The following is a 170,306-nucleotide window of genomic DNA, read 5'->3' on the forward strand; positions in this document are numbered from 1 at the left end:
AAGTCCGGTTAGTTAGTTGGTTTATGCTCAAGTCGCTTTTTGTTATTCGTAATTTTTCCTTCTTCTTATAACTATAATGATCTTGAACTTGCTAAACAAGGCGTAGTCTTCCACTGTTAGTTAATTTTGCTCCCTGATGAAGCTATCCAAATTTCTCTTGCCTGTAGGCTTACTGGCAATTGTCTTACTGGGATGGAGAGTGTTCAGTGCTGCCTCTGCTCCCCTACCAGAAGGGTTTCCACCTCCTACCCCAGCTGGCAAAATCGAAATCAAACACTACCCTGCCTATCGCGCTGCCACAGTACCCTACTCTGGGGAGCTGTCTGAGGCAGCTAATCGTGCTTTTGGCTCCCTGTACCGTCATATTAGCTCTAACGATATTTCCATGACTGCTCCGGTCGAAACTCGTTATCCGATCAGTACCCTGGAAAGTAGTCAGGGAGATTCCCTTGCTCAGCTTGGTGTTGCCTATGTATCATTTCTATACCACCGCCGTAATATCACTCCTGAGCAGATTGAAAAGAATATTCAGGTAGAAGACATACCACCGATGACAGTAGTCAGCCTTGGGATGAAAGGTAGCTATAGTTATATCAGCTACCAACAAAGTATTGAGCAGTTGAAGGAATGGTTAGCCCAACACTCGGAGTATACCGTCGTTGGTAAACCCCGTCGCTTTTTCTATGATTCTCCCTTTGTTCCGGAACCCCTAAAGCGCAGTGAAGTTCAAGTTCCCATTAGAGCGGTAAATGACTAATACCAATTTAATTTATTCCTGCTACCAATAATGATAATTAGAATGATCAGGATTTTTTAAAAATGGAAAGACAAGAATTCTTTGAATCCAAGGGTGCAAAGATTTATGGAACACTTACCCTACCAGAAGGTGTGGAAAAGCCCTCCGCTTGCCTATTCATTGGAGGGTCTTTTCCTCAGACAAGAGAAGGAAATATAGATAATTCAAAAACCGATTGGTTTCCTAAACCATTACCAGAGCGAAACCTGTTCCGGGATGAAGCTAGAATTCTGGAGGAAATCGGGATAGCCACATTTAGATACGATAAGCGAGGATGTGGTCAAAGCGAAGGAAATTTTAATACTACTCGACTATTTGACTTGGTAGATGATGCTCGGATGGCATTGGAATGGATGCGGAGTATTCCTGAGATTGACAGCAGTAGAATCGGAGTTCTTGGTCAAAGTGAAGGGGCTGTAATTGCTTTAATTTTAGCAGCGTCTGACCCAGACATTAATTTTTTTGTTTGGCAAGGTGGCATTTATAACAACCTAGAAGGGATAATCAAATGGCAAGCCGAAGCCTTTGAAAAATTAGATAGTACAACTATCAAAAATTTCAAGAAAAACATGCCATTAATTTATTGGACATACAAACAGTTTGATGAAATTATTGCTAGCGCAAAAAGGGGTGAAGAGTTCTTTCGCATCGGAGATGAAGATTGGTCTTTTAATTCTTACCTACCGGCGGCTCAAGAGCATTTTGACAATCCTCCCTATTTATTTGTGGACAAGGTCAAATGCCCAGTACTAATTTTACACGGTGCCTTGGATCACAATACACCTCCAGAAGAAGCTCAAGAAATGCAGCAAGCACTTATCGATGCTGGAAATAGGAATGTGACAACTCATATTTTTCCTGGATTGGATCACAGCTTCAGAAGATTAGGTGACCCAGATGAAGATTTTGTTACTGCTATGAAACGACCCCTAGATCCAGAAATGCCCCAAGCACTAACTAATTGGCTAAAAGTCTGGCAACAAAAGTGATCAGGTGATCAGATCAGGTCATGGGGAGATCGGGATATCAGCTACAGAACAGGAAAGAATAACAGACTATGATATCCCCTTAATCTAGCTAACAAATCCAGTTTATTTTAGGCTAATTATTGGGAATCGATATATACACCATTCGTCAAGTCTGAAATGTCGGCTCTTAGGCGAAAGCCTTTGGCTAGACAAACCAAGTCCACCTACCTAAGTGGACTCAAGTTTCTTTCTAGCCTAGGGCTACTAAAAATGGTGCAAGATATCAGTTAAAGCGACTTCATAAATTTTGGTAGTTTCCAGTTAGGACACCTCATTGGCTGAAATTTATAGGGTTATTTGATCATAAAAAGTACGGAATAGCAAAAAAAATTACAATTACCAGGTTTTGTCTAAAAATCACTAACTAGTTAAGTGTTACAAGCTCTAGCTATTGAAGTAACCGAAGATTGTAGAATATAAGGAAAACGTACTATTTCAGATTCAGAGGTGAGGTAAAGTTATGCCCCGTGGTGGTTATCGAGAAAATAGTGGTCGCAAGCCGAAGTGGAATCTGGGTCAAACGAAAGCAGTAAGGATTCCGGTAGTGATCGCAGATACAATTCTAGAAGTGGCTAAACGACTGGATGAGGGGGAGAGTATAGAGTCGGTGATTATTCCTAAATCAGAAACGACTAAACTCTCTCAATTGACTGAAGAAATAGGGGCATCACCAAGAGACTCCAAAGACTCATTAATGGGGTCTTAATTCAGAATTCAGAGTTCAGAGTTCAGGAATATTCCAGCTCAATTCGTAATTCTGAATTCTGAACTCTACAGATATTAGACTACAGGAGCATTTTCGCTTAGTTTCACTTGATTGTAAATAGGGTTTTCTTAAATTTATAAGCTCTTGATTTCTCTGATTTTTTCCTAAATCATGAAGGTGCTAAATCGAATTATAAAACATAGATTTACTGTACATAAAATCTTCTGGTTTACCAAGAATAAAAACTCTCTAAATTTGATAAATTCTATACTTTGAAAAAAATATTGCTGTCTAGGTTCTTGATAAACATCAAATTAGATTCTATTTGGCCAAGTTGCTATAACCTTAATCTTCTGATTTTTGCACCAATTTATAAATTTGATGATGCTACTCATTCCCTGACTTGAAGTTATAGATTCAGATATCTTCTTGTTTGAAGTAATTTTGGCAATAGTTTTGATTTCTTTTTGGGTCATATCAGCTTTTCGATTAGCTGTTTCATCTCCATACTCATTAATAGTTGGAGACTGATAAGCTGAATTCCTGGACTGAAGGGTTTTAAATTTAGCTACTATTCCCTGTTGCACACGCTTCAAGGATATTGCACTGATAAAACGAACTTGATCAATTAAATTCAGTGATAGTAAATATTCCGGATCCCGACTCAACACATAATCAGTAAAGAGATTACTAGGTTTTCCATCATGTATATAATGCTCATATTCCAGAGGAAGAAGAACTAAATCTCCAGGTTTGAGCCAGGAACGAGAACGAGTCAAGATGTAATCAATACCAAGTGGAAAAGTTGTAGCTCCATTAAGACAACTTATGGACGTCTCTTTATGTATCTGACTACAGCTAATGCCAAATCTATAGCAGCATGGTAATTATTAAATTGAGATTGCGTCGCAATTCGCCTTTACGATTACCACCGAGAGGAATATAGAGATAATCCCGCAGAAAGTTAGAAAGGGTAATATGCCACCTACGCCAAAAGTCGCTGATGTTTACTGCTTTGTAAGGAGAGTTAAAGTTCAGTGGTAGCTTAATACCAAACATCCGTGCTGCACCGATAGCCATCTCAGAGTAGCCGGAAAAATCGAAGTAAAGTTGGAACGTGTAAAATAAGGCACCACTCCAAGCATCATAAAAGGTGAGCAATTCTCCTGAAGCAGCAGCATTAAAGACTGGAGTAGCATAAACAGCAGCTGTGTCAGCAATCAAGACTTTTTTGATTAACCCTATGGAGAAAATAGTTACCCCCACCGCCAGATCTTCAGGGTTAAACTGACCAATCTTTAGGTCTACATTTATACAGTTCCCTGATCTCCTGTCCAATGAACAGTAATTGCTGACTTTTCCTAAGCATTTAGCCGTCAGCTTGGTCATTGATCATTGGGGATTGAGTTAGTGCTGCTATTGTTGTTATTTCAGCTCAAGCCTTTGCGATCGCTTGCTGATCAGCATCGCCATTACCCATTACCCATTACCTAGAATTTCTCTCGTAGCTGAGTTGGAAGGCACGCGATCGCTTACTCTACCGAACCGGAGCAATCCCTCAGTTTTTAGTCTGGCAACTTGTACTGTTCTACAATCCGCTTGGCATACTCTGGCACATGTGCCTCTAACTTTTCTGGATGATTGCGCTTTAGATATAAATAGTTGCGGGTGAAGTGGGAGTCAATAGAAAAACGAGCATACTCCAATCCTTTCGGACCTATTTTTTCAATCACCACTCCCATCATTTTTGCTGCCCACATCGGTAACGTAACTCCCTTGTCATAGGCAGGAATACTCTGTTGCACTGCCTGTTTGCGATCGCCTTTTGACATGACTGGTTGAGTTTCCAACTGGTCTTGCACCAAATCCAACAATTCTTGCCCAATGTCATTACGAACGAGAATCCACTGCCAACCAAAGGGAGCTCCCATGTAACCTACCACTAAATCCGCTAGGGAGTTTACATAGTCAAAACAACTCATGCAAGAGGAGGCAAACACATCTTTGAGTTGATTAGTCTTTAAGCCAAAGAACGGTACTTTCTCAATCGAGCCATCCTCATGTTTAAAGTGAATCCGGAAATCCTGCATAAACTCGTAATGTACCACTGTTTCTGGTGAACGGCTGGTGGTTTCTAGAAATTTTTGCAACCCCTCACGGTTGACATTATCGACACAGGGCGTACCTAAAACATAGAGTTTTTCTAAACCGAGTTCGTTTTGCACTGATCGCAATGCTTGGATTTGACAGCCAACACCAATTACTAATAATCGCTTCATCCCTGATTGTTCCACTTGCTCTAAAACAGAGAGGTTAGGAGACAAGGTAGGCTTATTCACCCGTGCTGCTAACACCTCCTCTGGGGTACGAGCAATGATCGGCATTGGCTGAAAGCGGTCTTCTTTAGTGTTTTGGACACAGACTACACCTTCAACTTTACCCTGCTTGAGCATTTCCATGGCAATGGTACTGACAATTCCTGTCCACTGCGCCCCTTCTATGGGGTTAATCTTCTTAGCCGTGATCATCTTCTGGTTAACACCAAAGTACCAATCGTCTGGATGATCTAGATTGCGGCTACGTCCATGGGCTTTTGTTTCCAAGTCAGCTATTTGCTGGTTTAAGAATGCACAAGCTTCCTTGACATAATGGATATAGTATGTATCACAAAGTCCACACTCGCTACACAGTTCCTTGGCAGGGCGTCGGCTACTTGGTTTTAAGGCTCTCGCTTTTTTATGTTTGGCAGGTTGAGGTGTCACTGAAGTCATTTGCTTAACTAATGGTCTATTGTCTCACGATGGTGAGCATTCAGCCGTCAGCTAATGCGCTACCTCAAGCGCGTCGTTCGCACAGCGTGGCCAAACGCGCCCCGCGTGGCCCAAAGGCCAAGGCCAAAGCCTGTGCCACGCACGCTACTTGAGGTGATATCAGCTATCAGCCGTCAGCGTTAATTTGGATCTTGGTTATCGATTCCAACACAATAGACAGGAGTGTAAATGCGTTCCCGTCGCGGCTCAATGCTTAGCATCGCATATCTCGATTGCCAACACTGATCGGATTTTCTCTTAATTTTCTCTTAATTTTCTCTTATTTGGTACATTTGTACTCAATTAAGTCATGCGATCGCGTAGCGTGGCCTACGGCCAATCGCACAAAGAGGAGATAATTGGACCCTCAGGTCAATCAAAGTACCACCTTAGGGGCGCAGGGCGTGCGCCCACCCACCAAGGGAAAAGAAAACCAGAAAAACCCTCCTTTTAGTTACCAAATTCTGCCACCTGAGATTCAGACAGACCTGTTAAATTCGCCACCTGCTCCACCGTCATCCCTTGCTCTAACAAGTTCTGCGCCACCTGCTGCAACTGAGACTCCGCTTGATCAGCTCTTTGTTGTTCTTGATCAGCTCTTTGTCGTTCTTGCTCGGCTTTTTGTTGTTCTTGATCGGCTCTTTGTTGTTCTTGATCGGCTCTTTGCCGTTCTTGTTCAGCTCTTTGTTGTTCTTGATCGGCTCTTTGTTGTTCTTGATCGGCTCTTTGTTGTTCTTGCTCAGCTTTTTCCTCAGAAGTGGGCAGTAACTCCCCATCCAAATTTGCCCAGCGTAACCAAGTTGCTTCGATGCCGTTATACTCACCATGCCAACGCACCAAGCTCAAACCTAATGCCTGAGATACCAGTTGGTTTTGCTCATTAGGTTCTATCGGTTGGTAAACTCTATTTTGGAGATGAAATCCAGCCCAATCATCTGGATTAAACGGATCAAACCAGAAATACTCTGGCACACGCATCTGATTTTGATAAATCTGTTTTTTCTCGTTTTTGTCACGCTCAGCAGTGCTTGCCGACAAAAGTTCGATAATCACGTCAGGAGCCTTTTCCTCCTCCCAAATCACCCAGCTTCGACGCTCTCCCTTGGGTACATCTAGAGCAACAAAGAAATCTGGTCCTTTATAGTCCTTATTTTTGAGTTGGGCAACGCTGTAGTAAACAAACATATTACCACCGACATAGCCATCCGACCTATTATCTAGCCAAGGCGATAGGGTATAAATGAGCAGATCCATTTGGGCTTTGTGCCGTGCGGTTTCCATTGGTATATCATCATCACAAGGGAGCTCAGCCTGAGTAGGTGGTGCTGCCACTGGCATTGACACTATAGTTTTAGAGAGTGTAAGCTCTGACATGGCTGTCCAAAGGTTTCAGTTTACCAAGTTTTGACACTTCTATGTTAATGGGTGCTGCTTCCAAGCAAATGGGATCATATTTTGGAGGCTCTGGTTTTGGCGGACGGAAACTCTCCTAGATACCTATAGAAATCACCCCCATGCCCTGGTCAGTCAGTGCTTCTTTACAAAGAAGCCGAAGTTTAGCTTTGATTGGGTCAGTATCCGGCAACGAGAAAGCATTCATCCCCTTCTTTGCTGCTGTCTTCAATGCTGCAAATACCTGCTCAAAAGGCAGATATTTGCCTAACACCTTTTGATAACTTTGCATCCAGGGGAAAGTACTGATGTATTCACAATTAAAGGTGAGGTAGCCAGAGTCCTCACCAATTTAGATAAACGAGAGATAGTCATTATTGTAACCAAAGCGGAAATCCCCTACTGGATCTTCCCAAGTGGCCATAACGTCCGAGGGTAACTGTTGATGGCTGATAGCTGAGTGGTCAAAGTATACATGGCTGCGTTCGCTAGCCAACGCCCTTCGGGCTAATCGCAACTTCCTCAAACCTAGACGCATCAGGCTGTTTGACTTTTTAAATGCCACCTTCGGTCTCTTATAAGTAAGCAGAAAGTCTATCACTGTTTGCTGGACTTGACCAATAGTCCAGCTAGACAGTACTTAATTATACAAAGTTGGACTATGTGTTGTGGTATTTACCAATGACTACTTAGTGATTAGTGATTAGTGATTAGTGCTTTGTGGCCAGTAACAAGTTTTCTGGTATTCACCAATCACCAGCTTAGTGATTAGTAATTAGTGATTAGTAATTAGTGATTAGTGCTTTGTGGCCAGTCACAAGTTTTCTGGTATTCACCAATCACCAGCTTAGTAATTAGTGATTAGTGATTAGCGCTTTGTGGTCAGTAACAAGTTTTCTGGTATTCACCAATCACCAGCTTAGTAATTAGTGATTAGTAATTACTAAGCTGGTGATAAGTGCTTTGTGGCCAGTCACAAGTTTTCTGGTATTCACCAATGACTGATTACTAATCAATAAAAAACCGCCGCTAGCAATAGGGCGGGATGGTTAAGCAATCGGAGGGTAACTCTAGGTTACTTGGTTAATCTAGGATAGTGTTGTAGCAAATTTTACCAAATACCTATGACTGTCTAGCTTTTACCATAAGCATTAATGGGCTCTTTGATAAGCCGAATATATAAATGCTTAAAGGTAGACCTAATTACTCGAGGCATACCAAAATCAATCGGTGTCATAGTATCAGGTAGTTTCCAATCCCTCACTTGGATTTCTACAGGTCGATGGTAAGGAAAGTCAATCTCTGCTAAGTCTGGCAACAACCCTAGCCGTTTTTGAGCTGCTAGGGTAGGAACCAGAGCTGGCTCAACATTGAGAATTTCCACTATTGATCGGTCGAGAGCAAAGACATCCTCTGATGCTCCCAAGATCCCCAAATGTCTCGGTTCACCACCAATCGGACCATTCCCTTCCTGACCAATAATGCCATCAATGATAGTCAACTGCGGATTAATCGCCCGTGCTGTTTCCACCAGCATTTCCCCAAAGCGCGTCTCATCCTTACCCGCTTCCATATGCCACCAGGCTTTCATTTTTCCGGGAACACAGCCGAATAAATTTTTAACCCCCATGGTCAGGGTCAACTGCATGTGGGATTTTACCTTCGGTAGGTTAATCACCACATCCGCATTCATGGCCTCTTTAGACAAACGCAGATGATTAAAGGTTTCGCTAGCAGTTTCATAACCCTTGCCGTGGAATTCAACAATAGGGATATCAAGTTCTGCCATCATTGGCAGATAGCCGTTCGCCTTAGCCACACCCCTAGCACTCCCAAAGGCTGGGCTATCTCCGAAAAAGGGTTTACCCCCAGCTTCTTTGACTAGTTGAGCCACGCAGTAAACAATTTCAGGGCGAGTGATACATTCTTTACCAGGACGACCAGCAGTAAGTAAATTAGGTTTCAGCAGAACCGAATTACCTTTCTTAACAAAAGCACTCATCCCTCCCAAAGGTTCTAGCAGCCTTTCCAAGGAAGCTCGTAAGAGTTGTCTATTATAGGAATCAGCACGAATTAAACTAACAGTTTGCATAATTTAATAGTTTTGATGTCAGGGGAAAATGATCAATTGTGTATTGTTATACCAATTTCCTGTCAAAGATGTAAACTTATAGTACACTTGGAGATTGGAAATTTTTCAGATTGTTTCCCGCCTCCAACAGATAAGTGACAATTTTCAAGAAAATCTGGTATTATTCCTGGAGGAAGTTGCCTATCGTAGCAATTGTCTGTTGTATTATGAAAATCTTTTACCCTAGGGTGGCAGATTCTTCGCTACACATGTAGAATAAGAATACATAATAAATCTACTGATTCTCCAATGTATCTACAGCTTGTCAGTTGCGTCTGCGGTCTTGTATCTAGGTTAAGCCTTAAATAATCACTCTAGGTCATGTTTAGGTTGAAAGCGTTATTCAATCGTTTCAGGGTGTATCAGTGAACGCATTTGTCCTACTCCAGGGTTTTAAGGACAGTACCTGGATACAGTAGTGCACTTACCAAACTTTTAAAGGATGTGGATTTTAACAAATTTATAATTCTCTAACTTCTCTAATCCTGAAGTGTTTACTCTCCTGAGGAAGAATGGTTCCTTGTGTCATTCCTTGGATGCTGGGAAGTGTATCTAATCTGTAACCAATAAACGTTTCCGTTGCCGAATTTAAGGCTAATTTTCAGGAAGATCGGAATTCTCTGTTGACGCTAAAAATACCTAGAACACTGGATAATACCGATGCTCTCTTGACTGAAAACCGATCTATGGCACGGGTTAATCGCCACTTAAGGCAAAAAAATTTCACATTCAGCCTACGTTGCCAGATTTTCCCTGGTTAAAACGTTTTGTACCAAGCAGGCTGAACAGAATAACATAATCAGTCAAACGAGGTGAACACACAAATGATTAAAGTACAGGCTCCTGATTCCATCCTATTTCCACAACCAGGCCTTGGCAAGGTAGAAAGTACCATTACCCCTACCAAGCCTGGGCGAGTCAAATTTAAAGCCACATACTGGCCCGCCCGGTTATGTGATCATGATTCCCAAGTTACCCTTGTGCCTGATGACCAAGTGACTGTGCTGGGCCGACACGGGATTACGTTGCTGGTGGTTCCTGCCGGCTATATTTCCCCTGGCAATTCACCAGAGGATGAACCGGGGGTTGAAGAAGCTAGTGAATCCCAGAGCTTGGGATTCACTCAAAAACTGAGCTCAGTCTTTTCCAAACTGTGGCGCTAGAGTTTAACTAACCGTAAGCTTATGCGCTACGCGCACGCTACTTGAGGTGCTATCAGCAGTCAGCTTACGCACTACTTGAAAAGCTTCGCTTTCGGTGAAACAGTTAATGTTCTCGTAGCCAGGATAAATAAACAAAGTTCAGACGTTATATGTAAGATATATAACGTCTGAATGTGGGATTTTTTTTCGTGGCCAAGCTTGCATCTAAAGCTTGCATCTTATGTTATTTCCGGATAATCACCATTAATCAAAATCTCCTCATCTCCCCATCTCCCCATCTCCCCATCTCCCCATCTCACCATCTGCATGCTTAGTCCTACTTTTAAGAATTGGTATAAGTGGGTCGGTTCTCTTGCACTGATCTAACCAAGGACAAATAACAATTCAAGCTTAGTCAATCCATCGCATCTGGACAAAATGGGCTGGACGTCCCCAGATATCAGATGTTTCCCTAATGTCTACAATCGCCAGGTTAAAAGGAATGGCAGTAGTTAAGTACCGTTGTGCTAAGTTGCCCAAATCAGGTGTTAGTTGAGTAGCAGCCACCGCTGCAAAGCCAAGACCCAACAGTTGTTCAATCGGTCCTCGCGGCAGTAACAGATGAACAGCCAACCCTAGTCCAGCACCTAAAAACACTGCTACTGAGAGATTCGTGCCGCACCGGGGGTGGATAGCCATATCCCATTCTCCCCGAGTCAGTCGCTCTAGGGCAGTGGGTACTGCTCGTCTCAAGTCAGCCAAATTTACCTGACCATAGAGATAAAATCCTTGGTCAGTTGATAGTCCTCCTATAGCATTATTATCTGATGGAGGAGTGGTTGGGGTTGCACCAGCACCACTAGCACCATAGCGTTCACTTAGAACCCAGACAGTAGCGTGTTCTAGAGCATGAACCTGACGCAGCATGAGAATGTCTTTTAACCCTGGAACGAAATTCAGCTGCCTAAGCAAATCCGTATCCTGTGTCGGTTGAGGGGCTGTAAAATCAAAGTCCCAAAAGTTACTGGTGTTTACGGAAGCAGAATTACTCATGGCAGCAAAAAAGCAAAAGCAGGTTAATTAATATCAGACACTTTCACTGTAGCATTGTGTCCGATTGAATACTTAAAATTCCTAAGTATTCAGCTGACTGCTTAATAATGATAGCTGAATGCTTAGAAAACTTAATCATTCTTAGTTGTTCGTAAATTAACCATTAAAAATTAACAATTAACCATTAACAATAAATATAGCTCCTCGCTGTTCTAGCTCAGGTTTAATTTTATCGGGCAAAACCGTATTGTACCAAAATTGAGCACCTTGGACATTGACTTTCTGAAGATTGCTATCAAATAGGTTAGTACCCATCAAATTTGTCTAACTCAAGTCAGCATTAGTCAGATCGACGTGACGCAGTTGAGCATAACTGAGTTCACTACCACTGAGGTCTCCATAACTCAACTGAGCATGACTTAATTGAGCATAGCTAAGGTTAGTCTTCCTCACTTAGTTTGGCATTTTGCAGACTAGCACCACTGAGATTAGCATCGCTCAAATCAGCATTTTGTAAGTCAGCATGAAGCAGATTACTCTCGTTCAAACTGGCATTGCTGAGATTGCTTGCTGTAAATTAGTACGACGTAAATCAGCACCGCTTAGGTTGGTAAGTAGTCGGACAAAAGTAAAATTAACTGTTGAAATAGGGAGCAGGGACTGAGGCCGTGGGCCACGCGGGGCGCGTTCGGAGCTGGGAGCTGGGAGCAGAGGGGCTTTTGGCAACTTTACAGAAGTTAATACAGCGATGCAGCAAGGGAACAGGGGGTTTCCCCCACTCGCTATTGCATCAAGAAGTGAGGTTTATTTTTGTCCAGGTACTTAGTTATGCAAACCGCCGTAAATGTATTGGCAAAGACTTGATAATCGTTGTGTAAAATAATTTCCAATAACGCTTTATTTTCCTCTAGGTTTGCCGTCATTTTACAAAATCAAATTTGCTTAAATTCCAACAAAACGGTTTATGGATAATTTACCTTTACCCCCTTTTAAAAAAACTGATATATGACTTCTTTATAACGCTGAATTCTTTACGGTTTCGGGAGTTCATCTTCAGTAAAACATCATGATTAATATCCTCATGTTCGGTGGTATTATTGGGGTGATTATTGTTGTTATTTGAGATGCTCTCTACCATAGATACAAATTACTTTATTAATAGTATATAGAGATTTGAATTTGAACAGCAAGTTGAGACCAACAAGCGACTCCTAAAAAACGTAAAATTGAGAGCAATGACTTTAGCCAATGAGGAATGTAATTTGCCCGGGTGGTCATTACTAGCTATAACCATAAGGAGAGTACTGTGGAAGTTAATGTAAATTGTGCCCAAGACTGCATCAACGGTTGTATCTTAGGTGACAAATGCCCCAATCAACAATACGTTGCTGAGGCATCCCAGTTCATTAACGGTACTTCATTGGACAAAATGTTGGAGTTGGCAGAGGAAGCACGGCTCAAGAAACTATCTCAACCCCCTAAATGGGTGATTCCCGACTTTCCTGAGTAGGAAACTCTCACCCCTAAGCCAAAAGCGCCTGATTCTATGGGAACCTAAGAGAATAAATACAAAAACCTACTATTTTCGCTACGCCAAGCAACTAACAGGTTATGCAAACTCTAAGTACACCTCAAAGGGCTAGTACACTACCAGCTTTCGATACTACTATCCACCGCCGTCAAACCCGCCCTGTCAGAGTGGCTAATGTCACTATTGGCGGGGGATACCCGGTGGTGGTGCAATCGATGATTAATGAAGATACCTTAGATATCAATGGTTCCGTTGCTGCTATTCGCCGCTTGCACGAGATTGGTTGCGAGATTGTCCGTGTCACTGTACCGAGTATGGCACATGCTAAGGCTCTAGCCCAAATCAAAGAGAAACTAGCAGCGACCTATCAAGCGGTGCCTCTAGTAGCTGATGTCCATCACAATGGCATGAAAATTGCTCTGGAAGTTGCCAAGCATGTGGATAAGGTACGGATTAATCCAGGATTGTATGTCTTTGAAAAGCCCAAAGCCAATCGCAGTGAATACACTGAAGCTGAATTTGAGGAAATTGGGGAAAAAATTCGGGAAACCCTAGAACCCCTGGTCATTTCCCTCCGTGACCAAGGTAAAGCTATGCGCATCGGAGTCAATCACGGTTCCCTAGCGGAACGGATGCTGTTTACCTACGGTGATACCCCGGAAGGGATGGTGGAATCTGCTCTGGAATTTATTCGTATCTGTGAATCCTTAGATTTCCGCAATTTGGTGATCTCCCTCAAAGCTTCACGGGTACCTGTGATGCTAGCCGCCTATCGCTTAATGGTAAGGCGGATGAATCAGTTGGGGATGGATTACCCGTTGCATTTGGGTGTTACTGAAGCTGGGGATGGGGAATATGGACGGATTAAGTCTACGGCTGGTATTGCTACTCTGCTAGCTGAGGGGATTGGTGATACGATTCGTGTCTCCCTTACGGAAGCCCCAGAAAAAGAGATTCCTGTTTGCTACAGTATTCTGCAAGCTCTGGGATTGCGGAAAACTATGGTGGAGTATGTGGCTTGTCCGTCCTGTGGTCGTACTTTATTTAATTTAGAGGAGGTGCTGCATAAGGTACGGGAAGCTACTAAACATCTCGCTGGCTTAGATATTGCTGTGATGGGGTGTATTGTTAATGGTCCTGGGGAAATGGCTGATGCTGACTATGGTTATGTCGGTAAGCAAGCTGGCTATATTTCTCTGTATCGCGGTAAGGAGGAAATTAAAAAGGTACCTGAAGATCAAGGAGTAGAGGAGTTGATTAATTTAATTAAAGCTGATGGTCGCTGGGTAGATCCTTAATAATTTTTGAATAAAAACTATAAAAAACTATCACTTTGTGGGCGCAAGCCTTGCGCCCTTACAATTTATTTGTGTTCCACTCATGATCACAAGTCCTATAAATTGACAATTAGCAATTAACCTCCTCATCACTCGATCAGTTGATTGATCATGGATTTACGTAGTTTTAGAATTACTTGACCGATGCTGTCACAAGCCCTAGAGCAATGGCGAGAATCATGCATCTGACTCATCACCTAACTCTTTGAGTCTAGCTAGCAATTCCTCTACCCGCTTTTCGGCAAGTTCTCTTTGTTGCCGTTCAGCTTGAACTTGTTGTTGAGCAGCTTGAGCTCTCTCGTCTGGTGTTGGTACCAATTGCTGATCTCCACTGAAAAACCGTAGCTGGGAATTATGCACACCTAAAAATAATTCCAACTGCTGACTCCACAGCCACCCCTGAGTATTAGGGTCGAGGGGTTGATACTGGCCTCCCATCAGGCGAAATCCCTGGAAATCGAGGGTATCGGGGTGAAACCAGAAATATTCTGGTGTCCTGAAAGTATCTTGGTAGAGGATTTTCTTTAATCCCTTGTCAACTTTAGCTGTACTGTTAGAGAGCAGTTCAATAATCACATTGGGATATTTTCCTTGTTCTGCCCATACTACCCAACTTTTGCGGGGTCGATTTTCCGTACCGAGTACTACAAAAAAGTCGGGTCCTCTAAAGTCTCTGGTGGTAATATGCTCAGGAGTGAAATAGATAGTGAGATTCCCAGTAGCATAGAAGTCGCTTCGTTCTCGCCACCACCACTTCAGGCAAGCGAGTAACAGCTCAATTTGATCTCGATGGCGATCGCTTTCCAAGGGTGGTTCATCACTCCATAAATCACATGGTGGAATGATAATACTTTCTGACTCAGCCATTACATTGACTTCCGCAGTGGCTTGTGAATTATTGGCAAGGGTCATAGCACTCACAGGCAAAATCGCTACCTCTAGTTTGACAGCTTTACTGGAAATGGTTAACTTACAGCGGTTTACAATTCAATTAGGTACTTTCGTTCTGGGTTTTTAGGGAGCAGGGAGCAGGGAGCAGGGAGCAGGGAAGTCGGAAGTGGGAAAACAATCCTGTGTACCTGATAGTTATGCAAACCGCCGTAACCGTTGACTGTCAACCGTCAACTGTCAACAAATCAGGGCTCTTGGGTAAAAGCTGGATAAAAAGCTGGGTGCTTTGTAAAAGCTGGATAAATAACTAGGGAATAATTTGGCAAGCAAGCATATAATAGTCAGGATCTAATAACGTTTATGTCACCACAGAGCAACCACTATGCCCCGCCGCGATGATATTCACAAAATCTTGCTCCTTGGTTCTGGTCCGATTGTGATTGGACAAGCCTGTGAATTTGACTATTCCGGGACTCAGGCTTGTAAGGCACTCCGGGAAGAAGGCTATGAAGTGGTACTGGTAAACTCTAATCCAGCTAGTATCATGACTGACCCGGAAACGGCTGACCGTACCTACATCGAGCCCCTAACTCCAGAAATCGTCGAGAAGGTGATCGAAAAAGAACAACCATGTGCTTTACTGCCAACCATGGGGGGTCAGACGGCTCTGAATATTGCGGTTGACCTAGCTAAGAATGGGGTTTTGGAAAAGCATGGAGTGGAGCTAATTGGGGCAAAGCTAGAGGCGATAGAAAAGGCTGAAGACCGCCAGTTGTTCAAGGAAGCAATGGAAAGGATTGGGGTAGGGGTCTGTCCTTCGGGCATTGCGAATAATCTCAAGGAGGCTAAAGCGATCGCACAAGAAATCGGCTCTTACCCGCTGATTATTCGCCCGGCTTTTACCCTGGGGGGTAGTGGTGGTGGCATTGCCTATAACAAAGAAGAATACGAAACAATGGCTCAGGGGGGTTTGGATGCTTCGCCAGTGTCTCAAATCTTGGTGGAAAAGTCTTTGTTGGGCTGGAAGGAGTATGAGTTAGAGGTGATGCGAGATTTGGCAGATAATGTAGTGATTATCTGTTCCATTGAAAATGTTGACCCGATGGGGATTCATACTGGGGACTCGATTACTGTTGCTCCTGCTCAAACCCTGACAGATAAGGAATACCAACGGTTGCGGGATTACTCGATTAAAATTATTCGGGAGATTGGGGTTGAAACCGGAGGGTCAAATATTCAGTTTGCTGTCAATCCCATCAATGGCCAGGTCATTATCATTGAGATGAATCCTCGGGTTTCTCGTAGTTCTGCCCTAGCCTCGAAAGCAACAGGGTTCCCGATTGCTAAGTTTGCGGCTAAATTAGCCGTGGGGTATACCCTCGATGAAATTCCCAACGATATTACTAAACAAACTCCTGCTTCCTTTGAACCAACTATTGACTATGTGGTAACTAAGGTACCCCGGTTTGCCTTTGAGAAGTTTCCCGGTAGTAAACCAATCCTGACTACTCAGATGAAGTCAGTGGGAGAAGCGATGGCGATTGGACGGACCTTTCTCGAATCGTTTCAGAAAGCGTTGCGCTCCCTGGAAACTGGACGCTTTGGGTGGGGATGCGATCGCAAAGAGAAGCTGCCATCTCTCGAACAAGTGCGCTATGGTTTACGAACCCCGAATCCAGAACGTATCTTCACGGTGGGTCATGGTTTGATGCTAGGGATGACCCTAGAAGAAGTACAGGAACTCACAGGAATTGACCCCTGGTTTTTGGATAAATTGGCGGAGTTGCTGGAAACGTCAAAATTCCTCAAACGTAACCCATTGCAGACCTTGAACAAAGAGCAGTTATGGGCAGTCAAACGTCAGGGATTTAGCGATCGCCAAATTGCTTTTGCTACCAAGACCTCGGAAGATGAGGTGCGTGAATACCGTAAGCATCTAGGAGTAGTACCAGCATATAAGCTAGTAGATACCTGTGCAGCAGAGTTTGAGGCATTTACACCTTATTATTACTCCACTTATGAAGAAGAGTCGGAAGTGATACCTTCGGATCGGCGGAAGGTGATGATTTTAGGTGGGGGACCAAACCGGATTGGTCAAGGGATTGAGTTTGACTATTGCTGTTGTCATGCATCTTATGCTCTGAGTAAGCAGGGGTTTGAGACAATCATGGTCAACTCCAACCCAGAGACAGTTTCTACAGATTATGATACAAGCGATCGCTTATATTTTGAGCCCCTGACCAAAGAGGATGTACTCAATATTATTGAGGCGGAAAATCCGGAAGGGATTATTGTTCAATTTGGGGGACAGACACCGCTTAAGTTAGCAGTGCCGTTGCAAGAAGCCTTGAAGGTTAGCAGGTTGAAGGTTGGCAACCAACAACTGGTAACCCAAATTTGGGGAACCTCTCCCGACTCAATCGACGTAGCTGAGGATCGGGAGCGGTTTGAGAAGATTTTGCGGAAGTTAGATATTAAGCAGCCACCCAATGGAATTGCTCGCAGTTATGGGGAAGCACTAGAGGTGGCGAAACGGATTAGTTATCCAGTGGTGGTGCGTCCGTCTTATGTGTTGGGGGGACGGGCTATGGAAATTGTCTATTCCGATGAGGATTTGAAACGCTACATGAAGTTTGCGGTGCAGGTGGAACCAGAGCATCCGATTCTGATTGATAAGTTTTTAGAGAATGCTGTAGAGGTAGATGTGGATGCGATCGCAGATGACACTGGTCGGGTAGTGATTGGTGGCATCATGGAACACATCGAACAGGCGGGGATTCACTCCGGAGACTCTGCTTGTTCTTTACCCCACACCTCTCTAACACCCGTTGCTTTGGAAACTATTCGCACTTGGACTTATCAGCTGGCAAAAGCCCTGAAGGTGGTGGGGTTGATGAATATTCAATTTGCGGTGCAAGGGGAAACCGTTTACATACTCGAAGCCAATCCCAGAGCATCCCGAACAGTTCCCTATGTCTCCAAGGCAACAGGGGTACCCCTGGCGGGGTTAGCATCTCGGGTTATGTCCGGTGAAACCTTGGAATCCCTTGGGTTAACTGAAGAAGCTAGCCCTAAGCACATTGCAGTCAAAGAAGCGGTATTGCCCTTTGAGAAATTTCCTGGTACAGACACCCTCCTCGGACCAGAAATGCGTTCTACTGGGGAAGTAATGGGGATTGACACAGATTTTGGGAAGGCATTTGCCAAAGCAGAATTAGCAGCTGGTCAGCGTTTACCCCTGTCTGGCACAGTGTTCGTTTCTACAAATCACCGAGACAAGCAAAATGTAGTACCAGTGGCGAAAGACTTAATCGAGTTGGGATTCGAGCTAGTGGCAACGGATGGCACTCGCAAGGTGCTGCAAGAGCATGGACTGGATGTGGAGTTGGTGTTAAAACTCCATGAAGGACGTCCCCATGTCTTGGATTGGATTAAGAATCAAAAGATTCAGCTAATTATTAATACCCCTTCTGGAGAAGATGCCTATGCCGATGGGCGGTTAATTCGCCGAACAGCATTAGGCTATAAAATTCCGATTGTGACTACAATTGCTAGTGCTAAAGCAACAGCAGCAGCAATTCGTTCACTACAGTCCCAACCACTGGGAGTAAAAGCTCTACAGGACTATATCACGAATTAGCTTTTGCTCTCACAGCCGTAGGGTGTGTTAGGGACGGGCTCGCCCTAATTTTCTCGGTAGCCAGTGTTAGGATAGCCCGTCCCGTAACGCACCGCCAGGGTTTGGACTACATCTTTACCACTACCATTCTCCTGAAACCTTCTGTTCCCTGTTCCCTGTTCCCTGTTCCCTATAGCTGAAACCCTTGATTTTTGGTTTAACTTGGTAAGTCCCACTAATTTTCCCAATCTTGGCTAGTATCACACCAAAAACTATCCTCAATCACCTCATCAAAGGAATAAAGACAAGCTTCTGGGAAGGTTCGTATTGGTAAATTAGTTTCCCGCAAAGCTAAATCAATACCTGCTTCATAGCCATCCATCATTGCTTCCGACCGGCGAGACTTTAAGCTCGGGTTTTGCCGTAAATGTCGTTTAATTGCCCGACGTTGTTCTCTAATACTCAAAAACCAACTGCGGCTACGATGCTCTGGCTGATACTGCCACTTGAGCAGATGACCAAGCAGAACGCAAAGGCGACTTACTAATTCCCGATATTCCTGTCTTCCCAAAGCTTGAATTTCTTCCTCCAGATGCTGCCAATCAAGCTCAGAAAATTGCTTGTGCTTCAGTGCTTGCGCCTGCTGCTGAGTCCAAGCATAAAAGTCTTGCTCGTATAGGGATGGTTTATCCATAAACTTGAAAAAGTTATTACAGTTTTTTACATTGCCAAAAATACCTATATAGTTTATTATCTCTTGCCTTTTGCCTTTTGTCTCTTGCCTAAAGTAATATGTTCACAACTAAAATTAAAATGCTATTAGCTGGGACAATCTTATCCATTATAACCCTTTATAAACCTTACACTATACCTCGGTCCAGCCCTCAATCGTTGCTATCAAAATATTCACAAGTGGGTGCTCTATAGCTTCTTTGAACGCATCAACTCCTCCAGCTTCCAAGGCATTAATAACCTTTGCTTTCAGGGTAGGATTACTGTTGATTTCTTCAGCAGCCTCAGCGACAACTGTTAATTTTTCAATTTCGGTTGTGGTTGGCTTAATTTGTGAAAGTTGGTTTAGGAGTTTCTGAATCTCTGCTGCTGCCTCTGCCAGATTTTTGGTTGGGGCGTAGTAGTGCTGAGCGCCAACTATTTTGCTGTCATTGACTGTTCCCGCGTAACCAAAACCGATTGAAGAATTGCTCTGGTCTATGTTGTTGGCTGCGAAATCAATAGTATTATAAATAGGTCTGTTAGCCTGGAGCTTAATGATTTCCACTAGCTCCGCACTTTGATGACGATAAATCTCTATTTCGCTATGCTTAGCCTTTAATTGAGCTAGATATTTTTCCTCGACTGCTTTAAGTGCTAACTCATAATTATGCTTGAAATCCTTTTCAATTTCAGCTTTGTTGAACTCCCTAGGTATGTTTATGCGAATCACGATAGTACCATCCCCCTTATTCTCAATAGATTGAATCGCTAACTCCTGTGCCCCGCTTTCAACTTTTATCTTCTGGAATGAGGGAAGAAATGCCTGCCAGTTAAGTCCATGAACGAAAATCAAATCAAGAGTTTCTAAAACTTTTTGAAATAACTTACTAAATTCTTCTGGAGCAAAGTTACCGCTATGGGGACGACGCTCTTGTTGAGAATCTCTCAGATAAACATAAGCACAAATTATCCCATCAAGATTTGTAGCACTATTGATATTCCAGTCTTGTATACAAGTCCCAGTCAATAATGCTTTTTCAAAGTTAGTATTCAATGCTTGAACTGCCGTTAGATTAGCTCCAGTCAAATTGGCTTGACTGAGATTAGCTTCACTGAGATTAGCGTGACTGAGATTAGCTCCAGTCAGATTAACTTGACTGAGATTAGCTTCACTGAGATTAGCGTGACTGAGATTAGCTCCACCAAGATTAACGTTACTAAGATTAGCTCCCCTAAGATTGGCTCCAGTTAAGTTTCTTTCCATGAGCTCTGGAACTAACTCAGTGTTTCTTGCCCTCCACTGATTCCAAGCTTCTAGTCTTTTTTGATATAAAATCAGGTCTTCGTTGTTGGCTTGCTGCTGAGTGATAAAGCTAATTGGAGCAAGATCATTCCAAGTGGGAGGCAATTCTGCGGGATTCTGGAACAAAACTGGCAACCAACTAGCACAGGGAAAATCATTCTCTAATCCTTGCAATTGTTCCCTTGCTTCCCTTACTGAAATATATAACGATTTTCCCCTTGAAAATGACTTAAGAAATCCCTTTAAAAACTCCTGAGCTACTAGATCTGGTACTGGCTCTCGCATCACAATAACTTGCGGGATGTGCAAGTCAGTTAAACTTTGTGCTAAACCTAGCCCATCACAAGAGTTAAAAATAGCTATCTTTAATCGCCTTTCAATTGAAGCTTTTAAAGCATTTTTTAACTCACTAATTATTAAGCTATCTGTTTGGTTAATACAAATATAGCCGCTCTTGCCATCTACTTGGCTGTAACTATGCCCAGAAAAAAAGAGGATATCCCAGCCTTTTTCGTCCCATAATGCCCTATCTAATTCCAGGCGTGACGGCTCAACCAGAAACGTAGGTTCTATATTAGGTAAATGTTCTAGTAATTCTCGGTCTGTTTCAAGATTAATTCCGTCACTGTTTCCCAAAACAGCTAAAATTCTCACCTTATCGTTGATAATAGAAGAGACGGTGCGCTTAACTCTATCATAGGTTAATTCCGCCAAAGCCACCTCAGCTTTGCGGTAATGATCAAAAATGTCCCACAGATGCCAGGAGATTCGTCGTAACTGAATATCTTCCACTTGGATAATTACGCGAATTTCGTCAGAAGGACTTAAATTTTTCAGAAATGCCTCTTTGATGACACGAAAATCTTCATAATTAAGCCAAGTATTTAGACTTTTTACCAAGTTTTTGGATAATTTACGAAACTGATCTCTACTGATGATAGAAGTGTTTATCTCTGGTTTTTTATTCAAAGCGCGTACAGAAAAACCTAGGTTTTGATATATTAAATGCCAGCGCTTATGGAGTTTAGCCAATTCTGGTGCTGGGGGCAATTTTCCTAGTATTTTTATTGATGGAATAGCGCGATCATCTCCAATCTTTATAGTAGCTAAACAACCAGTTTCAAGGTTTCCCTCTCCTAGATTTATTACAACTAATTTACCCATTTTTTAATTATAAAAAAAACTAAACCATAAACAAATCTGTAAAACTGAAATTACCCCCATAGTCTATTTTAACACTGAATTTATCTCCATAATCAGCACTAAACCTTAGCTGGATGCCAAGATCACCAAGTTGTGATTGTGCTTCTATAAAAGTTTCATCTGAGTCATCAAGTACAATCATCTTGGTATTTTCTGGTAAATATTTTGGGTCGCTGATAGCATATAGCTGTAGAAAAATATCGACTTCATTATTAGTTTCTCTAGCCACATGGAGCACTAAAGCCATCTGGTATCTATTATCCCAGGTAATTTTTTTAACTCGATGGACTCCTTTGATGTGCCTAAGAGCATATCTATAAGAAGGTTGTACTGTTCCTAAAATCTCGTGCCATGGATGCCAATTTTGTTGCTCCGCCTCACGAAAGTCATTGCCCAACCAATTATTCAAGTTTATTGCATTCTGAACAAGTTCAGTCTGCCAGGGATTTAGCACTGATGTTTCAGGTTCTAGCAGCTCATAAATTAGCTCATAAATATCAAAGTCTTTATCAAAGCAGTATTCTAATGACTGACGCTCTAACACTTGTTTAACTGACAAAACTGGCAAAACTGGAAAAGTAAAGCCCATAGAATTTAATTGTTGAGCATTTAAGGTTACCAAGGCTTCCAGATTATTAACCCTTGCACAAACCAGCTCTTCAGCAACTTCAAAACCTGTCACCTCTATAAGGTTGTATAATCGATCTTTCTCTGAAATGGTGTAATCGAAAGGGCATTCCTTTAGAATTCCCATTACCATAGATAAAATTTGTGTCGCATCTTTTTCGCTCCTCAGGATTTTGGCGTAATAAAATAATTTAGCCACAGTCGCTTTGGCAACATAGCCCTCAATTCGTTGGGATTCAATAATTTCCAACAACTTTAGCGTCTGTTCCAAAAACGGCTCTTGCTCGATCAGGAGACACATCAAGACACTTAAACTTACCAAAACCCTCATAATTGAACATCAATAGCAGTTCTCAAATGAATAAACTACAGTGAACACACCCAGTGAACACACCCAGTCAATGTTGATTGCAGCAACAGCTCATTCTCAGCTGACCCCCTAATCAGGAATGGGGGCTATTCACGTGAAAACCGCTGTATGCATCTTGTAACTAAATTGAGTAACTAATTAGTTACTCAATTTAGTAGTCCTTGAATTTAGAGTCTCTTGGAATCTCGGGGTTGACTGAAGACTTTTCACCTTTTACTAGCTTACGCAATCGCGCTGATTTAGACCCTTTTGATACAGAAGACCGAGGTTTACGGCTGCTTGGCTCCTGATCCAGTACCTGGTTTAGATTCTCCTTCATCTCCATGAATAACTCTTGCAATTCATCCAGACGCCTCTCTAGATTAGAGTCAGTCTTAGGTACAGGGGATACTCCCAGGGATTGAGCAACTCCTTGAATGGCAAGTGCGAGATCAGTAACATTGGTTTGTTTTCTGAGGTTCTCAACGGAGGCTTCTACTACTGTTAAACGCTCCTCTACTGAGTCATCGGTTTCCAAACCCTGTCTCAGCAGTCTGTTGATTAACTCTGTCACTGAAATGCCCTTCTCCTCAGCGCGCTCTTTGAGGGCTTGTGCTAGGTCTTCAGATAGTCTGAAACTAACTAGTTTTCTGGACATAACAATTTATTCACATTAACTAGTGATATACGTATTATAGCTTTTTTGGTGGCTAGTGATATACGTATTATAGCTGCTTGCTGATCAGTAATTACTATGATATGGTTCCTCTAACCCAGTTAATATAGGGATTTCAGCTATTTTCAAAAATATATCCCCGACGTCAGCCTGTCTGCTAGTGGTCAAATTTGATATACGTATGATATACAAAAGTTATACATGATTGGAGGTGCCCAGATGAAGCGTCTAAGAGACTTTTTCAGAAAAGCGAGAACTCCGATAGCGGTAGTGAGTGCAATACTTGTCGGAGCTAACGCTGGGATTGGAATTTGGCAAAATTTAGATTTAAACAGTCAAATTCAGGAGATTATCAACAAAACCTGGGATCATAGTGAGTCTTCTGCTGAAACAAGCAGGAAAGATACGGACCTTCCTGAAGATCTACCTCCTAAACTCTGAAGAAGCTACAGAAATCGGTGACTTGCCCACCCAGTGGCAAAGGGAATGAGTCGATGGGGGTGCATCTCTAGCTATGGTGATCAATGCTCTCTGTTTTAGGGAAGCAACTGAGTTGGGACTGAGAAATTTTTCCAGTCCCGTTAGCTATAGTAATGTGAATAATTTAGACAAAGAGCTTGAGGTCGCATTTCCGATCAACGTCTTGCTGTTACCGTAAGAAGTTGGTTTAAGCTGGTTGACTCAAGGCTTCCGTTAGATAATCTGCCGCTGCTTCCACTAATGCGATCGCATTTTCATAAATCATGCGAGTTGGTCCAATAATTCCCACACTTCCCACCGGCACTTGGTCTTGCTGATAGTTAGCAGATACCAAGGTACAGCCACGCATCGGTTCCAAGGAATTCTCCGCACCAATCCTAATATTCACACGAGAGTTAACTTCACACTCTTCCGGTACTTTAAAGATTACTGACCACAGTTGCTCCTGTTCCTCTTCCAACAGATGTAGCAAACCTAGAGTCTGGTCGATTTCCGAAAATTCTGGTTGACGCAACACCTCTGAGATGCCACGAATCATAATCGGGCTGGACTTAGGTGCTACAGTGCGGCGGGTCAACTCAGCTAATAAATTGCTGAAAAAATCCGCATAGCGGACAAATTCTCGGTCTAATTCACCCCAATCTAATTTCTCCAATTCCCTGAGAGTTCTTCCGCGCAGCTTACTATTCAAAAAGTTAGATAATATTTTTAACTCCCGCTCCACAATCGACTCATCAACCGTCCTATCATCCTCTGACTGGGGCAGATTCATCAATACCGACTGAGTTTCATAACTATCGGTAACTATAATCAACATCACCTGCCCTAGCTCTAGGTGCATCAACTGTAGATGGCGCAGGCGAGTAGTGCGATTGTCAGGGAAAGTAATTAAAGCAATATATCCACTAACCGTTGCCAGAATTTGAGCAGCATTCCGTAGCAATACCTCAAACTTAGCTTCCTCCCAGTTCAACTTCTCTGCCAATAAATTCTCAACATACTGACTCAAGGTTTCTGACGGTTGAATCAGCTGGTCAACATAGGTTCGATAACCTGAATCAGAAGGAACCCTACCTGCAGAGGTATGGGGTTGATATAGTAGTCCAACTTTTTCCAACATACTCATGCAAGAACGAATCGTCGCTGGACTAACACTCAGGTCATATTCTTGAACCAAGGCTTTAGAACCAACCGGTTCCGCCGTGGCAATATAGTGACGAATAGTCGCCCAGAGAATATGTTGTTGCCGACTTGTTAAACTTAGTTGTTGGCGAGACATTTTGAACCAAAGCTGAACTTCATTTTAAAGGGAAAAAAGTCTAAATTAGAGGGAGGAGTTACCATTAAGGTGATAAAACATAATAACTAGGAAGCGATGCAGCGCGGTTTTGGGGGTTTCCCCCATGAGCGACTGAATTAAGACATAGAATTTTGCCTAAAAGCTGGCTTGAGTTAAGCAGTCTTTAGTCCAAAACAGTAGGGCTGATAATTAGATATCCCAATCAATCACCAAAAATCAGGGTTGGTTTTGGTGAAAGTTGGAAGTATCTGGCATTTATCCATAGCTATGGCAGCTTCTGCTCACCCAAGGATTAAGTTGGTTATTAATACATTTTCTCTAATAATATTTGCTGTAAGAACATTTGTTCTAAGATAGCAGAATCTACTCATAGCAGTAGTTAGCAGTGAGCTGCAATTAGTAACGAGGAATGCTATCATCAACTATGATTGAGTATGCGTCAATACCCCCAGCTACATTCTTGACATTCGTGAACCCCTGACTGATTAACCACTGACACATCTGAGCCGAGCGCATACCATGATGGCACATGACCATGGTTTCGACTGCGGGGTCAAAGCGAGTAGAGATTTCCCCAGACCACTGAGCAAATTCACTCAAAGGCAGAATTTCAAACCCTTCTATAGAAGCGATCGCAACTTCTTGCCGTTCTCGGACATCAATAAGCTGTAACTGCTCCGGGGAATCTGCCATCTGCCTTGCCAGTTGTTCAACACTGATTTCAAGAAGAGGTTGATCAAACGATTGAGCGACCATAGGACGGAAATAGCTGTAACGCGCTTGTTTTCTTAGTTTTGACCTTTATTTTACCTCTAGTCATCCCAATTTCATTGATTCGCCCTAAAGATAATGATCAGGTGATGGGCTGAGCAGCTATGGTCGCTGATTAATATGTACCAATATTTAAAGGAGTTACGATCAGCATTAACATCAGCTTTAAGTCGTCAGCTATCATGCTTAAAATAAACATCGAACACAATAATTTAATAGTTCGAGATTTTACAGAATTGAAAGTTTGGTCATTTGCCCATCTAAGTATTCAGGCGTTGGCTGATAGCACCTCAAGTAGCACCTCAAGTAGCGCTTAAGCTGATAGCTGATAGCTAATTGGTAAAGAATAAATTAATACCAAAGCTATAAATAAATAATTAATGTGGCAGATAGCAGAGTGTCACAGGTATTCCTATCAAACAACAGAGGTTTATAGGAAAATCTAAGTAAGTACTGTAATTTTTTATAGTTTACTCGTACTCAAATAGGGAGGAAATAGTAACAACTAGTCTTAGGAGGGTTTTGACAATGGTACGACAAGGTGTTAGAGGAGTCATAGCTTTAATAGTAGCCCTCTGTTCTATGCCAGTTTTATCTCAGACAGCGAATTTTGCTTCTTTAAACTTATCACCTGGTTTTTCCCCAAGTCAAGGACAGGTCAGTGGTCACACCGGTGGTGCTTACTCGTTGTCATCGATTGCGAATAGCGATCGCAACAATGATCCCTGTATCGGTTTTGGAGACCCTACTCCAGATCACCTGATGGTTTTGGAGACAGATTTCCATAATTTAACTATAGGGGTCAACACAGGGGGAAAGGATACCACTTTACTAATTCAGTTTCCCAACAATCAGATCCTTTGTGGGGATGATACAGGTTCAAAAAAAGATGCCAGCATAACCGCACAAAATTGGCCAGCTGGGACATACCAAATCTGGGTAGGTTCCTTTGAGGGAGGACAAAGGTGGGATTACACCCTGACAGCTGTTGAGTAACTAAAAACGGTAAACTAGTTAGTAATCTGTTCAAGTATTAATTCTGGTGACCCCTAGTGCTATCTGCCCTGATTGCTGACTTCCGTATTATCTTTGAGCGTGACCCAGCTGCTCAGAACTGGCTGGAAGTTTTGTTCTGCTACCCTGGTCTACAGGCTCTGCTGTTCCATCGCTGCTGTCACTGGTTACATGTGATTGGGATTCCATTCATTCCTCGACTGCTGAGTCAGTTATCCCGATTTGTTACAGGTATTGAAATTCATCCGGGTGCCAAAATTGGTCATGGTGTATTTATCGACCATGGTATGGGTGTGGTGATTGGAGAAACCGCCATTGTGGGAGACTACTGTCTAATCTATCAAGGTGTTACCCTCGGCGGTACAGGAAAGGAAAGTGGCAAGCGCCACCCTACTCTAGGAGAAAATGTAGTGCTGGGAGCTGGTGCTAAGGTGCTAGGGAATATCCAAATTGGTAATAATGTGCGCATTGGTGCTGGCTCAGTGGTCTTGCGAGATGTTCCTTCCGATTGTACTGTCGTCGGTATTCCAGGTCGGATTGTCTATCGTTCCGGTGTGCGAGTCAATCCCCTTGAACATGGTAGCTTGCCTGACTCAGAAGCCAAGGTAATTCGAGCGTTAGTAGACCGGATTGAGTCTCTCGAACAACAGCTGCAAGAGTTAGCTCAGCAAAAATCTTCAATGGCATCAATGATGTCTGATCACTCTTCAACACCAGATGCTCCAGAGAAGGGGGCTAATGCCCCATGTTGTGATCTCCAGGATAAAGAAATTCGGCAGTTTTTAGATAGTTTTGATACTCCCACCGCTAAATCGAAGATTATAGCGGGGGATTCTTAAGAGCATAAAACTCTTACTGGCACAGCCAAACAGCCGAAGCTAAGGATTAACAGCTTTTTGAAACCACTCCCCAGAACTGTCTTGGTAGTAAAGCCATCGGTTTTGGGGGAAACCCTGCAACGCTAGGTGATCCACCTTGACTGGTTCGATCAATAATAGGCAAAAATTTGGCAAAGGCTGATCTAGGGCAGGTGGCGGTGGGGAAAAGGCTTGTTTATCTGCTACTCTGGCAACACCAGGGTCAGGCCAAGCAAATTGTAAACGAGCTGCATCAGAAAGATTTTGCCAAGTCTCTTGGCGGACTTGTTGAAGTCCTTCGTCGGGATAATCAGCAGTGATCAGGGTCAACTGGCCTGCTAAACGAAATTGTTCACGAGTGTTAGGAAAGTACCAACAAACTTCTCCCCAGGGATGATGATTAATGTCGTGAATTTTATGGCTACGGGTATCGGTAATAACTTTGAGTTGGTTGGAATTGTCCAAAAAACCTCGAAAAACTACGGTGCGGTTAGCCGGATAGCCCTTGGGGTCAACGGTTGCAAGTTGAAAGTAACGGGCATAAGCTAGGCTCCGATTGTGATGGAGTGCGCGAGCTAGGGGCGATCGCCAAAGAGCAATAGGCATTTTTTTTGAGACATAGCCCAGAAAATAGCGCAAATGTAGGGTAGTTTCAAGCTCAGGATGGAACCAAGTCGCAAGTTGGCTGACAAAACGTTAGAATCCCAATTAGAATCCCAATCTAATCACTCATACAACTATTGGCAGCACAACCAGCACCAGGAGAGCAACTCATGTTCCTCAATGAACTGACACCAATTTTTGAAGAATTTACTCAGCAGCCTGTAGCTTTTTTGGGCGGATTTTTTTCAGGAGTGTTCCGCCTGAATCTCTCAGATGATCCTCTCAAAAGTTGGCTAGAGGCTCAAACTGGCTCTGAAGCAGACAAAGATGGTCATAACAGAAGCGAAAATGATAAAAATAAGGGTCCGCAGTCGATTTCCATTGATTAAGAGCTAATTCAACTCTATTTAGCGTGGGTGTTTGGGGTATAATTGGTGCTTAAGCACCACCCTAAAACATTTTTTTGATGAATTATTAAATAGTGTCAACTAGACAACCACTGATAATCCCGTAAGTGAGCTATCATGAAACGGTATTCACAAGTTCAGTGGATTCCTTTGGTAAAACTTTGATTTTGCTTCCCCCCCCTGAGGTGGTTGCCCACTGTCGAAATTTACCACTGGTTCCTCAGATATGACCGTGAGCAACCAAAATACGTTGTACTCCGTTCCTCTGTGCCTCTGAACTTTAGTTCTATGTTCTGCCTCATCGATCGACATGACCATTTACGTCGGAAACCTGTCCTATCAAGCCACCGAAGACGACTTAAAAACAGTTTTTGGAGACTACGGCACCGTTAAACGAGTTGTTATGCCCACAGACCGTGAAACCGGCAAAATGCGCGGGTTTGCCTTTGTGGAAATGACAGAATCAGATCAAGAAGACTCAGCTATATCTCAGTTGGATGGTGCTGAGTGGATGGGACGTAGAATCAGGGTCAATAAAGCCAGACCTCGGGAAAATCGTAGTAACGCTCCACGGCGCAATTCCTGGTAGTTGGTAATCAGCTGTTGAACAAGATTGAGCGACGTATTCCCCCACCTGGCTATCGCCACGCTGCGCGAACGTTCAGGTGGGGGTTAGGGGCGCACATGTCTTACGCCTTCTGTCCGGTCAATCCGGTCAAGAAACGACAAATTCTGTGCTATAACTAGGTTTATGTTGAGCGGTACGGCAAAGGGCAGAACAAGATTCTGAACAACCTGGAGGCACGACCTCTCAACGAAAGGGAAATCAAACCTGTAAATCCTGTGTAGTCGGTTTATATACGTCAGACTCTAGGTGAGAGATTCTAAACATGGCCCCATAGCGGAAACGACTTGGGGGAACAGTCCAGCAAAAGTCCTGGAAGCAGGCGCGAGAATGCCGCCTGTCGCGAGGGATAAGCCCTTGTAATCAAGACGGACACTCCCACCTGGTACGCGAGGTGGGGGAAGCATTCATCATCTAATTGGTATAACTGATTAAGTGTTCTTTAAGAGTTCTGAATTTGACCATTGACCGTTGACCGTTGACCACTAACAGTCAACAGTCAACAAGATTCATGTACTTAAAACGTTCATGATCTAAAAACTGTCTAATCTCCTAGACAAATACCTAATCCTCTAGCGGTTCTTACCAGAGTTCCGTTCGGATTCACAGCTTGATAATGCTTAATCGTTTCCTCAATCGGTACACTTACAACCTGGCGATATTGCCATGTAACCATCTGGTCATATCGTTCATTGGCGATTAAGTCAACTGCTGCCACACCGAAGGCTGAGGCAATTAAGCGATCAAGGGGTGAAGGAGTGGCACCCCGCTGGGTGTGTCCAAGAACTGTAACTCGCGTTTCCGCTCCAATCGAATTACAAATCTCTTGGGCTAGATATTGACCAATACCACCTAAGCGACATTCACCAAATCCGACATTACTCTGAAGCACCTCACCGGTAGCAGTGCGAACCGCCTCGGAAACAACGATTAAACAGAAGTTTCGCCCTTGCTCCTGAAGTTGCTTAATTTTATGGCAGACATTGTCAAGGGTATAAGGAATTTCTGGAATCAGAATAACGTCAGCCCCTCCTGCAATGCCAGCACTGATAGCAATGTGACCAGCATCACGCCCCATCACTTCCAAAATCATCACCCGGTCATGGCTAGCCGCAGTGAAGTGTAAGCGATCTAGAGCTTCGGTGGCAATGTTAACGGCAGTGTCAAACCCAATAGAGCGTTCGGTAATGGCAACGTCATTATCGATAGTCTTGGGTATACCTACCAATTTCATCCCCCCTTGTTGGGCAAGTTTGCGCAAAATAGCCAAACTGCCATCACCTCCAATACCAATTAGAGCGTCTAGACCCAGTTGGTGATAGCCATCAGCAATATCACTGCTGCGATCGCATAGTGTGCCATCCGGCATTGGGAAAGCAAAGGGGTCGCCTTTGTTAGTAGTGCCAAGCATTGTACCACCCATAGTCAAGATCCGATCAACCTTGTCCAAAGTTAGGTTAATCGCTTGAGGCGGATTTTGCATCAACCCCTGAGTAGCCCGACAGATGCCAAGCACCTCCCAGTTGTAAGTAGCCACAGCTCGGTGAGTCACAGCTCGAATCACCGCATTGAGACCAGCACAATCTCCACCACTGGTCAGAATGCCAATGCGTTTAGTTTCTCCCATAATCTCCGTTTAAGGTTGCAATGCTTATGTTCAGATCAATTTGACCTCAGGTATAGCCTCCAAGACAAGAAAAATGGTGTGAAGATTTGATTTCTGTATTTCTTCTAAAGTTATTAAGCATCATCAAAAATGCCTCCCTAAGATAGAAAGTGAAGAGGACTAGGCACTGGGCCAATCGGTACTCTTGCGAACACCAACATCTCTGACAAACCAAGTGCCCTAAGACCTAGGGAGGACAAAAATTATGGCAGAGGGAGCTGAACCTAGAACTCAAGAAAGAGCCCTGGATCGGGATTGTAAAACGTTATCCCGTCACGTTTTCGAGCAACTCCAAAGTTTTTCGATGGAGGCACAAGACCTAAGTGCCCTCATGAATCGCATCGCCCTAGCTGCCAAGCTAATTGCTCAACGCATGAGCCGAGCTGGTTTGATGGAAGGGGTGTTAGGATTCACCGGTGAAGTCAATGTGCAGGGTGAATCTGTCAAAAGGATGGATCTCTATGCCAATGATGTTTTCATCTCGGTATTTAAGCAAAGTGGTCTCGTCTGTCGCTTGGCCTCCGAGGAAATGGAAAAACCCTACTATATCCCGGAGAATTGCCCAATTGGACGTTACACTCTGCTGTATGACCCCATTGATGGTTCCTCCAATATCGACACGAACTTGAATGTTGGTTCGATTTTTTCGATTCGTAAGCAAGAAGGAGAGGATCTAGACGGGGAAGCCCGTGATCTTCTCCAAAACGGGCATAAGCAAATTGCTGCTGGCTACGTTCTCTATGGTCCTAGCACAATGCTGGTGTATTCCATCGGCACGGGTGTTCATGCCTTCACTCTCGATCCAACCTTGGGAGAGTTTATCCTGTCGAAGGAAAACATTCAGGTGCCAGAACATGGCCCAGTGTATAGCACCAATGAAGGAAACTTCTGGCAGTGGGAAGAATCCATACGGGACTATGTTCGCTATGTCCATCGCCATGAAGGCTATACCGCTCGCTATGGTGGGGCATTAGTGGGAGATTTTCACCGCATCTTGTATCAGGGCGGTGTATTCCTTTATCCCGGTACTGTGAAAAAACCAGAAGGGAAGTTGCGTCTACTATACGAATCTTCTCCCCTAGCCTTTTTGATAGAACAAGCCGGAGGCGCTGCCAGTACAGGTACCGAAGACATTTTGGACACTGTGCCAACAACCCTCCATGCTCGTACTCCATTAATTATTGGCAGCAAAGAGGATGTAGCTTTGGTCAAGTCCTTCATCGAGGAAAAGGCAAGGCAGGCGCAAGAAAAGTTGGAAGTGGCAGGGCACGTAGATCAGGGTGAACCGGTTGAAGGTTAACTGGTTGAAGGTTGAAGGTTGAAGGTTGAAGGTTAACTGGTTGTTCGCGTAGCGTGGCCTTTTGGCCAAGGTTAAGCGGTTGTTCGCGTAGCGTGGCCTTTTGGCCAAGGTTAACAGGTTGAACGCGATGGACGAAGTCCCGCAATCGAGCGATCGCGTGGCCTTTTGGCCAAGGTTAACCGGTTGAACGCGATGGACGAAGTCCCGCAATCGAGCGATCGCGTGGCCAAAGGCCAAGGTTAACCGGTTGAAGGTGGCAATGAATACCTCCCTACCCTTCGGTTTTTCCTTTGGGGTAAGGCCACGGCTAATCTTTGAGAAAAGCTTCGCCGAACTCCAACCAACCGTCAAGCCAATAGTCAAGCCAATAACTTTCAACCAACCAACTAACCCTACACCGAACCCCAAGGCGAACAACCAATCAACCAACCTTCAACCAATCAACCTTCAACCACCCAACCTTCAACCACCCAACCTTCAACCAACCAACCTTCAACCAACCAACCTTCAACCAACCAACCTTCAACCAACCAACCTTCAACCTTCAACCAACCAACCCTACACCGAACCCGAAAGGTGAACAACCTTAAACCCTTGACAAATAACACATAAGGAGCTAAGCAATGACAACGACAGCCGAGAATCCGATTTTTCAGATTGAAAAAAATTATGGTCAGAGTATCTGGATGGATAATCTCAGCCGCACGCTGATTGAGTCTGGAGAACTAAAAGAACTGATTAAAACCCGGGGAATTTGTGGGATAACCTCCAACCCAGCAATTTTTGAAAAAGCGATCGCAGGCAATGCCATCTACGATACCGATATCGAAGCCGGTATTCGTGCCGAGAAGTCGGTGATGGAAATTTACGAAACCCTGGTATTTGAAGACATTTCTAATGCTTGTGATATCTTCAAACCTGTCTACGACCAAACCAATGGGTTAGATGGTTACGTCAGCATTGAAGTCCCACCCACTATCGCCAAAGATACTCAAAGCACGATTTCCGAAGCCCAACGCTATTACGAAGCTATTGGTAGGGAAAACGTGATGATTAAGATTCCCGGTACCCCAGAAGGGTTACCCGCAGTAGAGCAAGCTATCAGTGAAGGTATCAACGTTAATGTCACCTTGCTCTTCTCTGTAGAAAGCTACGTTGAAACATTCTGGGCTTATATCCGGGGTTTGGAAAAACGAGCCGCAGAAGGGAAAGATATTAGCAAGATTGCTTCTGTAGCTAGTTTCTTCCTCAGCCGCATTGATACCAAAGTGGATGCCAAATTGGAGGAAAAAAGTGCGGCGAGCGATGACCCCAATGTGACAGAGAAGCTAAAGGGAATCGAAGGCAAAGTTGCGATCGCTAACGCTAAAGTTGCCTACCAGAAGTACAAAGAAATTATCCAAAGCGATCGCTGGAAAGCTCTATCAGCAAAAGGTGCACAGGTACAGCGGTTATTGTGGGCAAGCACCAGCACCAAAAACCCTGCCTACAGTGATGTGATGTATGTCGATGAACTCATTGGACCGAATACTGTCAACACCCTGCCTCCCAATACCATCGAAGCTTGTGCCGATCACTGTTCCCCAGAAAGTCGGATTGAGACAGGTGTTGAAGAAGCTTACCAAACCATAAACTCTCTTAACGATCCTGATGTCAATATCAATCTCAGCGAAGTTATGGATGAATTACTTGAGGAAGGGATCGTTAAATTTGTTAAGCCCTTTGATTCCTTAATATCATCTTTAGAAAGCAAAGTCAAACTATTGGCTACGGTGTAATAGAAGACGTTGAAGGTTGCCAGTTAATTTAGGTTGAAGGTTGTCGGTTGACAAAATGGCTTCGATAGAAAGCTAATTTAAAGTGTTAACCGTCACCCTTCAGCCTACCCTAAAACGAACACCTGGGTAACAACAACCTTTAACCTTTAACCTGATAACCTTGGCCAAAAGGCCACGCTACGCGAACACCCTGATCACCTTCAATAGGCAAAGATGGTTACTCTGCTAGAAAATCCCTTAAGAGTGGGCTTGCAACAGGAGCGCACGCCAGAACCATTGATTATGGTGATTTATGGCGCGTCCGGAGATTTGACTAAACGCAAGCTCGTACCAGCACTTTACCAGCTTAAACGAGAACGACGTCTACCACCAGAAATTACCATCGTTGGTGTTGCCCGTCGAGATTGGACTCATGACTACTTCCGGGAACAAATGCGGGAGGGAATTGAGGAATTTTCCGACGGGATTCAATCGGAGGAGTTGTGGCAAGACTTTGCCGATGGCCTGTTTTACTGTTCCGGTGACATGGATAAAGCCGAAAGTTACCAGAAGCTGAAAGCCTTCTTGGCAGAACTCGATGGTAAACGGGGAACACGGGGAAACCGGGTATTTTATTTAGCCGTAGCTCCCAGATTCTTTACAGAAGCCATCCAGCAATTGGGGGCAGCGGGAATGTTGAGTGACCCAGTCAAGCAGCGCTTGGTAATTGAAAAACCCTTCGGAAAGGATTTAAGTTCAGCTCAATCTCTGAACCGGGTGGTACAAAAAGTTTGCAAGGAAGAGCAAATTTACCGCATTGACCACTATCTCGGCAAAGAAACCGTTCAGAATCTGTTAGTGTTCCGTTTTGGTAATGCTATATTTGAGCCCCTTTGGAATCGCCAGTTTGTTGACCATATCCAAATTACCGTAGGCGAATCGGTAGGGGTAGAGGAACGGGCAGGTTACTACGACAAATCCGGCGCACTGCGGGATATGGTGCAGAACCATTTGATGCAGCTATTTTGCCTAACGGCCATGGAAGCTCCCAATGCTCTGGACGCTGACAGTATCCGTACTGAAAAGGTCAAGGTGATTCAAGCTACTCACCTGGCAGATATTCATAATCTAGAAAATTCAGCAGTGCGGGGTCAGTATGCAGCAGGTTGGATGAAAGGCAAACAAGTGCCTGGGTATCGGGAAGAGAAAGGGGTTGACCCCAATTCCACTACCCCCACCTATGTCGCCCTAAAGCTACTGATTGATAACTGGCGCTGGCAAGGAGTTCCCTTTTACCTGCGCACGGGTAAACGACTGCCGAAGAAGGTCAGTGAGATCTCCATTCAGTTTCGTAAAGTTCCCCTAATGATTTTTAAATCTGCGGCTCAGCAGACTAGCCCCAATGTCTTAACTCTGCGCTTGCAGCCCAATGAGGGAATTTCTCTGCGTTTTGAGGCGAAACGGCCAGGACCAGATTTGCGCACCCGCACCGTAGATATGGACTTTAGCTACGGTTCTTCCTTTGGTGTGGCAACCGCTGATGCGTATAATCGACTGTTACTTGACTGTATGTTAGGGGATCAAACCTTGTTTACCCGTGCTGATGAAGTGGAAGAAGCCTGGCGGGTAGTGACACCAGCCTTAGCAGCTTGGGATGGTCCGGCTGACCCAGCATCGATACCTCAGTATGAAGCAGGAACTTGGGAACCGAAGGAAGCTGAAAACCTCATTAATCGAGATGGGCGTCGTTGGCGCAGACTTTAAGTTAGTTAGTGACTACTGACTACTGACTACTGACCATTGACCATTGACAAAAAACAAGTGAATTGCTATGGCTACACAATCTCCTCCGTTGCTTTCGATACAACCACCCAAAGATGTTTCTTTGGGTGAAATTGAAGCGGAACTGCGTCAAATTTGGCAAAGCTATGGTGAAAACGGTGATTCGCCCAGTGCGATCAGGGCAACCACATTTAGTTTAGTGGTTTATGAACCCGAAGAAACCCAGCAGCTCTTAGCAGCACTGGGATATTATTCCGGTCCAATTGATGGTATCCTAGGCCCGCGCATGGTGGCTGCTCTCAAGGCAGCACAGAAAGCCTACGGATTGGAAAGAACGGGTAAAGCAGATGAGGCGACTAAGGCAAAACTACGGGAGGAATACAATGAATCTGTCCAGAAGGGACAGACCCAGAAGAAGCTAGAGTATTCCGGTGATTTAGAAGGATTTGGAATTGCCGATGCGATCGCAGCCTCTAACCCCTGTCGCATTATTGCCCTTTGTCCTATTGCCGGAGAAGATGAAGGGGTTAAGGCTCAGGTATCTGCCTCTTGCCCCATTCAAAAGCAAAGCCAGAGTACATTAATATGTTGTGAATACATCACCCTAACTGGCACGGCTGCTGCGTTGGAACGGATTAGCGGTGTCATTTCGGAATTGATGTTACCAGAACTGCCGAAATTCCTATGGTGGAAGGGAACTCCCGATCCTAATTATGGGTTGTTCCAACGCTTAGCAGGGCTAAGTAATACCGTCATTGTTGACTCAAGTAGCTTTAACAATCCAGAGGAACAGTTATCACAAATGTGTGAGCTGATCAATCAGGGCACACCAGTGGCTGACCTGAATTGGGCACGGTTGGCAGCATGGCAAGAGTTAACCGCAGAAGCATTTGATCCACCAGAACGTCGTGGGGCAATCTACGAAGTTGATCAAGTTACCATTGATTACGAAAAAGGGAATGAGGCTCAAGCACTGATGTTTCTGAGTTGGTTAGCATCTCGCTTAGAATGGCTTCCCACGTCTGATCTCAAAGAAGGTGGGGATTACGACCTGCGGCGTGTTAAATTTATCAGACCCAACCAGCAACCTGTAGAAGCAGAATTGGCAGCTATCCCCGTAGCTGATGTCGGAGATGTGGCAGGTGATTTGATTAGCCTGCGCTTGGGTTCGACCAACCTGCAAGCTGATTGCTGCACTGTATTGTGTTCACAAACCACTGGTTGTATGCGGATGGAAGCTGGTGGTGGTGCTCAGTCTTGCCGCATTCAGCAGGTATCGCCTTTATTTGACCAGAAGACAGAGTTTTTGCTCTCTCAGCAATTACAACGCTGGGGTCGGGAGATGCTATACGAAGAAAGTATGGCAGTGACCAAGGAAATTTTGAAGTTGACGGTGACAAGTTGAAGGTTTGACAGAAGCGTTGAAGGTTAACAAGTTGCACGTTCAATGTTGAGATCATAAACTTTAACCTTAAAACCTTAAACCTTCAACTCTTCAATGGCTTTAATCATTGCTGGTGAACGTAGTGGGGTGGGCAAAACAACAGTTACGCTCGCCCTATTGTCGTATTTATCCAAGTGTAACTATAAAATTCAATCCTTTAAAGTCGGTCCGGATTACATTGACCCGATGTTTCATCAGCGGGTTACGGGACGTCCTTGTCGGAATTTAGACCCAGTATTAACCTCTGAAGATTATGTTAAAGATTGCTTTTATCGCCATTGCCAGGGAGTAGATTCTGCCCTGATTGAAGGGGTGATGGGGTTATTTGATGGAGCATCAGGAAAGGATGATTTTGCCAGCACAGCTCATGTAGCGCGGCTGTTAGACATACCAGTGTTATTAGTGTTGGATTGCTCTCGGTTATCTCGTTCCGTGGCTGCGATCGCATATGGCTATCAATCCTTCGATCCCAGGATTACCATAGCTGGGGTAGTTTTGAATCGAGTCGGAAGCTCACGCCATTTGGAATTGCTCAAGGATGCTCTCGAACCGTTACACATTCCTGTATTAGGAGAGCTACAGCGTCAGGATAATATAACTATTCCCGATCGGCACTTGGGCTTGATACCTACTGCTGAAATTACTCAACTGGATGCTTTGATTAACCGACTTGCTGATCTAGGACAGAATTGCTTTAATTGGGAGCATCTTCACTTAGAGTTGAAGGTTAAGAGGTTACAGGTTGAAGGTTCTTCGGAGTTGAAGGTTAAGAGGTTACAGGTTGAAGGTTCTTCGGAGTTGAAGGTTAAGAGGTTACAGGTTGAAAGTTCTCTAGACAACCTGCAACCTACCAACCTTCAACTTGTAACCTCTAATAACCGACCACCTGCTCTAATCCGAATTGCTGTAGCATGCGATCGCGCTTTTAGTTTCTATTACCAAGACAATCTCGATAGTTTGGAACAGCTAGGAGCAGAGTTAGTGTATTGGAGTCCCCTCACCGATACCACTTTACCTCCTGATATACAAGGGATGTACTTTGGTGGTGGTTTTCCAGAAGTTTTTGCTGAGCAACTCGCCGAAAATACTAGTGCGCGAGAGTCAGTGCGAACAGCTATAGAGTCAGGGATGCCCACTTATGCTGAGTGTGGCGGATTGATGTATTTGGGGGAGCAGATTACAGATTTTGACGGGAAATCTTGGTCAATGGTAGGGGTATTACCCACGGTTACGGTGATGGGAAAATCCCTTACTTTAGGATATCGACAGGCAACTGCTTTGGTCGATGGACCCTTGTTACCTGTCGGAGCAACGGTTTGGGGACATGAATTTCATCGCTCCCACTTGACAGTCATGCCCTCCAATCCCTTGTTTGAGTTACGGGGATATAACCAGAGAAAGGTTGGAGTTGAAGGTTGGCAAGTCTATCAGCTCCATGCTTCCTATGTTCATCTCCATTGGGGTAGTTGTCTAGAAGTTCCGGTTCGATTTTTGCAACGCTGTCAGCAGTTCACTTTTGAGGCAGTGACAAGCTAGTTCAGGACTACATAGTAATCTACCTGTAGGGTTCGGAGCAAGACCCTACTACATAAGCGCTTACTTATCCAGTTTATTGCCCAGTTTTGCTTAATATCATGTTCGGATAATTAGTTATATTAAAGTGGGAATTGTTGCCTTAAGTATTCGGACATCAATTTTCGTCACTGTATTAATAAATATTAACAGGGTAAACCCATCTTATTTTGAAACGCCTACTGGATATGAGATTCATACGATAAGTACTTGTGCTTATCAATTTTAAAATCTCTGTCTTGATGCAGTGCGGTCATGGGGGAAACCCCCAAGACCACACTGCATCGCTTCTGAGTAAGGCTTATAGAATTTAGATGCGTTTGCCATTGCCGTGTAAATATTAACTGGTATTGCTAATGAGTTTGAGGATATTTAGTATAGCTATGATATTCGGGGAGAATCAGCACCTGGCTGCCTGGTAGCACAAACAGAACAATCAATTGCCTCTGTCAGATAAAAAAAGTATAAGTAGATGTGGTTGTCTGGGTTTGTATATCCAGAATCCGGTCAAACCTATTATTATATTCTGCAGAGTGTGAACACAGAAATATTTAGGGCTTGCTGAATAAGTCTACAAAGCGACTTTAGAGGCTACACAGCTTGAAAAATCTGAGTTTCACCCCTTGGTTCCACAAGAAAACCCAGGGATTTCCCACAAAAGTACAAGGTTTTTGAGCGACAAGATGCCAAAACCTTGCACTTGTTTGGTGAAAAAAGGATTGAAAGCCTTGTCGGGTATGCCTTCTGCATTCATGCAGCAAGCCCTATTTAATCGGTTCTTAGTTGAGACTGTTACAGATACTAAGTAAAATAATGATGAAAAAAAATTGATTTGAAACATGGATGTTATCTCTTTAATACCTGTCATAGTAAAAGCTACCAAATTTGTATTTAATGAGGTCGGAAAATGGCTCCAGCAAGTACAAACCAGAAGTAGTAATATTACTCCTGAGTCATCTGAACTTGCTTTACCTGAAAACGCACCACTACTAACCCAACAACAGTTTGCTGTTCTGGAAGCAAACCCAAGTCACCTGATGGCAGTAATCAATGTTGAATTAGCTAAGACGAATGCCTATGAAATAGAAAGTCTTGTCAAGCAGATTCAGATACACCGTAGAAACCTAGTTGACTTTGAGACAGCAGAGACAGAGTTGGCTGTGTTAACTCCACCACACATCAAACGAGGTATTGAGCGCGAAGCAACCGAAATTTCTAAGAAATCTGTGCGTCTCAAAGCTTTATTGGAACAAGTGTATGGAAGGAGAATCGAAAATGCCTGAAGCACCATTCCGTCCTCTTGAATGTGTAATTGGCGGTTCGATCTTGCGCGTTGAGTATTGTGATATTACCACGCTGCATGTTGACGTAATGGTGAGTTCAGATGACATTGACCTGTCAATGGGTGGTGGCGTGTCTGATGCTCTTTTAAGAGCAGGGGGTGAGGCAGTGTGGCACGAGGCTAAGGTACATGCTCCTATTAAATTAGGCGATATTGCCATCACTACAGCAGGACGATTGCATTCCAAGAAGATTTTCCACGCAGCAGTATTGGACTATGCAAAAAGGCATTTGACAACCATCGACTTGATTCGGAACGTTACTAACAAGTGTTTGCGAGTTTGCGATGCGTCGGGGTTTCGCTCAATAGCTTTTCCTGCCCTTGCTACGGGAGCTGCTGGTTTGTCTCCAGAACGTTGTGCCGTTGCCATGATGATTCAGACAGCTACGTATCTTAGTAGTTCCACCAACATAGAACTAGTTGTTGTTGCACTATACTCTCGTATTGGTCTTCCAAAGGATGTTATTCATCGTTTTTATTCGCAGGTATCAGATTTTATTGAACTGACACAGAGACTGGAAAGTCTGACAACCGCTCTTGATAACTTGGAAAAGTTATATCGCCAACTGAAACATGATGAAACTGCAAATATAACAGCACTTTCTCGTGAAAGTCTTAGGCGTTACAGATCTAGTTGGGAAAAATCAATTTCACAAAGAGAGCCTAAGGATTTCATGCAAGAACAGGCTTGGCGTAGTTATCGGGAAGAAATCGAGCCTGATTTATACAGAATTAGTGATCTGTATAAGCGGCAAGAATGGTTAGAAAATTTCCGTTATCAAAGAGAACGATTTCAAATTTGGGATGAATACAAAGAATACCGTAGCGCTGCTCTGTTGGAAATTATTCTTATACGAAAAAAGAATATAACAGACTTAGAACTCGAGCTTGCCAAGAAGGGCTTTGATATCCATATAAATCGACAACTTGAACACCAAAAAGAGGAACTAAGTAAACTGGAAGATGAATTAAACAAGTTACAAGGTGATAAATAACGCATAGAAAACCTATTTAGGTAAAGTTTGGGAGACCAAAGCAGTTATAATCAAGGTAAAGAGGCAATATTCACAGATTTATAACCAGGGTAAACGCATCTTGTCAATAAACTGGGGAGAGTTCTTAATAAACCCGACCTTATTGTGCTTGTTGACAAGGGATTTTCCACATATAGTGTTTAGTAAATTCAAAAAACACTATATAGCGGTTTGTATTCTAATGAGGTACACAGGATTTTTACCATCTTACCTCTTACCTCTTCTGACTTCACTGCTCCCTACTCCCTAAAAACATGTAGCTCACCTAATTGAAAACCGCTATATCCCTCTTTTGTCACTCTCCGGGAAGCCAATCTCCATAAGCCTTATCAATCAATCAATACAAGCTATCCTATTAGAAAAACTTGGATACTGTATTTGTTGCTAGAAAAAAATCTGGCAATCGTTTGAACTAAAAAAGCTCTAGAACGCGCGAAAATACCAAAGTTTTCGGAGAGTGAAAGAACAGGGATATAAGTGATATACTTGACAAGATTATCAATAAACCTGTCAATAATCTGTATCAATCAAGATTCACTTTCTTCAGGCAACGCAATAATATTCAGTCTTCCTTGTAAATCTTCCCTAGAATTTATCGGAATTAACTGCCCTAGGTAAGGCTGATATTGATATAGTTGATAGTTCTTGGATATGAGAAAATCAGCAACAGCTAGGTTACTCCCCCGACTCCCTGCAATATTTTCGTACAGTATCGTTGGGGTAAATTCCGTCAAAATCCTGTTGCTCCCTGCTAAAACTTGCAGTTCGTGACCTTCTGCATCAATTTTCAACAAATCAACCTTGCTAATAGCTTCTTGCTCCATCAAACTATCCAGAGTAAAGCAGGAAACTTCCTCAAAATTACCAGATTTTACAGTTGCTTGTTCATCACTAGAAACAATTTCATTAAGTTCGCTCGCACCATGAAGAGCCAGTTGAGCTGTACCATTGCGATCGCTAGCTGCTCCTGCACACACTTTCACCCAGTCTAACTGATTAATAGTACAGGTTTCTTCTAAACAACGAACACAACCAGAAAACGGTTCAACCGCTAGCACACACCCTTCTGGTCCTACTCGTAAAGCAGCACTAAAAGTGTAGACTCCCACATTAGCACCAACATCAATAACAGTCATTCCAGGTTGGAGCCAGTTGCGCCAAAACTCCATTTCTTTTTCAAACCAGTCTCCTTGAGCAATTAACACACTTGTCACCAAACTCCGGAGACTTGGCTCAACCGCTAATAGTAACTGTTCTTCAAAGGTCACATAAGTAAATGGACTTTCAACCTCCAATTCAGTCCATTCAAACCCGATTAAATCCGAATTTTCGTCCTTAATATCGCCAGCCCTAGCTAGCCCCATATTTCGCCAATACTTAGCTAAGTCTATCTGTCCTAAATCTCGATAAGCGAGGTATAGGGATTGTATAATCCTAGCAGAATATGGAGCCAAATTTTTAGCCTGGTGTAAATTAAATAATCCTTCCCATTGACTATTGATCAGGCTAGCAATTCCCAACTTTAAATGAATAGAGGGGGAATCGGAGAATAGTTGAACAGCAAGATGGAGAAATCTTAATCCCGTAGCATTATAAAATACCAATTGTGAGCGACATAAAACCTCACTTAACAAAAAAATTGATTGAGCGTAGCCATCCTCAGCGTCTATAATGTGAGCCAATTGCTCATACCGATTATCTGTAAAGTCATTTCCAGGAGGTAGATAAACTAGTCCTAGAGGAATGGATTGCTCATTAATATCAGCAGGATGTAGGGTATTAATTAACGTTGGAAATGCTGTTTGTATCCCCTGCTCCATTTCTCCAGTCATGGCGAAAACTAGAGCTAAATGAGCAGCACACAGGGGATGACCAGACAACTCAATTCCCTGATTCAAAGCATCAAAAGCCATCTCCAGATACATGGCACGTAGGGATGAGTTTTCACATTGTTCAGCTTCAATTAATGCTACTACAGCACAGTTGTTCAATTCTATAGCAGAAGTCGGATTATCCCAAGACGTACTTTCAATACTGGTCTCTACAGTAGATAAAGCCTCTGAATCCAGATTCAGACCAGCACTTTCGAGATATTGCCAATAGGAATCAGCATAATTGACAGACATTTCCGCTTTCTCTCAATAAAGGTTCGCTGTACTGTTTGTAGCTCTAACACACAGTTATAAGCTGATAGGAAAGACGATCAGGATCTGTTTTTGTTCACCAATCCCTTACGATTACTATATGGATTATCCCACAATCTGATCAACAAACCCCCTCAACTTCTATGAATGCGATCGCTTCAACCCTCGAACCAATTGTCGAAAATTCCAATATCTACACCTGGGAAAACCTAGACCCAAGCTGGCAAGAGCGAATCAAACCAGCCATTGCTCCCGACACCCTTCCCAAGAGTATCATTTACCCTAGCACACCCGAGCAACTAGCCCAAGTCATAGGTCTAGCTCATTCCCAACATTATCATCTCCTCCCCTGTGGTAACGGCAGTAAATTAGGCTGGGGAGGTATCGGTAAAGACATTGATGTGGTAGTTAGTACCAAGCACCTAAACCAAATCATTGACCACGCCGTAGGAGACTTGACAGTTACCGTAGAAGCCGGAGTGAAATTAGCTGACTTACAAGCAATTTTATCAAAAACCGGTCAATTTCTAGCATTAGATCCAGCTAATCCCCAAGAAGCAACCATTGGAGGTATTATTGCTACCGCAGACAGTGGCTCCCTAAGTCAACGCTATGGAGGGGTTCGGGATATGTTGCTCGGCATTTCCTTTGTCCGCAGTGATGGACAAATCGCTAAAGCCGGGGGTCGAGTGGTAAAGAATGTCGCTGGATATGATTTGATGAAGCTGTTTACTGGCTCCTATGGCACCCTCGGAATTATCACTCAGGCAACCTTTCGGCTATATCCAATACCACAAGCAGCAGAAACTATTGTGTTGACAGGTGAAATGGATGGAATTGCCTCAGCTGTAAAAACAGTATTAGCCTCAGCCTTGACTCCCACAGCACTAGACTTATTATCCCCTAAGTTAGTCACAGAATTAGGGATTGGTCAGGAGATGGGATTGATGGTAAGGTTCCAAAGTGTAGCAGACAGTGTCAAGGAGCAATGTGCTCGAATACAGTCAGTTGCAGAACAGTTAGGGTTACGGAATAGTTTTTATAGTAACGGGGATGACACCAGTCTATGGGAATCATTGGCAAACTCAATTGGTAAATTGGGACAATCCTCAACAATTGTCTGCAAAATAGGAGTATTACCAACTGCTGCGGCTAAGACATTGAACACCTTGGAAAGCTTAGGAGGATTGGGATTGATTCATGTTAGAAGTGGCTTAGGGAAAGTGTGGTTTGAATCCCAAGCAGTTAGTTCAGAAATGATTAAAACTATGCGCAATTTTTGTAAAACTGAACAAGGATTTATGACAGTATTAGAAGCTCCCATAACCTTGAAGCAGGAGTTAGATGTTTGGGGATATCAAGGTAATGGATTAGAGGTAATGCGTGGAATTAAACAAAAGTTTGACCCAGAAAATGTTTTAAGTCCTGGTCGATTTATTGGAGGAATTTGATTTATGGGTTTTAGGGAGTCGGAACCCACCCCTAACCCCTCCCAGGAGGGGTTAGGGAGTCGGGAGTCGGGAGTCAGGAGTCGGGAGTCGGGAGTCGGGGTAAAAAACTTGAAAGTATCTTATAACTATCATAAACGCTATATCAATCATAAATGATAAATTCCCAATCACCATTCACCAGTAAACCTTAAACCTTAAACCTTCAACCTTCAACATTACAACCTTAAACCTTCCAACCTTAAACCTTCAACATTACAACCTTAAACCTTAAACCTTCAACATTACAACCTTAAACCTTTAAAAATGACCAATATCCAACAACTAACCACGAATAAGCAAAATGGTTTTGATGCTGAAAAACCGCCCAAGCAGGAATTGATTGATTCCTGCGTTCATTGTGGCTTTTGTCTTTCCACCTGTCCAAGTTACCGGGTGCTTGGCAAAGAGATGGATTCCCCTCGGGGTCGGATCTATTTAATGAATGCAATTAGTCAAGGGGAAGCTCCCCTGGCCGAGGGGAGCACACAACATTTTGATTCTTGTTTGGGATGTTTGGCTTGTGTGACAACTTGTCCGTCTGGGGTTGAGTACGATAAGCTAATCTCCGCCACTCGTCATCAAGTTCAGCGAAATCAGCCTCGTAGTTTTCCAGATTCCCTGTTTAGACAGCTAATTTTTAGCTTGTTTCCCTATCCGGGGCGATTGCGTTCATTATTGTTTCCTTTATATCTCTACCAGACCTTGGGCGTGCAGAAATTAGTGCGTTCTACGAATTGGCTCAAACTGCTATCTCCTCGGTTAGCAGCCATGGAGTCAATGCTGCCAAAAGTTACTCTAGAGTCGTTTCGGGATAATTTGCCCGATGTTATTCCCGCTGTGGGTAAGAAGCGTTACCGGGTAGGGGTAATACTTGGCTGTGTGCAACGGTTGTTTTTCTCCCCAGTGAATGAAGCAACAGTCAGGGTGTTGACCGCCAATGGCTGTGAAGTGGTGATTCCCAAAACTCAGGGCTGTTGTGCCGCTTTGCCAGAACACCAAGGAGAAACCAAGCAAGCTCAAGCCTTAGCACGACAGATGATTGATAGTTTTGAGGGGACAGAAGTTGATGCCATCATTATTAATGCTGCTGGCTGCGGTCATACCTTGAAGGAGTATGGTCACATCCTGGAAGATGACCCCGAGTATGCCCAAAAAGCTCAGGAATTTGCGGGTAAGGTGAGGGATGCCCAGGAATTTCTAGCTAGTGTGGGACTAACTGCAACCCTTTCACCGCTTAGGGATGAGCCATTGACTATTGTCTATCAGGATGCTTGTCACCTATTACATGGACAGAAGATTAGTGTACAACCGCGACAGTTATTGCGGCAAATTCCAGGAGTGACTTTACGGGAACCGATGGATGCCGCCTTGTGTTGCGGTAGTGCTGGAGTTTACAACATGCTGCAACCGGAAGTAGCGGATGAGCTGGGACAACAAAAGGTGAATAATTTATTGAATACTGGGGCAGAGTTGATTGCTTCCCCGAATCCAGGCTGTTCATTGCAGATCAAGAAGCATTTGAAGCTGCAACGAAAAGACATTACCTTAATGCATCCGATGGAGTTACTGGATTATTCGATACGAGGATTAGGAATTTAGCTTTAGGCACACAAGAACAACTGTCAACAAGTAACTAACTCACACAAGACCTAAGTATCCAACCAATCACCAAACCCAATCCCCCAAAGCGCACCCCATGCCAAAACGGTTCCCGTAGACTATGGCAAGAAAACAACTGACTCTCTAAATTCAGCTCCAGGACTTCCAGTTGTTCCTGGATTTGCCTTAACTCAGCCTTTAGGGCTTGTCGATTAGTTTTAGTATTAGTAGTTTTAGTCTTATTACTATTAGTCTGATTACTTTTAGTCTTGCGCAAGTCTTTCCTAACTTGCTCTCGACGCTCCTGGAGTTGAGCTTGCTGTCGCTGATCCCGCTCAACCTGAGTATAACGTTTCTTGAGAGTATTAAGCGATCGCTCTATCTGACCCAATTCCTCTTCAAACTCAGCAACATCTTGTTGATCCTCTCTATTTTTTGCTGAATTACGGTAAGATGAATCAAACGATTCTGGAGGCATATAGCAATCTTAAATCCTAGGTTAAAATAGTTGGGAGTTAGTCAGCACTGACACACTCCCCCACTCAGCACTCAAAAAACAATGCCTGAATCCATCCAATTCCCCAAAACTGATGCTAAGATCGAACCTAGCACTCTGGAATTGGCTCAAGCCTTAGCAGAGCGTTTGGCGATCAGACCCAATGATTGGCATCGCCTCAAGTCTAATCGCTCCGCCCGAGCCAGTGAGCAGGCTGCTGCTGCTTTGGTATTTCTGCTCAATGAACATCCAGAAGAAGCCCTTGAACGATTGCGCCAAGCCTCTGGATGGCTAGACCGCTCTATTTCAGCTCCCCCGTGTCCAACTCATGGGAAACGCCACCCTTAGGGAAATAGGGGATTAGGAAAATAGAGGGCGCTTAGAGGGATGCTTCACTTGTTTACAAAGCCTAATTTCTGTGCCCTGGTTATTCCAGAGGACTTGATCGAAGATTTGGTGAAGGAGGCTCATGCCCCTACCGCTTTCTGATTCATCGCAGGGTAGGCTAACGTCGGTAGTCTCTTGGTCGTCACCATGGGTAAAACCAGACCCTTCATCTGAAATTACCCACCAATATTCACCATTGACTACTGAAAATTGAACCTCTACGGTCTTACTTGGGTCTAAATTATTACCGTGCTTTGCTGCATTCACTAATGCTTCTTGTAATCCCAGCCGGAGTTCCGGTTGCCATTTATTGGGAATTTGTTCAAGAAGCAAATCGAGGATCGGGCAAAGGTAAAGGGTAGAAGCAAAGCTAACCGTTTCCCAACCGCACTCAGCCGGACTCAAAGATGTGGCAATCACTCAAGAAACCCCTAGCTTTTTTTTGGTGGACTTGATATAATAGGAGGCTAGATACCTGATTTTGATCGGTTTACCCCTAAGCACGGCTGAATCGTGCTCAGGGAGAACTGGACTAGGAACTCTCGATTTCTTGAGGTTGGCTTCTATATTCAAACATGAAGATTCCTGCTAGCATAGCTAAACTACAACCTCTATATGGTTAATTATTCTGTTAATTAGTTCAATAGGTTTTTCACTAATGTCGCTGCTTTACCTATCAGCTCAATGGCAAAAATGCCTAAACAGCGCTATAATAGCCATTTAGCGTTACTCATATTCTGTAACCTTGTTTATTTCTGATTCCCTACGTCTATAGTATCAGAAAATTTTCGCCCAGACCAGACCCTTCTGGGTAATTTCCTCATGAAATACCTGTCAAATAGGTAAATAATTGATGTAGATAATTGAGACTATACATAAAGACTATACATAAAGAAACTATTTATATGGCCGTGCAACCGTTGGGTAAGCTGCCAATTCCCCATCACCAATAATTCCCCATCACCAATCAGGGATGATGCTTGGGTGTTCCACAATTGGGCAACGCCAATATCAGTGCTCGAGAAAAGCAGCACATTCTACATGGGAGGTTTGAGGAAAGAAGTCAGCAGGTTGGATGTGGGTTAACTGGTAGTAACCGTTGAGGCAAAGGAGTTTGAGGTCTCGTGCTAGGGTAGCTGGCTTACAGCTGATATAAACGATCCGTTTTGGTGCCACTTGCCTGAGGATGTCAATCACTGCTGGAGAACATCCCTTACGGGGTGGGTCAAGTATTACAATATCTGGGGCTATAGTCAAATGGGGGAGTAACTGGTCAACTGATCCCGCCTGAAATTTCACATTAGTGATCCCATTGTTCAAGGCATTTTGCTCAGCTTGCTCTACTGATGCGGCTTGCACTTCAATACCGATAGCTTGGCTTACCTGTTGAGCAAGGGGTAGAGTAAACGTCCCAATGCCACAGTAAGCATCAACTACACATTCATCCCCCTTCAGGGCTAGCTGTTTAATGATTAGGTTTAACAAAACCTCAGCCGCTTCAGTATTAACTTGGAAAAACGTATCTGGTCGCAGCCGCAACTCAAGACCAGCAAAGTTCTCCCTCAAGTATGGCTGACCGGCAACACAATAGGTTTGGGAACCAAAAATGACATTACTGCGGTGGGGGTTATGATTCACACAAACACCAACCAGTTGGGGATAACGATTTAGCCAAGTTTGCCCTTGGACATCCAAGTCTTTTAAATTCAGATCCGTTGTGACCAAGGTCAGCAACATCTCGCCAGTCCGTTGTCCAATCTGTAACGAAAGGTGACGCAATCGTCCTTGGTGGCGGCTTTCGTTGTATATCGACCAACCCAATTGCTGAATATCCTGCTTAATTTCTGCTAGCAGAGGATTCAATCGCTGGTCTTGCACGGGGCATTGATTAAGATTAATCAGCTGGTGGCTACCTTTTTGGTAGTAACCCGCTTGAACTGAACCGGTTGCTGAGCGTTTGAGGGGATAGGTAGCTTTGTTTCGATAGCCCAAGGGAGAATCTGTGGTTAAGATTGGTGCTACGGCGGGTTCGCTAAATCCACCAATGCGTTTGAGGGCTTGAATCACCTGATTTTGCTTAGCCAACTGCTGATAATCCCAGCTAACATGCTGCCATTGACAACCACCACACTTATCCGCGACGATACATCTGGGACGAACACGATTAGGGGATTCCACTAACAGTTGCTTTAACTTACCAGTGGCATAGTTAGGTTTGACCCGCATCAGGCGCACCAAAGCTATATCCCCTGTGACAGTATCCGGAACAAAAACGACCCGATTTCCTAGGCGTCCAACGCCATCACCACTATCACTGAGGTCTGTAATCATTACCTCAATCAGTTGACCTTGTTGCCAACACTCAGGGCTGGGCTGATTAGTTATCATCATTGGCATTATATAGCAAAGGGAACAGGGAGTAGGGAGTAGGGAGTAGTGATATCGGATTCAGTCGCTCATGGTGGAAACCCCCTCAGGTCGGCGCACCCGTCGCTACCTGTAGGGTGTATTATTAAGGTATCCTAGTAGTTATAGCGTTTTTGCGTAAATCCTGATAGTTTTGTTGTAATGCCAGCTTGAGATGGCAAGAGGGGGCAACGGATGCTTCTAGGGAATGTAAAGGATGGGGTAAGAGGGGAAAGAGACTATCGATGCAAGCATGCATGGGTTTTGCTCTATTTGTTGATCTTATGCCCAATGCCCTTCCGTTGTGTCACCCAAAGTCGGTAAACTACTAATTAAAAGTTCTGGCAAGAAGTCCCGAGCTAAAATCTGTAATTTAGCTTGGGATGAATCGCCTGAGTAACTCAATAAAAAACTCCATAAACTAATAACATGAGTGTAGTTAGTCAAGTCATTCTCAAAGCCGACGACGAGCTGAGATACCTCAGCTCTGGTGAACTCAGAAGTATCAATGATTTTTTGCAAAGCGGTGAGCAGCGATTGCGCATTGCTGCCACCCTGTCGGAAAATGAAAAAAAGATTGTACAAAAAGCCAGCAGTCAGCTGTGGCAGAAACGCCCTGACTTCATAGCACCAGGAGGCAATGCCTATGGTCAGCGTGAACGGAATCAGTGTTTACGGGACTATGGTTGGTACTTGCGGTTGGTCACCTATGGTGTACTTGCTGGTGATCAGAAACCTATTGAAGACATTGGTATCATCGGGGCAAGAGAAATGTATAATGCCCTAGGTGTGCCAATGGCAGGGATGTCAGAAGCGATAAATTGCTTAAAAGAGGCATCTTTGGGAATCCTAACCGATGAGGATGCTGACCTGACAGGTCCCTACTTCGATTACATTATTCAAGCAATGTCTCCTAAGTCCTAAGTCATTAGTCCTAAGTCATTGGTGATTAGTCATTAGTCATTGGTCATCTAAAAATAGCCAATGGTTAATTGTCAATGGTAAATTAACAATTAACCATTAACAATTAGCAATTAGCAATTAACAAAAGACTAATGATTAATGACCTCAAATCCCACGCATTGTAGTCGTGGGATTCTTTAAATTACATGTGGTTAATCAAAAAACTACCCTGGCTTCCATTATCAATTCTTCTGTTAAGCCATAGTATTTTTGGCTGGATGATATCTGTTGAATGTCAGGAATTGAGTTGGGTAGAACAGACTACATCAGGATCACATCATTCCTTATTTAACGTATCGGTATGGCTCTGGCTGATCGGAGCAGTTTATATCTTGTTGATGGCTTTGGCTATAACTGCTCCAGTGTATCAGATTAGAAAATTGTACGGGACTTGGATGAAATCTGATACCAAAGCTTTTGTTTCCGTAATTTTCAGCTCTTTCCTAGGCGTTATCATCCTGCGCTGGATTCATTATTCTAGCCGTATTCTGGTGCTGATTGCGGCTGCTGCCTTAGCTAGATTAGATCTTCAAACACAAGGATATGGTGAATGGCAGGCTTTCTGGATTATCTGTGGGGTTTCTCTAACAGGTTTTAGTGTAGGGTTATTACTAAATCAGTTACTAATAGCAATTATATAGCCATGTTGATAGACATTAGTGTCGGCTTTTTAGTAATGGGTAATGGGTAATGGGTAATGGCGATATCCGAGTCGTCAACCTTAAACCTTCTAACCTTAAACCTTCTAACCTTAAACCTTCTAACCTTCTAACCTTCTAACCTTCTAACCTTCAACCTTCAACCTTCTAACCTTAAACCTTCTAACCTTCTAACCTTCTAACCTTAAACCTTCTAACCTTAAACAATAAACACTATTAATCTGTCTGGGGCAGTTTAATTTGAACTGCTCCTTCTGGTGTGATGATAACTTTACCACCTAGGGCTTCAATTCTACTAATGGCGATTTTGCTAGTGCGAGGGTCAGGGGAGTTATTTAACACCATTGACCAAGCACTTACTTGAGCTATCTTACTAGTAGGATTGCGCCTTATAAATTCAGCAGTGTTGCGGGAAATTTCAGCAATGTTTTGACTTTGTTCATCAGGGGATTGACTTGCCCAATCGGCTGATTTTTCAAAGGATTGTTGGGCGGCTTTAGCGTCACCCAAAAATAATAATTCATCAATTCCTTTGTAACGCCACACATAATAAGACTGAGGAGGAACTTTAGGGGATAGTGACTGGAGTCCTTTTTCCATTAAGGCGACAGATTTTTCTGGCATTCCTGCATATAAGGAGCTACTACTAGATATAAAAAAATACGCTGTTAAAAATTTGGGGTCTCGGTTTATAATAACGTCAAAGTACTCTGGGCTAAGCTGATAGCTAGTAATTCGGCGAGCGTCTTGATCACCAAAGTACTGAAGGAAATTCAGAAATACCCAGTCAGCTAATACATTATCGAAGCCAAATGTAGGTAGTCTCTGAAGCAGATTGAGATACACTTGTGTTGCTTCTACGTCTCGCTGGAGGTCTGCGGGTGAGGTGTTTTTGGAGCTTTGTTTGAGGGCATTGAGTTGGGGTTGCTGTAGCTTTCCAACTACTAATATACAACCTAGGAGAATTATGATTGCTCCTAGGGATTGGGTTAGTCTTTGAGGAAATTGCCAAGGCATCTGTTGTCGAAGATAAGATGAAGTATTAAGTCCTGAGGATACTATCAAAACATTCCAACTTTACTGTCAATTAAGTCTGAGGGTAACTCCTTGAGAAACTGAGAAGGGTTAGCTGGTTCCCGATTCCCATAAAAGCGGCGCTCATGAGCATGGGACAAAAACAGTTGTTCCTGAGCGCGAGTAATCCCTACATAACACAAACGCCTTTCTTCCTCCAACGCTACAGGATCTCTAAGACTACGACTGTGAGGAAACAGTCCTTGCTCTAGACCGACTAGAAAGACAATGGGAAATTCTAGCCCTTTAGCAGAGTGAAGGGTCATTAAAGAAACTGCTTTTTTCCCCTCTTCGAGGTTATCCATGTCAGAGGCAAGAGTTGCATTAGCAAGAAACCCTTCTAAGCTCGTTTCTTCGTTTTCTTCTTGAAATTGCTGGACTGCATTAAACAATTCTACAATATTTTCCAATCGATTCTCAGCTTCTTCAGTTCCTTTGTTTCTTAAATCGCCAATATAACCAGACTCTTCCATAATCCCTTTGAGAATCTCTAATGCTGTTCGGTTTTCCATTTGCTCCTGCCATTGAGACATAAGCTGAGAAAATTTCTTGACCGCTTTAGCTGACCTTCCCGCAAATGTATGAACTGAGGTTTCATCACTGAGAATTTCCCACAATGGAACTCCTAATTCTTGGGCAGCTGTGACCAGATTGTTAATGGTAGTTTGTCCAATACCTCGTCGAGGAGTATTGATAATGCGCAATAGACTAACAGTGTCGGATGGGTTTGCGATCGCTCTGAGGTAAGCCAGAGCATCTTTAATTTCTTTACGGTCATAGAACTTTAACCCACCAACTACAGTATAGAGAATATCCGCTCTGATCAAAACGTCTTCAAAGGCACGGGATTGAGCATTAGTACGATAAAGAATAGCAAAACTGCCGCCATCCAGTTCTGGATTTTGTCGTTTTAGTTGGATAATTTGACTGACTACAAACTGAGCTTCTTCCAATTCGTCATCAGCGGCAAAACAATAGATTTTTTCCCCGATACCCCGTGTTGCTCGCAGAACTTTATCAATCCGCTGGGTATTATTTTCGATCAGGTGGTTAGCAGCTTGAAGAATATTTTCCCTAGAGCGATAGTTTTCTTCTAGCTTGACCATAGTGCGAGTATCTTGGTCTGGTAAACCATCACCAAAGTCTTGCTGAAAACCCAGAAGGATGGTGAAGTCTGCCATTCGGAAACTGTAGATAGAGTTATGAGTAAGCAATCCATCGCTAAAGTAGACATGGTGCTTCTCTACCTCTAGGCTATACACCAAGCCACTGTATTCCTGACGCTGAATCCTAATCGGTTTCCAAGCCACTGTTTTGCCACCCTGATAGACAGCTATATCCATCAGTTCTGGTAATAAATTAATCGCTGCTAGCTCGATAGTACTTTTACCCCTTCCGCCTTGATAGGCAATGTCAGGGCTGTAAATGGGGTAGTTTGGGTCGAGTCCAAAGTCTTGAAGACAGGAAATCCCCCGTTCTGGTAACACATCACCCAGTACATTAAATAACTGCTCCAGCATCTGACGAGTGTACTCAGTGGCACCATTAATTGGTTCAAACGGGGCAGTGGGAATACCATAGCGTGCGGCAATATAAGACACTTTGAAGGAAGCTTCTGTCCGATTGTCGGTTGCCACCAGAATCCAAGCGGCATCTGCTTTCTCAACCCTGGCTCGATAGCCTAACTGAAATCCACCATCGCTTTTAAATAGCTTGCACCATCCGACTCGGTACCACTGACCTCGGCGGATTAGGTAGACAACATGAGTCTTTTCCTTAGCTTGCTGATTCCACCGGATTGGCCATCGATGGTTTGGTGTGGAGCGAGTAGTTTGGCTATCAACCGTTACCTCAATCAGATTGCCACTAAAAGGACGACTGGCTTTGTTGAAACGATAACCATTCACTCTGCCAACTACTGCGGAAGAATGAGGGTTATAGCTGACTAACCGATGTTGATTTGGGTCTAGTGCTTCGATTGGGACATATCCCTCAGTCGTGAGTACCTGAGTACCTGGTGGCTGACACTGGTCTGCATCCCCTACTACAAAAACTGAGCGATTCTGCCAATCCCACTGACTCTTTCGAGTTTCGCCATTGGTAGTCAATAAGCGAATCAGTTCATACTGAATCCGATTGGTATCTTGATACTCATCCACTAAAATGTGATAAAATTGCTGATGCCAGTAGCTTAAGACCGACTCATTCTGTTGGAATAGCCTCATTGGCACTAAGATGAGGTCATCAAAGTCCAAAGCATTGTTAGCAGCTAATTGCTCTTGGTAGTGACTATAGACATCAGCAATCACTCGTCCCCGGAAATTCGACTGTTCTAGCTCAAACTGCTGGGGAGAAAAACCACGATTTTTGGCATTGCTGATGGCATAGCGCACAGAACGGGGGTTAAATTTGTGGTCATCAAGATTTAAGGTTTGAGTGACAATGGTTTTAACCAGGGTCTGGGCATCGGATTCGTCAAAGATGGAAAAGTTCCGATTCCACTTCCGTCCCTGATCATCTTGATATTTATTGATATCGAAGCGGAGAATCCGAGCAAACAGACTGTGGAAGGTGCCAATCCACAACGGTTTGGTGATAGTTTTGTAAACACGCGATCGCAACTGGGTTTGTTGGTCTTCTGGCAGAAGCTCCAACCGTTGACCATACTTCTGTTCCGCCAGCTGCTGAGCAAATATTTGCTCAATCCGCCCTTTCATTTCCCGTGCGGCTTTGTTAGTGAACGTCACCGCTAAGATATTTTCTGGTGAGACCTTGTGTTTGAGAATCAGATTAGCAATACGATAGGTCAAGGCTCGGGTTTTGCCAGACCCGGCACCAGCAACAACTAACAAGGGACCACAGAAATGTTCAACGGCTTGAAGTTGGGAAGGGTTAAGGTGGCTCAGGAAATCAGGGGTTGTACTCATAGGGGCGGATAAAATGCGATCGCAGATCTAGCTAGATCTATTTATCTTATAGCTGAGGCTATTCTAATGTTTAGTTTTTCCAGTGTGATTCTAAATATCCGATGATCTAGCAGCGCTCAATGGTCCATAAACACTTTCCCTACTCCCTACTCCCTACTCCCTACTCCCTACTCCCTACTCCCTACTCCCTACTCCCTACTCCCTACTCCCTACTCCCGATTCCCGATTCTTGACTGATGGTTTACACACGCCCCCTCGCTCGCTTAATTGAAGAGCTACAACGCCTGCCTGGAGTTGGTCCAAAGACTGCCCAACGACTAGCCCTTCATATCCTCAAGCGTCCAACACCGGAAGTCAAAGCCCTAGCGCAAGCGTTGGTGGAAGCCAAACAACAAGTTGGTTTTTGTAGAGTATGCTTTCACTTGTCTGCTGAACCGGTCTGCCAAATTTGCCGCAATTCCAACCGGGACCAGAAGACTATCTGTGTAGTTGCCGACTCAAGGGATGTGATTGCCATCGAAAAAACCCGCGAGTACCGAGGCCAATACCACGTTCTGGGAGGAGTGATCTCCCCTATGGATGGCATTGGTCCAGAACAACTCCATATCCAGCAACTTGTACAACGAGTCAGCCAGAAAACGATTCAAGAAGTCATTTTAGCCATCAATCCCAGTGTAGAAGGGGAGACAACCACACTATATATAGGTCAACTGATCAGGCCGTTTACCAAAGTGACTCGAATTGCCTTTGGTTTACCCATGGGGGGAGACCTAGAATATGCAGATGAAGTCACCCTAGCTAGAGCCTTAGAAGGACGCCGTGAGTTGGATTAAGCATTCGTGAGTTGGATTAAGCATTCGTGAAGGATGAATTATCAAGTGAGAAGATACTTCATCCTCCATCCTTCCATAAACTACTTCAACTTTTGCTTAATAAACGTCACCAGCTGACCTAACTGTTTCTTCAAGGCATCTATTTCCTGTTGCATTTTGGCAACCTTTGCCTTCAACTGCGCAATTTCCTGAGCTGATTCGAGCGATGACTCAGCGGTAGCTGCACTAACTGGTGCTGGTGCAGGAGTTGCTGGTCGCTTCTTAGCCTTTTGCATGGATTCTTTGATAGCGTCCGTCAGCTGCTTTTTATTAAAAGGCTTTTCAATAAAGGCAAAATACTTAAAAGGTTCTTTAATTTTAGCAGTTACTTCTTCCTTTCGGCCTGACATTAATACCAGAGGTATTGTTTGTAATTTAGTATCACTTTTAAGTTCATTAAAAATATCAAATCCACTCATTTTGGGCAGGATAAAATCTAACATGATAAAGTTAGGTTTTGCCTGGCGAATTAAATTAATTCCCTCCACCCCATCTTTAGCTTCGATGACTTCAAACCCCTTAGGTAACATCTCTTTGACATGCTTGCGGATTACCGTACTATCATCGATTACCAGGATTTTATGACTTGCCACGACTGACTCCTTTCCAAGGTAGTTTGAGTTAATTTTAAAAAAACAAATGTTGAATGAAGCGACTGTCGCCGACTCCAGAGGCTAATGTGGACACCCTAACTTAGGATCAGGGGAGTGCCAGTTTGCCTAGCGATGATCGACAAGTCACGACCTACCCAACTAAGATAACTCAGCCCTATCAATCTATAGCCATACCCCTATAAAAAGGTGTGGGAGATGTGACAATCTATCCCTATAGCAAAGGGAACAGGGAACAGGGAACAGGGAACAGGGAGTAGGGAGTAGGGAGTAGGGAGTAGGGAACAAACATTCTCTCAATTGATTTAGGATTGCTATAGTTAGTGCCATTCTAGGGTAAGACCCCACACCCGTTCAGGGTGAACCTGTGTTGAGGCTCGCCCGTCGGAATGCGATCGCGCCCCGCGTGACCTAGAGCCAATCGCATTCCGATGCAAAGTACTTGGTCTGGTTCAGTTACGATTAACCAGTTCCTATTACGGCCTAATTTCCCCCTACACCTGATCCGCCCACACCCCAACCAGACACTGATTTCTCGGTGTAATCAAAACAACTTAACTGCCAATCTTTTCTTTCCACAACCAACGAGGCAAAGTAACCAGGCACAGGGGTTAGACCAGCGATAGACCAACGGTAAACTGCCTGAGGGTCTTTGTTGATGCTCAGCAAGGCAGTCGGTTCAGCTGGATTTACAGAAACTTCGACCTGTTCCAAGCCAGCTAATCCTTCACCAATGGCTTTTAGATAGGCTTCCTTACTGGTCCATCCCTGGAAAAATGCCTTGTGCTTTTGCTCCTCAGACACAGAACAAATCACAGCATACTCTTGGGGGGAAAAGAAACGTTGAGCGAGTTGCTCAGCATCTGGCATTGGTCGCAGATATTCTAGGTCAACGCCAATCCGCTGATCCTGGGTAATAGCATACAGAATTAGTCCATGAGAGTGAGATACATTAAAACGGAGTCTTTTGCCCCCACAAGTTTCCTTGAGTGCTGGCTTGCCCCGCTTTCCATAACAAAACTCCACTTGGCGTGGGTTCATGCCCAAATAGCGACCCAAGATTTGGCGCAGAAGACCCCGACCTGCTATAAAATGCTTCCGATCCCGCTCAAAGTAAAATCGCTCAGCTCTTTGGTGCTCGTCCTCAGAAAGAGTAGTTGCCAATTTTTGAATCAATAATTCACTCAGCTCCAACTGGGCACGCCAGAGATGGACATCATGGTTAAATAGTTGCAAATCTGTTGGGGGAAGTAGCCACACTGGGGTCATGGTTCAATAAAAACTTATAAACATTAGTAGTTTCACAGTTACACCCAATAGTCAGACCAATAGTCAGATTTCATAAATTTAATGATTTTTACAGATACCCAATAACTTGCCTTACTATTAAAGTTAATGTGATGTTAAGCTGCCATGAGCTTTCCAAAGAAATTTAAATTCTTGTTCCTTAGTTACTCCAAAGAACCTCAAACCCGTAAAATAGATCAGCTTTGTATAGGGAATAGATAGAGCCTATGAGTTTTATCCCATCTCCATCTAATCAAGAATCAACCTTCCCAGCTACTTCTGACCTGTTTCTGCGCCATCGACTTAAAATTGTAGAGGATTTGTGGGAATCTGTTCTCCTATCTGAATGTGGTCAGGAACTTGTTGATTTACTCAAGCAACTGCGGGAATTGTGTTCTCCAGAAGGACAAGCCACTGAAGATCCTAAATCTTCAGTAGCTGATTTAATCCAACAGCTTGACCTTAATGAGGCGATCCGGGCATCACGAGCCTTTGCTCTATACTTTCAGCTGATCAATATTGTTGAACAACATTATGAACAGCGAAATCAACAACTCTCAAGACGCCGTTCCTACCGAAGAAGCACTGAACCCGAGTTAACCCCCTTCAGCCAAGGCATTTTAACAAAAAATGGTAATTCCTCTTGCTCAACTGTTGTAACAGTTGAGCAAGAGGTGGACCTAGGCAATGATGTTACTCAACCAGGGGGTGCCGTTACCAATGTTATCGAAAAGAGCCAGCAAGAAAACCAAGGATCTGAAAGAAAATTAGGGCTACTAGATTGGTTATTTCCCCACTTGCATAAGCAAAATGTGCCACCAGGTCAAATTCAGCGGCTGATTGATAATCTTGATATTCGTTTAGTTTTCACAGCTCACCCTACTGAAATTGTCCGTCGTACCATTCGGGGTAAACAGCGACGGATGGCTAAGATTCTCGAACAATTAGACCAAGCAGAGCAAACCTATGGTACCTTGGGAATCACTTCGTCCTGGGAGGTGACTGAATGTAGCCAAAAGCTCATGGAAGAAATTCGCCTCTGGTGGCGCACCGATGAGCTACATCAGTTTAAGCCGGGAGTACTTGATGAAGTAGATTACACTCTTCACTACTTCCAAGAAGTACTGTTTGATACTATACCCCAATTGTATAGTCGCTTCAAGCAAGCCTTAAAGGGTTCATTCCCCTGGCTGAACCCACCCGCTAAGAACTTCTGTCATTTTGGCTCTTGGGTAGGGTCAGACCGGGATGGTAATCCTTTTGTGACTCCCCAAATTACCTGGCAAACTGCCTGCTATCAACGAGATTTGGTGCTGGGTAAATATATAGGTGAGGTTAAGAATCTGACCGAATTATTGAGCCTGTCGTTGCACTGGTGTGATGTGCTACCGGAACTGTTGGACTCTCTAGAACAAGACCGTTCTCAATTGCCAGAGGTTTACGAACAGCTCGCCATTCGCTATCGGCAAGAACCCTATCGACTCAAACTGACCTACATTAAGCAAAAACTCGAAAACACCCGTGAGCGAAACCAACAGCTTGCCAATGGTATGCCTGTACCAGATGAGATGGCTAATGGTAAAAGCTGGAGTTTTTACCGCTCTGGAGAAGAATTCTTGGCAGAACTAAAGCTGATTGAGAGTAATCTGGTGGAAACCGGGTTGAACTGTCGTGAGTTAGACAATTTAATCGGTCAGGTGGAAATTTATGGCTTTTACCTGGCTCACCTAGATATTCGCCAGGAAAGTTCTCGCCACTCAGAAGCCCTCAGTGAAATTGCTGAGTACCTGCAAGTTTTGCCTAAGCCCTACAACTTGCTATCGGAATCCGAAGCATGCTTGTGGTTAACCGCTGAGTTGCGAACCCGACGTCCATTAATCCCAACAGAACTGCCATTTTCGGAAAAAACCTGCGAGACTATCGAAACCTTCCGGATGGTGCGGCAACTGCAACAAGAGTTTGGTCCCCAAATCTGCCAAACCTACATCATCAGCATGAGTCATACGGCCAGCGATTTGTTAGAAGTCCTCTTGTTGGCGAAGGAAGCTGGTTTGTATGACCCGGCCACTGGTCAGGGAACCATTCGCGTGGTGCCACTGTTTGAAACAGTGGAAGACCTTAAGCGTGCTCCAGCAGTGATGAAATCCCTGTTTGAGCTACCCTTGTATCGTGCTAGTTTGGCTGGTGGATATCAACAGTTGCAGGTTAGCCCATTAAACCTACCCTACTCGAACGCTAAAGGCGAACAACCAAATAACCCTGGCCAAAAGGCCACGCTACGGGAACAAGCGTTAACCTCTCCTAACTTACAAGAGGTAATGCTCGGCTACTCCGACAGTAACAAAGATTCTGGCTTCCTCAGTAGCAACTGGGAAATCCACAAAGCTCAGAAAGCCTTAGAGCACGTGGCCCAAGAGTATGGTATTGTTTTACGGATCTTCCATGGTCGTGGTGGTTCAGTGGGTCGTGGTGGCGGTCCATCTTATGAAGCTATCCTGGCGCAACCAGGTCGTAGTATCAATGGCCGAATCAAAATTACCGAACAGGGGGAAGTCCTGGCTTCTAGGTACTCTCTGCCAGGACTAGCGCTCTATCATCTCGAAACAATAGCCACAGCAGTGATGCAAGCTAGCTTACTCAATAATGGCTTTGATGATATCCAGCCCTGGAATGAAATTATGGAGGAGTTAGCTCAGACCTCCCGTACCCATTACCGAGCCCTGATTCACGACCAACCGGATCTGGTAGATTTCTTCCATCAAGTCACACCGATTCAAGAAATTAGCCAGTTGCAAATTAGTTCTCGCCCTGCACGGCGTAAATCAGGGAAGAAGGATTTAAGCAGTCTGCGGGCAATTCCTTGGGTCTTTAGCTGGACTCAAAGCCGCTTCCTGCTACCGAGCTGGTACGGTGTTGGCACTGCCCTACAAAGCTTTGTCGATCAGCAGCCAGAGGAAAATATCAACCTATTGCGCTGTTTCTATTCAAAATGGCCTTTCTTCAAAATGGTTATTTCCAAAGTAGAGATGACCTTAGCGAAGGTGGATTTACAAATTGCTCACCACTATCTCAAGGAACTTTCAAACCCTGAAGACCTGGAACGCTTCGAGCATTTGTTTGAGCAAATTGCTAAGGAATTTAACCTTACCTGCAATTTAGTCCTAACGATTACAGGACACCAAACACTGCTAGATGGCGACCCAAATTTACAACGGTCTGTACAGTTGCGTAATGGTACCATCGTTCCCTTAGGATTTTTACAGGTATCTTTGCTCAAACGCCTACGTCAACATAGCAACCAGGTAACATTGGGTGTGGTTCAATCCCGGTATAGTAAGGGAGAGTTACTACGAGGAGCCTTATTGACTATCAACGGTATTGCTGCTGGTATGCGTAATACTGGGTGACGTGTAAAGAATGGAAAATTAAGGATGAAGGATGAAGGATGAAAAACTAACCAATGGCGAAGTTATTCACTGTTAGTCTTTTTTTGTCCGGAATCCTTGTAATGGCAAATTTAGCACTAATGATTAAATAGGTGTTCAACTCTTTGTATATCCTTATGGCGGTGTCTGGCTTGCATCCTTTGTTTCCATTCTCGAATCGCGATCGCAGTTTTTTCTGTAGGAGGTGTATACTTCTGACTTTTCCCGGTGTTTTGCTTTGCCTGTCGTTGGTTTTGATTAGCTTGAGGTTGAATAACTAGAAACTCGGCAAGATTCTCTTGAAGTAATTTATGATCCAAGGCCCTTAGGATCGCTCTTGCGTTTGAATAACGCTCTTTGAGGGAAATAGCCAGCATTCTGTTGAGAATATTAGCAAAGGAATCACTCAATTCCAATGCTTTGCCCCACTTCAGTTCACCAGTTTGGCGCTCGCTCTGAAATGGTAGGGGGGCTTTTCCAGTAAGTAGGTAAATACAGGTAACCCCTAGGGAATAAATATCACTGCTATACACGGGTCGTAGGCTAAACTGTTCCGGTGGTGCAAATCCTACAGTACCGATGAAATGGGTAGTTGGGTTTCTGACACTGCTATCTGATACTTGGGCAATTAACTCCTTAACTGCCCCAAAATCAATTAGTACCAACTGACCATCATGAGAAAGAATAATATTCTGAGGTTTGATATCACGATGTATTACCCCATGGTCATGGATGTACTGCAATAACGGTAGTATGTCTCGCAGAAAATCTTTAACGGCTCCTGGGGATAAGCAACCAGAACGCCTCACCAACCGAGCTAGGGTAATGCCTCGAATGTACTCTTGAACCAAGTAGAATTCTCCATCGTCTACGAAATAATCGAGCAGCATGGGGATCTGGGGGTGAGTCCCCAGTTTGTTCAAAATTTTTGCCTCTCTTTCAAACCGCTGACGAGCATTATGTAATGCTTTTGGCTCACTGAATTTGGGGCGAAGTTGCTTGATGACACAAAACGGCTGACCCGGTAAGGATGTATCTTTGGCTAGAAAGGTTACACCGAAACCACCTCGACCAATCATCCGTAACACTTCATAGCGTGCGCGAAATAGCTGCTTTTTGCCACAAAGTTGACCTAACTCGGTATTCTTTAAGACATCACTGTGAAAAGAAGATAGCTTGACTTGCGGGAAATTCATTTATTTTTATATAGAAGGAGTAGCCATCAGCACCGATATGCTTTTAGTTTAGGCGTAAATATACGGGTTTGGCAGAATTATTCAGAGATAAAAAAAATTTCCTACAGTTAATTAAAAATTAGCTAAAGTTGGTTGATAATACAGGGGTAAACAGAAAACATGACTATGCATCACAAACTAAACGAAGCCTTGGACCAAGGTCGTTGCCTGAAAGTAATTAGTGGCTTAAATACTTTTGATCCCGAGAAAGTTGCTGCTGTAGTCAAAGCAGCTTCACGGGGTGGAGCGACTTTTGTCGATATTGCCGCCTCGCCCGATCTAGTCAGGTTGGCACGAGGGTTAACGGATTTACCAATTTGTGTTTCTGCTGTAGAACCAAAGCAGTTTGTTATTGCTATCCAAGCTGGTGCTGATCTGATTGAAATTGGTAACTTTGATAGCTTTTATGCTCAGGGACAGTGGTTTGATGCTTCCGACGTATTGGCACTGACCATTGAAACCCGTAAATTACTACCCAATATAACCCTATCAGTAACTGTCCCCCACATTCTAAAGTTAGATCAGCAAGTAGAACTAGCGGCAGAATTAGTCAAAGCGGGTGCCGATATTATTCAAACTGAAGGGGGTACCAGCAGTAAACCTCGCTCCGCTGGCACCTTGGGTTTAATTGAAAAAGCGGCACCAACCTTGGCAGCTGCCTATGAAATTTCTCGTGCTGTGTCAGTACCAGTGTTGTGTGCTTCCGGGTTATCCAGTGTGACCGTTCCCATGGCCATTGCCGCTGGTGCTGCTGGTGTTGGCGTTGGTTCCGCTATCAATCAGTTAGATAGCGAAGTCGCAATGGTAGCAGCGGTTCGCAGCTTGGTAGAAGCCCTGGAAGGGGTCAAGGGTAAAAGGGTTAAGGTTTGAAGGTTTGAAGGTTGTTCGCGTAGCGTGGCCGAAAGGCCAAGGTTTGAAGGGTTGAAGGTTTAATGTTAGATGGTTGAACGCGATCGCGTGGCCAATAGGCCAAGGTTGAATGTTAGATGGTTGAACGCGATCGCGTGGCCAATAGGCCAAGGTTGAATGCTTGAAAACTACTCCTTTAACCTTCAACCTGTTAACCTCCAACCTGTTAACCTCCAACCTGTTAACCTTCAACCTGTTAACCTTCAACTTGTTAACTTTCAACCTGTTAACCTCCAACCTGTTAACCTTCAACCTGTTAACCTTCAACCTATTAACCTTCAACCTGTTAACCTTCAACCTTCAAACTAAACAGTCCTTCAATCCATAAACTACCTGTTGCTGTTCCTCAACGGTAAGTTCTGGGAACATTGGCAGGGACAATACTTGATGGCAGACTTGCTCAGCAACTGGAAACTGACCGATTTGATAGCCTAAGTCTTTGTAGACTGGCTGCAAGTGTAATGGCAGGGGGTAATAGACCATAGAACTAATACCTGCCTGCTTTAATTTTTGGCGTACCTCGTCCCGATAGTTGCTATTGCTGCTATCTTGAGTGAGGCGAATGGTGTACTGGTTCCAGACGGAATGTCCCCCAGGGGTTTCCCGAGGCCGGATGATCTCAGGTAATGGCTCCAATAACTGGTGATACCGGGTTGCTACCTGACGACGGGCATTGTTCCAGCCATCGAGATAGGGTAGCTTTACGTTAAGAATAGCGGCTTGTAGGGCATCTAAACGACTGTTGATACCATTGACTTGATGGTAATAGCCCGAGCATCTGCCGTGGTCTCTTAGCATCCGTATTGAGGCCGCAACAGTTTTGTCATTGGTAGTTACCGCACCACCATCGCCACAGGTTCCCAGATTCTTGGTGGGATAGAAGCTAAAACAACCAATATGTCCAATACTGCCAACCTTTTTTCCTACCCATTCAGCACCAGTCCCTTGGGCACAGTCTTCAATGACTGCAAGACAATGAGTCTTGGCGATATCCATCACAGCAGTCATATCTACTGGCTGCCCGAACAGGTGAACTGGTATAATTGCTTTAGTATTATGGGTAATTGCTTTCTCAATTTGATTGAGATCGATATTAAAGGTTTCGGGATTGATATCTACAAAGACTGGGGTAGCACCAACTTCAGCAATTACTTCAGCAGTAGCGATGAAGGTGAAGGGTGTGGTAATTACCTCATCACCTGGTCCGATATCTAAAGCTCGCAGGGCCAGATAGAGAGCGTCTGTGCCAGAGTTACATGCAATGCATTCCAGGGTACCGGTGTAAGCCGCAAACTGTTGCTCAAAGTGCTCTACCACTGGACCACCAATATAACGTCCAGAGGAAAGAACGTCACCGACAGCAGCACTGACTTGTTCTCCAATAACTTGGTACTGCCGTTTTAAGTCAAGAGGGGGTATAGTATTCACTTGTTCCTCACACCTTAAGTTGTTTTCAATTAAAACAGAATTTTTTGCAAAAAGGGTTCAAATTTTACCTGCAGCTTACTTTTCACTCCTGGCCTTGAAGGTTTGTTCGCGTAGCGTGGCCTTTGGCCAAGGTTGAAGGTTGAAGGGTTGAAGGTTGAAGGGTTGAAGGGTTGAAGGGTTGAATGGTTGAAGGGTTGAATGGTTGAAGGGTTGAATGGTTTGAAGCTGGGATGCTGGGATGGTTGATGGTTCAAAACTAGTCTTCAACCGGTTAACATTCAACCGGTTAACATTCAACCTGTTAACCTTCAACCTATTAACCTTCAACCGGTTAACCTTCAACCTGTTAACATTCAACCGGTTAACCTTCAACCGGTTAACCTCCAACTGCCATCACAATTAACAGAGGATCTGACACAATAGATTAAAACAAGTTAGCTGTGGTGGCTGGTGGATTCTTTGATTGAACTCGATATTAGCGATTTAGCGTGGGGATTGGGCATGATGGCGATCGCAATTGGTTTATCCAGCTGGCAAAGGCTGGGTTTGGAAGTTCAACTAGCGATCGCAACTGGCCGAACTATCGTACAACTCATTGTTGTGGGATATGTGCTGGCTGTAATTTTTGCCTTAGATCACCCGATTCCTGTTTTAGGTATCTTAATGGTAATGCTGACTATTGGTACCATTACTGCCCGCAATCGGATTAGTAACCATAAGATCCCGAGACTTTTACCAATAGTATTCAGTTCCCTGTTCTTTAGTACAGCATTGACCTTAGTCTATACAAATCTATTGATGATTCAACCAGAACCTTGGTATGCACCCCAGTACCTGATTCCCTTAGGAGGTATTGTGCTGGGCAATGCCATGAATGGGGCTGCGATCGCAGGGGAACGCCTAGTTAGCACCATTAGCAACAGCACTCTGGAAATCGAAACCCATTTAAGTTTAGGTGCAACGGGACAACAAGCAGTAGCCGGTTACCGTAAGGATGCGATTCGGGCTGGGTTGATTCCTACTCTTAACTCCATGATGGTAGTGGGACTGGTCACCTTACCGGGAATCATCACAGGTCAATTGTTAAGTGGTATTGATCCCTTGAATGCTGCTTCCTATCAGATATTAATTATGTTTATGCTCGCATTTACTAACTTGATCGCCATCTTATTGATAACCTATGGGTTGACACGGCAATTTTTTAATCAGTCTGAGCAGTTAACGATATAGCATTTATCCATTGGGTGAGGTACACAGTCCCATGTTTTAGGGAGTAGGGAGTAGGGAGTAGGGAGTAGGGGCAAGAGAATTGAGTGTACCTCATACTCATCACTCTTGAGGCAATTGAGCAAATTCTTGGGAATAGACTTCAATCACCATATCTGGATCATCACGCTCGGAAAGCGATCGCATAACCTGACCCAACAATACCGGCTTGGATACACCAGCTTCGGGATGGATAATCGTCCGGGCTCGAATCGTTAACTGGTTATTTGCGCCACCAAGGCGTCCATAGGAATAAAAATTACTAGCAGCTTGGCGCAGTGTTGCTTCTACTTCCGACTCTGTCGCAGTAGGGGACAAAGCAATCACTGTTTGGTTGCCACCATTATCGTAGACTACAGTATATCGGATTGCCCCTGGAATGGTAGTACGGGTAAAGGGTACTAATGATAAGGAGAAAAAGCTAGCGGTTAGCACTAGCATAAACCCAGTGACTCCCACCAGACGAAACCGCAGACCCCATTTGAATATAAAACCGAGTATAGCAATCAAGCCACAGGCTAATGTCAGAATACCTGCCCATTGAGTGTAGATCAGAAAATCAGCTGTTGTTGGCATAGTAGTTTATAGAGTTAGTAATGGGTAATTTAGCAAATAGAACAGGGAACAGGGAACAGGGAACAGGGAACAGAAAGTAGGGCATCAAAAATTATCAAAATTCCTCCACGGATTACTATTGATCATCGTAATGGATAATTGGTGACTGACCACTCATCAAATTAGAGTAGCATCTAGATTTATGAGCATCCTATTTTTGCAGATAATACTTTCAATAATAGTTGTAATTCCTAGTCAAAAAAATTATAATTATTAAGGGAGGGTAGGCAAATTGCTATTAGCTATAATACTCATTTGAACCAAACTGTCTGTTTTTACCCACCTTACAAGCTGAGTAACGTGTTTACCAAAAGGAGTAATCCAGAAAGAAATAATCTAAATTTTACTGGTTACGCACAGTAATATTACCGGCGACAATAAAGGCAAATCCTAACTGACCCAATACTCGAAAAGCTGCTATTATATGTTGTTTACGACTATCACTTTACTCTTCAAAAGACGTAAATTGTCTAGTTTACCAATAGCGCTAAGGAGTATAGTAGTAACCGGTTTATTGGAAACCATAATCAACCATTTATCAACTATCATTATAAACTAAAAATCAATAAGATAAGCGATAATTGATACAACAGTAGAACAACTGGCCGATCAGTTCAATTTTCTATTGCCCATTGTCCATTTTAAAGTACTATAATATACTGCTATGCTAAGAGCCGGAATTGTTGGACTGCCTAATGTAGGCAAATCAACCTTATTTAATGCCCTAGTTGCCAATGCCAAGGCAGATGCTGCTAATTTTCCCTTTTGTACCATTGAGCCGAATGTTGGTGTAGTTGCTGTCCCAGATCAGCGGTTGCAGGTTCTGGCAAAGATTTCTGAATCTCAGAAAATCGTGCCAACTCGGATTGAGTTTGTGGATATTGCTGGTTTAGTCAAGGGAGCCAGTAAAGGGGAAGGCTTGGGTAACCAGTTTTTAGCCAATATCCGAGAAGTCGATGCTATTGTCCATGTGGTGCGCTGCTTTGATGATGATGACATCATCCATGTTTCCGGCTCCGTTGACCCAGGGCGGGATATTGAAGTAATTAATCTAGAATTAGCCTTAGCGGATTTAGGGCAAGTGGAACGCCGGATTGAGCGTACCCGGAAGCAAGCTCGTAGTAACAAAGATGCCAAGATGGAACTTGATGTCTTGGAAACCTTGAGCGCTGGGTTGAATGAAGGCAAATTAGTGCGCCAGATTAGTTTAACAGAAGAAGAAGCCGAGTCAGTCAAGCAATTGGGATTACTGACCAGTAAGCCAGTGATCTATGCCGCTAATGTATCTGAAGATGACTTAGCTACTGGTAATGACTGGGTCGAGCAAGTGCGGCAAATTGCTGCTACCGAAGATGCTCAAGTGGTAGTGGTTTCTGCTCAAGTAGAGTCAGAACTAATTGAGTTACCTGAAGAAGAGCGAGAGGATTTTCTTCAGTCCCTTGGTGTGGAAGAAGGGGGATTAAAATCTTTGATTGGCGCTACCTATGAATTGTTGGGCTTACGTACTTTTCTCACCACTGGTCCCCAGGAAACCCGAGCCTGGACTATTACTGCTGGTATGAAAGCGCCCCAAGCGGCTGGGGTAATTCACACGGATTTTGAGCGAGGCTTTATTCGAGCAGAAACCGTTGCTTATGGGGATTTGGTAGCTTCTGGGGCGATGACGGCTGCTAAGGAAAAAGGGTTAGTTCGCTCAGAAGGTAAAGATTATGTTGTGCAAGAGGGAGATGTGATGCTTTTCCGCTTTAATGTTTAAGTAGTGGTGCTCTAAGGGGTTATACCCATGGATATTGTTAGTCTTTTAATTGCATGTTTGGTTACTGCAATCAGTTTGTTGATCATTTCCAAACTGCCAACTGGTGTCGAGATTGATAGTTTTGAGAAAGCATTGGTTTCAGCAGTGGTGTTCGGCATTCTCAATGCCCTATTGAAACCAATCCTGGATGTTTTAGCTCTTCCTCTTACTATCTTGACTCTTGGGGTTTTTGCAGTTGTGGTCAACGCCATTATTTTTGGCTTAGCCGCTGCTTTGGTAACGGGATTCCGACTGCGCTGGGGATTTTGGAGCGCTTTGATCGGCGCAATTGCCCTTGGTTTCGTTAATTCCTTGATCTATAAGGTGCTCGGAACCTTGACTTGATTGTTGGTACCTAACAGCTAAAAGACAGGTAGACAGACAGCTTATGCGCTACGCGCACGCTACTTGAGGTGCCGTCAGCCGTCAGCCGTCAGCTATCAGCCGTCAGCTAATCAACGGGAGATAGTAAACAAGCATGTGGGTTACTGGTACAACTGCTTGGAAATCCCTGCTCGTTTTACTCATCCCACCCCGTGCAGCGATCGCCTCCGGTAGCTGATAGCTGATAGCTGATAGCTGAATGCTTAAACAGACAGGTAAACACAACAGCTAAACACAACAGGGGCAAAGGAGAACAAACTCTAGCTCCTTGGCTTGTCGGCACTACACGGATATACAAACACCGAAGATACACCGATAACAAATGACCATCTGATCTGTGCATCTAGGTTAAATCCGTGTAGTTTTCGTTTGTCTTGAAATATCCACGCCCGAGCCCTGCACTCCCTACTCCCTACTCCCTACTCCCTACTCCCTACCACTTTATACCTTACCCAATTGAGAACTACTATATGAATTCAATCGCACCAGCAGTCTACATCATCGGTGCTGGACCAGGCGCTCCAGACTTATTAACTGTCAAAGCCTTGAAAATCCTCCAAAAGGCAGATGTTATTATAGTGGCAGATTCTCTAGTGCCCAAACAGATATTAGAGAGTGTTCGTGCTGATGCCGAAATTATTCGCTCTGGCAACAAAACCCTAGAAGAGATTGTGCCACTGATGATTGAACGGGTGCGATCGCATAAATCTGTGGTCAGGCTACACTCAGGAGATTTGACTCTGTATAGTGCTATCCACGAGCAAATGCAAGCTCTAAAGGAAGCATCTATTCCCTTTGAAGTTATCCCAGGCATCAGCGCCTTTCAAGCAGCAGCGGCACAACTTGGTGTTGAGCTAACTATACCAGGATTAGTACAAACGATTATCCTTACTCGGATCAGTGGTCGTGCTTCTGCTGTGCCCGACTCAGAAGAATTAGCATCCCTAGCTGCCCATCAAGCTAGTCTGTGTCTCTATCTCAGTGCTCGTCACGTAGAAGCGGCTCAAGCCAAACTCCTAAAACACTATTCCGCCGATACACCGGTAGCGGTTTGCTTCCGCATTGGCTGGCCAGATGAAAAAATCTGGCTAGTTGACCTGGACAAAATGGCAGCAACTACTCATGAGCACAATTTAATTCGGACAACCCTTTACTTAATCAGTCCGGCACTAAAGACGGCTTTAAACCGTGATGGCCTTAAAACCCGTTCCCGTCTCTATCATCCTGAACACTCTCACCTCTTTCGTCCTCACCCCTCTATTGTATAAAATATATAATATAACATTAATTTTTGTATGGAAGTGTGAAGCAACTTAATTGCCCAAAGTGTACAGGAACATTAGAGCCAGTTACCTGCCATGACATTGAAGTAGACCGCTGTGTCAACTGCAAAGGCATTTGGTTTGATTCCCTGGAGGCCGAAATACTCAAAAAGATTAAAGGTTCTGAGAGTCTGGATATTGGAGACCCGGAAATTGGCTCTGAGCTGAATAAGATCAATGATGATATTTACTGTCCCCGCTGCGGAGCTAAAATGGTCCGCATGCTTGATATTGATGAGTACAGCATCTGGTACGAAAAATGTTTCGAATGCCACGGGGTTTGGCTAGATGCTGGAGAATTCAGGCAGTATAAGCATAATTTTCAGCCCAGAGGTGTCCTACATCGAGTTAAGCGCATGTTTAGACCCCAAAAGGACATCCCAAATCCTGTCTTTTAAACGCCAAAATTTTGTAAACTAATTGCCATTGACCGTTCGCGCAGCGTCGGGCTTTGCCCGAAAAGTCACGCTACGCCAACGCTAAGAACTTAGGGAGAAACACTCGTGCTAGACGAACAAGCGAAAAAGACGATGCTGCGCAAAATTCCCCATGGTCTATATATCTGTGGGGTCAGGGATGGTGAAGAAATAATCAATGGCTTCACGGTCAGCTGGGTAATGCAGTCTTCTTTCAAACCGCCACTAATAGTTAACTGTGTTAAACAAGATACTGGCTCCCACGGCATCATTAAGAAAACAGAGGTATTTGCCCTAAGCTTCCTCGATAGTGGGCAAAAAGATATGGCAGCCAAATTTTTTAAACCCCAAAGTCGCGTTGGTAATAAGTTTGCTGATGTAGAATTTTACTTTGGAGAAGTAACTGGTTGTCCGATCATTTCTGACTCCCTCGGTTATGTAGAATGCCAGGTCAGAGGAACTGTGGAAGAAGGCGATCACACGGTCTTTGTTGCTGAAGTCGTTGGTTCCGGCATTCATCGGGAAGGAGATCAGTTGTTACTAGAAAGCACTGGTTGGCAGTATGGCGGTTAGAGCGATCAGCAATCAGCAATCAGCAATCAGCAATCAGCTTAAGCGCTACGCGCACGCTACGCGAACAGCTATCAGTTATCAGTTATCAGCTATCAGCTATCAGCTAATGGGCTACATCACAGGCTAGAAGCCTGTGCCACGCCCTGTAACGCAGCACCTTTGGACCCGCTATCAGTTATCAGCTTTGGGTCAGTTGCCAACAGCTGACCCAAAGCTGATAACTGACCACTGACCACTGACTGCTGACAGCTTAAAACTTATCTTCAAAACCTCAACAACCAGAGTGTGAGATCAAAACTATGCCGCTAATTAAAGTCCAAACGTCCATTGATGCTCCAGAATCAGCAGCGGTTGAAGGGTTGCTGAAAAGCCTTTCCGGAAAACTAGCCGAGCATGTGGGAAAACCAGAAGCTTATGTGATGACAGCGTTTGAGTCTGGTGTGGCTATGACGTTTGCTGGTAGCTTTGACCCAGTTTGCTATGTGGAAATTAAAAATATTGGCACCATGAAGCCCACTCAAACTAAGGCCATGAGTCAGGATTTTTGCAAGACGATTAATGAGACCTTGGGTGTAGCACTTAACCGAATTTATATTGAGTTTGCTGATGCCCAGAGACATATGTGGGGTTGGAATGGGTCAACTTTTGGTTAGGGAGTAGGGAGCAGGGAGCAGGGAGCAGGGAGCAGGTGGTGTGGTTTCCACCATGAGCGATTGCATCAAGACAATACAATAGTTCTCAAAGATACCAAGATTTCCGCCAACTACTTTATCCCTTTCGCCTCTGTGTCGGCCACTCAGCTCACCTTAAAGTCGGAAATCGTCTCAATCCATACCCGTGCTCCACAGTGTAGGGGATTATCCGGGCGATACATGACCCGACACGGGCCATTGACTTCTACGGTATGACCGTAAATATTTTTAGAGCCTCGTTTGACGGTAATCACCGGATTCCGTTCGCCGGTGTTGTGATTTTGGCGAATCACTTTCTGGTTCACGTGGATCACAGCTTTAGTGTAATTTGTACGCTTTGACCAATTCCGCTTCGGTCCGCGAGTGCCAGGGGTAACCACGGGCATGCCATCAAATAAGGGAATCACCCAAGTTCTACCGACCTTATAAGCTCCTTTGACTCTGCCCTTGCTCAACAGGAAACGGACGCGAGTGGCAGAGATACCTAGTAATTCAGCGGCTTGTGCGGTAGAAATCATCATGGCTGTAAAACCGTTGTGTTGACGATATTGTTATCGTAACACGATTTTTAAAAAGATGCAAGGGGTGATCTGGGTTATGTGAGTGTTTTAAAAAACTATTGCATTAGCGCTAGGTGTGATTTGGGTTATATAGGTGTTAGAAAAACTATTGCATTAACGCTAGGTGTGATTTGGGTTATATAGGTGTTAGAAAAACTATTGCATTATCACAAGTCCTTGGGTGGTGCGTTACGGGGCGGCTTCAGGGGCGAAGAAGTTGAACATCAAACCAAGCCCGCTCCTAACACACCCTACGCAAGGATCACAAGTTTTTGGGTGGTGCGTTACGGGGCGGCTTCAGGGGCGAAGAAGTTGAACATCAAACCAAGCCCGCCCCTAACACACCCTACGCAATATCTCCCCCCCCGATTCCCGATTCCCGATTCCCGATTCCCTACTCCCTATTCCCTATTCCCTGTTCCCTGTTCCCTCAATAAAAAAAATTCGGTCAAGTCCTGGTTAATTCCAATGCTTGACCGAATTATTTCTTGTAATAGTCAAGAGCCCTAGGGTTCTTGACTATGTGTTCACCAAATCAACAACATACAAACTTAGGTTTGATACTTTAGACTTCGTACTTTCTGCTGAGTTTTGACCTGTCGCCAGGGATTGGAATCCCTGGCAAGTTCCTATCTTAATCTACCAACAGATATCGACTCAATATACTGATAACCTCTCCAGAATTTCCAGTAGGTTGAGGAGTGCTCCACTCATGAACTTGGGCGTAGCCACGGCTATAAAGATTATAGATTGTGACCCGGACGGTTTTGGGAGAACCGATCAATATATGTTTGATTTGCTCCCGTCCTGGCTGGGCTTGGCCAGATAATTCAGGGAAATTAGGATTGTTGGGATTATACTCAAAGTTTGGGAGAAAGTTTTCGATGTCCATAATGTTTTTTGTGTTGATTATTGGAACATTTTTATGTTAATAAATAATTATTTAATTTGTCAAGTATTTTTCAGATTTTTTTTGGAATGTTTTTTTGATTTGGGGGGTATGAGTGAAATATTTTAGATGATTTTTTTTGTTTTTTTAGCTTAAGTTAGGAGTAGCGATCGCGTTTTTTTTAGGGTAGATTTCCTAGCGATCGCGTAGCGTAACATGCAGGTCAATCCCATAGCGTAAGCATTCAGCTATCAGCTTAAGCGCTATGCGCACGCTACGCGAACAGCTTTTGAATTAAAGAGACAAGCATTGCTTTAATCTCAGTTCCTTGGCGTTTCGGCTAAGAGGATATCTGAAAAGTTTTTTTATACTGAATTTTGCCCCCCTAGCCCCCCAAGCGAGCAATCCCTCGCTTGGGGGGGACAAGAGTCAATTTGCTTCTAAAAGTCCCCCAAAATTGGGGGATTTAGGGGGCTTGGATGTAGCAAATGAGACTTCTCAGACAACCTCTAAGGAATTCATTGTATTTGGCTTTGAGTCCGTTGAACTCCTAAGCCTAATATCTTGTTTTAAGCCAAGGGCTGACAGCTGACAGCTGACGGCTGAATGCTTACCCCATAGCAGCTCAGAGCCTCGCCTTTTTATCAGGATTAAAAATTAAAGGAAGTATTTTACCCCAGTAGCTCCTACCTACTATGGCTTGCTCTAGCATTTATCAAAAAAATGTAACAAACTATTAAAGCTTTTGGACAATTATCGATTCCCTGGAGCCAAGAGTATAATTAAACTAATTGAATAAAATAATTAGATATCGATGTTTGAAGTATTCTCACTTTCGGCTATTTTGGAAATACCGAAAATAGCGTCATCTTTGTTAGCTGTGACCAGAGTAGGAAAGGGTATAGCGCAATTTCTGACTAAAACTGATATCGAAAAAGCTATCAAAGCTGGAGCCAAAGCCGTTGATCAATCGGACAAAAAACTCGATAGTCAACAGCGTTTATTTGTTCACGCTCCTCTGGATGCATTGAATAAAGTTAAAAATTTTAATTTTTTGCGCGACTATTTTACTAATTCGGCGGTTGTGGCGGAATTAACCAAACCCTTACTTAATCAAGGGAAGCCAAACCGGGATATTTTAATCAAAGCATTTCAAAAGCAAGCTAAAGACAATAACATTAAACTAAATCAAGAAGCCAGTCTACAGGATTGGGTTGAAACCTTTGTTAATGCTTATTTTCAGCATACTGCTACTTATCTAAAGTTTCAGGTAGCTAAACAGGATTATTGTCAACAGTTAGCCAATTGGTTTGATGATGTTACATTTGCTGGCATTGCTGTGGCTGGGCAAGAGGTAGATAAATCAGAGAAATTAGCCCATATTTTTGTAATGCCAGATGTAGTAGAGGAGGTGGCAACTGCTAGGGATTTGGAATTGGAGCGGTTAGCAGAGGAAAGTGGTGAAAAACCAGAAATGGCGCTTTTGGAAAAGACAACTCCTAGGAAATTTTTGGCTGATCAGTTATTGACTCAAAATCAGTCGAAACAAGATCAGTCAAAACCAGTGGTAATATTGGGTGCGCCAGGCTCCGGCAAAACAACCTTGATGAGTTATTTTGCCGTAATTTTAGATCAGAGTAATCCTAAGGTTTTGGGATTAGATGGTGATAGGGGCTGGCTACCGATTTTAATTAGGATAAGAGACTGGCAGAGATATCTAGATAAACACCTAGATAAAAGCCTGATCGACTATGCCCGGATGTTTGCTCAAAAAACCATGGAATGCAAACCCTTACCAGAAGGATTTTTTGAGCATTGGTTGTCTGATGGTAGAGCCTTGATATTGCTAGATGGTTTGGATGAAGTAGCAGAAGACGCTAAACGCGATGATGTGGTCAGGCGCATCAATAATTTTTTAGGACAGTTTAACAGAAATCGCGCTATTATTACATCTAGACCGGCTGGTTATCGACGGGACTTTTTCCGCACTGAGGACTTTCCTCACTATCAAATCCAACCCTTTGATGACCAGAAGATTTCGGCATTTATTGATAACTGGTATGGTAGTAGGTTTACAGACAAAGAAGAAGCGGAAAGGCGCAAGGAGACGTTACGAAAGGCTCTGGATGATAATGACCGGATTAAGTTGTTGGCACGGAATCCGTTATTGTTGACAATTATTGCCTTGATTCATCGGTATCAAGCGGTATTGCCCAAAAAACGCCATAAGCTTTATGACAAGGCGGTGGAGACCTTGTTAATCAATTGGGATGAGCCTAAAGACTTAAGTAGTGATAAGCGGTTGAAGTATTTGGATGTCGAGGATGATTTACGCCGGTTGATGGAATCCCTGGCTTATTGGATTCATACCCAGGGAAATGCTGAAGATAACGACAGTGGCACGTTGATAGACCGGGATGATTTGATTGATCAGTTGAAGCAGCAAATTAAGACCATGAAGGAGGTGAAGCTTCATCAGGCTGAGCAAGAGGCGAAAAGATTTGTAGAATTGATTCGCGATCGCACCGGTTTGTTGAATGAGCAGGGGCAAGATTGTTATGCTTTTGTCCATAAGACTTTTCAGGAATATTTGTGTGCGGAAGATATTGACTATCAGGCAGATAATGAGGGGGATTTCGATATTGTATTGGATCCGATTCGGGAGCATTTGCATGACTCCCACTGGCGCGAGGTGTTACTATTGCTGATAGCACAACAACAACCGAAAAAAGCGGCGAGGGCAATTCGGGCGGTTTTGAATAATAAGAGTGGCTATGAGCAGTGGTTGCATCGGGATTTGTTGTTTGCTGGTAATTGTTTGGCGGAAAACCCCAAGAATTTGCGGGGTGCTGATCGTGGGTTAGTCAAAGAGATTTTAGAGCGCTTGGTTAATTTGGAGGTAAGTAAAGATAAGCGCGTTGTGAATAAGATTAGCGAGCAGGTTTATCAAATAATTTGCAGTTTGTCTGAAACGGATTTTCAAGCACAGGTATTAGAATTGTTGAAGAAGCAATCTGATTTAATTAGTGACTGGCGATTGCTGGACTATCGAGCTGAATTAGGGGAAAAAGATCAGGTAATTGAAATATGGCTAAAACGACTGAAAGATAATGACTCTAATGTGCATTGGAGCGCAGCCTATGCCTTGGGTGAATTGGGCAACAGCTCAGAAACCTTAGTCAACGGCCTACTAGCACTGCTTGAGCATAATGACTCTGATGTACGTTGGAGGGCAGCCAATGCCTTGGGTAAATTGGGCAACAGCTCAGACACCGTAGTCGACGGCCTACTAGAACTACTAAAGGATAATGACTCTGGTGTGCGTAGTACGGCAGCCAATGCCTTGGGTAAATTGGGCAACAGCTCAGACACCGTAGTCGACGGCCTACTAGAACTACTAAAGGATAATGACTGTTATGTGCGTATAACGGCAGCCAAAGCCTTGCTTGAATTGGGCAACAGCTCAGAAAGCGTAGTCAACGGCCTACTAGCACTGCTTCACGATAATAACTTTGATGTGCGTATAAAGGTAAGCGAGGTCTTGGGTGAATTGGGCAAGGGCTCAGAAACCTTAGTAAACGGCCTACTAGCATTGCTTCAGGATAATGACGATTTTGTGCGTATGACCTCAGCTAAAGCCTTGGGTGAATTGGGCAACAGCTCACAAACCGTAGTCAACAGCCTACAAGGACTGCTTGAGGATAATGGCTATTATGTGGATATAACGGCATCCGAAGCCTTGGTTAAATTGGGCAACAGCTCACAAACCCTAGTAAACGGCCTACTAGCATTTCTTGAGGATAATGACTCTTTTGTGCGTATGACGGCAGCCGATGCCTTGGGTGAATTGGGCAACAGCTCACAAACCGTAGTCAACGGCCTACTAGCACGGCTTGAGGATAATGACTCTGATGTGCGTTGGAGGTCAGCCAATGCCTTGGCTGAATTGGCTAACAGCTCGGAAACCGTAGTCAACGTCCTACCAGCACTGCTTGAAGATAATCAATATGATGTGCGTATAACAGCAGCCAATGCCTTGGTTACATTGGGCAACAGCTCAGAAACCCTAGTCAACGCTCTACTAGAACTACTAAATGATAATGGCTATTCTGTGGGCAGTAGTGCAGCCGATGCCTTGGTTGAATTGGGCAAAACATCCAATCATGTTCTCCCCACTGTGATTGAATGGATTGAACAACACCAGGATTCTGACTATGTGGGCAATGGTATTGATGTGCTGTGGGATTTGGTTGTAGGTAGGGAATAGGGAGTAGGGAGGGTTTTGCGTACGCTTCCATTGTAGACTACACACAAGATTGGCTTTTGCGTACGCTCCCATTGCAGACTAGAGACAGAATTAGGTTTTGCGATCGCATTCCAAATCCCATCTCATCGAGAAATAGAGCGAGTATTACAATAGTTCCGGTAGCCTCTAATATAATCGTTAACCATATCAATCGCTTCAGGGCGCATGTTGCGTTGACGGGGAAAGTCCTTTAATACCGAAAAAACATTCTGGTAAACCGCACACCAATTCCCAATCCCTGCCCGTAATGACTGTTGTGCCCGAACCAGGCTACGGATGAAAGCAATAGAGAAATCCTCAGGATCTTTCACAACTGCTGCATCCAATAATAATAAAGCATTAGCTCGCTGAACTTGCCCCAAACTACTGCTTGATCTAGAGCGATTGGCTGCTGCAACAGCACTCTCCAAAGTCGGGTCATCCATAGCTAGTAAATAGCCTAGCGCTAGGGCTTCGGCTGCAGTTAACATCTCAAGGGTAATCGCTGATGGCTGCTGACTACGGCTGCGAGCAATATACTCAAGATACTGATTAGCCCTCTGGCTTGGCTCAACAGAAAACCCAAGTTGGTTGATAATCGCTGCTCGCACATCATGGGTAATATTAGGATTGCTTAGGTTTTGGAAAACCTTATCATTAAGTCCATAAACCGAGGCATATGTAATCATATCAACATCTTTATATGCCTTAGCAAAAGGAGTACTAGTTAAGGGGCTATCCGCCAACGCTACTGGAGCAGCAGTAACTATACAACCTACTACAATAGGTGTTAGTAATTGTTTAATTTTCATTATAGCACTTTTGAATTGGATCAGGTATTTTTGTTTTGGGTTTTAGGGAGTAGGGAGTAGGGAGTAGTGCGATCGCATTCCGCAGGCAAAGGATTGATGCCACAGATTTGAGTTAATAAACCTTATAGTCAATTATATATATTTAATTTAGAATCGAACTCAGGGTGTGGAGGCTAAAGATATGCTGTAACCACTATCAGGTATATATTTCAGCAGTTTTGGTTCTATCAAACTCAGATTAAGGATAAATATGTTTGAATCTATCCTATAATTTTTACTAAGCACCTAAACAAAATTAATTTTCTACTACCAATCTCTGTAACCCTTACATTGTAAGGCTTTTAGTTTTGAAAAATGTGTAATTAATTTTGTGCACCTGCTTATCAAAACCTAAAATCGGAAAAAGTAATGAAAAAGCTTGCTACACTCACCTGTGTAATACTTCTGGTATGCTTCACTTTTATTGCTTCTGCCTCCCCAGCTCATGCTGCTCAGACTTACGCAGTTGTTTACGAGCAATCGGGGAACTTTTACATTGGCACGAAGAATCAAAAAGGCTACTTTTTTCACAACAACTCATCAAGCGGAGGGAACGTAATACCAAAGGGCCAACAATTAAACGGTTCTGGCAAAAAAGCGCTTCCTGGTGGAAAGCTGGAACCAGCGGGAAGCGATCCGGCGATTGGTGCCGCTAACGAATTCTACGAGGAAACCGGTGTTGAGCTTAGAAATTTCAGTGGCAAATTAGAGCCCAGGGAGTTTCACCAGGGTCAAGGCAACGCCGAATACTACGGTGTGTACTATCTATTATCAAGTCAGGATTTCTCAAGGATCAAAGATGATGCGGAGAAAAACCTCAAGACGGGTGTTAAGGTCGCTGAAGAAATCCGTAAGGGGAACATTAAGAATTACAACGAAATTCACAAAAAATACCCGGGATGTCCACAGGACAATGAGCTGGCGTCCGGGGAGAGCTGGAATCTTAACAATGACTGGTCTAAAATCCAAGCACTCAAAGGCGACCGAGACACCGACTGGTTCTATTACATTTTGGACAACCTGAGGAAAAATTTGTAGCAGACCACGGTGCCATCCACGTAGTGAACCTTCCAATCAAGATTTCCTCCTTGATCAGGGATTGCTTGCAGTAGCTCGTAGGGTGGGCAAAAACCGTTTAATTATTTTGATTATTATAAATAATATTACTTTGCCCACCCTACTTTAATTCTTCCAAATTATCAATAGTCAAAGTTCTTTCATCATCCGCTATCTGTTCCCTGAAGTCCATATCGATTTTAGTTGGATAACCTAAGGTAGCGTCGTAGGTAACATCAAGCTTATAATAATCCTGATCAATAGCCTTTTGGACAACATCGAATAGCTTCGAGACGGAATCATAGGTATTAAAAAATTTACGATTCACTGGTTTGCCGCTATCAGCAGCAACAATGGAAGTGGTTTCACCATTACGGATTTCTACAACAACTGGCTGAGTGACTTCACCAATACAATAGCAAGATACCTGTAATGTATACCGGTAGTTATCTAGCTGTTGAGTTTCCCAACGTTCCTGGTTTTGTTCCAATTGCTGCTCAGGGGAAGGATCACTAGCACAAGCGGAAAGTGGCAGCATCATCACCAGTAATCCTAACCAACAATAGCGATAGAGTCTGGAGTGTAGCGTCATAGTATTCCAGTCACCAAGTAGAGCGACCAATCATAAGTCGGGATGGTTGACGAATCTGCTAGTGATTTTGTTGCCATTATTCGGTAGGGAGGCGGAGGCAAAAACTTACTTACTCTCGTTACCTGACCCTTGATGCTATAGTCAGATCAATTTTTAGTAGTCTTGTAGGTATCTAACTATCCAGCCCAATGACAAAGGGAACCGCTCCATATCGACCTTTTAGGTAGCCTTTTTGTAGAGATTCATCCTCACGAACTTGAAAATCTAGTAACGAATAGAGCTTAGTGCTATTGTTGCTACCTTTTTCTGTGAACCATATCTGGTCTTGATTTACTATGTCTCGATCTAGGAAAGTTGTATCGTGGGTAGTAACGATCAATTGAGCATTATTTTGATTAGCTGCTTGATTATTGAATTCCTTGATTAAATAGGTTGATATTTCTGAATGTAAGCTGCGGTCTAGTTGATCAATAATTAAAATTTCTCCATTATCCAAAGCATTTATCCAATATCCTCCAATTTCACATAGTTGTTGGATACCATTTGATAATCCGAAATCATTTCCCTTGATTAATTTAAAAAAATTGTCACTATAATTAGTAGATATATCAAATTTTAAATCCGTAAATTTATAATAGTATTGAAACCTTGATGGAATTAAATTCAACTTAGAGCTAAACCATAGAAATAGTTTTCCTAACTGAGGAGGGTTATTTTGGGCAGCATGAGATAAAAATAAAGAATTTGGGCGAACAAAACCCTTAATACGTTCCTTCTCGCCTTTCAGCCCTCGCCCAAAATACCAATCATACTCCTGTTCTTCTGAACAATAGTTACGCTCAAACCAAGTTTGAGCACGTCCTTTGGGATACGCGATTAGCCACTCTTCGTAAACTCGCTCTTGGTCTAAGGAAAATCCGTATTGGTAGCGAATATTATCCTCAATGAAAATAATTTCAAAACAGCTCGGCTTGTTCTGGTAGTCAGCATTTAACCGAAATGGTTCGATATTCCATCTACTGCCAAGCTGCATGCCAGTGGCTGACTGAAGCACAATCTGACGCATAGTCTGCATTGCACGCACCAGATTGCTCTTCCCCGAAGCATTAGGACCGTAGACCACAGCGCTGGTGAGTAGGCGCAGAGACTTGACATTAGGCATCGGGAAACTATTGCTATTACGCCCATTTTTTTTATTAGATGCCACCATGCTCAAGGTCTGGCGCTCTTTAAATGAGCGATAATTTTCTACGCTGAATTCAACTAGCATCACTAGGGTCTCCCATGCTTACTTGGGGATTATCCATTAATCTTTGTGAATAGTAAACAATGGTAAAGCCATGATTTAGTTGATTATAGGAAGCTAGTTACTAGAGATGCGATCGCCTTTGGCGCGGCTTCGCCGATCGCATCTGTTACTAGTAATACCAATTAAACCAAATATTGCTATACCTTAATCCCCTATATCACTGCCTTACATTACCAGTTTATCACCTTATGACCTGATTCCCGTATCCTCTGTAGCAAAAATAAATAAAACTATCATTATTGCTAGGCAAATATATCCATTAGCTTGTAGGGTGGGCAAAACCGTTTATTTATTTTTAGTATTAATGATTATATGAATTTGCCCACCCTACTTTAATTGGTATTTATTTTAAACAAAATTGAAAAAAAATGTAGCTTGTAGGGTGGGCAAAAACTGTTGGATTATTCGGAATACTCTAAATTCTATTACTTTGCCCACCCTACTTTAATTCCTAAAAAGGTAGCTCATCATCCATTCCTAGTCTAAGTTTATTCCCGGATTTGTTAGGTAATTCAATAACACCCGCTATCAACTTCCAACAAGGATCACCATCCTTTTGCCAATGATCAGGTCGCCAAGGCATGCTGAGACTAACCGTAACCAAACACTGATTTTGCGGTCGATACCCTAACTCTAAATACCTCACAAATACCGGATCAGTAATGGTAGCAGTCAATTCTTGTCCAAAATCTGTTACCAGTGAACCTTCCCATTTTTCTACACCCTCACGTCTGATACCAATAGGTTGAACCAAGAATTCCACAGCTTTCACAAGTTGGAGTGTACAGCGTTGCTCTACCGGTAATGACTGCAAGAAATTCACGGTTACATAGCGCTCATTATTATGAAGAATGTATTTTTCCCTGCTACAAAACTTATTCAGATATCCAGGGGGAACTTGTCCTACTCGTCGCCATTGTCCTGGTAATACCAAAAGATTTTCACACTCAAAGCCAAAGTCGGGTCCAGTTTTAGCCAAAGGAATATCTAAAATATCCAGTAACGTTGGTTCCCTTCCCGCAATTTGACGCATTGGTTTCGGAATGCGACCATCGGGTAAATCAGATACAGGACGAATCCATTGACGTTTAAGGGAATTAATTCCAGCGATACATCTCTCGCCACGCTTCCAGGAGTTAGCCAAGCAAATAATCTGAGTCATGCTGCTATCTAATCCCAAGTAAGGTTAGTCTAGACGTAAGCATTCAGTGGTCAGTGGTCAGTGGTCAGTGGTCAGTGGTCAGCTTATTTTATTCAAAAGCTGTTCGCTGTAGCTTCGCCACAGGCGAATGGCTGAGAGCTGAGAGCTGAGAGCTGATAGCTGATAGCTGATAGCTGATAGCTGAGAGCTGAGAGCTGAGAGCTGAGAGCTGATAGCTTACTGATGTTTTTCTATGGTCTTAACAAAGGGGATTTGGTCTAAATCATAGGTGAACTATTTTTATAGTTCCCAATTTTTGACTCAGATATTCTGCTACTAAACGGCGATGACAGTTATGGGGAGTAGGTTCACTACACAGCAGACAGCTACCATCTAATAAGTCTGGTGATACCTTCTTTTCGATTTCACGCTCTGTAATTAATTGTAAGAACTGTTTTTCGTAGGTTTCCCAATCACCATTATTTTTTTTATAGGTATCTAGGATATCCTTGGTCGGAGCCAACTCTAGACGATGTATATAGTCAATATTACCAATTTGCTGCAAAAAGTATTCAAAATCCGTCTTTTTGGTGAAACCAGCTAATTGAGATTTATTATTGAGTCTGGTATCGATAACTCGCCTTACTCCAGCATTAATCAGAAGCTCAAAGAACTGTTGAGCACTCTTTTTAGTAAACCCAATTGTAAATAAATTAATAGTTGGATTCATATATAGCCTTTCTATTACTTATGAGGTACACTCATTTTTTTTCCCCCTACTCCCCACTCCCTACTCCCTACTCCCTACTCCCTACTCCCTACTCCCTACTCCCTACTCCCTACTCCCTACTCCCTACTCCCTATTCCCTGTTCCCTTTGCTAGATAAGCAATAGTATCCCCTTGCCTATGATAAACTTCCTTAAGTCTATCCTCCCGAGAGCAATTCTCCCAGTTATCCATAGATGTCGGGTCATCAAATAGGGAAAGTTGCTTCGGTTGTTTGATTTGGGAATCACTTAACCCATGAGAGCTGAGCAACCTCTCTTCTAAATCCTGATGGGACTCTAAGCTGCCATCATTGAGAATATGATTAATCTCTAACCCCGATTTCACTAAATGTTGGCAGACTAAAATTGTCCGATGGCAAGTGATCGGGTCTTTTTCAGCACACATTAAGGCAATTTGGTACGTTTCAGCCCCTTGAATTACCCGTTTAAGACCCGCTGAAAACAGGTCAGTGGCGGCAATTTTTTCATATAACGCTTTACCACCAACATAACAACTGAGATCAGCCGGTCTTGCCCCCAACTCCTTACCCAGAAACACATAGCGAATTCCTGCCGACAATAGTTCAGCCTTGAGGGGGGCTTGACAAAAATGAGGTAAGTAACGGCTGTAAGGATGCGATCGCACATCAGCCACCGCCGTAATTCCGTGCTGCTTGAGTAAAGCAATAAAATCCTCAATACTGAGATTAGAATGACCAATAGTGAATAATTTCCCAGTATTACTAATTGTATTAATCATTTCCAACAATCTCCCTTCTTCCCATTCTTTACGTCTTCTTATATCATGTCGGGATAATTACCCTTAATAAAAATCTCCCCATCTCCCCATCTCCCCATCTCCCCACCCTCCCTCTAATTATGGGTATTCAACCTGACTTGATATTAAGCGAGCCTTGTGGTGGTGCGTTACGGGGCGGACTATCCCAATGATGGCTACGAGGCGGAAAATGAGGCCCCCCTAACGCACCCTACGCAGCTGTTTCATTAATCGGAAGAAATTGTCAGGTTAATAGGCGTGAAAGGGAGGTGGGGTGGGCACTATCTCCCCATCTCCCCATCTCCCTATCTCCCTATCTCCCTAGCGAAGGTCGAATTGCTATAGTTGGTTAGGTCAAATTAAAGTTAATTAGGTTGAGGATTAGGCGATTCCACTGGTATAAATGGAGTAACCTCAACTATCACTTTAAAGGGTTTACCTAGCTTAATGTTAACCGCATCTTCAAACCTCTTAACCTGTTCCGGTGTAATCGGTTTTATTGAACGGATATCCATTTCGATAGAAGGAGGATTAGTTTTCCGATTGATCTTCCAAGTAGAAACTTCTGTTATACCTGGTTTGTTAAACACTTGACTCTTATTAATCAATTCCTGAACTGGCTCCTCAACTCTTCCTTGCTCAAGCACGTCCCAAAAGGTAAGTCCTAGGGGCACCACTAACACAGCAATCAGCACTAACGAGAATCCCCAGTTTAAAGACCGGCTCAGTTCAGTACTCTGAGCATATCCGCTAAAGACATAGACGATCATACAAGCTAGGTTAATCCCAATCAGGTTAGTAATATAAAGGAGAAATGCCCCCTGACTCAAAGTCCATTCTCCCTGGGATAGGGTTAACCCAACGACACAAAGGGGAGGCATTAGGGCTACTGCAATTGCTGTCCCTGGTACCGCATCCTCTAAAGACGGACGAATTTTAGAGAAACCACTAATTCCCCCGGCCACGATCGCAACCAGTAAATCAATCAGATTGGGTTGAGTTCTTGCTAAAACTTGGGCTCCAAATTCAGGGAATCCGATAACTGTACCAACCAACCAAGAACAACTTATACCGAGTACGGTGCCTACAGCAATGGAAACAAAACTACTCCGTAACAGTTGCCAATCTCCTTCCAAGGTAGCAAAGGACAATCCTCTTAAGGGCAACATCAGAGGAGCAATAATCATCGCTCCAATAATCACCGCAGCACTGTTGAGCACTAGTCCAAAGGTGGCAATTAAACAAGAGCTAATGATTAAAACTAAGAAATTGAGGGTAAGTTCTGATTCCTCAACCAGAGAATTCCTTACCATCATAATTGGAATTGCCTTTAAGCCAAAGTTCCTGAAAAGATTCAAGGTTTTGGAGACTCTAGTTTTAGTCTTTTGAGTCTTTTGATTATTTTGGTTTTCCTTTTCCATAGATAATAGACGATGCTCCTGACTATTGAGCTTAATTATCTTTCACCAACACATATTGACAATTGACCATAATTAAGGTATAATCTACGACTTCACAATCTGACTGGTAGATCGGATAATCATTAGGTAACGTTACTGCTCCTACCAGTCAGTACTATTACCTGAGCCGATTGTCAATGAATTCTATTTTTTCACCAATTCAACAGTTACTGATCACTTGGCTACTAATCTTAATAACTGGATCGGTCAAATCCTGTTAGGCTTGTTTATCACAGCTACCCTATGAATGGGTAGTGCTATATTCGTGGTATCCGTAGGACTACAGCAGATCAAAGACAACTTCATTGCTCCGAGAGTTCTCCGTAACTTGACCGGTTTATCCCCAGTGATTATCTTTGTCTATTTGCTATTGGGAGTTAAACTGGGAGGATTGTTGGGGGTAATTCTCGCAATTACCCTCACAGGTGTCGTGAAAAGTCTAGTGGAAATTATTAGGGAATCGGGAATCGGGAATCGGGAATCGGGAATCGGGAACAGTTGAGAGTCAATTTAAAATGGAAAATTAATAACCATTAAGCTTAATACTAAGTGATTAACCAGACTCATACAATCTCTCTTCTGCCTAGAGTGACAAAAGAGAGATAATGACATTAAGAAGTTGACAAATCAGCTTATATCATGTCCGGATAATTAGTAATCAAAAACCATCTCCGATGAAACCTTACTCCTTTACTTCTGCCTTCTGCCTTCTGCCTTCTGCCTTCGATTCGGCCAAGGGTGTAAGTATTCAACCGGAGATGATATTACAATCCCAGAGCCGAGCGAGTTGTAGGTCCAACGATTCCATCTACTGTTAAATCTTTTAGCTTCTGGAATTCCTTAACAGCTTTCTCAGTAGCGGGACCAAAAACGCCATCTACCTCGACAGTAATAGTTGCTTTAATTAAAGCTTCCTGAACTTCGCGAACATCCTCACCTTCGAGATAGGGTTGAGTCAGGCTGAGTCTTCTGTCTGGAATAGATTCGTTAGTTTCTCCAAAGCCAACTATGGGGGCTTGATTCAGTCGCGCTTCAGTATTTCGTCCGTAAATCCCATCTTCAGCAATGGGTTTGTCCGGATTATATTGGTTCCAGAGTCGCTGAAACGCTTTAACTGCAACAGGACGAATGTTTCGTGTACCTCTGCCAATATAGTCAAAGTGAGGCCTATCCGCAGGTCCAAACCACCTCCAACCCTCTCGCTCTAGATAGGGTCTCCAGCCTTGCTCGTCATTAATATCTAGGGCTAAACCACTCTGGTGATTACTTCTACCAGGAGGGGCAACCACACCAATACCACAGCGTCTAACTTTACCATGATTGAATAGCATTAGTTGCTGAGCAATAGTTCGGTAAGCAGAATTGACCGAAAGGGTGCGACCACGAGCCTTAATTGCCCGTGCCAAGGACTGCTTAGCTACTGCCTGAAGGAAAGGGTGAACTGCTGGACCATTAGCCACATCTAGGTCGGCAAAACTGACCAAGCTATTGGGTCCGATGCTATTCATTTCATCAATCAGCTGCTGGTCTAGTCCCCGCAGGATAGAAGTAGAGCAGCCAGGAGCCTGTCGAACAGTAGTTAATCGATTTTTTGCGATCGCTTGTGTCTGGATCAGGGTTTGAAGCTGATTATCTATCAGGTTAATTTGGTGACAATCTTCACAAAAATCTGCATGTTTTGTTTGTTCTGATTCAAGATTGCTTTCGAGATTGCTATAGTCTGCCATCACTATAAATTTAGGATATATACCTAACTCAATGGTTTACTCTAGTTGCTTTCCCTGAAATCTTGCACCACTGTCACTAGCCGTAGGTTCGGCAATATAGCGCTACGCGCAAGGCAATAGGCATGCTAGCAATAGGCAATAGTTTCCCACGGGTCGCACCTTTTGCTGCTTGTATCAATTTCAAACACCTTAATGCGTAGTGCTATATTATCAACGTTATCCCTAGCTTAATCTTAGAGTGGAATAATTGCCCACTATAACGACTCAGGTGCAATAAAATTTCAGTACTATTTTGATTATCAGCAATACAATAATCCTTTGACAGTACCCTTGAGGGTACTTTTTTTGGACTCGTTAGTGATTTAATTTGATATAATTAAAGATTGTGCCAGATGTGTTGAACAGGCAAAAGGGAATAGGACAGAAGTAGTTTTCGAGATGTAACGGCTTGTGTCTAGGTTAAGTATAATCCTGAATCGTGATTATTCACTAATGACTAATTAATACAGCGTTGCTTAATAATGGAATGATTTTAAGAGTAAGGTCGAATGGGCATCTTGCGTGGAACGGGCATCTTGCCAGTTTCATGCTTATTTTCTCGCGGGCAGGATGCCCACTCTACTCCTATTCATTCCCAAATTCAGCAACGCCTTGTTCTTAATATATTTCCATTAAAAATCTGCTTTATAAACTACTGATAGGTCGATTTTTATAAATGGATAATCACCAAAGTAGGGTAAGGATTTCGGCGTTGCTGAATCAAGGAATGAATGCATGATAATCTGGTTGTGCTCAAGCCCCCTAAATCCCCCAACTTTGATACCGCTGGCGAAATTAATATTTGTTTAGACATAGGTCAACCGGTCGGCCCAAGAGCAGCAAAACGAGAACATCGGGTAGCTGCAAATGGAACTCCCTGCCACCAATTAACCAAACGCACAATATGCTCGGCTACTCCGACAGTAACAAAGATTCTGGCTTCCTCAGTAGCAACTGGGAAATCCACAAAGCTCAGAAAGCCTTAGAGCACGTGGCCCAAGAGTACGGTATTGTTTTACGGATCTTCCATGGTCGTGGTGGTTCAGTCGGTCGTGGTGGTGGTCCATCTTATGAAGCTATCCTGGCGCAACCGGGTCGCAGTATCAATGGCCGAATCAAAATTACCGAACAGGGGGAAGTCCTTGCTTCTAGGTACTCTCTTCCAGGACTAGCGCTCTATCATCTCGAAACAATAGCGACAGCAGTGATTCAAGCTAGCTTACTCAATAATGGCTTTGATGATATCCAGCCCTGGAATGAAATTATGGAGGAGTTAGCTCAGACCTCCCGTACCCATTACCGAGCTCTGATTCACGAGCAACCAGATCTGGTAGATTTCTTCCATCAAGTGACACCGATTCAAGAAATTAGCCAGTTGCAAATTAGTTCTCGACCTGCACGGCGTAAATCAGGGAAGAAGGATTTAAGCAGTCTGCGGGCAATTCCTTGGGTCTTTAGCTGGACTCAAAGCCGCTTCTTGCTACCGAGCTGGTACGGTGTTGGCACTGCACTACAAAGCTTTGTCGATCAGGATCCAGAGGAGAATATCAACCTATTGCGCTGTTTCTACTCAAAATGGCCCTTCTTCAAAATGGTTATTTCCAAAGTAGAGATGACCTTAGCCAAGGTGGATTTACAAATTGCTCACCACTATCTCAAGGAACTTTCAAACCCTGAAGACCTGGAACGCTTCGAGCATTTGTTTGAGCAAATTGCTAAGGAATTTAACCTTACATGCAATTTAGTCCTGACGATCACAGGACACCAAACACTGCTAGATGGCGACCCAAATTTACAACGGTCTGTACAGTTGCGTAATGGTACCATCGTTCCCTTAGGATTTTTACAGGTATCTTTGCTCAAACGCCTGCGTCAACATAGCAACCAGGTAACATTGGGTGTGGTTCAATCCCGGTATAGTAAGGGAGAGTTACTACGAGGAGCCTTATTGACTATCAACGGTATTGCTGCTGGCATGCGTAATACTGGCTGACCNACCAAGCCCCCCCTCTCACAATCTCCCCACCTCCCCATCTCCCCATCTCCCCCTCTCCCCACACTCCCCACACTCCCCACACCTCCCCATCTCCCCATCTCCCCATCTCCCCACACTCCCCACACTCCCCACACCTCCCCATCTCCCCATCTCCCCATCTCCCCACCTCCCCATCTCCCCATCTCCCCACTCCCCGCACCATCTCCGAGATATGATCAAGAACAGACGTAAATCAAGAGGTACCCCATGTCCCGTAGATGTCAGTTGACTGGTAAAAAGGCCAATAACGGCTATGCCGTTTCTCACTCCCACCGTCGGACTAAGCGCTTACAAAACGTTAACTTACAGGTTAAAAGAGTTTGGTGGGAAGAAGGGAAACGCTGGGTGAAGCTGCGGATTTCCACTAGGGCGATTAAGACCTTACAGAAGAAGGGCCTGCAAGCAATGGCTCAGGAAGCTGGTATTAATCTAAATCATTATTAAGGGAATAGGGAGTAGGGAGTAGGGAGTAGGGAATCGGAACCCACCCCGTTCCCCTCCCAGGAGGGGAACGGGAATCGGGAGTCGGGAGTCGGGAGTCGGGAACATTTTAAAACAGATATGATATATTAACCCGATAATTGAGCATCTCCCTATCTCCCCATCTCCCCATATCCCCATCTCCCCGCACTTCCCACACTTCCCGCGCCCCCGCCCCATATCCCCATCTCCCCATGTTTTTTTCTCTGGGGATGATGGGTTTTTCGCTTAATGTGGGTAGGTTAAATCTATGAGTTTTTGGTAAAGGGGATATAGTCTGCCTTTAGAGGAGGTAGGAAAATCCTAGGTTAGGTAAACTGTTAACAAATCGTGGTATTTTTCGTAAATCTCGATAGTATAATTAAATATTTAAGAATATTCTCTATTCGTAGGTAGACCTAACACTATGGGGTTAACCGTAGATAGGTAATCCTTGGCTTCGTTGAAGCATTTGAATATAGGACTACCAATTAAGGCAATTAAGGTGTTTGACATTGATACAAGCAGCAAAAGCTAATGCACGTCAACTATTGCTAGCATGCCTATTGCCTATTGCCTTGATCTATATCATCTAGGGTGCTTGAACTAGTTCGTATTCAGGAATCTACTCAGGAAATGTGACAGGAAAATCCCTATGTCAACCAGGAAGTCAACCAGGAAGAAGTTAGCGAATGCGATCGCAAAACTACTCCAACAAGTAGTCCAACTCTCTCAAGCCATCACCAAACCTTTGATGCGTTGGCTGTTGCGTAGCTTATTTATTTTACACCGTCGGTCGCGGGTGGCAACCGCTGGGTTTGTGTTACCGACCGCGATTATGGTGACCTTGGTGGTAACCTTGCTGGTAACTGCCATTGTGTTGCGCTCCTTTGACCGGGTCAAAAATGCCAGTAATTATCGCGTCAATCAAGCGGTATTCAATGCCGCTGCTCCAGCCATTGAGCGGGCTCAAGCCAAATTAGAAGCCTTGTTTGCTGACCCCACCCTGCCCCGCTCCACCCCCTCAGAGGATGCGTTGGAAAATGCGTTCCAAAATACAAGATACGACTTTGGTGATGAAAAGCGTTTGATTCTCGAAGACGATGGTAAACAGATAAATACTGCCTGGAGGTTTCCGGTTGATACGGATAATAATGGCCTATTCGATAGCTACACCCTCTACGGAATTTACTTCAAAAGTCCACAGCCAAGTCCAAATCAAAATCCATTAAAAAACGAAAAAACCAGAACCCCTCTACAAGCGAGAACCAGACCGATGGGGGAGTCTGGCGATAGCAAGCGATGTCCCCTAGCCGCTGATACTAGCGCTAGCCTAGTGGATAATTCCGGGTGGTTTAAGTCCGGGTCGAAGTTAAAGAAAAGTATATTTGTTTACACCGCAACGGTGCCGATTGTAGCTGGGGATAACAACATAGATGGTCAAACCTATGAGGCTTACAAGGGTGAGGCCGGATTATCAGCTCTAGAGTATCAGCAAGACCGAGCCAGAATTCCCCTAGCCAACAATGCCATTGTCTACGAGGATGATTTACAAATTACTCCTGGGGAGGGCATCCAGATTAATGGCCGGATTTTTACCAACGGGAATTTTCTTACCGGTAATGATGAAGGAAGTAATGAGTATTTTCAAGTCAGTAGCCCGGAATCTTGCTACTACACAGAAGAAAACAGCAAGATCGTTGTCGGGGGCAATATGGCCTTTGGTCGTGTTGATCAGGAGCAAGATCAAGACGGAGGAGACATACATCTGTTCAGAGGAGATGACCCACCGGCGAAAGTTAAGTTAGGCAAAAATGAAAATAAATCTGTTGACGCACCACCCAATCAGATTGGGGATAACAGCCAAGCCTACACGGACCGAATTAATGATCTGGTAAATGCTGTCAACGCTAAAGCTCAGGGTGATGAACGAAAAGAACTAGAAAGATACTTCAAAGACCGCACCCGTCGTGTTCCCTATGCAGAAGTTCCCGATGGTGAAGACCCGGGAAATGCAAAGATCCAAGGTACTGGTGACGAGCTTCGACCCCAGGATGATTGGATATTCCCTTATAAACCAGGTACTAGCAACAGTAACAATAAGCTGAAGCTGAATATCAATGGAAACACTCTCAGTCCGGCAGCAACGGAACCAAGCCTACAAGAGGAACGAGGTACGGAAAAAACAATTGGCGATCGCGTTTTGATCGGTCATGGCTTACCTGCTCTATGGTGGGATAAAAATGCACAGCAATTCCAGGGTGCCAGAGCTCAACAAGCCATAGATGATACGGTTGAGTGGGATGACTTTCAGGATGAGGACAATAAGCTGCGCTACCGCACTACCCAAATCACTCCCTTATCTGAGTTAGGGGATACTGACCGCAATGGTTTCTGGGAAGCAGCAGCAGCCAGGCAACCGGTTCAGCCTCTGGAAGGGTATGGGGGATTGCGGGTAGTCACCGGTGCTGGGATTTATGTGGATGATGATGAGTTGGGTCTGTTGACGAGAACCAAAGGACAACCTAATTTCCCTCGCGATAATAATGATGGTCGCCCTGACTTGGAGTCTTATTTACCCCCTCCTGGTTGGGATATTAGGTTTGTGGATCCATCAAATACTGGAGGTAACAGAATACAGCTAAATGACATAATAAACCAATTGGATGGAGAGCAACCCATACTGGTCTGGCCAGATACCATGCCCATGCATGGTGGTGTAGGTAGTGATTTAACTGGTAATAATGAGGCTGGTATTACTGACGCTGACCAGAAAAGTGACCTATTGATGAGGGCAAGCGCGGTTTATCACTACACCCAAAAGCCAGGAAAGAACCCAGAAGAAGAAAATTTTGACCAAGAACCGATTGCCTGTGTCAGTAGCTACTATGACCCCACAGATGAACAATCGGCTAAAAATGATGTGCAATCTGGGGATCCGGCTTGGGACACACCAGACCGATTTGATCGTGACAACGGCAGGTCTAACAATGGCATCGTTTACAGCTTTCCCGATAGAACTATAAGGTCAGAACTGGAACGACAAGCCCGATTAGTATTTCCCAATGGGCGTCTTGCCAATGAACCCTTGAAAATAGCCTTAGATAAACAAGAAGCAGGTGAAGAGCTTACCCTAGCTGATAATTCAGCCATTGATACCGCAAATTGCGCCCTAGCAATTTTAGACGGCGCTACTCCTATGAATGATCCACCGATACCTCATGGGGCAATCTACGAACAGTCCTTTTTGAATGCCAGACAAGTCCAGGATATTAATCAGGCTCCTAACCAGGCCAATAACTATAATTTATCTGAGCATACCTATGACCTAGGGATAGAAGACCGTCAGCCTCTGGAAATCAGGGCTACGGTGTTGGATCTCAATCTGCTCAGAACAACACCAATTGATGGATTAACCAACGGTAAAGGTCCCACCCCAGAATTTCTGCTACCGGATAGTGGGGTTATCTACGCCACCCGTGATGATGCTTTACCAGACCTAAGTCGGAATGATCCCAACGCTACCCGTGAAGAAAATCTCAGCTCCAGTAGCGTAGACTTTACCCTAGACCCCACCCGCCGTCCCAATGGAATTATGTTACGCAATGGGACAGTGCTAGCCCGTCAAGACGAAGATAACTCATTTACATTGACCGATCCGCCAGGAGCAGAGAAAGGGTTAATTTTAGCTACCAATTTGCCAGTGTATATCAAAGCCGATGACAACGTTATCAATGGGGATATAAAATCCGGCTTTAATTTACACCAAACCCCTGAGGGAAAGTTGGTGGAAGAGTTTACACAGCAGCTACAAAATAAAAAGTGGGATGATGGCAATTTCTACGGTCGTGAAACTCTCGACGGAAACTTTGCTTGTCGCCAAAAGGATGATAGATTGGAAAATTGTAATTCAGGGGATTTGTGGCGACCAGCAGTAGTGATTGCTGATAGCGTTACCCTACTGTCTAATGATTTTGAGTTTGGTTACCGCTCCGATGGGGACTATGACCTGAGGGGAATACCAATGGGTATTGACTTAGACCTGGATGATGACTTAATAGACCTTGTAAATGAGGCTACATATGGTGCTGACCTGAATGGCAACGGTGTCACAGGTGCCGATCAGGTTTTAGAGTCTCAAATTGTCATAGGTTATGACGTAAACGGGAATGGTGACTTAGCAGACACTTTCGATGAAACACAGATTGGCTTTGACCTCAATGGTAATGGTAATGCAACTGAAATTGGGGTTCCCGAGTCTCAGATAACTGTTGCGGCAGGACTAAAACTTAATGGCATATTTGACAATAATTTTGTCACTAGTGCCAACTGGTGGGATGTCAATGATGACAATATTATTGATAATCCAGATGGGAGGGGCAACCCTCAGCCTAGTCTTGATTCAAGACCTATTACTATAGAAAATCCGAACCCTAGAAGAATAAACAGTTCCTACCTCAGCAATTTTGTCACTCCCATTCAGCGACGGGTAGAATTTCCAGAGTATGTGATGGAAATCTGTCGGAAAGTTCCAGTTTCAGCTTGTACACCTGATGACTGGGTGGTTAGTGCACAAAACGCTGCTACACCGCAAAAGGCTAGTAACCTTGTAACACAATCTGTCAATCTACTTTTCTCCGGCACAACCGCAAGACCTGCCATAGATCCCGACGATCGACGCTATCCCCGTCGCATTGCTTTCCAACGAGATCCTGCTAAAAATAACAACTTGGTTCTCAATGACGGTCTTCCGATTCCTCTGGGAATCAACGGAGCTGATGGAACAGGAGATAATAGTGGGACTGTCCAAGAATACCCATACAATAGTTTCAGCCCTACCAAAAGACCTCGATTAGCACCACATGCTCTGTGGTATAAAACAACTAGAAATCAAAGTGATCCTACCGATGATGGTCGTCTAAGCTTCGGTGGTGAAAGACCACTGTTTTACCAAAAGCCATTACAAAACCCAACAACAGAGCAACCGATGTTGGTACCAGCCCTACAAGTTCACTCCCTGACTGCTCAACCAAGAATAAACCAAAACGGATTCCCGATAATACAATCGGAATGTGTGGAAATCGAAGAGGGCTGGACACAGCGAGCCAATGAAGACGGAGAAACCTTCAATTTAGTGATTGCTTCCGGGGATAGTCCCCCAAGCCCACAGGAAAATAATGGTGGTTTAGCTAACTTCGTCCGTTACCTAGAAAACTGGCAGCAACCGGGTGGAACTTGCGGCGAACCAAAGGGTATTCCGGCTCGGATCAGCGGCTCCCTGATTCAGTTCAAGCGTTCGGCCTATGATACAGCCCCATTCTGGCATGGCCCCCAGGATGCCCCGAATATAAACGTCCCCAGTCGATTTGGATACGAGATAGATCAGGATGATCGAGCTAATGGGTCCTTTATGCCCTATGCCACTGGTAATGGCAAACTGCCCTATTACATGGCACCCCAACGTCGATATGGTTTCGATGTGGCTCTGCTGACTCAGTTACCAGACCTGTTCTCTGGCCTGTTTACCACTCCCCCAGCGGGAGACCCTGATGAGTTTTTCCGCGAAGTTTCCCGAGATGACCGATGGGTCAAAACCTTACTGTGTGCTGAAGACGATAAAGGAAATCTAGCGGTTAACGGGCGCTATTGCCCGTCAAAAAACGGTGCTTGAAGGTTGGAGGTTGTTTGGTTGTTCGCGTAGCGTGGCCTTTGGCCAAGGTTGTTTGGTTGAAGGTTGGAGGTTGTTCGCGTAGCGTGGCCTTTGGCCAAGGTTGTTTGGTTGAAGGTTGGAGGTTGTTCGCGTAGCGTGGCCTTTGGCCAAGGTTGTTTGGTTAAAGGTTGAAGGTTGAAATTATGAATAATCAAGCACGATTGTAATTAATCTGAGGGTGGTGGGCAGTGCCTAGCACCCTGATTTGCCGGGAAATGAATTGGTCTCAACTCCTACATCTACTCCCTACTCCGGTTCCCCCCTTATTAAGGGGGGTTAGGGGGGATCGAACACTCCCTGGGTGGTGGGCAGTGCCAACCCAAGCCGATGGCAAGGAAATCAATCTAACTCAAGCACTGGCCACCCTACATCTCCCGACTCCCGACTCCCTTAATAATTCCAAAACCATGATTAATCCCCAGAAGCAACAACCCCTTTCTCAATCATCAGATGCCGGTTTCACAATTATGGAATCCTTGATGGCAATGCTGATTATTACAATTCTCATGCTTGGCATCTCACCCATGATTGTCTTAGGGGTGGCAAATCGAGTCCAGTCGCGACGAGTAGAACTAGCAGTGCAAGCAGCTAGGGCCTACATCGATGGTGTACGGAGTGAAGCGATTACTTTTCCCGAACAAACGGTAACAATGGATGCTGAAAATATCTTAACAGAAAGAAATAAATTGGCTGAAACTAAGGCTCCTAAACCATCAGACTTAAATAACAAGTGTGACAAAAATTCCTATTGCAATAATAAAAAAATTCTCTACTGCGTAGACCTTGATGAAGAAGCTGGCTGTAGCAAGAACAGTTCAAGAGACTTAATCATTCAGGCATTTCGGAGTATCCCGGCAGGCAACTCTAGCAAGCCTGAAAAAACCTACTTTCTGGGGGTGCGGGTTTACCGAGCGGATGCCTTTAAGGATAATGGTGATTTGAGCATTGGTGAGAAGGGGGTTAAGGCGAAAGCGATTGGACCTGGATTAAGCGATCGCAAAGCCCCCCTAGTAGAAATGACTACAGAAATTACCACAGGTACACCGGATTTTGGCCTTTTTTGCCAGCGTCTAGGGGGTTGTGAATAATCTTGTAACGAATACGGTAATTACTATCAAATACTACTGACAAAAACCCTAACCATGATTAGCTCACTCAGAAAGTTACTCGCCCACCAACTGAAAAGCAACAAGCCTAAGGTCAACCATGGCGGCTTCACTTTAATTGAACTGCTGGTGGCAATGATTGTAGCCGTACTGATCATCGCACCACTATTGAGATTTATGATTACTATCGTAGATACCGACCGTAAAGAGCAAGCCAAGGCTACCTCAGAACAAGAAATCCAAGCGGCTATGGACTACATAGTCAGAGACTTGGAGCAAGCGGTCTATATCTACGATAACTCTGGAGTGGAAAGAGACAATGCTGGAACAGCGGACGACTCTGGAATCCGAAACCAAATCCCACCAGTTGCTGAAGCACCAGGTTGTAAAACAGATAACTGTCAACCTGTGCTGGTATTCTGGAAGCGGAAGCATTTTGATAGAGATGACACAGTCGGTGGAAAAACTATTGGCGACTTTACCAATAAAAATGATACCTTTGTCTATGCTTTGGTTGCCTATTACTTAATCACTGAAGAAAATGATAATTGGTCAAATATTGCTAGAATTGGTCGGTTTGAAATTCGTGATCAAGTCATCGATGAAACTTCAAATAAAGCCAATCAAGTTGGTATAGCTGCTAGCCCAGGCTTTAAATCTTTTGATCTCGACAAGAAAGGAAGCACTCTCAAGCAAAAGTTGAATCAGTGGGAAAAAGGGGCTGATAATTACGAGACTCAAGTTCAAATCTTGGTAGATTACATTGACAACACAGCAACGGCAATAACACCAGATTGTCCAATTGTGTTTCCCCAAAAAGACCCTAGTATTTCACCTAAAGAAATCAAACAGAAAGAAAAAGATTTGCTAGTTCCAAGTAAACCAAACGGTGGGTTATATGCCTGTGTGGATGCAGATAAAAGAATCGCCCAATTATTTTTGAGAGGGAATGCTTTAGCTCGGCTCAAGAATAATCCAAAAGACTATGAATACAAACCAGAGCGGTCTAGCTATTTCCCTACCGTAACCATGCAAATTGAAGGACGAGGTTTCTTGAATATTAACTAATATAGCAGTTTTTAATTAAGTGAGGTACGTTTTTTTTAAGGCAAGAGGCAAGAGGCACAAGCTAAAAAATTCTGTGTACCTCAAGGCTGATTCAGCATAATACTCAAAAATCCTCCTATTCCCTGTTCCCTATTCCCTGTTCCCTTTGCTATATGTTTACATCTCCACTAAAAATGTTATATTATCAAACCATAAAAGCGAAATCAAAGCAGGATGCTGGCTTCACGTTGCTGGAATTAATAGTAGTTATCTTACTAGTAGGAATTTTATCCTCCATTGCTGCTCCCAGCTGGCTGGCTTTTGTGAATCGACAGCGCGTGAATAAAGTGAATGAGAGAGTATTAAGTGCAATCCAAGAAGCCCAGCGAGAAGCGAAAAAGAAAAAACTCAGCTACAGTGTTAGTTTTAGGATGATGAGTAAGGAGAAAGGTCCAGAAGCTGCTGTTTATCAAGATCAGTATCAAGATAAGGATAATGAGTGGAAAGATAACACACCTGTGGACTTTCAATGGCAAAGTTTAGTTGGTGATTTAGGGGTGAAACCAGACCAAATTTGGGTGGGTACAAACCTAACTGGTGACAACCAATCTGGTCAAACATTATCGATTTTGGAAGAACAGAAAACAATTACCTTTGATAACCAGGGCGTTCTCAAAAATGCACAAATTGCCCCAGATGACTTGGGCTTAGCTATCGTAGTAGCTGTTCCCGATTCTAAGAATAAAAATAACCCGATTGAAGCGACCCAGCGATGTGTAAAAATAAAAACTATCTTGGGTGCAATGGAAGCTAATAAAAAAGGGACAGAATGTAATCTTTCAACATAGTGTTGAGTGGGGTATAAAGTTGACACTACCCGCGTCTTTAGACCGGGGAGTGTCAATTCACTACTCCCTACTCCCTACTCCCTTCGCTATAACAATAAAGCTAAACCAAAGACAACCGAAAAATTTCTGAACTCGATAATTCAAAACCTTTTTTGATTCAGAAGATTCTCCCTGTTAGTCGTTCAAAAAATTAAATTTAATCGAACTATATCAAGCAACAATTAAACCGAGATCTTGCACCATTGTCATTAATCGTAGGGTGGGCAGTGCCTACCTAGGCGCTTTGCAAGCTTCTGAATCTGTCTGGGGCACTGCCCACCCTACATGAACCAATATTATTGATAATGGTGCAAGATGTGAGTTAAACCTACTTAAATCAGGGTGATAGTCCATGCAATTTAATAGCCAACAGGGCGATCAATCCCGAGCTGATGCGATCGCTGGATTCACTGTACTGGAAACTATTCTGATAGTATTAGTAGTTGGAATATTGGCTGCGATCGCAACCCCCAGCTGGCTTACCTTTATCAATCATCTGCAGCTCAACATAGCCCAAGACCAAATCTACCGAGCCATGCGGATTGCCCAAAGCAACGCTAAACGAGACAAAGCGACCTGGCAAACTAGCTTTCGAGAAAAAGATGGCATTGTCCAGTGGTCAATTCACCGAGCTATGGGAAAAACATGCATCGAAAATCAAGTCCATTGGCATAGCCTTAACCCTACCATCGCCATCTACAAAGACAAAAATAAGAAAGGTAAATCCGAGACCACCCTAGCCAAACCAAAGGGAGACTGTTCAAATACTGGACCATGGCGAGTCCAGTTTAACCACAAAGGAAACACCAACGGACAACTCGGACAAATCACCATAATCACCAAGAATAATAGCACCACCCAACGTTGCGTCTACCTATCCACCTTGCTCGGAGCCCTACGCAAGGGTAGATCTCATCCTAAACCGAATAACAGTAAGAAGTATTGTTATTGAGGGCAGCAGGGAATTGGGAATCGGGAATCGGGAATCGGGAATCGAGAAAACTGATCTGACTCCCCATCTCCCCATCTCCCCATCTCCCCATCTCCCCATCTCCCGACTACTGTAACTCTGCCTGATTCTTCTGATGATCTAGCTTTAAAATCAACACCCCCAGGGGTGGCAAACACAAATCTAGGGAATAGGGATGATTGTGGAAGAACCATTCATCTGTCCACTTACCCCCTAGATTCCCCATATTACTACCACCGTATTGGCGAGCATCACTATTGAGCAATTCCTTGTAGAATCCCATCTCTGGCACTCCTACCCGATAATGACTATGGGGCTGAGGGGTAAAATTGCACACTGTGACAATAAACTCTTCCGAATCGTGAGCATAGCGAATGAATGACACCACACTATGGCGATTGTCACTACAATCAATCCATTCAAACCCGTCCTGGTCAAAATCCTGAGTATAAAGCGCCGGTTCCCTGCGATACAGATGATTGAGATCACTAATCAACTGCTTTAAATTTTTATGGGGTTGATATTGCAACAAATCCCATTCCAAATCTCCCCAGACATTCCACTCACTCCACTGACCGAACTCCATACTCATAAATAGAGTTTTCTTACCTGGGTGAGCAAACATATAAGCATACAGACAGCGGAGATTAGCAAACTTGAGCCACTCATCCCCGGGAATTTTCCCAAGCATATTACTCTTGCCATGAACCACCTCATCGTGAGATAGGGCAAGCATATAATTTTCAGCATGGTTATACCACATGCTGAAGGTAACATTATTCTGGTGGAACTGGCGAAACCAGGGATCCATGCTAAAGTAATCGAGCATATCATGCATCCAGCCCATATTCCACTTCAGATTAAATCCCAAACCTCCTAAATAATTTGGCCAAGACACCATCGGCCAATCCGTTGACTCTTCGGCAATGGAGAGAACACCGGGATAATAACCAAAAATTACCTGATGAGTTTGCCTAAGGAAATCCACCGCTTCAAGATTTTCCCGACCCCCATACTGGTTTGGTATCCATTCTCTATCCCCACGTAAATAGTCCAGATAGAGCATAGATGCTACCGCATCCACCCGCATCCCATCAATGTGGTACTTATCAAACCAGAACAAAGCGTTAGCTACCAGAAAATTCCGCACTTCGTTACGGCCATAGTTGAAGACTAAGGTTCCCCACTCCTGATGTTCACCTTTACGGGGATCCGCGTATTCATAGAGATGAGTACCATCAAAGAAAGCCAAACCATGACCATCTTTGGGGAAATGACCGGGTACCCAATCCAAAATTACCCCAATCCCATTTTGGTGGCACTGGTCGATAAAATACATCAAGTCTTGTGGGCTACCATAGCGCGAGGTACAGGCATAGTAACCGGTAACCTGATAGCCCCAAGACCCATCAAAGGGATGCTCGGCCAGGGGCAAGATTTCGATATGGGTGAAGCCCAATTCTTTGATATAAGGAATCAATTTTTGGGCTAGTTCTCGGTAAGTCAGGAAACGGGCTCCTGGTTTGAGGTCTGAAACGGTTACCACGGTTAGGGTTTCACCATTTGCTCCCCGAGGAAGTTCAGCTGAAGAACCATGAAGCCAAGAGCCCAGATGTAGCTCATAGACAGAAATCGGTTGCCTCAAGGGGTCAGTGTGACGCCGATGCTCCATCCAGTCATGATCATGCCACTGATAGTCATCCAAGTCGGTAACAATAGAAGCAGTTTTCGGTCTGACCTCTTGTTGGAAACCATAGGGGTCAGATTTTTCGTAGATATGACCTTCGGAATTTTTAATCTCGTACTTGTAGGTTTCTCCCACTTCCAGTTCAGGAATAAATAGTTCCCAGATACCAGTAGCCCCTTTGCGCATCTGATGTTGACGCCCATCCCAATGATTAAAATCGCCGATGACTGAAACATTACGAGCATTAGGTGCCCAAACCGCAAAATAGACTCCCTCAACCCGATCAATTTCTGTAGGATGAGCCCCCAGTTTCTGGTAGATGCGGTGATGATTCCCTTCCGCAAATAGGTGCAAATCAAACTCGGTTAGTTTGGCAGAACGGAAGCCATAGGGGTCATAGCTCACCCATTCGCGATCGCCTTTTTTTATCCGCAGTTGGTAATTAGCCAGCCGAGGTGTCTCAATTTCCACCTCAAAAAAGTGAGGATGGTGTACCGATTGCATCAGGTAAGACTTCCTTTCCGTTGGCAGAAGTACCCATGCTGCCTCTGCATTTGGTAGATAAGCCCGCACTACCCAACTCACCTTACCATCCTGCTCAAATTTATGGGAACCAAGCACCTCAAAGGGGTCATGATGTTGGTTTCCTACGATCCGGTCAATTTGTTCGGGATTAATTCTTGAATACATTCAGGGTAAACAGGTCTGGGAGTATCACCGTTAGAACGGAAGGATTGTCCGAAACAAATCGCTCAGTTGCAGCAGAAAAATCAATTCTCGAATCTTGGGGTCAAGGCCAGGGCTGGTTGAGCGTTGTGCTATGGCATCTTGCAGTTGGGCGTATTCAGCGGGATTCATTGGCTTGCCATCAAGAGGCGATCGCGCTTCAATAATAATCTCAGTTCTCAACACCTCTTCCGGTAGATCCTCCGGAGGTGGTAAACACCAAGCTGGTCTAGCTATAAGTATAGCGATAGTTAATTCTAGGCCAATTCCTAACAATTTCAACAATTTAGCCATCACCAACAAGATTGATTACTTCAATTGAGTCGTTAATCAAATCCTATCTCAAGCTATTCAGCACTGCCTGTGGCGTCTGGATTAATCAGTGTGGCTGTGTGATTGATTTACAGGAATTTCTATTGATGGGATTGGTTTTTTGCTCTAACCTTAGGGTGATAGCTAGGGTTATTGGTGCGCTCAGGTTTTTTTTATGATTTTTACCACCAATTTTTAGGATATCACAAATACCCGTCTGTGGGTAACTAAGCATTTCTCTTGAATCTGAGCTGATGCTAAGATAGGTGCGTTCTAGCATCATCTTTCTAGGCTTACTTTAAGTCAAACTGCTACCAAGTTAATCCTGGTCAGCAGCGCTTCTTGAGTTAGCTGACCAGCCTCAGACCTCTGAAGTCTAGGTTACTGGTAAGGGCTCAAACCCCGAAAGATTTATGAACTGCACCTGTTCTGGTTCACCATCAGAAAGTGAGTGAGTAGTCTCGCCCAGCAGATTGTTTTCCTGCCCTGAGTAAAAGTTACCGGTTTCCCATAGGTGTTTCCAATAACTAAGGAGTTTTTTATGAATGCTGTTCCTCGCTCTGCTCGCACTCAAAGAAATCGGTCTCAGCAATCATTGGCTATTTCAACAACAGATCAGCGTTCTAGGATAGCACGACCACCAACACATACTATGATGTCACCCAAAAACCCTAAGCCAAAGGTTGAAAACCTGAGTGTTTTGCAGCAGCAAACACCAATTTTGTTGAAAGCCTTACTATTATTGAAACGTGGCTCAGATCTAGTAACATTTACACTAATTGCTACTGCGGTCACCGTTTATTCCTGGACAGTTTACAGCCAGCAACAATGGACCCAAGAGTATCGTAAGCTAGAGGAGCTGCAAAGAGATGAGCGCAATATGACAGCAACAACGGAAGTGATCAAAGATCAACTCGCTCAACAGGCTGAAAATCCAGCTACAGGGCTGGTTACCCCCAATCCCAGTAATACAATTTTTATGAAACGAGCTCCTGAACGTCCACAGCGTCAGCCATTTACCGCTTTTACGAAACCTCCTCAGCCAAAACCCAAGAAAATCACACCCCTGGGTTACTAGTTTTTTGTCTAGGGATAGAGGGAATGGTGGTAGGGAAAAATCTGTTTAAAAATATGTTTACGTATATTTAGTCAAGTATATCTGAAGTATATTTAGTTAGGTGTATTTAGTTAGGTATATTTAGTTAAGTATATTTAAATAAATATACTTAACTAAATATATTTATTTAAGTGCGTCTGTTTAGGTATATTTAGTTAGGTATATTTGTTAAAGATGATAGTCAGGTGAAACAGTATGAAGCCCGGTAAGTCACTGGGAAACAACCGTCTGAGACTGCTAATGATATGGGTAATAATGATGGCAGGCAGCAGTGGACTGTTGCTAAATTTATACCGTCTGCAAGTTTCAGAGGCATCCTCCCTAGAGGAAAAAGCACGGCGGCAGCAAATGGTCTATATGCGGCCGTTTATACCTCGCCGTCCTATTGTTGACCGCAAGGGGAATGTTTTAGCCATCGACCGACCTGTCTATACATTATATGCTCACCCGAAGTTGTTCAAAAAATCCTTACAGGAAATTGCTGCTTTGCTGGCTCCGATGATCAAAAAAACACCAACAGATTTGGAGGAGCTGTTTGGTAAACGTAAGAGTGGTATTCGCTTGGGCAATACGATCCCAGAAGCGATCGCAGACCAAATTGCTCGGTTGAACTTAGATGGTTTAGAGTTGATTCGACAATACTCCCGCTTTTATCCCCAAAATGAATTGGCATCAGATGTGGTGGGTTATGTAAACATTTTCGATCATCTGGGTCAAGCGGGTCTAGAATACACCCAAGAAAAGTTCCTAGAACGAGAGATACGAAACATCCGACTGAGCCGTGCTGGGAATGGAGCCTTGATGCCAGGTCATGTGCCAGAAGGATTCATGCACCTTGATGACCTGCGGCTACAGCTAACTATCGATACTCGCCTGCAACGAGCGGCTCGCTCTGCCCTCAAGGAAACCATCAAGAAGTTTAAGGCAGAGCGTGGCAGTATCATAGTGATGAATGTACACAATGGTTCCTTGTTAACCCTAGTTTGTGAGCCAACCTACAACCCCAATCAGTACTCCAAATTCGATGTCAGTTTGTTTAAAAATTGGGCACTGTCAGACTTGTATGAGCCTGGTTCGACATTCAAACCCCTAAACGTTGCGATCGCATTAGAAACTGGTATAATCACAGCCCAAACCTTGTTCAACGACACTGGTAAGATTCAAATTGGCGAATGGCCGATTCTCAACCATGACTATAAATCAGTAGGCGCTCGCGGGATGATCAATCCCACCAAGATTCTGCAACATTCCAGCAATGTGGGCATGGTGAGGATGATGAGAAAGATGAAACCTGAGGTTTACTATGACTGGTTAGAGAAGCTAGGCTTAAAGCAAAAAGTAGGAATTGAGTTACCAGCTGAGACGGCTGGACAGCTCAAAAGTAAGTACAAGTTTAAAGTTTCCCCAATTGAACCAGCTACGGCTTCCTTTGGTCAAGGCTTTTCCTTAACGCCAATTCAGCTAACTCAGATGCTAGGTGCCCTTGCCAATGGCGGTAAGCTAGTGACTCCCCATGTGGTTCGCGGACTATTTGACACCAAAGGGAATCCCCACTGGCAACCACGCCGTCCTGCACCGAGACGAGTATTTTCCCCCAACACTACTCGGACAGTGATGGAAATGATGGAAACTGTAGTAACTGATGGTTCTGGAAAGGCATCCCGCATTCCTGGTTATCGGATTGGTGGTAAGACCGGTACAGCTCAGAAAGCCAGTCCTACTGGGGGCTATTACAGCGATGCCAAGATAACCAGCTTTGTGGGCATTTTGCCCGTAGAATCCCCCCGCTATGTAATCTTAGCAGTAGTCGATGAACCCCAAGGCATTGCCTTTGGTTCTACCGTAGCTGCACCATTAGTCAAATCAGTTATAGAAGCACTGATTGCCATTGAGCGAATTCCACCATCATCTCAAAACTTCCGGCAGTAGGTAAACTCTGTCTCTATGGCGATTACTGGTCAGCTAAGTTGATTAGCCTAGATGAGATTACGTTGCCCACCCGACTTTATACCAATTTTCCTCCCAATTTTATGGGCGCATCGCTATAGGGGTTATCATACTTATGAGGTACACACACCGATATTTTACCTGTTCCCTGTTCCGGTGATCCGCTGTTCCCTACTGCCTACTGCCTACTCCCTACTGCCTACTGCCTACTCCCATTAACCCCAATTGAGAACTGCTATAGATTTCAAGCTCTAGTTTGACTTGTTCGCACCTGGGCTAATAACTGATCAGTGTTAGTGGCTGCTGGTTTACAACTAAGTCCCTGACAAACTAAACCAATAACAGAATCTGGCAGATGGGTATCTAATTGATAAACACTGACGGGGAAATACCCACAGATGAGGCAGGTAAGTTGCTTAGCACCAGCGCGAATCAGAGTGCAATTGCGGTACCAATCTAAAGCAGTAAATATACTGGGACAGGATTGAGGGGATGTGTTGAGCACGCTACTAAATGCTTTCAAGGCTTGCTCTGCTCGGTCAAGGTATCGCAGATCTTCAGTAAGTAAAGCCAGACGTACTAGGTTTGCGATCGCTACCCCATTGGCAGATGGTGTCGCATTATCCGTATAACTGCGCTCGTGTACTAACAGTTGATCACTAGCGTCACTGGCAGCATTATAGTAACCACCATTATCCACACTCCACAGCAATTCATCAAACTCCTCCTGAACCTTAACCGCTTTCTCTAGCCAACTGGCGGGTGACAAGTTGGTCGGTTGCAGGTTTGAACCTTGGCCAAAAGGCCAAGGTTGTTCTACTGACAAACTTGCCTGATGTAAATCCAGTAGAGCTTTGATAAACAAGGCATAATCTTCAGACTGAGCCAGCACTGCCGGTTGACCATCATAGTTTAGTCGGTGGAATCGTCCTGCTACCCATTGATTGTTGAGGATGAATTGAGCAGCAACAGTTGCTAGTTGCCAATAGTCCGGTTCAAGAAACACACTATAGCCTCGCGCTAGACCAGAAATCATTAAGCTATTCCAGGCAACAATCATTTTGGTGTCCGTTACTGGTGGAATTCTACCGAGCCAGTTCCGGGTTTTTGCCTCTTGATTAGTCTTAGCTGGTGGAAAGGTTTCCAGGAGATCGGGTTTGGCACCATAACGTGCTTCAAACAGTTTAGCCAAAGCAGCTTCAGTGTTCTGGGAAAACTGATCTGGGTAACGGCGCTGCAACACATTCTTGCCTTCAAAGTTGCCCTCTTTGGAGATAGTAAATTCCTCCTCAATTGCAGTCAACTCCGATGGGCTTAGCAGTTGTTCTAGTTCTGAATAACTCCAGACATAAAACTCCCCTTCTTCAGGTTCACTGTCTGTTGGGGTCGCGAAATTATCTGCATCTTGAGCAGCATAAAAGAAACCATTCGGAGCGGTCATTTCCCGCTTGAGCCATTGAACTGTTCCTGCGATCGCTCGTTTAAAAGCGGCTTCCTGAATCCCTGCACTCCACAAATCTACCAAGTACTCCACAATCTGCCCATTGTCATAGAGCATTTTTTCAAAGTGGGGTACTGTCCAAGTGGGGTCAACCGTGTAGCGATGAAACCCCCCAGCGACATGATCGTAAATACCGCCCTGAGCTAAGTCTAGTCCCCGCTTTGCACAAGCCTGCTCTGGGTTATACTCCGATGCCCAATCGAAGCGAGTAACCCGTAGTGCCATACTGGCATAGGGAATCATGGGGAAACGTGGACCTGGATTGAGAGCATTAACCACACCCACACTAACTTGCCCACCGATAAAGAGCAAATCATCACCAAGCTGCTCTGATTCGGGTAGTACCGCTGCCTGTTGGAGGTATGCCAAGATATCTTCTTTGAAGGTGTTAAGCTTGCCTTTTTCTAAATCATAGAAGCGACGAATTGATTGGAGCAACTGCAAAAACCCCGGGCGTCCGTAGCGTGGTTCCACAGGGAAGTAGGTACCTCCATAAAATGGCACCAAGTCATCCGGTGTCAGGAAAATATTAAGGGGCCAGCCTCCTTGACCTGTCATCATCTGCAATGCTAGCATGTAAATACTATCAATATCAGGTCTTTCTTCCCGGTCTAGCTTAATCGGAAGAAAATTACCATTCATATACTTGGCAATTGCCTGATTGGAAAACGCTTCGCCCTCCATCACCGTACACCAGTGGCAGCTAGAGTAACCGATAGACAGGAAAATTGGCAGATCTTGTTTTTTTGCTGTTAATAGCGCTTCTTCACACCAAGGCCACCAATCGATTGGATTTTCAGCATGCTTACGTAGATAAAGGCTTTGGGATTGGGCAAGGCGGTTAGTCATGACAGCTTCAGTAGTCGCTTCACCTTAAGTCTACCTTGGTGAGTACTGAATCATTGATGTATTTGTGGTTAGTTATTTGTCGTTAGCGGTTCGGCAAAAGAAGCCCCACACCTAATGCGCAGCATAGGTGTGGGATGAATTTTGCACAGGATATGCATGGATCAGGGAAACGAGCTATCAAGCTTCTAATTAATTCTGACTGAGTCATTCCACGTCGCTGCGCTTCTTGTATCAACTGTCTTTTTTCAAAATCGGTAATCCTGATTATCAATTTTTTATCTTTCATCTGGATTACTGTTTGTATATACATATATTATAATTATAGTAGTAGGTCGATGAGAATTAAGGCAAGTCAATGATAATTGCGTACCAGTATCGGTTAAAGCCAACAAAAGAGCAAAAAGCCAAAATAGATGACTGGCTTTTGATGTTGTGTGCTCAGTACAACTATCTTTTGGCTGACCGATTCAACTGGTACGAGCATAATCGGTGCTCAATTAACGCATGCCCTCTTGTTTGTCATCTCCCTGAATTAAGGGAAAATCCTGACTATTACAGCCAAAAGAAAACCCTCCCAAATCTTAAAAAGACTCATCCTCACTACAAGGGGATACATTCCCAGGTACTTCAGGATGTAGTAAAAAGGGTTAAATTAGCTTTTGATCGGTTCATTAAAGGAGACAGTAAGGGCAAAAAAAGCGGAAGACCCAGATTCAAAAAACGGCACCGCTACCGTACGTTTACTTATCCTCAGATGAAAGAAGAATGCTTGGAGGGCAATCTGATCAATCTGCCTAAAATAGGGAAGGTTAAGGTTGTATTGCATCGCCCTATCCCTAACGGCTTTAAGATTAAGACGGCTACTATCACTAAAAAATGTGATAAGTATTATTTGGTTTTGTCTCTGGAAGACAAAACAGTTACCGAAATCAAGACTAACATTAATCCTGACTCAATAGTTGGTATTGACGTTGGTCTTAAAGAGTTTTTAACAACTTCTGAAGGGGAAACCATTCAAGTTCCTCAATATTACCGGAAAGCTCAGAAAAAGTTAAAAGTTATCCAAAAACGGGTATCTCGACGGAAGAAAGGAGGGGCTAACCGACTCAAGGCTATTAAGCAACTTGGAAAACAACACAAAAAAATAGCAGACAAACGGAAAGACTTCCATTTCAAAACCGCTAATTATTTGCTATCAAAATATGATGTAGTCGCTCATGAAAAGTTAAACGTCAAGGGACTTGCTAAATCCCGATTGGCTAAATCTGTGTTGGATGCTGGGTGGTCAAGCTTCCTAACAATCCTGATAAGCAAAGCCTTAAATGCTGGCTTGTTGGCGGTTCCAGTAAGCGCCCAGAATACTTCGCAGAATTGTTCCGGTTGTGGAAAGAAAGTTCCTAAAAAACTGCATGTTCGTTGGCATGATTGTCCCCATTGTGGATGCAGCCTCGACCGTGACCATAATGCAGCAATAAATATCAAAAACAGAGCGGCAGGGTTTGAAGTTACCGTAAGATAGTGGAGCCTTAATCAAAAAGTTTTAACCCTTTTATGCATAGCCGACTAACAATAAAGGCTCCACTATCTAAGGTTTCGTCTCTCGGCAGTCCGTTCTTAAAGCCCAGTGCCTCCGAAGCGATGGCTGGATTGACTGGGAAGCCTACACTGAACCTGCAAGGTCAGTGTAGGAGCTGTCACTCATTTGTGATTCACTAGGGTTATTACGGTAGTTAAAAATGACCAATTACCAATAACCAATCACTATGAAACTTTGGTTTCCTCAAAAGTATTGCCAAAGTAATGATGATAGTAATCATAGGCACCGGTAGTGTACCCTTTTAAACCATTAGCAACTATACCCAATACTGTGCTATGAGCAATTCTCAATTCCGAGAGAGCTTCTTTAAACAAAACTTGGTTAGCTTTCCCTAAGCCTACCACCATCAATATCCCATTGGTATTAGGCTCCAGAAGTCTTGCATCCGCCAGACCAAGTAGGGGAGGGGTATCAAAAATTACTAGCTCAAACCGCTCTTTGAGATATTGAACTAAATTGTGCATCTTTTGGGAATTGAGAAGCCGGGTGGGGTCGGGGGAAATTTGACCAGCAGTTAGGACAGAAAGATTTTCCTCTAGAGGCGATCGCTGAATCACATCATCAACCTTGATTTCGCTAGAAATAACATCGCTCAGTCCCCACAAATTAGGTAAATCCATCTTCTGATGAATCTGAGGAAAGCGCAGATTACCATCTACGAGTAAAACCTTTTGCCCCATTGCTGCTGCTGCCAGGGCTAAGAATATAGCCGTAGTGGATTTACCATCTGCTGGTTCAGCAGAACTTACCACTATAGCGCTAATGGGTTTCTCAGAATACAGACATTGGAGATTAACTTGGAGACAGCGAAAAGCCTCTAAAAGAGGAGAAATCTGGTAACTACCAGATCCCACACCGAGTTGTGGAGCTGAGGCTTCCGGCTCGGGTATTATGCCCACACCAGTAACAGTAGTGCATTTCTGGAGTTCTTTGTTAAAGGGGATTGTGCCTAATATTGGTAAGCGAGTATACTCTTTGAGATCGTCGGTGCTGTTAAGTAACTGATGTAACTTTTCTGCTAAAAACCCAGCTGTGGCACCTGCAACTATCCCTGCTGCTGCACTTAGGAGCAAAGTATCAGGCAAATTGGGGGATATTGGTTTTTGAGGTTGTTGCGGCTCAACAATTGTCTGCCAAGGGATGCTGGTTTTAGCTGACTCAAGTTCCAAAGTTTCCCGAACTGACTCAAAGCGGTTTAGGCTTTCTGTTGCTTCCTCAATCTTCTGCTTGAGTTCTGTATATCGATGGGCAATCACAGCTAGCTGTTTGAGTTGTTCACTCATCAGACTTTCCCCTTTAGTGATTGCGGCCTGGCGCATCTCTAAAACCTTGATTTGGTTCGCCGTCTCTACTAGCTGAATCAAATTTAGGCGAAGTGTACTTGAAGAACCCGATTGACGATTGCCACCAAACTCTTGAATACGGCTAGTCATCACCCTTTCTGCTTCCTGACTTAACAGGGGGAGTAAATTTTGCTGTTGTTGCCTTAATCCTTTAAAGGTAGATTGGTTTTCCTTGAATTGTACCAAATCCAACACCATCTGACTTTCTACAGTAGAAAGTTGGCTGAGCAATTGTTGATAACGGGGTGTTGCGATCAGGTTAGCTACTGCTTCTGCTTGCTGTGACGATAGCCCCAACTGACCTTTGAGTTTCCCATACAGTATAATCGTGTCTCGCAGCTGAGTTTGGGTAGCTTGTCTGTGTTCGACAATAGCATTGACCCGATTCGTCAACAGTTGACCCTGAAGTTGTGGATTAATCAGGTTGTACTTCTGCTGGAGTTGCTGGAGTTGTAGCTGGAGCTGATTAATTTGCCCTTGTATTTTCGGCTGCTGATTCGAGACAAATTGAATGCCTTGTCTGATGCTAGCCTCTTGTTGTTGCTGAGAGTACTCGATGTAGCCCAGAGCAACCTTTTCCAAAACAAATTCAATTCTTTCCGGGTCTGAATCTTGGTAGGCAACTTCTAAAATTTTGGTTTCTCGCAGTCGGGATACCATGATTCCTTCCCGGAGAGTATGATAGTTTATTTCTGGATATTGGGTTTGAATTTGCTCCACAATCTCAGACATAACCTGAGGAGAGCTTAATAGCTGAATTTGAGTGTCATAGTCGAAACTTGTAGTTGGAGCAGCAATGCTATTTCCCCCGGGTTTTCCCTGTAACTCAAACGGGTCTTCACCAGAGCTAGGTTCGAGTAACAGTTGGAATTTGCCTTCATAGATTGGAACTACACTTAAGGTTTTGGCAATAATTCCGGATATGATAGTAAGCGCCACCCCTGCCATCAAGATAGCTCGACGACGAGCAGCAGCTAATATACGACGCAGATCGAGTTTGCTGGCTTCCAACTCATGGACTCCCCCTGTTAGTTGTGGAGAAGATCGATACTGCTGTTGACCACTAGGGTTAAATAGGGACGGCTTATAAGCTCCTTGGGAACCCATAATTCTTCTTCTTGCTACTTGGGGATTGGGAATTGGAGATTGGATAACTGGTAGGATGCATAAACCCTAGTTACATGCTAGTTACAGGAACATCAGGAATGATCAGCGCGGCTTTGTGATCAGTATCGATTAGCCCGAAGGGCTACGCTACGCGAACAGCAATAACCTTGAATTTTCCTTGCTTGAAGGTGAAAACAAGAAAGTTGATTTAACATCATTCCTCAGCAAGAGGCAATCGCAAACAAAATAGAGGATATCCAATTTACCAAACTTTCCCAATTTACAGATACAAGAGTTCTGCAACCCATCAGGATGAATAAGATGAAGGAAAAAGGCAAAAGGAATAGTAGCGTCGTAACTTTATCCTTTAACCTTTGAGATCTATCCTGATTGCCAGGGAATGAATGTGCCCAATAGATTTCAGGCACTAGTTGTTGCCAAATTCTCTGATTTTGCTTCCAGCAAGCTCTCATAGAGCTGACTCAGCTGATGGGCAACACCATTCCAGCTAAACATATTTTCTACCCTTGCTCTTGCCCCTAAGCCAAGTTGATTTTTCCAGTCGTGATCCGAGAGAATCCGGTCGATAGCAGCCGCAAAAGCATCAGCATCTTTGGGTGGTGCCAGTAAGCCAGTTTCTTCAGATACAACGGTAAACTGAAGACCACCGACATCACTAGCTACTACAGGGGTGGCACTAGCCATGGCTTCGATGGCAACTAAACCAAAAGGTTCGTAGTGACTTGGTACTACGCAAACATCAGCTGCCGCATAATAAGCTGGAAGTAGTTCATCAGCAATGCGTCCAGGAAATGTAGTGATAGTTTGCAGTTCCAATTCAGCTACAATCCCTTCAATGCGATCGCGTTCCATACCATCTTTCTCACCAGGACGAGAACCACCACCAATAATCAGCTTTAAGTTAGCATCACCCCGTAGCTGGGACGAACCAACAGCTCGAACTAGGGTTTCAATGCCCTTGCGTTCGTCAAACCGTCCCACGTAAAAGATGATTTTGTTTTCAGGGCTAAGTCCAAGTTTTTGCCGTGCTTCTAAGCGGTTAATCTTGCCAAATCGGTCAATGTCCGTGCCACAGGGAATAATATCAATGTCGCCCTTACTTGAAACTAGCGATCGCATGTGTTCTTGTTCTTGGGGAGATGTAGCCACAATGCGTTCTGCTGTTTCTAGCACTGCTTTTTCTATCTCCAAGCGAGTAGCAGCAATCTTCGGAATTGTTTCTACTGACTCGTATTTAACTGCGCCTAGGGAGTGATAGGTGTGAAGTTGAATGAGCGATGCAGCGCGGTCTTGGGGGTTTCCCCCATGAGCGACTGCATCAAGAAGGGATTGACGCTTCTTCCACTCCATACCCACCCAAGCCGAAAGCCAGTAGTTTGTATGTACTATTGAGTAGGTAATGCCTGATTGCTCCTGAAACTTAAGCAATTCGGTTAAAAACTCACCGCAGTATTCAAAAATCTCTTGCCGTGGCACAAATGCTTTTGGACCAGCAGTTAGGCGAATAGTGCGACAACCCGGAGTATGTTCAACGATTGTGGCTTGGTTGGAACTGGAGAGGCGAGTAAACATATCGACCTGCCACCCTTGCTTAGCAAGAGCTTCACCCACTTGGCGCACATACACATTCTGTCCTCCAGCTTCTTCCTTACCGATTTCTATCGCTGGATCTCCGTGAACGGATATCAGAGCAATGTGCTGTGTATTTTTCGTATTCATAGGCTTTTTTTATGTTGGAGCTTACAGAAGGTTTTCAGGTATGGGGAGTCTGACCTCTATCCGGCTAAACCCTCAGCGTCGAGCTTTTACACACTCACTTAACAAATTTTAACCTCTCAGGTGTGCTTAACACATCAGTGGATGGAAGTAAATTTTTAACAATTAATTTATAATAATCTTAACTTACTTGGCTACATTATATGGTATATAATCTTTCTCAGACGCTTCTGGGCTTTCAGGCACGTCTTAATAGCTGGCTGATCTACCTCACTTAAAACTAGTGCATCAGTCAGAGATTGGTAGAGTCCGAGAGTCATCATAGATTTTCGAGATCATTTTCGTATTGCAGTGGTGTGAGCGATCGCTCATAGTTTCTCATCATAGAATTTACCCAAAAAATTGGGTAATCGCGCCCCGTCCTTCGTTCGACGGCTTTTTTTTTAAACTTTTTATTGACAGTTTGTACTAGGTGTGCTACTATAAAATCCTAAACAATAGACTTTTAAACTAGAGAGATACTATCTAACCATAAGTAGGCAACGTAAAAAATATGTATCAGATACATATTGCGTAATTTAGTCTAACGACTTAAACGTCTATAAATTTAGATAAAAAAAGTATCTATCTATATAAAAAAAAGATCTAAAAAAAAGGTACGGTGGGGCACACCGGAACCGGGATCATTGATCAATCACGCTCATGGAGAATTGTCCTCTACTCTCCCTGACTCCGGTTTGGGTGAGCAAGACAGCAAGGCCGTAGGCCACGCTACGCGAACGCTGAAATGAGAATCCCCGTCCTTCCAGGGCGGGGAGTGTCAAAAGCTCAAAAATGTGCTATCATGGATAGACACTACCTTGGAGAGGTGGCTGAGTGGTCGAAAGCGGCAGATTGCTAATCTGTTGATAGGTTCAGGCCTATCCGAGGGTTCGAATCCCTCCCTCTCCGTTGAGTATCCTCAACTGGCAAAAATCAAACTTTCGTTGCTTGGAAAAGCGGTGCGGCCCCGCGCTTTTTAAAAGCGCTAGGGAACGGGCACCAAGAGATCTGGAAAATTTGATTAAGTCTACCTAGCTCAATAGCTTCTATTTGTCCCTTTTCTACCTGCCAAAGTTAGAGAAGCTGTAACCAATGCCAAAGGAGATTCCCACATCTGCGGCACCATCAACGAAAATTCCAGTAGTTAATGCAGCATTGGCCACAAAATTGGGTCCAAAAGGCCAATCAACACCACCAGTAACGATTAAACCCACATTGTTGTCATCACCTGTAGAAAAAGCCAAACCACCACCAGCGAAAGCTGAGTAAGTAGGCGGCTCAAACGGTTCATCCTGGAAAATAAAGTTGTAAGTGGCTGGGATCACAAAGGTAGCATCATCATTGATTAGTATGCTAGGACGCACTGATAGGGTGGGGGATAAATCGTATTTGCCGTTAATCATAAAGCCACCTCGACCAATATTGGTGCCATCATCAGTAAAACCGATATGACCGCCAATTCCAATATAGTTTCCAACCCCGAGGCTGTTGCCAGTAGGATCAATATTTCTCTGAGCTACAGGGGTGCCTACTTCATAGGAGGTGGCTGGTGAGGTGTCAGAGGTGGCTGGATCTAGTTGTATTTTTAGAGCTGCCACAGATGTAGCTAAGGTACCTGGTCTCGGTGAAGCTACCACAGGATTATTTAACTGTTGAGAAGGTGTTTGGGATTCCTCAATGATCGCTTCTAGCTCTTGTTTGGAGAGATCAGCACGATACTGGATAGTTTCTAAATTGGCTTCTAAATTGGCTAATGGTAACTGCTCCTGTCTGACTGTATAGTCAGCAATTGGTGCGACTGAGGCATTGAATTGGGAGCGGTTCACCAATGCACTAGGAGACCCTACCGACTTACTGGCACGAACCGCTGCCCCTATCCTGTCCAATTGCCCTAAACGGGAATTAGCTCGATGGTCAGTGATAGTGTTGAGATTGTCTGATGGCAGATTAGTTGGTCTGAATATATTTTTAGGAGTCTGTTTAGTTTCCGGATTAAATCGATCAGGGTCAACTGTGATGGTGGAAGTTGCTGCTAATTGCTGGGGTCTCACCGCTGCTGCGGTCTGGGTCAATTGCTTCACCGATGAATTATGGCTAGGTGTTTCAGCAGTAGCAGACAGCTGGTAACTGACCATGGTCAATACTGCCATACTCAGTTGCATCGAAAGGGTCTTAGGAAAATTACTCTTCACACTCACTCCTCAAAAACTACTTGGTCATTGGTTAGGGGTAACAAACTTAGCAGTTAGCCAAAAGCTAAAAGCTATAGTTCTTGGTCAGTAACTTGTAGCTGCTAGCCAGATCAGATCAGGTAAAGTACTCAAGAATTTGAACCCAATCCTAGGATAGTCTAATCATCCCTTGAACTTTACCAGATAGAAAGAGCAGAATAACCTCATTTTGGCTTTTAGTTTTGCCCTGGGCAAACATCACTAACACAGGACTTACCCCTCTACACCTGTAAAACCTCTGTAATTCTCTATTTACCCTTGCCCGATCGGAAATTACCGATTAGACATCTCCAGAAATTAGGTTTTCACCTAGATAGGATCGGGGTTTCAGATTCTTTGTCGGAGATGTCTATTGGCTAAACCCCTGATTTTTGGCGTTGCTGAATTAAGGAATGAATGCGCGATCATCTAGTTTTATTAAAGCCCCCGTTGGTCCCCCAGCGAGCAATCCCTCGCTGGGGGACTTTGAGAGTTTTTCCCCCCAGAATTGGGGGGCTAGGGCGTGTTTTCTTGCCTCGGAGATCCCCCATTATCCCCCTTAAAAAAGCAGGGCTGTTTCATTCTCGCCAAAAATAGATGGGGAGATGGGGAGATGGGGAGATGGGGAGAATTTTGGACGAATAGTCGTGATTTTGGCCAAATTTATCTAACCCTCCTCGAAGGCCGAATCACGAATTGTTAGTCATTGGAGTTGCTTCCTCCCAACTAATTTGTCAGATTTTAATGACTAAATTGGCGGATTTTTCGGGAAATTTTAGTTGATTTCCCTATCCCCCTATCCCCCTATCCCCCTATCTCCAATAATCGTTAACTTATTAAAGTTTGAAACAGCCCTGCCCTTAAAAAAGGGGGACGAGCGAGTATGGCTCCCCCCTTTTTTAAGGGGGGCTGGGGGGGATCATAATCTTGCGGAAAACTTTGAAAACACGCCCTAGGGGGGCGTGCGCCATACTGAGAATCAGCAACGCCCTTAATCTTCCTAGTTGTTTATCCTTCTAGAAAAGTACCATAATCTGAGTGTGAGTTCCCGCTTCCTATACTATGGTTTTGCTTGAGCAATTACGAGCCAATGATTTGGAATACTACTGTCGTGCTAATCTCAACCTCTATGATTCGCCCAACTGTGAGAGTTTGACAACACAAGCAGCCACCGGAAGGCACTTGCGGGTCTTGTCGGTCCCACCTGTCGGTAATGCCTTAGAGGTGCGTCTGTGCGAAGATAACTATTCTGGTTGGTTGCCTGTGTCGGATTTGGCTGTACTGGACATAGCTAAGACTCCTTATCGCCCCATTTCTCTGTCTCCAGCTCAAATCCAAGCACGAATAAAAGCGGTGATTGGGTTTACTAAAGCAGCAATGGATCAAAATCCCTACTACCTTTGGGGGGGTACAGTAGGTCCCAACTATGACTGTTCAGGGCTGATGCAAGCAGCCTTTGCGGCATCGGGGATTTGGTTACCCAGAGATTCCTATCAGCAAGCAGCTTTCACCCAAACCATTAGAATGGAGCAACTACAACCAGGGGATTTGGTCTTTTTCGCTACCGGTCAAAAAGTTAACCATGTAGGATTGTATCTAGGTGATGGTGATTACATTCATAGTTCGGGTATTGATCATGGTCGAAATGGGATTGCAATTGACCAGCTTTCAGAACAAGGGGATGAGATAACAAAGTATTATTACCGACAGCGCTACGGAGCTGGGCGAGTTGTGACAAGTTATCAGCCCTAGTCACCTAGCACAATTATCTAGCACAGTTATCTAGCACAGTTATTTACCAGCGTACTGCTCGAAGAGAACATAGTAATCAGGCTTACTATAAAGCTCTCAGCAGGGCTTCAGGGCAAAAGACTAACAAACATTACCACAAAATGTCCTCACAATTTCCTTTACTCAGAGAAATCTTCTGAGCTTTCTAAAATATTCCTGCTGATGATCTTGTGATTATACTGATTATTGAGGGAAGACTGTGGGTAGATGTATCCCTAGCTTATCTGTAGAATTCCTGACGGATCGAGCCCAGCAATGAACACCACTCAGTCTCACATAAAAAGTACTGAAACAATGGCAGAGGCAGAGTCCGCCCTAAAGATCTGGTTTTCTTTATCACTTGATCTATTATGCACCTTTGGTCAAAACGGATATTTTCAACAACTTAATCCGGCTTGGGAAAAGGTTCTAGGTTTGACTTGCTCCCAATTGCGATCGCGACCTTGGATTGAGTGGATTTATCCAGAAGATAGGGAATTTACTCTCAATGCCCTTCGTGATTGTGGTCAAGGAAAACTAGTCGAATATCGGAATAGAATTTACCATAAAGATGGTAGCTTGCGTTGGCTCGCTTGGAGAATTTCACAGGATGAACAGGGTCTTCTCTATGCTGTTGCTAAAGATATCACTAGTATTAAACAGCTAGAATCGGGATTGGACTATGGTAACTCTACTGGCTCCTATAAAGGCAGTAAGGGCTTTGAAAATCTAAATCTAGATGAGCAAAACTTCAAAAGTGACTTTGCTCTATTAACGGAATGGGTTTATCGCTATGAAGCGGTTAGTCAAATTAGTGGTCATCTGCTCTACGAATGGAATACCCAGACCAATGAATTGATTTGGGGTCACAATATTGAACAAGTATTGGGTTATTACCCAGGAGAACTCACCAACACTGGGCAAGGGTGGGATGAATTAATTTATCCTGATGATTTAGAACGATACCGACACACCATTGAACGGGTGATTGTCACTAAAGAGCCTTTTGATATTGACTATCGGATCCGTAAGAAGGATGGCACATACATCACCGTTGAGAACAAAGGACAGTTTTACCTAGATAGTTCAGGTAATCTCAATCGTCTGCTGGGGTTAATTGTTGACATCACGGAGCGCAAACAGGCAGAAGAGGCATTACGCCTAAGCGAAAAACGATTTCGCCTAGCAGTGGATAATTATCCCGGTACATTTATTATCTATGATGCCCAGCGGCGGCTCCAGTTTATCAATCAACAAGGGGTTAAGCTAACTGGAGTGGCTGATTCACCACTACTGGGTCACACTGACGAGGAAATCTATCCTCCTGTATTTAAGGATATCTATGTGAAACTGCTACAAAAGGCTGTGGAAACCCGGATGCCACAAGTGGAAGAACTGACTTTGACTTTGCCAGAGGTTGGTGGACTCACTGTCCTCGCTACCTATATTCCCCTGCTAGATGAGCAAGAAAATATTTATCAAGTTATCGGGATTATCCAAGATACTACCCAGCGCAAGCAGGCAGAGGTAGAACTACGGCAAGCTTATCAGCAATTGAGACTAAATACAGAAGCCGCGTTAGACCAAAAAGAAGCAAAATTTCGACGGGTGTTTGATGAAGCACCTATTGGAATGTCACTGTCAGATTTGGATTATCAGTTTATTCAGGTGAATCGGGCTTTTTATGAAATGCTCGGATACACCAAGTCTGAACTAATGGCTCTCAATGGTTTGGCAATTACTCATCCTGAAGACCTAGAACAAGCCAAGCCTTATATTAGGCACGTCATACAAGGAGAAATTGATAGTTTTAAGTTAGAAATACGTTACCGTAAAAAGAATCAAGATACCCTCTGGGGTAATTTAACCATGATGGCTATGCGAAATCAAGCAGGAGAAATCCTGTGTATTTTGAGCATGGTTGAAGACATTACAGAACGCAAGCAGGCAGAGGAGGCGGTGCGACACAGTGAAGAACGATTTCGTGCCATCATTGAAGATCAAACTGAACTGATCTGTCGCTTGAAACTTGATGGCACCCTAACGTTTGTCAATGATGCTTACTGCCGCTATTTTGACAAAGACCGCTCTGAATTAGTAGGGAAAGTATTTTTGCCAAAAATGCCTCCGGAAGACGAAGACATTGTTACCCGGAACTTCCGTTCTCTTTCCGTAGATAATCCGATCAACACTTACGAACACCGAGTTCTTCTCGACTCTGGAGAAATTCGCTGGCAGCAGTGGAGTGATCGAGCTATGTTTGATGAACATGGCCAATTTATCGAATGCCAGGCGGTGGGAAGGGATATCACTGAACTCAAGCAAGCAGAAGCAGATATTCTTAATGCATTGGCTAAGGAAAAAGAACTGGGTCAACTCCGATCAGGTTTCGTTTCATTAGTTTCTCACGAGTTTCGCACGCCACTGACTACCATTCAATCTTCTGCTCAAATGCTGCAACGCTATCAGGAAAAATTGTCCCCTGAGAAAAAACAGAAGCACCATGATAAGATTCAGCATGCTGTGGTCCGGATGACTCAACTTTTGGATGATGTTCTAACGATTGGGAAAGCGGATGCTGGTAAACTCAAGTTTGAACCAGAATCCATGGATTTAGTGGCTTTGTGTCAGGACATACTCGAAAATATTAAAATTAACCTGGGTTCTAAGCATAACCTGATGTTCATTAGTCATGGTAGCTGTCAAGATGCCCTAATCGATGAAAGACTGTTGAGTCATGTTGTTAACAATTTGCTCTTAAATGCGATTAAATATTCTCCAGAAGGAGGTACGATCAAATTTGAACTCAATTGCAATTCTTCGACCGCAGTAATCCAGGTTCAAGATCAGGGGATCGGCATTCCTATAAAAGACCAAGAGAAACTATTTGAGTCCTTTGAAAGAGCAAGTAATGTTGGCAGTATCCCTGGGACTGGACTGGGTTTAGCAATTGTCAAAAAATGTTTAGACTTGCACAATGCTAAAATTGCTGTAAACAGTGAAGTTGGGGTGGGAACGACATTTACGGTTACCCTACCACTGCACTTTGCTACTGACCAAAATAGGGAGTAGGGAGTAGGGAGTAGGGAGTAGGGAGTAGGGAGTGGCGTCCATAAAATGGAATGTACCTCATAAGTATCAGAAACGCTATATACAATGGTTGATCGCCTTTGGCTCATTATTAATTATTAATTATTGCTAATTAATATAGCATTATTAAATGAATTGTGATAATTTTTGATGCCATATTCCCTACTCCCAGATCCGCTGTTCCCAGATCCGCTGTTCCCTTTGCTATACATAATTGAAGTCTTCTGTATTCCTAATTCTCAGTTCGGTTGACAATCAACGATCAACAATGACCCCTCAGCTTTCTATCAAATTCTTGCAAGTTCAGGAAAGTAGCAAGTCTACTGCTTCAACCCCCAGTTATCGCCTTGACAGCTATATTGCTCAACAAACACCTGACTTGTCTCGCTCTCGTATCCAGAAGCTGATTGAACAAGGCAACGTGCAAGTGAATGATCACGTGTGTATCTCAAAAAAAGCTAAAGTTCAGCTAGGGGATCGTATCTCCCTAACCATTCCTGACCCCAAACCTCTGGAATTACAACCGGAAGTCATCCCCTTAGACATTCTTTATGAAGATGACGTTCTGATTATTATTAATAAACCGGCTGGTTTGGTAGTCCATCCAGCACCTGGTCATGAAAGTGGTACTCTTGTCAATGCCCTTTTAGCCCACTGTCCTAAACTGACAGGTATTGGTGGTGTTCAGCGTCCAGGCATTGTCCACCGCTTGGATAAGGATACAACTGGTGCAATTGCGATCGCAAAAACTGACCAGGCTCATGGACATCTACAAGCCCAACTCCAAGCCAAAACTGCTCAAAGACAATATTTAGGTATAGTCTATGGTGCTCCCTCTGCTGAGTCTGGCACCATTAACCAACCGATTGGACGGCATCCTGTAGACCGCAAGAAAATGGCTGTCGTGCCAGTAGAAAAAGGGGGACGCCCAGCTATTACCCATTGGCAAGTCCGAGAACGACTGGGCAACTATACCCTGATCCATTTCCAATTAGAAACTGGTCGCACCCACCAAATTCGTGTCCACAGTAGCTATATTGGTCATCCCATTGTTGGAGACCCCGTTTACAGCAGTGGTCGTTCTGTCGGTGTTAATCTACCGGGTCAAGCACTTCACGCTTGGCGACTACAACTACAGCATCCGGTTTGTGGGGAGTGGATTGAGTTTGTTGCCCCTCCCCCCCTAGCTTTGATCAAACTCTTAGACGTGCTACGACTTCGCTTCAGCTAGTTCCTTGTTCTGAGCCCGATATGGCACTAAGGATTCGTAATCGATATTCAAAGCTGACACTCGTGGGATAGTGTTGCCTTGGGGAGACAGCTCCCGTGCTAAGCCCATATACAGAGATGGATCCCCTGCCTTGGCCTTCTTGTCTTGTGGCACGTAACTGCGCACCTGGGTCTGCCAAATGATTTGTGGGAAGCCCAGTACTGCACGGTAGTATTCGTTGTAACGTGGAGATTTGATGTTGAATGGTGTTTCACCCTGAGGGCGACCGGGAAGCACTCGACGCCGTTGATAGGGGACGGTGTTGTACCCAAAATTCTCCATGTACTCTTCGCTGTCGAGCAGTTGATCGACGAAGCCTTGGATACCCTTTGTGGCAATTATAATTGACCAGGCTAATTTTTCTCTTTCGCCATAGATATCACGTCCAAGCACCCGCTGCACGCACTGCTCTACAACGCGATAGTTGCTGTTTTTGTCATAGAAGCTGGTTTTGAAAGTTTCAGAAAGCAACAACCCACGAATGAAGTCCCGCACTGTGATCTGACCGAAGCGGAGTTGGGACTCCAGGAACGGTTCACGATCCGAAGCAAAGGCATGGAAGAAGATCTGACGGTATCCTGCCTCGATTAGGGCATCCATGTCTCCGGGGGAGAGCAAGTTTTCAGTGGAATAAATTCTGGGTTGCTCTTCTCCTGGTATCTCATACCCATCTATGCGCGCATTCTGCGTCACAGGGGCGTAGCCTAGTAAAGGAATAGCCACGTTTTTATCTCCGTATTCTTAGAAAATCTTACAAACCTTAATCAAATATATAATGAATCCTGTGTCAGTCTATAAAAAAATTATATTTTAATCGATATCCTAATCTCTCAAGCGACTACGGATAGCGGGGACAGCAGTTAATCGTCAATCGTCAATAGTTATGGGTTAATCAACTAACCTTCTTCTTGCTTTTGTGATTAATCTGTGTGATTACTCTGAGTCTTCCCCTTTAACTTAATCACCTTAATCACTAATAGATTATTAATTTTGATTAATTAAAACGTTAATCAAAGTAATAATTTTTAATATTTCTTAAAATAGCCCGAAAGAATTAGACCAAAGAATTAGACCATAGCCTATCGCTCAAGTGCATCCATACCCCATCCAAAAAGACAGTGGATTATTCTTGGATGGACACTCAGGCCAATCCCGCAGGTAAGTTTCGAGATCTAACTGCCAGCGTGGCGGTTTTAATCCCAGACCCAAACAGAGATGGGAAATGACGTCAAAAAAACGCTGATCGTGACCAGGGGCACCTAAATGAGCATGGGCATATTCATGGACGACAATACTCAACCAATCAGACCGTGCAATGCGTCCGACATCAATTAATATCACCGCCGGAGTGGCTAAGATGTTGCAAAAGCCATCAATACCAAACTTTTCCCCTAAAGGGGTTGCCAAAATCCGCATTGGGCGGCATAGGGAATCATGATAGCAGCTATGACAGGCGTCTAAGCAAGTCTGGAGTTCTCCATTAATGGCATCAATGTGATTGCCAATCCAGGTATAAATGCGATCGCGTTCTCTACCATTATCAGTGATCTCTACCATACTTGGGTCTAAAGCCAGCTGACCCACAGCATTGAGATACTGATAGCCCCGGATTAACGGATCATCGCTGATGGTGGAATCACCAGCCCAAGATTGAATAATACTCTTCCGGTGCCAAGACATTTTGTTGTTGTTGAGATGTCACGCCAATATTAGCCCCAGTATTAGCGCCAGCACTAGCCCCATTATCTAAATTAGAGTCAATCCGGGTTTCGATACAAAATGATGCGCTGCTAAATCCACCAAAACGTTTCACTATACTAGTACGCATCCGCCGAGATGGAGTGATAAACGAGAAACGCTCATGAGCACTCATGGTTTCATATTCAGTAATCAGCACTAGCCCATCTTGAGCATCCATCTGATAAAGACCAGCTACTGGCATGGTTTCAGCGTAACCTTTTTCCCGCAATAACTTTCCATGTCTAGGAGAGTCGGCATCTGGAACCACCACCATCACCGTCGAGTCTTTGTGACCGTCATCACTCTGGTCCCAAGCCATTGTGCCCTGCCAACTGACCAACGCTCCACCTGCTGCCAAACTCGGGTTAATCTTATGAAGCTCACACAGCTCAATAACTTGGGGATGATCAGCTTCTAAGGTGGCTACATTGATGTCCAACTCTCCCTTCTCTGCTTGTCGGAAGGCTAGGTGGTGGGTTGTGCGTTGCGATCGCCAGTTGCCAGCACTGAGCTGGAAAAATTTCATCGCATCAATAATTGGATCCATATTATCGTATTTGGTTTACCGAGTTTTTACTTAAATTTTACTTAATCTTGAATTTTTGCATATTCCTGAGATTTTTCCAAACAAGGGATCCATGCCCAATCCATCAGGATTTCCGCTGCTACGCTACATATACTGATACTAAATGCAATTGTGCCACTATATAGTTGGGTTTGGCCTCAGGTTTGGCGTAATTATGATGTCCGAATAATTACTCTTAATACAAATCACCCCATCACCCCATCACCCCATCACCCCATCCATCTTCTTGATTATCGGTATTTTATCGGACTTGATCTAAGTCCATCAGACATACAGGCACAAGGGCAAATCATCGCTTTCCGGATTTTTATTACAATTTGTATCTTTAATTACTTATTGCTTGACAGAATCGACAGTATTTTATAGGTGTGTTAGATTGATTAACAACGGCCAAAAAAAAGAGCAGTCGGAACACTCGTCCGCCTGCCCTAATCAACGTATGTAAGCTTAGGAGTAAACCTATGGAAACGCCTGGAAAGCTAAGTTTGGAACAACAGTTCCAGATGAAAATCTACCAAGACCAAGTCAAGCTGTTGAGCCAGGAGGAGGCTCAGTCCTATCTCTTGGAAGTTTTGCGTCAAATGATGGTTAAGGAGAATCTATTCCGCCATCTACTCAAAAACGCTTAACTCTTAATTAGCTGCGAAGGTTTCACTTTGCTTGACTTGTTTTAAGGGGTGCCTCAGTCGTACCTACATTCGACGAATCTACACTGGCATGGGAACGCCTATAATCTAAACCTTCGCTGCTGATCTGAACCTGCTAATAGCCATCGTAGCGCTTCAGCCCTGGCCGCGCTACTACCATATGATAGTATATTTTAGAAATTTCGACTTAAGTAGGAACACTGATATAGTTAGGGAATTAGATAGTCAAGGAATACTTACCAAGAACTCTTGGCTGTTAATGGCTGGAATTTACAATCTTGAATTAAGACTAGGAACCAGCTTGCATATTGCTGCTCTTAAGCTACCTCCGAATTCTAGCACAGATGATAGGATTCGGAGTGCTCGATTTTTACGTCACTTGCCATTATCCTCCCTTTCAGGTCAATCAGGACTTAGGCAAAATTGGGCAACCAACCCGTGACAAAGTACTTCATGTAGGGTGGGCAGTGGCTCAGACCGATTGATCAAGTTGGCCAAAGGCTTGCTATCCACTGCCCACCAAAGAGCTAGATGTAGGGTGGGCAGTGGCTCAGACCGATTGATCAAGTTGGCCAAAGGCTTGCTATCCACTGCCCACCCTACCATTAATCACTAGGAGCCATTAGTAATTCTCCTGAGATCCTCGCAAGAAGGGGATTTGCGCCAAGAGTTAGCCCAGGTCTCGGGGGTGGTAGGGAAAGGGGTGAGAATAACAGTACCATCAGGGCCAATCAGCCAACCCTGAGCTTCCACAATCCGCCGCTTTGGACGCTTTCGAGCCGACTCCTCCCTAGCAGCCGGAGAATGACGTTGACTCTGATAATTTTCTGTTGCCGAGTTATCTAAGGTTACCCAATCTGCTATTACAGTTCGGCTTATGATTGGGTCAAGGGGACTCGGAGGTAAGCCACCCCGTCCAGTAATAATGAATTCATCCCCTTTGGAATCATCCGATGCCACTTTGACATTGTCAGCACAGGTAGCGGCAATCAGTCTAGATGGGTCAACTACAGTAGTGGGTAGTTCTACTAAACCCTGAGAGGGATTAACCCCAAGGATGTTGATTGTTATGTTACCGTCTACACCACGCTCAGAACTGGCGGTGATATCACTCAAGTCAGTTGGTTGATCCGGGAAGTTGAACCCAAAGATGCCTTGAGCGGTAAGATCTATATTACCGCCGTTGCCATCAAAGGCATTAGCGGTGATGTCGCTATTTTCTTCGAGGAAGGCAAGAATTAAATCCGCAGTAATGGTGATATTGCCACCATTTCCCGGTTGGTTTTGGGTACCGGCGCTGGTGGTGATTTGACTCCCATCGCGCAATATTAATAAATCCTGTAGCGTGAGAATAATATTGCCACCGTCTCCGCTAAAGGTTTGAGCAGAGATATTACTATTGTTTTCTAGGGAGATGGAGTCAGCATTAATTGTTATTTTTCCAGCATCGCCAGTACTGTTATTAATCGTTCTGGTACCAATAGTACTGCCTTCTGTGAGCACAAGTGAGTCAGCAGTAATGGTTATTTTTCCAGCATTCCCACTGCTATTGTTTTGAGTCTCGCTGCCAATACGACCTTGATTTTCAAACAATACAGAACCGGCGGTGATTGTGATCTCTCCAGCATCCCCAGTACTGTTATCTGCAGTGTTGGTACCAAGACCACTTTGTTGTCTGAGCACAAGTGAGTCAGCAGTAATGGTTATTTTTCCAGCATCCCCACTGCTATTCTTGTTCGTATCGCTGCCAAGACCAGTTTGATTTTCAAACAATACAGAACCAGCGGTGATTGTGATCTCTCCAGCATCCCCAGTACTGTCATCGGTAGTGTTGGTACCAAGACCACTTTGATTTCTGAAAACAAGTGAGTCAGCAGTAATAGTTATTTTTCCAGCATTACCTCTGCTATTTTTTTGAGTATCACTGCCAAGACCAGTTTGATTTTCAAACAATACAGAACCGGCGGTGATAGTAATCTCTCCAGCATCCCCAGTACTGTCATCGGTAGTGTTGATACCAATACCACTACCTCCTCTGAACACAACAGAGTCAGCATTAATTATTATTTTTCCACCATTCCCTTTGCTATTTCCTCTAGTCTCACTGCCAAGACCACTGCCTTGGCCTTCAAACAATACAGAACCGGCGGTGATGGTGATCTCTCCAGCATCCCCAGTACTGTTATCTTGAGTGTTGGTACCAAGACCACTTTTTTCTCCAAACACAAGTGAGTCAGCAGTAATGGTTATTATTCCAGCATCCCCACTGCTATTGCCTCTAGTATTGCTCTCAATATCACTGTCATTTTCCAACAATAAAGAACCAGCTGTGATGGTTATATTGCCAGCATTGCCCTCAGTTTTAATGTCACTATTTGGAGCACCGCTATTGGCGAAAATTTTACTTTCATCCCTGAGCAAAAGCAATTCATTAACTGTGATAGAGATGTCTCCACCCTGATCACTATTGTTGGAATTGCTATCAATAATACTTTGCTTAGTTAGTGAAATATTGTCAGCGATAATAGTGATATTTCCAGCATTATCACCTTCCTCAGTATCAATAATAACAACAACATCAATATTATCAACATTGGCAGCAATTTCCAATCCACTTTGACCGATCTCACTTTCGTTGTCAAGTGAAAGAGTGCCAACATCGATAGTAATTGTTCCAGCATTCCCGGTACTATCATCTGATGCTATGCTTCCCAAACCACTGTTATTAGCAATAGAAAGGGAGTCAGCTTTGATCTTGATTTCTCCAGCATTGCCAGTACTGTTATTTCTTGTGTTGCTACCAATACCACTTTTTTCTCTGAACACAACTGAGTCAGCAGTAATGGTTATTTTTCCAGCATCCCCACTGCTATTGTCTTGAGTATCGCTGCCAATACCACTTTGATTTTCAAACAATACAGAACCGGCGGTGATTGTGATCTCTCCAGCATCCCCAGTACTGTTATCTTGAGTGTTGGTACTAATACCACTGTTGTTTGTGACTACAACTGAGTCAGCAGCAGTAATAGTGATATTGCCAGCATCCCCCTTACCTTCTGTCCTACTACCAATCCCCGCCTTTTCTATGGTAAGGGTACCTGTTTGAACGATAACGTTTCCAGCATTTCCATTATCCCCAGAGGTGAGGCTATTGATTCCAGCATTTTTTAGGGATATGGATTCACCACTGATCACGGTCATCGGTGGTGCCTGATCGCTACGGTTGTTATTTCTGTTGATTCCGATACTTTCCAATGCGATCGCACCAGCCGCAGTAATGGTGACTGCTCCTCCTCCAGTATCAATTCCCCCATTCATCAACTCCACATCACCACTACCGGAGTTGTCACTATCCGCTTCCAGGACTAGATTCAGGAAACCACTGTCGGCATTTATTCCAAAGTTTTTGAGAGAAATATCATTGGCCGCTTGCAAACTTAGAGTGACTTCCCCTGGTGTAGTTTTGGTAATGCCAAAGCCATCTGCAGTGATATTTCCTTCCTGAGTGCCTGTGGTTCCAGTAGTGATAGTTACATTAGTGCCAGCATTGAGTCGAGCTTCAATATCTGGGATATTCACCACGGCATCATCCCCAGTGGGAGTGAAGATATTGGAATTACTATCAAAGCTGCCATTGGATGTATCGGCAAAGCCAAGAGTAACATTCCTCGGGTCAAGTAACCAAGTTCCTGCATTACCATTTACTGCACTAGCATCGACTCTGACTCCCGTAACATCCAGAAAATTGGCACTAGATGTCTCGATTAAACCGCCATTCCCTGATTGCGCTCCCCCCCTTGCGGTTAAGGTGCCATAGGCGCGAGTGGATTGATTCGACCAAATCACAATCAGACCACCATTACCAGTGCTAATCCCATCAGCATTTATAGTGGAGTCAGGACCGATATAGGTAGCTGTGGCCAATGGCAGCTGTCCTTGACCTTGGAAATCCCCACCAATTAGTGCATCTCCACCACTACTGTTTCCAGAAACATCAATGGATCCACTGTCAAACAAGCCAACTTGATTGCCTAATACCGTTACTTTGCCTCCAGTTTGTCCTGGAGATAAATTGGCAGCGTTTAGGGCACCAGAGATGATCACTGTTCCTGGCTCAAGTGGCACAATAGTACCGGAATCGGTAAGTGTGACCTGACCGTCACTGGAAACTGTTACGCCGGTGTCATCGTCCAAAGTACTTAAAAATTCAGTAACAGAGGGAGAATTAGATTCTATTGATGGCGTTGGAGTCGATAGTGTCAAAATCTGTCCAGCTTGCCCCAACTGCACTAAGGTTTCAGTCGGAACCGCTAATATATTAATCTCACCTCCTGGTGCTAGGATATCCCCAGTGCTAATGATACTCCCACCGACTAAGGTGACATTCTGTCCCTGTCCCACAGCCAAATTGCCAGCATTTACGATCGGCTGAGGCGGATTCTGGCCATACTGCAATCCCGGAGTAATGTTAATGGTTAACAGGGGTGGTTCTTCGGGATTGGTAGCACTAAACTCGGTGCCATTACCAAAAACTATACTATTAGCGGTACTTCCGACAAAGGAACCGGCTACATCTAATTGGGAATTGGCTCCGAAAACAATACCATTAGGATTGAGCAAAAACAAATTGGCGGCACCATCTACTCCCAGGGTGCCGAAGATCTTGGAGATGTTACTACCGGTTACCCGGCTGAGAATATTATTGATGCCAGCGGGATTGGCAAAGTAAACCCGCTGCAAGTCCCCAACATTAAAATCAGAAAAGCTATGGAATAGGTTATCCCCTCTGGTTGCTCCACCTTCAATTAAGTCAGCGGGAAGTCCTTTAACCTCTACATTGGGTTTAACAACACTTGGATTATCCCCCAAGGTATTATCCGGAACAATCTGAGCCAGAGCAGGATTTACTGAATGGGTAATCCCATAGTATCCACTCAGACTGATGCCACCAAAAATTACTAGCGTACGCACTATTTTCATCTCACTTCGCCTCCTATACTTAACCTTGGGAGTGATCTAACCAAATATGCTCCGATTTAGGAGTAAGGAGTCAGAACTCAGGAGTGATAATAATTGCTTGTCTAGTAACTTTTAAGAGAAATTGGCGAAAGAATCAACTAATGGTTATTTCTAATCCTACTAATCAATTCTGAATTCTTGTTTCAATGCCTTAATTATTATTGCGCCGCCATAGCTCTAGCGCGATTAGTTTCAATCATTTGTTCCAGCATTTCCCTAGAAACACAACGGCGTTCAGAGCAATAGGTCATGAGATTGACGCCATTCATCATGCGCACAGTGCTGACTCGGACACGAAAATCATCGGTGACAAACCAACAACGTTCTTGACCCTGATTATTCTGGTAATTGGTATCAATGGTGAGGATGCCGTCTTTGCCAAACCAATACCGACTCACTACCGGAATACTTTCCACATAGCCCTGGTCTCGAATGAGTTTACCACTAAGCTTAGTTTCATCATCTGGAACATCAATCAAAATTGCCGCATATTTGGAATTTGGTTCCCGGTCATCTAAATTGATTTGCCACATAAAGCTCGCTCCCCCCATCGCCTGGCTTGGGTCAATCTTTTGGAGGTCACACACGGCTTTGACTTTAGGGTTATCTTTTTCGATGACTTGAACAATCAGATTGGATTCTCCCGATTCATCGGCAGCGTTATCAAAGTGATGAACTGTGCGTTGAGTAAACCACTTGCCCTCGCTTTTCCGAAAGAAGTCCATCATGGTCATGGGTGGCTTGAGTCGCATTTTTGCTTGAACCTCCTGATAGTGATAGATGGGTAGAGCTAGCCCCTACCCTAGAAATAGTAATTGTTTTTAATACCCTGTGTTCCCACCAGAACGGTAGACTAACCTTGGCAGTTCCAGGTAGAGTTTACAAATTATAATGATTCAAACTCGGTTAAGCGATCGCACTAACAACCAAGCTATGGATATCTTAAAACGGTTCCAAGCCGGAGACTATATCTCTGATGCTAATCTTGAGGGCATCGATTGGAGTCAGAGAGACTTGTACCAGGTTAACCTCAGTGGTGCTAACCTACAGAAAGCTAATTTGAGCCAAGCTACCCTGACTGGGGCTAATCTTAGTCAGGCAATTTTGCGGGAAGCGAATCTGAGGGGAGCTGATCTCAGGGGAGCTGACCTGACTGGCGCTGACCTGACTGGAGCTGATTTGGAAGGGGCGTATTTAAACCGGGCAGATTTAAGGAAGGCTAATTTGACGATGGCTAACTTAAATGAAACCAACCTACAAGTAGCCCTGTATGACCGGGAAACTACTTGGCCAGAAGGATTTCGCTACAAAAGTTCTGGTGCTGTTGGGCCTGGTGCTAATCTCAATGGTGCTTTTCTCAATACCGCTAATCTGAGGGGAGTTGACTTGCAAGGGATTAGAGTAATAGGAGGCTATCTCAGCGGAGCCGATTTAACCGGTGCTAATTTACAGGATGCTGCTTTGAGTGGATCCAACTTACGGAAGGCTTTCCTGACCGGGGCTTGTTTGCGTAATGCCCGTATGAGTGGCGTGGAGCTGGAGGGAGCGGATTTGCGAGGGGCCGACCTGACTGGAGCAGATTTAAACCATGTACAAAATATTGCTGGGGCTGACTTTACCATGGCTCAAGGCATCAGTGAAGCCACCCGTTCGATGCTTTTGAATCAACCATATAAAGATCTAGACACCTGGAATCCCTATACTCGAAGTAATACTCGGGAAAGTTTAGGAGCCAGTCATCCTAGTTGAAGGTTGAAGGTTGAAAGGTTGAAGGTTGAACGCGATTGCGTGGCCTTTTGGCCAAGGTTGAAAGGTTGAAGGTTGAACGGTTGAAGGTTGAAGGTTGAAGGTTGAAAGGTTGAAGGTTGAAGGTTGAAAGGTTGAAGGTTGAACGCGATTGCGTGGCCTTTTGGCCAAGGTTAAACCGTTCAAACCCGTAACCTGTAACCTGTAACCTGTAACCTGTAACCTGTAACCTGTAACTTGTAACTTGTAACCTGTAACCTGTAACCTATAACCTGTAACTTGTAACCTGTAACTTGTAACCTGTAACCTGTAAACTTAAATAACCATTTAAGAACGTCACCAAAATGTCTGAAATTCAAGAAGCCCAGCCATCACCGGCAGAAATTGAGGAAGTTATTACTGAATTAGAGAAATATCGGGAAAGACTCGTTAATGATGTGATGAAAATGGCTCAGAAGGTGAAACTGCCGAAAAAGGCGGCCATGGAGCATATCAAAAACCACCCAGAAATTATTAAGATCGACGCTGCTCTGGAAAATCTCCGCCCCTAGCAATCATCCTTGCCATCATCCTGACGCAACTGACTAAAGCAACTGGAATTACCCATGGTTACATCGGAAACTCAACCGCCAGCTCCCTCTGAAACTGACAGCTTGCTGGCTGATGTCAATAGCCAACTTGCTGAGGGAAACGTTGATATTACTAATCCGCAACAGTTAAAAAAGATGGTTGAATCCCTGGCTGATAGCCGGGGAATGGTCAGACTGGGATTCGTGGAAGCCTTTGGCAAAATTGGTAAGGTAGCTTCTCCGTTCTTGCTCGAAGCACTAGCTAATCACCCAAACCCGGTGGTGCGCAGGTCTTGTGGCAAGGCTTTAGCAAAAATAAGGGATCCCCAGGGGGTTACTACCCTGATTGATGCCTTGTTAAATGATGAGGATACAGTGGTCAAGAGTTCAGCGGCTGGAGCCTTAGCCAGAATGGGAGAAGCGGCTGTACCAAAGTTGATTGAGGTGTTGGAATCAGCAGATTATCCCCAATCTGCAAAAGGTCATGCCTCTTGGGCATTGGCGTTCATTGGGTCAGAAGCAGCTGAGCACCTGTATCAGGCAATCCACTCCGAATCGGAAGATGTGCGGATGGCAGTAGTCGGAGCGATCGCTAATTTGGTAGATGAACCAGGTAATGACCAGGCTACAGAAATTCTCCTCTTAGCACTGAAAGATGAATCTGTCAATGTTCGTGCCGAAGCAGCTACATCGGTGAGCCAACTTGACCCCCAGCTAGGGGTTCCCCATTTAATCCCGTTACTGGAAGACCCCAGCCAAGAGGTGAGGCGGAGGGCAATCTTATCCTTAGGGAAGCTTAAGGATGAAGCGGCTTTACCCGCCTTAACAGCCAAGTTATCCGATCAGCGAGAGGAAATTCGCCAACTGGTCAAGGTAGCGATCGCACAAATTCAGAAGGGTTGAAGGGTTGAAGGGTTGAAGGGTTGAAGGGTTGAAGGGTTGAAGGGTTGAAGGTTGAACGCGATTGCGTGGCCTTTTGGCCAAGGTTGAAGGGTTGAAGGGTTGAAGGTTGAAGGTTGAAGGTTGAACGCGATTGCGTGGCCTTTTGGCCAAGGTTGAACGCGATTGCGTGGCCTTTTGGCCAAGGTTGAACGCGATTGCGTGGCCTTTTGGCCAAGGTTGAACGCGATTGCGTGGCCTTTTGGCCAAGGTTGAACGCGATTGCGTGGCCTTTTGGCCAAGGTTGAACGCGATTGCGTGGCCTTTTGGCCAAGGTTGAACGCGATTGCGTGGCCTTTTGGCCAAGGTTGTTCGCCCTGGGTGTTCGGTCTAGGGTAGCTTAAAAAAAATCATTGATAAATCTAGCGGTTATCATATTTATGAGGTACAGAGAATTTTTTTTCTGTTCCCTGTTCCCTGTTCCCTGTTCCCTGTTCCCTGTTCCCTGTTCCCTGTTCCCTATAATAAGTAATATTTTATAATTCATAATTTCTAAGATAGTCGTCAGTTTCAATCACAGGCAATCCCAGAAGTTTACAAATCTTGATAATTTAGGGTGATCAGGGCATTGTATAAATAAATGTGTGAAGGTGTAAAACACTGACACAATCTCGCTCACAGGAGCTATGAGCTCCCAAGACTCTTCCATCAGGAGTCGTGAGAGAGGTTATGTTGTTGTTTAAAAGCTTGTAAAGTTTTTTAAACACCCTGAGAAAACCCTGATTAAAAAATTTGTTGCTATCTAGGAGAATCTGTTAATGGCATTCGGACCAGCATCACAGCTAGGTGTCGGCCTATTTGAAGACACAGATCCAATTGAAGTGTGGCCAGGTATCTCAAGCGAGGACGCTGAGGCCGTGATTCGGGCGGTCTATCGGCAAGTCTTGGGCAATGCTTATGTCATGGAAAGTGAGCGACTGGCTGTCCCAGAGTCTCAGTTTAAACTAGGTGAACTCAGCGTTCGGGAATTTGTGCGGGCAGTAGCGAAATCCGATGCTTACAGCTCCCGGTTTTTCGATAAAGCCCCCCGCTACCGAGTAATTGAGCTGAATTTCAAACATTTACTTGGTCGGGCTCCCGATGGCTTCGATGAGATGAAGGCTCACAGTATTATCTGGGATGAAGGGGGCTTCGAGGCAGAGATTGATTCCTATCTCGACAGTGACGAGTACCAGGAAGTCTATGGGGAAGACACAGTTCCCTTCTACCGAGGCTACAAAACCCAAACAGGCAAGAAGATGGTTGGGTTTACCCACATGTTCCAACTGTTGCGAGGAGCTTCTAGTAGCGACTTCAAAGGGAGCTTGGCTGGCAAGAGTCCTTGTCTAAATAAGAATGTAATTCAAGAAATTCCGACAGCAGTGGTTCCGCCATCTGGTGGTGTATCTGGCTGGTCTTTCCAAGAAACCCCATTGGGTGCCAGAACTCGCCATGGTGCTGGAGCTACTGCTGAAGGTAAGGTGTACCGGATTGAGGTAACTGGCTATAAGTCCCCTGGTGCAGTGAATCGGGTATCCAAATTCCGGCGCAGTAACCAGGTATACCTGGTTCCGTTTGATCAGCTCTCCAAAGAGTACCAGCGGATTCATAAGCAGGGTGGCGTGATTGCCAGCATCACCGTTGTGTAATTAGGATTCAATCGGGATTCAAACGTTTCTAATCTGGGAAAGTTCGTGTATGTCTGCGTGCTTTGGCAGCAAGCCAACTAGTTTGCTGCCAAAGAAGGTAGAGGTGCAGTGAAATGAAGGGTTGGTTACTTTGTTTTGGCAAGGAAAATCCCCTCTATTTTGAATAAGTTTTTTGCAAGGAGAAATTTAAATGGTCAGTACAGCGCCTACTGCCAAGTTTGGTCTAGATTCAGATACCATCTTTGAACTATGGCCTACTAGCGGCATTGATGAAGTGCAAGCTGTAATTCGGGCAGTTTATCGTCAAGTTTTGGGCAACCCCCACATTATGGAGAGTGAGCGGCTGGTGAGTGCTGAATCGCAATTATGCGATGGCAGCATCACTGTCAGGGAATTTGTGCGGGCTGTTGCCAAATCAGATTTCTATCGCGCTCGGTATTTTGAATCCTGTGCGCCTTACCGATTTATTGAGCTGAACTTTAAGCATTTATTGGGTCGTGCTCCCCTAGATCAGACAGAAATTTCGGAACACATCCGTATCTGTATTGAGCAGGGCTACGATGCTGAGATTGATTCTTACATCAATAGTGACGAGTACCAAAATAATTTTGGGGATGATACCGTACCCTACTATTGTGGTGCTAGTAGCCAAATCGGCCAAAAGCAGGTGGGTTATAACCGTACCCTCTCCTTGGTAAGGGGTCATTCAGAAGTTGATAGCTCCATAAAAAGCTCTTGCTTGGTAGAAGCAGTTGCTACCAATAGCACCAGCAAAATTGTGCCACTGGCAGGTGGTCGTGCTGCCGCTTATGCTGATGCTACCGAAAAGATGTTCAAAATTGTCGTGCGGGGTGCCATGTACAGCGGTCGTCGCCGTCGTAGTACCACTGAGTACATTGTTCCTGGCAGCAAGATGACACCCCAAATTCAGCGGATTAATCGCACTAGTGGGACAATCGTCAGCATTACAGAAATCTCCTAATGTCTGGGGTTTTTTTTCGGAAGTTTTAAAGGAGAGATAGAAATGGGAAATTTAACTCGCTCAGCGACTCTAGGCTTGGATGCCTTTGAATGTGATCCATTAGAATTACGGCCTTTTGCCACTGAAGATGATTTACAAACGGTAATTCGAGCCGTTTACAAGCAGGTTTTGGGCAATGAACATATCATGGAGAGCGATCAGCTCTCTAGTGCTGAAGCCCAACTGCGGAATGGCAATATTACAGTGCGTGAGTTAGTCAGGGTAGTTGCTAAATCTGATTTGTATAAGAAACTGTTCTTTCACAGTTCTTCTCAGTACCGGTTCATTGAGCTGAACTTCAAACACTTGTTAGGACGCCCTCCCCAGGACCAGGCAGAGATTACTGAACACGTCCAAATATATAATACAGAGGGCTACGACGCTGAAATCGACTCTTATATCGATAGCAACGAATACATTCAAAACTTTAGTGAGTACACCGTCCCTTATCCACGGTCTATCCGCACCCAAGTGGGGATCAAAACTGAAGGGTTCAATCGGATGTTCTCATTGCTACGGGGCTCTCCTACCAGTGACAGTGATACACAGGCAAAGTTAATTTCCTCTTTGGCTGCGAATATGTCCACGAAAATCACTCCGCCAGCGATTGGCAATGGTGCAGCTAGTAGTAACACCGACAAGCGGTTCCGGATTGTCTATTCTACCTCAACTGCTGCTGCTCGACTCAATAAGTTTAGCAAGACAGAGCGGGTAGTTAACTACAGTCAAATGTCTCAACAATTTCAAAACATTCATAAATGTGGTGGAAAGATTATCAGCATTACTGAAGTTTTGTAATGCTGGTTGAACGTTGACCATTTGATATAAACTCAGGGTCGGCTAATAATTGCTTAATAGCGCCTTAATAGCTGACCCTAGGTTTGGGGAAATTACCTCAAACTAGGTTTAACGAACGATTATATCATTATCAAACTGAGTTTAGGAGAAATAAGAATGGGGAATTTAACGGTATCAGCCACCCTTGGTCTAGATGCCTTTGAAGGTGACCCAGTAGAACTGCGACCCTATGCTACTGAAGAGGATGTGCTGACGGTAATTCGAGCTGTTTACAAGCAGGTTTTGGGCAATGCCCATCTGATGGATAGCGAGCGAATCAGCAATGGGGAATCAATGTTGCGCAATGGGGATATTAGTGTCCGTGGCTTTGTGCGCATGGTGGCTCAATCAGCCCTGTATCAATCCCGATTTTTCGAGGGGTCTTCTCCCTATCAGTTCATTGAGCTTAATTGCAAGCATTTGCTGGGTCGTGCTCCTCTAGATCAAGCTGAAATCTCTGAGCACGTCAGCCTTTACAATGAACAGGGTTACGAAGCGGAAATCGATTCCTATATCGATAGTGACGAATATCTTGAGAATTTTGGCGATAACATCGTTCCCTACCCCCGCAGCATCCGTAGCCAACCTGGAATTAAGAATGTGGGCTTTAATCGGATGTTCTCGTTATTGCGAGGCTCTCCTACCAGTGATAGTGGAAAACCAGCCCAGCTAATTACTTCTGTAGCTGCTAATATATCTCCACAAATTAAAGCTCCAGCTGTTGGAAATGGTGCAGGTTATGGCAATACTGGCAAGCGTTACCAGATTGCTGTTTCCACATGCGCTGGTGTAGCCCGGTTGAATAAGTGTAGCCAGCTGAACTATCAGGTTAGCTACGAGCAACTCTCTGAACAAGTCAAGAGTATTCATAAAGGCGGTGGCAAGATTCTCAGTATTACTGAGTTAACTTGATCCAGTAGCCCGGTTATCAGTTACTAAGTCAACGTAAGTATTCAGCCGTGAGCCTTTGGCTCACGCTTGGCCAAAGGCTCACGGCTGTCAGGCGTCAGCTAATCAACGGGAAGTAGTAAACAACCTTACGGGCTGGTACAGCTAGTTGAAAATCCCTGCTCGTTTTACTGATCCCACCACGTTCAGTTAAAGCGCCTGCTAGCTGAATGCTGAATGCTGAATGCTGAATGCTGAATGCTTACAAGTCAACAGTTAATTGTCATCAAGAAAAACTGTTAACAGTTAACTGGTAACTGATAACTGGTAACTGATAAGTGAATAGCTGTGTAAGTCAGCTAAATCTGAGTAAAGAATCTAGGAGGAATTTAAATGTCACTTTGGGTAATAGATGCTGACCCGATAGAGTTGCGTGCTGGTGCAACAGAAGATGATCTGCAGACAGTGATTAGGGCAGTTTACAAACAGGTTCTAGGTAACCAGCACTTGCTGGAATCCGATCGCTTAACTAGTGCTGAAGCGATGCTGCGGAATGGGGATATCAGTGTACGGGGCTTTGTGCGCATGGTCGCTAAATCAGACTTGTATAAGTCCCTGTTTTTTGATTCTGCTTCCCAGTATCGTTTCATTGAGCTCAACTACAAGCATTTTCTAGGTCGTGCTCCCCAGGAACAGGCAGAAATTGCCGAACATGTTCTAATTTATAACACTGCTGGCTACGACGCTGAAATCGATTCTTATATCGATAGCGCAGAGTATCAGTTGAGTTTTGGTGAGTTTATTGTCCCCTATCCTCGTAGTAATAATACCGAAGTTGGGATTAAGAACGTAGGATTTAATCGGACGTTTTGCTTGATGCGGGGAGATGCTACTAGTGATAGCAGTAACCAAGCCAAGCTGATTAGTGATTTAGGAGCTAATCTGTCTACCAAGATTACTGCTCCTGTTGGAGGTTCAGGTACTTACACCAATACAGGCAAACGCTTTAAGATTACTGTCGCTAAAGCTGGTGTTGGTTCTCGCTTCAAGCGGAGTAATGCTAGCTATGAGGTGGGTTACGACCAGTTGTCGGCGAGGATTCAAAATATGCACAAAATGGGCAGCAAAATTGTCAGTATTACTGAAATAGGTTAGGTTGACTGTCAGGATTCAGTAGTTGATATGAGCTAAGTATGTAGATGTTAGTTTTTGGAAATAGGCTGTGAGCAATCAACAGCTAATTTCTAAAAACTAACACTATTGGCTATTAAACTACTGGTCAACTATTGGCAGTTGGATAGACCGTTTTTTAATTCACAACTTAGTAAATTGGAGGTACTTTACCGATGTCAGGAATGATTACAGATGGAAGTAGCACTCTGAGTGATTATAGCGATCGCACAGTTGTACTAGAGGTAACAGGTCTGTGTCGCCAAGATGTAATGCGCACAAGTAACTATACGACGAAGGTTCCTTATAGCTGTATAGCTGAGGCAATGAAGAACATTAGCCGTATGGGTGGTAAGGTTACTAGTGTCCACGTTAGTTAAAACAAAGTAGGTTGAGCTGACTACTGCACCGTACAGATTTTTTCGTTTAACTGTTGACTGTTGACTGTTGACTGTTGACTGTTAATGATCAGCAGTCAACAGTCAATTAAATCTCTAAGTGCAACTAGCGTGTCAGTCAACCAAGATGATATGGAAAGCGTAAGCTTAACCAATAATAAATTAATACTTATATTGTTGAATCAATATAGTTATCAATCATTTTTTTTTGTAATTCAAGGATAAATACTAGAATATAGCAAGTCTTATACCCATGAGGTACAAAGAGATCCCCCTAAATCCCCCTTATCAAGGGGGACTTTGAGGTTGAGAAGGGTACCTCATAAATCCTAGAAACGCTATATTGAATTTATTTATTAAATTAAATCTTTATTTTATTGAATAAAGTAGTATTCATACAAAAGTTGTTTATTAACTTTATTTAACAACATTGAACAACAATGGAATGGATTGGGAGGTCTTTTAGATGGTAATTGGTTTTATAAACCCTGTACTGACACGCGCCGCACAATTAGGGGTGGCAGCATTTCAAGAAACAGACCCAGTTGAACTGTGGCCTAGTCATTCTGAAGAAGAACTGGAAATTGTGATTCGGGCTGTCTATCGGCAAGTGTTGGGGAATACCTATGTCATGGACAGTGAGCGGCTCACCGTTTCCGAATCCCAACTTAGAAACGGAGAAATTTCTGTCCGGGAATTTGTGCGGCAAGTGGCTAAATCTGAGCTTTACTACTCCCGATTTTTCAGCAGTTGCCCTCGTAACCGAGCCATTGAGTTGAATTTCAAGCATCTCCTTGGTCGAGCTCCCGAAAGCTATGAGGAAATTATTGAGCATACGAGGATCCTTGATCAAGGGGGTTATGAGACTGAAATCGATTCTTATATCGATAGCGAAGAATACCAGATCGCTTTTGGGGAAAACCAGGTGCCCTATTATCGAGGTTACAAAACCCAGATAGGCAAGAGTACAGTGGGATTTACCCATCTCTTAAAACTGTTGCGTGGTGCCTCTGGTAGCGATAAAGGCACTGTTTGGCGGGGGAATTGGTCTCGGTTGAATCAGTCCCTGATGACCAATAGCCCCAGTAATATGGAGCCGCTTTCTGGAGCTGGTGACCTAGTAAAACCCACTGATGTCAATAAACTCCTGGCTAATGTTCTAGGTCTCAAGAAAGAGCAACCAGCAAGTCCCACAGAAACTCAAATAGCACCTAAGATTCTTACAGAAGCTGAAAAACTCGAGCAAAACACGACTCAAACCTGGCAACGCCAGTATCAAGCCTGGGAACAAATTGATCCGATTGAGCTGTGGCCAGGTCGCTCGGAAGCAGAAATCGAGACGGTGATTCGAGCAGTCTACCGTCAGGTTTTGGGAAATGCCCATGTCATGGAGAGTGAACGGCTGATTGTCCCCGAATCCCAGATCAAGCGGGGCCAAATCACTGTCCGTGAGTTTGTGCGTCAGGTGGCCAAGTCAGAGTTGTATCGGTCAAGGTTTTTTGATATCTGTCCCCGCTACCGGTCAATCGAGCTGAATTTTAAGCATTTGCTAGGTCGTGCTCCTGATGACTACTCTGAGACCTTCTATCACAGCCAAGTACTGGATCAAGGAGGTTTCGAGGCGGATATTGATTCCTATATCGATAGTGACGAGTACCAAGAGGTCTTTGGGGAGGATACTGTACCCTTTTACCGGGGCTATAAAACCCAAACAGGCAAAAAGCTGCTTGGGTTTACTAACATGTTGGTGCTGATGCCCAGCGTTTCTAGCTCTGATAAAGACAATTTGTCAGGGAATCCATCAAGGCTTAATAAATCGATTATTTATAATAATCCCCTTGGGCTTGCCCCAGTTACTGATATCCAAGCCTTATTGGATGAAGTACTCAAGCCCAAAATCCAACCGAAGCAAGCTACCGCAGGAGCTGAGAAAGAACGCTCAGAAGCCTATCAAGCCATCGAACGGAAATGCCAAGAGCAAGAAGAACTGCTGGAAAGCTTGCAGAAACAGTTGGCAGACTTACGACCATTGGCTAGCTTTGGAGAATCACAGTTTAGCAAATGGCAGTCTTACAGTTCTTCGAGCAATGGTGGTAGTGGTTTCACCACCATGGCACCCCCAATCCCAATGGCAGCAGCGACTGTAGAGCCAGACAGTTATGAAGCTCTCCAACAAAAGTCTGAAAAACAGGCCCAGGAAATTGCTACCTTACAAGAAAAGGTTGCTGATCAGCGGCGTTTAGCTATGATTGCAGAAGCGCGGTTGAATAAGTGGCGTCCTCGTAGTTATTAGAGGAAAAACTTAGTACTTATTAGAGCTGGGATTAGCTCTATCGCCAGTTGCCATAGAAAGTTGCCATAGAAATGTGTGGGTTGTTGACGGTTGACTGTTGAGAGTTGAATGACAGCGGTCAACCATCAACAACTACCTGGGAAATACAAGCTTTTAACTAAAGCTTCTAACTTAAGCTTTTAAAGAGGTACTTTTAACAGTAAAATATATAGACTTTAAATAGCCGATCCGGAGGAAAAGCCAATGGCCAAGAAAAGCCGTAAAACTGCTAGCCAGTATTCAGAAAGTAAGTCCAAGGTGGGGATATCCCTGACCCCTACAGGCATTGGCTTGTTGACTCAGATGGCTCAGAATACTGGATTGTCCCGCTCGGAACTAATTGAGCGTATCGCCAGAGGTAATATTGCGATCGCATGCCAGCAGGCAAGTATGACTATTGCGCTGGAAAATCCACCGCAGGCAAACGAAACATCCCCCAACAATGGAGCCACAAAATCTCAAACCAAGATTCAGGTTATAGAGGGTAAGCAACCGGTACAAACTGATGTGTCTGAGCCTGGTGGTTCTGGTGTATCCCAAGAAGATTACCAGTCTTTGCAACAGCAGGCTAAAGAGCAAGCTAATTTGATTGAAGACTTACAGCAGAAGTTAGCTCAACAAAAATCTGAAACTGCTGAACAGACCGAAAGCTATCAGTCTTTACAAAAGCAGGCACAAGAGCAAGGGAATCTGGTTAAGAAATTACAGAAGCAACTAGCTGACCAAAAATCTGAAACTGCTGAACAGACCGAAAGCTATCAGTCTTTACAACAGCAGGCTAAAGAGCAATCTAATCTGGTTAAGAAATTACAGAAGCAGTTAGCAGACCAAAAATCTCAAACTGCTGAACAAACGGAAAGTTATCAGTCTTTACAACAGCAGGCTAAAGAGCAATCTAATCTGGTTAAGAAATTACAGAAGCAGTTAGCAGACCAAAAATCTCAAACTGCTGAACAAACCGAAAGCTATCAGTCTTTACAACAGCAGGCACAAGAGCAAGGGAATCTGGTTAAGAAATTACAGAAGCAGTTAGCAGACCAAAAATCTCAAACTGCTGAACAGACAGAAAGTTATCAGTCTTTACAACAGCAGGCTCAACAGCAAGCTAATGTGATTGAAGACTTACAACAGAAGTTAGCTGACCAAAAATCTCTAGCAACACAACAGGTCGAGAGTAACCAGACTCTGCAACAGCAGGCACAACAGCAATCTAATCTGGTTAAGAAGTTACAGAAGCAGCTAGCTGAGCAACAATCTCAGGCGGCGCAACAAGTAGAAAGTAATCAGTTTCTACAGCAGCAAACTCAAGACCAAGGGAAGCGTATTGCTGAGTTAGAGCGTCAGTTATCTGAACAACAATCTCCGGCTAATCAAGCTCCCGAGAGTTATGAGTCTTTGAAACAGCATAATCAAGAGCAAGAGGAGCGTATTGCAACTTTACAAAAACACATTTCTGAGTTAAAGCGTTGGGCAACCATTGGCAAAACAGAGTTCAACAAGAGGCTTAACCGGAGATGGTTTTAGCTATTGCCCGAAGGCATAAATAATTATGTCAATTCCCCTGGCTTTCTTCGTTGATAGTTTTGGGGATAATTTTGGGTTTTAATGACAACAAATAATTCTATTATAGCAGTCGAAGCCTAGTGTAGGACAGTCACTTTTCCTCAAACCTAGATACAAAGCTAGTTTAACTTCTGACTTCTGACTTCAAACTTCTGACTTCTGCTATAATTATTCTGGTATTATTCTCGAGATGCTTTCCTGGATGAACCAAAGTTGATAATCTGTTCCAAGCGTGATATCGAACTAGCTGCTGATTCTCGGATATAGGGGTCGGCTTCCTGATTCTCAGCGGCAGCAGATAGCACTTCCATACCTCTCTCATCCCCTAAGGAACCTAGAGCCTGTAGCACAGTAACTTGAAGCGCAATATCGTCGATGTCCAAAGCAGCCACTAGGGCTTCAAAAGCGGGTGGACCAATGGTTCCCAGTGCGCCAACTGTTGATATTTTTACAACGGGATCTGGGTCTTTAAGGGCCGTTTGTAGACTCTGCAACCCCACAGTTGGGAAAGTTTCTTCTGAGTAGTTAAGAGCGATCGAAGCCAGCGCTTTTGCACAGCTAGCCCGTACTGTGTTATTTTCACTAGTTGTTAAGGTTTCTGCCAATACCGGTACAGCATCAAGACCAATCACACCTAGAGTTTGCACTGCTGCTCGCCGATAAACCACATCCTCATCACCCAAAATTGCCATCAACTCAGAAATAGTATTCTCGGTGCGCTCTGCTGCAATCTGCCGCATGGCTCTTTCTCTGAGTCTAGGATTTTTATTTTTTAATTGTTGATATAACTCTTCTGTAGACATTAGTAGATATTCGTAAATATCAGTAAAAAAAATATTAGTAGACATTCTTGATCGAGGAGTCATACCAAGTTGCGGTCAAACGTACAACTTTCTCTTCCGCCGATCTCCCCATCTCCCCATCTCCCCATCTCCCCATCTCCCCACCTCCCTATCTCCCTATCCAAGCCATCTACTCTCTTTGAATGCCACTTGGTATCAGGATCTTCAAGCACAACAACTAAGGGGTTCTTAGCAAAGTGCTGAACCTGTTTCAGGCACAGCACTTTGCTAAGATACCCCTTCAGTCGAAAGTACTAGAGGCAGCTAGCCACTACAGAAAGTGGATAGCAATAATCCTATGACATGGAGTTGATTACATAGTCAAGATAACCCCGGTATTCAACCAAGGCTTGGGCAGACATATCACGAGGAGCGCAGCCACGATCCCGGAGGACGGTCAAACCAGTAACATAGGTAGCGGCATCGATACCTAAAGCTTTGTAGACTTCACGAGCGCCAGCAATACCCCACTCATCCAGAGGACCAGTACCACCAACAACTAGGCAATAGTTGATCAAACGCAGGTAGTGAACGATGTCACGCTTGCACTTTTCTTTCTGAGTACCTGCATCGATGTCCCGACCACTACCGTTGGGGAACTTTTTATAGATAGCATCAACAGCTTCTTGAGCTACAGCGTCGTAGTTACCTGCCAACTTTTCAGCAGCTTCCATACGAGCAGCAGAACGTTGCAAGCTACCTTGAACTGATTCTAGGTCAGAAGCGCTAGGAAACCGACCTCCTAGGTCAGCGGAAGCAACAACAGTGGTTAACACTGATTTCATAATTAAGATATCTCCTGTCTTAAAATTGATTTCGGCAAAAGGTCAGTGTAATTGAAATTCTCCTGAGCAGGGAGACTAGCTAATAGCACTGCCGACTGCATCGAAGTAGCTACCGACTTCTGCAGCCAAAGAGGAACAATCACCACTAGTAACAGACTCTTTGCGTTGAGATGCAGTGTTGGTAACAAAAGCCACAGCAGCAGCCTTCATGATGCCAACAGCCCGGCCAGTATTACCAGTGGGGACGCCCAAAGCAGCGTAGGTTTCCTTCAGACCATTCAAGCAGCGGTCAGCCAGTACAGAACTATCTCCGCTGAGAACGGCGTAGCACACATAACGCAAGACGATTTCGCCATCACGTAGACAAGCAGCCATCTTGCGGTTGGTGTAAACACCGCCACCGGGAGCAGTTAAACCAGGGCTTTCGCAAACGATACCAGCAACTGCATCAGTAACGATACAGCTAGCATTGCTGGCGATAAAATTCACAGCATCAAGGCGCTTGTTGCCATCAGCAACAAATCCCTTCAGAGCTTCTAAATCAGCACCGCCAACAAATCCACCTGCGGAATCGGCAGCAACTACGGCTTTTGAAAAAGCGTCTAGCATTAAAATCTCCTTATCAATAACAAGGACTTAAAATTATTGGTCTTGTCGTTCATGAATTGACTAACCAATTTAGACGATAAAAGCTGTTTGACACTCTAGTCCCATTTATGAGAAACAAAGCAACAAAACATTACAAAAATTTCCGTCTATCAGTTTAATTGTATACTTTTGTATCAATAAACCTTTAACTGTTTGGTTCAATGCTAAACAGTATCGTCAAGATCAGGGTCAATACCTGCTGCTCGTAGCTGCTCAGCCAACCGAGCCGCTCTTGCTAAAGCCGCTTGAGTTCGTTGGCGCTCCTGCTCCACTATAGACTCTGCTTGTTCAGCACGTTGTCGCTCTTGTTCAGCTCTTTCCCTTTCTAGAACAGCTCGTTCATCACCAATCAACAACAGATTTCCTTCCTCATCCCACCACCTTAGCCATAGTTGAGTTTGATTCTGATAACTTCCTTGCCATAAGCCTAGTTCTACACCCAAGGGTGAAATATAATAATGCCCTCGTTCATTAGGGGTTAATTTCTGATAAAACCCACTGACCAAGGTATAGACTTCAAGAGAGCTGTTGTTTATTTGATAAATACCATAGTAGGGAATTCGGATAATTTGCTCATATACCCAAAACTTCCCTGGCTTAGTTACTTCTCCTTGAGTCGAGAGGGATAATGGGGTTTTGTCCCGTTCTTCATCCCCATTGCCACTGGCAAATTCTAAAGCAATTAATGGTGCTATATGTTCCCGCCACACCACATAGGAGCGACGAATTTTACCGTCTAGCTGAGGAGGGACATTGGGAACATAAAACCAATCAGGTGCTTCGGCTCCTTTTTCAGGTGGATCAGTTTCTCGCCAGTATATACCACAGTCTTGCCCAATAGCATATTCTCCATCAGGATGTCGCTGTTGTAATATCTCTCCAATCGAATCCGTTAGAATTATACTTTGGGGATGCTCTTGAAAGTTTTTCACAAATGTTCCATCTGACTCCGGTAGCTGGGTGTGGTCAGGAAAGGGAGGAGGTAATTTGACTCGAGGTACTGTCTCAGTCATGATCTGGCCTAGACTATGGCGGTGATAATCTCTATATTATCCTGGCTGCAAAGCGTGTGATAGGCGATCCCAATTACCAATTACCAGAGCATGGTATTAGTGCTTAGTACACTAAAGATGCTCTTCCAAGGTGACTAATGACTAATCCTAATAGCTAATGACTAGTAACCACTTTAGTAACTGCTTTCTCCCGAATCAACCAATCTGAATCATTAGCTGCCAGCTCTTGACCACTGGTATCCCCTAACTGCTCTAATGCGATTAAACTGGCATATTTCAAGTTAAAAATCTTGGTATTGAGGCTGTCTTTGAGTAAGGGAATTGCCCGTTTATCCCCTAAATTCCCCAAGGCAATAGCAGCAGCAGCACGGGATTTTTGAAACTGGGGTGCTTTATTGTGTAAGGCTTCCACTATCAAATCGTAGGCATCAGCGTATTTGAGCCAGCCTAAGAGTTTGACCACATGGTAGTGAGCACCATAATCGTTATGGGCTTTGTCAGCATAGGTAGCCAGTAGGGCTTCAGCGACAGCATCTGGGGATAACTTCAGCAGAGTTTTACTGCCTAGATAACACCGCCCAAAATCTGTATGGTATAGCTCGTTAATCAAGAATTCTAAACTGGGCATTTGGTCATATTCATGAACCAGCTCTAGGTGATCAGGATGATCACGAATCACTTGATCGAGTGATGGTTCGATCTCCTCAAAGGTGATATTACCGGCTGGCAACCCAGCCTCTGCCAAGAGGCGAATTCCTCGTATTCGAAAGACCATGGAAATGGGACAGGTCGCAATTTTAGGAATTCCTTGGTAGTATCGGGCATCAATCAGGTCTTGAATACAAGCTCGTCGGGCATTGACACTAGAGTGTTGTAGGAATGCCATCACTTTGTGCATTTCGGTGGTATCCCCTGTGAACCGACAAACCGTTGCGATCGCAGCACTGGCTATGGGTTCATTATCGGATTTAGTAAAGGTCTTAATCTTCTCAAGGGCTGGTTTATAGTCCAGTGCTGCCAGAGTTTGGATAATCACCCGATAAGTCTGACCTGGCTTCTCCAGTAGCTGGGCAATTTCTTCGAGAATTTCCGGATCTTGAGTACCAATTTCCCCAATTGCCCAGACAGCATTTTCCACCGTGTAACAATCCTCATCCCCTAGACATGAGCGAATGATGGGTAGGGCTACAGAGGCTTTCAGACGACCTAAACTTTCTACTGCCTTGCGTCGAGCGATACGATGGTACATTTCTGAGTTTTGCTCTTGCACGGTTTCCATCAAGGCATTGATTGAGCGCTCGGTGTCAAAGTTAATTAAATGGGATGCAGCCAGATAGCGATCAGATGGGTCTTCCAGCTGCTCTAAGGGGGTCTTTAAAAGTGCGATCGCTTGATCTTCGGTCAAATTAAATATATTGGCAAAACGTTTATCCATCAGTGATTTAGTAGTGATTTAGTAGTTATTTAGCAATTAACAATAGGTTTTACTAAGTAGTTTAGTTGGTTTTCCCCCCTAACTTCCCAAAACAATTAGGGGACTCTTTGACGGTACTCAACCAATTCAGGCAAAGCAACGTACTAAGAGTCCCCAGGTGCTGATCGAAATGTTAGTCAATCAGCGACGGATTTTAACCGTGATCTCCTTAGGACAGGGAGTTGATTACATAGTCGAGGTAAGTTTTGTACTCAACCAAAGCTTGAGGAGACATGTCACGAGGAGCACAACCGCGATCGCGAGTGAACTCAAGAGCTGCGATATAGGGAGGGGTAGGTAGGTTCAAAGAACGGTAAACTTCACGCTGACCAGCAATACCCCACTCATCTAGAGGACCAGTACCGCCAACAACCAAGCAGTAGTTGATCAAGCGTAGGTAGTGACCGAGATCCCGGTAGCACTTGTCAACTTTGACTTGAGAATCCCCAGCTTCACCAGATTCTTTCAGGTAAGGATACTTCTTAAAGCAAGCATCACCAGCTTCTTTGGTTACAGCATCAATGCCAGCTGCTAGCTTTTCAGCAGCTTCCATACGAGCAGCAGCCCGTTGCAGGCTACCTTGAACAGACTCAAGGTCAGAGCTGCTAGGGAAACGGCCTGCCGCATCCGCAGCAGTAACAACTGTGGTTATAACTGATTTCATCTTTATATATCTCCTGAATGGGTTTTGACAAAGATTATACTTAGCTTTTCGCTTTCCCAGCTCGCTTTGGCAGGAGCTTGGTTATCTTAGGCAAAAGGGAAAGACTAGCTGATAGCAGCAACTACTGCGTCGAAGTAACCAGCAGTTTCAGCAGCTAAGGAGGAACAATCCCCGGAAGTGAGTTCAAACTTGCGCTGGCTAGCGGTGTTGTTAACGAAAGCAACTGCAGCCGCTTTCATGATTCCAACAGCACGAGCTGTGGAGGTAGTGGGTACACCCAGAGCGCTGTAGGTTTCCTTGAGACCATTCAGGCAGCGGTCGCTGAGTACAGAAGCATCACCAGCCAAGATCGCATAGGTCACGTAGCGGAGGATGATTTCACCATCACGCAAGCAAGCAGCCATGCGGCGGTTGGGGTAGCAGTTACCACCAGCTTGAATCAAACCAGTGTTTTCGCAGATCATGCCAGAAACAGCATCGGAAACTATGCAGCTGGCGTCGCTGGCGATAATGTTGACAATATCAAGGCGCTTATTACCATCAGCAATAAAGCCTTTTAGTTCAGCCAGGTCTCCAGCACCTAGACATGCGGTTTTGCTATCTGCTGTAACTACAGCTCTGGAAAAAGCGTCAAGCATTGAGATCTCCTTAAATTAAAGGTACTTAACTAGTTTGCTATCTTGCTTGTCATTTATCAAATTTGACCAGCTGATTATTATGATTAGCGGATTATGGGGACCGCAGTCTCATTTATTAACAACAAAGTAATAATCTGTAATATTCGTCACAAGGTCACCAGTCGATCACACTGGAGTCGGTTAACCGACTCGGCAGTTATATACAAAACTTAATAATTGGATGTACCTAACTGTGATATATTATCATTCATTACTGCCTACTCCAATTAACCCAAGACTAAAATACGTCAACTAATTGGTAAGCATTAAGCTATAGCAGAAGTCAGAAGTCAGAAGTCAGAAGTCAGAAGTCAAACTCTTGCGCTTACTTAGGTTTGAGACTTTTGTCATGTCCTAATTGCCCTGGCGACTGCTATATAAGCTTATGCGCTACGCGCACGCTACGCGAACAGCTATCAGCTATCAGCTATCAGCTATCAGATCAGCTATAAACTTATGCGCTACGCGAACGCTACTTGAGGGGCCAAAGGCTGACCACTGACTACTGACTACTGACTACTGACTACTGACCACTGACGGCTGAATGCTTAGCTATAGACTGGTTCAGTGGGGGGGGTTCACGAACGTTCATCAAATCTGGTGCGGAAACTCCCGTATTTTATCCAGTATTGTTTGAGGTCATGATGAGGTGTATGTAAACTCGCTTTAGCTTGATACAAAATAACTTGGCGATGGGAGCCAATCCAAATTTTTTTAATGGGTTTAACGGATATTACACTTCCTCCGAGACTCTCGACACATTCCGAGAATCGTTCAACCGTTGTATATTCTACCGTCTCAAAGATAAAAAAGTGACCCGAGCAGATCAAATGTCTGCTCCTAATCCAGCACTGCATCTTTTTTTGAGCTCTTGGCGGTAGCATTAGCTGTACACAAATCATCCTCAACTCTATTATTGGTAATTAAGATTATCGGTTAATGGTTTTATAACAAAGGGAATAGGGAGTAGGGAGTAGGGAGTAGGGAAGAGACAACAAAAATTGTCACAATTCATTTAGAAACCCTATAGGCTTTAGGCTAATAACTAATAATCCCTTTAATAATTATTTAGAGAGTAGCAATAAAATACCACTTTTAAGTTTGTCGGGTGGTAACAAAAAGTTTGGTTATTTTGATTAGTCTAGATTAGAGGATTTTTTTACTTACCCTAATTTACTTAGTATTTGTTGGTATTTGTATTAAAAGCCAATCCCTTGTTGCTGATAAATATGGGCTACAAATCCGCGCTACAAATCCGGTAATTCGTCAGCAAAACTTTGCCGTTTATCAAATCGTAAATGACCAGCTGCTGAGCCCCATACGTGCTCATGAGTATTGACATCCATACCCTGATCTAGGCTGTTCCAAGTTGTTTCAGTCAATTCCACATCACTGACCAGATAAGTTTTACGCCCATTACGTTGGATGAAACACTGGCAACCGGGTTCTACACTGCCACGAAACATGTCACCTTCTCGCCAGAAAATCATTGAACAGTTGTAGCGACGTTCTATAGCATCAGGGGTAATGGTTTTGAGAATATCTAGCTCTCGCGCTGCCCCGGCATAAAGAATTGGATCGTTAAGGCTGTAATTTTCTATATAACTATGATCACCTTTATCAATCAGGCGATGGACTCCCTGACGGTAGGGACTCCATAGATCATAGTCATAGGCTTGCTCAGAATAGAAACCAATACCCGAAAAGAAATCAAAGGGTAAAGGGCGAAAGAAAACATGAATGTGAGCGTAAAGCTGAGGATTATCAATCGCTTGTTTTTGGTTACTAAAATCTCCAGCCATCCAACTAGCTAGAGTCATTAAATTACTGGTAGTTTTATCGGTAGTACTAGACAACATTAGTGTATTAATCTATTGAAAACTTAGAGTTAAACAAGATTAAAAAAAATCTAAATTATGACCTTAACTGTTCAAGCTGCTAACTTTCACCCCGATTGGGATAAGTCGCGGATTTCTGAAGAAAACGAGGCTGTAGTCACCCCTTGACCAGAACTGGTTTTAATCAAGGACACCCGAAAACGTAAATTCGGTGTGGCAAACCAAATCCGTTCTTCAGCAGCTGCTCGGTCATACTCCGTTAACAAAGTGAATGTACCATCTTCAGTAAGGTGATAGTTGCCCACTGCTGCAATGGTCTCGGCATAGCCTTGCTCTCTGAGCAGTTTTCCCCGATCGGGGTTTTCAGGATCGGGGATAGGGACTAGAACGCAACTTCCAGACTGGATGTCGTCTTCATCCCAATCTGATTCACCTTCCCAACTCATGCGAAAGGGATGGAAGGCAGTTGTGGGATCAATATCGTATAGTTTGCAAATGTCAATCACAGCTGAGTCATCAGCCTCAAGGGCAACGATATCAATAGTTGAGCGTATTTCCTCAAAGTGACTAAACGCTAAGTGATGACCGCTGCGTTGCGATCGCCAACGTCCAATAGAACGTTCTATAAACTCAGTAAGCTCCATTTGCTATGTGTAGTTTGATTTAAAAAAGTTAACAATTTTGTTTGCGTATAGCAGCTGAATCCTCAGCTCAATGGTGTTGTACGTTACGCAAACCTAGTAAATTAGAGCCTTTACCCGGATTTACACCTTCAGTTATACACCGTGGCTCCCATCCTTAAACATTAGTAATTGTAAACTTTTATGACAGTTATGTGTGGAAACCAGAACTAGTATCAACGGAAACATAAAAGTCAACTATAAACAGTTAACCATCAACAGGATTTATAGCAGTTCTCATATTAGTGATGCAGTAGCCTCACGGGGGTTTACCCCACTCGCGCTTTGCATCAAGACAATCAGGTAAACAGGATTTTTTCCCTGTTCCCTGTTCCCTATTCCCTGTTCCCTATTCCCTGCTCCCTACTCCCTACTCCCTACTCCCTACTGCCATTAACCCAGAACGAAAGTACCTTACCCAATTGAGAAATGCTACGCTAATTATCAATCTTTTTGTTCCACCCCAAAGCCCACTAGAACCACCTTGTCTAGGGGTTCGCTTTCTGGAGGACGCTGGTAATTAATAATTTTGCGGATTCTTAAGTTGGGATTGATCAGGGTAATAGAATCAACAGATACCACACGGGTATAGTAGGTGGTCATCAAAAGTTCTAGTTTATTGGTATCGAAGCTAAAATGAGCGACTTTAGGTTTAGCTTCTTCGTAGGCGCGATCGCGTAAATAATCTCCCTCTAGAATCATTGATTCTTCGACCTGAGGGACAAAGAGCATATTCAGTTGTTGGGACACCCGTTCACCTTTTTCAGAAACTGTCTCGAAACCAAGATGATAACCACACAGGTCATTGATATTAGGTAAGTCAGGTTGCTGATTATCCATCAACACCTTAGTTTTGAGGGGAGAAGACAGGGGTTCAATGGTGAATTCTGTAAGGGAGCGCTCTACCTCCTGGTGAGTCAGATTATGATAGGTACGTTGTGCCACCCAGGTTCCTACGCAGCAATCAAAGAAGTATGTGAACTACCCCGACCTACTTGGCCTATGGCCACGCTACGCGAACGTTGAGGTCGGGGCTTCCAGCTTGGCCTTTGGCCACGCTACGCGAACACGGAAGAATGCCGAAGGTGCGCTTTCCGTAGGCGAATTAAATTCGCCACGGTTCGCACCTCAACTTGGACGGACGTCCACGTCTTGGTCTTACTTCTTCTCCACTGGCGTTGACCTCCCCCGTCCCAGAGGAGGATAGCATTCTGATCCCTTCTGCCCTAATATTTTTTGCCGCATTACCATCTCTATCGTGGTGAGTTCCACAACTTGGACAAGTCCAAACTCTTACATCAAGCGGTAACTCTTTGATTTGATAATGACAATTAGAACAGGTCTTAGAGCTGGGAAACCAACGGTTTATCTCAACTAACACCTTCCCCTCCTTTTCGCACTTATAAGAGAGGAAGTTTACAAAGATTCCCCAACCTAGATCAGAAATTGCTTTAGCTAGTTTATGGTTACGAACCATGCCCTTGACATTCAGGTTTTCGACTACCACTACTTGGTTTTGATCCACTATCTTTCTAGATAGCTTATGTAGGTAGTCTTGGCGAACATTTCCAATCCGTTCGTATACCTTAGCTACAATTTTTTTTGCCTTTTTGCGTCCATTGCTACCTTTTTTCTTTCGGGCAGCAATACGCTGCTTTTTCGCCAGTTTATTTTCGGACTTTGCTAAATGCTTGGGATTCCCAAATTTAGAAGTTTTTTCGCCATCGTAGGTGATCGCAAAATCTTTAATACCTAAATCAATGCCAATCACTTTACCATTAGTAGATGGCTTTGTGTCGTTCGAATCGTATTCCATCAGTACAGAGGCGTAGTATTTACCAGAAGGAGTCTTACTGACTGTGACAGTTTTGATTTCCCCGTCTAGTGGTCGGTGGATTACTGCTTTAACAACTCCCAACTTTCCGGGAAATTTGAGGCAGTTACATACCTGTTTTACGTACTGTGGATATTGGATTGATTGACGGTGATGATATGATTTGAATTTAGGATATTTAGCTCTACCTTGGCCTATGGCCACGCTACGCGAACAAAAAAATTTTGATATGCACGGCTAAGATTGAGACTGACCGATTGCAAAATCTGAGAGTAACAATCTTTTAGCCATACGGTTTTCTCTTCTTTTTTGAGTTTTGGCAACATAGCATTGAGTGCAGAACGAGACAATCCTTTCCCAGTTTTCTTGTAGGTTTCTATGCACTGATTTAGCGCATAATTCCACCACCAACGAGCACAACCAAAGTGCTGAGCAAGTATATGAACTTGCTCTTGTGTGGGGTAAATTCGGATTTTTACGGCTTGATGTCTCATTCTTTCTGCATTTGCTATCGACCTACATATCAGTATATACAATTCGTGATAAATCGTCAAGGGATTCGGCCAAGCCGACCCTTGGCCTATGGCCACGCTACTTGAGGTGCGAACGGCAAAAGTTTTTGAGGGGGCGAAATTCCCCACCTTCTTACAAGGTGGGGAATTTCGCCCCCTCAAACTCCCCCTATCTCGTTAAATTTGGATATGGACATGATTTTGTTAATTAAAATATTTTAAAATAACTATTTTTAAATTGTTAATATCTATTCTATTTTTTATAGTTTTAATTATGAGGTATTGGTTTAGCTAAATTGTTTCAATTTATTAATTAAATGATCGAAATAATCTGCTATTGTCTCTGGTTCAGATAATCTCTTTAAACTAGCTGCCTTTATCTGTTCTAATCCTGATACCATTGCGGGGATTGGAACTTGCATTTCTTTGTACAACAAGTTCATATAGTGCAGTCCTTCAGCACTAGTAAACTCGGTGCTACTCCCAGCAATTCCATAGGTAATACAACGGAGGAAATGCCAAAAATCTCGCCAACAGGCTTCTGCTCGTGGGGCAGGATAAAGACTACCCCCTGGTTTAGTAATATCAGGATATTGAGCCAATACGGTTTCCCGCGCTTCAGAAACAATATCAGAAGCGTTATCCCGCAAAAATTTGGCTGTATTGATTAAGGGCTCCGTATCTGGTGAAGAGGCTTTAATCTGCTGCAAGTCATCATCGCTAAGATAGCGACCATGATCATCAGCTGCCTGGAAATGCTGGATAATCTCTGGGGGATAGGAGTCTTGCCAGTTGGTAAAGCTGACAATTCTGGCTTTGGTAATTAGCTCTTTGAGATAGTCGCTTAATTGAGTCGTCATGGTTGATTTTTGTTTAAGGTTGACGGTTTCAGATTGTTCGCATAGCGTGGCCGAAAGGCCAAGGTTGACCATAATTATTTAGCTATCAGCTATCAGCTATCAGCTATCAGCTATCAGCTATCAGCTATCAGCTTTTGAATCAGGACTTACGGACAGACTCCATGGGTAGGGTGGGCAAGGTTTTGCCCACCCTACAGGTAGCGTTAAATTGAGGGATTTGCGTAAGTCCTATGAATAAAACAACTAAGCATTGGTTTAATCTGAGTGAAGTCCCAGCGTCGAAACCTGTGCCAAAAAGCACCTCAAGTAGCGTGAGCCTTTAGCTGACGTCTGTTCGCGTAGCGTGAGCTTTTAGCTCACGGCTGACGGCTGACGGCTGACGGCTGACGGCTGAATGCTTAGGCTTGACCTTAGCATGTCATCAACGCAACGGTTAACAAAAACAAAAACTATAAACTGAACTAGCCTTAGCTTCTCCTAGTAGCTAAGGCTAGTTCACTTGATGAGAATTATACTAAATTATGATAATCTTTGATTAAAGGTATTAAGAAATGTAAAAAAAGCTGGCTCTGTAGTGCTATGGACATCCGCCAAATCGAAATCTCTCTCAAAAGTCCAAATGCCCAGGATCGCCTCAGGGCACTTACTGCTTTGAGAGAGTATGGTTCAGATGTAGCTGTTCCCCTACTAACAAGTAAACTCAAGGACCCAGAGTTTTTAGTGCGCTCCTTTGTGGCCATGGGACTTGGGAATAAACGGACTGACGAGTCCTATGCTGCGTTGTTAAATTTGATGCAATTTGATACAGATCCCAATGTAAGGGCAGAAGCTTCCAATTCCTTGTCTAAGTATGGAGACGTGTCAATATCTCATCTGGTCACGACCTTTCAACAGGATGATCACTGGCTGGTGCGCCGTAGCATTCTTGCTGCTTTGGTGGAAATGTCTTGTCCAGAAGAACTCTATACTATTTGTATTTGCGGCTTAGCAGGGGAAGACCCAACTGTCCGAGAAGCAGGAATTGATGCCCTAGGTTTACTGGCTGGTACTATTAAGGAAACTGAGGCATTGCAGCAAATTCTGGCTCTGAAAGATGCACAATGGTGGCGTATTCGGATGCATGTTGCCCGTGCCCTCAAACGATTTGATTCCCCCGATGCTAAAGCAGCATTGGGAGAACTGATGAAGGATCAAGAGCATCGGGTGGTAGCTGCTGCTTTAGATAGTTCCCTCTAGAGCATCGGTTTGGTGATCAAATTTAGGGAGTCGGGAGTAGGGAGTCGGGAGTCGGGAGTCGGGAGTCGGGAGTCGGGAGTCGGGAGTAGCAAAGCAGCGCCTACCTGTGGGGATTCCCCCCATGATCGACTGCATCAAGAGAGGGTAAAAAAAGCGATGCAGCGCGGTCTTGGGGGTTCCCCCCATGATCGACTGCATCAAGACATTGAATTTACCTAATAATGCTGAAAAATCCTATATAAAAATGACAGATAAAAATTTCATACCAAGTTGCGCTCAAACGTACAACTTTCTCTTCCCCCAATCTCCCCATCTCCCCATCTCCCAATCTCCCCATCTCCCTATCCAACCAATCTACTATCTTTGAATGCAACTCGGTATCACAAGGAGTGGGGCTCGTGATGAGTTCTTAAAATTGGTTGTATGCCATGCTTAATTAACAGCCGTATTATATGGATTGGATAATACAGGAAAGCCAGCACTCTAGGCAGGGAGAGTAAGTCCCAATCCGCTTCGTTGGGCATCAAGATAACAAACAAACTGTTTTTTAGCCAATGGAGACAGTACATCACTCTGTCATGCAGACGCTCTCTCATGCTGAAGTAGAAGCGATGATTGTAGGACAAGAAAAAAGCCCAAAACCCTTTTGCTTCTGAGAGCTTAGGACCCACTTCAAGGTCACGGAAAAGCTGTGATCGTACTTGGATAGCGAGGGATTGGGAGACTGGTTGGGCTTGCAATTTATTTAAGACTATCTGTGGCAACGTGACTCCCAGCAAATCCCTGACTAGGCAAAGGTCAAGCAAGAGCATGCGTTCACAACCAAGCTTTTGAGCCTCGGCCAGTACTCTGCGCCAATCTAACTGGGGATGAGCACGGAGTAGTTCAGCAACGTCGCATAACTGAGCCAGACGTACACTCCAGTGACAACAGTCTTTGCCCAATTGCACACAGAGAATTAACAGCATCTGTTCTGGCGAGATAGTAGATACTGTCTTACCAGCAAGAGATAGAGGCTGAAGATGCGATCGCAAATAGTCAAAATCTAATGGCAAACAGAATAAATCCGGTACAATCCCCTCGTGAAGGTCAATACAGACTCGACTCTTTTTATCCACAAAGTGATACTCCCAGCCTAGGTCTTTTTGCAATTCATACCCTTGAGACAGGAGTAATTCTTTAACTGTGGGGATGTCTTGGTGATCAACCAGGATGTCTAAGTCACCAAACTGCCGCAGCCCCAGATTGCCGTAAACTGAAACAGCAAGGGTAGGCCCTTTGAAGGGGATAGCAGAAATTCCGTGTTTCTCCAGAAGAGTCAGGAGGTTGAGTAGTTTCTGAATGAGAAATGTGTTGTGTACGACTAAGTGCTGGAAATAATCTCGAAGTTGTTTGAGGATGTTCTGGGGAACCAGGTCTGGGCAGGTATTTTTGAGACTATGGTACAGCAGCGGTAAGACTTTCTGACGGCGAGCTGTTTTGAGCAGATAAGTCCAGTCGATGTCTTGCTCAAGCAGTAAACCTTTGATAGACTTAGCAGTCGCTTCGTCGATGCTGGTTCGGACACAGTAGAGGAGTAACTGGAGTTCTGGTTTAGTTTGGAGTTCTCGGTTAGTTATCGATACTGATGCTATATTAGTTAATGGGGTTAAAGTCATCATCCAAAGTTAATCTAAAAACTCGCGCTGTAGAAACCACCACCATCCATGTGGCGGATAGAATGGCACTTAAGACTTTAATTTTCCCTTTAAAAAAAATGGGAAAATTAGCGAATTACGGCTCAAAGGTAATTAAGTGAACTACCCCGACCTAATTGGCCTATGGCCACGCTACGCGAACGTAGAGGTCGGGGCTTCCAGCTTCACGGAAGAACGCCTTAACTTGGACGGACGCCCACGTCTTGGTCTTACTTCTTCTCCACTGGCGTTGACCTCCCCCGTCCCAGAGGAGGATAGCATTCTGATTCCTTCTGCTCTGATATTTTTTGCTGCATTACCATCTCTGTCGTGATGAGTTCCGCAACTCGGACAAGTCCAAGTCCTTACATCAAGCGGCAACTCCTTGATTTGATAATGACAATTAGAGCAAGTCTTAGAACTAGGAAACCACCGGTTTATTTCAACCAACATTTTACCTTCTTTTTCGCATTTGTAGGAGATAAAATTTACAAAGGTTCCCCAACCTAGATCAGATATTGCTTTAGCTAGTTTATGGTTACGAACCATGCCCTTGACGTTTAAGTTTTCGACTACTACTACTTGGTTGTCATCGACTATCTTTCTAGACAGCTTGTGTAAGTAGTCTTGGCGGACATTTCCAATCCGTTCGTATACCTTAGCTACAATCTTTTTGGCTTTTGCACGCCTATTACTACCTTTTTCCTTCCGGGCAGCAATACGCTGTTTCTTGGCTAGTTTCTTTTCGTATTTCGCTAAGTGCTTAGGGTTGCTGAACTTAGAGGTCTTTTCGCCATCGTAGGTGATTGCAAAATCCTTGATACCTAAATCAATACCAATCACTTTTCCATCCGCAGACGGTTTTGTACCTTGCTCTTTCAGAGCCGCTCCGCGAACAGACTCGTATTCCATCAACACAGAAGCATGATATTTGCCAGAAGGAGTCCTACTGACTGTCACAGTCTTAATCTCTCCGTCTAGTGGTCGATGAATTACTGCTTTTACAATCCCTAATTTCCCAGGGAATTTAAGACAATCACCTACCTGCTTGACTTTTTGCGGATACTGAATTGATTGACGCTGATGGTATGACTTGAATCTAGGATATTTTGCTCTACCTTGGCCTATGGCCACACTTACGCGAACAAAAAAGTTCTGGTAAGCGCGACTAAGATTGAGGCTTACAGACTGCAAAACTTGAGAGTAACACTCTTTTAGCCATTCAGTCTCTTTTTCTTTTTTAAGTCTTGGAAGCATGGAGTTGAGCGCAGATTGTTTCAGACCTTTGCCAGTTTCCTTGTAGGTTTCTATACAGTGATTTAGCGCATAATTCCACCACCAACGAGCACACCCAAAATGTTGAGCAAGGATTTGAACCTGTTCTTGAGTGGGATAGATTCTGACTTTGACGGCTTTGTGTTTCACTACGCTTACCTGCTTCTCGACCTTTGTTAATATTATATGTGTTTCGTATTAACATGTCAATTCTTGGGTCTTTCAAACTAGGCTATCGTCTCGCTATCAATCCTAGAGACGCGCGCCTTAGTAGAGTGGAGCCGCGAATCTTACAGTTTTAACCCTTTTCCTCATAGCTGACCAACCATAAAGGCGACCCTCTACTTACGGTAACTTCAACACCCTGGAAGAGGGTGGGGAATTCCGCGAGTTTTGTTAAAATAATCTATTCAGTAATTGATTACTATTTACTTACTACTTACAGAAAAAACTGGGGTTTTCAGTACATTTAACTAGTAAGTGTGCAAAGTTTTGATGAAGTACCTTGCCATATAACACAATAGGGATTAGTCTTTACCTAATCCCTATTGACTGGCAGCGCTTTCCTTGCTAATGCTTTGACAGGGTGGCAAGGAAAGCTTCCCCATAAGCATATGCGCTACGCGCACGCTGCGCGAACAGCGGCCAGTGATCAGCGGTCAGTGGTCAGCGGTCAGCGGTCAGCTTTGTGGCATAAGCTTCCAGCCTGTGACTTCACTGAGATTAAACCAATGCTTACCTGTTGTCTTGATGCAGTCGCTCATGGGGAGGGGCTGCCTGCGGAACCTGCGTCCGCGCTGCATCGCTGAAAGCCCCGTGGAAAACCCCTTTGGCGGCGCTGCATCGCTTATTCAAAAACTCTTCCCCTAGCGGATTAGCACCTCAAGTAGCGTGCGCGTAGCGGATTAGCTGATAGCACCTCAAGTAGGGTGCGCGTAGTGGATTAGCTGAATGCTTACGCTTCCCCTTAGGTAGATTTGGGTGCCTTAGTCAGGCAAAGGTTAGCTCAGACAAAGGTTAGATCAGCCAAATGTTAACGATTATTTCTTTGTCTGGGAGAAATGAGACAGGAAGTATCGCGATACTCTATGCTCAGTAAGGGTTTTACTATGTATACGAGCAATATAAATGTATCAGCCTTTCCTGGACTATCTGGAAAAAGAGCTATTCAAGCGGTTTGATTTAAGCAGTCAACCAATTCCCCCAGGCTTAGAACGCCAGGTAAGCGATCGCGCTAAACATCGGGCAATTATTCAAAGCTGGTGTTACCAATGCCCGGAATTGCGGAAAATTCGCTATACCTACATGGATGTTGGACCAGTCTCTCAAGTGTTTAACAGTGTGATCTATCCCAGTCACTGTTACGATCTCCCTTTGCTAGGGATTGACTTCTTAGCCTTTGGCAAAAAGAAGATCCTGGTGGTTCTAGACTTTCAGCCATTGTTCAGGGATGAAGCGTATCAGGAAAAATATATTGAACCGATGCGAGTCATTCGCGATCGCTATCAGGACTTGGCACAAAACTTAGAAATGAAGTTTTATGATGCCAACCAGTACTTCTCTAAGTATCTACTGTTTGCCAAAATCGATTCCCTAGAGACAGTGAAAACAGAAGTCTTTGAGGCTTACAAAGACTACTTGGCGTTATATTGGCAAATGGTGGAGCAAGCTGAGCCTCTAACTGAGCCAGAAGATATTGAGCGCATTGTTAAGGCACAGAAAGACTACGACCAGTATAGTGCCGACAGAGACCCAGCCCATGGTCTGTTCAGCAGCTACTTTGGTCCCGAGTGGGCAGAGCAGTTCTTATATGAGTTCTTATTTGAAAATGCCATGCCTTTAGCCGTTAGTCAAAGCCAAACATGACTCTCTATCAGCCGTTTCTAGACTACGCGATCGCATATCTAAAAGAGCGCCTTGATCTACAGCCTTATCCCATTCCCCCTGGGTTTGAAAGCAAATTCGCAACAGTGGGGAAAGGGAAAAAGCAGCAAGATGTCCTGACCACCAGTTATGGCTTTGCTGCACCCAAAATCAGACAAATTCGAGCTGCTCATGTCCAGGGGGGAGCAGCATTACAGGTACTCAATTTTGTAATCTTCCCCCACCTCAACTATGACCTCCCCTTCTTCGGGGCTGACTTAGTGACCTTACCTGGTGGACATCTGATTGCCTTGGATATGCAGCCCCTGTTCCGAGATGACCCAGCCTATCAAGCTCGTTACACGGAACCTATCCTACCGATTTTCAAGGCTCATCAACAGCATTTGCCTTGGGGAGGAGACTTTCCTGAGGAAGCAACACCGTTCTTTTCCCCAGCTTTCCTGTGGACACGCCCTAAGGAAACCGAAGTAGTGGAAAATCGGGTGTTTGCTGCCTTCAAGGACTATCTGACAGCTTACTTAGATTTTGTGGATCAGGCAGAACTAATTACTGATTCCGAGCATCTCAAAGCCATCAAGGAAGCTCAACTGCGTTATCTGGGTTATCGTGCTGAGAAAGACCCAGCTCGTGGTATGTTTCAGAGATTTTATGGCAGTGAATGGACTGAGGAGTACATCCACGGTTTCTTGTTTGATCTAGAGCGGAAGCTGGCAAAGGCTTAAGCGTAGGATGTTAAAAATTAACCTCAGTTCGATGTAAGAAAGTGGTTAGTTTTTTCAGGAGTCAGGAGTCAGAAGTCAGGAGTCAGAAGTCAGGACAAGACTACAGAATTGATGGGAATAATACAGAATTTTATTGTTGATAAAACTCTGATTAATTGCCAAGTAACTGGGAAATAATTTATCTTGATTCCATTTATTATGACTCGATGCTCCTGACTCGATACTCCTACAATTTTAGAGCTTTTAATTGAAGGGGCAAGAGTTTAGCCTCCTCCATAGCAGCGATCGCGCCAAAGGCCAACAGTAGCCAGAAACAAATTTTTTTAAAATATCTCAAATCCTTGTCTTGATGCAGCCCCTCCCCACTGGCGCTTTGGATCAAGACAAGGTTATTTAAATGGGCGACAGCTTACGTAATACTTCATACTTAATACTTGATACTTCATACTTTATATTTCCCTAAGATAACAAATTATGTTTTTTGATTAAGAAACGTAAAAAAAGTTATGATTGTATGAAGCTGATCCCCTAAATCTGTGATTATAACTGAGTAACCATTCAGCTATCAGCTATCAGCTATCAGCTATCAGCTTTTAGCTATGAGTTTATGCCCATAGCGCACGCTACCAAAACATCCGGGAACGTGAGAGCCCCTCTCTTTTAAGGAGGGGATGAAACGGACGCGACGGGTTTTAACCCGCCGTGTCCCTCTGCTTAGGTTCAGGAAATTTGGCTATTAGACTTCTGACCAACTCAGATGGAGTCATCCCACGCCGTTCTGCTTCTTGCTTTAATTGCATTTTTTCAAATTTATTAATTCGGATCATCAATCGTTCGTCTTTCATTTTTGGAATACTATTTGCGCGCACGAATGTTCCGATTATAGTAGGAGGCAATCAAATGTACAAGACGATTCCAGTAAAAGCCAACTTGACAGAGGAAGAGCAAGCTTTTTGGGTATTTCAGTGCCAACAAGCGAATAGTCTGGTAAATTGTGCTATCTATTACTCCAAACAAAAACATTACACCTGGTTAGAACAGCAAGAAGAAGCTTTTACGACTTACTGGCGAGAGGATGATCTTAGATATGGGTGGAAAACCTATAAATGCAGTGTCAAATATGCCGAACTCTGCAAGAATCTAAAAGAGAATCCTCACTATAAGGCGATGGCAGCTCAGTCGGCACAACAAACTCTCAAGACTGTAGCCGAATCAATCAATAGCTACAATCAGTTAGTCGGCCATTATTACAAGGGAAAAGTCGATAGACCAAAACTGCCAAGATACAGAAAGAAAGGCGGATTGGCAGCTGTAACTTTCCCTAGACAAGCTCTTGGTTATAAGTCAGGGTTGTTCTACCCTTCGATCAGCAAGGAAACAAAACCTGAGTTGATCACCGAGATTACCCTGGAGCCGCCGGACTTTATAGATCCGGACTGGGTAAAACAGATAACTGTTCGTCCGTACCTTGGGCAACTTTGGATCGACTGGGTAATTGATGACGAGAAGCAACCAATCTCTGATAACCCCAACCTCGACTATTCCCAAGCGTGGAGTTTTGATCACGGCGGGACGAACTGGCTGACTGGGCTTTCAACCCTTGGCAAGAGCCTGATAATTGACGGTCGAAAACTCAAGTCAATGAATCAGGGGTACTGCCGGTTAGTCGCCAAGTACAAACAGGGGAAACCAGAGTTTTACTGGGATTCCAAGCTAGATCGAGTGCAGCGGAAACGAAACAACCAGATACGGGATGCGATCAACAAAGCTGCTAGATTCATTATCAATCGGTGCTTAAATGATCGCATTGGAAACCTAATTATCGGCTGGAACGAAGGACAGAAAAGCCGTTCTAATATGGGCAAACGTGGCAATCAGAATTTCGTAGTCATCCCGACCAAGAGACTAATCGAACGGCTGAAACAACTTTGCCCTGAGTACGGCATTAAACTAACAATTACCGAGGAATCGTACACCAGCAAAGCGTCTTTCCTTGACGACGATCCATTACCAAAATATGGTGAAAAACCCAACGGGTGGTTTCCGTCAGGATGTCGGGTAAGGCGTGGTTTGTATAAAACTTCTGAGGGATACCTGGTAAATGCCGACTGCAATGGTGCGGCCAACATTGCCAGGAAAGTAGCCACACAGCTAAATATAGACCTAGCTAAGGTGGGTAGAGGGAGCTTGACACTCCCACACCGGTATGAAATTTTCAAGTCACTGAATAGATCGTACCGCACAAGAAGTGTTCGCGAAGCGTCGGCGAAAGCCGATAGAGGCGCGGTTTCAACCCGCCTCGTAACAACCTTGTAGAATCCCCCGTGCTTCAGCCGGGGGAGATGTCAAATGAACAGCTTATGCCCATAGCGCACGCTACTTGAGTGGCCATTGGCCAACGACTGACCACTGACGGCTGACGGCTGACGGCTGACGGCTGACGGCTGAATGCTAAGATGACTTAGGTTTACGATCATAGAGGTGATTAATGACAATTCCTTTGCTAGAGTATCCGCCCTCAACCCAAAATCAGCGGGTCGCTGGATATGAGGTGTCCGGAGATGAGCAGCCTAAACTATACACTACAGCTAATCTTCTCTCTCCATCGGAAATGGATGAATTGATTAGGGCAGCCTATGGTCAGATTTTTCATGAACAACAGATTCTCAAAAGCAACCGCCAAACTTTTTTAGAATCACAGCTGAGATTTGGTCAAATCACCGTGCGCGATTTCATTCGTGGTCTAGCAACATCTGAACCTTTTTGGCAGCGCAATTATCAGACCAACAACAACTACCGTTTTGTCCAGATGTGTGTACAACGCATCTTGGGGCGTGATGTCTACAGCGAGCGGGAGAAGTTAGCTTGGTCAATAGTGCTGGCTACTAATGGGTTACAAAACTTTATTGATACTCTGCTCGGTAGCGACGAGTATCTGGAAAACTTTGGTGATCACACCGTGCCTTATCAGCGGCGACGGATCATAGCCCAGCGTACTCAAGGGGATCTACCCTTTGCCCGGATGCCTCGTTATGGGGAAGACTATCGCACCCAACTGCAACAGCTAGGTTACTTCAAATACCAACCAATTGGTTTCAAAACCTATTATCCTCCTGCCTCAGTGCGCTTTGTAGCAGGAGTACTCACTAAGGCAGGGGCTGTAGTCTTACTTGGGGGAACAATGGCGATCGCCTTAGCCGCCTGGGGTATTATCAGCCTGTAGCTTTGAGTGTAGGTTTGATAAGAAATGTTACTAACCTGCTAACAGTTAGAGCAATTAGCAGGAGTGAACAGCTGACCTGTGTCTTGACCAGAAGGTCAGCAACCAAGAGGCTTCCAGCACCAATGTGGAGCAAATCCACAGGGTAGCAATGGCAAGCCAGTTCTGATCTGCCATTGCAATCAGACATCAAAAAATCTTAAACTCTTAACAAGATGTAACGAATAAAGGCTCGACATCATTGTATAAAAGTTACCTGAAGGGTAAATAGTGACAGGCGAAAGCCAACCAACCGGTTGACACACAGCATTCCTAGGTCTCTCACCAAAACGTGAAGTTTTGTAATTTTTCTTAACGATCCGTTTTGTTACCAAACTCATGGGACAAAGACTAGGACAAAGACCAAAAAAGAGAGATAGGAGTATTAGCTGTGGCTGGAGCATGTTCTATGCCTTTCCCGTTTCAAACTGCTTGATTCAGTTTGATTCAGTCTGAGTCTGTTTAACTGAAGCCCGTTTTGAAACAAAACCAACTAACCTAGGAGATTCCGTCAATGTTTGATGCGTTTACTAAGCTTGTTTCGCAGGCTGATGCCCAGGGTCAATACATTAGTGCTGACCAACTAAGTGCTCTTAGCGCTATGGTGAAGGACAGCAACAAGCGGATGGATGCAGTTAATCGCATTACCAGCAACTCTTCCACCATTGTGGCTAACGCGGCTCGCTCCCTGTTTGCTGAGCAACCCCAGTTGATCAATCCTGGTGGTAATGCCTACACCAGCCGTCGGATGGCTGCTTGCTTACGCGATATGGAAATTATCCTGCGCTATGTAACTTACGCCATTTTTGCTGGTGATGCTAGTGTGCTGGAAGACCGCTGCCTGAATGGTCTGCGGGAAACCTACCTAGCTCTGGGAACTCCTGGTGCTTCAGTGGCAGTGGGTGTAGAAAAGATGAAGGACGCTGCGATTGCGATCGCTAACGACTCCAATGGCATCACCCCTGGTGATTGCAGCTCTCTGATGGCTGAAATTTCCAGCTACTTCGATAAGGCAGCTGGTGCGGTTGCCTAAAAAACTGAAGGTTAGTAAAAGCTCATCGAAAATGTCGCAGAGTCTACCAAAAACTGTTATGATTTGTTAGACTTAAATTAGGGTAACACTGACAGGGATTATTATGTAACTTAAATTAAAGCCGAAAACCAAGGGTTTAATAGTTGCGCTCTCTATCCCGGTGGAACCAACTGTTTTGACATTTTTATGGCGCTTGCGGGATATTCCGTCAGAGCTTTGGGAGATACCCCCTGGATGCTATTGCATCTTGCATTGGCGAGCTAAGGTCTGCCTTTGGTAGACTTTGGTAGCTAAAAAGTATCGGCATATCACTTGCTGTCTAACAATCACAACTTCAAACGTTTTTGAAAACTTGACAAAATATTAGGGAGATACCTAGACAATGAAAACCCCGCTTACAGAAGCCGTCGCTGCTGCTGACGCTCAAGGTCGTTTTTTAAGTAATACAGAAATCCAGACTGCCTTCGGTCGATTCCAGCGGGCTACAGCTTGTTTAGAAGCGGCAAAAGCCTTGACTGCTAAAGCCTCAACCTTGACTGACGGTGCAGCCCAAGCGGTGTATAACAAATTCCCTTACACCACTACCATGCCTGGACCAAACTACGCATCTGACAATACAGGCAAGGCAAAATGCTCCCGTGATATCGGTTACTATCTGCGTATGGTTACTTACTGCCTAGTTGCTGGTGGTACCGGACCGATGGATGAGTACTTGATTGCTGGTTTAGCTGAAATCAACCGTACCTTCGAGCTGTCTCCGAGCTTGTACATCGAAGCCCTCAAGTACATCAAGGCTAACCATGGTCTAAGTGGTCAGCCTGCTAATGAGGCAAATAACTACATTGACTACGCTATTAACGCCTTGAGCTAATTGCTCTTTTGGCCCGGAAAGGTCAGCAGGTGTTAGCAAGAACTAGCGTCTGCTGACCTTTCCGGGCATTGTTTTGTCTATACAGTTTGTCTATAGCAAAGGGAGCAGGGAGCAGGGAGTAGGGAGCAGGGAGCAGGGAGTAGGGAATATGGCATCAAAAATGCTCACCATTGATTTAGGTACCCTATATCTACCAAGTAATCAGATCAATGATGAAGAATAAAGTAAGAAATTGGTAGGTTTTTTGAGGAGACAGGAGACAGGAGCGTGCGTAAAATGAAAATTAACAAGTTTAAATTAACAAGTTTAAATTAGCAAGTTAAAATGTTGCAGCCTAGTCTTGAGAATTATGTTGAGACTGATAACTCTGAGTCATTAACTGTAGAGCAAGCGATCGCAAATCTAAAAGGAAACGACCAGGGGCTTCGCTATTATGCAGCATGGTGGCTAGGAAAGTTCCGAGTCCGGGAACCACTGGCAATTGATGCCCTAATCGCTGCGCTAGAGGATCAGGACAACCAGACAGAATTAGGAGGATATCCTCTGCGCCGGAATGCTGCCAGGGCACTGGGCAAACTAGGAGACCATCGAGCTGTACCTGCGCTGATTAATTGTTTAGACTGCTCCGATTTTTATGTTAGGGAAGCAGCGGTACGATCTTTAGGGATGTTAGGGGATCGTGCCTGTATTCCCAAGCTGATCAAACTGCTAGACGGAGGTTTAGAAGCAGCCCAGCCTATACTCGGAAGTCCCCACCTCGCCCAACCCTACAATGCTGTCATCGAAGCCTTGGGGGAGCTTGGTGCCACCGAAGCCATTGACCTAATTGAAGTATTCCTAGAACATCCCAACGAGTTGGAACAGTATGCCGCCGCACGGGCGATGTACCAGCTAACTCAAAACCCTACTTATGCTGAACGTTTAATCAAAGCTTTGAAAGCTGATCAAGTGCTACTGAGGCGAGCAGCTCTTTCCGATCTCGGGGCAATTGGTTATTTACCAGCAGCCGATGCGATCGCTCAGACCTCGGCAGAAAATAATCTTAAGCTACTCGCCCTCAAAGGAATTTTAGAGCATCACTTAGAAAACCATCCTACTGATGGTTGCTACCTATCGGAGACTGCAATTAAAATTATAAACTTGATGGATGGTCTTCTATGAAGTGTGAAGTTTAAAGCATGAAGGATGAAGGATGAAGGATCAAGTTTCAAGAATCAAGGATCAAGTTTCAAATAATTTTATCTAATCATTTATCTAACAATTTTATCTAACCATTTATCTAACCATTACTCTGCCACTGGTGGGTTTTGGGTAGAGTCGATGCCTGGTATTAACCAGGGCACCTCTCTTTCAAATCCGTACGTGCGGCTTTCACCGCATACGGCTCCTAGGTATCACTGCTCCAATGTAATTGTTGATGACAACTTTGGTGGACAGCCATAAGGTTGTCTTTCTTCCAGTTATCATGATTTCTGTCGATGTGGTGGAGGTGAATCCTTTCCTCATCTGTGAATTTCAATCCACAATATCCACAGGAATGGTCTTGCCTTCTTAAAGCCTTGGAGGTAGCATTATCGTATAATTTGGAGTTCCGTTTACTCCAGTAGATTAAGTCCCCGTCGTATGGGGACTTAGTTCCCTTTACATTTACGTGTTGATTTTGTTCGTACCCTACAGCTGGAAAGGCTTTCTTGCATAACTCTTTAGCTTTGTACCGATTCACCTTCTTTTCCTTTCGGAATTTTCGGTTGGCGGTTTTGGCTATATACCAGAGATTATCTCGGAGACTGCTCATGTCACAGCTTTTATGGTAATTCCTCCATCCACGTACGATTGGTGCTAGTTTTTTGGCTTTAGTTTCGGCACCATAATTCGAGCTATTGACTACGGCTTTAATCTTCCTACGTATGTTCCGGTGGTTTTCCTCAGAGGGAATGCATCGGAATTTTCCGTTTTTCTGGACGCGAAATTTCCATCCTAGGAAGTCAAATCCGTTTGTCGTTTTGGTTAGTTTGGTCTTTGCTTGGTTAACTTCTAGGCCGCGTTGGGCTAAGAAGTTATTCACTTTTTCTAAAATTTTATCAGCATTGTCTTTTGGTTTGAGAATGAACACCATGTCATCCGCATAACGGATGCTGGGGTGTATATTCTCTATTCCGTCAAGCGCGATGTTGGCGCTTTTGTGGACTGACCACCCCACCTTGGGGCGTTCCTTGCTCCGGGAATTCCGGATTGATGCCTGCTTTTAGACATCTGAATATCCCCATCTTCAGACCCGCAGGTGCTAGCAATCTATCCATAATGGAGCTGTGGGATATGCGGTCAAAACACTTTTTAATATCTAGTTCGATTATTCTCTTGTTGATACCGTTTTTGTTGGATGCCAGGTGAAGGAATAATCGTTTTTGTGCGTCTTGGGCACATCGACCTGTCCTGAATCCATAACTGTCGGCACTGAACGTTGCTTCATGGGCAGGTTCTAGAGCGAACTTTACTAGACATTGCCATGCTCTATCTTGGATAGTCGGTACTTTCAACATTCTCGTACCTCCGGAGACGAAACCTTAGAATAGGGCAGCCTTTATGGTTGGTCGGCTATGGGCAAAAGGGTCAAAACTTTATGATTAAGGCTGCCCTATTCTTGCGGTAACTTCTGACCATCTTTCTTAGGTATTGGGATTTCCCTTAACCCTTGGTGCATCCAATTTTCTGCACTGGAGCCTAGTATTTTAAGTACCTCAAACCGTTCTTTGTAGGTTAAAGATGCTTTTCCGTCTACTCCGGCGGTTCTTTTTCCTTGGTTGAGCTGTGTCACTTGTCGGATGGCCAGTAGTTGTGCTGAACGGGATTTCAGAATCAGTTTTTGCAGAGACCGAGCTTTCCTCAAGTCGCCAGCTTGAACTGCTTTATATACACGCTTTTGAAGGCGGAAAAGGTTTCTGCGGAGTTGTTTCCACTTTTGGCTTTTCCATAGGTCACTGTATTTCATACGTGTCTACCCATACTCTTTTAAGGTTTGTATATTCTGGATACCCGCCACCAGTTTTCATTAAACTAAGCCAGGGAGTCACCTCACAGCTGACTCGTCTCCAGAACCGGACGTGAAGTCGGGTAAGGTTTGTAGATTACTCTACTCCCCTCCCCTAAGAACCGGACTTGACAGTTACCCATCATCCGGCTCAAGCCTTACTTCAAGCCTTCTGCTTGGTTTTCTTTTTGCCATGAAGAA

Annotated in this window: 167 protein-coding genes, 1 tRNA gene and 3 pseudogenes; 81 read left to right on the plus strand and 90 right to left on the minus strand. The window is 44.1% G+C overall.

The genetic code is table 11. The features are described 5' to 3' along the window. Positions 1–136 precede the first annotated feature (136 nt). The 3 genes from F6K49_RS01660 to F6K49_RS01670 all read left to right on the plus strand — a co-directional run bounded on the left by F6K49_RS01660 (position 137) and on the right by F6K49_RS01670 (position 2,530). Positions 137–757, plus strand: a complete 621-nt coding sequence (locus tag F6K49_RS01660; protein WP_075902850.1) for a heme-binding protein — start codon at positions 137–139, stop codon at positions 755–757. Between the two features lie 62 nt (positions 758–819). After that, on the plus strand, positions 820–1,785 hold the full coding sequence (locus F6K49_RS01665; RefSeq protein WP_075902848.1) for an alpha/beta fold hydrolase: 966 nt from the start codon (positions 820–822) through the stop codon (positions 1,783–1,785). Positions 1,786–2,284: 499 nt separating this feature from the next. Further along, positions 2,285–2,530 (plus strand): hypothetical protein, encoded by a 246-nt coding sequence (locus tag F6K49_RS01670; RefSeq protein WP_075902846.1) that lies wholly within the window; start codon positions 2,285–2,287, stop codon positions 2,528–2,530. Positions 2,531–2,844: 314 nt separating this feature from the next. On the opposite strand, the gene F6K49_RS01675 is transcribed toward F6K49_RS01670, so the two are convergent. From F6K49_RS01675 to F6K49_RS01705, 7 genes are all read right to left on the minus strand, one after another. Beyond that, complete coding sequence (locus F6K49_RS01675; RefSeq protein WP_075902844.1) at positions 2,845–3,309, minus strand: hypothetical protein; 465 nt, start codon at positions 3,307–3,309, stop codon at positions 2,845–2,847. Between the two features lie 91 nt (positions 3,310–3,400). Beyond that, positions 3,401–3,919 (minus strand): MBOAT family O-acyltransferase, encoded by a 519-nt coding sequence (locus F6K49_RS01680; protein WP_293019076.1) that lies wholly within the window; start codon positions 3,917–3,919, stop codon positions 3,401–3,403. Between the two features lie 176 nt (positions 3,920–4,095). Continuing rightward, positions 4,096–5,301, minus strand: a complete 1,206-nt coding sequence (locus F6K49_RS01685) for a Coenzyme F420 hydrogenase/dehydrogenase, beta subunit C-terminal domain (RefSeq protein WP_070394912.1) — start codon at positions 5,299–5,301, stop codon at positions 4,096–4,098. A 489-nt stretch (positions 5,302–5,790) separates the two neighbouring features. Next, positions 5,791–6,714, minus strand: a complete 924-nt coding sequence (locus tag F6K49_RS01690) for a Uma2 family endonuclease (protein ID WP_075902842.1) — start codon at positions 6,712–6,714, stop codon at positions 5,791–5,793. Between the two features lie 115 nt (positions 6,715–6,829). Further along, on the minus strand, positions 6,830–7,024 hold the full coding sequence (locus F6K49_RS01695; RefSeq protein ID WP_075902840.1) for a hypothetical protein: 195 nt from the start codon (positions 7,022–7,024) through the stop codon (positions 6,830–6,832). A 60-nt stretch (positions 7,025–7,084) separates the two neighbouring features. After that, positions 7,085–7,297 carry a hypothetical protein gene (locus F6K49_RS01700; RefSeq protein WP_158069760.1) on the minus strand — a complete coding sequence of 71 codons (213 nt, stop codon included), beginning with the start codon at positions 7,295–7,297 and terminating at the stop codon, positions 7,085–7,087. Positions 7,298–7,864: 567 nt separating this feature from the next. Next, positions 7,865–8,824: a DUF362 domain-containing protein gene (locus tag F6K49_RS01705; RefSeq protein WP_075902836.1), complete on the minus strand. Its 960-nt coding sequence runs from the start codon at positions 8,822–8,824 to the stop codon at positions 7,865–7,867. Between the two features lie 863 nt (positions 8,825–9,687). Between F6K49_RS01705 and F6K49_RS01710 the strand changes: the two genes are divergently transcribed. Beyond that, positions 9,688–10,026, plus strand: a complete 339-nt coding sequence (locus F6K49_RS01710; protein ID WP_293019074.1) for an NfeD family protein — start codon at positions 9,688–9,690, stop codon at positions 10,024–10,026. A 390-nt stretch (positions 10,027–10,416) separates the two neighbouring features. Here F6K49_RS01710 and F6K49_RS01715 read toward each other — a convergent pair whose 3' ends face one another. The 5 genes from F6K49_RS01715 to F6K49_RS01735 form a co-directional block, all read right to left on the minus strand. Next, entirely contained in the window at positions 10,417–11,058 is a 642-nt protein-coding gene (locus F6K49_RS01715; protein ID WP_293019073.1) for a DUF6391 domain-containing protein, read from the minus strand. 177 nt (positions 11,059–11,235) lie between these two features. Then, positions 11,236–11,373: a hypothetical protein gene (locus F6K49_RS01720; RefSeq protein ID WP_293043480.1), complete on the minus strand. Its 138-nt coding sequence runs from the start codon at positions 11,371–11,373 to the stop codon at positions 11,236–11,238. Between the two features lie 9 nt (positions 11,374–11,382). Further along, positions 11,383–11,511, minus strand: coding sequence for a pentapeptide repeat-containing protein (locus tag F6K49_RS01725; RefSeq protein ID WP_081431320.1), 129 nt, complete (start codon positions 11,509–11,511; stop codon positions 11,383–11,385). Next, on the minus strand, positions 11,498–11,605 hold the full coding sequence (locus tag F6K49_RS01730; protein WP_081431319.1) for a pentapeptide repeat-containing protein: 108 nt from the start codon (positions 11,603–11,605) through the stop codon (positions 11,498–11,500). Before F6K49_RS01730 ends, F6K49_RS01725 begins: the two co-directional genes overlap by 14 nt. Positions 11,606–11,840: 235 nt before the next feature. Next, positions 11,841–11,981, minus strand: a complete 141-nt coding sequence (locus tag F6K49_RS01735; protein ID WP_293093628.1) for a hypothetical protein — start codon at positions 11,979–11,981, stop codon at positions 11,841–11,843. A 383-nt stretch (positions 11,982–12,364) separates the two neighbouring features. Here F6K49_RS01735 and F6K49_RS01740 point away from each other — a divergent pair, with 383 nt between their 5' ends. Together F6K49_RS01740 and ispG are read left to right on the plus strand one after the other, a co-directional pair. Continuing rightward, a complete protein-coding gene (locus tag F6K49_RS01740) occupies positions 12,365–12,568 on the plus strand; it encodes a hypothetical protein (protein ID WP_075906439.1) in 204 nt (67 codons plus the stop codon). 101 nt (positions 12,569–12,669) lie between these two features. Further along, on the plus strand, positions 12,670–13,887 hold the full coding sequence (gene ispG, locus F6K49_RS01745) for a (E)-4-hydroxy-3-methylbut-2-enyl-diphosphate synthase (RefSeq protein WP_293043478.1): 1,218 nt from the start codon (positions 12,670–12,672) through the stop codon (positions 13,885–13,887). A 216-nt stretch (positions 13,888–14,103) separates the two neighbouring features. On the opposite strand, the gene F6K49_RS01750 is transcribed toward ispG, so the two are convergent. Both F6K49_RS01750 and F6K49_RS01755 read right to left on the minus strand, forming a co-directional pair. Next, positions 14,104–14,838 (minus strand): Uma2 family endonuclease, encoded by a 735-nt coding sequence (locus F6K49_RS01750; protein ID WP_293093631.1) that lies wholly within the window; start codon positions 14,836–14,838, stop codon positions 14,104–14,106. Positions 14,839–14,906: 68 nt separating this feature from the next. Continuing rightward, positions 14,907–15,044 (minus strand): hypothetical protein, encoded by a 138-nt coding sequence (locus F6K49_RS01755; RefSeq protein ID WP_293093634.1) that lies wholly within the window; start codon positions 15,042–15,044, stop codon positions 14,907–14,909. A 155-nt stretch (positions 15,045–15,199) separates the two neighbouring features. Here F6K49_RS01755 and carB point away from each other — a divergent pair, with 155 nt between their 5' ends. Further along, complete coding sequence (gene carB / locus F6K49_RS01760; RefSeq protein ID WP_293093637.1) at positions 15,200–18,457, plus strand: carbamoyl-phosphate synthase large subunit; 3,258 nt, start codon at positions 15,200–15,202, stop codon at positions 18,455–18,457. Positions 18,458–18,501: 44 nt separating this feature from the next. On the opposite strand, the gene F6K49_RS01765 is transcribed toward carB, so the two are convergent. The 5 genes from F6K49_RS01765 to F6K49_RS01785 all read right to left on the minus strand — a co-directional run bounded on the left by F6K49_RS01765 (position 18,502) and on the right by F6K49_RS01785 (position 23,290). Next, a complete protein-coding gene (locus F6K49_RS01765) occupies positions 18,502–18,672 on the minus strand; it encodes a hypothetical protein (protein WP_293068899.1) in 171 nt (56 codons plus the stop codon). Then, positions 18,672–19,130 carry a DUF29 domain-containing protein gene (locus F6K49_RS01770; RefSeq protein ID WP_293068902.1) on the minus strand — a complete coding sequence of 153 codons (459 nt, stop codon included), beginning with the start codon at positions 19,128–19,130 and terminating at the stop codon, positions 18,672–18,674. Before F6K49_RS01770 ends, F6K49_RS01765 begins: the two co-directional genes overlap by 1 nt. 171 nt (positions 19,131–19,301) lie before the next feature. Next, positions 19,302–21,617: a pentapeptide repeat-containing protein gene (locus F6K49_RS01775; RefSeq protein ID WP_293068905.1), complete on the minus strand. Its 2,316-nt coding sequence runs from the start codon at positions 21,615–21,617 to the stop codon at positions 19,302–19,304. Between the two features lie 19 nt (positions 21,618–21,636). Continuing rightward, positions 21,637–22,533, minus strand: coding sequence for a DUF1822 family protein (locus F6K49_RS01780; RefSeq protein ID WP_293068908.1), 897 nt, complete (start codon positions 22,531–22,533; stop codon positions 21,637–21,639). 271 nt (positions 22,534–22,804) lie between these two features. Continuing rightward, entirely contained in the window at positions 22,805–23,290 is a 486-nt protein-coding gene (locus F6K49_RS01785; RefSeq protein WP_293068911.1) for a ribbon-helix-helix protein, CopG family, read from the minus strand. Between the two features lie 237 nt (positions 23,291–23,527). On the opposite strand from F6K49_RS01785, the gene F6K49_RS01790 reads away from it, so the two are divergent. Continuing rightward, complete coding sequence (locus tag F6K49_RS01790) at positions 23,528–23,749, plus strand: hypothetical protein (RefSeq protein WP_293046887.1); 222 nt, start codon at positions 23,528–23,530, stop codon at positions 23,747–23,749. A 226-nt stretch (positions 23,750–23,975) separates the two neighbouring features. Here F6K49_RS01790 and hrcA read toward each other — a convergent pair whose 3' ends face one another. Then, positions 23,976–25,067, minus strand: a complete 1,092-nt coding sequence (hrcA, locus tag F6K49_RS01795; protein ID WP_293017368.1) for a heat-inducible transcriptional repressor HrcA — start codon at positions 25,065–25,067, stop codon at positions 23,976–23,978. 417 nt (positions 25,068–25,484) lie between these two features. After that, positions 25,485–25,844: a rhodanese-like domain-containing protein gene (locus tag F6K49_RS01800; protein ID WP_293068915.1), complete on the minus strand. Its 360-nt coding sequence runs from the start codon at positions 25,842–25,844 to the stop codon at positions 25,485–25,487. Between the two features lie 543 nt (positions 25,845–26,387). Here F6K49_RS01800 and F6K49_RS01805 point away from each other — a divergent pair. Together F6K49_RS01805 and cysE are read left to right on the plus strand one after the other, a co-directional pair. Further along, positions 26,388–26,855 carry a hypothetical protein gene (locus F6K49_RS01805; protein WP_293093644.1) on the plus strand — a complete coding sequence of 156 codons (468 nt, stop codon included), beginning with the start codon at positions 26,388–26,390 and terminating at the stop codon, positions 26,853–26,855. A gap of 56 nt (positions 26,856–26,911) precedes the next feature. Then, positions 26,912–27,712 (plus strand): serine O-acetyltransferase, encoded by an 801-nt coding sequence (gene cysE / locus F6K49_RS01810; RefSeq protein ID WP_293017371.1) that lies wholly within the window; start codon positions 26,912–26,914, stop codon positions 27,710–27,712. 39 nt (positions 27,713–27,751) lie between these two features. Here cysE and F6K49_RS01815 read toward each other — a convergent pair whose 3' ends face one another. Then, positions 27,752–28,336 carry an Npun_F5749 family FMN-dependent PPOX-type flavoprotein gene (locus F6K49_RS01815; RefSeq protein WP_293093648.1) on the minus strand — a complete coding sequence of 195 codons (585 nt, stop codon included), beginning with the start codon at positions 28,334–28,336 and terminating at the stop codon, positions 27,752–27,754. Positions 28,337–28,503: 167 nt separating this feature from the next. On the opposite strand from F6K49_RS01815, the gene F6K49_RS01820 reads away from it, so the two are divergent. Together F6K49_RS01820 and F6K49_RS01825 are read left to right on the plus strand one after the other, a co-directional pair. After that, complete coding sequence (locus F6K49_RS01820; protein ID WP_293038008.1) at positions 28,504–28,722, plus strand: hypothetical protein; 219 nt, start codon at positions 28,504–28,506, stop codon at positions 28,720–28,722. Between the two features lie 328 nt (positions 28,723–29,050). Next, the gene (locus tag F6K49_RS01825; protein WP_075902801.1) at positions 29,051–29,329 is read left to right on the plus strand and encodes an RNA-binding protein; all 279 of its coding nucleotides are present in this window, start codon (positions 29,051–29,053) and stop codon (positions 29,327–29,329) included. Between the two features lie 580 nt (positions 29,330–29,909). Here F6K49_RS01825 and F6K49_RS01830 read toward each other — a convergent pair. Next, a complete protein-coding gene (locus F6K49_RS01830; protein ID WP_293093652.1) occupies positions 29,910–30,992 on the minus strand; it encodes an ATP-dependent 6-phosphofructokinase in 1,083 nt (360 codons plus the stop codon). Positions 30,993–31,236: 244 nt separating this feature from the next. On the opposite strand from F6K49_RS01830, the gene fbp reads away from it, so the two are divergent. The 8 genes from fbp (at position 31,237) to F6K49_RS01870 (ending at position 41,223) form a co-directional block, all read left to right on the plus strand. Beyond that, positions 31,237–32,331, plus strand: a complete 1,095-nt coding sequence (gene fbp, locus F6K49_RS01835) for a class 1 fructose-bisphosphatase (protein WP_293017374.1) — start codon at positions 31,237–31,239, stop codon at positions 32,329–32,331. Between the two features lie 259 nt (positions 32,332–32,590). Further along, positions 32,591–32,911, plus strand: a complete 321-nt coding sequence (locus F6K49_RS01840; protein WP_293068928.1) for a hypothetical protein — start codon at positions 32,591–32,593, stop codon at positions 32,909–32,911. A 43-nt stretch (positions 32,912–32,954) separates the two neighbouring features. After that, positions 32,955–34,109, plus strand: a complete 1,155-nt coding sequence (gene tal, locus F6K49_RS01845) for a transaldolase (RefSeq protein WP_293017376.1) — start codon at positions 32,955–32,957, stop codon at positions 34,107–34,109. Between the two features lie 213 nt (positions 34,110–34,322). Beyond that, positions 34,323–35,852, plus strand: a complete 1,530-nt coding sequence (gene zwf / locus F6K49_RS01850; protein WP_293017377.1) for a glucose-6-phosphate dehydrogenase — start codon at positions 34,323–34,325, stop codon at positions 35,850–35,852. 67 nt (positions 35,853–35,919) lie between these two features. After that, positions 35,920–37,275 (plus strand): glucose-6-phosphate dehydrogenase assembly protein OpcA, encoded by a 1,356-nt coding sequence (gene opcA / locus F6K49_RS01855; protein ID WP_293068933.1) that lies wholly within the window; start codon positions 35,920–35,922, stop codon positions 37,273–37,275. Between the two features lie 93 nt (positions 37,276–37,368). Then, a complete protein-coding gene (locus F6K49_RS01860) occupies positions 37,369–38,850 on the plus strand; it encodes a cobyrinate a,c-diamide synthase (protein ID WP_293093658.1) in 1,482 nt (493 codons plus the stop codon). 875 nt (positions 38,851–39,725) lie between these two features. Continuing rightward, positions 39,726–40,169 carry a hypothetical protein gene (locus F6K49_RS01865; protein WP_293093661.1) on the plus strand — a complete coding sequence of 148 codons (444 nt, stop codon included), beginning with the start codon at positions 39,726–39,728 and terminating at the stop codon, positions 40,167–40,169. Then, positions 40,162–41,223, plus strand: coding sequence for a macro domain-containing protein (locus F6K49_RS01870; protein ID WP_293093663.1), 1,062 nt, complete (start codon positions 40,162–40,164; stop codon positions 41,221–41,223). The genes F6K49_RS01865 and F6K49_RS01870 overlap by 8 nt, the downstream gene beginning before the upstream one ends. Before the next feature lie 566 nt (positions 41,224–41,789). Here F6K49_RS01870 and F6K49_RS01875 read toward each other — a convergent pair. Continuing rightward, on the minus strand, positions 41,790–43,388 hold the full coding sequence (locus tag F6K49_RS01875) for an FkbM family methyltransferase (protein ID WP_293093665.1): 1,599 nt from the start codon (positions 43,386–43,388) through the stop codon (positions 41,790–41,792). A gap of 161 nt (positions 43,389–43,549) precedes the next feature. On the opposite strand from F6K49_RS01875, the gene F6K49_RS01880 reads away from it, so the two are divergent. Together F6K49_RS01880 and F6K49_RS01885 are read left to right on the plus strand one after the other, a co-directional pair. Then, on the plus strand, positions 43,550–44,857 hold the full coding sequence (locus F6K49_RS01880) for an FAD-binding oxidoreductase (protein ID WP_293017396.1): 1,308 nt from the start codon (positions 43,550–43,552) through the stop codon (positions 44,855–44,857). A 303-nt stretch (positions 44,858–45,160) separates the two neighbouring features. Further along, on the plus strand, positions 45,161–46,495 hold the full coding sequence (locus F6K49_RS01885) for a heterodisulfide reductase-related iron-sulfur binding cluster (protein WP_293017398.1): 1,335 nt from the start codon (positions 45,161–45,163) through the stop codon (positions 46,493–46,495). A gap of 34 nt (positions 46,496–46,529) precedes the next feature. Here the strand turns inward: F6K49_RS01885 and F6K49_RS01890 are convergent, their stop codons facing one another. Next, entirely contained in the window at positions 46,530–46,973 is a 444-nt protein-coding gene (locus F6K49_RS01890) for a DUF2203 domain-containing protein (protein WP_293093667.1), read from the minus strand. A gap of 81 nt (positions 46,974–47,054) precedes the next feature. On the opposite strand from F6K49_RS01890, the gene F6K49_RS01895 reads away from it, so the two are divergent. After that, positions 47,055–47,339 (plus strand): DUF6439 family protein, encoded by a 285-nt coding sequence (locus tag F6K49_RS01895; RefSeq protein WP_293017400.1) that lies wholly within the window; start codon positions 47,055–47,057, stop codon positions 47,337–47,339. A gap of 12 nt (positions 47,340–47,351) precedes the next feature. Here F6K49_RS01895 and F6K49_RS01900 read toward each other — a convergent pair whose 3' ends face one another. The 5 genes from F6K49_RS01900 to F6K49_RS01920 form a co-directional block, all read right to left on the minus strand. Next, positions 47,352–47,798 carry an anti-sigma regulatory factor gene (locus tag F6K49_RS01900; RefSeq protein ID WP_293017401.1) on the minus strand — a complete coding sequence of 149 codons (447 nt, stop codon included), beginning with the start codon at positions 47,796–47,798 and terminating at the stop codon, positions 47,352–47,354. Between the two features lie 449 nt (positions 47,799–48,247). After that, positions 48,248–48,373 (minus strand): hypothetical protein, encoded by a 126-nt coding sequence (locus tag F6K49_RS01905; RefSeq protein ID WP_293017402.1) that lies wholly within the window; start codon positions 48,371–48,373, stop codon positions 48,248–48,250. 16 nt (positions 48,374–48,389) lie between these two features. Further along, a complete protein-coding gene (gene rlmD, locus F6K49_RS01910; protein ID WP_293093670.1) occupies positions 48,390–49,775 on the minus strand; it encodes a 23S rRNA (uracil(1939)-C(5))-methyltransferase RlmD in 1,386 nt (461 codons plus the stop codon). Between the two features lie 115 nt (positions 49,776–49,890). After that, positions 49,891–50,043, minus strand: coding sequence for a hypothetical protein (locus F6K49_RS01915; RefSeq protein ID WP_293093672.1), 153 nt, complete (start codon positions 50,041–50,043; stop codon positions 49,891–49,893). Positions 50,044–50,066: 23 nt separating this feature from the next. Continuing rightward, positions 50,067–50,189 carry a hypothetical protein gene (locus F6K49_RS01920; protein ID WP_269087059.1) on the minus strand — a complete coding sequence of 41 codons (123 nt, stop codon included), beginning with the start codon at positions 50,187–50,189 and terminating at the stop codon, positions 50,067–50,069. Positions 50,190–50,213: 24 nt separating this feature from the next. Between F6K49_RS01920 and apcD the strand changes: the two genes are divergently transcribed. Both apcD and F6K49_RS01930 read left to right on the plus strand, forming a co-directional pair. Then, positions 50,214–50,708: an allophycocyanin subunit alpha-B gene (apcD, locus tag F6K49_RS01925; RefSeq protein ID WP_075902771.1), complete on the plus strand. Its 495-nt coding sequence runs from the start codon at positions 50,214–50,216 to the stop codon at positions 50,706–50,708. A 257-nt stretch (positions 50,709–50,965) separates the two neighbouring features. Further along, entirely contained in the window at positions 50,966–51,388 is a 423-nt protein-coding gene (locus tag F6K49_RS01930) for a hypothetical protein (protein WP_293093674.1), read from the plus strand. Positions 51,389–51,622: 234 nt separating this feature from the next. Here the strand turns inward: F6K49_RS01930 and F6K49_RS01935 are convergent, their stop codons facing one another. Together F6K49_RS01935 and F6K49_RS01940 are read right to left on the minus strand one after the other, a co-directional pair. Next, the gene (locus tag F6K49_RS01935) at positions 51,623–52,471 is read right to left on the minus strand and encodes a hypothetical protein (RefSeq protein WP_366514113.1); all 849 of its coding nucleotides are present in this window, start codon (positions 52,469–52,471) and stop codon (positions 51,623–51,625) included. Beyond that, positions 52,468–55,407, minus strand: coding sequence for a UvrD-helicase domain-containing protein (locus F6K49_RS01940; protein WP_293093676.1), 2,940 nt, complete (start codon positions 55,405–55,407; stop codon positions 52,468–52,470). Before F6K49_RS01940 ends, F6K49_RS01935 begins: the two co-directional genes overlap by 4 nt. Before the next feature lie 236 nt (positions 55,408–55,643). On the opposite strand from F6K49_RS01940, the gene recR reads away from it, so the two are divergent. Next, on the plus strand, positions 55,644–56,240 hold the full coding sequence (gene recR, locus F6K49_RS01945; RefSeq protein ID WP_293017409.1) for a recombination mediator RecR: 597 nt from the start codon (positions 55,644–55,646) through the stop codon (positions 56,238–56,240). 80 nt (positions 56,241–56,320) lie between these two features. Here the strand turns inward: recR and F6K49_RS01950 are convergent, their stop codons facing one another. The 3 genes from F6K49_RS01950 to F6K49_RS01960 form a co-directional block, all read right to left on the minus strand. Then, complete coding sequence (locus tag F6K49_RS01950) at positions 56,321–56,872, minus strand: response regulator (protein ID WP_293093679.1); 552 nt, start codon at positions 56,870–56,872, stop codon at positions 56,321–56,323. Between the two features lie 183 nt (positions 56,873–57,055). Further along, positions 57,056–57,220 (minus strand): hypothetical protein, encoded by a 165-nt coding sequence (locus tag F6K49_RS01955; RefSeq protein WP_293017411.1) that lies wholly within the window; start codon positions 57,218–57,220, stop codon positions 57,056–57,058. 153 nt (positions 57,221–57,373) lie between these two features. Next, a complete protein-coding gene (locus tag F6K49_RS01960; protein WP_293093682.1) occupies positions 57,374–58,159 on the minus strand; it encodes a 4'-phosphopantetheinyl transferase superfamily protein in 786 nt (261 codons plus the stop codon). A gap of 245 nt (positions 58,160–58,404) precedes the next feature. Between F6K49_RS01960 and F6K49_RS01965 the strand changes: the two genes are divergently transcribed. Then, complete coding sequence (locus F6K49_RS01965) at positions 58,405–61,584, plus strand: phosphoenolpyruvate carboxylase (RefSeq protein WP_293093687.1); 3,180 nt, start codon at positions 58,405–58,407, stop codon at positions 61,582–61,584. Positions 61,585–61,700: 116 nt separating this feature from the next. Here the strand turns inward: F6K49_RS01965 and F6K49_RS01970 are convergent, their stop codons facing one another. After that, positions 61,701–62,798, minus strand: coding sequence for a serine/threonine-protein kinase (locus F6K49_RS01970; RefSeq protein ID WP_293017414.1), 1,098 nt, complete (start codon positions 62,796–62,798; stop codon positions 61,701–61,703). A 159-nt stretch (positions 62,799–62,957) separates the two neighbouring features. Here F6K49_RS01970 and F6K49_RS01975 point away from each other — a divergent pair, with 159 nt between their 5' ends. Together F6K49_RS01975 and F6K49_RS01980 are read left to right on the plus strand one after the other, a co-directional pair. Further along, positions 62,958–63,707 (plus strand): DUF561 domain-containing protein, encoded by a 750-nt coding sequence (locus tag F6K49_RS01975; RefSeq protein WP_293093693.1) that lies wholly within the window; start codon positions 62,958–62,960, stop codon positions 63,705–63,707. 156 nt (positions 63,708–63,863) lie between these two features. Then, positions 63,864–64,055 (plus strand): hypothetical protein, encoded by a 192-nt coding sequence (locus F6K49_RS01980; protein ID WP_293093699.1) that lies wholly within the window; start codon positions 63,864–63,866, stop codon positions 64,053–64,055. On the opposite strand, the gene F6K49_RS01985 is transcribed toward F6K49_RS01980, so the two are convergent. Both F6K49_RS01985 and F6K49_RS01990 read right to left on the minus strand, forming a co-directional pair. Then, a complete protein-coding gene (locus F6K49_RS01985; protein ID WP_293093706.1) occupies positions 64,047–65,174 on the minus strand; it encodes a DegT/DnrJ/EryC1/StrS family aminotransferase in 1,128 nt (375 codons plus the stop codon). The two genes, F6K49_RS01980 and F6K49_RS01985, sit on opposite strands and share 9 nt — an antisense overlap. A gap of 75 nt (positions 65,175–65,249) precedes the next feature. Further along, positions 65,250–65,471 carry a hypothetical protein gene (locus F6K49_RS01990; RefSeq protein ID WP_293093711.1) on the minus strand — a complete coding sequence of 74 codons (222 nt, stop codon included), beginning with the start codon at positions 65,469–65,471 and terminating at the stop codon, positions 65,250–65,252. Between the two features lie 153 nt (positions 65,472–65,624). On the opposite strand from F6K49_RS01990, the gene fetB reads away from it, so the two are divergent. Continuing rightward, positions 65,625–66,404: an iron export ABC transporter permease subunit FetB gene (gene fetB, locus F6K49_RS01995; protein ID WP_293017418.1), complete on the plus strand. Its 780-nt coding sequence runs from the start codon at positions 65,625–65,627 to the stop codon at positions 66,402–66,404. Here fetB and F6K49_RS02000 read toward each other — a convergent pair. Beyond that, positions 66,376–66,498: a hypothetical protein gene (locus F6K49_RS02000; RefSeq protein ID WP_293042327.1), complete on the minus strand. Its 123-nt coding sequence runs from the start codon at positions 66,496–66,498 to the stop codon at positions 66,376–66,378. The genes fetB and F6K49_RS02000 overlap by 29 nt on opposite strands. 5 nt (positions 66,499–66,503) lie before the next feature. Next, a complete protein-coding gene (locus F6K49_RS02005; RefSeq protein ID WP_293093717.1) occupies positions 66,504–67,016 on the minus strand; it encodes a Ycf51 family protein in 513 nt (170 codons plus the stop codon). Between the two features lie 703 nt (positions 67,017–67,719). Here F6K49_RS02005 and ychF point away from each other — a divergent pair. Together ychF and F6K49_RS02015 are read left to right on the plus strand one after the other, a co-directional pair. Continuing rightward, a complete protein-coding gene (gene ychF / locus F6K49_RS02010) occupies positions 67,720–68,811 on the plus strand; it encodes a redox-regulated ATPase YchF (RefSeq protein WP_293071398.1) in 1,092 nt (363 codons plus the stop codon). 27 nt (positions 68,812–68,838) lie between these two features. Beyond that, positions 68,839–69,195 (plus strand): phage holin family protein, encoded by a 357-nt coding sequence (locus tag F6K49_RS02015; protein WP_293071399.1) that lies wholly within the window; start codon positions 68,839–68,841, stop codon positions 69,193–69,195. A 175-nt stretch (positions 69,196–69,370) separates the two neighbouring features. On the opposite strand, the gene F6K49_RS02020 is transcribed toward F6K49_RS02015, so the two are convergent. Beyond that, positions 69,371–69,577, minus strand: a complete 207-nt coding sequence (locus F6K49_RS02020; RefSeq protein WP_293071400.1) for a hypothetical protein — start codon at positions 69,575–69,577, stop codon at positions 69,371–69,373. Positions 69,578–69,704: 127 nt separating this feature from the next. Between F6K49_RS02020 and cobM the strand changes: the two genes are divergently transcribed. From cobM to F6K49_RS02045, 5 genes are all read left to right on the plus strand, one after another. Beyond that, on the plus strand, positions 69,705–70,502 hold the full coding sequence (gene cobM / locus F6K49_RS02025; RefSeq protein ID WP_293093895.1) for a precorrin-4 C(11)-methyltransferase: 798 nt from the start codon (positions 69,705–69,707) through the stop codon (positions 70,500–70,502). A gap of 35 nt (positions 70,503–70,537) precedes the next feature. Next, a complete protein-coding gene (locus F6K49_RS02030) occupies positions 70,538–70,954 on the plus strand; it encodes a zf-TFIIB domain-containing protein (RefSeq protein ID WP_293071401.1) in 417 nt (138 codons plus the stop codon). 105 nt (positions 70,955–71,059) lie between these two features. Beyond that, positions 71,060–71,545, plus strand: a complete 486-nt coding sequence (locus F6K49_RS02035; RefSeq protein ID WP_293017427.1) for a flavin reductase family protein — start codon at positions 71,060–71,062, stop codon at positions 71,543–71,545. Beyond that, positions 71,535–71,672: a hypothetical protein gene (locus F6K49_RS02040; protein WP_293093751.1), complete on the plus strand. Its 138-nt coding sequence runs from the start codon at positions 71,535–71,537 to the stop codon at positions 71,670–71,672. Before F6K49_RS02035 ends, F6K49_RS02040 begins: the two co-directional genes overlap by 11 nt. Before the next feature lie 172 nt (positions 71,673–71,844). Beyond that, the gene (locus F6K49_RS02045) at positions 71,845–72,198 is read left to right on the plus strand and encodes a phenylpyruvate tautomerase MIF-related protein (protein ID WP_293017429.1); all 354 of its coding nucleotides are present in this window, start codon (positions 71,845–71,847) and stop codon (positions 72,196–72,198) included. A gap of 143 nt (positions 72,199–72,341) precedes the next feature. Here the strand turns inward: F6K49_RS02045 and F6K49_RS02050 are convergent, their stop codons facing one another. Then, positions 72,342–72,758, minus strand: coding sequence for a helix-turn-helix domain-containing protein (locus F6K49_RS02050; RefSeq protein ID WP_293093754.1), 417 nt, complete (start codon positions 72,756–72,758; stop codon positions 72,342–72,344). Between the two features lie 183 nt (positions 72,759–72,941). Here F6K49_RS02050 and F6K49_RS02055 point away from each other — a divergent pair, with 183 nt between their 5' ends. Continuing rightward, complete coding sequence (locus tag F6K49_RS02055) at positions 72,942–73,307, plus strand: hypothetical protein (protein ID WP_293093757.1); 366 nt, start codon at positions 72,942–72,944, stop codon at positions 73,305–73,307. A gap of 124 nt (positions 73,308–73,431) precedes the next feature. Here the strand turns inward: F6K49_RS02055 and F6K49_RS02060 are convergent, their stop codons facing one another. Then, complete coding sequence (locus tag F6K49_RS02060) at positions 73,432–73,689, minus strand: hypothetical protein (RefSeq protein WP_293071405.1); 258 nt, start codon at positions 73,687–73,689, stop codon at positions 73,432–73,434. A gap of 877 nt (positions 73,690–74,566) precedes the next feature. On the opposite strand from F6K49_RS02060, the gene F6K49_RS02065 reads away from it, so the two are divergent. Next, complete coding sequence (locus F6K49_RS02065; protein ID WP_293093761.1) at positions 74,567–77,953, plus strand: HEAT repeat domain-containing protein; 3,387 nt, start codon at positions 74,567–74,569, stop codon at positions 77,951–77,953. 122 nt (positions 77,954–78,075) lie between these two features. Here F6K49_RS02065 and F6K49_RS02070 read toward each other — a convergent pair whose 3' ends face one another. Beyond that, complete coding sequence (locus F6K49_RS02070; protein ID WP_293017436.1) at positions 78,076–78,783, minus strand: hypothetical protein; 708 nt, start codon at positions 78,781–78,783, stop codon at positions 78,076–78,078. Positions 78,784–79,191: 408 nt separating this feature from the next. Between F6K49_RS02070 and F6K49_RS02075 the strand changes: the two genes are divergently transcribed. Continuing rightward, a complete protein-coding gene (locus tag F6K49_RS02075) occupies positions 79,192–79,860 on the plus strand; it encodes an NUDIX hydrolase (RefSeq protein WP_293017437.1) in 669 nt (222 codons plus the stop codon). Positions 79,861–79,999: 139 nt separating this feature from the next. Here the strand turns inward: F6K49_RS02075 and F6K49_RS02080 are convergent, their stop codons facing one another. The 4 genes from F6K49_RS02080 to F6K49_RS02095 all read right to left on the minus strand — a co-directional run bounded on the left by F6K49_RS02080 (position 80,000) and on the right by F6K49_RS02095 (position 83,650). Next, positions 80,000–80,470, minus strand: a complete 471-nt coding sequence (locus F6K49_RS02080) for a DUF6174 domain-containing protein (protein WP_293017438.1) — start codon at positions 80,468–80,470, stop codon at positions 80,000–80,002. Between the two features lie 172 nt (positions 80,471–80,642). Then, positions 80,643–81,740: an ATP-binding protein gene (locus F6K49_RS02085; protein ID WP_293093764.1), complete on the minus strand. Its 1,098-nt coding sequence runs from the start codon at positions 81,738–81,740 to the stop codon at positions 80,643–80,645. A gap of 490 nt (positions 81,741–82,230) precedes the next feature. After that, on the minus strand, positions 82,231–82,941 hold the full coding sequence (locus F6K49_RS02090) for a hypothetical protein (protein WP_293017440.1): 711 nt from the start codon (positions 82,939–82,941) through the stop codon (positions 82,231–82,233). 262 nt (positions 82,942–83,203) lie between these two features. Continuing rightward, complete coding sequence (locus F6K49_RS02095) at positions 83,204–83,650, minus strand: DUF488 domain-containing protein (protein WP_293017441.1); 447 nt, start codon at positions 83,648–83,650, stop codon at positions 83,204–83,206. 20 nt (positions 83,651–83,670) lie between these two features. Here F6K49_RS02095 and F6K49_RS02100 point away from each other — a divergent pair, with 20 nt between their 5' ends. Next, complete coding sequence (locus tag F6K49_RS02100; RefSeq protein ID WP_293017442.1) at positions 83,671–83,814, plus strand: hypothetical protein; 144 nt, start codon at positions 83,671–83,673, stop codon at positions 83,812–83,814. On the opposite strand, the gene F6K49_RS02105 is transcribed toward F6K49_RS02100, so the two are convergent. After that, complete coding sequence (locus F6K49_RS02105; RefSeq protein ID WP_293017443.1) at positions 83,774–84,448, minus strand: DUF488 domain-containing protein; 675 nt, start codon at positions 84,446–84,448, stop codon at positions 83,774–83,776. The genes F6K49_RS02100 and F6K49_RS02105 overlap by 41 nt on opposite strands. 383 nt (positions 84,449–84,831) lie before the next feature. Further along, a complete protein-coding gene (locus F6K49_RS02110; RefSeq protein ID WP_293093767.1) occupies positions 84,832–85,887 on the minus strand; it encodes a DUF389 domain-containing protein in 1,056 nt (351 codons plus the stop codon). Positions 85,888–86,173: 286 nt separating this feature from the next. Between F6K49_RS02110 and F6K49_RS02115 the strand changes: the two genes are divergently transcribed. Continuing rightward, a complete protein-coding gene (locus tag F6K49_RS02115) occupies positions 86,174–86,428 on the plus strand; it encodes an AI-2E family transporter (RefSeq protein WP_365973433.1) in 255 nt (84 codons plus the stop codon). 262 nt (positions 86,429–86,690) lie between these two features. Here F6K49_RS02115 and F6K49_RS02120 read toward each other — a convergent pair whose 3' ends face one another. After that, entirely contained in the window at positions 86,691–87,653 is a 963-nt protein-coding gene (locus tag F6K49_RS02120; protein WP_293053190.1) for a peptidoglycan-binding protein, read from the minus strand. 943 nt (positions 87,654–88,596) lie between these two features. On the opposite strand from F6K49_RS02120, the pseudogene F6K49_RS02125 reads away from it, so the two are divergent. Further along, a pseudogene (locus F6K49_RS02125) lies at positions 88,597–89,685 on the plus strand (phosphoenolpyruvate carboxylase); the annotation flags it as partial. Between the two features lie 18 nt (positions 89,686–89,703). Here F6K49_RS02125 and F6K49_RS02130 read toward each other — a convergent pair. After that, entirely contained in the window at positions 89,704–89,862 is a 159-nt protein-coding gene (locus F6K49_RS02130) for a hypothetical protein (RefSeq protein WP_293093770.1), read from the minus strand. A gap of 72 nt (positions 89,863–89,934) precedes the next feature. Here F6K49_RS02130 and rpmB point away from each other — a divergent pair, with 72 nt between their 5' ends. After that, positions 89,935–90,171, plus strand: coding sequence for a 50S ribosomal protein L28 (gene rpmB / locus F6K49_RS02135; RefSeq protein ID WP_293093773.1), 237 nt, complete (start codon positions 89,935–89,937; stop codon positions 90,169–90,171). Here the strand turns inward: rpmB and F6K49_RS02140 are convergent. Next, the gene (locus tag F6K49_RS02140) at positions 90,157–90,348 is read right to left on the minus strand and encodes a hypothetical protein (RefSeq protein WP_293093776.1); all 192 of its coding nucleotides are present in this window, start codon (positions 90,346–90,348) and stop codon (positions 90,157–90,159) included. The genes rpmB and F6K49_RS02140 overlap by 15 nt on opposite strands. Positions 90,349–90,841: 493 nt before the next feature. Here F6K49_RS02140 and hpsA point away from each other — a divergent pair, with 493 nt between their 5' ends. Continuing rightward, entirely contained in the window at positions 90,842–95,857 is a 5,016-nt protein-coding gene (gene hpsA, locus F6K49_RS02145) for a hormogonium polysaccharide biosynthesis protein HpsA (protein WP_293093779.1), read from the plus strand. On the opposite strand, the gene F6K49_RS02150 is transcribed toward hpsA, so the two are convergent. Beyond that, complete coding sequence (locus F6K49_RS02150) at positions 95,830–96,051, minus strand: hypothetical protein (protein WP_293035995.1); 222 nt, start codon at positions 96,049–96,051, stop codon at positions 95,830–95,832. The genes hpsA and F6K49_RS02150 overlap by 28 nt on opposite strands. A 33-nt stretch (positions 96,052–96,084) precedes the next feature. Between F6K49_RS02150 and hpsB the strand changes: the two genes are divergently transcribed. The 5 genes from hpsB (at position 96,085) to F6K49_RS02175 (ending at position 99,888) form a co-directional block, all read left to right on the plus strand. After that, a complete protein-coding gene (gene hpsB / locus F6K49_RS02155; protein ID WP_293093781.1) occupies positions 96,085–96,984 on the plus strand; it encodes a hormogonium polysaccharide secretion pseudopilin HpsB in 900 nt (299 codons plus the stop codon). Positions 96,985–97,038: 54 nt separating this feature from the next. After that, on the plus strand, positions 97,039–98,070 hold the full coding sequence (hpsC, locus tag F6K49_RS02160; protein WP_293093784.1) for a hormogonium polysaccharide secretion pseudopilin HpsC: 1,032 nt from the start codon (positions 97,039–97,041) through the stop codon (positions 98,068–98,070). Positions 98,071–98,222: 152 nt separating this feature from the next. Continuing rightward, complete coding sequence (locus F6K49_RS02165; protein ID WP_293093788.1) at positions 98,223–98,897, plus strand: prepilin-type N-terminal cleavage/methylation domain-containing protein; 675 nt, start codon at positions 98,223–98,225, stop codon at positions 98,895–98,897. Between the two features lie 6 nt (positions 98,898–98,903). Next, a complete protein-coding gene (locus F6K49_RS02170; RefSeq protein ID WP_293028047.1) occupies positions 98,904–99,053 on the plus strand; it encodes a hypothetical protein in 150 nt (49 codons plus the stop codon). Positions 99,054–99,288: 235 nt separating this feature from the next. Then, positions 99,289–99,888 carry a type II secretion system protein gene (locus F6K49_RS02175; RefSeq protein ID WP_293036004.1) on the plus strand — a complete coding sequence of 200 codons (600 nt, stop codon included), beginning with the start codon at positions 99,289–99,291 and terminating at the stop codon, positions 99,886–99,888. Positions 99,889–99,994: 106 nt separating this feature from the next. Here the strand turns inward: F6K49_RS02175 and glgB are convergent, their stop codons facing one another. Further along, positions 99,995–102,283 carry a 1,4-alpha-glucan branching enzyme gene (glgB, locus tag F6K49_RS02180; RefSeq protein WP_293093792.1) on the minus strand — a complete coding sequence of 763 codons (2,289 nt, stop codon included), beginning with the start codon at positions 102,281–102,283 and terminating at the stop codon, positions 99,995–99,997. A 30-nt stretch (positions 102,284–102,313) separates the two neighbouring features. Beyond that, a complete protein-coding gene (locus F6K49_RS02185) occupies positions 102,314–102,613 on the minus strand; it encodes a hypothetical protein (protein ID WP_293036006.1) in 300 nt (99 codons plus the stop codon). Positions 102,614–103,172: 559 nt separating this feature from the next. Here F6K49_RS02185 and F6K49_RS02190 point away from each other — a divergent pair. From F6K49_RS02190 to F6K49_RS02200, 3 genes are all read left to right on the plus strand, one after another. Continuing rightward, positions 103,173–103,709, plus strand: a complete 537-nt coding sequence (locus F6K49_RS02190; protein ID WP_293093795.1) for a hypothetical protein — start codon at positions 103,173–103,175, stop codon at positions 103,707–103,709. A 279-nt stretch (positions 103,710–103,988) separates the two neighbouring features. Next, the gene (locus tag F6K49_RS02195) at positions 103,989–105,677 is read left to right on the plus strand and encodes a penicillin-binding protein 2 (protein ID WP_293093798.1); all 1,689 of its coding nucleotides are present in this window, start codon (positions 103,989–103,991) and stop codon (positions 105,675–105,677) included. Positions 105,678–105,728: 51 nt separating this feature from the next. Further along, the gene (locus F6K49_RS02200; RefSeq protein WP_293093802.1) at positions 105,729–105,914 is read left to right on the plus strand and encodes a hypothetical protein; all 186 of its coding nucleotides are present in this window, start codon (positions 105,729–105,731) and stop codon (positions 105,912–105,914) included. A gap of 25 nt (positions 105,915–105,939) precedes the next feature. Here the strand turns inward: F6K49_RS02200 and F6K49_RS02205 are convergent, their stop codons facing one another. Next, a complete protein-coding gene (locus F6K49_RS02205) occupies positions 105,940–108,045 on the minus strand; it encodes a thioredoxin domain-containing protein (RefSeq protein WP_293093804.1) in 2,106 nt (701 codons plus the stop codon). Between the two features lie 355 nt (positions 108,046–108,400). Here F6K49_RS02205 and F6K49_RS02210 point away from each other — a divergent pair, with 355 nt between their 5' ends. Then, positions 108,401–109,564: a transposase gene (locus F6K49_RS02210; protein ID WP_293093807.1), complete on the plus strand. Its 1,164-nt coding sequence runs from the start codon at positions 108,401–108,403 to the stop codon at positions 109,562–109,564. A 242-nt stretch (positions 109,565–109,806) separates the two neighbouring features. Here F6K49_RS02210 and F6K49_RS02215 read toward each other — a convergent pair whose 3' ends face one another. Beyond that, positions 109,807–112,092, minus strand: a complete 2,286-nt coding sequence (locus F6K49_RS02215; protein WP_293093810.1) for a polysaccharide biosynthesis tyrosine autokinase — start codon at positions 112,090–112,092, stop codon at positions 109,807–109,809. Between the two features lie 420 nt (positions 112,093–112,512). Next, the gene (locus F6K49_RS02220; RefSeq protein WP_293093813.1) at positions 112,513–113,832 is read right to left on the minus strand and encodes a glycosyltransferase; all 1,320 of its coding nucleotides are present in this window, start codon (positions 113,830–113,832) and stop codon (positions 112,513–112,515) included. A gap of 859 nt (positions 113,833–114,691) precedes the next feature. Between F6K49_RS02220 and F6K49_RS02225 the strand changes: the two genes are divergently transcribed. Further along, positions 114,692–114,780, plus strand: a tRNA-Ser gene (locus tag F6K49_RS02225). A 152-nt stretch (positions 114,781–114,932) separates the two neighbouring features. Here F6K49_RS02225 and F6K49_RS02230 read toward each other — a convergent pair. Continuing rightward, positions 114,933–116,063 (minus strand): hypothetical protein, encoded by a 1,131-nt coding sequence (locus F6K49_RS02230; RefSeq protein ID WP_293017451.1) that lies wholly within the window; start codon positions 116,061–116,063, stop codon positions 114,933–114,935. A 1,080-nt stretch (positions 116,064–117,143) separates the two neighbouring features. Between F6K49_RS02230 and F6K49_RS02235 the strand changes: the two genes are divergently transcribed. The 3 genes from F6K49_RS02235 (at position 117,144) to F6K49_RS02245 (ending at position 122,172) form a co-directional block, all read left to right on the plus strand. Continuing rightward, positions 117,144–117,833 (plus strand): C40 family peptidase, encoded by a 690-nt coding sequence (locus F6K49_RS02235; protein ID WP_293093817.1) that lies wholly within the window; start codon positions 117,144–117,146, stop codon positions 117,831–117,833. Positions 117,834–118,127: 294 nt separating this feature from the next. Continuing rightward, a complete protein-coding gene (locus tag F6K49_RS02240; RefSeq protein ID WP_293093821.1) occupies positions 118,128–120,923 on the plus strand; it encodes a PAS domain S-box protein in 2,796 nt (931 codons plus the stop codon). A 286-nt stretch (positions 120,924–121,209) separates the two neighbouring features. Continuing rightward, entirely contained in the window at positions 121,210–122,172 is a 963-nt protein-coding gene (locus tag F6K49_RS02245) for an RluA family pseudouridine synthase (protein WP_293093824.1), read from the plus strand. Here the strand turns inward: F6K49_RS02245 and F6K49_RS02250 are convergent. The 3 genes from F6K49_RS02250 to F6K49_RS02260 all read right to left on the minus strand — a co-directional run bounded on the left by F6K49_RS02250 (position 122,152) and on the right by F6K49_RS02260 (position 124,486). Further along, positions 122,152–122,934 (minus strand): phycobilisome rod-core linker polypeptide, encoded by a 783-nt coding sequence (locus tag F6K49_RS02250; RefSeq protein WP_075904242.1) that lies wholly within the window; start codon positions 122,932–122,934, stop codon positions 122,152–122,154. The genes F6K49_RS02245 and F6K49_RS02250 overlap by 21 nt on opposite strands. A gap of 363 nt (positions 122,935–123,297) precedes the next feature. Then, complete coding sequence (locus tag F6K49_RS02255) at positions 123,298–123,891, minus strand: hypothetical protein (protein ID WP_293093827.1); 594 nt, start codon at positions 123,889–123,891, stop codon at positions 123,298–123,300. Beyond that, on the minus strand, positions 123,848–124,486 hold the full coding sequence (locus F6K49_RS02260) for a phycobiliprotein lyase (protein WP_293093898.1): 639 nt from the start codon (positions 124,484–124,486) through the stop codon (positions 123,848–123,850). Before F6K49_RS02260 ends, F6K49_RS02255 begins: the two co-directional genes overlap by 44 nt. 512 nt (positions 124,487–124,998) lie before the next feature. On the opposite strand from F6K49_RS02260, the gene F6K49_RS02265 reads away from it, so the two are divergent. Beyond that, positions 124,999–125,166 (plus strand): NblA/ycf18 family protein, encoded by a 168-nt coding sequence (locus tag F6K49_RS02265; protein WP_008183188.1) that lies wholly within the window; start codon positions 124,999–125,001, stop codon positions 125,164–125,166. A gap of 420 nt (positions 125,167–125,586) precedes the next feature. Here F6K49_RS02265 and F6K49_RS02270 read toward each other — a convergent pair whose 3' ends face one another. From F6K49_RS02270 to F6K49_RS02280, 3 genes are all read right to left on the minus strand, one after another. Beyond that, positions 125,587–125,790: a hypothetical protein gene (locus tag F6K49_RS02270; protein WP_293093830.1), complete on the minus strand. Its 204-nt coding sequence runs from the start codon at positions 125,788–125,790 to the stop codon at positions 125,587–125,589. Between the two features lie 6 nt (positions 125,791–125,796). Then, positions 125,797–130,164: a filamentous hemagglutinin N-terminal domain-containing protein gene (locus tag F6K49_RS02275; protein ID WP_293093833.1), complete on the minus strand. Its 4,368-nt coding sequence runs from the start codon at positions 130,162–130,164 to the stop codon at positions 125,797–125,799. A gap of 197 nt (positions 130,165–130,361) precedes the next feature. Continuing rightward, positions 130,362–130,955 (minus strand): phycobiliprotein lyase, encoded by a 594-nt coding sequence (locus F6K49_RS02280; protein ID WP_293093836.1) that lies wholly within the window; start codon positions 130,953–130,955, stop codon positions 130,362–130,364. Between the two features lie 139 nt (positions 130,956–131,094). On the opposite strand from F6K49_RS02280, the gene F6K49_RS02285 reads away from it, so the two are divergent. Next, entirely contained in the window at positions 131,095–131,952 is an 858-nt protein-coding gene (locus F6K49_RS02285) for a pentapeptide repeat-containing protein (RefSeq protein ID WP_293036036.1), read from the plus strand. Here F6K49_RS02285 and F6K49_RS02290 read toward each other — a convergent pair. Further along, a complete protein-coding gene (locus F6K49_RS02290; RefSeq protein WP_293093838.1) occupies positions 131,929–132,120 on the minus strand; it encodes a hypothetical protein in 192 nt (63 codons plus the stop codon). The genes F6K49_RS02285 and F6K49_RS02290 overlap by 24 nt on opposite strands. Before the next feature lie 173 nt (positions 132,121–132,293). Between F6K49_RS02290 and F6K49_RS02295 the strand changes: the two genes are divergently transcribed. Together F6K49_RS02295 and F6K49_RS02300 are read left to right on the plus strand one after the other, a co-directional pair. Continuing rightward, on the plus strand, positions 132,294–132,500 hold the full coding sequence (locus F6K49_RS02295) for an acetyltransferase (RefSeq protein ID WP_075904227.1): 207 nt from the start codon (positions 132,294–132,296) through the stop codon (positions 132,498–132,500). Between the two features lie 54 nt (positions 132,501–132,554). Next, on the plus strand, positions 132,555–133,421 hold the full coding sequence (locus F6K49_RS02300; RefSeq protein WP_293093841.1) for a HEAT repeat domain-containing protein: 867 nt from the start codon (positions 132,555–132,557) through the stop codon (positions 133,419–133,421). Here F6K49_RS02300 and F6K49_RS02305 read toward each other — a convergent pair. Beyond that, a complete protein-coding gene (locus tag F6K49_RS02305; protein WP_293093845.1) occupies positions 133,353–133,763 on the minus strand; it encodes a hypothetical protein in 411 nt (136 codons plus the stop codon). The two genes, F6K49_RS02300 and F6K49_RS02305, sit on opposite strands and share 69 nt — an antisense overlap. 452 nt (positions 133,764–134,215) lie before the next feature. On the opposite strand from F6K49_RS02305, the gene F6K49_RS02310 reads away from it, so the two are divergent. The 8 genes from F6K49_RS02310 to F6K49_RS02345 all read left to right on the plus strand — a co-directional run bounded on the left by F6K49_RS02310 (position 134,216) and on the right by F6K49_RS02345 (position 143,255). Next, entirely contained in the window at positions 134,216–135,085 is an 870-nt protein-coding gene (locus F6K49_RS02310) for a phycobilisome linker polypeptide (RefSeq protein ID WP_293027899.1), read from the plus strand. A gap of 190 nt (positions 135,086–135,275) precedes the next feature. Continuing rightward, on the plus strand, positions 135,276–136,067 hold the full coding sequence (locus F6K49_RS02315) for a phycobilisome rod-core linker polypeptide (RefSeq protein ID WP_293093848.1): 792 nt from the start codon (positions 135,276–135,278) through the stop codon (positions 136,065–136,067). A 42-nt stretch (positions 136,068–136,109) separates the two neighbouring features. Further along, positions 136,110–136,904: a phycobilisome rod-core linker polypeptide gene (locus F6K49_RS02320; protein WP_293027893.1), complete on the plus strand. Its 795-nt coding sequence runs from the start codon at positions 136,110–136,112 to the stop codon at positions 136,902–136,904. 156 nt (positions 136,905–137,060) lie between these two features. Beyond that, a complete protein-coding gene (locus F6K49_RS02325; RefSeq protein ID WP_293093851.1) occupies positions 137,061–137,855 on the plus strand; it encodes a phycobilisome rod-core linker polypeptide in 795 nt (264 codons plus the stop codon). A gap of 369 nt (positions 137,856–138,224) precedes the next feature. Continuing rightward, entirely contained in the window at positions 138,225–138,986 is a 762-nt protein-coding gene (locus tag F6K49_RS02330) for a phycobilisome rod-core linker polypeptide (protein ID WP_293027887.1), read from the plus strand. Positions 138,987–139,177: 191 nt separating this feature from the next. After that, positions 139,178–139,381, plus strand: a complete 204-nt coding sequence (locus F6K49_RS02335; RefSeq protein WP_293027884.1) for a phycobilisome linker polypeptide — start codon at positions 139,178–139,180, stop codon at positions 139,379–139,381. A gap of 484 nt (positions 139,382–139,865) precedes the next feature. After that, the gene (locus F6K49_RS02340; RefSeq protein WP_293093855.1) at positions 139,866–141,692 is read left to right on the plus strand and encodes a phycobilisome rod-core linker polypeptide; all 1,827 of its coding nucleotides are present in this window, start codon (positions 139,866–139,868) and stop codon (positions 141,690–141,692) included. 243 nt (positions 141,693–141,935) lie between these two features. Beyond that, positions 141,936–143,255: a hypothetical protein gene (locus F6K49_RS02345; RefSeq protein ID WP_293093858.1), complete on the plus strand. Its 1,320-nt coding sequence runs from the start codon at positions 141,936–141,938 to the stop codon at positions 143,253–143,255. A 218-nt stretch (positions 143,256–143,473) separates the two neighbouring features. Here F6K49_RS02345 and F6K49_RS02350 read toward each other — a convergent pair whose 3' ends face one another. From F6K49_RS02350 to F6K49_RS02395, 10 genes are all read right to left on the minus strand, one after another. Beyond that, positions 143,474–144,142: a HEAT repeat domain-containing protein gene (locus F6K49_RS02350; RefSeq protein WP_293093861.1), complete on the minus strand. Its 669-nt coding sequence runs from the start codon at positions 144,140–144,142 to the stop codon at positions 143,474–143,476. Between the two features lie 290 nt (positions 144,143–144,432). Beyond that, entirely contained in the window at positions 144,433–144,921 is a 489-nt protein-coding gene (locus F6K49_RS02355; protein WP_287248232.1) for a bleomycin hydrolase, read from the minus strand. A gap of 75 nt (positions 144,922–144,996) precedes the next feature. Continuing rightward, positions 144,997–145,530 (minus strand): phycocyanin subunit beta, encoded by a 534-nt coding sequence (locus F6K49_RS02360; protein ID WP_293025414.1) that lies wholly within the window; start codon positions 145,528–145,530, stop codon positions 144,997–144,999. Between the two features lie 203 nt (positions 145,531–145,733). Further along, entirely contained in the window at positions 145,734–146,582 is an 849-nt protein-coding gene (locus tag F6K49_RS02365) for a Uma2 family endonuclease (protein WP_293025416.1), read from the minus strand. Positions 146,583–146,736: 154 nt separating this feature from the next. Then, positions 146,737–148,017: a HEAT repeat domain-containing protein gene (locus F6K49_RS02370; RefSeq protein WP_293093866.1), complete on the minus strand. Its 1,281-nt coding sequence runs from the start codon at positions 148,015–148,017 to the stop codon at positions 146,737–146,739. Between the two features lie 208 nt (positions 148,018–148,225). Next, complete coding sequence (gene cpeA, locus F6K49_RS02375; protein ID WP_293025420.1) at positions 148,226–148,720, minus strand: class 1 C-phycoerythrin subunit alpha; 495 nt, start codon at positions 148,718–148,720, stop codon at positions 148,226–148,228. 104 nt (positions 148,721–148,824) lie between these two features. Beyond that, the gene (locus F6K49_RS02380) at positions 148,825–149,358 is read right to left on the minus strand and encodes a bleomycin hydrolase (protein ID WP_293025422.1); all 534 of its coding nucleotides are present in this window, start codon (positions 149,356–149,358) and stop codon (positions 148,825–148,827) included. Positions 149,359–149,975: 617 nt separating this feature from the next. Next, complete coding sequence (locus F6K49_RS02385; protein ID WP_293093869.1) at positions 149,976–150,299, minus strand: CpeR family transcriptional regulator; 324 nt, start codon at positions 150,297–150,299, stop codon at positions 149,976–149,978. Between the two features lie 345 nt (positions 150,300–150,644). Continuing rightward, complete coding sequence (locus F6K49_RS02390; RefSeq protein WP_293093872.1) at positions 150,645–151,256, minus strand: chromophore lyase CpcT/CpeT; 612 nt, start codon at positions 151,254–151,256, stop codon at positions 150,645–150,647. Positions 151,257–151,342: 86 nt separating this feature from the next. After that, a complete protein-coding gene (locus F6K49_RS02395; protein ID WP_293025429.1) occupies positions 151,343–151,879 on the minus strand; it encodes a phycobiliprotein lyase in 537 nt (178 codons plus the stop codon). Positions 151,880–152,200: 321 nt separating this feature from the next. Between F6K49_RS02395 and F6K49_RS02400 the strand changes: the two genes are divergently transcribed. Next, the gene (locus F6K49_RS02400) at positions 152,201–152,341 is read left to right on the plus strand and encodes a hypothetical protein (protein ID WP_293025431.1); all 141 of its coding nucleotides are present in this window, start codon (positions 152,201–152,203) and stop codon (positions 152,339–152,341) included. Positions 152,342–152,359: 18 nt separating this feature from the next. Here F6K49_RS02400 and F6K49_RS02405 read toward each other — a convergent pair. From F6K49_RS02405 to F6K49_RS02415, 3 genes and pseudogenes are all read right to left on the minus strand, one after another. Beyond that, positions 152,360–152,878 (minus strand): annotated as a pseudogene (locus tag F6K49_RS02405) (phycobiliprotein lyase); the annotation flags it as partial. 142 nt (positions 152,879–153,020) lie between these two features. Next, positions 153,021–154,243, minus strand: a pseudogene (locus F6K49_RS02410) (RNA-guided endonuclease TnpB family protein). 305 nt (positions 154,244–154,548) lie between these two features. Beyond that, positions 154,549–155,193 carry a phycobilisome protein gene (locus F6K49_RS02415; protein ID WP_366514115.1) on the minus strand — a complete coding sequence of 215 codons (645 nt, stop codon included), beginning with the start codon at positions 155,191–155,193 and terminating at the stop codon, positions 154,549–154,551. A 507-nt stretch (positions 155,194–155,700) separates the two neighbouring features. Between F6K49_RS02415 and F6K49_RS02420 the strand changes: the two genes are divergently transcribed. Then, complete coding sequence (locus F6K49_RS02420) at positions 155,701–156,357, plus strand: HEAT repeat domain-containing protein (protein WP_293093875.1); 657 nt, start codon at positions 155,701–155,703, stop codon at positions 156,355–156,357. Here F6K49_RS02420 and F6K49_RS02425 read toward each other — a convergent pair. The 4 genes from F6K49_RS02425 to F6K49_RS02440 form a co-directional block, all read right to left on the minus strand. Continuing rightward, positions 156,340–156,558 carry a hypothetical protein gene (locus F6K49_RS02425; protein WP_293093879.1) on the minus strand — a complete coding sequence of 73 codons (219 nt, stop codon included), beginning with the start codon at positions 156,556–156,558 and terminating at the stop codon, positions 156,340–156,342. The two genes, F6K49_RS02420 and F6K49_RS02425, sit on opposite strands and share 18 nt — an antisense overlap. A 10-nt stretch (positions 156,559–156,568) precedes the next feature. Continuing rightward, the gene (locus tag F6K49_RS02430) at positions 156,569–156,694 is read right to left on the minus strand and encodes a hypothetical protein (RefSeq protein ID WP_293093884.1); all 126 of its coding nucleotides are present in this window, start codon (positions 156,692–156,694) and stop codon (positions 156,569–156,571) included. 43 nt (positions 156,695–156,737) lie between these two features. Further along, positions 156,738–158,018: a nucleotidyltransferase family protein gene (locus F6K49_RS02435; protein WP_293093887.1), complete on the minus strand. Its 1,281-nt coding sequence runs from the start codon at positions 158,016–158,018 to the stop codon at positions 156,738–156,740. Positions 158,019–158,186: 168 nt separating this feature from the next. After that, a complete protein-coding gene (locus tag F6K49_RS02440; protein ID WP_293038869.1) occupies positions 158,187–159,458 on the minus strand; it encodes an RNA-guided endonuclease TnpB family protein in 1,272 nt (423 codons plus the stop codon). Positions 159,459–159,856: 398 nt separating this feature from the next. Here F6K49_RS02440 and F6K49_RS02445 point away from each other — a divergent pair, with 398 nt between their 5' ends. The 3 genes from F6K49_RS02445 (at position 159,857) to F6K49_RS02455 (ending at position 161,914) form a co-directional block, all read left to right on the plus strand. Beyond that, positions 159,857–160,117, plus strand: a complete 261-nt coding sequence (locus tag F6K49_RS02445; protein ID WP_293025441.1) for a hypothetical protein — start codon at positions 159,857–159,859, stop codon at positions 160,115–160,117. 319 nt (positions 160,118–160,436) lie between these two features. Further along, positions 160,437–161,174 carry a 15,16-dihydrobiliverdin:ferredoxin oxidoreductase gene (locus tag F6K49_RS02450; protein ID WP_293025443.1) on the plus strand — a complete coding sequence of 246 codons (738 nt, stop codon included), beginning with the start codon at positions 160,437–160,439 and terminating at the stop codon, positions 161,172–161,174. Continuing rightward, positions 161,171–161,914: a phycoerythrobilin:ferredoxin oxidoreductase gene (locus F6K49_RS02455; protein ID WP_293025444.1), complete on the plus strand. Its 744-nt coding sequence runs from the start codon at positions 161,171–161,173 to the stop codon at positions 161,912–161,914. The genes F6K49_RS02450 and F6K49_RS02455 overlap by 4 nt, the downstream gene beginning before the upstream one ends. A 692-nt stretch (positions 161,915–162,606) precedes the next feature. Here F6K49_RS02455 and F6K49_RS02460 read toward each other — a convergent pair. Then, a complete protein-coding gene (locus tag F6K49_RS02460; protein ID WP_293025446.1) occupies positions 162,607–162,759 on the minus strand; it encodes a CopG family transcriptional regulator in 153 nt (50 codons plus the stop codon). A 55-nt stretch (positions 162,760–162,814) separates the two neighbouring features. Between F6K49_RS02460 and F6K49_RS02465 the strand changes: the two genes are divergently transcribed. Beyond that, entirely contained in the window at positions 162,815–164,230 is a 1,416-nt protein-coding gene (locus tag F6K49_RS02465; RefSeq protein ID WP_293025447.1) for a transposase, read from the plus strand. A 29-nt stretch (positions 164,231–164,259) separates the two neighbouring features. Here the strand turns inward: F6K49_RS02465 and F6K49_RS02470 are convergent, their stop codons facing one another. Then, on the minus strand, positions 164,260–164,391 hold the full coding sequence (locus F6K49_RS02470; RefSeq protein WP_293025448.1) for a hypothetical protein: 132 nt from the start codon (positions 164,389–164,391) through the stop codon (positions 164,260–164,262). Positions 164,392–164,402: 11 nt separating this feature from the next. Between F6K49_RS02470 and F6K49_RS02475 the strand changes: the two genes are divergently transcribed. The 5 genes from F6K49_RS02475 (at position 164,403) to F6K49_RS02495 (ending at position 168,238) form a co-directional block, all read left to right on the plus strand. Continuing rightward, positions 164,403–165,137: a phycobilisome rod-core linker polypeptide gene (locus F6K49_RS02475; RefSeq protein WP_293025450.1), complete on the plus strand. Its 735-nt coding sequence runs from the start codon at positions 164,403–164,405 to the stop codon at positions 165,135–165,137. 550 nt (positions 165,138–165,687) lie between these two features. Continuing rightward, positions 165,688–166,206: a phycocyanin subunit beta gene (locus F6K49_RS02480; RefSeq protein ID WP_293025454.1), complete on the plus strand. Its 519-nt coding sequence runs from the start codon at positions 165,688–165,690 to the stop codon at positions 166,204–166,206. Positions 166,207–166,588: 382 nt separating this feature from the next. Then, positions 166,589–167,077, plus strand: a complete 489-nt coding sequence (gene cpcA / locus F6K49_RS02485; RefSeq protein ID WP_293025455.1) for a phycocyanin subunit alpha — start codon at positions 166,589–166,591, stop codon at positions 167,075–167,077. Positions 167,078–167,150: 73 nt separating this feature from the next. Next, positions 167,151–167,300 (plus strand): hypothetical protein, encoded by a 150-nt coding sequence (locus F6K49_RS02490; RefSeq protein ID WP_293080163.1) that lies wholly within the window; start codon positions 167,151–167,153, stop codon positions 167,298–167,300. Positions 167,301–167,401: 101 nt separating this feature from the next. Beyond that, the gene (locus tag F6K49_RS02495; RefSeq protein WP_293025456.1) at positions 167,402–168,238 is read left to right on the plus strand and encodes a HEAT repeat domain-containing protein; all 837 of its coding nucleotides are present in this window, start codon (positions 167,402–167,404) and stop codon (positions 168,236–168,238) included. A 226-nt stretch (positions 168,239–168,464) separates the two neighbouring features. Here the strand turns inward: F6K49_RS02495 and F6K49_RS02500 are convergent, their stop codons facing one another. The 3 genes from F6K49_RS02500 to F6K49_RS02505 all read right to left on the minus strand — a co-directional run bounded on the left by F6K49_RS02500 (position 168,465) and on the right by F6K49_RS02505 (position 170,066). After that, on the minus strand, positions 168,465–169,277 hold the full coding sequence (locus tag F6K49_RS02500; protein ID WP_366514116.1) for a reverse transcriptase domain-containing protein: 813 nt from the start codon (positions 169,275–169,277) through the stop codon (positions 168,465–168,467). Continuing rightward, complete coding sequence (locus F6K49_RS53180; protein WP_366514117.1) at positions 169,237–169,617, minus strand: reverse transcriptase/maturase family protein; 381 nt, start codon at positions 169,615–169,617, stop codon at positions 169,237–169,239. Before F6K49_RS53180 ends, F6K49_RS02500 begins: the two co-directional genes overlap by 41 nt. 95 nt (positions 169,618–169,712) lie before the next feature. Further along, positions 169,713–170,066, minus strand: coding sequence for a reverse transcriptase N-terminal domain-containing protein (locus F6K49_RS02505; RefSeq protein WP_365940187.1), 354 nt, complete (start codon positions 170,064–170,066; stop codon positions 169,713–169,715). Positions 170,067–170,306 lie beyond the last annotated feature (240 nt).

This window comes from Moorena sp. SIO3I6, from assembly GCF_010672095.1.

Excerpts from the sequence above, each read along its gene's own strand:
- F6K49_RS02370 (WP_293093866.1), bottom strand. The coding sequence starts at position 148,017 with ATGGATAAACGTTTTGCCAATATATTTAATTTGACCGAAGATCAAGCG.
- F6K49_RS01820 (WP_293038008.1), top strand. The coding sequence starts at position 28,504 with ATGTTCCTCAATGAACTGACACCAATTTTTGAAGAATTTACTCAGCAG.
- F6K49_RS02205 (WP_293093804.1), bottom strand. The coding sequence starts at position 108,045 with ATGACTAACCGCCTTGCCCAATCCCAAAGCCTTTATCTACGTAAGCAT.
- F6K49_RS02240 (WP_293093821.1), top strand. The coding sequence starts at position 118,128 with ATGAACACCACTCAGTCTCACATAAAAAGTACTGAAACAATGGCAGAG.
- glgB (WP_293093792.1), bottom strand. The coding sequence starts at position 102,283 with ATGTATTCAAGAATTAATCCCGAACAAATTGACCGGATCGTAGGAAAC.
- F6K49_RS02340 (WP_293093855.1), top strand. The coding sequence starts at position 139,866 with ATGGTAATTGGTTTTATAAACCCTGTACTGACACGCGCCGCACAATTA.
- F6K49_RS01975 (WP_293093693.1), top strand. The coding sequence starts at position 62,958 with ATGACTATGCATCACAAACTAAACGAAGCCTTGGACCAAGGTCGTTGC.
- F6K49_RS01735 (WP_293093628.1), bottom strand. The coding sequence starts at position 11,981 with ATGACGGCAAACCTAGAGGAAAATAAAGCGTTATTGGAAATTATTTTA.
- F6K49_RS01695 (WP_075902840.1), bottom strand. The coding sequence starts at position 7,024 with ATGCAAAGTTATCAAAAGGTGTTAGGCAAATATCTGCCTTTTGAGCAG.
- F6K49_RS01770 (WP_293068902.1), bottom strand. The coding sequence starts at position 19,130 with ATGGATAAACCATCCCTATACGAGCAAGACTTTTATGCTTGGACTCAG.
- F6K49_RS01870 (WP_293093663.1), top strand. The coding sequence starts at position 40,162 with ATGCCTGAAGCACCATTCCGTCCTCTTGAATGTGTAATTGGCGGTTCG.
- F6K49_RS02130 (WP_293093770.1), bottom strand. The coding sequence starts at position 89,862 with ATGGGGAGGTGGGGAGATGGGGAGATGGGGAGATGGGGAGGTGTGGGG.
- F6K49_RS02080 (WP_293017438.1), bottom strand. The coding sequence starts at position 80,470 with ATGACGCTACACTCCAGACTCTATCGCTATTGTTGGTTAGGATTACTG.
- cpeA (WP_293025420.1), bottom strand. The coding sequence starts at position 148,720 with ATGAAATCAGTTATAACCACAGTTGTTACTGCTGCGGATGCGGCAGGC.
- F6K49_RS02330 (WP_293027887.1), top strand. The coding sequence starts at position 138,225 with ATGTCACTTTGGGTAATAGATGCTGACCCGATAGAGTTGCGTGCTGGT.
- carB (WP_293093637.1), top strand. The coding sequence starts at position 15,200 with ATGCCCCGCCGCGATGATATTCACAAAATCTTGCTCCTTGGTTCTGGT.
- F6K49_RS02050 (WP_293093754.1), bottom strand. The coding sequence starts at position 72,758 with ATGATGATTTCTACCGCACAAGCCGCTGAATTACTAGGTATCTCTGCC.
- F6K49_RS01815 (WP_293093648.1), bottom strand. The coding sequence starts at position 28,336 with ATGCCTATTGCTCTTTGGCGATCGCCCCTAGCTCGCGCACTCCATCAC.
- ychF (WP_293071398.1), top strand. The coding sequence starts at position 67,720 with ATGCTAAGAGCCGGAATTGTTGGACTGCCTAATGTAGGCAAATCAACC.
- F6K49_RS02060 (WP_293071405.1), bottom strand. The coding sequence starts at position 73,689 with ATGGACATCGAAAACTTTCTCCCAAACTTTGAGTATAATCCCAACAAT.
- F6K49_RS02335 (WP_293027884.1), top strand. The coding sequence starts at position 139,178 with ATGTCAGGAATGATTACAGATGGAAGTAGCACTCTGAGTGATTATAGC.
- F6K49_RS02415 (WP_366514115.1), bottom strand. The coding sequence starts at position 155,193 with ATGGTCAACCTTGGCCTTTCGGCCACGCTATGCGAACAATCTGAAACC.
- F6K49_RS02295 (WP_075904227.1), top strand. The coding sequence starts at position 132,294 with ATGTCTGAAATTCAAGAAGCCCAGCCATCACCGGCAGAAATTGAGGAA.
- F6K49_RS02310 (WP_293027899.1), top strand. The coding sequence starts at position 134,216 with ATGGCATTCGGACCAGCATCACAGCTAGGTGTCGGCCTATTTGAAGAC.
- F6K49_RS02040 (WP_293093751.1), top strand. The coding sequence starts at position 71,535 with ATGGCGGTTAGAGCGATCAGCAATCAGCAATCAGCAATCAGCAATCAG.
- F6K49_RS02465 (WP_293025447.1), top strand. The coding sequence starts at position 162,815 with ATGTACAAGACGATTCCAGTAAAAGCCAACTTGACAGAGGAAGAGCAA.
- F6K49_RS02320 (WP_293027893.1), top strand. The coding sequence starts at position 136,110 with ATGGGAAATTTAACTCGCTCAGCGACTCTAGGCTTGGATGCCTTTGAA.
- F6K49_RS01885 (WP_293017398.1), top strand. The coding sequence starts at position 45,161 with ATGACCAATATCCAACAACTAACCACGAATAAGCAAAATGGTTTTGAT.
- F6K49_RS53180 (WP_366514117.1), bottom strand. The coding sequence starts at position 169,617 with ATGTTGAAAGTACCGACTATCCAAGATAGAGCATGGCAATGTCTAGTA.
- F6K49_RS02505 (WP_365940187.1), bottom strand. The coding sequence starts at position 170,066 with ATGAAATACAGTGACCTATGGAAAAGCCAAAAGTGGAAACAACTCCGC.
- F6K49_RS02220 (WP_293093813.1), bottom strand. The coding sequence starts at position 113,832 with ATGAATACGAAAAATACACAGCACATTGCTCTGATATCCGTTCACGGA.
- F6K49_RS02460 (WP_293025446.1), bottom strand. The coding sequence starts at position 162,759 with ATGAAAGACGAACGATTGATGATCCGAATTAATAAATTTGAAAAAATG.
- F6K49_RS02455 (WP_293025444.1), top strand. The coding sequence starts at position 161,171 with ATGACTCTCTATCAGCCGTTTCTAGACTACGCGATCGCATATCTAAAA.
- F6K49_RS02280 (WP_293093836.1), bottom strand. The coding sequence starts at position 130,955 with ATGCGACTCAAGCCACCCATGACCATGATGGACTTCTTTCGGAAAAGC.
- F6K49_RS02435 (WP_293093887.1), bottom strand. The coding sequence starts at position 158,018 with ATGATGACTTTAACCCCATTAACTAATATAGCATCAGTATCGATAACT.
- F6K49_RS02255 (WP_293093827.1), bottom strand. The coding sequence starts at position 123,891 with ATGTCTTGGCACCGGAAGAGTATTATTCAATCTTGGGCTGGTGATTCC.
- F6K49_RS02000 (WP_293042327.1), bottom strand. The coding sequence starts at position 66,498 with ATGAGGTACACTCAATTCTCTTGCCCCTACTCCCTACTCCCTACTCCC.
- F6K49_RS02285 (WP_293036036.1), top strand. The coding sequence starts at position 131,095 with ATGATTCAAACTCGGTTAAGCGATCGCACTAACAACCAAGCTATGGAT.
- F6K49_RS02175 (WP_293036004.1), top strand. The coding sequence starts at position 99,289 with ATGCAATTTAATAGCCAACAGGGCGATCAATCCCGAGCTGATGCGATC.
- F6K49_RS01915 (WP_293093672.1), bottom strand. The coding sequence starts at position 50,043 with ATGCATGCTTGCATCGATAGTCTCTTTCCCCTCTTACCCCATCCTTTA.
- F6K49_RS01685 (WP_070394912.1), bottom strand. The coding sequence starts at position 5,301 with ATGACTTCAGTGACACCTCAACCTGCCAAACATAAAAAAGCGAGAGCC.
- F6K49_RS01980 (WP_293093699.1), top strand. The coding sequence starts at position 63,864 with ATGCTTGAAAACTACTCCTTTAACCTTCAACCTGTTAACCTCCAACCT.
- F6K49_RS01665 (WP_075902848.1), top strand. The coding sequence starts at position 820 with ATGGAAAGACAAGAATTCTTTGAATCCAAGGGTGCAAAGATTTATGGA.
- recR (WP_293017409.1), top strand. The coding sequence starts at position 55,644 with ATGGTTTACACACGCCCCCTCGCTCGCTTAATTGAAGAGCTACAACGC.
- F6K49_RS02475 (WP_293025450.1), top strand. The coding sequence starts at position 164,403 with ATGACAATTCCTTTGCTAGAGTATCCGCCCTCAACCCAAAATCAGCGG.
- F6K49_RS01710 (WP_293019074.1), top strand. The coding sequence starts at position 9,688 with ATGATTAAAGTACAGGCTCCTGATTCCATCCTATTTCCACAACCAGGC.
- rlmD (WP_293093670.1), bottom strand. The coding sequence starts at position 49,775 with ATGCCAATGATGATAACTAATCAGCCCAGCCCTGAGTGTTGGCAACAA.
- F6K49_RS01825 (WP_075902801.1), top strand. The coding sequence starts at position 29,051 with ATGACCATTTACGTCGGAAACCTGTCCTATCAAGCCACCGAAGACGAC.
- F6K49_RS02075 (WP_293017437.1), top strand. The coding sequence starts at position 79,192 with ATGAAAAAGCTTGCTACACTCACCTGTGTAATACTTCTGGTATGCTTC.
- F6K49_RS02090 (WP_293017440.1), bottom strand. The coding sequence starts at position 82,941 with ATGACTCAGATTATTTGCTTGGCTAACTCCTGGAAGCGTGGCGAGAGA.
- F6K49_RS02300 (WP_293093841.1), top strand. The coding sequence starts at position 132,555 with ATGGTTACATCGGAAACTCAACCGCCAGCTCCCTCTGAAACTGACAGC.
- F6K49_RS02115 (WP_365973433.1), top strand. The coding sequence starts at position 86,174 with ATGGGTAGTGCTATATTCGTGGTATCCGTAGGACTACAGCAGATCAAA.
- F6K49_RS02470 (WP_293025448.1), bottom strand. The coding sequence starts at position 164,391 with ATGATCGTAAACCTAAGTCATCTTAGCATTCAGCCGTCAGCCGTCAGC.
- F6K49_RS02245 (WP_293093824.1), top strand. The coding sequence starts at position 121,210 with ATGACCCCTCAGCTTTCTATCAAATTCTTGCAAGTTCAGGAAAGTAGC.
- F6K49_RS02380 (WP_293025422.1), bottom strand. The coding sequence starts at position 149,358 with ATGCTTGACGCTTTTTCCAGAGCTGTAGTTACAGCAGATAGCAAAACC.
- F6K49_RS01680 (WP_293019076.1), bottom strand. The coding sequence starts at position 3,919 with ATGACCAAGCTGACGGCTAAATGCTTAGGAAAAGTCAGCAATTACTGT.
- F6K49_RS01880 (WP_293017396.1), top strand. The coding sequence starts at position 43,550 with ATGAATGCGATCGCTTCAACCCTCGAACCAATTGTCGAAAATTCCAAT.
- F6K49_RS01960 (WP_293093682.1), bottom strand. The coding sequence starts at position 58,159 with ATGACCCCAGTGTGGCTACTTCCCCCAACAGATTTGCAACTATTTAAC.
- F6K49_RS01930 (WP_293093674.1), top strand. The coding sequence starts at position 50,966 with ATGATATCTGTTGAATGTCAGGAATTGAGTTGGGTAGAACAGACTACA.
- hpsC (WP_293093784.1), top strand. The coding sequence starts at position 97,039 with ATGATTAGCTCACTCAGAAAGTTACTCGCCCACCAACTGAAAAGCAAC.
- tal (WP_293017376.1), top strand. The coding sequence starts at position 32,955 with ATGACAACGACAGCCGAGAATCCGATTTTTCAGATTGAAAAAAATTAT.
- F6K49_RS02315 (WP_293093848.1), top strand. The coding sequence starts at position 135,276 with ATGGTCAGTACAGCGCCTACTGCCAAGTTTGGTCTAGATTCAGATACC.
- F6K49_RS02005 (WP_293093717.1), bottom strand. The coding sequence starts at position 67,016 with ATGCCAACAACAGCTGATTTTCTGATCTACACTCAATGGGCAGGTATT.
- F6K49_RS02355 (WP_287248232.1), bottom strand. The coding sequence starts at position 144,921 with ATGAAATCAGTGTTAACCACTGTTGTTGCTTCCGCTGACCTAGGAGGT.
- F6K49_RS02235 (WP_293093817.1), top strand. The coding sequence starts at position 117,144 with ATGGTTTTGCTTGAGCAATTACGAGCCAATGATTTGGAATACTACTGT.
- F6K49_RS01940 (WP_293093676.1), bottom strand. The coding sequence starts at position 55,407 with ATGAGTACAACCCCTGATTTCCTGAGCCACCTTAACCCTTCCCAACTT.
- F6K49_RS02210 (WP_293093807.1), top strand. The coding sequence starts at position 108,401 with ATGATAATTGCGTACCAGTATCGGTTAAAGCCAACAAAAGAGCAAAAA.
- F6K49_RS01720 (WP_293043480.1), bottom strand. The coding sequence starts at position 11,373 with ATGGGTACTAACCTATTTGATAGCAATCTTCAGAAAGTCAATGTCCAA.
- F6K49_RS02345 (WP_293093858.1), top strand. The coding sequence starts at position 141,936 with ATGGCCAAGAAAAGCCGTAAAACTGCTAGCCAGTATTCAGAAAGTAAG.
- F6K49_RS01970 (WP_293017414.1), bottom strand. The coding sequence starts at position 62,798 with ATGAATTTCCCGCAAGTCAAGCTATCTTCTTTTCACAGTGATGTCTTA.
- F6K49_RS02215 (WP_293093810.1), bottom strand. The coding sequence starts at position 112,092 with ATGGGTTCCCAAGGAGCTTATAAGCCGTCCCTATTTAACCCTAGTGGT.
- F6K49_RS01660 (WP_075902850.1), top strand. The coding sequence starts at position 137 with ATGAAGCTATCCAAATTTCTCTTGCCTGTAGGCTTACTGGCAATTGTC.
- F6K49_RS02110 (WP_293093767.1), bottom strand. The coding sequence starts at position 85,887 with ATGGAAAAGGAAAACCAAAATAATCAAAAGACTCAAAAGACTAAAACT.
- zwf (WP_293017377.1), top strand. The coding sequence starts at position 34,323 with ATGGTTACTCTGCTAGAAAATCCCTTAAGAGTGGGCTTGCAACAGGAG.
- F6K49_RS01965 (WP_293093687.1), top strand. The coding sequence starts at position 58,405 with ATGAGTTTTATCCCATCTCCATCTAATCAAGAATCAACCTTCCCAGCT.
- rpmB (WP_293093773.1), top strand. The coding sequence starts at position 89,935 with ATGTCCCGTAGATGTCAGTTGACTGGTAAAAAGGCCAATAACGGCTAT.
- F6K49_RS02020 (WP_293071400.1), bottom strand. The coding sequence starts at position 69,577 with ATGCACAGATCAGATGGTCATTTGTTATCGGTGTATCTTCGGTGTTTG.
- F6K49_RS01790 (WP_293046887.1), top strand. The coding sequence starts at position 23,528 with ATGAAGCGTCTAAGAGACTTTTTCAGAAAAGCGAGAACTCCGATAGCG.
- F6K49_RS01750 (WP_293093631.1), bottom strand. The coding sequence starts at position 14,838 with ATGACCCTTGCCAATAATTCACAAGCCACTGCGGAAGTCAATGTAATG.
- F6K49_RS02360 (WP_293025414.1), bottom strand. The coding sequence starts at position 145,530 with ATGCTAGACGCTTTTTCAAAAGCCGTAGTTGCTGCCGATTCCGCAGGT.
- cpcA (WP_293025455.1), top strand. The coding sequence starts at position 166,589 with ATGAAAACCCCGCTTACAGAAGCCGTCGCTGCTGCTGACGCTCAAGGT.
- fbp (WP_293017374.1), top strand. The coding sequence starts at position 31,237 with ATGGCAGAGGGAGCTGAACCTAGAACTCAAGAAAGAGCCCTGGATCGG.
- F6K49_RS01830 (WP_293093652.1), bottom strand. The coding sequence starts at position 30,992 with ATGGGAGAAACTAAACGCATTGGCATTCTGACCAGTGGTGGAGATTGT.
- ispG (WP_293043478.1), top strand. The coding sequence starts at position 12,670 with ATGCAAACTCTAAGTACACCTCAAAGGGCTAGTACACTACCAGCTTTC.
- F6K49_RS02085 (WP_293093764.1), bottom strand. The coding sequence starts at position 81,740 with ATGCTAGTTGAATTCAGCGTAGAAAATTATCGCTCATTTAAAGAGCGC.
- F6K49_RS02270 (WP_293093830.1), bottom strand. The coding sequence starts at position 125,790 with ATGGTAGGGTGGGCAGTGGATAGCAAGCCTTTGGCCAACTTGATCAAT.
- hrcA (WP_293017368.1), bottom strand. The coding sequence starts at position 25,067 with ATGTCTCGCCAACAACTAAGTTTAACAAGTCGGCAACAACATATTCTC.
- F6K49_RS02430 (WP_293093884.1), bottom strand. The coding sequence starts at position 156,694 with ATGGGGAGATTGGGAGATGGGGAGATGGGGAGATTGGGGGAAGAGAAA.
- F6K49_RS01705 (WP_075902836.1), bottom strand. The coding sequence starts at position 8,824 with ATGCAAACTGTTAGTTTAATTCGTGCTGATTCCTATAATAGACAACTC.
- opcA (WP_293068933.1), top strand. The coding sequence starts at position 35,920 with ATGGCTACACAATCTCCTCCGTTGCTTTCGATACAACCACCCAAAGAT.
- F6K49_RS02190 (WP_293093795.1), top strand. The coding sequence starts at position 103,173 with ATGAATGCTGTTCCTCGCTCTGCTCGCACTCAAAGAAATCGGTCTCAG.
- F6K49_RS01890 (WP_293093667.1), bottom strand. The coding sequence starts at position 46,973 with ATGCCTCCAGAATCGTTTGATTCATCTTACCGTAATTCAGCAAAAAAT.
- F6K49_RS02395 (WP_293025429.1), bottom strand. The coding sequence starts at position 151,879 with ATGGAGCTTACTGAGTTTATAGAACGTTCTATTGGACGTTGGCGATCG.
- F6K49_RS02070 (WP_293017436.1), bottom strand. The coding sequence starts at position 78,783 with ATGAAAATTAAACAATTACTAACACCTATTGTAGTAGGTTGTATAGTT.
- F6K49_RS02275 (WP_293093833.1), bottom strand. The coding sequence starts at position 130,164 with ATGAAAATAGTGCGTACGCTAGTAATTTTTGGTGGCATCAGTCTGAGT.
- F6K49_RS02195 (WP_293093798.1), top strand. The coding sequence starts at position 103,989 with ATGATATGGGTAATAATGATGGCAGGCAGCAGTGGACTGTTGCTAAAT.
- F6K49_RS01690 (WP_075902842.1), bottom strand. The coding sequence starts at position 6,714 with ATGTCAGAGCTTACACTCTCTAAAACTATAGTGTCAATGCCAGTGGCA.
- F6K49_RS02095 (WP_293017441.1), bottom strand. The coding sequence starts at position 83,650 with ATGAATCCAACTATTAATTTATTTACAATTGGGTTTACTAAAAAGAGT.
- F6K49_RS01775 (WP_293068905.1), bottom strand. The coding sequence starts at position 21,617 with ATGGGTAAATTAGTTGTAATAAATCTAGGAGAGGGAAACCTTGAAACT.
- F6K49_RS02480 (WP_293025454.1), top strand. The coding sequence starts at position 165,688 with ATGTTTGATGCGTTTACTAAGCTTGTTTCGCAGGCTGATGCCCAGGGT.
- F6K49_RS02185 (WP_293036006.1), bottom strand. The coding sequence starts at position 102,613 with ATGGCTAAATTGTTGAAATTGTTAGGAATTGGCCTAGAATTAACTATC.
- F6K49_RS01895 (WP_293017400.1), top strand. The coding sequence starts at position 47,055 with ATGCCTGAATCCATCCAATTCCCCAAAACTGATGCTAAGATCGAACCT.
- F6K49_RS01715 (WP_293019073.1), bottom strand. The coding sequence starts at position 11,058 with ATGAGTAATTCTGCTTCCGTAAACACCAGTAACTTTTGGGACTTTGAT.
- F6K49_RS02120 (WP_293053190.1), bottom strand. The coding sequence starts at position 87,653 with ATGGCAGACTATAGCAATCTCGAAAGCAATCTTGAATCAGAACAAACA.
- F6K49_RS01955 (WP_293017411.1), bottom strand. The coding sequence starts at position 57,220 with ATGGCACTAACTATAGCAATCCTAAATCAATTGAGAGAATGTTTGTTC.
- F6K49_RS01840 (WP_293068928.1), top strand. The coding sequence starts at position 32,591 with ATGAATACCTCCCTACCCTTCGGTTTTTCCTTTGGGGTAAGGCCACGG.
- F6K49_RS02140 (WP_293093776.1), bottom strand. The coding sequence starts at position 90,348 with ATGGGGATATGGGGAGATGGGGAGATAGGGAGATGCTCAATTATCGGG.
- F6K49_RS02265 (WP_008183188.1), top strand. The coding sequence starts at position 124,999 with ATGGAAACGCCTGGAAAGCTAAGTTTGGAACAACAGTTCCAGATGAAA.
- F6K49_RS02495 (WP_293025456.1), top strand. The coding sequence starts at position 167,402 with ATGTTGCAGCCTAGTCTTGAGAATTATGTTGAGACTGATAACTCTGAG.
- F6K49_RS01785 (WP_293068911.1), bottom strand. The coding sequence starts at position 23,290 with ATGTCCAGAAAACTAGTTAGTTTCAGACTATCTGAAGACCTAGCACAA.
- F6K49_RS02350 (WP_293093861.1), bottom strand. The coding sequence starts at position 144,142 with ATGTCTACTAATATTTTTTTTACTGATATTTACGAATATCTACTAATG.
- F6K49_RS02105 (WP_293017443.1), bottom strand. The coding sequence starts at position 84,448 with ATGATTAATACAATTAGTAATACTGGGAAATTATTCACTATTGGTCAT.
- F6K49_RS02450 (WP_293025443.1), top strand. The coding sequence starts at position 160,437 with ATGTATCAGCCTTTCCTGGACTATCTGGAAAAAGAGCTATTCAAGCGG.
- F6K49_RS02365 (WP_293025416.1), bottom strand. The coding sequence starts at position 146,582 with ATGACTGAGACAGTACCTCGAGTCAAATTACCTCCTCCCTTTCCTGAC.
- F6K49_RS02045 (WP_293017429.1), top strand. The coding sequence starts at position 71,845 with ATGCCGCTAATTAAAGTCCAAACGTCCATTGATGCTCCAGAATCAGCA.
- F6K49_RS02165 (WP_293093788.1), top strand. The coding sequence starts at position 98,223 with ATGTTTACATCTCCACTAAAAATGTTATATTATCAAACCATAAAAGCG.
- F6K49_RS02200 (WP_293093802.1), top strand. The coding sequence starts at position 105,729 with ATGAGATTACGTTGCCCACCCGACTTTATACCAATTTTCCTCCCAATT.
- F6K49_RS02420 (WP_293093875.1), top strand. The coding sequence starts at position 155,701 with ATGGACATCCGCCAAATCGAAATCTCTCTCAAAAGTCCAAATGCCCAG.
- apcD (WP_075902771.1), top strand. The coding sequence starts at position 50,214 with ATGAGTGTAGTTAGTCAAGTCATTCTCAAAGCCGACGACGAGCTGAGA.
- F6K49_RS01860 (WP_293093658.1), top strand. The coding sequence starts at position 37,369 with ATGGCTTTAATCATTGCTGGTGAACGTAGTGGGGTGGGCAAAACAACA.
- cobM (WP_293093895.1), top strand. The coding sequence starts at position 69,705 with ATGAATTCAATCGCACCAGCAGTCTACATCATCGGTGCTGGACCAGGC.
- F6K49_RS01670 (WP_075902846.1), top strand. The coding sequence starts at position 2,285 with ATGCCCCGTGGTGGTTATCGAGAAAATAGTGGTCGCAAGCCGAAGTGG.
- F6K49_RS01805 (WP_293093644.1), top strand. The coding sequence starts at position 26,388 with ATGGTACGACAAGGTGTTAGAGGAGTCATAGCTTTAATAGTAGCCCTC.
- F6K49_RS02385 (WP_293093869.1), bottom strand. The coding sequence starts at position 150,299 with ATGATTTGTGTACAGCTAATGCTACCGCCAAGAGCTCAAAAAAAGATG.
- F6K49_RS01800 (WP_293068915.1), bottom strand. The coding sequence starts at position 25,844 with ATGGTCGCTCAATCGTTTGATCAACCTCTTCTTGAAATCAGTGTTGAA.
- F6K49_RS01865 (WP_293093661.1), top strand. The coding sequence starts at position 39,726 with ATGGATGTTATCTCTTTAATACCTGTCATAGTAAAAGCTACCAAATTT.
- F6K49_RS02390 (WP_293093872.1), bottom strand. The coding sequence starts at position 151,256 with ATGTTGTCTAGTACTACCGATAAAACTACCAGTAATTTAATGACTCTA.
- F6K49_RS02015 (WP_293071399.1), top strand. The coding sequence starts at position 68,839 with ATGGATATTGTTAGTCTTTTAATTGCATGTTTGGTTACTGCAATCAGT.
- F6K49_RS02100 (WP_293017442.1), top strand. The coding sequence starts at position 83,671 with ATGAGGTACACTCATTTTTTTTCCCCCTACTCCCCACTCCCTACTCCC.
- hpsA (WP_293093779.1), top strand. The coding sequence starts at position 90,842 with ATGTCAACCAGGAAGTCAACCAGGAAGAAGTTAGCGAATGCGATCGCA.
- F6K49_RS01875 (WP_293093665.1), bottom strand. The coding sequence starts at position 43,388 with ATGTCTGTCAATTATGCTGATTCCTATTGGCAATATCTCGAAAGTGCT.
- F6K49_RS02325 (WP_293093851.1), top strand. The coding sequence starts at position 137,061 with ATGGGGAATTTAACGGTATCAGCCACCCTTGGTCTAGATGCCTTTGAA.